This window comes from Neptunicoccus cionae (assembly GCF_014643735.1).
Lineage (GTDB): Bacteria > Pseudomonadota > Alphaproteobacteria > Rhodobacterales > Rhodobacteraceae > Amylibacter > Amylibacter cionae.
Genome location: NZ_BMKA01000003.1, coordinates 226419 through 457104 on the forward strand (window position 1 = coordinate 226419; position 230686 = coordinate 457104).

Below are 230686 nucleotides of genomic sequence, written 5' to 3' on the forward strand. Positions count from 1 at the left end.
GGCGGTGTGCATCATTTCGACCGCGCAACAGGCCAGACCGAAAGTCATCCAGTGCAGCGACCCTGTGCGCGCCCAGTTGATGATGTCATCGGTCGAGGTTAGCAAGAACCCCTTGTCCTGCAATTCTTCATTCAGGGCGCGGGTAACGACCTCTTTATCCACACCAGCGGTGTTGGCAGTTGTGCTCACTCCCATTCCAGTGCTCCTTTTTTCCACTCATACGCAAAGCCGATTGTCAGGACGCCCAGGAACACCATCATCGACCAGAACCCCAGAACGCCAACATCCTTGAAAGAGGCGGCCCATGGGAAAAGGAAGGCAACTTCCAGATCAAAAATGATAAACAGGATGGACACCAGATAGAACCGGATATCGAATTTCATACGCGCATCGTCAAATGCGTTGAACCCGCATTCATAGGCCGAAGTCTTTTCGGCATCGGGGTTTCGGATGGCAATGATAAACGCCGCAAGGATCAGCACGAGTCCAAGGCCCGCAGCTATCCCCAGAAACACCAAAATCGGCAGGTATTCTCTGAGCAGGTCTTCCATAGGCGACTCCTTCGCGCAAATCTGGTTGTCGGCATCGATTAACTATCCCTGCCCTGAACCAAGGTCAACCAAGGGTCCGCCGGAATTGCGGCCTGAACCCAAAGAAAGTGCCGATTGTTCCGTCGCTTGTGCGGCCATACGGGGGCGGGATGAATTTGCCTTGTCCCCATCTTGGCGATTGCGTAGCCTTTTTGGCAAGTCTCCAGCAGGAAAAGAGCCCTAATTTGGCCGAAAAACTCGCAATTCTGAAAGGCCGCACCTTTTTTCTCGGTGTTGGCGCACAAAAAGCTGGCACGACGTGGCTGTCATTTTATCTGCGGGATCATCCGGAAGTGTATTTTTCTCCGATAAAGGAAATGCACTTCTGGGGGACGCGCACGCGCGACGACAAGTGGCCGATTTCCATGTTTCGTAAAAAGTTGAAGGCGCGAGAGGCTGAACTGCAGGCCAATCCCGACCTTCCCGCAAAAGGCGCTGTGGCGTTGCGGGACCGGATCAGGATGGGGCGCGATATTGGCGCATACCGCCGTTTTTTCCGCCGCCGTGTGAAAAACGAACAGGTTTTCGGAGAGATCACACCGGCCTATTGCGCTTTGGATCGGGACGAACTGGAACTGATCCGGCGGGAGTATCCGTCCACCAAGATTATATTCCTGCTGCGCAATCCCGCCGACAGGTTGTGGTCGCAAATGCGGTTTTCAGAGAAGTTTGAAACGCTGGAGCAGCTCGAAGCCAAAATCGACGGCGTGTTTGAGAGGCCACTTTACCGCGAGCGCTATGATTATGTGACGGCAATGCGCAATCTTCGGGCGGTATTTCCGGCAGAAAACCTGCATTTCGATTTCTACGAAAACTTGTTCACACAAGATGCAATTGACCGGCTCTGCCATTTCTTGGGGATTACGCCGCTCCCTGGGGAATTTGAACGGTCCCGCAATGTATCGGTCAAGATGCCTCTCGGCCCTGAACAGCGCCGCAAGATGATTCACGAGCTGTCCCATCAATACACCTATATGCGCGACCTTTACGCAGGCGCCCTTCCCACCAGTTGGCTGGCCGATCTGGAAATTCTGGAAACTGCGCCAGACATCGCCTCCGAACGGTGAGGCCGAGGTCAGGTTTCAACGCAGCGCAACCGGATCAGCTGGCCCAAGGTGCTTTCTCTTTGGCGAAGAAGGCGTTGATCCCGTCTGTGGCCTCGGAATCCTCCCAAGCTTCTACCAGCGCCTTGATGCTGTCTTCTACCTGCGCCTGACTTATCTCACCGCCCTGCCCGCGGATCAATCGTTTGGTTTTCTCAACCGCGCGGGGTGCAACGGAGAAGTAGGGTTTCACTTCAGCCTCAATCGCGGTGTCCAGTGCGTCTGCGTCAACCACACGGGCCAGCAGGCCGAGTTCTTGTGCCTCGGCACTTTCAAACAGTCGCGCTGACATCATCACGCGCCGCGCCATAGGTTCGCCCATGCGTTTGATCACATAAGGCGAGATTGTCGCCGGAATCAGACCCAGACGTGTTTCCGTCAGCCCGAACTTCACATCAGGCACACCGATTGCGATGTCACAGACCGACATCATCCCGATGCCCCCGCCAAAGGCCTGCCCTTGCACCCGACCGATCAACGGTTTGGGCAGCGTATTCAGCGCGCCGAGCATACCTGCCAGTTCCCGCGCACCCGCCGCCCGCTGCTCTGCGGTTGCGGCCATTTGTTCCTTCATCCAGCCAAGATCGCCACCGGCACAAAAACTGCGCCCTTCTGCGGCCAGAACCACCACGCGGGTGTTGGTGTCCTGCCCGATCCGTTCCGCCGCCTGCGTCAACTCGCGGATCATCTGCGCGTTCATCGCGTTATGTTTGTCCGCCCGTGCCAGCGTCAGTGTCGTCACACCACGGGAATCAGTATTCAGGGAAATAGTTTCAAACACGTTAAGTCCTCAAAGTTCGAGCAAATTCCGCCGCCTTGGCCAGTGCATCAAGATCTAGGCCTGTATCATATCCGGCATCGTTCAACACTGCTGCAACCGCCTCTGTGGCGACATTACCGGATGCGCCGGGTGCATAAGGGCACCCCCCCAAACCACCAGCCGAAGCGTCGAACACCATGACCCCCAGCTCCAGCGAGGCGCGGATGTTGTCCAGCGCCCTGCCTGCCGTATCATGGTAATGTCCGGCGAGCTGTCCGGTTGAAACCTCTGCCAAAACCGCCTTTAACATCGTTGTAATGGTCTCGGGCGTGGCCTGACCGATGGTATCGCCAAGGCTGATTTCATAGCAGCCCAGATCCCCCAGCAATCGCGCGACTTCGGCGACTTTCTCCGGCGGGGTGGCGCCGTCAAAAGGACAATCGGTCACGCAGGAAATATACCCCCGCACCGGAAGCCCTGCCGCCTGCGCCGCCTCTGCCACCGGAACAAAGCGCTCAATGCTTTCAGCTACGGAACAATTGATATTGGCCTGACTGAACCCTTCTGACGCAGATGCGAAAATCGCGATTTCGTCTGCTTTGGCTGCGACCGCTCCGTCAAAGCCGCGCATATTCGGCGTCAGTGCGGCGTAGCGGCAGCCTGCCGCGCGGGTGATGCCAGCCAGCACATCTGCGCTGTCGGCCATTTGTGGCACCCATTTCGGGGAAACGAAGCTTGCGACTTCGATCCTTGAAAACCCGCAGACTGACAGCATATCCACCAGCTTCACCTTATCGGCGGTGGCGATCATGGTCTTTTCGTTTTGCAACCCATCGCGGGGGCCGACCTCGAATATTTCGGCGCGATTGCTCATGCGGCACCTTCTTCGGGGTCTTCCATACGGATCAGCAAGGCGCCGTCTGTCACCTGCCCGCCCGCGGACACGGGTACTTCGGCCACGATACCGTCAAACGGTGCGGTCATGCGGTGTTCCATCTTCATCGCCTCAAGGATCGCCAGCGTATCCCCTTTGGTCACACTATCACCCGCTGCGACCATTACCGCTTTCACAGTGCCGGGCATAGGAGCCAGAATTGTGCCTGCCCCCTGTTCATCGCTCGCACCCCGTTCCAACAGATTGCGCAGGGTGAAATGGTGGGTTTGCGCGCCAAACAGGCTGATCCCGCCAGCGTGGGCCACAACGCGGGTGTCCTGTTTCACGCCGTCCACACGCCAAACATCCCGTGTTTCAACCTCGAACACTTGACCATCCACAGTACAGTTTACTTTACCGTTGTCGGAGGCCCGTAGAACAACGTCCATCGACCCCGATTTATGGTCGAGCGGAACAGTCCGCGCCAGCGATTCCCAAAGGGTGAAGCCGCTTTGCGGCGCGATCCCATCCAGACCAGCCGCCTTAGCCGCAGCCACCGCCCACATTTGCGGCGTTGGGTCTTCCTCTGCCACCAATGCCTCCTGATCCCGCGCGATCAGGCCGGTATCCACACGTCCTGCTGCGAAATCTTCGTGCCGCGTCAACGCACCGAGAAAGGCAAGGTTCGTCACACAGCCCGCAACTTCGGTACGGGCCAGCGCCTGTTCCAACTTCCCGAGCGCCTGCGCACGGGTTGCGCCGTGAACCACCAGCTTGGCAATCATCGGATCGTAATGGGGCGTAATCGCATCCCCTGCCCGCACGCCGGTATCTGCCCGCGCCGTGGCTGGGAACGCCAGATGGGTCAGCGTTCCGATGGACGGCAGGAACCCCCGCGCGGCATCCTCGGCGTAAATCCGTGCCTCAAACGCCCAGCCGTTGATCGTCAGGTCGTCTTGTGTCTTTGGCAGCGGTTCGTTGCTTGCCACCCGCAGTTGCCATTCTACCAGATCCTGGCCGGTGATCGCCTCGGTCACGGGGTGTTCCACCTGCAAGCGGGTGTTCATCTCCATGAACCAGAAGCCGTCCTCGCGCAGCGGGCCGGAGCCGTCCACGATAAATTCGATGGTCCCCGCACCGGAATACCCAATCGCCTTGGCCGCACGTACCGCCGCCGCGCCCATTGCGTTGCGCACAGCTTCGGGCATATCGGGCGCTGGGGCTTCTTCGATCACCTTCTGGTGACGGCGCTGGAGCGAGCAATCCCGCTCATACAGATGCACCGCATTGCCGTGATTGTCGCCAAAGACCTGAATTTCAATGTGACGGGGGTTCTGGACAAATTTTTCCACCAATACATCCGAATTGCCAAAGGCGGTGGCCGCTTCGGAGCGGGCGGAGGACAGTTCATCAGCGAAATGCTTGGCCTCTTCGACCAGACGCATACCTTTGCCGCCGCCCCCTGCTACCGCTTTGATCAGAACCGGATAGCCGATGGACTCGGCCTGTTCTGCCAGAAACCCGTCATCCTGATTGTCACCATGATAGCCCGGAACCACCGGAACGCCTGCTTCTTCCATCAGCGCCTTGGCCGCATCTTTCAGCCCCATCGCCTTTATCGCCTCCGCGCTTGGGCCGATAAAGACCAGTCCCGCGTCCGCCAGTTTTTGCGCAAAATCGGGGTTTTCCGACAAGAATCCATACCCCGGATGCACCGCCTGTGCGCCGGTATCAAGGGCTGCCTGAATGATCGCATCGCCCCGCAGATAGCTTTGCGCCACAGGGGCTGGCCCCAGCCGCACGGCTTCGTCCGCCATTGCCACATGGCGCGCGGTGGCATCCGCATCGGAATAGACCGCCACAGTGGCGACGCCCATTTTGCGGCAGGTTTCCATCACACGGCAGGCAATCTCGCCCCGATTGGCTATGAGTATTTTGTTAAACATCCCGACAGGTCTCCGGTGTTTGCCCGCTACATCCGGCGCAGGCGATTTTTCTGGTCAGAGCGCAGGCAGACCCCGCGCCAAAATTCATTGCATCCAACTACATGCGGAAGACGCCAAAGCGGGTGTCCTCAATCGGTTTGTCGAGACAGGCCCGCAGAGACAGCGCCAGGACATCGCGGGATTTGCGCGGGTCGATCACCCCGTCATCCCACAACCGCGCCGAGGCATAGAGCGGGTGGCTTTGTTCCTCAAACATATCAAGGGTCGGCTTTTTGAAGGCCGCCTCTTCGTCTGCGCTCCAGCATTCGCCGCGCCGTTCCATGCCGTCCCGTTTGACGGTAGCAAGAACGCCAGCGGCCTGTTCGCCGCCCATGACGGAAATGCGGCTGTTGGGCCAGGACCACATGAAGCGCGGCGAATAGGCCCGCCCCGCCATACCGTAGTTGCCCGCCCCAAATGAACCACCGACCACCATGGTGATCTTGGGCACAGAGGTCGTCGCAACGGCAGTCACCAGTTTCGCGCCGTGACGTGCAATGCCTTCGGCTTCGGCCTTTTTCCCCACCATAAAGCCGGTGATGTTTTGGAGGAAGATCAGCGGCACCTTGCGCTGGGAGCACAGCTCTACAAAATGCGCACCCTTCTGCGCACTTTCGGAAAACAGGATGCCGTTGTTGGCGATAATCCCGCAGGGCATGCCTTCGATGTGGGCGAACCCGCAGATCAGCGTGGTGCCAAAGCGGGCTTTGAATTCGTCAAAGACCGAGCCGTCTACGATCCGCGCGATCACATCGCGGATGTCATAGGGGGTTTTGAGGTCCGCTGGCACCACATCCAGTATGGTTTCAGGATCAAACTGCGGCGCCACGGCGGGTTTTTCCGCAATGGTTGCCTTTACTGGCGGCGCAAGCGCCCCCACCGCCTGACGCGCAAGTGCGAGCGCATGGGCATCATCATCGGCCAAATAATCCGCAACACCGGACAAGCGGGTGTGAACATCACCGCCGCCCAGTTCTTCGGCGCTGATCACCTCGCCAGTTGCGGCCTTGACCAGTGGCGGACCAGCCAGAAAAATCGTGCCCTGCTCCTTCACGATAATCGACACATCGGACATGGCAGGCACATAGGCCCCGCCTGCGGTACAAGACCCCATCACAACCGCAATCTGCGCGATGCCCTTGGCGGACATATTCGCCTGATTGAAGAAGATGCGCCCGAAATGGTCTCGGTCGGGAAAGACTTCGTCCTGGTTGGGCAGATTTGCCCCGCCGCTGTCCACCAGATAAACGCACGGCAGGTGGTTTTCCTCGGCGATTTCCTGTGCGCGCAGGTGTTTTTTCACCGTCATCGGATAATAGGTGCCGCCCTTAACGGTGGCATCGTTGCACACCACCATGACCTGACGGCCCTGCACCTGACCAACACCGGCGATCACTCCGGCACAGGGCGCGGCACCGTCGTACATGTTGTGGGCGGCTGTTGCACCGATCTCCAGAAACGGCGAGCCGGGATCAAGCAGGTTCGCCACCCGCTCGCGCGGTAGCATCTTGCCACGGGACACATGACGCTCGCGGCTTTTCTCGCCACCGCCAAGGGCAGCGGCTTGTGCGGCCTGTGCAATCTGATCCAGCAGCGCCAGATGGGTTTCCTTGGCTTCCATTATACGGTGTCCTTACTGTTGTCTTGCGGCGCTGGCAGGAGTTTACGCTCCATCATCCAGCGCAGCGAATAGGCATAACGGGCCGCGCGGGCCACGTCGGTTTGAAAACTTGCGTTCACGGTTGCGCCGACCAGACCGCCGACCACAGGCACTACCTGCCCTGCCTTGCGTCCGGCAAGGGAAACGCCAAGCTGTCGGGCGATCCTGTCGACAACTTTCGCGCCAACCCAATCAAGCGAGCTGTCCATCGCCTTGCGCACAGCGGGATCAGACAGGACCTTCGCCGCCTTGTTGATCCGCTTTAAGGTTTCGTCGCGGTTGTCCGATGCGCCACTGCTGGCCACTTCCATAACCATCAGGCGAAAGGCGCGTTCTTCTTCGCTGTCATCGCTAAATCCATAGGCCGCACCCGTGGCGCGAACCGTGCGTGCCGCCAGTACCAGCGTGGCAGGCACATCCACGGCCAGTCCCGCCGCGCCCCAGACACCTGCTGCAAAACCCGACGAGGCATTCAACCCTTGCGCCCAACCCTGCACACGAATTGCGGCGGCAGAGCAGGCGGCAGGATCGCTGGTATCGTGATCCATCGCTGGCAATGTGAAACCGGCGGAAGCATCCGAGGCATCCACCGCCATGCGCACCCATTCCGGCTTGACGAACCGCCCGATCACCGGCCCCACCAGCGAGGTCGCCCATTCGGTGCCTTTGCCCAAACGGGTCGGGCGCTTTTCTTCATACGCCCGCTGCTGGGCAATAACCGTAGCAATCGCGTCCTTCAAAGGTTTAACGGTCGGGGGTTTGCCAGACATGCTATTTCTCCTGCACTATACAATAGGGGGAGGTAGAGTTTCCCTGCAAGCAACTGTCAAATTCGGTGGACAATCCGGCAAACTCGCTGATCTCACAGCCAAGCCGCGCCGCATCCGCGCTGATGTCGGCTTTTTCGGCAGCGACAGCGTTGCACTTATTGCCCACATAGCCAAACCACTGTCCCAAAAGATCGGTTAGCTGGCCAGACCCTTCGGCCGTTAGACGCTCGTTCAGGGTCAGGGTGGTTGCATCCAGATGCGCACGCCAGTCTGCTTTCTGTTCTGCCAGACAAGTCAGGTGATCCTCACCCCCGACGGGAAATGTCTCGCACGGGTAGAACAGCAGACGGCGACACTCAGGCCAGCTTGTCTGCCCCTGCTCCATCCCTGACAAGCAAGCCAAGACGCGGGTCTGCACCGAAGACTCCTGCGCTGCGGCAGGCAGGGCCGCCACAGACAAAAGGCAAACAGCTATGACCCGCGCGGATAGCATCAGGCTTCCTGCAGCTTCATCAGTTCGCGGCCGCACAGCATCCGGCGGATTTCCGACGTGCCTGCGCCGATTTCCATCAGTTTGGCATCGCGCATGATCCGGCTGAGCGGGCTGTCGTTCAGGAACCCCGCTCCGCCCATGGCCTGCACCCCTTGAGTCGCAACTTCCATCGCCTTTTCAGAGGCATATAGCACACAAGCCGCAGCATCCTGGCGGGTCACTTCACCACGATCACAAGCAGAGGCAACCGCATAGACATAGGCCCGCGCAGAGTTCATCGCCGTGTAAATATCCGCAATCTTACCCTGCATCAGTTGGAAGTTGCCGATGCTTTGGCCGAACTGCTTACGCTCCACCATATAGGGCATGATGTGGTCCAATACAGCGTGCATCGTCCCCACACCGATACCAGACAGAACCACCCGTTCGTAATCCAGACCGGACATCAATACGTTAACGCCCTTGCCCTCTTCGCCAAGAATATTCTCAAACGGCACTTCCACATCATCAAACACCAGTTCGGCTGTGTTGGACCCGCGCATCCCCAGTTTATCAAAATGGGCGCTGGTGGAAAATCCGGTCATTTCCTTTTCGATCAGGAAAGCAGTCATGCCTTTGGGGCCAGCGTCAGGATCGGTTTTGGCATAAACCACCAGCGTATCCGCATCCGGTCCGTTGGTGATCCAGTATTTCGTCCCGTTCAGCGTGTAATATCCGTTCTTCTTTTCCGCCTTCAGCTTCATGGACACAACGTCAGAGCCTGCCCCCGCTTCGGACATGGCCAGCGCACCCACATGTTCGCCAGAGATCAGGCCGGGGAGGTACTTTTTCTTTTGCTCCTCGGTTCCGTTCAGATGGATCTGGTTCACACACAGGTTGGAATGGGCGCCATAAGACAACGACACGCTGGCCGAAGCCCGCGCGATTTCTTCCACCGCGATGGTATGGGCGAGATACCCCATATCAACGCCGCCATATTCTTCCTTAACCGTGATGCCGAGCAGTCCGAGATCGCCCATCTCTTTCCACAGCTCCGCAGGAAACACATTCTTTTGGTCGATTTCCGCAGCCATCGGGGCAACCCGTTCCTGCGCCCAGCGGTGCACCATATCGCGCAGGGCTTCGATTTCCTCGCCACAGGCGAAATTCATTGAAGAGGTGAACATACGAACTCCCAGATCGTTGGCCGCCATCAGGTCGGCTTATTAATTGAACACTTGTTCACACAATAGGAGCGGTATCCCGTTTTGTCCAGTCAGAATAGAATGACCTGAGAGCCCCCTGCCCGTGGCGGGGGCGGAATTGGATATTTGACCCAAGAAGAGGCGGGTGTCGGGAAGGAGTTGTCGGGGAGCTCGGGCTAGCCAGCCTGATGCAGGATCCCGACTTCTTCGCGGATGATCTGTGCAATCAAATCACAATCTTCCAGAGAGAAGGTCAGCGGCAATCGCATGTCCATCAGCCCCGCAAGTATCCGGTCCGTCTGCGGCAGAGTCTGCGCCGCCACATATTGCCAACTGTCATGGCGCGAGGTGAACCCAACAGGCGTATCAGCCCCGAACCATTTCAGCTCCACCCCGCGCGCCGCCGTGCGCTTTTGCAGATCAATCATCTGCGTGGAGGTGAAGTCGGGGCAGAGGAACTGAAAGGACGACATCACATAGGATTCAGCCTCGGGCCGTTCGATCACTTTTACACCGGGGGTGTTGGCCAATCCTGCCTCAACCCGTTGATACCGCGCATTCCACGCCGCGCATTGGTCCGGCAGCTTGCGCAATTGGGGCCGCAGGATCGCGGCGCGCAGGTTGTCCATCCGCCCCGAACAGTTTGGCGTTTCCAGCTTGATCTGGGCGAATACCTCCGGCGGAGGTCCTGCCGTGTGCCGTTCAAACAGCATATAGGAGCCCGACAGCATGATTGCGCGGGCGGCAAGCTCGGCATCATCTGTCACCAGAAAGCCGCCCTCGCCCGAGTTCAGATGTTTAAAGGTTTGGGTGGAATAGCACCCTGCCACCCCGTGTCGGCCACTTGGAACCCCGTTCCACGCCGCCCCCATCGTATGGGCGCAATCCTCGACCACTTTAACGCCCGCACGGTCGCAAATCTGCATCAACGCGTCCATATCCACAATATGCCCGCGCATATGGCTCAGCATCAGGTAACGCGCGTTGGTCTGTGCAATCTTTGCTTTCAGATCGTCCAGGTCCATCACCAGATCATCCGTCACCTCGACAAAAACCGGCGTGCCGCCCGCATTTGCAATCGCGCCCGGCACAGGGGCGAGCGTGAAGGCGTTGGTCAACACCACATCCCCCGCCTGAACCCCTGCCGCGCGCAAGGCAGCGGCCAGCGCATAGCCCCCCGAGGCCACCGCCAGACAGTACTTCGCGCCAGTGAAAGCGGCAAATTCCTCCTCCAGAAGCGCGGTTTCGCCTTTTTCCCCGTCCGAGAGGTTATAGCGGTGCAACCGCCCGTGCCGCATCACTGCAACTGCGGCCTCTATGCTCTCTTCGGGGAGCGGTTCCTGCTGGGTGAAATTGCCGGTGAAAATCTGGGACATGTCAGCGCCTATCGTTGTTGGGTGCAACCAACAGGATCAGGCTGTAAAGATCAATGGCTTACGGCTTGCTGTTGGGCATTGCAAACCGCCCTTCGGGAATTGTGAAACACAGCTTTTATCGCACAAGTTGATCGGCGAGATCAGGCAGATCATCGTAATGGTGCAGCAAGGCTTCTGGCTCCATTTCGGAGACACCCTGCCCAGATGGGCCGAATGTGACCAAAACGCTTGGCACATTGGCGTTGCGCGCGGCAGAGCGGTCGTTGTCCGTATCCCCGATCAAAACCGAGCGTTCCAGATCGCCTCCGACGCGGCGGATGGTTTCCCAGAGATGTTCGGGATCAGGCTTGCGCACCGGCAGCGTATCCGCCCCCAACAATGCGCCAAACATAGGGCGCACGCCCAACTGGCCCATCAGAGTCTCAGCCAGCGCCGCCGGCTTGTTGGTGCAAACCCCCAGCAGATAACCACGGGATTTCAGTTCCTCCAAGGATTGCTCGACATTGGGATACAGCTTTGTATGTACGGCGATATTCTCACCGTAATGGCGCAGCAGCACATCATATTGCGCATCGACCATTGCTTCGTCCCAAGGCTCCCCGATCCGCGAAAAGCCAAGCCGCAGCATCGCACGCCCACCGTGAAACGCTGTCAGCATATCCGCTTCAGCGTCCAGCAACAGCCCGTGCCCCAGACCGTCAAAACAGGCATTCGCCGCCGCAATCAGATCGCCGCTGGTATCCGCAAGCGTGCCGTCGAGATCAAAAATAACAGACTTCATTTCATTCCCTTTTCCGCCCACATGCCACAGCTTGTAACGCAATGAAAGTTTTCTTGAGAAACGCCCCCTTTTTGTAGAGATGCTTTTAGGCTAGGTGACATGGAACAGAAAAATTCCGAGGGGGCAAGATGCCTGTAGCAGTGGTAATTCTGGCAGCCGGACAAGGCAGCCGCATGAAATCGGATCTTCCCAAAGTCCTGCACAAAGTGGCCCATGCGCCGCTACTGGTCCATGCCATGCGTGCGGCCCAGTCGATTGAGGCAGACCGAATCGTCGTTGTCACCGGACACGGCGGCGCAGCGGTGGCCGCAGCGGCGACCGATTACGCAGAAGATACGGTCATTGTCACGCAGGACGAACAGCTTGGCACCGCCCATGCAGTTCAGCAGGCCCGCGACGCGCTGGCGGATTTTGACGGCGATGTGGTGGTTCTTTATGGCGACACGCCTTTTATCCGCGAAGAAACCCTGCAGGACATGCTATCGGCGCGCCAATCCGGTGCGGGTATTGTTGTGCTTGGCTTTGAAGCTGCCGCACCAGGACGCTATGGCCGTTTGGTTCTTGATCAGAGCGGCGGACTGGCGCGGATCGTTGAAGCCAAGGACGCCAGTGCTGAAGAGCTTGCCATCACCCTATGTAACTCAGGCGTGATCTGCGCAGATCGTTCCACCATGTTCGATCTAATCGAAGCCGTTGGAAACGATAACGAAAGCGAAGAATACTACCTGACGGATCTGGTGGGTTTGGCGCGGGATCGGGATCTTTCCTGCGCGGCAATCACCTGCCCCGAGGCCGAGACCATGGGCGTCAATTCCCGCGTCGATCTGGCCGCTGCAGAGGCAACCTTTCAGGCAGCTGTCCGACTGGAAGCGCTTGAAAACGGCGCGACCCTCTCCGCCCCTGAAACCGTTCATTTCGCCTATGACACCTATATCGGACGCGATGTGGTGATCGAACAAAACGTGGTGTTTGGCCCCGAAGTCACCGTAGAAAGCGGCGCCCATATCCGTGCATTTTCCCATCTGGAAGGCTGCCACGTCAGCGAGGCCGCAGTGATCGGCCCCTACGCGCGCCTGCGCCCCGGTGCGGAAATCGGCGGCGGTGCGAAGGTCGGCAACTTTGTTGAGGTGAAGTCGGCACTGGTGGGAACTGGCGCGAAGATTAACCATCTTTCCTATGTGGGTGATGCGGAAATCGGCGCGGATGCCAACATCGGCGCGGGTACGATCACCTGCAATTACGACGGTGTTTTCAAGCATAAAACAGTCATCGGCGCACGGGCCTTTATCGGGTCCAACACAGCACTGGTTGCACCTGTTACAATCGGGGAAGACGCGATGACAGGCTCCGGATCAGTGGTAACGCAAGATGCCGGTGACGGCGATCTCGCCATTGCGCGGGCCAAACAGGTGAATAAAACCGGTTTGGCGCTGCGGGTAATGAACAAGCTTCGCGCAGCCAAAGCTGCCCAGTTAAAGGACAAATAAGATGTGTGGAATTGTAGGCATCCTTGGCAACCACGAAGCCGCCCCTATTCTGGTGGACGGGTTGCGCCGTCTGGAATACCGCGGCTATGACAGCGCGGGCATTGCAACGGTGCAGGACGGCAAACTGGAACGCCGCCGCGCTGTGGGCAAGTTGGTAAATCTGTCGGACCTGCTGGTGCATGAACCGATCAAGGGCAAGGCCGGCATCGGCCACACCCGCTGGGCCACCCACGGGGCGCCAAATGTGCAAAACGCCCACCCCCATAAGGCGGGCGATGTGGCGGTGGTTCACAACGGCATCATCGAAAACTTCCGCGACTTGCGTGAGGAATTGTCGGCACAGGGCGCAGTGTTTGAGACAGAGACCGATACGGAAACTGTTGTGAAGCTTTGCGAAAACTATCTGAATCAAGGGCTTGACCCTATTACTGCTGCACGTCAAACCGTGGCCCGTCTGGAAGGTGCTTATGCGCTGTGCTTCCTGTTTGACGGGCAGGACGATCTTCTGGTCGCCGCGCGCAAGGGCTCTCCGCTGGCGATTGGGCACGGGGATGGCGAGATGTTTGTCGGTTCTGACGCGCTTGCATTAGCGCCGATGACCAACAAAGTCACTTACCTCGAAGAGGGCGATTTTGCCGTCATCACCCGCGCTGGTGCCGAAATCACCGACGCCTCCGGCGCGCGCGCCAACCGCGAGATGCGCGAGATTTCGCACGGGGCGATCAATGCCGACAAAGGCATCTATAAACACTATATGGCCAAAGAAATTGCCGAACAGCCAAGCGTTCTGGCAGAAGCGGTAAAGCACTACGCCGCGCCAGATGGAAAATCCATCCGCTTGCCCGGTACTGAACTGGATTTCATCAGCATCGACAAGATCACTATGGTGGCTTGTGGTACGGCTTATCTGGCCTGCAACGTGGCGAAATACTGGTTCGAACAGATCGCCCGCCTGCCCGTGGAACTGGATATTGCATCGGAATTCCGGTACCGCGAACCGCCGCTGAGCCACAATTCCTTCGCCTTTTTCGTCAGCCAATCCGGCGAAACCGCCGACACGCTGGCGGCCCTGCGCTATTGCAGCGAAAACGTGGACAAAACCGTCGCCATCGTGAATGTGCCGGAAAGTTCTATCTCGCGCGAGGCGGATGTCTCCCTGCCCATTCTGGCGGGTGTGGAAATAGGCGTGGCCTCCACCAAGGCCTTCACCTGCCAACTGACGGTTCTGGCGGCTCTTGCCATTCAGGCCGCCCGTCAACGAGGCAATATTGACGCCGCCGAGGAAGCTGAACTGGTCGCGGCCCTGCACGGTTTGCCGGGGGTTCTGAACCTTGCGCTGGAACAGGAAGAGGCGATCAAAGCAACTTGCGCCCAGCTTGTCCATTCCCGTGATGCCTTGTTTCTGGGTCGCGGCGCGATGTTCCCGCTCGCCCTTGAAGGAGCGTTAAAGCTCAAAGAAATCAGCTATATACACGCCGAAGGTTATGCAAGCGGAGAGCTAAAGCACGGCCCCATCGCATTGGTGGACGAGCATATGCCAGTGGTGGTGATGGCGCCACGCGACGACCTATTCGACAAGACGGTGTCCAACATGCAAGAGGTCATGGCACGAGGCGGAAAGATCATTCTGGTGACGGACGCCCAAGGCGCGAAAGAGGCCGGAGACGGCGCGTGGCAGACGATTGTGATGCCCACGGTTCATCCGATGCTTGCGCCGATCCTTTATGCCGTGCCAGCACAACTGCTGGCCTATCATACAGCCGTTTATAAAGGCACCGATGTGGATCAGCCTCGTAATCTGGCAAAATCGGTGACGGTGGAATGACCCCGCAGGATGCTCTGGCGCAGTTGACCGCTTTGGGTGAGCCTGAAAAGGCGGCTGAGATGGCCGCCTATCACAAGGTCGAACGCCCTTACCTCGGCGTTGCCAATCCGCAAATCGACGCACTTTACAAAGACTGGCGCAAGGCGACGGACGTCCCTCAACGTATTGAAATTGCATCCTTCCTATGGGATAGCAATATCCATGAGGCCCGCATTGCGGCGGCGAAACTGCTGACACAGGCGCGGATCAAACCGGACCAGGCGGTCTGGGACGAAATCTGTCGCTGGGTTCCGATGTTTGACGCTTGGGCCATTGCCGATCATGCTTGCGGTGCGGGTGCGCGGCGGTTGTTTCTGGACGATGCGCGGCTTGATACAGTCGAAAGCTGGACCCGTGATGAAAACCTCTGGGTGCGCCGCGCTGCGATGGTGATCACTCTGCCCTGGACCAAATCAACCCACCCGAAACCGGCGGAACTGGCCCAACGGGAGCGTATCCTCGGCTGGGCTGGAGGCTACGTGAATGATCCCGAATGGTTCATCCAGAAATCAGTCAGCTGGTGGCTGCGCAGCCTGTCCAAGCACGATCCTGATCGGGTCCGCCAGTTTCTGGATGATCACGGTGCAGCGATGAAAAGCTTTGCCCGCAAGGACGCTGCGCGCCTGCTGTAACCGGAATACTTCTTACACCACGAAAAAAGCCGGCGCATCAGCACCGGCTTCATTATTTTTTAGGATTTACCGACGATTAATCGTCCCGGTGAACCTTTTCTTTGCGCTCGTGCCGTTCCTGTGCAGCGAGGGAAAGTGTCGCGATCGGACGGGCATCCAGACGTTTCAGGGAAATCGGCTCCCCTGTGTCGTCACAATAGCCGTAAGACCCGTCCTCGATCCGGCGCAGCGCGCTGTCAATCTTGGTAACCAGCTTGCGCTGGCGGTCCCGTGTGCGCAGTTCAAGCGCGCGGTCTGTTTCTTCGGAGGCACGGTCTGCAACGTCCGGAATGTTCCGTGCGCCTTCCTGCATGCCTTCGATGGTGTCTTTGCTGTCTGACAGAAGGTCCGCCTTCCAGGCCAGCAGTTTGCGTCGGAAATATTCAGTTTGACGCTCGTTCATAAATGGTTCGCTGTCGACTGGACGGTAGTCGGCATCAAGAATGACTTCAGCTTTCATTCTCTTCTCCCTAATAAATTCACTGTGTAGTGCCATGACGTTCTCACCCAACGTTTGCGCATCCAATATCCGAGTCGTAACGTATTGTCACCCCACTTCCTTCTTAGGTTGCAGCATTGTGACGGGAATACTAGATTGCCCCCAAGCTATCAGGGAAATGCATAAAAATGAAGTTTGAAGGCACGCAACAGTATGTTTCCACCGACGATCTGACCGTAGCAGTGAACGCTGCCATCGCGTTGGAGCGCCCCTTGCTGGTTAAAGGCGAACCGGGAACCGGCAAGACAGAACTGGCGATTCAGGTGGCCAAATCACTGGGGCTGCCCCTGTTGGAATGGAACATCAAATCCACCACCAAAGCCCAGCAAGGCCTTTACGAATATGACGCAGTCAGCCGCCTGCGTGACAGCCAACTTGGTGAAGAGCGGGTCCACGATGTGAAAAACTACATCAAAAGGGGCAAACTTTGGGAGGCGTTTGAAGCTGGCGACCGTCTGGTGTTGCTGATCGATGAGATCGATAAAGCCGACATCGAATTTCCAAATGACCTGCTGCAAGAACTCGACAAGATGGAGTTCTACGTTTACGAAACCGGCGAAACGATCAAGGCCAAGAAACGCCCGATTGTGATCATCACCTCAAATAACGAAAAAGAACTGCCCGACGCCTTCCTGCGCCGCTGTTTCTTCCACTACATCCGTTTTCCAGAAGCCGAAACTTTGAAACAAATCGTAGAAGTTCACTTCCCGGGCATCAAACCGGAACTCGTTGCCGAAGCTTTGACTCAATTCTACGACATCCGCGAAACACCGGGCCTGAAGAAAAAACCGAGCACATCGGAAGTTTTGGACTGGTTGAAACTGCTGCTGGTTGAAGATCTGGACCCTGCGGATATGAAACGGGACGGCAAGGACGCCCTGCCCCGTCTGCACGGCGCGCTGTTGAAAAACGAACAGGATGTGCATCTTTTTGAACGGCTCGCCTTCATGGCGCGGGGCAATCGATGACCACAACCGTTCGCTATGTGACACCTGCGGATGAATCCGACTGGCGCGAACTGTGGAAGGATTACCTCGCTTTTTACGAAACCAGTCGCGATGAAGACGTCTATGCCGGAACATGGAAGCGTATTCTTGATCCCGATGAAGGCATGTTTTCGATGGTTGCCGAGACGCCGGAGCACGGGGCCGTTGGAATCGTTAACTTTCTTTACCACAGCCATTTCTGGGGGCCGGAAAGCCGCATTTATCTGAACGACCTATACGTGCGTCCTGAAATTCGCGGCACAGGTGCGGGCAAAGCGATGATTGATGCCGTTGTTGCCCACGCCAAGGAGCATAACTGCCCGCAAGTCTGGTGGTTAACGGCAGAAGACAACGCGGTCGCGCGCAAGCTCTATGACGGTGTGGCAACGCTCGCTCCTTTTGTGAAGTACCAGATATGACGGTCTGGCGTCGGGCAGCATTCGGACTGGCAGCGATGACCCTTGCCTCTTGTGCGGGACCGATGGCCGATGTGGTCAACAAGCGGTCCGATCCGGCGGTCCAGCTGAGCGCGATGAAAACTTTTCAGTCGCCCCCACCCACAAAGGGTGTAGCGCGTTCAAATGTGGATGTATTTGAAGAATTTCTCGATCTGACGTTCGCCCTTGAAAGCGGTCAGGATCTGTCCCGGTTGTCCCGCTTTGAGGGACCGATCACGGTTGCGCTGGTGAATGTTTCCAGTCCTGTGGTCGGTCAGGATCTTGACCGGCTGATCCAGCGGTTGCGCTCCGAGGCCAATATCCCGATTTCTCGCGTCCAAACAGCGGCTGCGGCGAATATCGTAATTGAAATGGTTTCCAAACGCCAGCTGCGCCGCGCCGCGCCAACGGCGGCCTGCATCGTCGTCCCTCGCATGAGTAGTTGGGCAGATTTTCGGAAAAACCGCTTTAATCGACGTGCTGACTGGACCTCTCTGGAGGTGCGTAGTCGGGCCGCGGTGTTCATGCCGCGCGATATTTCTCTGCAGGATGCGCGTGATTGTCTGCACGAAGAACTCGCCCAAGCGATCGGGCCGCTGAACGATCTCTACCGCCTGCCGGACTCTGTGTTTAACGACGACAATTTCCACATTGTTCTGACGCCTTACGATATGATGATCCTTCGGGCCATGTACGCGCCGGAACTGCAATCAGGCATGGCCAAACACGAAGTGGCTGCCGTGCTTCCGCGGATTCTTGGGCGCGTTAATCCAGAAGGCGTCGGGCTCGCACCGCGCCAGATTCAGGAGACACCCGGTTCTTGGATGCGCAAGATCGAACTCGCGCTGGGTCCTGATGCATCCGAAAGGACACGAATTGAAGCCGCATCGGACGCCGTGCGCATCGCGCAGCAATTGGGGATGACAGATCACCGGCTTGGCTTTAGTTATTACGCCCGCGCCCGTGTAAATGCCTCTGCCAACGGCGCAGAGGCCGCCGCCGACTATGCCCGCGCCTATGCAAGTTTCTCTACGATTTTCGGACCTTACGACATCCACACCGCACAGGCCGGATTGCAGATGGCGTCGCTTGCCATGTCGAGCGGCGAATTCCGTCAGGCGCTACAGTTTATTGAAAGCGGATTGATTGCAGCAAAAACCGCACAGAATGGCCGACTGATGTTCAGCCTTCTGGCAATGAAGTCCGAAATATACAAACTGGCAGGCCGCACGAATGAAGCCACGGCCCTGCGCGAAGAGGCCATCGCTTGGGGACAATACGGCATTCACCCGCCGGGCGAGATTAACAAAAGGCTTGGCATTATCGCAAACCTGCCGCCCCGCCTGCCCCAGAAAGAAAGTTAAGCAATGTTTACAATCCCAGCCTTCCTGATCGGCGCCATCATCGGATGGTATCGCGCCAGCAAGTTCGGTGGAAAAACTGCCGACAAAGTCCAGTATAGTGTCATCCACGGTATCATCTTCTTCCTCCTTGCCCTGTTTGCAACGGTCATGGTCGACTGGATGGGATTAGTCTAAATGTTTCTGCGTTTCTTCGAAGCCCTTCGCGCCGCAAAAATTCCCGTGTCCCTGCGGGAATTTCTGGCGTTTCTTGAAGCGATGAAAACCGGCCTCGTGCTTTATGATGTTGAAGGTTTCTATTTCCTTGCTCGGGCCACGATGGTGAAGGACGAACGCAATCTCGACAAATTCGATCTGGTCTTTGCAGATGTTTTTAAGGGGATGGAAAACCTGTCCGTGGACGACGTCCTGAACGCAGTTGACGTCCCTGATGACTGGCTCACCAAGCTGGCTGAAAAACACCTCAGCCCTGAAGAAATGGCCGAAATTGAAAGCCTCGGTGGCTTTGATAAGTTAATGGAAACCCTGAAAGAGCGCCTGAAAGAACAGGAAAAGCGCCATCAGGGCGGAAACAAGTGGATTGGCACAGCGGGAACCTCTCCTTTTGGGGCCTATGGGTACAATCCCGAAGGTGTACGGATCGGCCAGAATGAAAGTCGCCACCAGAAGGCGACGAAGGTTTGGGACAAGCGGGATTTCAAGAACCTCGACGATTCCGTAGAGCTTGGCACACGCAATATTAAAGTTGCGTTAAAAAGGCTGCGAAAATGGGCCCGCGCAGGGGCTGAAGACGAATTGGACCTGAATGGAACGATACGTGCAACAGCTGAAAACGGCTATCTCGATGTCATCACACGCCCCGAACGTCGCAATGCAGTTAAGGTATTGTTATTCCTCGATGTTGGCGGTTCGATGGACAGCTATATCAAGCTGATCGAAGAGCTTTTTTCCGCGGCAAAAACCGAATTCAAACACATGGAATATTTCTACTTTCACAACTGTTTGTATGAAGGTGTCTGGAAAGATAATGCGCGGCGCTGGACCGAGCAGACCTCTACATGGGACGTTTTGCGAACCTATGGATCTGATTACAAATGCATTTTCGTCGGTGACGCCGCGATGAGCCCTTATGAGATCATGTATAAAGGCGGCGCGAACGAACATTGGAACGAAGAACCGGGCAAGGTTTGGCTTGAACGCGCGCAGGAACAATGGCCCGGTTCTGTCTGGATCAATCCCGTGAAAGAGCAATACTGGCAGTACACCCATTCTACTATGCTCCTTAAGGAAATCTTCAATGATCGGATGTATCCAATGACATTGAAGGGAATCGAAGGAGCTATGAAGGAGCTCGGGCGTTAGATCCTGGTCAGGCTAACTCGCAAATGACCCTCCACACGATAGCTCAGGCGTAGGGAGGTCACATTACCACATCGAACGAACGGCAAGGAACGCTTTGCGCGGACAATCCCGCCACAATCGGATCGGGGCTGGATCGGCGAAGCCGTGTAACGCACGTCTTGACAGGAAACTCTGATGCGGCCAGCGTGTTGGCTATGTTCTATCGCGCTTTGATCACGACAGTTTTGATGGCCGGTCAGGGATGGGCGGATTGCCCGCCCCTGCCGGACCGCGGGGAGGAACGGGCGATCTTGCTGGAAACGCTGGCGCAAGCCGATAATTTTGGACAGGCACGAACAGCTGCAAACGCGCTTTGGCAGTTCTGGCATGTGGCACCGGATGAGGTTGCCCAAGAAATGCTCGACGTTGGTAACAACGCCATTCGCTATGGCGACTACCTGCGGGCAGAAGCGACCCTTGGTCGCTTGGTTCAATATTGCCCGGCGTTTGGCGAAGGATACAATCAATTGGCTTTCGCCCACTTCCTGCGGAACCAAGACACACAGGCACTAGACCTGTTGTCCCGCTGCCTGAAGCTGGAGCCCGCCCATTTTGGCGCCCTGTCAGGTATTGCGTTGATCCACATCCGCAACGGCCGCCCCGCACTTGGACAGATCTACCTGCGCCGCGCTGTCGCCATTCATCCCTGGCTCAACGAGCGCTCTCTTCTAGAGCAAACGGTGCCGAACGGGAATGGTAACCAAGAGCTGTAATCTGCGAATCCTAATTTGGCGATATTCGACGCGCGCGGACCCCAAACCTGTCCTTCAGAAGCGACCAATGCTCCACCCTAAATAGTAGCCATCTGTGAAGAGATCGTTAAAGTCGTGATCTTTTGCGACCCGTTTGTGAATTCGACCGAAAACTAGTGAGCCTTGTCACTCTTTCGTAGTTAAATTCTTGTACCAGAAACTGCTGAAGCCTACCCTAAGGTCAAGGTCACAGATTGGAAATTTCAACCAGAGATTATGACCTGACGGGGCTGGAACCCCGATATTTTAATCGTTTTCCGCCGGCTGAACCGGTTAGAAGACAAAAAATGGTCTAGAGGGAGAATAGTAAAATGGCAGATTTTATTGGTACAGAGGAAGACGACGGCTTGGTCGGCGGGTTGTTTTCCGACATTATCCATGGTTTAGAAGGCAATGACCTGCTTGCCGGTCTGAATGGCGACGATACGCTGGATGCTGGTTCCGGCGATGACGTTCTGATCGGGGGGATCGGGGACGACATCATGTTCGGCGGTGACGGAAATGATAGAATTGTTATGACAGCTGGTGACGATCAGGTTTTTGGCGGCAGCGGTGATGACAAATACTTCGTTAACGGATTTGCCGGTGATTGGTCGATTATCACGGACACTTCTGGCATCGACACGCTGAATTTTGCGGGCGGTATTACAGGTGCGGACATCGACCTGTCGCCCGGTGCGCTATCTTATGTGGATGATCGCGTGATCGAAATTTCTGGCCTGAAAGACTCAGATCGGCCACTGGAACTGGTGCTTTTACAAGACCTCTCCGGGTCCTTCTCTAATGACCTATTAACAGTGAACGGGCTGGTAGACGATCTGATCACTTCGGTCAGCGGCCTGGCGGATGACGTGCGCTTGGGATTGACGTCCTTTATCGACAAACCGATTTCACCTTTTGGATCGTCGACCGACCATGAATATAAGACGGAACTCGGCCTGACTGCCGACACCAATGCGTGGAAAACTGCGGTGACCGGTCTGTCCACAGGGGACGGTAGTGACCTCCCTGAGTCCCAAATGACGGGCTTGCTTCAGGTTGCTCTGCGCACCTCGGAAGTCGGTTGGAGCTCCTCTGCACTCAAAGTTGTGGTGCTGACCACTGATGCTGTACCCCATTTTGCGGGCGACAATCCCAATACGCCTAATAACGGCGATGCCGTGCTTGACGGTCCGAGCGGCGATGGCACAAGCGAGGACTACCCGACAATCGAGATGGTGAAAGCTGCTCTCTTGGACGCTGGTATTATTCCGGTTTTTGCTGTCACAACCGATGTCACCTCTGATTATCAGGCTTTGGTCGATGCCTTCGGGTTTGGCACAGTTGTGCCGCTGAGTTCGGACAGTTCGGACATCATCGCAGCATTTGAGGACGGAATCAGTGGTGCCGCTGATTCTTTGATCGAAAACGCGGTTGGGACTGCCTATAATGACGACATAATCGGCAATAGCGCGGACAACATGATCAAAGGCAAAGCCGGTAATGACGACATTCGCGGCGTTGGCGGTGATGACTATCTGAAAGGGAACAGAGGTAAGGACAAACTGGATGGCGGCAAAGGTGACGACATGCTTGAAGGTGGCGCTGACAAGGACAAGCTGAACGGCGGTGATGGTGCCGATACCTTTGTCTTTGACATCTCACATCCGGACCATTCCCGCGACGTGGTCAAAGACTATGAAGACGGTGTCGACAAGATCATGGTGTTGGACGACACTCTTCTGTCTTTCGCAGACATCGACGTCACGCAAGCTGGCGGCAAAACAATCCTGTCCCACGACGGTGATGCCTTCGCCCTGCTGAAATCCACAAATTCTGCAAATATCGATGCCACTGACTTCATCTTTGACATCGCCTGATCGCTAACACAATCGGGTGCGTATTTACGGCCCATTACACTGTCCCTGCCTGCAGTTGCGGGTGGGGGCAGCGTCCATTTTATGTCTAGCTATAGAGCGCCTGAATTTTACCAATTGAAATCCTTTCTCCTTGGGGCTGGTCTTCGTCAACTTAACTGCCATATCTTAACATATGCTAAAACTGACCCCGATCCTTCTCGCCCTACTCTACGGCTTTGTTTATTATAGGTTTTCAATCTGGCGCACCCAATCGGAGCTGGATGCAAAATCCACGGAGCTGGCCGATCCGGTGCTGCGCAAACTGTGCGCACGCATGGCGGATTCTCTGGATCTGGCCCAAGTGAAAGTACATATTTACGAGATCGATCCAGTAAATGGACTCGCCGCGCCGGATGGGCGTATTTTCATCACCCGCGGCTTTTATCAAAAATATCAGAACGGTGATGTCAGCGCCGAAGAGATTGCCAGCGTGATTGCCCATGAACTTGGGCATGTCGCGCTTGGCCATTCGCGGCGTCGGATGATTGATTTTTCGGGACAAAATGCGATCCGTGTGGCGCTGGGGATGGTTCTGGGGCGGCTAATTCCCGGAGTTGGAGTGTGGCTTGCGGGGATGCTATCTGGGCTGCTGGCGGCCCGTTTGTCGCGGCAGGATGAATACGAAGCGGACGCTTATGCGGCGGCACTGTTAACCAAATCCGGCATCGGCATCGCGGCGCAAAAATCGCTATTCACCAAATTGGACGCTCTGGCCGGAAACAGCGGCCAGCCGCTCGCTTGGTTGATGAGCCATCCTAAAACGACCGAACGAATCGCTGCGATTGAGAAATTGGAACACCGCTGGCAATAATCCCTGCCCGTTTACCATTATTTCACACTCACACCTTTATGCTTCCTTAGAGAAAAGAATACCGCACGAAGGGGCAACGGATGTTGAAACGGTTACACTACGAAAGCCGGATCACAGGACGGTTCGGACCGTTGGCATTGCTTACGCTGCAAAAGAAATGCCTGCGCCGAAATATTGAATCCGGCATCACCAGCTTTCTATTCCTTGACAGGCAACGGATTTTTCAAGTGCTTGAGGGGGAGATCGCCGATGTCGATGCCACGATGGAACGGATCATCTGCCATAGAATGCACAAGGAGATTAAGATTCGCGCAGTTATGCGGTGTTCGGATCGGAAATTTAAAAGCTGGCCTTTCGGAGTCACTACCTTGCACGATTCGGAATTCAAGAGGGTGATGAACGCTGGCATGCAGCGGGACTTTTTCAGACTAGACGTTCTTCAGGCGGAACGGTTCTTGGGCATCATCGCGTCACGAAAACGAAGGGCGGTGCGGCCCGATGAATTTGAGATGACCGCGCGACGGTTTCACACGAAATCAAGGAACCAGTCGGCTGCATCGACCTTGCGCGGCCCCGATGGCAGCAGGGTTCATATTCCAGGGCATGACCAGAAGGAGAGAGCAGAGATTCGCTAGTCCCTCCCTAAGCCCCCTGACTGCGTCCCTTTACCCAAGGTCGCCGCCGCCGCTGCTACCATTCCGGGGTGTTTAAGGACCACGGGCAGGTTTTCCACTTTCGGACCGGGGATAGTCTTGACGTTCAGGATCGCAGGTTGTTGCGGTTTTTGTAATGGCGCCCAAATTGCCAGGCGCAGTCATGCCGCTGTGATGAAATTCATAGCGCAGCCTGAAACCGCGCGCGTTTTTTATCTTTTCACCGGATCAAATCTGCGTATAAAGGCTGCATGATAACGCAGACACATACCCCTAATATTGCCACCACTTTTGGTGCCACTGCTGCTGCGCTTCTACTACTTAGCCGCCTCTGAGCGTGTCGGGGTCCGGCGCGTGCGCTCAGGGGAGAGTGAAATCCGCGCTGGAATGAACCCGAAAAGCTAAGTTAAATTAAAGAGATACAGATATGACCGATACAGCAAAACAAGACCGCGTCTTGATTTTTGACACCACTTTGCGTGACGGGGAACAATCCCCCGGCGCCACGATGAGCCATGATGAAAAGCTGGAGATTGCCCAGTTGCTTGACGAAATGGGTGTCGACATCATCGAGGCCGGTTTCCCGATCGCCAGCGAGGGGGATTTTAACGCGGTCAGCGAAATCGCCGCTCGTTCCCAAAATGCCGTGATTTGTGGCCTGTCCCGTGCGGATACGCGCGATATTGATCGCTGCTGGGAGGCCGTGAAGCATGCCAAACAGCCACGCATTCATACTTTTATCGGCACGTCCCCCCTGCACCGCGCTATTCCGAACCTCAATCAGGACGAAATGGTAGAACGGATTCACCAGACCGTGACCCATGCCCGCAACCTCTGTGACAATATCCAGTGGTCCCCGATGGATGCGACACGCACGGAAGAGGATTACCTGTGTCGTGTGGTCGAAGTTGCGATCAAGGCTGGCGCGACCACGATCAATATCCCTGACACTGTGGGCTACACCGCCCCCCGTGAAAGCGCCGAGTTGATCCGGATGTTGCTGGAAAAAGTTCCGGGCGCAGATGACATCATCTTTGCGACCCACTGCCATAACGATCTGGGCATGGCGACTGCGAACTCCCTCGCAGCGGTAGAGGCTGGTGCGCGTCAGGTGGAATGTACCATCAACGGCTTGGGCGAACGGGCCGGTAATACGGCGTTGGAAGAAGTGGTCATGGCTTTGAAAGTGCGCAACGACATCATGCCATATCGCACCGATATCGACACCACCAAGATCATGAATATCAGCCGCCGTGTTGCCACCGTCAGCGGATTTCAGGTGCAATATAATAAAGCCATCGTCGGCAAGAACGCCTTTGCCCATGAAAGCGGCATTCATCAGGACGGGATGTTGAAGAACGCCGAGACCTTTGAGATCATGCGTCCCGAAGATGTGGGCTTGTCTGAAACCAACATCGTGCTTGGCAAACATTCGGGTCGCGCGGCATTGCGTGCCAAGTTGAAAGACCTCGGGTATGAGCTGGGCGACAATCAGTTGAAAGACGTGTTTGTCCGCTTCAAGGCTTTGGCCGACCGCAAGAAAGAAGTTTACGACGACGACTTGCTCGCGCTGATGAACGACGAGGGCACCAATGCGGCCAATGATCGTGTGCAGGTGAAATCCTTGCGGGTTGTTTGTGGGACAGACGGTCCACAGCAGGCCGATCTGACCCTGACTATCGACGGTGAAGACCACAGCGTTTCGGCCACAGGAGACGGTCCTGTAGATGCCTCTTTTAACGCGGTGAAACAGCTGTTCCCCCACAGCGCGACACTGCAATTGTATAATGTGCACGCCGTAACTGAAGGCACTGATGCGCAGGCAACGGTGTCTGTGCGGATGGAGGAAGCTGGCAAGATCGTGGTCGGTCAATCCGCCGACACAGATACCGTTGTAGCCAGTGCGCGGGCCTATGTGAACGCGTTGAACAAGCTGCTCGTGCGGCGTGAAAAGACGGCACCGGCGGCTACAGCCTGATTCTTGGAATAATCAACGGGCAGGTTCCAAAAATCTGCCCGTTGTTCGTTATGTGCAAGTATTAAGTGAAAGAATGGCCGAGCGCCCCCTATTCTTGGCGCGATAACGCCTATTTTTCGACAGCGCTGCCTTTACCCCGCGCGGCAGACCTCGCTATAAACAGGCCTTCTGCACCGTGTTTTGTCACGGTACCACTTCGTGCAAGCAAAGGCGGCAAAGCATGTTTGGAAAACTTCAGGGATTATTTTCTGTAGATATGGCGATCGACTTGGGCACGGCAAATACGCTGGTCTATGTCAAAGGCAAAGGCATTGTTCTGAACGAACCTTCCGTTGTTGCATATCACATCAAGGACGGTGTTAAACGGGTCCTTGCGGTTGGCGAGGATGCCAAGCTGATGCTGGGCCGCACGCCGGGTTCAATCGAAGCAATCCGCCCGATGCGGGATGGTGTGATTGCCGACTTTGACGTGGCCGAAGAGATGATCAAACACTTCATCCGCAAGGTTCACAAACGCTCTACCCTGACCAAACCCCGCGTGATTGTCTGTGTGCCTTTCGGGGCCACGCCAGTGGAAAAACGCGCGATCCGCCAGTCAGTTCTGTCTGCAGGGGCACGCAAGGCCGGTTTGATCGCCGAACCGATTGCCGCCGCGATTGGTGCAGGTATGCCGATCACCGACCCGACTGGCAGCATGGTTGTCGATATAGGTGGCGGGACCACCGAGGTTGCGGTTCTGTCGCTGGGTGACATTGTTTACGCGCGGTCCGTGCGCGTGGGTGGGGACCGGATGGACGAAGCCATCATCAGCTATCTGCGCCGCCAGCAGAACCTGCTGATCGGGGAAAGCACCGCCGAGCGGATCAAGACCACCATCGGTACAGCCCGTATGCCCGAAGACGGGCGCGGCACGTCGCTGGAAATTCGCGGGCGTGACCTGTTGAACGGTGTGCCAAAAGAGACCGAGATCACCCAAGCCCAAGTCGCGGACGCGCTGGCCGAGCCGGTTCAGCAAATTTGCGAAGCGGTGATGACCGCCCTTGAAAGCACGCCACCCGATCTGGCGGCTGACATTGTGGACCGCGGAGTGATGCTTACGGGGGGCGGCGCTTTGCTGGGTGAACTGGATCTTGCCCTGCGCGAACAGACCGGTCTGGCGATCTCCGTTGCGGATGAGAGCCTCAACTGCGTGGCGCTTGGCACCGGTAAGTCGCTGGAATATGAAAAACAGCTGATTCATGTTATCGATTTCGACAGCTAATGCCTGTGACGGATGTAAATGGCTCATCAAAATGACAGCGAGGTCTACTTTCGCCGCGTCGTAAGGCGCGTGTTGATCTCTGTCCTGCTGGTTTTTCTGGTGGCGATTTTCATGATCTGGCGCATCGACAATCCTCGCGCCGAACGCTTTCGCATGGCGATGATTGATCGTGTGGTGCCAAACCTTGAATGGGTGTTCGCCCCTGTTGCGCATATGTCCAACATGGTCTCTGACTTTCAAGCCTATTCACGGATATACCAGCAAAATCAAGAGCTTCGCCGCGAATTGCAACAGATGAAAGCCTGGAAAGAGGCCGCCATCCAGTTGGAGCAAAAGAACGCGAAGCTGCTGGATCTGAACAACGTCAAACTGAACCCTAAACTGACCTATACGACTGGCGTGGTCCTGACCGACAGCGGCAGCCCCTTCCGGCAAAGTGCGCTGATAAACATCGGGCGCCATGACGGTGTGGTCGATGGCTGGGCTGCGATGGACGGGCTTGGCCTTGTGGGGCGGATTTCCGGTGTAGGCAAAAACTCTTCTCGTGTGTTGTTCCTGACCGACAGTTCCAGCCGCATTCCGGTTGAGGTCACGCCCTCGGGCCAGAAGGCTATTCTGGCGGGAGACAACACGCCCCTGCCACCGCTTGAATTCATCGACGGCGTCGATCAGGTCCGCGCCGGTGACAGGGTGGTAACAACGGGCGACGGGGGCGTTTTTCCCCCCGGCTTGTTGGCGGGCACCGTATTTCTGAGCGGTGACGGGCGGTTGCGGGTGAAACTGGCAGCGGATTACCGCCGGCTGGAATTCCTGCGCGTGATCCGCCATCTGCCCTCTGCACCGATCTCTGAACCCGGTCGTCTTGTCGGCCCAACCCTGCCCGGACAGGTGAGCGTGGGCAACGATGGATGACGTATCACTGGTACATTTGTACGCCCGACGCTCGCTCTATATCGGGGCGGGTTTTGCCATCATCCTGTGGTCCATCGTCCCCTTTGATCTAAGCGCGGGCGCCCTGCCCGGTCCTGATATTCTTTACTGCATTACAATGGCTTATGTGGTTCGCAAGCCTGAATGGGCGCCGGTTTGGGCGGTATTTCTGGTGTTTTTCTTCCGTGACATCCTCACCCTTGCGCCTCTTGGCTTGTTCACCCTGCTTATCGTGCTCGGCTCGGAAGTTGTGCGCTCTAACATTCAGGCGTTTCGCGAGTATAGTTTTGGTCTGGAATGGCTGTGGATGGGGACGATCTTCTTCATCATCACCATCCTGCAACAGATCATTTTACTGCTGACCCTGACCCATACACCAAGATTTGTAGAGCAGTTCTATCTAATGGTTTTCACCATCGCGCTCTATCCTGTTATTATAGGGGTGATGAAATTCGGTTTCGGCTTCCAGCGCCCCCGCCCGGGGGAGTTGGATGCTTGGGGGAAAAGACTATGAGACGCCCAGCCAAACCCGGTCGCCTGCGCCAGATGCTGACACGCCGCACGATCCTGCTTGCCGGATTGCAGGCGGGTGTTATTGGCACGCTCGGGGTTCAGATGCGCAGGATCGCGGTGGAGCAAAACCAGTCGTTCCGCCTGCTCGCCGAGGAAAACCGCGTCAACATACGCCTGATCCCCCCTGTGCGCGGCCTTGTGTTTGATCGCCTTGGAAAGCCGCTCGCCTATAACGAGCCTAACTACAAGATTGATATGGTGCGCGAACAGTCGGGCGATCCCGAAACCGTTCTGCGCCGCCTTGCCACCATCATCCCGATCACCGAAGAAGACATTGCCAGTGCGCTGGAAGAGATGAGCAAGCGGCGCGGTTTCGTGCCTGTCACTGTGGCGGAAGATCTCGACTGGGAGCATATCGCCGCCGTCAGCGCGAATGCCCCTGCATTGCCCGGTATCACACCGGAGCTTGGCCACTATAGAATTTACCCGCAAGCCGATGATTTTGCACACATTTTAGGATTTGTCGGCCCCGTATCCGATTATGATCTCAGCCAAACGGACGATGATGATCCGCTGCTGTTGATACCCCGCTTCCAAATCGGCAAGAACGGCATCGAGCGACGTATCGAAAAACCGCTGCGTGGCAAATCGGGCGTTAAACGGATCGAGGTGAACTCCATCGGCCGCGTGATGCGTGTGCTCGGCCGCGAGGAAAGCCAGCCCGGCGCCAATGTGCAACTGACCATCGACAACCGGCTGCAACGCTATGCGATGGAGCGGCTTGGCAAGGAAAGTGCTGCTGCTGTGGTGATGGATGTGCGCAACGGCGATATTGTTGCGCTCGCCTCCGCGCCGAGTTTTGATCCTAATAAATTCGTGCGCGGGATCTCCACCACCGACTGGAATGCGCTAAATACCGACACTTACAAGCCGATGTTGAACAAGACGGTCACCGGCACCTATCCCCCCGGTTCTACCTTCAAAATGGTAACAGCCCTCGCCGCGTTGAAAGGCGGGTTCGTCAAGCCAGACGACAAGGTCTATTGCGGCGGTTATCTCGAACTGCACAACCGGCGTTTTCACTGTTGGCGGCGCGGCGGGCATGGCAAAGTTGACATGCACGACAGCCTTAAAAAATCCTGTGATGTCTACTACTACGAAGTCTGTCAGGAGGTCGGGATTGAGAATATTTCCGCGATGGCCAAGGAACTGGGCATCGGCGTTGAGCATGAACTGGAACTGCCTGCTGTACGCGAAGGTCTTGCCCCGACGAAGGACTGGAAAAAACGGCGCAGGGATGCGGATTGGGTGATCGGGGACACACTGAACGCTTCGATCGGTCAGGGTTTTGTGCTCGCCTCGCCGATGCAGCTTGCGGTGATGACGGCGCGGATTGCCTCTGGCACCAAGATTTCGCCGCGTCTCGTGAATGCCATCGACAACCGCCCCCATCCCGTCAAAGGTCGCGAGCCGCTTGATATTGATCCGGAACATCTCGATGTGGTGCGTAAGGGCATGTACGGCGTGGTGAACGAACGTGGCGGCACTGCCGGTCGCTCCCGTATTCGCAAGGAGGGCTGGGACATGGCAGGTAAAACCGGCACCAGTCAGGTCCGCTTTATCACCAAGGAAGAGCGGGCGCGCGGCGTGATCCGTAACAGCGATCTGCCGTGGGAGCGTCGCGACCACGCGTTGTTTGTGGCCTATGCCCCTGCTGACAACCCGCGTTTTTCAATCTCGGTTGTGGTGGAACACGGCGGCGGTGGCTCGTCGGTCGCAGCCCCAATTGCAAAGGACATCATGCTCGAGGCGCTCGAACTGTCCGAGGACATGGACTACCGCTCCCTGCCCACTGACGTGCGCGCCGGACGGGAGCGCCCGGACGACAAAGCATGAGCTATCTCGAACAGAATATCCGCACAATTCCCACCGGCCTGTCCAAAGTGCTCTACTTCAACTGGCCGTTGGCCCTGTTGCTGACAGCCGTGGCCTGCACCGGATTTCTGATGCTGTATTCCGTGTCGGGCGGCGATATCGAACGCTGGGCCCAGCCCCAGATCATCCGCTTTGCGCTCGGCATGGGTGTGATGATCTTCATGGCCTTTATCCCGATCAACTTCTGGCGTGAAATCAGTGCCTTCGCCTACATCCTTGGGATCGGGTTGTTGGTGGCGGTCCCTTACATCGGTGAAACCCGCGGCGGGGCGCAGCGCTGGATCGACCTGAAATTCATGACCTTGCAACCTTCCGAGTTGATGAAAGTGGCCGTGGTGATGGTGCTCGCGCTTTATTATGACTGGCTGGACGAGCGCCGCGTCTCCAGACCGTTTTGGGTCGCCTTGCCGATCCTGTTGATCCTGCTGCCAACCTTTCTTGTACTTGGCCAGCCGGACCTTGGCACAGCGCTTCTGATCATGGCAGGCGGTGCGATTGTCATGTTCATTGCGGGGGTCAGTTTCTGGTATTTCGGTATCGCGATCCTCTCTATCGTTTTGCTGGTCACAGGGGTGTTCGCATCAAAAGACACTGAATACCAGATGCTTAAGGACTATCAGTATAAGCGGATTGAGACCTTCATCGATCCCTCCTCCGATCCGCTTGGATCGGGCTATCACATCACCCAGTCCAAGATTGCGCTCGGGTCGGGCGGATTGACAGGGCGCGGCTTCATGCAAGGCACCCAGCAAAGGCTGAACTTTCTGCCAGAAAAACACACCGATTTTATCTTCACCACATTGGGCGAGGAGTTCGGCTTTGTCGGCGGTATCGTACTACTGGCGCTCTACGGGCTGATCCTGATCTTCTGTTATGTCTCTGCTCTGTCAAACAGGGATCGATACGGCTCGCTTGTAACGATCGGGGTTGGCACGACCTTCTTTTTCTACTTCGCGGTGAACATGTCGATGGTCATGGGGCTGGCGCCTGTTGTCGGCGTGCCGTTGCCGTTGGTCAGCTATGGCGGCTCTGCGATGATGGTCTTGCTGATCGCTTTCGGACTGGTACAAAGTGCCCATGTCCATCGATCAAGATAAGGCCCTTCCATGATTAACATCCTCTTCTCCGCACGCGCCGCACAGTGGCCCGTGTACCGCGCCCCGCTGGAAGCTGCTTTTGCTGCGAAAGGCCTTAAGGTCAATCTGACCGATCGCACAGACGCCCCCGAGACCGTAGACTATCTGGTTTACGCGCCAGCACGGGAGGACGACGACCTGAGCGTTTACACGAACCTCAAGCTGATCCAAAGCCTGTGGGCCGGACCTGATAAGCTGTTGAAGAACAAGACACTGACCCAGCCTATGGCACGTATGGTCGATCCGGGCATGACCCAGGGAATGGTCGATTACGTCTTTGGCCATATCATGCGCCACCATTTGGAGGTCGACCGTTTCTCCAACGCCAAACCGGGCGCTTGGCTGACCGACTGGGCACCCCCACTGCCAGCGGACCGCACAGTCGCGATCCTTGGCATCGGTGCTCTGGGCATGGCTTGCGCCAAAGTTGCGCACGGATACGGCTTTAATGTGATCGGCTGGAGCCGGACCCAAAAAGAAGGGGCACCATTCCCCTGCTACGCGGGTGTCGAGGGTCTGGAACAAACCCTCGCACAGGCCGATATTATCGTAACGCTTCTGCCCAATACGCCCGCGACCGAAGGGCTGATCAACAAAGAAACGATTGCGCAGATGAAAGACGGCGCAGCGATCATCAATCCGGGCCGGGGTCAGTTGATCGACGATGACGCGCTTCTTGCAGCGTTAAACAGCTCCAAGATCTCAGGCGCTACCCTTGATGTGTTCCATACCGAACCGCTCCCTGCAGAGCATCCCTACTGGCATCACCCGAATGTGCTGGTCACACCCCATGTCGCGTCCGAAACCCGCGCTACAACCGCAGCAGACATCGTCGCAGAAAACATCGCGCGCGTCGAAGAGGGCAAAGAAGCGCTTTACTTGATAGATCCAACGCTAAAGTATTGATCCGTCGGCGGGGGCAGTCTGCCCCTACACCCCCTGAGGATATTTGCCCAAGAAGAGCGGTTTCAATGTTCCGATAGTACTCCCGCCGGAGGCCACTGACTTATCTCAGGATCGGTGGTTTGTCGGGGTTCGAGCCGGGTGCCTCTATGGTGCGGGATTTGGCCTGTTCCGGCTCGGGCAGGTCGAACCGTAACCCGTGTTTCGCCAGCGCTCCGCTCAGCGGGTTTTGCGCGCTCAGGAACACAACGTCGAGCGTTCCGGCCTCTATCCCTGAGAAAGTCAGCGCCTCGGATATGGCCGAAGCGATTGCGCTTTGGGCTTCGGGGATTGCGTCGATGAAGGCCATGACATGGCTGCGCGGCCGGTTTTCATATTCGATTTGGGCGAGATAGGCGAATTTCGCCAGCCCGGCCATGCTCGCCAGCTTGGTATCAAGCGCTGTGACCAGTGTTTCGGGAAGCTGGCCCGGCGGGTAAATCGCGCTCGGCGTTGCTTCTTGCGCTTCCGGCCCGCTGCCAAGTGTTTCGTTCAGCCAGTCCACCGCAGTGTCAGGCAGCAGCATCGACGAGGGTGCGACCGCGAGGTTCAATCCAAGACCGATGCCCTGCCCCGCCAGCAGCGCAGTGATCTGGCGGCCCGCCATCGCCAGAAACGGCGTGACCGATTGGGTGAACTCCCCCATGCGCTCTTCGGTATCGAACACCAGCGCGTATCGTGCGCCGTCCACTTCGAAAACGGCGGGGGTGATGCGGTCGGCGACGGGCTCGGTTTCCAGCACCAAAAACAGCTCGCTGTCAGCCACACGTTCATAAAAGGCCATGCGTTTCGCGGTATCATCCGGCGCAGCTTCCATAGCGGCGTGGGCGGTATCAAGAAGGGTCATAAAAGCTCCGTTACGCGTTGGCGCAGGTGGGGGATCAGGTCGGATTCGAACCAGAGGTTCTTCTTAAGCCAACTGGTATTGCGCCAGCTCGGGTGTGGCAATGGTATAATGTCGGGGTCGTATTTCTGCCAGTTTTTGACCGTTTCCGTCATGGATTTCGTTCCTAAATGCCACTTTTGTGCATATCCGCCGATTAACAGTGTCAGCTTGATCTGCGGCATCAGGGCCAGAGTATCCGCCCGCCAGTGATCAGCGCAGACTTTTGGTGGTGGAAGGTCAGAGCCCTTGGCATCATATCCCGGAAAGCAGAAGGCCATCGGAAAGATCGCAATCCTGTCTTGATCGTAAAAGGTGTCTTCATCAATTCCCATCCACTGGCGCAGACGATCACCAGACGCATCGGTGAAGGGGCGGCCCGACGCATGGACCCGCGCACCGGGGGCCTGCCCCACCACCATTATCTGCGCGCTTTGGGACAGCCAGACAACGGGTCGCGGACGGTGGTTGGTCCTTGTGAGCGAGAATCGCTCTGCACATATGCGGCAGGCGCGGATCTTTTGGATATGGTCCTCAAAATTGGTCATCTGTGGGCATTTAACAGGGAATTGGCCTGAGGCAAAGTTTAGCCGTGAAATCTATATTTCTAGCATTATTGAAATAATGGTTGATTAATTTCGATACATCTAGAAATATAACCCCATGACACATGGAATCGAAAAAGACATTAGTATCGAAGATGCGGCGCAGGCTTTCGCAGCGCTTGGATCGGAACAGCGCCTTGGCGTATTGCAGACCCTTGTGCGGGCCGGTCCTGAAGGGCTGTCGATGGGCGAGCTTGGCAAACGCACGGGCGTTCCCGGATCAACACTGAACCACCACCTGCGCTTTCTGGTGCATGCGGGGTTGGTGGAACAGGCGAAACAGGGGCGCAGCGTGATTTGTTCCTCTGTGGCCTACGATATGACCCGCTCTCTTTCGAACTTCATTCTGAAAAACTGTTGTGCGGATGCAAATAATCCCGATGCGCATAACGCCAGCCAAGAGGACCGTTAAGATGAGCGAATCGATCACAAACCCCGATTTCTGGCAGCGCTACAAACCGGACAAAGCCTGGATTGCCATTGCCCTGATCTTTGCCGCAGTGGCGGTTCTTGTGCCGAGTGATCTGCCGGGTGTAGGGCAAGATACGGTAACGTCAGTGCTGGGCACGGCCCCGTTCATCCTGTTCGCGGTGTTCATGGTGGCATACCTCAAAGCAACGGGTGCCGAGGGCATTGTCGCGCAGGCCTTTAAGGGCAGCCCTGCCCGTATGGTGGTTCTTGCGGCCCTTGTCGGGGGGATCGCACCGTTTTGCTCTTGCGAGGTTATTCCCTTTGTGGCGGCCCTTCTTGCGATGGGTGTGCCGCTGGCGGCGGTGATGGCGTTCTGGCTCGCCTCGCCGATCATGGACCCGCCGATGTTCATTATAACCAGCGCGGCGCTTGGGGTGGATTTTGCCATCGCCAAGACGATTGCGGCGGTTGGTTTCGGTCTGTTCGGGGGCTTTGTCGTGATGGCGTTCAGCCGCACTGCCCTGTTTACCGACCCTCTGCGCCCTGACGCCCAAGGGGGCGGCTGCGGGTGCAGTGCCAATCCCTTCACGGGCAAACCGGTCTGGAGCTTCTGGCAAGACTCTGACCGTTTGGCCCAGTTCAAAACCACTGCGGGCAACAATCTGGTGTTCCTGCTGAAATGGTTAACGCTAGCTTATACGGTAGAGGCTGTGATGGTGCGCTATGTGCCTGCTGAATGGATCGCCAACATCCTTGGCGGGGAAGGTTTCGGACCGATCCTGCTGGGCGCATTGGTTGGCGGACCGGCCTATCTGAACGGCTATGCCGCGGCACCTTTGGTGGGCGGCTTGATCGAACAAGGCATGAGCCAGGGTGCCGCCATGAGCTTTATGATGGCCGGATCGGTCAGCTGCATCCCTGCTGCCATTGCGGTCTGGGCGATTGTGAAGCCCAAGGTTTTTGGCGCATATATCGCGTTCGGCTTTACCGGCTCGTTGCTGGCTGGTCTGCTCTGGGCGGCTTGGGTCTGATGCAAAACGGGGCGGATCGACCCGCCCCGTTTCTTACAGAATACAAACCAGCTGTTGCGCCTTAGAGGAAGTTCACCAACAGCGCTGCGGCCAGCAGCACAGCCACCCACAACACCATTGACCCTGTTGGCCAGACCCGCGCAATGCGCCCTTCCGGTCCGTGGGTTTTGTAAAGTCCTGTAGCAACATCGGTGAGCTGACGCAGGGCAAAGCGAGTGATACCGGTCCAGATCCGCCCGATCATCAAGGCCGCATAGCCGATGATTGCCGGCGCCATACGGCGATAACTCCAGTCCGTATCAAGGTAAACATTACGCGTCATAGTCGGATAGAGTCCGGTTTTCACCAGAACTACGTAGGACAGCAATGCGAACGCCAGAAGCTGGAACTGGGTCACGATATGCGTCAGCGTGTATGGCGCATAATCCACATCGAACGGCAGCAACTCATAAAGCATCGAAGGAAAAATCCCGAGCGCGATGCACAGCGCAGCGGTGATCCCCATCGCCAGCAACATCTGCACCGGAGCCTCTTTCGGGCGCAACCCGCTGTCGCGGCCAAAGAACACGTTGTGCAGAATTTTCAGGCCGGAGTGATGCAACGTCACCGCGGAGGCAAGCAGCAGCACGGCCCAAATGATGTAATACCCGTCGTGGGACGCTGCCGAAAGGATCAGCGACTTGGAAATAAAGCCTGAGAACCACGGGAAGGCTGCGATAGACATGCCGCCGATCGCGATGAAGATCATCGTCAGTGGCATGGTTCTGTGCAGCCCGCCAAGATCAGAGGCTTTGGCGGTTCCGGTGCGGAACAGGACCGCGCCGACGCCCATAAACAGCAGTGCCTTATAAAGGATACCGGCAAACGCATGGGCCACGGTGCCGTTCAGCGACAGCTCTGTCCCGATGCCTACACCAACAATCATAAACCCAAGCTGGATGTTCAGAGAATAAGCGAGCACCCGCCGCAAATCGTTTTCCAGCACCGCATAAAGTGTCGGCAGCAGCGTCATCACCGCGCCCACATAGATCAGCAGTTCGGTGCCCGGAAACCCCCGCGCCAGCGCATAGATCGCCAGTTTCGTGGTAAACGCGGACAGGATGACCGTCCCTGTCACAGTGGCCGCTGGGTAGGCATCGGACAACCAGTTGCCCATTAGCGGAAAGGCCGCTTTGACCCCGAAGGACAGCAACAGCAGCCAAGTTCCAAGACTGCCAAGTGTCATCGCTTCAAAGGTGAAAGAGCCGCTTTCCTGCCAGATCAGCACGGTCCCCGCCAGCAGCATCACGCCCGACGACACCTGAATAATCAGATAACGCATCCCCGTGGCAAGCGCCCCTTCGGTGCGGCGGGCCCAGATCAGAAAGACCGACGTGATTGCCGTGCCTTCCCAGAACAGGAACAGCGCGATCAGATCACCGGCAAACACTGCGCCGATGGCAGAACCGGAATAGGCCAGCGCAGCCACCTGCTGCACGGTGTCTTTAACGTGCAACGCATAGAGATTGGCCAGAAAGGCCGCGATACAGAAGATGATTGCGAAGATGCGGGACAGACGATCCACCCGCATCAGTTCCAGTTCCACATTCAGCAGTTGCGCCGAAAACAGATTGCCCTCTGGCAGGTTCCAGATCAGGTAAAGCGCGACCAGCGGAACCAGCAGCAACACCCCTGCCCGCAACGCCCCTTTGGGCAGCAGCGCCAGCAATGCGGCACCGGCGAAGAACAGAAAAGCAATGGGGAAGGCTTCAACCATTTTGGTGCTCCTCGTCCAGTTCGTCTTGGGGAAAGGCTTCGGCGTCTACATCATTCGGAGCGTAGTAATCCTCGGGGCGGCGAACCCAGTTGCCCCAGATTTTTGCCAGCAGCACCAGTCCGGCTGTGATGATAAATCCGTAAAGCGCATAGAAACCGGGGATGTTTTCAACAGCGACATAGGTGTATTTTTTGTAGAAGAAATCCGCGAGGAACAGCCCGACACACAGCACAACCAAAGCGTAAAACAGCGTTTTGGCCGCTTTGGGCGCGGATAGCGCAGTGAAGACACGCCCCAACGCCGGAGTGCCGGAGGTGTCCTCCCGCCCGCTGTGGGGAGAGTGGTGTACCCCGTCGCTGGCAGCGTCCGGGGCGGCAGGCTCGGTTTGCTGTTGATCAGACATAGTTACCCTTTGTCCTCTGCGGCAATGATCTTTTTGGCCCAGCCCCGTGCTTCGTCCTTGGGGATCGTCAGGGTCTGGGCGATTTTATAAGCGAAACGCGCTTCGGTCAGCGCCGGAAAGCGGGAGCGCAGCACGTTCAGTTCATACCCTCGGGCACGGTTCAGGCTGGCGCAGGTTTCGATCACCTCTTCGATGGTCATATCGAAATGGGCGCGCAGGGCCTTGCGGATGTAAATCTCCCGCTGGCCTTCCTGTTCCAACCGTTTGGCATAGGTCAGGTCAGTATCATCAGCACGCGGGATGTCTGTTTCAAAATCTTTGTGTTTGCTCATTGGGGCACTCCAAGCATGGGCGTGAGGAATTCCACCAATGTGCCTGCGTAAAGGAACAGGATCACGCAACCGATGGCCGTGAAGACGGGGGGAATATAGCAGAAAGCGGGGGCTTCCTTGATCCCGTTATAAGGATTGTCGGGCGAGGAACTGAAGAAGCCTTGTGCCACAACAGGCAGCAGGTAGCTTAGGCTGAGCAAAGAGGACGCCATCAGAACGCCGATCATGATCTGGTGATCCGCATCTGCGGCCCCCACCATCAGCAACCATTTTGACCAACTCCCGCCAAGGGGCGGCAGGCCGATGATCGACAGCGCGCCGATCAGGAAGGCGATATAGGTGAACGGCATACTGCGCCCCAAGCCTTTCATCTGGCTGATGTTGCTTTTGTGGGTGGCCACATAGATCGCACCGGCGCACATAAACAGGGTGATCTTGCCCATCGCGTGCATGGCGATCTGAAGGGCTCCGCCCATGACGCCCATCTGCGTCGCCAGCGCCAGACCAAGCGTCACATAGCTCAGCTGGGAGACCGTCGAATAGGCCAGACGCCGTTTCAGATTGTCCTGCTGATAGGCGACAATAGAGCTGGCCAGAATGGTATAGGCCGCAATCCACATCAGCCAGTCAGACGCACCCGTATCGGCCAGAAAGTCGATCCCGAAGGTGTAAACGCCCACCTTCAGCATGGTGAACACACCCGCCTTCACAACCGCCACCGCGTGCAGCAGTGCGGACACTGGCGTGGGTGCCACCATCGCAGCGGGCAGCCAGCGGTGGAACGGCATCAGGGCCGCTTTGCCGATACCAAAGGCAAACAGACCTAGCAGGATCGGCACCAGCAGACCCTCGACTTTGCCTTGCAGGATGCCACCGGGCACAAAGTCTAGCGTTCCGGCCAGCGTATAGGTCCAGATGATCGCCGTCAGGAACAGCGCGATGGATGTGCCGATCAACACGCCAAGATAGGTGCGCGCGCCGCGGATCGCCTCGGGCGTGCCTTTATGGGCCACCAGTGGATAGGTAGAAACGGTCAGCACCTCGTAGAACAGGAACAGCGTCAGCAGGTTCGCGGAAAAGGCAATGCCGATCGCCGCAGAAATTGCGACCGAAAAGCAGGCGAAAAAACGGGCGTGGTGTTTCTCGTTGTTGCCGCGCATGTAGCCAAGGCCGTAGATGTGCGTCACGATCCACAGGCCAGAGGCCACCAGCGCAAACATCAGCCCAAGCGGTTCGACCTGAAGCGCGATTTGCAGGCCGGGCAGCATTTCCAACAGAACGATTTCTTGGGATGTGCTGTTGCCCAGATTGGCAAGAACACCCAGCACCGCGCCGAAAGTCAGAACGGCGCAGACAAAGGTAAACCCGTCCCGCAGGTTGTCTTGTTTGGCAAAAGCCATATTGCCAAACATCGCCAACACAGGCAGCAGCAAGGCCAGAAAGATGAGCGTGTTCGTGTCCATGTTCCTACCCTAATGCCCCGTTCCAAGAAGTCCGCCCACCGTGGGCGTAAGTGCCATACCGTCAGTACCGCCCATCAATCCGATTGCCGCTGTATTGGCAGCGCCCATTGTCAGGCTGGTATCAATCCCGAACCACACACAGGCCCCTGCTGCAATCCACATCGGGATCACCATGCTAAGGGGCGCTTCCTTGTGGATCGCTTCGGGGTGCGGGGTGTGGAGGTAAAGCACCTCAATCACGCGCCACATATAAATCACGGCCAACAGCGACGAGGCTACGATCAGCAGTGCGACCCACCACAGGTCTGCCTCGAATGCGGCTTGCACCAGCACCCATTTGGAAATGAACCCCGCCGTACCGGGCACACCGATCAGGGACAGACCACCCAACACCACAGCGGCGCCGGTCAGTGGCATCACCCGTCCCATGCCTTCGATCCGGTCGTAAAACGTATTTCCGGACCGCAGCACCAGCGCACCAACAGCCATAAACAGCGCTGCTTTGGTAATGCCGTGGTTGAACAGATGCACCATCGTTGCGCTGAGCCCTGTGACCGAAAACAACGAAATGCCAAGCAGCATATAGCCGATCTGCGCGATGGAACTATAGGCCAGCATCCGTTTGAAATTGGTCTGGAACACCGCAATCAGGCTGGCCGCAAACATCGCCAGCAGCGCGAATGGCGCGAGGATCCACAACAACAGGTTGGTGTCAAAGACGAACTCCGGCTGGAAGACCGAGAACATGAACCGAAGCAACACATACATGGCCGCTTTGGTCGACGTCGCCGCTAGAAACACAGTCACAGCCGAAGGCGCATAGTTATAGGCGGCGGGCAGCCACAGATGCAGCGGATAAATCGCCACTTTCAGCCCCATACCCACAACGATAAAGGCAAAAGCCGCCTGAACCGTGCGGTTGTCGCCCTGCCCGACCAGTCGCTCTGCCATGTCAGCCATGTTAAGAGTGCCGGTGGTCATATACAAAAAGCCGATGCCGATCACAAAGAAGGTCGCACCAATCGTGCCCATGATCAGATAGTCATAGGCTGCACTGAGCGCACGTTTGTCACGATAAAGCCCCTGAGACACCAGCACGTAGGTGGCCAGAGACGAAATCTCTAGGAACACAAAGACGTTAAAGGCATCGCCTGTGGCCACAACCCCAAGAAGGCCGGTCAGCACCAGTGTGAAACAGGCATAAAACAGTGTGTGGCTGCGGGCCGGGATTTCGTCCGCGACAGATCGTAAGGCGAACGGCAAAACCAGCGTCGCCGTCAAAGAGATCAGCAGCAGCACAAAAGCATTCGCCGCATCAATCCGGTATTCAATCCCGATCGGCGGCGCCCAGCCACCAAGGTGATAGCTGATAAAGCTGCCATCCATCACCTGCATCAGCAGCAGGAAGGACACAACCAGCGACAGAACGGCGGCAAGAAAGGCCAGCCCCCACGCGATGCGGCGATCCCCGAGCAGCACAATAAGGGGCGCGGTGCAAAGGGGCACCAGCACCTGAAGAATCGGCAGATGGTCCCGCAGGGTCAGCGCGATATGCGGGGTCTCGGACGCAGTGGCCATTACGCGCGCCCCCCCATGGCTTCACCGTGGATGATGTTCTCGGCGCGGGCGGTTCTGGCGTCGATCTCTAGAATATCGTCTTCCTCAATCGTGTTATAGGCTTCCCGGATACGCACGATCAGCGCCAGCGCCAGCGACGTGGTGGCAATGCCCACAACAATCGCGGTCAGGATCAGAACGTGGGGCAGCGGGTTGGAATAGACGATCTCGGGGTCGGCTTTGATCTTGCCCATCATGTCAGTCGGGAAGATTGGCGCAGTGCCGCCCGTGACCTTACCAATAGAGATATAAAGCATGAAAACCGCCACCTGAAAGATGTTCAGCCCGACGACCTTTTTCACCAGATTGCCCGCAGAGACCACGATGTAAAATCCGGTCATCATCAGCACGATGAACAGCCAGTAATTGATGTGGCCGATAAAGAATTCCAGTGTCATTGCGCCCTACCAGTCATCATTGCCAAGACGCGGCGTGCGTCCGGCAAAAGCGTAATAAATTGCCACCATGACACCGGTCACAGTGATGCCAACTCCGGCTTCGACGTAAAGAATACCGCTGTGCTGGCCGTGGGACATGTGATCAGGCGTGAAGCTGCCGTAGTGCAGGAATTCATACCCCAAAAACATGTTCCAGATCCCCGTGCCCGCATAGACCAGCACCCCGAGAGCTACCAGTTTGTGAACCACCCAAGCAGGCAGGACGCGCTGGACTTCATGCAGGCCGAACACAATCCCGTAGAGGATAAAGGCCACAGCCATGATCACACCCGCCTGAAAGCCGCCACCGGGTGAAAAATCCCCGTGGAACTGCACATAAAAGGCGAAAAGGATGATGGTGCCGACCAGTGATTTGGTCACGACACGCAGGATCAGATGGTGCTCTTTCATGCGTCTTCTTCCTCTTCCTCGTCCTTGCGGCGGCGGTGGCGCAGGCCTGACAGGATCATCAAAACACCAATACCAGCAGCAAAAACCACGGCGGTTTCGCCCAGTGTGTCAAAGCCCCGATAGCTTGCGAGGATGCTTGTCACCACGTTGGGCACGTCGATTTCTTCGATAGAGTTGGTCAGGTAGTGGGGCGACAAATGCACGTTTGCAGGTGCATTCGGATCGCCAAAATTCGGCATGTCGAGCGTGCCGTAAACCAGCCCCGCCCCTGTCACCAGAACCACCAGCAGCGGCAGCGTCTGGGGCCGCGAGGCGGGCTTGGCCCCCCGCGATGTCAGCGCGATGGTGCCAAGCATCAGAACGGTTGAAATCCCCGCACCCACAGCGGCCTCGGTAAAGGCCACGTCCACAGCGTCCAATGCGACGAACAACATGGCTGTCAGCAGGGAAAATACGCTTGCCAGCATGACAATCGTGAACAGACGGTCCTGCCTCACGATGGCAAATGCGGTGATGACCAGCATGGAAAACAGAATAAAGTTAACGATAGTCTCGGTCATTGGCCACGCACCGTCGGTTCGGGCAGATCGGAATAGGGTACGCCTGTTTCAGGCTCCAAATCCGCTGCTGTTTTCGGACGCCAGCCTGTCACCAACGCCGCATTTGCAACGGCATGGGTGGCGGTCGGACCAGTGATGATCAGGAAAATCCCCATAATAATCAGCTTCACGGTGATCAGCGTCAGCCCGCTTTGCAAGCACATGCCAAGGATCAGCAGGATCATCCCGCCACTATCCCCGACAGAGGCCGCATGGGTGCGGGACCAGAAATCAGGAAAGCGCAACATGCCGATGCCGCTGACGATCATCAGGAAACTGCCGACGACAATGCTGGCCCAAGACAGGATTTCAACGATAAGTGCAGGTATATCCATGATTAACGCTCCTCGCCCGGATGGGCTGGCATCTGCGGAATATCCCCGAGCGCACGGTAGCGGAAGAACTTCAGCACAGCGATGGTGCCGACGAAGTTGATCAACGCATACAACAGCGCAATGTCGAGGAAGTCCGGACGGCCGGTCAAAAAGCCGAGCACAGCAATGAACAGCACAGTCGCCGTCCCAAAGGAATTTACCGCAAGCACCCTATCATAGACGATTGGCCCTGCGTAAAGGCGCACCAGAATAAGGACCATCGTGACAAACAGCGCAACGGCTGCCACCAGAAACATCATGCTGCCCCCGTTTCAAATGAAGTGACCCGCCGGTCCATATCCGCCAATGCCTCATGGTCGCTTTCATCAAAGCTGACGGCGTGAACCCAGAATGCATCGCCTTCGGTTTCTACCGTGATCGTGCCGGGTGTCAGGGTGATGGAATTGGCAAAGATTACTTCAGCCAGTTCGGATTTCTGCGTGTTTGGCACGCGGAAAATATGCTGACGCAAGTTCAGATCCGGCGCGAGAATCAGCTTCGTCAAAGTGACGTTGGATTTCACAACCTCCCAGACGAGCCAGACCGCATAGGTGATAAAACGGAACGGTTTCAAAGGAACCTTCAGGTGATCCTGATCAACGCGGTCCATCCGACGCACCATATAGACGGCAAAAATTGCGGAAGCAGCGCCAAGCCCTATGATCAGGGTTTTGTAGACCCCTGACATCAGCAGCCACAGGCCGAACAGCGCCAAAGCAGACAAAATTGTTCGCATCAGTGTTCAGTCTCCCCAGCTGTAATTCTTCGGGCGGTTATATCAACAGGGAGACCCTAGGAAAACCGCAATCGGAACTGTGCGATAGGCTATTTTAGCGCACCTCTCCTGCGCTGCACGCCCCACCTTTGGAAACAACACCTCTGGCAAACCCCTGACATTTGGCGTGGAACCTGACGCCATAGTCAGTGTTTCGGCAACGATCCGCCGCCTATCTTGAAATAATTAACCATATTTTATTGCATTCCCACAACAGTAACAGGCATATTGCCTTAAACGGGTTACAGGACGGCGGGCACATGTGCTCCGGTCACAAAAAAGCCTGAAGAAGCGTGTTAAACGTGGTTCGATTGAGGTAGCCAGGGGCGTCCCCGGATGATTGAGTTTAGAAATGTCAGCAAGTCCTTCTGGACGGGCACGCAGCGCAAGGTCATTCTGGATCAGGCGTCTTTCCGCATTAACCTTGGCGGTTCTGTTGGCATTCTTGCGCCCAATGGCACCGGTAAAACCACGCTGATCAATATGATGTCCGGTCTGGAAAAGCCTGATGAAGGCGAAATCCTGCGCTCTTCGCGGATTTCCTTCCCGCTGGGGTACATGGGCGGCGTGCTGCCCAAGCTGAACGCGGTGGAAAATTCCCGCTACATCGCGCGGCTTTACGGGTTGGATCCGGATTACATCGAAAGTTTCTGCCGCTATATCTGCGGCTTGGAAGAATACTTTGAGATGCCGATCGCGACGTATTCCAAAGGGATGCGCGCGCGCTTTATGATGGCGTTGTTGCTGGCGCTGGAATTTGATATCTACTTGATTGACGAAGGCATGCCGTCTTCCACCGATGCAGAGTTCAACCGCAAGGCCGGTTCGGTACTGCGGGAACGCTTGCAAAAGGCCACAGTCGTGATTGTATCGCACCAAACGGATATTCTGGAAAAATTCTGCCAAAGCGCGGCAGTGCTGCGCAATGGACGACTGACGATGTATGACTCCTTGGAAGAGGCAAAACAGGTTTACAACTATGCCCAATAGCCCAAAGAACTTTCGGATTTTGCGCGGCGGCAGCCAGCCAAACGGCAATGATCCTGCAAGCACCTCTGGCGAAGGGGCGGACAGCACGGCACCCCAACAACAGATCCAGATGCGTCAGCAGCGTCAGGCCGATGCGGAGCGTCATCACATGTCCTCGGATGACGCCGATTTTAACCGGCAAGGCAACCAGCAAGTGATGAACGCGGCCGGAGCCCGAGAGTTGACAGCCCGTGAAGAAATCGAACAGATCAAGAAAGAAAACCTGACAGGGCGTCAGTTGCGCATTGCACGGCGTCTGGCCCAGCGGAACAACCTGTCCCCGACTTCGGATCTGGACGCGGTGCGCCTGCTGCGCCGTCAGGGGGTTGATCCCTTCGGGCGTCAGGACATGGCCAATGTGCTGACCCCTGTTGAAGGCGCAGATGAACCCGGACCGGGCGTAGCGCTGCCTGCCACCGTGCGCAAAACGCCGGTATCAGATCACAAACCCCAAGTGATCGACGACGACAGCCGCGAACAGGAAGTGCGCAAAATCCAGCGCGATCTGGTGAAACGCCGCCGCAAACGGCTGGGCATCCTGTTCATCAAACTCGCCTGCTATGTTTTTCTGCCAACGCTTCTGGCCGGATATTACTTTTATAAAGTGGCGACACCGATGTACGCCACTTACACCGAATTTGTCATCCAAAGCGCAGATGCGCCCGGTGTGACCGGGGCGTCGGGTCTGTTCTCCGGCTCCCCGCTGGAAACGGTTACAGACAGCATCACCGTTCAGGGTTATCTGACCTCGCGCGATGCCATGCTGCGTCTTGATGAAGATCCCGGTTTCCGCCAGCTGTTTCAGGCCGAAAGCATCGACGTGCTGCAACGGCTTGAAGCAGACGCAACGAATGAAGACGCTTACAAAGTGTATAAGAAACGGGTGATCATCGGCTTTGATCCCACAGAAGGCGTCATTAAAATGGAGGTGGTTGCCCCCTCCCCTGAAGCGTCCAAAGCAATTTCACAGGCGCTGATTGGTTATGCCGAGGAACAGGTCGACCAGTTGACCGCCCGACTGCGCGGCGACCAGATGACCGGCGCGCGGGAGATCTACGAAGAGGCGGAGGCCAAGATGGAGGCCGCCTATGACGAGGTCGCGCGCCTGCAACGCCAGACTGCAACCCTTGATACGGCTGGTGAAAACGCCCTGATCATGAGCCAGATCGGAGAACTGGAAAGCCAGCTTACCGCCAAACAGTTGGAACTGGCCCGCCTGACAGCCAACACCCGCCCCAATGTCACAAAAGTGCGCGTTCTTGAGGATGAAATCACACTTTTACAGGGCAAAGTGGATGAAAAGCGCAATGAAGTCTCTCAGGGGGTCGGCAACAACGAATCCTTGGTGGACATCAACGCCGAACTGAACAAGGCCCAAAGCAAATTGGTCGTGCGCCAGCAACTCGTGGCCGCCGCCTTGCAAAACCTTGAAAGCGCGCGGGTTGAGGCAAGCCGCCAGACCCGCTACATCTCGCGCGGGGTGTCTCCGGTGACGCCGGATAAGGCCACCTACCCCCGTGCCTTTGAAAACACCCTTCTGGCTCTCATCGTGTTTGCCGGAATTTATCTGATGCTGTCCCTGACTGTCAGCATCCTAAGAGAACAGGTAACGACATAAATGCAAAGTTTTGACATCGGAAATGTGGCGGTCGGCAACGATCAGCCTTTGGTGGTGATCGCTGGCCCCTGCCAGTTGGAAAGCAGCGAACACGCGCTGATGATCGCGACGGAAATGGCACAAGCCTGCGCCGCCGCTGGTGCCGGTTTCATCTTCAAAGGGTCTTTTGACAAGGCCAACCGCACCTCGCTCAGCGGAAAACGCGGGCTTGGGATCGAAGCGGGTTTGCAGGTGATGGCTGACGTGAAATCAAAAGTCGGCTGTCCAGTGATCACCGATGTGCATTTGCCCGACCAGTGTGCCCCTGTGGCCGAAGTGGTGGACGTGCTGCAAATCCCCGCCTTCCTGTGCCGCCAGACCGATCTGTTGCTGGCTGCAGGCAATACGGGCGCGGCGATCAACGTGAAAAAGGGCCAGTTCCTCAGCCCTTGGGAAATGCCAAATGTGCTCGAAAAAGTCAGCAGCACTGGCAATAAACGGGTCATGGCGTGTGAGCGGGGCACATCGTTTGGCTATAACACCCTTGTCGCGGACATGCGCGGCCTGCCCCAAATGGCAGCCACAGGACATCCGGTTATCATGGACGCAACCCATTCCGTCCAACAACCGGGCGGTCAGGGCGGCTCCACCGGCGGACAGCGCGAATTTGCACCGCTGATGGCGCGCTGCGCGGTCAGCACCGGAATTGCCGGCGTGTTCATCGAAACCCACGAAGACCCCGACAGCGCCCCTTCTGATGGGCCGAATATGATCCCGCTTGACCGGATGGGCGCGCTGCTGGAAAGCCTTATGGCTTTTGACCGGCTTGCCAAATCCGATCCTTTCCGACTTTAATCTCTCAGTAATATTGGAGCCTTTTCCATGACGAAACCTGCGGCAACAGTGGCCCAGAACACGTGGGAATTCCTGCGCGACCCGATGATCACCCCAACGGGTTTTCGCGAATATGACGCCCGCTGGAAATACCCCGACGACATCAACCTGCCCGGCATTACTGCGCTTGGGATGGGTCTTGGCACCCAGATGTATGAAGCTGGAATTGAACCGGTTATCGCCGTTGGAAACGACTATCGCGATTATTCCCTAACGATCAAAAACGCATTGATGCTGGGCCTGATGCGCGCCGGTATCCGCGTGCGCGACATCGGTCCTGCGCTGTCGCCAATGGCCTATTTCAGCCAGTTCCATCTGGATGCACCCGCCGTGGCGATGGTCACTGCCAGCCACAATCCGAACGGTTGGACCGGCGTGAAAATGGGGTTTGAACGCCCCCTCACCCACGGACCCGACGAAATGGGACGCCTGCGCGAAATCGTTCTGAACGGTGAACAAGTGGCCCGCGAGGGTGGGTCTTATGAATTTGTTGACGGCGTGCGCGAAGCCTACATCGACGATTTGTGCGGCGATTTCAAAATGTCCCGCAAGCTGCGGGTTGTCTGCGCGACTGGCAATGGCACCGCCAGCGCCTTTGCCCCGATGATTCTGGAACGGATCGGCGTAGAGGTTGTCCCCTCTCACAATCAACTGGATTACAATTTCCCCCATTACAATCCGAACCCCGAAGCGATGGAAATGCTGCACGATATGGCAGCTTCGGTTAAGGAAAGCGGCGCGGATCTGGCCCTTGGCTTCGACGGCGACGGTGATCGTTGCGGTGTCGTGGACAATGAGGGCGAGGAAATCTTCGCCGATAAAGTGGGCGTTATCATGGCCCGCGATCTGTCCAAGCTCTACCCCGGATCAACCTTTGTGGCGGATGTGAAATCCACCGGCCTGTTCGCCAGCGATCCGGAGCTGAAAAAGCACGGCGCGAAGGCGGATTACTGGAAGACCGGCCACAGCCACATGAAACGGCGGGTTAAGGAACTCGGCGCGCTGGCGGGCTTTGAAAAATCCGGTCACTACTTCCTCGCAGAACCGATTGGTCGCGGGTATGACTGCGGCATGCGTGTAGCGGTGGAAATGTGCAAATTGCTGGACCGTAATCCCGATATGTCTATGGCCGACCTGCGCCGCGCGCTGCCTGTGACCTATGCCACACCAACCATGTCACCCTATTGTTCTGACACGGAAAAATACGATGTTCTGGAACGGCTGGTGCAAAAACTGGTCGCGCTTGCAGATGACGGAGGCAGCCTTGGTGGCCGCAAGATTACCAATGTTGTCACCGTAAATGGTGCCCGTGTAATGCTGGAAAATGGGGCTTGGGGGCTGGTCCGGGCCTCTTCTAACACTCCGAATCTGGTGGTGGTCTGCGAAAGCCCCGAAAGTGATGCGGAAATGCGCGCGATCTTTGCCGATCTGGACGCAGTGATCCGCACGGAACCAGCGGTTGGCGATTACGACCAAACGATCTGATCACCGATACCATAGCTTTGAAGGCCGCCCGTTCATTCCGGCGGCCTTTTTCATTCGCCTGTTTGACTTTTCGCCGTGATATGCAAGGTTTTCTTAAACATATTGGATTAAAGAGACTCCCGATGCGTAATGTCCTGCTGCTTCCATTCCTGATTGCGATGATCTTTGCTGCGCCGGCTACGTCACAGACCGCCGAAAGTGATCAACCCGCGGGGCAAATCGCGGTGGAAGACAATGCTGCGACCGATGCCGCCATTGCGACCCGCATCCGCGATATTCTGGAGGAGCTTGATGTTTACTCCAAGGTCACGGTCAGCGTCAGCAACGGAATCGTATTGCTGCGCGGCACCACGCTTGATGCGGCCTCCGTTCTTGCCGTTGAAGAACTGGTCAGCCGCGTTGAAGGGGTCGTAGCGGTGGAAAACCGCGTGATTGAAAGCACCGATCTGATAGAACGGCTCGATCCTTTGATGGAGCGTTTCAGCGACAGGATGCAACGCAGCATCGCCTATCTGCCTCTGTTGCTGGTCGCGCTGGCGGCTTTTGTCATCGTTGCCGCGCTTGGCATTCTTTTGGCGCGGATGAAACAGCCGTGGGATCGGCTCGCCCCGAATATGTTCATCGCGGATATCTATCGCCAGATCATCCGGCTGGTGTTCGTAATTGCTGGTCTGGTGGTGGCGCTCGACATATTGAACGCAACCGCGCTGTTGTCGACAATTCTGGGCGCGGCAGGGATCATCGGTCTGGCCATCGGCTTTGCGGTGCGTGACACGGTAGAAAATTTCATCGCCTCGATCATGTTGTCGATCCGCCAGCCGTTTCGCCCCAATGACAGCATCGAGATTAACGGGGATGAGGGTATGGTGATCCGCCTGACCAGCCGCGCCACGATCCTTTTATCCTTTGATGGCAACCACATACGCATCCCCAATTCCACCGTCTTCAAAAGCCGGATCGTCAATTATTCGCGCAATGCAGAGCGCCGGTTCGTGATTGATTTTGGCGTGGCCGGAGACACCGACCTGACGCAGGCCCGCCAGATTGCACTCACCGCGCTGAAGAACCTGCCCTTTGTGATCGACGCCCCTGCACCGGGAGTTTGGGTCGAAGGATTGGGCGACAGCACCATCACGTTGCGCTGTGCCGGATGGGTTAACCAACAGGACAGCTCGCTCGTTCTTGCACGGGGAGAGGCGATCGAAGTGATCAAAACCGCGCTGGAGGATGCGGGGGTCGAGATGCCAGAGCCGACATACCGGCTCGTTTCACAATACGCGGGCGGTTCTGCACCGGCACCGGAAACGCCATCTGTGGGAAAATCCAAACCGGCGACTGGCAAGACGCCGGAACAGGTAGATTTGAAAGATGTCAGCGCGGATGAAGCACTGGATGACATCGTGAACGAGGAACGGGATGCCCGACAGGACAATGATTTGTTAACCCGTCAGGCCCCTGAGGAATAGCGCCCTAGGCCACCTGCCCCGCCGCCCAACCTGACGACCACGCCCATTGGAAATTGTACCCGCCAAGCCAACCGGTCACGTCCACCACCTCGCCAATAAAAAACAGGTTTGGAATTTTCCGCACCGCCATCGTTTTTGCATCCAACGCAGCCGTATCTACCCCGCCCAGCGTCACCTCCGCCGTGCGATAACCTTCCGATCCGACGGGTTTCACCGCCCAACGGTGAACGCGGTCGTGCAAAAGTTGCAGGCTCGCATCGCTTTGATCCGCTAAATTCCCTTTCAACGGCACATCGCCAAGAACCTGTTCCGCCAGTCGCGAAGGCACGATCTGCGCTAGCGCTTTGCCCAGCGAAACACGCCCCTTCTGGCTACGCGCAGACCGAAGCGTCTCAAAGGTGTTGGACCCAGCGGCGAGGTCGACAAAAATACCCTCCCCCTCCCGCCAGTAAGACGAGATTTGCAAAATGGAGGGTCCGGACAGCCCGCGATGGGTAAACAGCAGCCCTTCGTCAAAGCCAATCTGCGGCGTGCTTACCCGTGCTTGCACCGAAACGCCTGCGAGCGGTTTGGTCTGCTGCAACTCTTGCTCTGCAAAAGTCAGCGGCACAAGGCCGGGTCGGGTTTCCACCAATGGCAGGTCGAACTGGCGGGCAATCTGATAGCCCCAGCCCGTCGCGCCCATCTTCGGAATCGATTTCCCGCCCGTGGCAATCACCAGCGATTCCACAGCGATTGCGCCCCCCGTCGTCTTCAGCGTAAAGCCTTCGTCTTTAGAAACCTCCTCAACCGAGGTGTTCAGGCGCAACACAACCCCAGCTTCACGCGCCTCCTCCAGTAGCATAGCGATTATGTCTTTGGCGGAGACGTCGCAGAACAACTGGCCGAGCGTTTTTTCGTGGTAGGGAATGTTGTGACTGGCGACCTTGTCGATGAAATCGTACTGGGTGTAACGGCTGAGCGCCGATTTCGCGAAATGAGGATTGTTCGACAAAAACCGCTCGGGCCGGATGTCCAGATTGGTAAAATTACAGCGCCCCCCGCCGGAAATACGGATTTTCTCTGCCGGAGCCTTGCTGTGATCAAGCAAAACAACTGACCGCCCGCGGCGACCCGATTCAATCGCGCACATCAGCCCCGCTGCGCCCGCCCCTACGATACAAACGTCAAATTTTTCCATGCCCTGCCTTATCCAGCAGGCCCGCGCAAAACAAGTGGTGCTTTTTCGCAATTTACCCTTTGCAGACCGACAAGGTTAAGGTTAAACAGCGCCCCAGTTGGGACGTGGCCTAGTGGTAGGGCAACGCTTTTTGGTAGCGCAGATCGTAGGTTCGAATCCTACCGTCCCAGCCAACTTATTCATCACATCGCTGATCTAACCGACGTTCGATCGTGCCCAGTCTCTTGCGACCTACTAGAAACCTGCGAATCGTTCGATTCAGGCTGTTGAGCACCCATAAACTCTGGGATAGGTTGCAACGCAGTCTGATTTCCAGAGAGAACCCCGATACTATGTCCGAGACCACCCAAGCGGCCACGAGCCCGCATGAGACCAAAGTTTACAGCACAGTTCAAGAGATCCCAACTGGCACAGCAGGCTTGGTGGAAGGGCAATACATATGGAAAGGAGAAGACCCCTCCAGGGTTTTCATATTTTTCTGCGGCGCTGTAAGCGGCAAGTTGATTCCAATGTCCCCAATTTTCCAGCGCTGGAAATGGGTGGAACGGTTTTCTCATTCCGTCGTTATCGCCCACGACCCTTTAATAAAAAGCACCGGCTCTCTACAACTTGCCTGGTATACCGGAACGAACAACGGTCCGGACTTTGACGAAATAATTTCCGTTCCGTTGCGCCTTGCCCGCAGTCTGTCTGACGGGGAAGTTTGCGCCTTTGGCAGTTCTGGTGGCGGCTTTGCATCCCTTATGGCTACAGTACGCAATCATGTTGACAGCACCCTTGTGATCAATCCCCAGACCAATGTGCTCCGGTATCAACCCCACATGCGCGATGCGTTCTTGAAGACTTATCTCGAAGATCCCAAAACCCTTCAGCATGCAGACCACGAGCGATTGTCGATTAGCGGGTCTCTTTGGCGTTATTACGACAAGTGCAGGACCCAAGTGGTTGTGAATTCCCATGATTCTCTGCACTACAATTCACATGTGCTGCCCCTTCAGCGGGCCGTCCGTCGGCAAAACTTCAAAAGTATAACTTTCGACCAATATGACGATAAGAAAAACGGGCACAATCCCCCGTCCATGAACAGAACGCTATGGCTGATTAACCGTTGGTGGCCCAAAGCGATTGCAGGGCCTTACCGAAGCGAAGTGCAGGGAATGAAATCCCTCAAGACTTTGAAAAGATAGGACGCTGTCCGGTGTTCTAAAGTTGTCAACAATTTGCATATACCAGCAAAGATGCGCGAACTTGTCTAACTTTGGAAGTTGGCTGGGACGGTAGGATTCGAACCTACGATCTGCGCTACCAAAAAGCGTTGCCCTACCACTAGGCCACGTCCCAACTGAGGCTGTATTTAGCGCCACAGCTTTCGGGCTGCAAGTATAAAATTGAGAAAATATCGGCTCCTTTCGCCGGTCATTTCGGACAATCTTCCAGAGTTATCCTCTGGTTCGCGCCCGCAACCTTCGATGCCGCGATTTCACAATGCCGTGGCTGATCTATGCAGATCAGCATTGCGCGGGCATTCTGTCTGCTATCGCGTAATCTATGGGGAGTAGAGAGATGCACCGATTGATACCACTGTTTGTCGCCGCTGTGCTGGTGGCTGCGCCGGCCTTGTCCGAGCCTGCTAACTGGAAACGGGAATGGCCCGGAACGGACTTTAGCAGGACAAACATCGAAAGCTGGGGGGAAATCCAATCCGGTGGTCCGCCAAGGGATGGTATCCCTGCCGTGGATGCGCCGGAGTTTTACAAATCCTCTGCCGAAAACACCCTGAAACCTAATGAGCCAGTGCTGACAGTTGCGATGGACGGCCAGTCCGAACGCGCCTATCCGATCCGCTATCTGATCTGGCACGAAATTGTAAACGATGCGATTGGCGGTATTCCTATAGCCGTAACATTCTGCCCATTGTGCAATTCCGGCGTGACCTTTGACCGGCGGACAAAGCACGGCGTTCTTACCTTCGGGGTATCGGGAAAATTGCGCAAATCGGATATGGTGATGTTCGACCGCGAGACCGAAAGCTGGTGGCAACAGGCCGTCGGCAAGGCAATTGTTGGGGATCTGACAGGGGCTGAACTGAAAATGCTACCGAGCTGGATGGAAAGCTGGAGCCAGTTCAAGGCGCGCAATGGTCGTGAAGGTCTGGTTATGAAGCAACCCGATGGTCGGCGTCCCTATGGGCGCAATCCCTATCAAGGATACGACAGTTCTTCCCGTCCGTTTCTTTACAACGGAGAAATGCCGCCCCATGGCATTTCCCCTGTGGCCCGAGTTGTCAGGGTTGGGGATAAAGCATGGCCCGTAGCCCGTGTTCGCAAAGCAGGAGGCGTTAGCGAGGCCGGTGTGCGCATCAGTTGGGAAGCGGGCCAAGCCTCGGCTTTGGATACAGGGGAAATCGCCCGTGGCAAAGACGTCGGAACGATCCGCGTACGCGATGCGCAGGGCCGCGATGTTGTGCACGATGTGATGTTCGCCTTCGCGTTTCACGCCTTTTGGCCTGACGGTCAATGGATGATCGCACCCTAGGTGGTGGCGGCAAGATGCAGCCACCGCCGGTTTGTAGTGCACTGCGCTTAAAGCAAATCCAGTGCCAGCTGGCCGAGCCCGACCAGTAGAGCCATCACCACGATGCTCAGAATCCAGGACGCGAGGATATGCGCCCGACTGTTGTCTTTCATGTGTTTTCTTTCAACTGTGTGATCAGGTTGCGCCGGACGCCAAAGTGTCCGGCTGCGATCCCCATAAAGGGGCGATTACACGGACGGAGGTGGCGCGCGGATTGGGGCTTGCAGGTAGAGGCGCGCGCCCCGCAATGCTGTATTGCTGATTGATTTTGAAAGACGGGCAGGATGCGAAGGGGTAAAACCTGACAACGCGACCATGTCTGACAGGGGATCATCCCCGCCCTGCACGTCATCGCCCGCCAGCGCCAACACAGCCTGTCTGCTGCCCTGCGTAGTATTGCGCTCCGACGTGTCCAACCGCTCTATCAGGGTCGCGCGGGCCGCGTCGTCCCATCCGGTACCCGCGCCAAAGCTCCCCGCCAGTGCAAAAGCCAAAATCAACAGGGAGAGCACGCGAAGATAGCGCAGGGAAATGGAACCGAAGGTCATCATGGTATGACTATCGGTCCGCAATAGCGTGGGAACAAGTGTAGATTAATGCAGTTCGGTCATGCAGGTTACGCATAACACAGGCGCCCTGCCCCAGTCCGGAACTTGGTAGAACCAAGCGAATTTCGAGTTTTAAGTCGAATTTGACAGCGCTGCTCTTTCCGTGATTTCCTGAAATCGTAAATTCAATCGATCGAATGTGGCGTAGGGTTATTCATGGCTGAAGACGACAATGACGATGATCTGGAGTGTTGGATTGGGCTTTTCAACAAGGGACATGGCTATGCCGGAATTTTCAATTCCGACGACAACGATGCACAGCGCGTGGTGGAAAAGTTCACTATTGGAGAATGGCGCAATTCGATGAAAGCGGAATTTGGCATTGAGATGGATGAGCCACAGCCCAACCCGAATGATCCACCCGATTTTTCCGTTGCGATCAAAGATCAAGAGTTCGCTGTTGAGCTCGTACAACTCGTCGAACAAGAACACAAAATAAGGGCCGCAAAGGGCGAAACGCCATTCGCGGGCCAATTATTTTCGGATATGCAATGGTCGGAAGAAAGATTACTTGCGAAGTTGCATGACGTGATCTCAAAGAAAGAAAAGAAGTACAGAAAAGCTGAAGTTGAAATCGATGTGCTACTTATTCACGCGGCCGAGCCTTGGCTAAATTCGACCGAAGCGCGGAAGTGGATAGAAGGTGGGACCATCAATAAATTCCCAAGCATCCACTCTGTTTTTCTTCTCTTCGAATATGAGCCTAGTAGCGGTCTAGATCATTGGCCTGTAGTTCCTGTCTACGGTGAGCTAACTAAATAGCTAAATTTCACTTCTTCCCTCCAAGCCGACCTACAAAGCATAATGCTCCCGAACTTTCCTTCGGAAGCCTTATTAACCATGCCGCCAAGCAAACCGGCCTCGCGCAACAGTCTCGCTGTAGAAACCGATCAGCTGACAATATCCATAAACTCGCGCCATTCTCGTGCGCTCATGCCGACGTCTGCGGCTTCGACCTTTTCGCCTTTTAACATCTTTCGCAGGGCTTCTACCGCGGGCTGGGACAGTTGTGCGCCGCCGAGGCGGTAATCCTCGAACGCTTTGTAAGCGTAGGGCACCCAATCGGCCACGAGGCGGCAGATTTCTTCGGCGTAGACGCGGATTTCGTACTGGGCGTGGGAATCAGCCCGCAGACGCAGGAAGTGGAACAGGTTGTGCAGGTCCACCTTCCAATACCACTGGGTATAAATATTGGCCGGAAGGTTCATCCGCGCCAGTTCACGGGCGAGCGCAATGCCGTTGCCGTCCTCGCCCTCGTCTATCATCGTGGCGTAATTGTCATAGGCCCGCGCGCTGTCCGCCTTGAGCATTTCCAGCACACGCTGCGCATCTTCCCCGACCAGCGTATCGCCGCGCCCCTGATTGTTAATCACGCTCTGCTTGGCGAGATGTTCTTCTGCCGGAATGTAAAACTCACGGTCGAGAATCGAATACCGCGCGGAATATTCGTTCACATTGGCGGTCCGGTGGCGAATCCACTGGCGGGCCACGAAAACAGGCAGTTTGACGTGCAGCTTGATCTCGCACATTTCAAACGGGGTGGAATGCCAGTGCCGCATCAGATAGCGGATCAGACCTTCGTCATTCTGCACCGCTTTTGTGCCCTTGCCATAAGACACACGGGCCGCCTGCGTGATCGCCGCATCGTCGCCCATATAGTCGATCACCCGCACAAATCCGTGGTCCAGAACCGGCTGCGCGGTATAGAGGTGCTGCTCCATTCCCGGTGCAACCACACGGCGGGTCGGCGCGGATTGCGCCCGTTGTTCGCTGATTTCGGCCTGCTGTTCGGGGGTAAGTGGCATCTGGTGTGTTCCTGTGTTCCTGACTCGCTGGCCACTATATCTAGAAGAGTCCGTTCAATAAATACGATATCTGGCGGAATTGGAGGATTTTTCCAAAGCCACAGCACGCGATAGTTTTGCAACAGGTTCGCCGTGTGAGAGTTTGAAAAGATTGACAGAATCCGCAGCTTTCCGGTTAGTGGGGACAACGAGGCAGTTCAAAAACAAAAAAAAGCAGGAATTGAAAATGAGATTCTCATTGGCAGCAGCAGCGTCCGTGGCTGTGTTCTTATCCGCATGTGGTGGCTCAACCGACAGCGCGTCCGATGAAACAGGTGACACAACCGGCGGCACCGACGGTGGCACCGAGGAAGAAGTTGTCGTGGATACCGGACCGGCCCAGATCCTGCTGGAAGGCGACAATCAGGCAACGCGTCTGGAATATGACAGCGATGCAGATCAGATCATTGTAGAAGACATTCCCTTCGATGATGAAGTTTTTGAAAGCCGCCTCGACCGCACAGCCAGCCGCGATGAAAGCGCCTATCGCGCTTATTCCAGTGAACGTGGCTTTGACGATTACACCGCTTACACCCGCGAAACCGACAGCGGTGCGGTTTCTGTAATTGTGGTGAACAGCGGCGAATACAAAGATCACGGTTATAGCGGTGCCGCGTATTCCCGCACTGGCACCACTACCCTGCCCACCGAAAACCAACGCGCCTTTTACGAAGGTGAATACCTTGGCACCCGCACGAGCGAGGAAAGCGGCGGTATGGACGTGATCGTCGGCGATGCAGAGTTGGCGGCAGATTTCTCTGATGACACCATTCGCGGCATAATCACCAAACGCCGCGTGACCGAGGATGAACTGGGTGTGGGCGCGGGAACGGATATTACGCTGGCCAACACCTCGATCGACCGCGCCTCAGGCGTTTTCAACGGCACCGCCTCTCAAACAAACGAAGACGTCACCTCGGATGGCACGTATTCCGGCATTCTTGGCGGTGACAACGCCGATGAAACGGCCGGCTATTTGATTCTGGAACGGGACTCCACCCGTGAACTGGGTGTGTTTACTGCCGTCGAACGCTGATCATAAGGGACCGCGCGGGGATGCGGCGTTTACTTACCAGACTTGTGACACTTGGAACGGTCAGCCTCGGGTTGGCCGTTTCTGTCGGTTTTGCCGCCCCCCTGTCCATGTCCCCCGAGGAGGCTCGCGCTTTTGCGTGGCGCTCTCTCCAAAATAACCGGCCCCACATCACCCTGCAAATCGCTGATGCGTTGAACAAGCGTGATCCCGACAGTTTTGAGGCAAACCTGTTGCGCGGTGAGGCTCTGCGCAGCCTGCAACAGCCCAAAGCCGCCAAGGGCGCTGCGCTGAAGGCATGGGCGCTTGCACAGACGTCCGAACACCGGTTTAACGCCGCCCATCTGGTGGCCAAAAGCTATTTTGCGGACGGGGCCAAGCTGCGCGCACAGTTCTGGTTGCGTCGTGCTGCACAAAATGCGCCGGATGCTAAGGCGCGGCGGTTGGCACGGCGGGATTTCAACTTTGTGCGCCGCAGCAAACCACTTTCTACTGCTCTATCGTTTTCGGTATTCCCCTCCTCCAATATCAACAACGGCTCCACCAATGACGCGCTGGTGATCGGTGGGCTGCCTTTCCGCGTGCCTGCTTCTGGCCAACCCCATTCTGGGACTGGGTTCCGGCTTGGGGTTCACACACGTTATAACAAGGCGCTGAATGACACCACTTTGCTGCGGCTCGGGTTCAGTGCGACAGGCACCACCTATAGGTTGTCCAGCGATTCCAAAGCACTCGGTTCTGGTAAAACCGGCTCAGATTTCGCTTATGGCGCGGTGGAGGTTCAGGCCGGTGTAACGCTTTATCCTGACAGCGGCCAAACGCCGGGCTTTGGTGCTTCACGCTTTGATCTCGCGCTTGGGCGGAGCTGGTATGGCGGCAGCCCCCTGTCCAATTATTTACGCGCCAGTGCGGGGCAGGATTACCACTTCTCAAAAACCGCGAGGCTGCGCGGCACGCTGCAACTGGAACGTCAGAACCGTCTTGATGCAGCCATTTCTTCCGCCAATATCGCCAGCTTGAACTTGGAAATGCAGCACCGGTTCAAAAACCGCGCTCGTGTGGGCTATGGCATTTACCTGCGCGATACGTCCTCACGTTCTAATCTGGTGGAAAGCCGCGTTGCGGGGGGACAGGTCACTTATACTCCGCCGCCCCTGCCTATTGATGTGGTGCCGACCTTCTCCCTTTCAGCAGAGCGCACGGATTACCCCCGCCTGAACATAGGGGGCGTCCAACGGGTGGATGAGCGGGCCCGCGCAGCGGTTTCGCTTTTGTTTCCGAAGGTGAATTACTATGGCTTTGCCCCGACACTGAACCTCAGCGCGAGCAGAACAAATTCCACCATTCCGATCTATTCCACCAAGGATCTGCGGATGAACATCGGCTTTAAGTCCACCTTTTAATCCGACGGGTTTGCCGCAAAGCACAATGCAGGCTAAACTGGCCCCGAACTTAAGAGGGGCGCTGATGGAAACAGCCCGCCACCACTTCTACGCCTTATCGCTCGCTGCCGTGACGTGGCTGGCTGCTCCGATGGCACAGGCCTGCGGCATTGCGCTGGCATTGGCGGTGGATGTATCCGGCTCGGTTGATGATCGAGAGTACGATCTGCAGATGGGCGGGCTCGCCGCTGCCTTGCGGGACGGATTGGTTGCGGATGCCCTTCTTGCCGAAGAGGCCGCAGTGATGGTGGTTCTATGGTCTGGCAGTTCACGCCAAACAGTAGTGGTGGATTGGCAGCGCCTTATGACGCCCGAGGATGTCGAACGTCTTGCCAAATCCGTTGAACGTGTCCCCCGCCAGTGGCGCAACTTTTCAACCGGCATCGGAGAAGCGCTTATCTTCACCGCAAACCGGTTCGGCCCTGTTGCAGATTGCGCCCGCCGCGTAATCGACGTGTCCGGCGATGGCACTTCAAACGAAGGCGCGCCCCCTGAAGAAATCAAGGAAATCCTTGCCGCAGCGGGCTATGTCATAAACGGGCTATCCATCGAAGGCGAAACCGCCCAGCTTACGGAATATTACCGCAAAAACGTGATCGCTGGTCCAAATGCTTTCGTCCTGCCAGCCTTCGGCTTTTTCGACTACCCCGAAAAGATCCGCAGAAAGCTGATCCGCGAAGTCACCAAGCAAGTCGCCCAAGGGTCGGACACAAAAGAAGACGGATAAATCCGCCTTCAATGTTCCAAAAATACTCAATACCCACGCTTCACAGGCTCAATGCGTCCCCGCGTTCCCCGCACCATTAGGGAAGAACAACTGCTGCCCGTCCCGCGTGTAAGCCGCTATCAGCGATTGGCCCGCTTCCGAAAGCATCCAGTGAAGAAACATCTGCGCCCCTTGTGCGTTCACATGGGGATGGCGTTCGGGATTGACGGCGATGATGCCATATTGATTGAACAGCGCAGCGTCTCCGGCGAACAGAATGTCGTGCTGGTCCTTTCCGGCAAAGGCGATCCATGTGGCGCGGTCGGTCAGGGTGTAACCCTCGGATTCCACAGCAATCCTTAGGGTCGCGCCCATGCCCGCACCGGTTTCGCGGTACCATTGGCCATCAGCGCTTTCAACATCTACACCGGCATCAGCCCAGAGACTGCGCTCTTTCTTGTGGGTGCCGCTGTCATCGCCACGGGAAAAGAACGGCGTGCCACTGACGGCAATCTTTCCCAGCAGATCCGGCAAGGTTTCGACCACCCGCAGCCCGTCAGGGTCGGTCTTTGGCCCCACCAGCACAAAATCATTATACATCAAATCGAACCGCTCCACTCCGTAACCATCGGCTACGAAAGCCTCCTCTGCAGCTTTGGCATGAACCAGCAACACATCCGCATCCCCGTTCCGCGCGTTGTTGATCGCCTGACCGGTTCCAACCGAAACAACGTCTACGCGCAGACCGGTTTCGGCCTCAAACAGAGGGAGGAGATAGGCATAGAGGCCGGAATTTTCTGTCGAAGTGGTGGATTGCACCAGAACCCGCGCCGGATCGGCCAGAACGAGGTTGCCAGCAACAGCAAACACCGCAAGACTGCCAAGGAATTTGAAAATACGCATGGAGCGCCTCCGCTGAAGAATCCAATGTGCTAATTTTAGCACATTGCACAATCGGTAGCCCCTGCCCCCGTCACACGCAAGCCTGAAGACCAATGAGCACAAAGAAAAACAACCGCCGCGCAGAACGGATCGCACAAACACCTCAGTTGCGGGCGAAAGTTCTGGTACGCAATGACATGATTGGCGCCGGTAAAATCGAATTGCTGCGCCGCATTGGGGACACAGGCTCGATCAGTGCTGCCGCCAAGGACATGGGGCTCGGCTATCGCCGCGCACTGTTTTTGATCGAAACGACCCAGCGCATGTTTGACAGCCCTTTGTTAATTACCGAACGGGGCGGCAGCAGTGCAGGCAGCAGGCTGACCCCGCTTGGCCGCGCATTGGTTGAACGTCACGGGGCTTTTGAAGACGCACTCGCCGACAGTGCCGCCGGTTTTCTGGACTGGCTGGAGGAACACCAAAACCGCGACCCCCTGAGCGAGCCGAAACCTGAACCCCCTTGAAAGACCCGCAGGCTGCGCCTATATCAGTCATGTTCCGCTTGCGGGACTATGGTGATAAACGCGCATGTAATAAACGGATCGGACCCGGGGGCGGTACCCGGCGACTCCACCAAAACACCTGTCTTTGCAGGGGGTACGGGGTCGAAACAGGATCGACGGACGTCTAAAGATGTTAGCTTTTACTCGGTGAGTTACCACCGTTATCGGTACATTTAAGCTAGTTGCAAATGACAACAGAGCTCCAGTTGCCCTCGCTGCGTAAGCAGTGCGGAATACTGAAAACTTAGTCCTAGGCTTTGCAGCCTAGGCGGGGTCCGCAGGCACCTGGCAACAGAAGCCTGCACTTTCATCTCAGTTTGGTATCCCAGCAGCGTCCGGCACGGCCCCGCCTATCCCGGCTTTGACGTTTTGCTACGCAAACCGCACAGGTCCGCAGGCACCTGGCAACAGAAGCCTGCACTTTCTCCCCCTCATTGTCGTTTCCAATTGCCCTTTGCTGCCACAGTCGTGTTTTTTCGGGCGCTAACGCAATTCTTCGCCAAGTTGCACTTTCCATAGTGGCTGAACCAGCTATTGTAAGGGAAAGACCCTAAAACCGCTTGGCAGACCACATGACAGATACCATTCCTTACGGCCAGTTGATGCACCGCGCCATGCGGGGGCTGATGCGAGAGTTGTTGATCGACATTTCCAAAGCGGGGCATCTTCCCGGCGAACACCATTTCTTCATCACATTCGACACCAACCATCCAGGCGTGGATATCGCGGATTGGCTGCGGGAACGCTATCCCGAGGATATGACCGTGGTCATGCAGCACTGGTTTGACAATCTCGTGGTCAGCGAAGATCGGTTTGCTGTGACGTTGAATTTTGGCGACCAACCAGAACCGCTGGTTATTCCGTTTGACGCCATTCGTACCTTTGTGGATCCGTCGGTGGAATTCGGACTGCGCTTTGAAACCCACGAGGATGACGAAGACGACGATTTCGACGATGTGCCAGAAAGCCCGATGATCGTCATTGACGAAGATGAAGACGACACAGAAGAGCCGCCCAAAGGCGAAGCAGAAATCGTGTCGCTCGACAGTTTCCGCAAACAGTAATTTCGCCTAACAGGCGCCGGTACTGATATTTCCAAAGGGGCCGTGAGGCCCCTTTTCTCTGCGCTGGTCCTAGTGCTCCAACCGGCAAAAGCAGGAAGCGCGGATCGGCTGGTCGGCGCGGGCGTTGGCAATGTCGAGCCGCTGCTTGATCAGATGCGCCTCTGCCGCTTGTCCGGTTTTCATCAGGCATTCATGCAACCCGTGTAGCGCCCAGACGTTATCGGGATTTTGACAGGCTCGTGAAAGCTTGCCATCGAGTCCCAGATCGGCGCGGTATACCGCTTCGGCCTCTTCCACCCTGCCCTGTTCCAACAGCAGCGCCCCAAGCGCGTGGCGGCTTGGTTGCATCCAGCCCCATGGCTCTTCATAGGGTAGATTATCATCCAGCTCGACCGAGCGGCGCAGGTGCGCAAAGGCCGTGTCGTACTCCCCTTTGCGATAGGCCAGTTCCCCTTCCAGCATTTCCGTTCCGATGTTTAGAATATCCGAGCACAAGTTGTTAAACAGCACCCGCGTTTCTGGCACTGCGGCTTTGGCCGGATAAAAGGCGGCGCGGTGGTGTTCAGCGCCAGCGACATCCCCGCTGGCCGCACAAGCCACTGCCTTGGCATAGGCTGTCAACGCGTGGGTGAAGGCAAAAAGTTCTGCATCTTCGGGCGGCGTGTAGGCTTTGATCGCGTCCCACTGCCCAAACCGGATCAACGCGTGCAGGCGCATTGGGAAATAGCTTTCAATCCAATCCGCCGCAGGTTCAATCACCTCGGGTGTCAGCAAGGTTTCAAGGTGATCCGCTGCCTCCAGTGCAGGTCCGATCTGGCCAAGGAACATCGCACCATAAAGCTGAAAATGCAGGTTGTGGCACATATAGGTGGTGTAAAACGTAAAGGGACCGTGTTCTGCCAGATACTTTTGATCCGCCTGCCACGCCCGCCGGTTTCGCAAAACCACGTTGCTGTATTCTCCGCAAAGCACATCAATATGGGTCGCCATATGCTGCAAATGCCCCGCATCAGGCACCAGTCCTGTCAGCGCATCCCCCGCCTTAAGCGCCTTTTCAGGATGGGGCGACATTTCCATGAGGTGGATATACATATGCAGCAGCCCCGGATGGATCATCGCCACCGGATCATTGGCGAAGGCGGTTTCCATCAGGGTCATCGCTTCTGCCGTGCTTGCGTTTTGGGCAGGCGCGCCTGACTTCAAATCCCAAAGCATCCAAGGCGTGCGGCCCATCAGCGCCTCGGCCGTCAGAGCGCAAATATCGAGATCGGTGGGAAACTGCTGGTAAACCTCGCGCATCGCTTGTGCGTAAGATTCTGTATAGGGTTGGAAATCTTCAATCTCGGCCTGCTCCACATTGCGGGCTGCCAATGCGCGCACCAGTGCCTGTTCTTCGGGCGAGGCCTGTTCCACCCCCGCCAAGGCCGCCGCGTAGTGCTGGTTAAACAGCGCCACCGCTTTCTGTTTCTCACTGAAAGGGTAATCCGGCCACGTATAGTTATAGTTGGGCCCGATGGCGTAGCAGATGCCCCAATGGGCCATGACACAGGCAGGATCATACTCCAGCGCCCTCTGAAAACAGGCGATGGCCTCGTTGTGGTTAAACCCGAAGGTCCAGTTCAGCCCGCGATCAAACCAGCGTTGGGCCTGTTCTGACGGGGTGGCAATGGCGCGGCTGTGGGCGCCCAGATCAAAATAGCTGTCCATTGCACTACAGTGGAATGACTTTTGGACGTTGGCAAGGGCCATCCCGCCCAGTATATGGAAGCCAACTTTTTCACACAGGAGCCCAACATGAGCGACACCCGCACAGAAACCGACAGTTTTGGCCCGTTGGAAGTTCCTTCCGACAAATATTGGGGCGCACAAACCCAGCGCAGCCTGAAAAACTTCCCGATTGGCTGGGAAAAACAACCGGTTGCCGTGGTTCGCGCCCTTGGTGTGATCAAACAAGCCTGTGCGCAGGCGAATAAGGAACTGGGCAAAATTCCCGCCGAACTGGCCGATGCGATGATCGCAGCCGCTGGTGAAGTGGTAGAGGGCAAGCTGGACGATCACTTCCCGCTGGTGGTTTGGCAGACAGGTTCGGGCACCCAGTCCAACATGAACGCGAACGAAGTTGTTTCCAACCGCGCGATCGAAATGCTGGGCGGTGAACTGGGCAGCAAAACACCTGTTCACCCCAACGATCACTGCAACATGGGGCAGTCTTCAAACGACACTTTCCCGACAGCGATGCATATTTCGGCGGCGATGACCGCCCATGACGTGCTGATCCCCGGTCTGGAAAAGCTGCACGCGGCACTGGCTGCCAAAGCCGAGGCCTTCAAGGACATCATCAAGATCGGTCGCACCCACACGCAGGACGCGACTCCGCTGACACTGGGTCAGGAATTTGGTGGCTATGCCTATCAGGTCGAACAAGGCATCAAGCGGGTGAAACACGCGCTGGAAAACATCTATCCGCTGGCCCAAGGCGGCACGGCTGTTGGCACAGGTTTGAACACGCCCAAGGGCTGGGGTGAAATGGTTGCCAAGAATATGGCTGACATCACCGGCCTGCCCTTTGTCACCGCTCCGAATAAGTTTGAGGCGCTCGCCGCCCATGACGCCCATGTGGAAATGTCTGGTGCGCTGAAGGTTGTTGCGGCGTCCCTGTTCAAGATTGCCAATGACATCCGCTTGCTCGGCTCTGGCCCGCGTTGTGGACTGGGCGAACTGATGTTGCCCGAGAATGAGCCCGGCTCCAGCATCATGCCTGGCAAAGTGAACCCGACCCAATGCGAAGCGCTGACACAGGTTTGCGCCCATGTGTTCGGGAATGACGCGGCGGTTGGTTTTGCCGGTTCGCAGGGCCATTTTGAGCTGAACGTCTACAAGCCGATGATGGCTTATAACGTGTTGCAATCCATGCAACTTTTGGGCGATGCGTCGGTGGCCTTTACTGACAATTGCGTGGACGGGATCGAAGCCGACGAAGAGCGGATTTCAAACCTGATGTGGGAAAGCCTGATGCTGGTCACTGCGCTGGCCCCTGAAATCGGGTATGACAACGCGACCAAAGTGGCCAAGACAGCCCACAAAAACCGCACCACACTGAAGGAAGAGGCCGTGAAGCTTGGCTTTGTTACTGCCGAACGGTTTGACGAAGTGGTGCAGCCTGCGGATATGATCGGCCCGAAATGAGCGCCCTTCCCGCACCAGAACGATCAGAGCCGCCCTGCCCCGCGCAGTGGCGGCTCTTTTAATAAAAACCGAAATACTATGAATTTGCGCATTTACTAAATCCACAGCAGAACACTGTTAAGACCAAGGTGATTACAACAGTCAAAACGGGGTGGACCGATGAAATTAAATTACAGCTATGCATCAAAAACAGATGACCGCACAGGCAGGGAAGACTATCCCTGTGACAACACATGTGCGCGGGACCGTGACAACTCGGGCAAGCCGCTGGCGCCTTCTGCGTCACAGGATGCGGACTGGCTTGGCACTGGCGTCTTACGCGATGAATTCGCCACCAAAAGCGCCGCTTTCGCCTATCGCGCGGCCCACAGGCATCGGGCGTTGGCGTATCAGGCGTCTGCTACGGGTTGAATTACTAGCGACCGCTCCGCTCCACCCAAGGTAGATCGCACCATTTACAGCCATCCGCACAGTCCGAAAATAGTGATTTTTATGCCGATTCGAGCAATGTTTACGGGCTCTTGCGGGTTTAGTTCTTGTGTAGACCCTCCAGTTAACTTAACCTTTTCTTAACAACCTAAGCTTCCGTCAGAGAAGCAAAAGGTGAAGAGGCGGGCAGCGGATAACATCACCAGCATAAGGTGGGAGTCTATCTGCCCAAGGGTATCGGGCAGGTAAATTGGCATATTTTACCTTTTATGAGGTTAACGGCGATCCGTTAAACAGCAGCCATCTCCGTCTGGGGTCCAGTGGACGTGCCTATATCGAAGATAACGACGGCTTTCTAGAATCCGGTGCAGATGACACCGGGGTGCAATTCTCCATCGACGGCGAAGATTTCTATTCTTCTGCCTGGCCCGATTACACCTCAACAGGTGATAAGGTTGAAATATTTTCGGCCACCGTGCGCATCCAAGGATCGGAAGAGACCGTTACCTTTGCCTATCTCACTTCCGAAAGGGATGGTGTAGATGACAGGGTCGATCGGATTGTCCAGCTTTCCGGCCCCGAATTCAGCCCGAGGATGCGGCTGCGCGACATCGAGCTAGAAACGGGGAATGACAATGTCCCTTACAATTCAATCCCCTCGATCATCTGCTTTACACCAGACGCCATGATCACCACCCCGCGTGGGCAGGTGGCCGTGCAGGATTTGCAGGTGGGTGATCTGGTGATCACAGCTGACAACGGTTTGCAAGCCATCCGCTGGATCGGACGCAAACGGATGAGCGGCGCGCGCCTTCAGGCCTATCCGGAGTTGCGCCCCGTGCGCATTCGCAAAGATGCCTTTGGGCCAGGACAACCGACACGCGATCTCTGGGTATCGCCCCAGCACCGAATGCTGGTGCGTTCCGAACGGGCGGCGCTGGATTTTGGCGAAACCGAGATGCTTCTCCCTGCCAAGGGCCTGTTGAACGACAGCTCTATCACGGTGGATTACGGTATGCGGGAGACGGATTACATCCATATTCTGTTCGATCGCCATGAGGTGATTTTTGCCAATGGCACACCCAGCGAAAGCTTTCATCCAGGTCACCATGCAATTGACACGATCGACGACGAAGCCCGCACCGAACTGTTTGAGATATTCCCCGAACTCGAGACCACACCAACGGATTACGGCCCTACAGCGCGGCTTAGCCTCAAGGTGCGGGAAACCCGTGCATTCCTACGTCGAGGTGGTGGGGGCAGAGCGGGATCGATAAGGAAATTTCGTAACGACTCCAACCGCTTCGCAATGTGACCAGAAAGACTCAATCAGATGAAAACACATGCGATCCGTGATTAACAGAATTGAACACCATCCCGCCATGCCGCAGGATGGGTTCATAAAACGATCCGGCAAAAGCTGGACAGACATGAGGCAGGCGATAACGTCCCCGCGACGAGGCGGGGACGGCATCCCGAACAAACAGGTGTGATGTGAACATCACCTTTTACGAAACGCTCGGGCGCCCCGGGGCTGACCCTGATTGCACAATTTTATCAACGGGAACCGCGGAACTGGCGGTGGCCCAAGACACGCTGCTGAACGCAGTGGCACCACAGGCGCGCTGTCAGATTGACGGCGTGGACTATCAAATTTGCGGACCCGATGCCGATTCAGTCTGGATGGGTACGATTAATCCGGACCGTCGGGACCAGCGATCGGTTGAATTTGCCGAACTGCGCCGCGAAGACGGCCAGCGCAGCCCGCCCCGCATCGTTTTGATTAAAGGACACGTTGCACGGGGCGAGGCGATTTGCGAGCTTTCCCCAAGCAATGAAACTGCCGCATTTGATGCGGATGGCATGGTGTGTTTTACCCAAGGGTGCCGTATCCTGACGGCCTTTGGCGATTTGCCGGTGGAGCACCTGCGCGTCGGGGATCTGGTTCATACGGTTGACCACGGTTTGCAACCGATCCGCTGGATCGGCGCGCGCGCGGTTTCACGGTCTCGTATTGATATGGCCGGACATCTGTGCCCTGTCATTATCCGGCGTGACAGCTTTGGCCCCGGTCTGCCGTCAAACGATATACGGGTCTCTCAGAAGCATCGTATCTTGCTGGAAACGCCAGAGATCACTCAAGCATTTGGCGAGGGTGGCATATTCGCGCCCGCATCGGTTCTGGCGGGTGAAGGCACCGTCCTTTTGGACCCTGCACCGAAAGACACCCGCTATATCCATCTGCTGTTTGACGAACATCAGGTGATTTTTGCAGACGGCATCCCGACCGAAAGCTTTTATCCCTGCACCAACGGGTTGATGTCCCTAACGCCGCAGGATCGAACCGAAATCTTTTCTATCATGCCCGATCTGGCCGAACACCCGCTGCGCTATGGTCCGTGCGCGCGTCCTTTGTTGCCCAGTCAGCTAAAGCAGATCCTTGCTGCGTGATGGATTATGATCGCCCGCGCAAACATTCCCTGTCCCTGAAAGGACACCGCACCAGCGTTTCGCTGGAGCAGGAGTTCTGGGACGCGTTCCGCGCCATCGCACAGGCCGAAGGTGTGGCGCTGAACGCATTGGCGGCGCGCATTGACGGGGAACGGGGGATGGATTGCGGGCTCGCCTCTGCTATCCGGTTGTTTGTGTTCCGCTGGTATCGGGATCACGGGGCGTCAGACTAAGGTGGATACCATCCTGCGCGCGTACGGTCAGATGGGCCGCAGGCACAGGGATTTTCCCTGGCACAGCTTCAAACCGGAAAGATTTGACCAGCATCGCCAGCAGCAACACGCCTTCCACCATCGCAAAACCGGCACCGGTGCAAACGCGCGGACCCGATGAAAACGGAATATACGCTTCACGTGCGGGGGTTTTGGTTTCCGGCCTGTCCCAGCGATCCGGATCAAACACATCCGGCTTGTCCCAGAACCGCTGATGCCGCCCTAGATGCCACGGAGAGATCACGATCTGGCTGCCAACCTTGATACTGCGCTTGCGAAAGGTCTCCGGCTTTAGATTCTCGCGTACCATCATCGGCACAGGGGGATAAAGCCGCAGTGCCTCGCGAAAGACGTTGCGGGTAAAGGGCATTTTCGACAGGTTTTTGAAAGTGAAATCACCGTCCGCGCTGGCGGCTTCAGCCTCGGCCGCGACACGGTTTTGCGCTTCAGGGTCCATCGCCAGCAGGTAAAGTGTCCACGCCAACGCCGAAGCTGAGGTTTCATGCCCCGCTAAAAAGAAAATCGCCACCTGATCCACCATTTCAGCGCCGGTGAACTTCTCTCCGGTCAGGGGATCAGCGGTTGTCATAATTTTCGTGGCCAGATCCTGAGGCGCGGTGCCAGCGGCAATCGCGGCCGTGCGCTCATCGGTCAGCTTGGTCAACAGCGCGCGGATTTTCGCGCTGGTTTCCTTGGTGCTGCTGCGCTGGAAGGCCGGCATCCAGCGGGGCATTTTAAAGAAACTCGCCACATTCATCAGCGGCTGGGTGCGCTGGTAGTCGCGAAAGTTCTCAAACACACTACTGGCGTCGTCATCGGTGATGGGAATGGAAAACAGGGTCCGGAAAATCACATCCGCCGCAAGCTTGGAGGTCTGCGCTTCAATTTCCAGCGGTGCGCCGGTTGCAAGCGGTGTCAGGCGAGCGATCGCGTCATGGCCCGCATCGCGCATGGACGGGAACACATCCCGCAGGCGACCGCCTTCAAAGGCGGGGTCGATGATACGTCGCTGGCGCTTCCATTTTTCGCCGTTCGATACAAACACCCCGTCCCCAAGCAAGGAATACAGCGCACCGCGAATGATCTCTGATTTGGGAAAATCATCGGGACGCTCATTCAGCACGGTTTTGACCAACTCCGGCTGGTTCACGAAGTAGCTGCGAAAGAAGGGCATCCGGAATTCAGCCATCCACGCGCGATAAAGGCGTTCCGGTTGGCTGGCGAAGATATCCTTTCGGAACAATTGCACATGCTGCCAGAGCGAGACTTTTTCAGGCCGTGAAGCCGGTTTGGGGGGCGTGTAATCTGTCATCTGGACTGGCTGGTATGGGGATTCACCGCGCGGGTAATCCGCGACGGCGAATGGCCGCGATTGGCAAAACGGTCCCCCAGAAACTGCGGGCCGGCGGTAACTTTGAAGTAATCGTAATCCTTGGGCTGGTCGAATGCGCAAAGATACTGGAAATGCAGGCGGAAAAACCGGCGGTTCAACTCCTTGCGCTTGGCCTCTGACAGGGTTTGTGTGAAGGCGGCGGACAGGACCAGCGGATGCAACTGGCCGGTTTCAGGGGCCACGCCCGACACAGCCACCGGATCACACAGCGCAAAGGTCGCGCCATCGCCGGGGGCAGAGACATCGACCCAAGACAAGCGGTCCTGCTGGCAAAGATAGTTCAGATCACCCCGCAATCGCGCGGCATTGCGCAGGAAACTGACCATCGGGATCACCTGCCCCAAAGTCAGCAACCCAAGGCGCGGGCCATCGGCAGGCACCCTGCCCTGTCGCAACAGATCCGCAAGGATGCTCACCGCGAGATGCGCGCCAGAGGAATGCCCCACCACCAGAACCTCGTCCACGTCAGATTGCATCGCGTCTGCAATCCGGTCGGTGAATTCGGCCATGCGGGTTTCCAGTTCCGGCGAGTTTTCCCCCTTAAACCGCGCGGAATAGCCGTAGTCATGCATCAGGTAGTAGGCGAAGAGTTTGGCATCCTTACGTTTGAACCAGATCAGAACGCCGCACAGGATTGCCGCGCCCAGCAGCAGCCCGACGGACCAATGAAGATAGGTGGCTGACAGGAAATAAGCCGCACCGCCTAGGGCGATGGCCAGCAACAGTTGCAACAGCAACATCGCAACAGGGTAAAGGGCAGCCAGCACCGGACCGATCCGCAGCTTCATCAGGCCAAATAATGCGCCTGTGCCGATGTATTCCCACGCCGTTGTCAGCAACAGCAAATAGGTGCGCGGAATATTCTGATCCATCGAGCTTTGGACGATATCCGCCCAGAACAGGATTTCCGCCTGCGTTTCAACGGATTGGCCGTCGATCTTTGCGTGTATACCCCAGCCGAAATTCTTCACGCCCTTGGATTTGGGTGTCATTTCAAGGGAGTAGCCAGAGATCGCCGCCTGCTCCGCGCCCTCTTTGCGATACAACTCGCGGTAGCGGCGGGGCGGCACGGGATCGTAGCCGGGGATATAGAACAACTGGCGTGTTTGGACCGTGCGCTGTGCCTCTTCGGGCATTTTGAAAACCTGATACTGCTAGACTCCTACCACTATAGCGGCAAAATCCAGCGAAACTAAGGCATTTATCCGATCCGCGCCAATGCGGGAAAGGTTTCAAGCAGCCAGTAGGAAAACACAGAGAAGAGATCAAAGACCAGCATCAGACCCACGCCAATCAGCAGGGCGCCCATGATTTTTTCGATCAACGCCATGTGGCGTTTAAAGCGGTTCATGATGACAACGGCACGGTTGATATAGACAGCGGCCAAGATGAACGGCAAGCCAAGGCCGAGCGCGTAAAACCCCATCAGCGTTGTGCCCCGCGCGATGGAGCCGTCTTGCGCTGCAACCGACAGGATCGCGCCAAGAATTGGTCCGATACAAGGGGTCCAGCCAAAGGCAAAGGCAAGGCCAAGAATATAGGCACCAAAGGCGCTGCCGCCCTGATCGCCTGCATCTATGCGGGCTTCGCGGTACAGGAATGGCAAGCGGATCAAGCCGATAAAATGCAGGCCGAACAGGATGATAACAGCACCAGCTGTGATGCCAAACGCCCGCTGGTTCTGCAAAAACATCTGCCCCAGCAGGGAAGACGTGAAGCCAAGGAAGATAAAGACCGTCGACAGCCCAAGGGCGAAAAAGATCGCGGCGGTGATCACCGGTCGGCGGGATTGTTTGCCTTCGGTCATATCCGCCATGGAAATCCCGCCCATATAGGCGATGTAAGGCGGCACGATGGGCAAAACACACGGGCTGAGAAAGGAGATCACACCGGCCAGCAGCGCGACCAGAAGCGAGGGCAGCAGGGCTGCGTCTATGACATCTATACCAAACATATCCCTGCTCTACGCGAAGCGCAGGCTTGCGTCATCCATCATTTGATCACGCTTGCGTGGACTTTTGCAACAAAGCGGACTATCTGGCGGTTATGGAATTTGATGACCAACTAGATGCAACCGGATTGCTGTGTCCTTTGCCAGTGCTAAAGGCGCGAAAACGGCTGTTGGCGTTGCAATCGGGTCAGGTTTTGAAGGTCTGTGCGGATGATCCCGCCGCGGTGATCGACATGCCCCATTTTTGCGCCGAACAAGGGCATGACCTTGTCGCCAGCACAGAAGAGACCAGCGCCGCTGGCGCGATTCAGGTTTATTTCATCGCCAAAGGCTAAAGCAGTAACGGGCTGGTTTCCTCGCTTAGCAGGACATTGGAATCCACCGCGCCTGCCCCAGGTAACGTCATGATCCGGCGGCGCAGCACCCGTTCAAAATCGGCAATATCGCGGGCAACGACCTTTAAACGGTAATCATAAAGCCCCAAGACATGCTGAACCACTTGAACTTCGGGGATGGCGATAACGGCGCGTTCAAAATCCTCAACGCTGACGCGGCCCCGTGTGGCGAGCTTGATGCCAAGGAACACCGTCACACCAAAACCCAGCGCCTCTTGGTTCAGGCGGATACTGCGCCCGCTGATAACGCCACTGTCCTCCAGCTTGCGAATCCGGCGCCAGCAGGCGGGTTGGGACAGACCGACCCGTTTGGCCACCGCTGCTGCATTGAGCGATCCGTCTTTTTGAAGGCTGCGCAAAATCGCGCGGTCGGTATCATCCAGATCCATCATAGCGGCAAAATATCCGAGTTTTTGAGGTTGGAGATCAGCATCAGCGCCTCGATATCCGCGATATGGGGCAAGGCGAGCAAGCGAGTGCGGTAGATGTCTTGATAATGGGCCATATCCCGCGCGAGCACGTTCAGCCGCACGTCAACCCGTCCCAGAAACGTCTGAATTTCGTTGATTTCAGGTATTTTACGCGCCTCGGCGATAAAAACATCAAAGGCATTACTGTGGGTTTTGTCGAGCGTGATCCGCAAGGAGACCTCTACTTCATAGCCCAAAGCCTTTGGGTCAATCCGGATATCGCGCCCCAAGATGACACCTGCCGTTTCCAGCCGTTCTATCCGGCGCCAGCAGGACGCGGTGGTCAATCCGGCCTGCGCGGCAAGCTGCGACGTGCTGGCTGCAGGATCATGCTGCATCAGCCGCAGGAGTTTTCTGTCTGTGTCATCGATATCTTGCATGGATTATTCAATATCAACAACAATCGAGAATAACAATTACCTCATTTCAGGATTTTACCGACAAATCCGTCCCCCGTTTTGCCAAGAAATCCCTATTCTGCTGCCAGAACCGCAGTTTGAGGAGAAAATCATGCGTGTATATTACGATCGCGATTGCGACATTAACCTGATCAAGGACATGAAAGTCGCTATTCTGGGCTACGGCTCTCAGGGGCACGCCCACGCGTTGAACCTGCGCGATTCCGGTGCGAAGAACCTTGTTGTTGCGCTGCGTGAAGGCTCTGCATCTGCTGCGAAAGCTGAAGGCGAAGGCCTGAAAGTTATGGGCATTGCCGAAGCTGCGGCTTGGTGTGACCTGATCATGTTCACAATGCCCGATGAATTGCAGGCTGAAACATACAAGAAATACGTCCACGACAACCTCAAAGACGGCGCAGCGATCGCTTTTGCACACGGTCTGAACGTACACTTCGGCTTGATCGAACCTAAAGCTGGCGTTGACGTGATCATGATGGCGCCAAAAGGTCCTGGCCACACAGTGCGCGGCGAATTCACCAAAGGCGGCGGTGTTCCCTGTCTGGTCGCTGTTGACCAAAACGCATCCGGCAAGGCGCTGGAAATCGGCCTGTCCTATTGTTCCGCAATCGGTGGCGGACGCTCCGGCATCATCGAAACAAACTTCCGCGAAGAATGCGAAACCGATCTGTTCGGTGAACAAGCTGTTCTGTGTGGCGGTATCGTTGAACTGATCCGCATGGGTTTTGAAACACTGGTAGAAGCCGGTTACGAGCCAGAAATGGCCTACTTCGAGTGTCTGCACGAAACCAAACTGATCGTGGACCTGATCTATGAAGGCGGCATCGCCAACATGAACTACTCCATCTCCAACACTGCAGAGTATGGCGAGTATGTTTCCGGCCCGCGCATCCTGCCATACGCTGAAACAAAGCAGCGCATGAAAGACGTTCTGACAGACATCCAGTCTGGCAAATTCGTGCGCGACTTCATGCTGGAAAACGCTGTTGGTCAACCATCCTTTAAAGCGACACGTCGTATCAACGACGAGCATCAGATCGAACAAGTTGGCGAAACCCTGCGCGGCATGATGCCGTGGATTTCTGCTGGTAAGATGGTTGATAAAGCCAAAAACTAAACGCGGGATTAACGTGTTTGGAATAAACGGGAAGGGCATCGCAAGCGGTGCCCTTTTTGCCTTTTGGGTCCACCCGAATAGATTAAAGACACCTTTAGACAGTTATTAGCAACGCATTCACAATGCACCAGCACGTCCTTTACATGGAATAACATGACCCCTTCCCCGCAGAACCCCGGCCTGATCAACTGGCTGTCCATCATTGCCCTTGGCGCCATTTGGGGCGGTGCCTTTCTGTCTACAAAACTGGCGCTTGACGGGTTTGGCCCGTGGTGGGTTGCCTCTGGGCGTGTGGGGATCGCTGCGGTGGCGATTACGATTCTTGGCACGCTGATGGGTCAGGGATTGCATCAGATCAAAGGGATGCGGAACTGGCTGTTTATCATTGCATTCGGGCTAACCTCGGTTGCGGCCGGCATGGCGTTGCTGGCTTTCGGGCAGCAATATGTGCCATCGGCCTTTGCTGGAATTTCTATGGGCGCTGTTCCGTTGCTGATCCTGCCGCTCGCTGCGGTATTTTCCAAAGAGGAAGGCATCGGGCCGAGACGGATTGCGGGATTTGTCGTCGGGTTTATCGGGCTGATTGTATTGATGGGTCCGAAAGCCTTGTCGTCAACGGGCCGTGATCTGGAGACTTTGGGCCAACTGGCGTGTGTTGGGACCGCTGCGATGTATGCAATCGGGTCCATAATCACGCGGCGCAGCCCGCCCATGCCTCAGCTTGCGTTTGCGGCTGCTACTCTTTGGGTCGGAACCATCGTGTTGGTTCCTATTGCCATCGTGCTAGAGGGCGTACCCCAAAGCCTTGCGACACCCGCCGGTTATGCCCTGCTTTACGCGGCCCTGATCCCCACAGCTGTCGGGGCTGTGATGCGCGTGCGTATCATCAAGTCCGCCGGTTCAGTATTTATGAGCCTGACCAGCTATATGGTTCCGCTCTGGTCCGTAGCCTTCGGGGCTTTGTTGCTCGGCGAGACAATAACCCTGTCGATGTATCTGGGCATGGGGTTGGTTCTTGGGGGAATCGCGATCAGCCAGAGCCGCGCTTTGATTGCATTTTGGAGAAAATAGCCCTCCCGTGGGAGGAGGATACGGGAGGGCCACTTAGAACAAACGACATCCGGGAGGAGGTGGATGCGTTTGTATTCTGCATTCTATTTCAGCGTTGCGAAGGTCGGTGCCTCCATTTTATGCTGCGCCGCAGAAATCTCTGCTGCAATGCAGTAATATCGTGGGACATCTGACAAAACAACACTAGATGTTGTCACAACGGGTTTGCCATTTTGGAAACAGGTCAAGAGACATGGATACGGCAGGATTAATGGTGGTTTTCGCGAAAGTTGTCGACAGCGGCAGCTTTTCAGGGGCTGCGCGCAGCTTGGGGCGGACGCCTTCTTCGGTCAGCAAACAGATCAGCCAGCTGGAAGACCGGATGCACACGCGATTGCTCCACCGCACGAAAGACGGCATTCTGCTGACGGACACGGGGCGGGATTTCTATGCGAAATGCGCCGAGATCGCTGCACTGGTCCGCGATGCTACCGAGGAGGTGGATGAGGCCGAAGGACAACCCCGCGGTTTGTTGAAAGTCATCAGTTCGGTCGCATTCGGCAAAGCCCGCCTGATCCCCCTGATGCCGGAGTTTCTGGACCTTTACCCAGAGGTGTCGCTGCAACTGGAACTGTCAGATCGCAGTGCTGACATAGAAGCAGAGGATCTCGACGCTGCGGTGCGTTTTGCAGAGCAGATGGACAATCCAAACGTGATCGCGCGGCGGATCTTTACCAACGAGCGAATGATCTGTGCATCGCGCGAGTATCTTGACCACTACGGGATGCCGGAAACGCTGGAACAACTGGCCCAGCACAACTGTCTGCAAGTCACCAAAATCCGGCGACGCAACACGTGGGAAATGATTGGACCCGATGGGCCGGAGAAGATTGAGGTGACGGGTAATTTCTTTGGCAACTCCGCCGATGTGATCTACCGCGCCACGCTCAACGGGTTGGGGGTCTCGCGGCTGTCGACTTTTATCGTGGATAAGGATCTGGAAACGGGCCGTCTGGTGCGGGTTTTGCCGGATTACGTACAGCCCCACGCGGATGTCGCGGTGATTTACGCGGAAAAACGGAATCTGGCGCCAAAGATCAGGGTTTTCGTGGACTTCCTGTCAGAGAAGCTGTCCCGATAGGGATATGTCGGGAATGAGTATTTCGGGATCATTGAAGCTGTTTTCTACAGGAGTACAAAAAGGGATGCGCCCGGAGGATTAGGGCGTTATGTGGTAGTCTTAATTTAAGGATATTGCCATGACAGCCCCTCACTCCCGCGGCCTTTTGAATTGGAGCCTTCTGCTGCTGTTGGGCATGATCTGGGGCGCTTCCTTTATGGGGTCCAAATTTGCGCTTTCCGGGTTCGGGCCATTTACGGTTGCTGCGCTGCGGATCGCGCTCGGGGCGGTTGCGCTGACGGTGATGATCTATGCGCTGGGGCGGACGTTGCCTGCGTGGTCGGGGCCGAACGGAAAACGGATCTGGCTGCATTGTCTGGGTATGGCGTTGTTTTCAAACGCAATTCCCTTCACCCTGCTAAGCTGGGGGCAACTGCGGGTGACGTCAGGGTTTGCGGGGATCACCATGGCAGTCGTGCCATTGCTGGTTCTGCCGCTCGCATTTCTGTTGGTGCCCGGAGAGCAGATGAGCCTGCGTAAAATCATCGGGTTTTGTGTTGGTTTCGCAGGAACAATTGTGCTGATCGGGATTGACGCGCTGAGCCTGTCAGGTGCTGATCTGGAAGGGATTGCGCGGCTTGCCTGTGTCGCGGCTGCGAGCTGTTATGCGATCGGGTCTATCATCACACGCCTTTGTCCGCCCGTGTCGAACATGGGGTTTGCGGCTGGCGCCCTTCTGCTGGCCAGCGGCATCATGGTGCCTTTGGCCTTCTTGATTGAAGGGGTGCCACATGCGCCAACTGGTGAGGCGATCTGGGGTGTCCTATATCTTGGAGTGTTTCCGACAGCACTGGCAACAATCATGCTGGTGACTGTGATTAACTCTGCCGGGCCCAGCTTTCTGTCGATGGTGAATTACCAGGTTCCGGTCTGGGCCGTTGTCTTTGGCGTATTGTTGCTGGGCGAGCCCCTGCCCGGCCAGTTCCTATGGGCCTTGGGATTGATCCTGCTGGGACTTGCCATCAGCCAAGTCCGCTTTCGCAGAATTGTTTAGCAGCGCGACAAGGCGGCTTTGACGGCGTCAGGGGAATAAGGGCCGAGGGTCTGGCGCACAAACGCGCCGGACTGGTGGTAAACGACAACAACCCAAGCCCGTCCTCCATCGGCCAGGACTATCTCGGGGCGACCGTCACAATAGCGCAATCCGCCTTCGATGGTTTCTTCACCGATGCTGTGATTTGTCAGGTCGGGCACGGTGGCAACTTCGTGTAGATTACCGTCGCGATAGCTCCAGATTTGCAGACCTTTAAAGAGATGCGGACGATCTACGTAAGCCAGATCTATCGCTCCATCGCCGTTGAAATCGGCGATTCCTACGGGTGCCAGCCAGCGGTATCGTGTGCCGATATAAGGCGTTGCAGTCCGCTTGCCTGCCGGCCCGTAAATCGCGAGTTGTGCGCCTTTTCGAGGATGGGATTGAACCACGACAACTTCGGGAACATCGTCGCCGTCCAGATCGGCAAGCCGCGGGGCGACATCCTCAAACACTTCGGATCGCAGTTGGATTTCGTAACTGCTTGCGGGATCTGAGGCGGTAACCGTAAGGCGGCTCCATTCCAGATTATCGCCGAGCACGCCATGCGGGTACCTGTCAGTCGGCCCCGAATAGCGGGCTGTAGTGCCCGAAAAGCAATCGACCTGTCCGGATTGGCAGAACCGCTGTGCCTGCGGGCTTTGATCTTGTCCGAAAACAGGAAGGCCGCCCAAGAGGACGGCCATTGCGGTAATTGTCGATCGAAGGATCAAATCTGCTTCTCTGGCATCTGGACAACCAGCCCGTCCAGTTCATCGGTCACTTTCAACTGGCAGGTCAGACGGGAGCGGTCCGCATCCGGTTCCCACGCGAAGTCCAGCATATCTTCTTCCATCGCATCCTTGGGCGGCAGTTTGTCTGTCCAAGCACCGTCAACGTAAACGTGACAGGTGGAACAGGCACAAGCCCCGCCGCAATCCGCCTCGATGCCCGGAATGTTGTTGTCGCGCGCGCCTTCCATGACGGTCAGGCCGTTTGCCACGTCAACTTCGTGTTTCGTCCCGTTATGTTCAACGTATGTGATCTTGGCCATGCTATCAGTCCCTTGGCTGGTCAGAGTCTTTCGCAGCCTTTTGTATCAGCGAAAGATTTGAGGACCAGTGCTTTTCACATCTCCACGCGGTTTATTGCGCGCGTCGACTAAATGTTCTATATTTGTTCTTATGCGCAAATCCAATCTCTGGCCCCGACCACCCCATGCCCTGCCCCATAACCGCCTGAAAGAGCCTCCTCAAGGCGCGTTGATCTGTGTGGCGGGGCTGGTTCTGGTGCGTCAAAGGCCTGGGACAGCTAAGGGCGTCATTTTCATAACCCTCGAAGATGAAACAGGAATTTGCAATGTCATCGTCTGGCAGAATGTCTACCAACGCTTCCGCCGTGCCGTGGTTGCGGGCCGGCTTTTGCGTGTAACGGGCAAAATCCAGCGCGAGGGGAAAGTGGTGCATGTGATTGCCCAGCATATTGAAGACATCTCTGGCCTGCTGGACCGACTGACGGGGCCCGACGACATCACCGCAACAAAAGCCGCCGAAAACCGGGGCTGAGTCACAAAACGCTTGTCTTAATGGTCGACCCGTTTAATTTCCAACAAAAACGAGACCGCAGATGGCACACCGCAGGCATATTCTTTCTTTGACCACGCTGGCCATGTTGTCCTGTGCCACCGTCGCGCAAGGCGGACAGATCGTGTCCAGACTGACCCATCCCGATCATGCCAAACTGCCTAAAAATGCCGGACCCACCGACTGTTTCGGGCATGAATTTACGCCCGCAGTGATAGAGACCGTCACCGAGAAGATACCGCTCAAACCTGCCCGTCTGGCGGTTGATCTGGAAACCGGTAAAACCACAATCATTCGCAAGGCCACATTCAAAACGATGACCATGCAGCGGATCGTTACCCCCCGAAGCGAGCAATGGTTTCCGGCGGTGTGTCCTCATAAATATACGGAAAATTTTGTGCAAAGTCTGCAACGCGCGCTTAAAGCACGGGGATTCTATTCCGGTACTTTGACAGGCTGGATGGATGAAGAAACCAAAATTGCGGTCAAACTATACCAGCGCAAACTAAACCTAGACTCTGGGATTGTCGCCAAAACAACGGCAGAAGAATTCGGACTGGTCTCTCATAGTGACTTTGATGGCATAAAAAATTAGGCGCCACCCAATTGCGGAAGCGCCTAACATTATAACAACACTTTCAATATGTTGCATTGCGAAGCTTACTGATAATTCAGCAATTGATCCATTGACTGCGATGGCTGTGAACAACCGGCCTCTCCGACAATCTTGGCCGGAACCCCGGCAACTGTCTTGCAGGGCGGAATTTCCTGAAGCACCACAGAACCCGCTGCGATCCGGCTGCAATACCCGATGCGAATATTGCCAAGCACTTTGGCACCGGCCCCGATCAACACGCCGTTTTCGATCTTGGGATGCCGGTCACCATCCGCTTTGCCCGTACCGCCAAGCGTCACGGAATGCAGCATAGAAACATTGTCCCCGACCACAGCCGTTTCGCCAATCACGATCGAATGGGCGTGATCAATCATGATCCCACGTCCAACAACCGCGCCCGGATGAATATCCACTCCGAACACCTCGGATGACCGCATCTGGAAGAACTGGGCCATTCCGTGGCGGTTGTTCATCCACAACCAATGGGCCACGCGGTAAACCTGAACCGCCTGAAATCCTTTAAAGAAAAGGATCGGCTGTATCAGTCGATGGCAGGCAGGGTCCCGTTCAAAAACCGCTGTCAGGTCCGCACGCGCCGCCTCTCCCAAGGTGGGATCGCTGGCGTAAGCCTCGTCAATCAGTTCGCGCAGGATCTGCGTCGGCATCTCGTCAGACGAAATCTTCAGCGCCATGCGATAGCTGAGAACTTTTTCAAGGGAGTTGTGGTGCAGCACGCCGGAATGGACAAGACCGCCGAGAATTGGTTCTTCCTCGACCATTTGCGCTGCATCGGTGCGGATACGGGACCAAACCGGGTCAAGTTCCGCGATTTTCTGGGCATTTTGTGTCATTTTTTGATCTCGCGTAAAAGCTGGTTACTTCAGACCTACGCGACATTCCCGCCAAATACAATTTTGGATTTGTGATGGAGGTCATCACAATATCGGGTGTTTTAACAACTTCGCCCTGTGTCCATACGGTTTAACCGCTGTTGGCGAGTCCGGCGCGGAACGCCAAAACGGTTTCCAAAGCACGGATCAAACAGTCCCCGTAATCAGGGTCATCCAATCGCCGCTCTTGCGCTTTGGGGACCGACTGGCAACAGGACTGTAGCGTCCCGTTGCCATAGAGTGGATGCGCGCGGCCTTTGCATTTCCGATACCGGTCCGCACGCGCCGTAAAGGCCACGATACGCCTCGCAGCGCATTTACGCTGCGCGCTCGGAAGAGCCAGCAGACAGCAGGCTAGCGCGACAATGTCCTGATGCAACACAGCCCGCATAACATCCTCCTGATCCGTTAAATCTGCACAGTTAAGGTCGAGATTGCCCCGACACCGAATTTCTCGGACACCTGCGCAACTTGGACGAACACCTCACTTGAAACCCCGTCCTCAACCTGCATCGCAGCGGAGTAACCCCATTCGGCGGTCTCAACCAATTCGCTGCGAACAACCTCCGAACCACTAAGAATTTCAACGCGGTAAAGCTCCTGTGCCTCTCCCAAGGACACGTCGAGCCCTTCCCAACTGTCCCCGTCGATTCGTGTACGCCTGATCCAGCTTACATGGATGGTATCCGAACTGTCCCGCATCCCTTGCAGATGCACCGGAGACAGGGGCCGCAGCGCCACCAAATCAAAGCTCTCGGTCCGCGTAGCATAGGTCGGATCTCCGACAGGCTTACCAGTCGGCCCACTTCGGTAGTATTTCTCGATCCCGCGATCCGCTTCCCGATGCTGCAGCTGGTCGGGTATCCGGTCCAGAAACACCAGTTCGGACCCTTGCGGCCAAACGTCCGGCATCTCGGCATCGCTGCCCAACTGCCCCCGCAACAAACCGCGCAAAATATAACTGCCGTCGGTTTGTAGCTCAGCGTCGCGGTATTGGAACAACTCCCACCCCACCGCCGCTCCCGTCCCGATTGCGACACCGTTCGAACCGTTCAGCACGTCCAACGCGCTACGTCCGTCCAAGGCACCGCTTGAAATCTTTACCCGAACCGAATTCACCTCATCCCAAAGCCCCACAGGCCCGCAGGGAAGATCTGTCAATGTCCGCCCGATCCTTGCGGGCGTTTCAATCACGGTATCAAGCACATAGCCTTCATCGCTTGCAGATTTGAACACCGCCACACTGTCCGGCCAAGGCGCCCCTGCAGCCACCACGTAAGGCGCGGTAGACTCCTGATCGGCCTCAAGTATCGGCAAATCCAGAAAGCGCAGCACGACACCCCGCGTTGGTTGAAGCACCGAAACCATCCCGATGGTGGAACTTGCGTCTTTCTGTTTATAAACAGACTGTTCAACCCGCACCGCCTCTACTTCGCGCGCGCCCTGCTCTGCGATCCGCTCAATTCTGTAGGTCCCAACCGTTCCCCCATCCTCAAGTTTGATGACATCACCTGCAACCAGCCCCAGCACACTTGGCGGTAAGGACAGCTTTATTTCATCCTGCGCCACCCGCGCCGACACCAGCCAGCGGCTCGCCAGATTGGCCCCCGCACCCGGCCGCAGCGCGACAGGAAGCGACACATGGGACGTGGAGCGGCTGATATCATCCGACAGAATAAATTCGGACGTGGCAGTCTGGTAATCCCGCGTTTCATCCCAGAACGAAACCCGCACACGCCCCGCAGTTTCAGCCTCCGGCGCACGGGTTTTAGCGATGACCGAAGCCCCCCCCACCACCACGAGATCTGAGGGCACCGCAGTGAAAGCAATCTGCTCGCTCCGGTTTTTAAAGCCCAGCTTACCGTCGACTTCAGCGCAAGAAAAATCATACGCCAGCATCAGGGGCTGCAAGCTCTGCCGTCCTGTCTCTACCGAGGTCATGGCAAAGCCGATAGTCGACCCGTAAAGCTCTGATACATCAATGTTTTGCTGTCCTGAAATTTCGCAGACTTCAGACACAATCGCCCCCAACGACTGATCCGAAAACCGCCCCGTGATCCAATGCCCGCGCCCGTGATTGTCACCATCGCTCCACACATCCAGCCGGTTCGGAAAATCCGGCCAGGGCCGCGCGTCCCATGCCCAGACATGGCTGTTCACAATATCCACCATCGGCCCGAAATACACGTCCGACACGGGGTTATTACCGGCCTCCAGCCAATGCCCGTAGGTGGCGCGCAAGTACTGTGCCTGCATCAAAGTATCGACTGCCCCGTCCGAATAATACGGCAACGCGGATTCTGATGATTTCGGATCGAAAAACACATTCGGCTGGTTCGCTCCCTTGTCCACCGCAGGACATCCCAGTTCGGTAAAGCGGATCGGCTTGGATTTGCGCTGCCAGTTTGTCGGAACGCTCTGCCGGACACCGCCCAAACGGTTGTAATGCTCCTTGCTCCACCAACTGACCAAATCCTTGTAGCGGAACACCCAAGGCTCTCCGTAAGTGCCATCCGTTATCGGAATGCGGTCCTGCGCGTCCCGCCCAGCCGCATCGGCATAATACCAGTCAAACCCCTCACCACCCGCTACATTCTTGCGCAGATAGTCCACGGAATAGATGGAGCCCTCGCCCTCATCCAGATGACCCAATTCATCCCGCCAATCCGCCAGCGGCATGTAATTATCGATCCCGATATAGTCGATCTCTGCCTGCGCCCAAAGCGGATCAAGGTGGAATAATACATCCCCCGATCCGTCAGCCGGATGATAGCCGAAGTACTCCGACCAATCCGCTGCATAGCCGATCTTGACCTCAGCCCCCAACACCGCCCGCACATCCTGTGCCAGCTGCTGCAAGGCCAGCACAGCGGGAAAACTGTTCACACCATCCCTGATCCGCGTCAAGCCGCGCATTTCCGAACCAATGTTGAAGGCCTCGACCCCGCCCGCCGCAAGACACAGATGGGCGTAATGCAGAATAAACCGGCGATAACTCCACTCCGCAGGGCCGCTGTAATTCACAGCCCCTTCGACGACAGAAAAATCCGAAACAGCCGCAGTCCCGAAGAAGGCAGCAACCTCCGCCTCTGCCGCTGGTGTTTTGTCACTGGTGCCGTCCTGACCAGCCGCTTTCGCCGTCGTAATCCGTCCGCGCCAAGGCATCACAGGCTGGTCAGGATCATCGGAATATGGATCAGGCAACCCGTTCCCATCCTGAACATCCATCAGGATAAAAGGGTAGAAAACAACACTCTGCCCAACTTCTTTCATGTGTTCGATCGCTTCCAACACCGCCCCGTCCGCAGGCGTCCCACCATAGGCAGGCCGCCCCCCGTCAAAACTGACCAGACTGGCTGCCGAACGGGGCACGCCAGAGACCACCCAAGGCATCGGATCGCCGTCCACCTCCGTCTGCTCCACACGGGGCGTCAGGCTACAAGACCCGCACCTCAGGTCATCTCCGAACCAGCTCACCACGAGCGAAACAGAAGCGATATTCGGCACGTCCTGCGCCAGATCCTCCAGCGCATGTACCAGATCGGTGTCCCCCCGCGGAGAGTTCACATTGGCAAAAGCCCCGTCCCCGAAATCGCCCGGATATTCCACTGGCGTCACCGCCAGCGAATACTCCCCCGTACCCGGTATCAGACAAACACCGGTAATATCCCGCGACGGATCATCCAGCGTTGCGTGTTCAGGCTGTGCCTTGCGAAACACCTCGAAGTTAAACTGGGGAATCCGGTTTCCGAACGGCCCGAGATCAAGGTCTTCAAACACAATATACGCCGTCCCGCGATAGCTTGGCGCATTCTCAAGCCCCTCAATCGCCGCAATGGTCGGATCAGGCGCCTGCGTTTCATCTCCGCGATAAAACGCAATCGACAGACCATCGCGGCTGACCTCCTGCCCGTCCGCCCAAATCCGTCCGATTTTATCCACAACGCCTTCGCCCAGCGCAAACGCAACATTGACCGTATAGGAATAAGCCTTCGTCGTTACCTTAGCCCCGCCTGAACCCTTGCCACCGCCCGATGTTTGCGTGTTCACATGTTCCTCAAACCGGCTCGCCCAGATCAGATGCCCCGCAATCCGCGCGCGTCCCATGACCCGTGGCACAGCCGCGCCCTCGCTCACCCCTTGCAGACGGAAACTCTCCAAACGTCCGGTCTCGACCACCTGACTGCCAGAGCCGAGGATTTTCTGGTCGATTACCCCGCCAAGGCTTGCCCCGACAGCCTTGCCAATCGCCGCCCCCGTTAAACCCAGCACAGTGCCCCCGAAAGTGCCACCGATCGCAGCACCCGCTGCTGATAACAATATCGTCGCCATTAGCCCCTCCTCTCGGGAAATTCGAATTGCGCTACGATCCGACGGGACCAAGCGCGCGTCAGAGGCGTTTCAACCACCCCCTTGCCACTGTAGGCATGTAAAACCGTTGGCAGACCCGCCTTGGCTGGCCCCAGAAAACCCAGATGCTTGGCCACTCCACGCCGACGCATCCGGAACAACACCACATCGCCAGCCCGTGCAGGACAGACAGGCACAGCCACCAAATGCCGCCGCGCCACGCGCCACAACCGTTCCTGCCCCGAAGGTTCCGACCAATCCGCAGTGTAGGCAGGAACAGCTTCAGGCTCCGCCCCAAGCACCTCTCGCCACACACCACGCAGCAGCCCCAGACAATCCGCGCCCTGCCCCTTCACACTGCATTGATGGCGATAAGGCGTGCCGATCCAGCTCCGCGCCGCGTCGAGGATTTTTTCTCGCATTTCAGGTGTCATTTAAGCGCGCCGCGCGCCGTCCATCGGACGTCCCGCAATCGGATAGGTCAGGCTGAAATCCTCACCCGGCATATGGGGAAAACCGCGAAAGTTGAAGAAGTTACCGAATTTCTCCTGACAGGTGCCCGCCTGCTTGTCGCATCCTGCATGCAACCGTATCCGATCGCCGTTCCCAATCGGAAAACGTGTCTCTTCCCACAGCTCCACCACATGGACCGGCCCGCGGCGGTAATCGACCTTTACCAACCCCTCGGCCCCTTCGTTCGGCCCGCTCAGCCATGTGACCTTCCCTTGCGCGAACCAGTCTTCCTCAAACGTGCTCAGATGTTTCAACTCAATCACCCGCCGACCCTTAGAGGTATCCACAGCGTCCTCCGCCACTAATCCCTCGGCAAACAAATCCACACCGCATTTCACGTCCCCGAGCAGCCTGTCACACTGGCGCAGATACGTCCGACCGACGGGTTTGTTCAAAGCCTCGCTCAACCCGCGCAACTCTGCCTCGAAAGCACCGTTCCCCCGACGCACCTCCCCAATGGTGCCGCGAAACTGAAGAATGGTCTGTTCGGGCTGCTGCCAGTTCACCAACCAGTGGAACACTTCAGCCCCGTCAAACCGCCCCGTTTCTATGTCAAGATCACTGATCCCCAGCGAACTCAGCGCCCCTACAGCCTGCGAGTTATCCACCGCCAGTCCAGTAGAGCTCTCCACCGCGCTCGCATCCATCCCCGAGGATGCCTCACACAACACCCCCTCAATCATCAAATCCGTGTCGTGATCGGTAAACCCGAACACGCGCCCGTCCCTGCGCCGCACAACCCAAGCCCGACACAGCGTTGTCGCACCACCGTTCAGATGCTTTTGCATCACCTCGCCGATCGTTCGCATCAGACCCGCACCTCCACCACAGGGACACTTGGGACTGATCCGGCGGCAAAGCTGGCCATGCTCATCTCCAAACGATCCGTGTCAAATCGCACCGGCACATCAAAGGCAAACCCCGCCGTCACCAGCGCAGCTTCTGGCGGCGCTTCGTAAAAGCTGATTACACCGGTCGCATAATTCACATCATAATGTTCGCCTTCAAACACTTCCGCACCACCAACCCCGACAGACACAGTGCCCTGAACCGGCTTGGAAATTGCGCGGCAATAGGTGGTCTCCCCAGACCTGTAAGTTTTGCACAGCGCAATGTCCGAGCTCACACTATCCCCCACCGCAATCTCCTGATCCGCAAACACAGGCTCCCGAGAGGCCAGACAACTTTTGAAATCCGTCCAGTCCTTCCAGCGAAACCCGAACAACCGCCCCCGCCGCGCTTCAAAGAACGCGATTACAGCCTCCAGATCATCGGTAGAGCGCATGGCAACCCCCGCATCATACCGACGCCGCGCATGGGCCCACGGGCTGTTACGCTCCTCATAGCCGCTGTTAAGCGTCACGATCTCGGTGCGCCGCTCCGGCCCGCCGGTTGACCCGAAAGACAATCCGGCCGGAAATCTGACTTCATGAAAGTTCAAGATGTGTACTCCTACTGATTCCGGTTGCCACGGGCGATGGCCCGACTGATCCCTGCTGCCACTTGGGTCTGGGACCGTGTGAAACTCTCGGCGTCCGGTGTTGTGATATTCATCGTGACGCTTACCGCATTGCCCCCTCCGGCCCCTTCAACGCCCAGCCGCCCGTCCGCCCCGCGGCGCAGCGGCATAATCGCCTCCGGTCCTGCCTCTCCCATCAATCCCATTCCACCGCGCATAGGAAAGACAGTCGGCCCTCCCACAACACCGCCTTTGGCAAAGGCCGTCGCTCGCCCCCCGACAAAAGCGTTCCCGTTCGCGCTTGGAAAAATACTGCCAAGGATTGAATTGACGCCCCCGCTCAGCGCCCCCCCGATGGCATCTGTCACAGGCGACATCGCCTGACTAAACGTGCTGCGGATCATCCGCTGCGCCAGCGACTCCAGCACATCGGAAAACTTTGCCCCCTCAAGGATCACATCCCCGAAAGCCCCTCGCAGCCCTTTAGACAAAGAAGACGACAACCCCCGCGCCTCCTTCTCCGCCACCGAGATACTCGTCTGCATCCCGTTCAACTCCTGCTGGAAAACAGCCGACATTTGCGCCGTGGCAGAAATATTGCTCTCCAGAGACTCCAGCTGGTTTTCCAGCGTCTCCAGATCAGATCCATAATCACTCATGCTTGGTCCTTTCTGTTGGTCTTACGTGTCAGGAAATTGCACGCAGAGCGCATCAAGCCGCGCACGGCTCAGCCCCGGCGTCACCCCCGGCGCCACACCCGCCATCATCATCAACTCCACCGGCGTCAGCGCCCAGAACTGGTCTGGCAACAGGCGCAACTGACCCAGCCCCAGCGCCATTAATCCCGCCCAGTCAATCATCCGCAGGCTCCGGCAAGGTAAAGGTCAGCCGCAACAACAACCCCGCCGCCCGCGCAGCCCCCATCGCGCCGCCGGAAATCTCGGCCTGCCGCAAATCAGTCTCGCTACCCTCCCAGCCGGCGCCCGTTAATCCGGCCCACAAAAGCGCGATAAGGTCGTCCGCTTTGAACGCCCCCCGCTCGAACCGTTCAATCAGCGGCAACACCCCCTCAGCCCCCAGACGCGCCTCTAGTTTAGCCAACGCACCAAGGCTCAACCGCATCACGCGCTCGACACCATCAACCGTCAGCACCACCTCTCCGCGATAAGGGTTCCCCATCAGATCGCCGAAAAAGCCAGCGCACCAGCCGAAGCAAAGGCCATCTCATAGGTCGCCTCCCCGTCAAACTGCCCCGCATACTCAAGCGAGGTAATCTGAAACGCGCCCTCAACGATCCCGAAATCCGGTATCACCACCTGAAAATCCGGTATCTGCCCGTCAAAGAAAATCTGCCGCGCCCGCTCGTCCGTGCTGTCATCGCGAAACACACCGGAACCGCTAATGCTCGCGGTTTTCACGCCGCCACCCGCCAACAACTCGCGCCAGCCCCCCGTGCTGTCCAGCGCAGTCACATCAACCGTTTCTGTATTAAATGAGATACGCGACGCACGAAGACCCGCCAGAGTCTCAAAACTGCCCGCATTATCCATATCCACTTTAATCAGCAGATCTTTCCCGTTCTGTGCCGTCATCAATCTCTCCTAATTTCTGTAATTTTGTTACTGCAATGTTTTCTGAAATCGACCCAACGCCGTTCAGCTGTCTTCCACGAAGGCGCGAAACTTCAGACGTATCTGCCGCTGTTCCGGACTGCCTTCCCGCACAGCGCGCGCCGCCCGAAAAGACAGCGAAACCAAATGCCCCCGCGCCAGAACAATGTCCGCACCGATCACCGCATCACACACCGCCGCCGCCACCTGCTTTGCTCCGGCAAATCCCGCCGACGAAGACACCACGCGAACGTCCAGATCGTGCAAGGCCGCCCCCGCCGACCCGCTGGAACGATCCCGCGCCTGCTCATCCCCGAGCATGACATACAGATCCGGTATTGCCCCGCTTGGCGGCGCATCAAACACGTTGCCTCCGACCAGCCCTGTCAACACCGCATCTCCAGTCAGCGCCAGATACACCCCCTGCTGAAGCGCATGAGAAACCGCATAAGTCACGTCAGCACCTCCTCACGGGTCCAGCACAGCAGATACAATCCGGCACTGTCATGTTCCGCCACCGATTCAATTCCATAAATCCGGCTCCCTTCGACAAATCGCTGCCCCGGCATCGGTCGCTGCGGATCACCTTGCGGTGCGCCGCGCACAATGATCCTGTGCCGCTCCAGCGCTGTCGTCCCGGCGGAGACCTCAGTTACTCGCACACTGCGCATCTGCACGTCCGCCCAAACCTCTCCCAAGGCCACCCAGTCCCGTTCAAATCCGCCCGCACCGTCGGAAATCCGCTGCCGCCGCTCCAGCGTCAGCTGCCGGTTCAACTCCACGGTCCGCCCCATCTATGCGCCCCCCAACAACCGCACCTTGCGGAAGCGCTCCAGCAGGGACAGGATCGCAGTCGGCAAACTCGCCCCCTCACGGCTCGCGCGGTGCTCGTAGAATTCCGCCGCTAACAGCAAAACAGCCCGCGCCAGATCAGGCGGCACATCGCTCCAGACAGGGCCATATCCGGCTGTAAAAGAAATCTCCGCACTGCCCCCATCCGGAATAACCGCCAGTGCCAGCCCAACTGCCACCAAAGCAGGGTTCTGACTGTCCCGTTCCAAATGATAGGTTTCCGGCGGCATGACGGTCTCACCACCCGCCCTGTCCACCAACGTCAGCGTATCTACCGATTGCACAGGGCGCACCGGCAACACCTGCCGGTCATAGTGCCGCCAAGCGGTCAGCGCCCAGTTGAAAGACTTCTCCAGCAGCACCAGCCCTGTCCGGCCTTCCACCGCACTAATCGCTGCACGCAGATAGGCTTCTAGCAAGTCGTCCTGCTCCGCCCCGCTAGAAAACCCAGTCCCCAGCCGCAAATGCTCCTTCAGCAATGCCAAAGGCAGCGATCCGCTCGGAACGCTTGAAAGTTCAGTCAAAATCATAAGCGTATTCTCCCAATACGGATCAAATTTAATAAATTGATGTGTGCGGGCCGGCTGGACGGAGGACAGCAGAACCGCCCCGCAACACATCAGGAACAACGAAGCGAACCCCGTTGTACCATCCCTGAAAGGGATCCTGTTAACCGCTTAAGACGCGGCGAATTTCAGCAGTTTGATGGCCGCAAAGTCGCTGACATCCCCGCCAACCCGCTTGGTGGCGTAAAACAGCACATGAGGCTTGGCGCTAAACGGATCGCGCAAAATCCGCAGGTCCGGCCGCTCTGCCACGGTATAACCCGCAGCAAAGTCCCCAAACGCAACGGCGTTGGCCCCGCTGGAAATATCCGGCATATCCTCGGCCACGAGCACCGCATACCCCATCAGACGCGCAGGCTCCCCCGCGGCCAAACCATCAGACCACAGGAACCGCCCGTCCGCGTCCTTCATCTTGCGCACGGCACCAGCCGTCTTGGAATTCATCACAAAAGTCGCATTGGCGCGGTATCGCGCACCCAGCGAATAGACCAGATCAACAATCGCATCTGCGGGATCGACCGCCGCAAAATCCCCATCCGCACCGGTCGCGACATAGCCAAGATCACCCCAGCTCCAACTGTCGTTCGCTACTGTCGTATAGGTCAGAAACCCCGTTGGCTTGTCCACACCGTCGCCCGACACAAAGGCCACCCCTTCCGCACGGGAAAACTTGTCCGCAATCCGCGTCGCCAGCCAGCCTTCAACGTCAAACGCACTGTCATCCAGCAACCGCTGAGACGCCTTTGGCAGCGCCGACAATTCATGCAGCGGGATAGAAATCCGCTCCACCTGCGGCGTCGAAGTCTCTGAGGCCGAACCGGTCTCACTCGCCCATCCCGCGCCAAGTTCGGTGTGATCCACCAGCACATCATAGGCCGTGGACTCCACCGCCACCACATTGGCAATCGCGCGGATAGACGCTGTGGCATGCAAAACACCCGCAATCTGATCCGCCGTCTGGGGATCAACCAGATAGCCCCCGTCCCCCGACACCGCCGTCGAGAGCGCTTTTTCTTCTACATCCAGCGCGCGCATCCCATCGTCATCGCCACTGCGCAGATACGCTGCAAACGCCTTCTTATGGGGCACCTCAACCTCTGCCACGGCAGACAATACAGGGCGCCGCGCGCCAGTGTTCTTGCGTTCCAGCATGTTCAATCTCTTTTCCTGTTCCTGAAGTCGGTTTTTCAAATCGCTATTCACCTTGGTTACGTCCTGCAAAAAATCATCCATCGCCGCCTTCACCTGAACAGAAGGCATAGATTTCGCCTCCTGCGGTGCATCCGGCATGGGGGTGGTTGATGTGCTCATGATCAATCCTGTGCTGTTGATAAAACTGTCGTTGAAAAATTCGGTAAACGCCGGCGTCCGTCAGTCTGACAGCTGCGCCTTTGCGGCCTGAAGGGTGGCTATCAGCTCCTGCGCCAGCGCATCATCCGCCTTGGCGCCCTGTCCGATCCGCGCCTCTGGAAGCATCGGGAACGTTACCAATGACACCTCCCAAAGATCGAGTTCGTGCAACAATCTTGCGTCACCTGCGGATTTCTCGGCCCGAATTGTTCGATATCCGATAGACAAACCCTCAATCGCGCCCGCTTTGATCAGCGCCAAAGCTTCGGCCCCGGCCTGAACCTCCGCCAGAATGCGCCCCTTGACGAATAACCCCTTGTCGTCCTCGCGCACCTCTTCCCAGACCCCGATCGGACGGCCCGGATCATGCTGCCAGAGCATCTTCACCCGCCGTCCATCCAGCGACATCGCTTTCAGACTGCGCCCGTAAGCACCCTTCTGGACCACATCACCGCCCTGATCCGAAGCGCCAAACACCGATGCATAGCCCGAGATTTCGCTCCCCTCCGACACATCAATGCCCGCCTCAAACCGACAAAACTTCCTCTCAAGTGCGCAAGCGCCCTCTCCATATCCCATACCCGTTTCCTTAATTTGCGATGCCAGAGGGCATCAAACCTGCTGCGTCACATCCAGAAGCACCAGTATCCCGCGCGTCAGAACAAACCCGACCACGCCGTAAACCGCCAACCAGATCCGCCGCTCCAACCGTTCCAACGCGCTCTCGATCATCTCAAGCCGCCGCTCCAGCGCGATCCAGCGTTCATCCGTCACCTGCCGGTGGGTTTCCAGTTTCGCAGCCGCCTCGAATGGCTCATACAAATATCGCGACCCGACGCCTCTACTCATCCGGTTCAGCGGACAAGCCCAACAGCCTACGCTTCTCCCGATCTGATAGGAAATCCGCCTCGGCCACACGCCGCCACTGCGCCTCTCGCTCTATCGCCAGCGCCGGAATTCCGTCCATATCTGCCAAAAACTGCACTGCTTCGCCGTAAAACGCTGGCAACCACGCCGACAAAGCCGCTGCCAGCTTCTTGACCAGCGGCAAAACCGTCAGCCGGTAAAACGCACGGTTCGCTTCGGCATAATTCGCATAGGTCGCATCGCCAGGCAGCCCCAACAGCATCGGCGGCACACCAAAGGCCAAAGCCACCTCGCGCGCTGCACTTTCCTTGGTTTTCTGAAACTCCATATCTGACGGCGAGAACCCCATCGGCTTCCAATCCAGACCGCCCTCCAGCAACATGGGCCGCCCCGCATTACGCGCGCCCTGATGGTTAGCCTCGATCTCCTCCACCAGCCGGTCATACTGATCCGCCTGCAAACTGCCCTGACCGTCCACCCCGCGATACACAATCGCACCGCTGGGCCGCGCCGCATTATCCAGCAGCGCCTTGGACCACCGGCACGCCGCGTTATGCACATCAAGCGCAGTCGCAGCCGCCTGTATCGGGGACAAACCGTAATGGTCATCCAGCGGGTGAAATGCCCGCACATGGCAGACCGGCGGCACATCCGCCCCCATATCAAACCGCACCTTGCGCGACCCCACCGCATATTCATACGCATCCGGCCAGCCATCAGCGCCCGGAACCACCTTCATCCGGTCCGAGCGCAGCACGTAAATTTCGGCAGGCCCGCCACCGGCACCACTTCCCGCCGCCTCAAGATAGCCGTCACCGGACAACAGAAACTGCCCGTAGAAACTCTCCAGCAGATCGACTCCCCCCTGAAGCCCGTTAGGCCGCGCCAACAGATCAATCAGCGGGTGCGCCTCAAACCGCGTTTCCCGTCCGCTCACCACAAAGGGCACCGCCGCCGCCGCTTCCGCGATCATTTTGACACACCGAAACCCGACCGGATTGGCCAGAAATCCACTGCGCGTCAAACTCCCCACATCCCGCGCCGACCATGCAGGCCTCCCCGAACCGTGAAACGCAATCACAGGCCCCGCCGCCGAGGCCTTTTCTTCTGGCGCATCCCTCTGGGACGCACTGCGCAAAAATTGCAGTACCATCTGAATTACTCCTAATTTATATTTGAAACAGTGCGTTACAAACCGTCTTACAAGCGGCGTATCTGCGGTCTTTTAAATTGCGCCGCCGGATCAATCATCAAATCCGTCAGGGCCCAAACCAATGCATCAACCCGATCCGGGGATCCTTTGCCCTCAAATCCCAGCAACGTCATATCCCCCATCTGTGCCTCTAGCGCCTGCAAACCCGGCGCGTGAAATACGCGCCCCTGCTCGTAAAGTGCTGCCACAGGTTCCGCCCTGACAGACTTTCCGCGGGTCGCATGAACACCGCGATAGGCCAACAGCGGGTCTTGCTGACGCAAAACACTTTCAACCATATCGCCCCCTTGATTGACCTCAGCCACAACTCGGTCCGCCTGCCAGTTGCGGGCCGCCTCTACCACGTGGGCCGCCCACTTCGCAGGGCTGGCCCCCCTGATGCTCGCATCTTCCAGAACCCACGCCCGCCAATCCTGCGGCCCTGAACCGATCTTCTGCATTCCAGCCACAACGATCCCGCAAGCATCCGCCGTAGACTTGCCAGAGGCCGGAGGATCAACCGCAACCACAATTCGGTCCAACTCCGGCACTTCCGCGCTGCGCAAGGCCTCCAGCCGGTCCATCGGCCACAAAGCGCCTTCCGCATCTTCCAGCATCCGGCCATCCAACTCCTGTTGGCCCAACCGCGTGCCGCTGTAATCCGTGTAAACCTTTTTCAGAAACCCAGGCGCAAGGTTCGCCCTATTCGCCTCCGTTGGCGCATGGGTGACAACCGTGTCCCCTGCCTTCAGGATTTCCTTCAGCACCCCGATATTGCGCGGCGTCGTCGTAACCAGCGTGCGGGGTTTATCTCCCAGCCGAAGCGCGAATTGCAGCATATCCCAGCAATCACGTCCCCGCCGCCATTTGCCTAACTCATCTGCCCAAGCGCAATCGAACTGCGGCCCGCGCAAGGCTTCAGGGCTGCTCGCAGACATTGCCCAAGCCTCCGCCCCATTTGGCCAAACCAAAACCCGACGGGAAGCATGCCACTCCGGTTTGCGATCCGGCGGACTACACGCCATGATGCCGCTCTCGCCAAACACCATAACCTCCCGCACCTGATCCAGTGTCTCCCCAACCAAGGCCACGCGGCGACAGCTTCCCTTATCAAAGGGCTCGGCCCCCTCTACCTGCTGACGCACCCATTCCGCACCGGCACGGGTCTTGCCCGCACCACGCCCCCCCATGATCACCCAACTGGCCCAATCGCCACCCGGTGCCCTTTGGTGGGGCAAAGCCCAGAATTCAAACAGATAGGGCAAAGCCATTAAGGTCTGATCGCTCAAACCTGCTAGGAAGTCCTCAATCTCCGCTTCGCTCGCGGAACCGAGCAAGTCGGTCAAGGACTTCCCGTCTGGCGTCTTCAAGGTTGACGGCGTCTCCTTGGACGACACCGCGGATGGCGCTGCTATGTTTTTCAATGTGGGCCTCAAGCGACGTTACATGCAAAACTGCGGCGCTGTATTCCCTCACAAGGGTCAACAACTGCGCAGTTGTGATAGGTTCGGCTTTAGGAGTCTTCTCGGACAGATCACGGATAATACGCTGGCGCAATTCAGCAACAGCCGCTCGTGCCTCACGCAAAAGCAGCGGCAACGCTTGCACGTCCACTTTCTCAATCTTTGTCATTTTATAAGAGTTCCTATCGGTGCCATCACCGGGACGGTAGAAACAAAAAACGACCCAAGGCAAATGCTGCCAGGGTCGTTACCCACTTCTTCCATCTTGTCCAAAGGTATATCGAGGAGCGGTCGCAAAGTCAATCAAACGCGCAACCCCAACGCAACACCACCCGCGCAACGCGCAAAGCAAGCCCTTGATACGAAACGATTTCTCACAGACCGCAGAGGGTCAGCCGCCGTTGTTCTGGCGCCGTTTCTCAGCTTCGATCTTGCGCCATTTCGCAACATTCGCGTTATGCTCTACCAGTGTTTCCGCAAAAGCGTGCCCGCCTGTGCCATCCGCCACGAAGAACAGATTGTTGCTCTCGTTGGGATGTAGCGTCGCATGGATCGCATCCCGCCCGGGGTTCCCGATCGGTCCCGGCGGCAAGCCTTCGATGATATAAGTGTTATACGGCGTCTTCTTGGACAGTTCACTGCGCCGCAAGCCCCGCTCCAAAAACCCTTCACCGTTGGTGATGCCATACTCAACGGTCGAATCCATCTGAAGCTTCATGCCCTTGTTCAACCGATTAACAAAAACAGCCGCAACTTCGGCCCGCTCTTCAGCAACGCCGGTTTCCTTTTCGATGATCGACGCCAGCGCCAGTGCGGCTTCCGGCGTGTCAAACGGCAGCCCCTCTGCACGGTTTTCCCATTCCTCTGCCAGAATACGCTCCTGAGCGTTGAACATCTGTTCAACCACATCTTCCACCAGCGTTCCGCGCCGAACTTCATAGGTATTGGGGGACAACATACCTTCTGGGGGAACATTCTCAAACGTGCCACCAAGGAAATCAGCTTGCTTCAGGCTCTCGACGATCTGCCAGCTTGTTGTGCCTTCCGCTACAGTAATCCGGTACACAATCGGCGTTTTCGCGTCGACCAGTTTGGCATATGGCTCCGGCAGTTCCCCACCTTCTTCAAACTCCGCCAGCTCTTCGGTCTTACCCGTGCCAGGCTCGCGCTCGGACAAAGTCATCTTGGCGCCACGAATACCGATGCGATAATTGGCCAGGAACCGAAACGATCCCGCCCCGCCCTTGGTGACAATATCCAGAATATCCGCCATTGATGCACGGGCCGGAATCTCATAATTTCCAAACTTTAGCTGGCTCGCCTGACCATTGTAATCCGACGCAACCCGCATGATCAGCCCGTAAGACACAGCACCCTGCTCTTCTAGGCTCTTAGACAAACGGCTAACAGTGCCACCGCGCGGCACTTCAATATAGATAGAGTTCTGCAAAGGTCCGGGACGGGTAAACTCCGCCTTGGCCCAGAAAAACAACCCGCCGGCAATTACCAGCAGAACAATCAAAAGGTTGACGAAGTTCGCCGCAATATGCCGTGCCATTTATGCGCTTTCCGCTATGCCGCCAGTGCTCTCACCGGTGCGGCAGATATCTTACCGAGACCCAAAAAGGGGCGCTTAGGAAGCGCGCCCCATAATCAGGCAAGCGTTCGTACCACCAAACCCAAAAGAGTTCGACAGCGCGACTTCAATCTCCCGCTCACGCGCGGAATTCGGCGCAAGGTCGATTGTGCTATCAATAGCAGGATTATCCAGATTGATCGTCGGCGGTGCAATCTGGTCGCGCAGCGCGAGAATACAGAAGATCGCTTCAACCGCCCCCGCTGCGCCCAAAAGGTGCCCGATAGAGGATTTGGTCGAGGACATTGTGGCATCCTTGGCGTGGTCCCCAAGCATACGCTCAACAGCGCCCAGCTCAATCGTATCCGCCATCGTGGATGTGCCATGCGCGTTGATATAGTCAACATCCGCAGGCTCCAAGCCAGCCCGTTTCAGCGCCGCTTTCATGGCACGGAACCCGCCATCACCATCCTCGGACGGGGCCGTGATGTGATAAGCGTCACCGGACATGCCATAGCCCAGCACCTCGGCGTAAATTTTCGCACCGCGGGCTTTGGCGTGTTCGTATTCTTCCAGAACAACAATACCCGCACCTTCACCCATCACAAACCCATCGCGGTCCGCATCGTAAGGACGACTCGCAGATTTCGGATCGTCCCGACGCTTTGTGCTCAGTGCTTTACAAGCGTTAAAACCAGCCATGCCGATCTCACAGATCGCGCCCTCGGCCCCACCGGCAACCATCACATCCGCATCATCGAGCGCAATAATCCGCGCCGCATCCCCGATTGCATGGGCTCCAGTCGAACAAGCCGTCACCACCGAATGGTTCGGCCCCTTAAAGCCGTATTTGATAGAAACCTGACCCGAAACCAGATTGATCAGCGCACCTGGAATAAAGAATGGGGAAACACGACGCGGCCCCTTTTCCTTCAAAGTGATCGCAGTCTTTGCAATGGAATCAAGCCCGCCGATACCGGAGCCGATCAAAACACCCGTCCGGTGGAAATCTTCTTCGTCTTTCGGGGTCCAACCACTGTCCTCAACAGCTTGTGTCGCCGCAGCAATGCCATAGAGAATGAAATCATCCACCTTGCGCTGTTCTTTAGGCTCCATCCAGTCATCAGGATTGAACGTCCCGTCAGACCCGTCCCCGCGCGGAATCTCGCAGGCGTAATTGGTCGCCAAATGATCCGCATCAAACCGCGTAATAGTCCCCGCCGCGCTGTCACCCGCCAGCAAACGCTTCCATGTTTCTTCGACACCGCATGCAAGCGGCGAAACCATACCCAAACCTGTGACAACAACCCGACGCATACTAGCCCTCGTATCTTGGTTATTTATTTCTCAGCCTCTCTACAGCCTTGCGCCACGCTGGGCAAGTAACTGGCAGGGTCAAATGTCAAAAGCGTTACAGGCCTCAACGGGTCAAACGAAGCTGGCGATCTCCTCCACTTCGGGAACAGCAACCTCAAGCGCCTTGCGCAAATCAACGCTTTTGTTGAACAAGGCCCGACCGATAATAACACCGTCACAATGCCCCGCATATTTCAGCATGGATACATCATCAAGATTGCGCACCAAGCCGCTTGCAATCACAGGATGCCGTGTGCTTGCCGCCAGCACCGAGATTTCGGACGCTCCGACCTCTATATCTTCCACATCCGCGTCCACATCCGTAACAAGGAAGCCAGCCAAAGGCGCATCGGCATAGCTGCGCAAAAAGGGAATCGGCGCGAACATGCTCTCTTCCCGCCAGCCGTCCGTCAGAACCCGACCGCGCCAGCAATCCACCGAAACGACGATCTGGTCTGGAAACGCCCGCGCCAGTTGCTGCACCAGCGCCGGCTGTTTGACCGCCGCTGTTCCGATCACAATGCGACCGGCGCCCTTCTCAATCCAGCGCACGGCCGTCTCGACACTGCGCATTCCACCAGCCACCTGCACCGGAATACCAACGGTGCGAATGATCTCCTCAACCAGTTCCGCATTCTCGGAACCGCCCTCAATCGCATTGAAATCCGTCACCTGCATCCAGGACGCACCCGCATCGGCAAACCCCTTCGCCACGCTCAGCGGATCTACATGCCAGATGGCAGCTTCTTCAAGACGGCCCCGTGTCAGGCTGACACATTTCCCGTCCTTTAATTCAATCGTTGGATAAATGATCATGGCACAGCCTCCCCAGGTTCGTGATCTCCAAGAATCATGATACCCTAATTCAAAGCTATCCCCTAACTCAGCACCGACATTTTAAATCCAAAACGCAAAACGCGGCCCCGATTGGGACCGCGTTTCAAAATTCTGTGGGGTAAGACTAAAGGTCTTAAGAAGCTTCTTTAATGAACTTCACTGCGTCGCCGAAGGACTGGATGGTTTCAGCCGCGTCGTCTGGAATCTCGATGCCGAATTCTTCTTCGAACGCCATAACCAGTTCAACCGTATCGAGGCTGTCTGCGCCCAGATCGTCGATGAAGGATGCGCCTTCAACAACTTTATCTTCGTCAACGCTCAGGTGCTCGACAACGATTTTTCTCACGCGATCTGCGATGTCGCTCATGTTTTCTATCCTCATATTGCGCGAAAGCTCTGCCTTCGCCTTTGGCCCGCAAGCAGGCACCTCAAAAGATGATCACGAAGCCCAAAGGCCCCCGTTCACCGGTTAACTCGTGCCGCGCTATACCATAAGTTACCCTGTAGGCAAATGCTTTCCAATAGCCGCACAAACACACGTCAGATTGGGAAGAAAACCCGATTTTTCCCGATTTCGCAATCCATTAAAGAAACATTTCGCGCGTTTTTCACTGCATCCAATCAACCATCCCGTCTGGTTTATACCGTTTTTCCGCAAGGTTTTAGACGGGTTCAGGGAATCAGCGCAGATCGTCATTCCATTCACGCCGCAACCAATCCCGCTAGCAACAGGGCCTGCGCCAACCAGTAGGCACCCCAAACTGCAAAAGGCGTCAGCCTAAGGATTGGGCTCCCAGCGGGAAGCACAAACAACTCCAGTGACAGAATAAGGTCCGACAGAACAAACAGGGCCGCACCGCATACCGCCAAGACGAACACACCTGAAAATGGCAGAACCAGCGCCGCGCCGCCCATTGCCATGATGACAGGAACATAGGCAACCACAGCCAAACGCATCGTCCCAGCCATCCGGTACAGCACTGCCGCCATCCCTAAACCAAAGACCCCCAGCCCGATTACAATCGAAAGACGCGATTGCAATGCCAGTCGCGCGATATCACTCTCAGGATGGCCTACAAACGTAGTGATATAAAACAAATGTCCCAGCGCAAAAGCGGCGACCCCCATCAAGAAGAGCCGCTCGCCATTGCGCGACAAGGCGAAATCGCCCAGCGCACAAAATCCAAGTGCTGCAATCAGGCTCATCTCTGCGCCCGCAATCCAACCGGCAAGACCCAGACACGCAACACTCGCCGTCTTAATAACCGAGCGCACCGCACTTTCACCACGATAGCAAAAGCCAACCCAGTATACCGCAGCGCAAACACCGCCGAGCGCAAGCAGTGCTTGTGCAATCATCGCTGTCTCAATGCCCAATTCGGCCGACGAAAACGCAATCGGCATCAAGCCCCGTTACACCTCATCCGGAAAATGCTTCATAACCGAACGGATCGGATTAGGCGCAGCTTGTCCCAGACCGCAGATAGACGCATCCACCATCGCCACTGACAATTCCTCCAGCAAGCCCTGGTCCCACTGATCCTTCTGCATCAGCTTCACCGCCTTCTCACATCCCACACGGCAGGGCGTACATTGCCCACAGCTTTCGTCCTCAAAAAACTTCAACATATTCAGCGCAGCACCCCGCGCACTGTCTTGATCGCTTAGCACCACAACAGCAGCAGACCCAATGAACGTGCCGTGTTCCTGCAACGTATCGAAATCCAGCGGAATGTCATCCAGACTGGCAGGCAACAACCCCGAAGACGGCCCCCCCGGCTGATACGCCTTGAACGTATGCCCCAACAGCATCCCGCCGCAATAATCGTCGATCAGCGATCGGATCGTCGTTCCCGCGGGTGCGATCTTTACACCAGGATTGCGCACACGGCCCGAAACGGAATAGCTGCGCATCCCCTTTCGCCCGTTCACCCCGTGATCCCCGAAAATCTCAGGCCCCGAGCGCGCCACTTTTGCAATCCAGTAGAGCGTCTCGACGTTGTGAACCAGCGTCGGACGATTGAACACACCGACCGAGGCAACAAAAGGCGGACGATGGCGCGGCATACCCCGTTTGCCTTCGATGCTTTCAATCATGGCACTTTCTTCACCGCAGATATAGGCGCCCGCACCCCGTCGCAAATCAATATAACCCGCCGCCACCAGACCGGCAGCCTCAAGTGCTGCGATTTCCCGCCGCAAAATTTCTAGTACTGCGGGATATTCGTCCCGCATATAAATAAAGCATGTCTCCGCTTCCACAGCCCAAGCCGCAATCAACATACCTTCCAGAAACACATGGGGTTCCCGTTCCAGAAAATACCGGTCCTTAAACGTACCCGGCTCCCCTTCGTCCCCGTTCACGGCCAGATAACGCGGCCCCTCGTTCATCCGCACAAACGACCATTTCCTGCCAGACGGAAAACCCGCGCCGCCCATACCGCGCAATCCGCTTTGCAAGACCTCTTCCTGCAATTCATCCGGCGACTTGCCACCACCGCGCAGAGTCTCCAGCGTTTGATAACCGCCGTCCCCACGATAGGCCTCAAACCCCTCGTATTCCGGCAGATGCGCGTGGGTATCACCACCCTTAATCGCCGCTTCAACCTTTTCCACGGTTGCATGGTCGATATGGTTATGCCCCAGCTCCAGCACAGGGGCAGTGTCGCACCGCCCCATACAAGGCGCACGCAAGACCCGCACGTCCATCCCGCTGGCATATTTTTGCGCCAGCGCAGTCAACAGCTCCTGCGAACCGGCCAGCTCGCACGATAGGGAATCACACACCCGTATCGTCAGATCCGGCGGTGCCTGTTCGCCCTCCTTAACCACATCAAAATGCGCGTAAAAGGTTGCAACTTCGTAAACTTCTGCCTGCGAAAGCTTCATTTCTTCTGCCAAAGCCGCCAAATGGGCCGCAGACAGACACCCATAGGTATCCTGTACCAGATGCATATGCTCGATCAGCAGATCACGGCGGCGTGGACGCTCCCCCAACAGGGCCTGCACCTCTTCCAGCGCTTCATCCTGAACCTGACGGCCTTTGGGCGTGTGACGGCCCTTGCCCTTACCGGATTTCCAAACGCCCTTACGCTCGTCTAAAGCCATGATCGTGTCTCCTTCACTCTGCCGCCACACTAAGCCGATTTCCCCTCGGATGCGAAACCGAAAAGCGACAGGTTTCAAGGGAATAACGCTCTGGCGTGTCGGAAACTTGTGTCTGGCCCAAACCGTTTTATGATCCCCGCTACATCCTAACGAAATATGCCCATGCCCAGACACCTTAGTGCCTTCGCTCTTGTGACCCTCCTGCCGACCTTTCTGCTTGTGATCGCAGCCCAGCGCGGCGGTCTCTGGCCCTTGCTCCCGCTATTTCTGCTTGCTGGCGTGAACCACCTGATCGACAGCCTGTTTGAAAACCGTCCCGACAGCCCCGTTGAACGCGCCTTAAACGATCTGCTTCCGATCGCGCTCGCCATTTGCCATTTCGCACTCCTCGCCTTCGCCTTATACGCGCTGGCGATCAAAACCGACCCGCTGTTAACCAAACTCCCGCTGTTCCTCGCCTTCGGCCTCTATTTTGCAACCGTATCCAACGCCACCGGACACGAGCTGATCCACCGCCGCCAGCGCCTGCCGTTCCTTTTTGGTAAGTGGATCTTCATTTCCCACCTGTTCGGCCACCATACTTCGGCCCACAGGCTCGTCCATCACCCCTATGTGGCAACGCGGTTCGATCCCAACACCGCCCGCTATAACGAGAGCTTTTACACCTTCTATCGCCGCGCATGGCGTGGCTCCTTTCGCGCCGGGCTCAGTGCGGAAAACACCCGCCGAGGCTTACCCGCCGACAGCCGCCGCATTGATGTGTCGAACCCCTATTTCACCTACATCTTCGGCGGCGTCTTTTTCTTGACCCTCGCCGCGCTGGCGGCTGGCTGGGCCGGACTGTTCACCTACCTCGGCCTCGCGTTGATGGCCCAAGGAGGGTTGCTTCTCACCGACTATGTACAACACTACGGCCTCACCCGCAGCGAGGGAGAAGACGGTCGCTTCATGCCAATCGCCCCCCATCACAGCTGGAACGCCCCCCACTGGTTCACCCGCAACCTTACACTGAACGCGCCACTGCATTCCGATCACCACGCCAAACCGGCACGCCCCTATACCGAACTCGCCAACCACCCAGAAGAAACCGCCCCGCAACTGCCCTACAGTCCGGGCATCATGTCGATCATTGCGCTCAACCCGATCCGCTGGCGCAGCATCATGAACCCCAAAGTGGCCGAGTGGGCAATGCGCCACCGAAAAAACACCTAATCCGCCGACCCGTTTGCAAAGCTCCGGTGATTGCGCATAGGCTCGGCCAACACCCAACCACCCGTGGACCCCATGCTTAGAACACTCTGTCTCACCATCCCGTTATGCGCCGCGCTCACAGCCCCGCTTTCGGCCCAAAGCAGCAGCGAAACCATCGTCACGCCGCAGGAATTCGAAGCCCTCACGACAGGCAACACGCTCTATTTCGAACGCAACGGTCGCTTTTTCGGGGCAGAGCAATTCTACACCAGACGCCGCTCGCTCTGGATGAATGGCGCAAAGGAATGTCTCGACGGGGAGTGGTTCGCCAAAAATGACCTGATCTGCTTTGACTACGGCACCGAACGGGACCCCCAATGCTGGCACTTTATTGAACGCTCCGGCCAGTATTCTGCCCGCGCCGAAGGCGAAAGCGCAGAGTTCGATATTCACCTATATGACATCGACGAAACACCGCTGGACTGCAAGGGCCCTGCTGTGGGGGCCTAACGGGCTAGAACAAGCTGCCCTGCTCGCCACCGCCACCTGATGTGTCCTTCTTCGGCGCAGCCTTGCGCTTGGCCGGTTGCGCAGTCGTCTGTGCGGGTGCTGGCGAACCGCCCTCCGGCCCAACCGGTACAACACCATCCCGAAACTGGATTTCCATCCGCTCGTGTCCGGCAGCCGTTGCAGCATCCGACACCAGCCCGCCTTGCGTATCACGAACCACTGCATATCCGCGCTCCAAAGTCGCCTGATAGCCGAGCGTCTCGCGCAGCCGCTCCAGCCCGTCGAGCCGACTGCGCCAGTCACGGCCCTGTGTCTGTGCAGCTCGCACAAACCGCCGCTCTATATTCTCTAACCGTTCCCGCTTGGTCTCAACCGCCCGCTGCAGCACCTGCGGCCGCAAACCAGCTCCTTGCTCTACCAGTCGTGCCCGTCCCCGCTCGGTCACGGCCTGCAAGGCCCGCGGCAACCGGCTTCCCATCAGGTCAAGCCGCTGCGCCTGCATCGCCACCAGATCTGCTGGATTGGGCAGCGCCCGTGACAAGTCCCGCAGCCGCTGCTGCCGCCGCGCCAACCCGTCGCTGAGTGCCCGTACCCGCCGCTCCTCCATAGAGGCCAGCCATGCCATCAACTCGCCGCGTACCGGAACCGCCAACTCTGCCGCAGCCGTTGGCGTTGGCGCGCGCTGGTCGGACGCATAATCTATCAGCGTTGTATCGGTTTCATGCCCAACAGCAGAGATCAGCGGAATTTGCGACGCCGCCGCCGCCCGTACCACCGATTCTTCATTAAAGCCCCAAAGGTCCTCAATAGACCCACCGCCTCGCGCCACAATCAACAAATCAGGTCGCGGCATCGCGCCCCCCGGCTCCATCCGGTTAAACCCCTCAATCGCGGCCGTAACCTCGGGCGCGCAGCGATCACCCTGCACCGCAACCGGCCAGATCAGAACCTTGCGCGGGAACCTGTCCCGCAACCGGTGCAAAATATCGCGGATCACCGCACCAGAGGGCGATGTCACCACCCCGATCACCCCGGGTAAATATGGAATCGGCTGCTTACGCTCACCGTCAAACAGCCCTTCCGCCGCAAGCGCTTTCTTGCGCTTCTCCAGCATCGCCATCAACGCGCCCACACCAGCCACGCGCAATTCCATCACGTTCATCTGGTACTTGGACTGCTTGGGAAAACTGGTCAGCTTGCCGACCGCGACAACTTCCATACCCTCTTCGGGTTGCACAGACAGTCGCCCTGCCTGCCCCTTCCACGTCACCGCATTCAGCACGGCACCATCGTCTTTCAGGTCATAGTAAATATGCCCCGACCCATAGCGGTTCACCCGCCCGATTTCACCGCGCACGCGCACATGGGAAAAACGCCCCTCAATTGTGCGTTTCACCGCACCCGAAATTTCGGACACACTGAACTCCGGCGCATTTTGCCCCGGTTCCGGATCATCAATAAGGTCAGACATAGATTGCTTCTCTTGCGGTTCGCATCGCCCGAACATAAAAGAACCCCAACCCTGGGGGCAAGAGCGGAGAGCAGCCATGAACATCCTTATTTTGGGCAGCGGCGGACGGGAACATTCCATCGCTTGGGCCGTAAAACAAAACCCGAAGTGTGATCACCTGATCTGCGCACCGGGTAACGCCGGAATGGCCTCGGTCGCAACTTGCATGGACCTCGACATCCTCGACGGCCCGACCGTAGTGTCCTTCTGCAAAACCCGCGACATCGACTTTTGCATCATCGGCCCCGAAGCCCCGCTTGCAGCCGGCGTCGCTGACGATCTGCGCGCGGCTGACATCCTTACGTTCGGCCCGTCCGCGGCCGCCGCGCAACTCGAATCTTCCAAAGCCTTCACGAAATCCATCTGCGATGCCTCCGGCGCCCCCACCGCCGCCTACGGCCATTTCACCGATGCAGAGGCCGCCAAAGACTACATCAAAGAACAAGGCGCACCGATTGTTGTAAAAGCAGACGGGCTCGCCGCAGGCAAAGGCGTTGTCGTCGCTATGACACTTGAAGACGCGCTCGCCGCCGTCGACGATATGTTCGATGGCTCCTTTGGCGATGCAGGCGCAGAAGTCGTTGTCGAAGAATTCATGGAAGGCGAGGAAGCCTCCTTTTTCATCCTCTCTGATGGCACCTCAATCCTGCCCATCGGCACCGCGCAAGACCACAAACGCGCCTATGACAACGATGAAGGCCCAAACACCGGCGGCATGGGCGCCTACTCCCCAGCCCCGATCCTGACCGAAGCGCTGCAAAAAAAGGCGATAGAGGAAATCATCCAACCGACCATAGACGAAATGGCAATTCGCGGCACGCCTTACGAAGGCGTGCTCTACGCAGGTTTCATGATCAAGGACGACCAGCCCCGCCTCGTGGAATATAACGCCCGCTTTGGCGATCCGGAATGTCAGGTCATCATGATGCGTCTTGGCGCCCAAGCGCTCGACGTGCTCATCGCCTGTGCCGAACAACGCCTTGAACAAGTCAGCCTGAACTGGGCCGATGACCACGCGCTCACCGTGGTGCTCGCTGCGAATGGCTATCCCGGCGCCTATGAAAAGAACACCCAAATCAACGGCTTGGACACTATCGAACGCAGCTCCAAAGCCCAAGTCTTCCACGCAGGCACCAAACAGGACGGCGATGCAATTCTCGCCACCGGAGGCCGCGTCCTAAACGTCACCGCACGGGGCGACAGCCTGCAAGACGCCCACGACCGCGCCTACGCCATGATCGACCAAATCGACTGGCCCGAAGGCTTCCACCGCAAAGACATTGGCTGGCGGGCCCTAAAATAATCCCGCATACCAGCTCTTTTTGGTCCAAATATCCAAAAACAAACGGCGCCCCCAAAGGCGCCGTTTGAATTCATTAAACCGATCATAACTGCATCAAGCCGCAGCACGCACCGCCGCAGAAATATCTCCCACAACCTGCTTCAACAGACCCGCGTCCTCGCACTCGCCCATCACACGCACCAATGGCTCGGTTCCCGACTTACGGATCAACAGCCGACCGGAAGAGGCCAACGCCGCCTCCCCGTCCGCAATCGCCTGCTTCACCGAGGCATCCAGCAACGGATCGCCTCCGTCCCCGTAGCGCACATTTTCCAGAAGTTGCGGATAAGGCTCGAACACGCGGGACAGCGCACTCGCCGTTTTTCCGCTTTGCACCAACGCCCCAAGAAACTGAAGTGCAGCAATCAAACCATCGCCGGTTGTCACGTAATCACGCATCACGATATGGCCCGACTGCTCCCCACCAAGGTTAAATCCGCCCTTGCGCATCGCCTCCACGACGTAACGATCACCCACATTGGTGCGCAGCATGGTCAGTCCGCGCCCTTCCAGATGCCTTTCCAGTCCCATGTTCGACATCACAGTCGCCACAAGAGTGTCATGGGCCAACCGACCAGATGCCGACCACTGCTGTGCAATCAGCCCCATGATCTGATCGCCGTCGGCCACACGGCCTTTTTCGTCAATCAGCATGACACGGTCGGCATCCCCATCAAGGCAGATCCCCACATCCGCGCCATTAGCAACAACCGCCTGCGCCGCAGTTTCGGGGTGGGTCGATCCACATCCGTCATTAATATTAAAACCGTTCGGGGAAACGCCAACCGGAATAACCTCCGCGCCCAACTCCCAAAGCACCATCGGCGCGGCTTTGTAGGCGGCACCGTTGGCGCAATCCACAACGACCTTCAAACCTTCCAGCAAACGCTGGCGGGGGAAGGCCGTTTTGGCAAACTCCATATATCGGCCCAACGCATCGTCGATCCGCTTGGCATTCCCGATATTCTCGGGACGGGCCAGATCAATCTCGCCCATCACCAGTTCTTCGATCTCTGCTTCAGCCGCATCCGACAGTTTGTAACCATCCGGCCCGAAAAATTTGATCCCGTTGTCATGATGAGGATTGTGAGAAGCTGAAATCATCACCCCCACATCCGCCCGCATAGACCGCGTCAACATCCCCACTGCCGGTGTCGGAACCGGCCCGAGCAGGAACACATTCATACCCGTAGAGGTAAACCCCCCCGTCATCGCATATTCAAACATATAGCTGGAACGGCGCGTGTCCTTACCGATCACAACACGATGCTCTTTCTGATCCCGACGGAAATACCGCCCCGCAGCCGCGCCGAGTTTCAACGCCATATCCGCAGTCATCGGATAACTGTTGGCGCGCCCGCGCACCCCGTCTGTGCCGAAAAGTTTCCGTGTCATTTGCCCTCCGTCACGCTGTTACAGCGTCGCCTGCCACAAAGCGATCGCCTGCTTTGTGGCCTTAATATCATGTACCCGCAATATCTGCACACCTTGACGCAAAGCCTCAAGCCCTAGTGCAACCGATCCGGGCCCCCGATCGGCGGCTTCCGGCGCATTTCCGATCACGCCAATGAAACGTTTGCGCGAAACACCCAGCAAAAGGGCGCAGCCAAGACCGTGAAACAAAGACATGCCACGGATCAGCGCCAGATTATGCTCAATGGTCTTACCAAAGCCGATGCCCACATCTACCACAATTTGCCCGCGCGCAATGCCGTGGTTCTCGGCATAGGCCACCCGCTCTGCCAAATGGTCATAGACATCCAAAAGGACATCGCTGTACTGCGGATCATCCTGCATGGTTTTGGGATCACCCTGCGCATGCATCAGGCAAACCGAAACGCCGTGCCGCGCCGCCACAGCTGCGCTGTTCGGGTCATAGCAAAACGCCGTCACATCATTAAACATAGAGCCACCCGCCGACAGCGCCGCATCCGCGACGTCTGACTTACGTGTATCAATCGAAACCGGCAGATCAAATCCGCCAGCCCGCAAGGCCTTTATGACTGGAACCGTTCGGGCGATTTCCTCTGCTGCTGGCACGAACGGTGCACCCGGGCGGGTACTCTCGCCCCCGATGTCAAAAATATCCGCGCCGCTTTGCGCCATATCAAACCCGCGCTTTACGGCATCTTCGAACCGATTATGAACCCCGCCATCCGAAAAACTGTCCGGCGTCGTGTTCAAAATTCCCATGATCCGGGGCGCATTCATTGACAGCCCACAAATCAACCCTCGCGGCGCTACAAAGTTACGCAATTCCGCCTCTGGGACCATCGCAGCCGGAATGACCTCGGGCGCGACGTCACGGGACAGGCGCTCCACATGGGTAAACCAGCTCCAGCCGCCCGCCAGTGTCAACGCACCACTTGGCCGGTGACGGTCGGTTTGCACGATAGGACGGTAATAGACAGCTCCGCTCATGGCTCCAGCACCTTCCGGTAATAGATCACTTTCTCAGTCTGCTCGAATCCCAACCGTTCATGCATCAGCTGCGAGGAATAATTCGACAGCTCCACATCAGAGCCGAATTCAACAAACCCCGCCCGCTTGGCCCGCATCAGCAGGAATTCAATCAAAGCCCGCGCGATGCCCTGCCCGCGATAGGCGTCATCGACCCAAACCCCCTCTAGGAAAGGGACCGGTTGGGAATTGCAGCCATTGGCATAATCACGCAACCCGTATTCAGCGAATCCGACAGCTCGTCCCTCCGCCTCTGCCAGAAAAGCAGAGCGTTTGGAGGATTTGTTAATCCGGCCAATTTCCGCCAGCAATGCCTCATCCGAGAACTTAGGCCAGAGCTTTCGGTACATGCCCAGCCAGACATCCTGATCCAGCCCCCGCATTTCCCTGATCGTTACATCCAAATCCACTCGAACTACCTGCTTTTGTCCCAGCGCACGGCCATCTGTGCGCTTATCCCTGCCAAAGCAGCAAATACAAAGAAAATCAAGCCGTAGCGCAGCTCAACAGCGCCGTGGAATACGCCCACGACCGCAACGCCGATCATACCAACCCCGAACCGCGACGACATCGCAAAGGCAGAGGCAATCCCCTTGCGGGCCTCAAACTGGTCCATCACACCCGTCAGTGCGTTTGATCCGATCACATGCAGCAGCGGCATAATGATCAACCCCGCCGCGTAAACCGCCCAGCGATCGAGGACACCAAAAGCACCGCAAAACATCAAGGCGCCGCAGGCCATTGCGATCAGCCCCTGCCACAACAGCGCCTCCCGATAGCCGATCCGACCCACGAGGTAGATATTCACGAAATTCGCCGCACCAGCCAGCGCAGCCCCCGCCGCAAAGAGCCATGCATATCCCGAAACAGACATCCCGTAGGTTTCAACGTAAAGAAAAGGTGTTGCTGAAACGTAAACGAAAAACAGCCCCGATATTGATGACAAAGCCGCCACATACATCATCGCAACAGGGTTCTTAACTATGCCCACATAGCCCGTCAGCACCTTGCCCGGATGCAATGACTGACGCTGAGAGGGATCAAGCGTTTCAGGCAATTTCATAAAGCTTGCAACAAATGCAACAACCGATCCGACAGCCAGACCCCAGAAAATCCAGCGCCATCCCCACCATTCGGCAACCCATCCGCCAAGAACCGGCGCAATCATTGGCGCGATCACCATGACCATCATAATAGCAGATTGACGCTGGGACAGCCGATCCCCAGAATATAAATCCGCCAGCAAAGCCCGCCCCGCCAACAAAGATGCACTGCCGGTCAGCGCTTGCAAGAACCGGAAAAAAACCAACATCTCCGCATTGCTCACCAAGGCACAGCCAACGGAGAACACGCCGAACCCGGCCAGCCCCCAGACCAGTACCGGCCGCCGCCCGACAGTATCCGATACGGGACCGGAAAACACCGGACCAAGAGCCGTGCCCAATAGGTAGGACCCGATAGAATATTGCACCATCGCCTCCGAAGTCGCCAAATCCCGCGCTATCAACCCAAAGGCCGGCAGATAGGCATCGACCGCGAACGGCCCAAGCATTACCACTGCAATCAACAGCGCCAGTAAACTGCGCTCATGCGCTACCGGATCGAACCGCATCGCTGCCCCTTTTCCTGTCAAACCTACAAGGTTTCTGGCGCTGCCAGCGTGCCCGTGCCCGCAATGCTCAACCGGTCCGCGCCCAGCTCCTGCGCAATCCAGCGGGCCAACTCCACCGCGCCGCTCGTCTCGTCCAACCCGCTCTCAACAGCGTCCAACACCATCTTGGAAGGTGCCCAAACAGAAAGTTGCCCGTTCTTGATCGCCCAATCCAGTTCGGTCCGACTTGACACGACCACGCAGCGTGGATCACGCGCCGACAGCATCCAAGCGTTTTGTTCAATTGCCAGAAGCCGCAGTCTTTGATCAACAGCCCCCTGTCCCGTGGGCTGTAGTGCGCCCTCTGCAGGTTCAAGGCAAATGATCGCCGGTCGCACGTGGCTTGCAATCGCGTTAAGCCAATCCGTCCCTTGCGCGCCCTTTAAAACCTCATTCGGCAATAGAACGAGCAACGGCTCCGGATTGTCCGCGCCTGCGGTCTGCTCAGCCGATTGGTCCGATTTGCTCCGTACGATCTCGACCCCCAAAGAACCCGGTATTCGGTCGAGTTTTTCGATGCGCACAAACACCCGCTCCGCTTTGGCATGGGTCAGGATACGCTCCGCAATGCGTTCTGCCAGGGTCTCCAGCAGGTTCAAACGCTCTGCGGCCAGTTCAGCCGCGATGGCTTCGGTGATCGTGTCATAGGACAGCACCTGATCTACATCATCGGTGTCAGCCGCCCCGTGGCGCGCAACCTCCAGCACCACGTTAAATCGGATACGCTGCTCCACATCCCGCTCTGACTGAAACGCGCCGATTTCAACCGAAGTCGTGTAATCACGCACGGAAATCCTGTCCAGCGGCGCGTCTTGAGCCGTGGCCTGTGACCGCGCCTCAACCGTGTCAAACGCCAGTGATGTTTCATTTGTCATGCAGAACCCTCACCTAAGATATCCTAGGCATCTACCCTTGAGGGCCGGACAAAACAACCGATAGTGTTGATAAACAGGTTAATTACATGGAACCCGCTTCACTTGTGCTGCGTTGTTCCCTGACAAAGGCAGACACGCACGAAACGGAAAATGCCCCTTGCGGGGCATTTCAATTAAATTTCAAACGACTGGTCGCTTCAAAGATTAGCTCGGGTGGTAGAAGAAATGGGCGCCAACAGAAGCCGTGCGCCGGAACTTGCGGGACCAACGCGGCTTGACCGCTTTTGTGTGATAGAACAGCGCACCGCCAGTAATTTTCGGCAGACGACCTTCAAGCATCAGCTTCGCCATCTTCGCCACACGGGCGTAAGCACCTTTTTCACGATAGACCTCCGCATGTCCATCGCACTTGTACGAAAACTGGCAACCAGGCTTGCCGCCGACGCCCTGATTGATCACACCACAAACTGAACCTGGGAACCGTTTGGAATTCTTCCGGTTCACGATGACTTCGGCAACCGCTGCAATCCCGTTAAAGCTCTCGCCACGGGCCTCAAAATAGAGAGCTTCGGTCAAACAAGCCCACTCGGCACCGCCGGTGGCTTTAGGCATCCGTTGAAGTTGTTTGAAACTTGTGACTGTAGAAGTCTCAATTTCCACAGTTTTCTCTTTCGGGCGGGACAAACTCGCGATACGGATAAGAGAGTCTCCACCGACACCGGCTATTTTCTTCGCCCGATTCGTTCCCAAAGCTTCCAACTGGCGCCGTTCCTGGGCTAGAATGTCATTTACCGGCTTAATCCCAACATCGGCAGAGGCGATCTGCGCCGAAGTCCCTATTGCTAAGGCAAAAATCGTGATGGCCGGACAAAGTCCGTTCTTGAGTTTTGACAGCATTTTCATAGCATACACATACACCACACCCGTTTGGAGGCAGATCCCAAAGCGCATGGTCCCTTAATTTCCACATAACACTTAAGGCGTCGTATAGTCGAAAACTCTCCATTTGCACAGGCTTTTAGGAAATTGACCTGTTTCTGCCGATCTTACCGCTGCGCCCTGCTCTAATCGCGATCCAGAATTGCAGTCTGCGCCGCGGATAAACGGGCGACCGGTGCGCGGTAAGGGGAACAGGAAACATACTCCAAGCCAAGGCGATGACAAAAGGCCACCGAAGCTGGATCACCGCCGTGTTCGCCACACAGCCCCAACCCGATATCGCCCCGCGCCTCTTTGGCACGGGAAACAGCAATCTCCAACAATTCGCCGACTCCGTCCTCGTCAATAGAATGAAAAGGATCTTCGGCAAAAACGCCCCGATTAACATAGGCGCGCATAAACCGCCCCGCATCATCGCGGCTCAGTCCGTAAGCCATCTGTGTCAGATCGTTTGTTCCAAAGCTCAAAAACTCTGCATATTGTGCGATCTGCCCAGCCTTAAGCGCCGCACGCGGCGTTTCCACCATCACGCCGACCGAATATTCAAGGCGTTGACCGGTGGCCATCTGCACTTCGGACGCCACAACATCCACTCGGCCCTTAACGATCTCCACCTCTTTGTTGGCCGAAACCAAAGGGATCATGATCTCGGGCTTGATCTGTGTCCCGAATTTCTGTTGCACTTGCGCGGCTGCCTCAAAGATAGCGCGCGCTTGCATGTCATAAATGCCGGGCACCGTCAGCCCCAAACGCACCCCGCGCAGGCCCAACATAGGGTTGTACTGCTTCAAATCCTCCGCCCGCCCGAGCACTTTGGCAAGTGGTAGATCCATCGCCTCCGCTAGGCTGCGGATCTCCTGCGGGCTTTGGGGCAGAAACTCGTGTAGGGGCGGATCGAGCAGCCGGATACATACCGGTAGCCCCACCATAGTTTCAAACAGCTCCACAAAATCGGCCCGCTGCATTGGCAGCAAACGATCGAGCGCCGCCTGCCGGTCCTGATCCTGATCCGCGAAGATCATTTCGCGCATGGCGGTCAGACGGCCCGGTTCAAAAAACATATGCTCCGTGCGACACAATCCGATCCCGTCAACGCGAAAGGTCTGGGCCAGTCGCGCATCAGAAGGCGTGTCCGCATTGGCCCGCACGCCCAGTTTGCGAAACTCGTCCGTCCAGTCCAGCAACGTGTTGAACGCACCGCTCAGATCCGGCTCGATCAAATCAGGCGCGCCGGCAATCACTTCGCCAGTCGCCCCGTCCAGCGTGATCGTATCGCCTTCGGAAAATTTGCGCCCGTCTGGCAGAGCAAAGCGTTTTCGGCGCAAATCAATGTCGATATCGCTCGCTCCGACAATACACGGCAACCCCAGCCCTCGCGCAATAACCGCTGCGTGGCTGGTGATCCCGCCGCGCGCCGTCAAAATCCCCTGCGCCGAGTGCATCCCGCGAATATCCTCTGGCAGCGTTTCAGAGCGCACCAGAATGCAGTTTTCATCCCGCGCCGCACTGGCCTGCGCGGCCTCGGCGCTAAACACGACCTTGCCACAGTTCGCACCTGGACTGGCCGCGATCCCTTGCGTCAGCACCTTATACTTCGCCTTGGGATCGATATGGCGGTGCAGCATTTCCGTCAGCGAACCAGGCGTCACCGACAGCAGCGCGGCTTCTTTGCTTTGCAACCCGTCCTTGGCAAGTTGCACGGCGATTTCGACTTCCGCCCGCCCGGAGCGTTCTGCCGGACGTGCATCAAGTACCCAGACCTTGCCATCCTGAACCGAGAACTGGATCAGGACCTCATCCCGCAAAATCTCTCGTGCTTGCGCTGTCAAATCCTGCAACTGCGCAAAAACCTCGGGTGCGACATCTTCCATCGAGGGTCCGCGCACGTCTCGCCCCAAAAACATCTCTCCGCCCCGTCCCGTCACGGAATCATGTCCCTGACTTTCACTTATGTACCGGCCGTGTGTGCCGTTCACGCCCGTGGCGAGCGCTGTAAACTGGGCGCTACCCACACCGCATTCGCCTGATCCGGTGCCAGCCACCATGTCCTGCACGATCAGTCCAAGCCCCGCATCAATCGGCGCACCGCGCGCCTGCCGCAAAATCCGCGCCGTGGTACCTTCCCACATACGCGCCACAGCCCGCAATACCTGCTGCATCTGCGTCACCGGGTCTTGTGGGAAGGGCTCGTCCAGTTCATCCTCGTAGAATTCCAGCAGTGCATCAATCAGCCGGCCATAATCCCGCCCGCGATTGGTAAATTCCACCTCAACCAGCTCTTCAAGATCGTCCTCATCCAGCCGCGCGACCTTTTGGGAATAACTGCGGATGAATCGGCTATACAGATCGTTCGCCCGCTCCAGCCCCATTTCCCGCGCCATGATATCACGGGTCCGGTCGCACATACCGATATTCAGCATCGCACGGGGCCCCCCCCAATTACGTTGTTCGGGGCTGCGCCTGACAGAATACAATGCGCCTTGTTTTAACACTTCTTTCAGCGGGCCCAAATCCGGCACAGTCCCAAGCGCAAGCTGGTGAACCGCAGCCTTGGACACTGCAAATCCGCGTGGCACAGGCAGGCCCTGCGCCATAAGTTTTCCCAGAATTTCCGCCCGAATTCCGTAGTGTTCCGCCGGTAGCGTGGCCGTGCCTGTAATCTCGGCAATGTCAGCGTATTCCGCCATCTATCAAAGGCTCCCGAAGTGGTTTCCCAAACACTAGGCCCACACCCGAAGCGAGGCAAGTACCCCCTTTCAGGAATTACCTTTACCTTCAAAGATTTAACAAATGGTATACAGGGCACAGAAAGCGGCAGAGCCGCCGATCAGACAACAGCCCCGCACAAAATGCAGGGCTGGTCAGGGATTATCCCTCAATCTTGCTGAAATCCGCAACCTGGCCCATGACGGTGCGAATGCGGCTTAGCAAATTCAAACGGTTACGCCGAACCACTTCACTGTCGGCATTGACCTGAACCGCCTCGAAAAACCCGTCAATCGGTCCGCGTAGTCCGGCCATAGCCGTCATCGCAGCACCAAAATCCTCGGCCTCCATCGCAGGTGTGATTGCGCCCTCGGCAGTGTCGAGCGCGGCAAACAACGCCCGTTCTTCATCGCTGTCAGCGTATTTCACATCTGCGCCGTAGGAATATTCCACCCCGTCCTTGGCCTCTGCCTGAGACAGAATATTATTCGCCCGCTTGTACCCTTGCAGCAAGTTGGTGCCATCGTCAGATTTCACAAACCCTTGCAACGCCTCTGCTCGTTTCACCAACAGGGTGAAGTCGTCATTGTTCGGCATCGCCAGACAAGCATCAATCACATCATGGGAGATGCCCTGATCCCGCAGATAGACCTTTAGGCGATCGTGGAAGAAGTTGGACAAATCCACATTACGATCCAACCCTGAATAATCATCAGGATCATTTGAAGTCGGCTGACTTGCACCATTTTGGCTTAAACCAAATGCAATCACGGTACCGACTGATGTCCGAACCCCATTCTCCAGCACCAAGCGGATCACCCCCAGCGCCGCGCGACGCAGCGCGAACGGATCTTTGCTGCCTGTCGGTTTCTCGTCAATCGCCCAGAAACCTGTCAGCGTATCGATTTTATCCGCCAGTGCCACGGCGACGGATACTGGTGCGCTCGGCACGTCATCGCTCGGCCCGAGGGGGGAGTAATGTTCCTGCGCCGCCGCCGCTACCGCGTCAGACTTCCCTGCCGCTGCCGCGTAATAGCGCCCCATAAGGCCTTGCAGTTCGGGAAACTCGTAAACCATTTCCGACGAAAGATCCGCCTTGGCAAACCGCGCAGCCTCTTCCGCTGCATCCGCATCGGCACCCACAACAGGCGCAATCTCGCGTGCCAGTGCTGCGATCCGTTCAATCCGCTCCGCTTGTGATCCCAGCTTGTTGTGGAAGGTCACGTTTTGCAGCTTCTCAACCCATTGCGCGCCGCAGGTTTCGGCAATGCGCAGGTCGTTCTCCCAGAAGAACTTTGCGTCTGAAAGGCGCGCGAACAGCACCTTCTGGTTCCCCGCAAGGATCGTCGCGCCCTGATCGGCGGTTTCCCGATTGGCCACGGTGACGAATTTCTCAATCCGGTCGGTTTTCGGATTGCGCACGCTAAAAAACTTCTGATGCTCTTTCATAGAGGTCTGCAAAACCTCTGGCGGAAGGCCAAGGAAATCCTCGGCAATGTCGCCCATCAGCACAACCGGCCATTCCACCAGCCCTGCGACCTCGGCCAGCAGGCCCTTGTCCTCAACCACGTCCAAGCCTTGGGCAAACGCCCCGTTGGTTGCATCGTTCCAGATCGTATCGGCGCGGGATGCACTGTCGAGCACCACATGCGCTGCCGCCAGTTTACCTGCATAATCGTCAAAGCTGTGCACCTTGATCACATCCGGCGCGTGGAAACGATGCCCCCGCGTGGTGTTGCCGCTGACAATCCCGTCCACATCAAACGGCACCACTTCGGCACCTTCCGCATCGTGCAGGATACAGAGGATCGAATGCAACGGACGCACCCAGCGCAGAGTACCGCTGCCCCAACGCATAGATTTCGACCACGGGAAGTTGCGCACCACATTTGGCACCACTTCCGCAATAATCTCACCGGCTGCGCGTCCGGGCTTTTCGATCAGGGCATAATAGACCTGCCCTTTTTTCTCGTCCCGCACTTCCAATTGGTCGCGCGACACCCCTGCCCCGCGGCAGAAGCCGTCGATCGCCTTTTCCGGCGCATCCACACGCGGGCCTTTGCGTTCTTCGCGCAGGTCCGGCGATCGGTCGGTCAACCCGACCACAGACAAGGCCAAACGGCGCGGCGTCACAAAGGCACCCGCACTTTCATAGGTCAGACCGGCCTCAACCAGACCATCCGTCACCAGCTTTTTCAAATCCTCCGAGGCGCGCTTTTGCATCCGCGCCGGAATTTCTTCTGAAAACAGTTCTAACAGCAGGTCAGCCATATCAATTCGTCCGTTTCTGGTTCCACGCCAAAGCGCGACCATCTTCATATACTGCGACAACCCGGTCCACGCCGGGCACAACATCTTTTTCGCCAAGAAATGCCACCGCATCCCCGCGATCTACATCAAAGGTCACCGCCTCTGCATCAAAACACGGCAAGATCGCCGTCGGCTTTTCCGGTGCCACCGCATCCAGAACCTCGTAGGTTTCAGTCAGCATCGCCGTTGACATTGGTGTGCGGAAACAGGCCCAAAGGCTCTGTGTCCCGCCCCCCAAAGCTGTTACCGCTTCTTGCAGAATGTCCTCAGGTGCGCCACCGCCCACCGGAGTGAGGGCAATCACCAGATCGACAGGCTCCGGTGCTGACACTTCGGGCAGTGCTGCAGCAAAACTACGGCTCTCCCCCAGCGGCGCTGACAAAGACGCTTCCTCTTCAGTGCAGCTTTCGGGCAGATTTTCGCCCTCGAACTGGGCCAGCCCGCATTCATTCATCTGACGCCACATAAACGCCCGCCCGTCGGGGTATTGCGCGATGAAGCGGGAAAAGCCGAAGGGTTGGTTGCGCTCTGCCTGCAAGACAACCGCCTCACCCGATGCGATGTCCGTGGTCAGGGTTTGCGCATCAAAGCAATCAAACCAACCCGGTGCCTGCAACGGGGTTGCGGCATCCTTATAGGTGTCCGACTGCACATAATCCCAGTCCACATCAAAACACGCCCGCAGTTTCAGCGGCGATGTATCCGCCGTAATCCCGCGATAGTTCGAGACCGGAAAAGCATCGCCATAAGCGGTGATCTCTTCCAGCCCGTCAACCCGTTCGTAATAGGCATAGGTCTGGCTGTACCACAACCCGACCCCCATCGCCAAAGCGACGCCGACTATTCCTGTGACCATCAGCTTGCCATTCACGCCGCAGCGCCCCCTGCCTCGGTTTGCACAAAGGCATCTGCACATGCTTTGGAAAGCGTCCGCACCCGCCCGATGTAGGCCTGCCGTTCGGTCACGGAAATCACGCCCCGCGCGTCGAGCAGATTGAACAGATGGCTCGCCTTAATGCACTGGTCATAGGCCGGATGGGCCATGATAATCTTCTTGCCGGTTTTCGGATCAACTGCCGGCGCGTCCAGAATGCGCTGGCATTCGGCTTCGGCATCTTCAAAGTGTTTCAGCAACACGTCCGTATCAGCAATATCAAAATTCCAGCGGCTGTATTCCTGTTCAGTCTGCTTGAACACATCGCCATAAGACAGCGGGATCAGCGCGTCTGGATCGTTGTAGGGCATGTCCATCACGTGATCGACGCCCAGAATATACATCGCCAGCCGCTCCAACCCGTAGGTCAGTTCGCCCGAGACAGGTTTGCAGTCATGGCCGCCCACCTGCTGGAAATAGGTGAACTGGGACACTTCCATCCCGTCACACCAGACTTCCCAGCCCAAACCCCAAGCGCCGAGCGTGGGGGATTCCCAGTCGTCTTCCACAAAGCGGATATCGTGCAGATCCATATCCACCCCAATCGCCTGCAAAGACCCGAGGTACAGCTCCTGCAAATCCGGCGGGCTGGGTTTGATCAACACTTGGTACTGATAGTAATGCTGCAACCGGTTCGGGTTTTCCCCGTAACGCCCGTCCGTCGGGCGGCGCGAAGGCTGCACATAGGCCGCAGCCCAAGGATTGCCCCCAAGGGATCGCAACGTGGTCGCAGGGTGGAACGTCCCTGCCCCCACTTCCATGTCGTAAGGCTGAACAACAGCGCACCCTTTTCCTGCCCAATAGGCTTGCAATCTCAAAATAATCTCTTGAAAAGACCGCGGCTTGCTTTTCTCGACCACTGACATATTCCTATCCCACAGGGCTGTTCATTCCTGCGCCTTCCTTATGGAAACGCGCCAATGGGGTCAATTGCATCAAGGGTATTCAGCCGAACAAACCTTCGCCACACTCGCTCTTTTTCGCTCCTTAGTCCTGCCCTGTTCTGGCCGGAATCCCCCGTTTTACTGTCTTCCACGCAGAGATCCGAACGATTCTATTTAAATTGTTGGGATTGAAAACGAACGAGCCCTTCCTTGTTTCCGGCGGGGCATAGCAATTTGAAGAGAAGATACATGGCGTTTACATTTGATTACGGAACGGACCCCGCTTTCGGTTTCAAGGAGACTTTGGACCTGCTAGCCAGCGGAATTTACGACGATACAGAGGCCCTGACCGGCCCCTCCACCTACCAGTTCAGCAAAGACGGCCTGACATTCGCTTTTGCGGGAACCGGATTGACCTATGGCGAAGCCTCGGGGCAAACGATCCTGACCGGCGGCACCCTGTCAGGGATCACAATCTCACAGGGCGGCACACAAATTGCCGCTGTCTCCGGTCTCGACATGCCGGCAAATGACTTTTTCACCGCCTTTATCAACGATTTCACCGGCACCAACCCCACCGCAATGGAAACACTGCTGTTGCGCGATGACTGGGTGTTTAACGGCTCCGACGGGGTGGATACCCTACTGAAAAGCCATAAATCTGCCGATAAATACAGCTACGCCCCTTCCGGCAATGATACCGCCTACCTGATGGGAGGCGACGATGTGTTCGACCTCGGGGACGGCAATGACGTGATCTACGGCGGCGCAGGCCACGACACGCTATACGGCAACGATGGCAAGGACGCGCTCTACGGCGGACTCGACAACGACGAACTTTTCGGCGGCAATCGCGGCGGCACCGACAGCCTGTTTGGTGGCGACGGCGAAGACATCCTGCACGGGATGAACAGCAGCGACAAGCTTTGGGGCGATGCCGGACAGGACGTAATGTACGGCGGCACCGGTCAGGACGTAATGTACGGCGGCTTGAACGATGACGTCGCTTACGGCGAAAACGGTCGTGACAAGATGTACGGCGATGCGGGCAATGACACGATGGATGGTGGTAAATCCACCGACCGTTTGTATGGCGGCACCGGCGCCGATGATCTGAGCGGCGGCACTGACGAGGACGAGCTTTACGGCGGCCTCGACAATGACGCGCTGTACGGGGGCGATGATAATGACACGCTCTATGGCGAAGAGGGCGACGACGCGCTGCACGGCGACCATGGCAAGGATGTCCTTTACGGCGGTGACGGCAACGACGCCCTTTACGGCGGCAATGTGGGCGGCACCGACAGCCTTTACGGAGGCGACGGCAATGACCACCTCGACGGCGGCAATAGCGCCGATCAGCTTTGGGGGGACGCGGGCAATGATGTTCTCGAAGGGGGCACCGGCAACGACTTCCTTTACGGCGGTGACGGCGCGGATGTGATCAACGGCGGCGACGAGAATGATCACCTCTATGGCGGCGCTGGTGCAGACACGTTCGTCTTTAACAGCAATGACGGCGATGATGTGATTTACGACTTCGACACGGGCGAAGACAGTCTTTCTCTGTCCGCCACGCCGGTGGATGTCGCGGAAATCGGCGCCGATACGGTTATTAGTATGAATGACGGTGCCAGTATAACCCTCGCGGACACGCTCTTGATCAGTGAAGGCACAGTCGCAGAGGTTCTTCCAGGATTCGCAGAGCCCGAATACATAGAATTTGCGCCCATCGAATGGGAGTTGATTTACCAGCCGATATACATCTTCCCCGAACCTATCATTCCAGAGTTCGACAACTTCTACGCGTAAGACTTACACAACCAGACACTACAAATACGAAAATACCCCGCAGCGCACGGCTGCGGGGTATTTTGTCTATAGGCACTAAATGCCAGTCAGATTTATTTAGCTTTGATAACCAACATAGTTACGTAACCATCAATAAGAAACGGACCATCTTTTGAAGGGTCGCTCATAAACTCAAACTCTCCCGGAGTGTCGCCTGTTGCATCTGTGTGCAGCATCAGAACCATGCGATCACCCGACGGGATAGATGGAGACGGTGTGACCAGCACGTTTTCAGTTACGCCTGCATTCACCGGCGTGTAACCAACAGGTTGATCCACTGTCGCAAAACCGTTGCCATCGTTTTTGACAGTGTAAAGCACCAGATAACCGTCTTCTTCAGCTACAACGCGCTCGGCGATAACTGTGTCATTCATGATCGTTTGGTCTTGTGCGGTAATGGACACAGTCTCAGCGTTTGCTACAGAAGCGCCACCCAACAGTGCTGCTGCAGTAAAACCTGTCAAAAAATTCTTAGCCGTAAACATTATACGTCTCCTTATTTACTCATTTCTTGCCATTCCAGAGCGCGTCTTAGTATTTCAGAACAGTGTCTTGCGAGACGTTCTTCAACCGCGTTGCCGTAACAGCCTGTCGATACAGTCACAACACCGACAGGATGGAATTGGTTCCCAACAAAATGTGATTTTTGGTCACACAATCGCCCAACTGCGCGAAAACCTTTGAAAAGTTTACGAATAATTTAACACGAAAAAGGCCCCACCAACGGCAGAGCCCTTCCAATTCGCCCCGTTCGGGGAATGCAGTGCGCTTTATCGCGCGTAGCTTAAGACGAAACGGCCTTCATAAACCGGTCGCGGATCACCACCGGATCCATCGTAATCACCGGGTTCTTGGCGTTGCCGCTTTCGCACTTTGATACGATGATCGTCATCTGGTCCCCGTCCAGTGCCTTGCGCACCTCAGCGGCTGTATCCTCGGCAGAACACTCGATCACGTTTTCGCAGCCGCAAGCGGTTGCCACAGCCGCCAGAGAGGTCTTCTTCCCCGCATAGGTCGGCTGATCGCCCGTCGATCCATAACTGCCGTTATCAATAATCAGCAGAATAAAGTTGTCCGCTACGTTGTTCGCAATCGTAGGAAGCGTGCCAAAGTTCGTCAGAACCGACCCGTCGCCGTCAATCGCAATCACCTTCTTAGGCTGCGCCAACGCCAGACCCAGCCCGATAGACGATGCCAGCCCCATTGTCCCAAGCATGTAAAAATTGCTCGGCTGGTCATCCAGTGCATGGAGTTCCTGACTTGGAATCCCGATGTTACAAACGACGAGTTCATTGGAAATCATCGGCACCAGAGTTTTCAATACTTCAGAACGGATCATTGGTCCCCGTAGCCTCCCCAGAAAGACGCATCGGTCAGGATCGCGACCGGCTTGTTGCACATGAATGTGTATTGCAGAATGTTATCAAACTCCTCCACATCCGATTGCTGATGGAAGTGATAAGTCGGGATGTTTAACTGGGCCAGCAGCGCCTTTGTGTGAACCGCCATCTCTACCTGACAGGCCACCGGCTCGCGCAGTTCCCCGCGATAGGAAATCAGCATGGGCAGCGGCATCCGGTAGTACTGGATCAAAGTCGCCAATGTGTTGATCGTCACCCCGATAGCCGTGTTCTGCATGATGATCGCAGGCCGCTTGCCGCCCATGAATGCACCTGCACACAGCCCCATACCCTCGTCTTCTTTATTCGACGGGATATGGAATATATCGGGGCTTTCTTCTACCGCGTCGATTACTCCGGCCAGCTGTTTGCAAGGCACGGTTGTTACGAACTCGATATTGTTCTTCACCATATCGGCGACGATCTTGTCGTTCACATCCATTGTGGCATGTCCTTTCTTCACTCGCCCCGCTTGTTCCGCATTTCCCCGTGCCGGACAATCCCCAACCCTGCTCGGCAGCAGAATTGGAAACCGGCCTTCGGGAATTGCGAAAGGGCTACAGAATGTCGGGTGTCACATAAATCAACGTCGGCCCGTCCGCCTTGAACGCCGCCGCAATCGCTGCGCGCAGTGCCTCCAGACTGTCGGGGGCCGCTGACAACGCCCCCCAAGCCTCGGCCAGCTTGCAGAAGTCGGGATTCAGTGCCTGAACCGCATTGGGCGCGATCTGGCTGTTCACCATGCAATCCTCGATTTCCTTTAACTTGCCATTGTCCCAAAGGATAATCGGCAGGCTCAGTCCCAGCTCCACAGCAACGCCCAGCTCCTGCACCGTGTACTGAAAACCATAATCCCCAGCCATCGCAATCACGGGCGCATCGCCCACGCCAATTTTGCCACCGATGGCAGCCGGCAACGCATAACCGAGCGTGCCAAACCCGTAAGGATGATGCCAGCGCCCCGGCGCATCCATGTAGGTGGTTTCTTTAGAGACATAAGCGAATTGGGTCATATCAGAGAATATCTGCGTCCCCTCGGGCAGCGCATCCAGAACCACATCGGCAATTTCAACAATACCGGGCCGATCCGCACTGATCTCCGCCTTCCAGCGCTTGCGCGTCTCGGCCACTTCGGCAGCGCTCCACTCGGTCTCACCTGATTGAACAACATCCGCCAACCCAGCCAGAAACGCTTTGGCATCCGACAGGATAGTCATATCCGGCACCGCCATCAGATCGGCCAGCATCGGCGGGTCTATATCCACCCTAACAAACGTGCCCTTATGGCCCAATTCATCGCGCCACAGATCAACTTCGGCCAGTTCGGTGCCTACAGCGACCACATAATCAGCCGTTTCCAAAATCCGCGCGCTTTCAGGCTGGATCAACCCTGCCCCGAAACACAGCGGATCATCCATCGCAGTGACCCCGCGCCCCGCAAAACTGGTAAACGATGCAGCCTTCGTTTTGGCCAGCACCGCGCGGGCCTCCGCAGCCGCTTGCAAAGCCCCACCGCCAAACACAAACAATGGCCGTTTTGCTGCCGCCAGCCCCTTGGCCACTGCCTCAATCTGCGCAGCACCAGCGGTTGGCAGTGCTGGCGTCACAGTTTTCGGCGCGCAATACTCCGCCTCCGCCCCAAGCACAGCAATTGGCACCTGAATATGCTTGGGCCGGGGCCGCGCGGTCACAAACTCGCCAAAGGCCCGATCCACCAGCTGATAGGCCGCCTGCGCTGTCTTGGCTTCCTCTGACCAGTCACACACAGTTTCCGCCGCAGCCCGCTGATCCTTCATCTGATGCAACTGCCCCTTCTTGGCAGCGACCTCATCCAGACAGGAAGACATGACCAGCATCGGCACACTGTCGCTATAGGCCTGTCCCATCGGCGTCATGATATTGCACAGCCCTGGCCCCGTAATCACATAAGCGACGCCAGGTTTGCCCGTCGCCCGCGCATAGCCATCCGCCATAAACCCCGCACCCTGCTCGTGGCGGGCCAGCACATGGGTAATACCGGCCTCTTCAATGCCGCGATACATCTCTACGTTATGCACACCTGGAATACCAAAAATCGTATCCACCCCGCGATCCTTCAACATATGAGAGATCTGCGCGCCCAAAGGTCGTTTCATTAGTTTCTCCAGAAATTAGCCGTAAACAGTACAAAGACCGCCATCAATTCCAACCGGCCCACCAACATACCAATGGCCAGCAGCCATTTTGCGATGTCGTTCAGCTCGCTGAAATTGCCCGACGGCCCGATCTTATCTCCCAGCCCCGGACCCACATTGGCCAGCGCCGTCGCCGCGCCGGATATGGCCGTGACCTTATCCAGCCCTGTCATCCCCAAAGCCACCGACAGAACGGCCAGAGAGGTCAGGAACAACATAAAAAACGCCATAACCGAGGAGATCACCTCGTCTGGCACAGAGCGGCGGTTGTATTTCAGAACAAACACACCGCTCGGATTGTGCAGCCGCTTGATCTGAACCACGATGGCCTTCACCAACAGCTCGTAGCGGAACACTTTGATCGAACAACAGGTTGACCCCGCACAGCCCCCGACAAGCCCCATCATAAAGAACAGCATCATCGGGAAATTCCCCCACGACTGATAGTTCACACTGGCATATCCGGTGCCCGAAAGGATTGAAGCCACGTTAAACAACGCCTCTCGGATAGAGCGTTCAAGATCGTCATGGTTGTGAACCAGCTGGTACATCGTCAGAACAACAACCAGCAGCGCAAACAGCATCAAAAACGCCCGTATTTGGGAATCCCGATAAAGCGGCACCGCCGTCCCCGCCACCAGTTGCACGTAGCGCACAAACGGAAGGCTTGCCAACATCATGAAAACAGTGGCGACATATTCTGCAGGCCCTTGAAACGCCCCGAAAGAAGCATCCTCAGTGGAAAATCCGCCGGTAGACACAGTGGTAAACGCATGGACCAGCGCATCAAAACCAGACATCCCAACCGCCAGATAACAGGCGAAACACACAGCCGTCAGAACCACGTAGATCACACCGATCTGACGGGCAATCTCTGCCGCTTTGGGCAGGATTTTCCCCATGGTGTCAAACCCTTCGGACCGGAAGATCTGCATCCCGCCAACCCGCAACATCGGCAGGAAAACCATCGCCACAACAATGATCCCGACGCCGCCAAACCACTGCATCATCCCGCGCCACAGCAAAATGCCACGCGGCAAATCTCCAAGCCCCTCAAACACGGTTGAACCCGTGGTGGTCAGAGCAGACATCGCCTCAAAGAAACCGTCAACCACACGCGCGTCCGTGGCACCAAACCAGAACGGCAACGCCCCGAAGACCGGCAGCACAACCCAAACACCCGTGGTCAAGATAAAGGTCTGCTGGATCGATAGCCCACTCGTGGAGCTGTTCGCGCAGGCCAGCGCCAAAGAGCCCCCGGCAAGCGCTGTCAGAACCCCCGAAAGCCCAAACACCCACCACTCCGGACTGCCATCGAATATGTCGATCAGCATCGGAAACACCATAGTGCATCCAAGGGCCAGCGACAGAAGGCCGATCACATAAGCGGCAGGGCGAAAATCAAACATAAACGCAGGCTTGGCGCTCTGCGGGGAAACTGTCAAGCGATCTGTCGCCCTCCAATCTTCCCACCCGACAAACGGCAAAGCCACCGTCTTCCATTTTCGTCAAATATCCGCAGGGGAAGCGGCACAGCCGCTGGGGCAGCATGCCCCCAACCGCCGCGAAATTTACCACACTCACCCGCGGTGAATCAGGGTTTCAAACATACGCGGGTCCAAGGTGGAGGTCTCAAACATCCCGCCCCGACACAGCACCGAAATCGCGTCATGGCTGTGCAGGCTCTCTTGATGGCTCGCCACCACACGGAAATCCCCAATCCGCGAATCCGCCGCCAAAGCGCGGTAAAACAGGCGCACGGCATCCTCGACAAAAATCGGGTTCGCGGCGTTCATTTCAGCAAAGGCCTGCTCGTCTTCCCGCTTGACCATCACTTGCGTCTCGGTTGGCACGGCCTCATTGCACAAGGCCACGACATCTTCGAACCACAGCACATCACCGGGCAGAACCTCTACAGAAATACGCGCGACTGAGCGCTGTGAGTGGGGTGTCGCCAGTTGTCCGCGCGTGCGGCGTGCATGCTCGGACAGTTCCAACGAACACGGGCAAGTTGACGAATACACATAATCCAGATGCAAAATCCGCGTCTTGGTGCCATTGCGATAGGTCGATTCCAGCGCGATATCGTAATACTGATAACCTTCAAGACCGGAGCGAAGCGATTGTTTTTTCATCGGAAAAGACAATCGCATCTGAATACGTGCATCCAGACTATCCAGATCGCTGACATAATCCCCAAGGGCCGCATCAATCACATCAAAGCTGAACACACTTTCCGCATGGGCATAGAACGACCGCATGATGCGGCTCATGTTGATGCCCTTCTTATTCTCTTCCAGCGACACCGTACCCGTCACAGAAGTCTCCAGCACCATCTCCCCCTTGTCGCGGGTCAGATAGCGCAGCGGCAGGCGAAAGTTGGAAATCCCCACGTGCTGGATCGCGGTTTTGGCACCTTTGATCAGGCTCGCCGGACCGTTCTGCAAATCCGGCAGACCCGCGATATAGGCTTTATCCGCCACCAGATCTTCGGGATAAATCGTGGACAGCGCGGGATAGGCATCCCCCACCCCACGGGCCAGCGCACCGGCGGCCTCGGCCGGTGCCAGATTGGCGAAAGCCGTTACATCATTGCCGGACGCCCAGCGCCGCAAAACCGCCAAGGCCTCGCGTGCGTCTTGTTCCGTCGGGGCGTTTCGCTTGTCCTCGGAAAGGGTTTCGGTCTCAATAGCTGGGTCATGAACATTCATGGATCACCCCTTGGTTTAACCGCAGATGCTGTTTATATGCGCATCCTTGCCAGATTTTCCAGACAAAGTCTCCGGAAAACCGACATCTACCCTGCCAAAGCCGCCAGCATATCGTCCAGAAGATCATCCCGATCCTCCAGCCCGATGGAGATCCGCACCAGACCGTCCGAAATCCCCAATCCGGCCCGCTGCTCATCGCTCAACCGCTGATGTGTCGTGGTCGCCGGATGGGTAACAATGCTCTTGGCATCCCCCAGATTATTGGAAATCCGCACGATTTGCAGCGCATTCAGGAATTTAAACGCCGCATCCTTGCCCCCCGCCAGCTCCAGCGAGAGCATGGTTCCGCCCCGTGTCATTTGCTTCTTGGCAAGCGCCTGCTGCGGATGATCCTCTGAAAACGGGTGCAAAACTCTGGACAGACTTTTGTGCCCTTTCAGCTTGTCAGCCAGATAGGTCGCACTCGCCGCTTGCGCTTCACAACGTAGCGCAAGGGTTTCCAACCCTTTCACCATCACCCAAGCGTTAAACGGGCTCAGCGCCGCGCCTGTGTGCTTGAGATAGGTCTGCAACGGCCCGCGCACAAATTCCTTCGTCCCAAGCACGATGCCCCCAAGACAACGGCCCTGCCCGTCAATGTGCTTTGTGGCGGAATAAACCACCACATCCGCGCCCAACTCCAGCGAGCGTTGGAACACCGGTGTCGCAAACACATTGTCCACCACAACAACCGCACCCGCTGCATGGGCAATCTCGCTGACCCCCGCAATATCAATCACTTCCAGCGTCGGATTGGAGATCGCCTCAAGAAAACAAACTTTGGTGTCAGGGCGCACCGCTTCGCGCCACGCATCCAGATCCGTGCCATCCACCAGCGTCACGTCCACACCGAACGTCGGCAGGATTTCATCAACAATAAACAGGCACGATCCGAACAAAGCCCGCGCCGCCACAACATGATCCCCGGCCTTGACCAGCGCCATCAGCGCCCCGTTCACAGCCGCCATACCGGACGCCGTGGCAAACGCATCCTCGGCCCCTTCAATCGCGGCCATCCGCTCTTCAAACATGGCCACAGTGGGGTTGCCGTAACGGGCGTAGATGAACTCTTCTTCACCCGCCTCGATAAACCGCGCTTCAGCCTGTTCCGCACTGTCGTACAAAAAACCCTGCGTCATGAAAATCGCCTCGGAAAGCTCTCCGAATTGAGATCGTTTCGTGCCAGCGTGAACCGCTTTCGTGCTTGGTTTCCAGTTGTCCATCTCATCATCCTTTTAACGGGCTGCATAAGGGGTCAGCCCAAGAAAAAACCCCAACCGTAACGACGATCGGGGTGCAAATTCATAGACCACGACCTTTTAGTGGAAAGATTAACGTGGCCCACAATCCGGTTACAAATCGCCACGCAAATTCCTTACGCCAGCGGGAAATGCCGGTCAATGGCACAAAAGCCTAAAAACAACGCAAATAAGCTGCCCCACGAAGTTGTGAGCCCGTATCTGACACTCGCATTTGACCGACGCGTCGAGAATTCACTTGATTGCTCTCTTGCACGATCCCCCGCTCCATACCACTCTGCCCCCAAAGGAGAAACCACATGCAAAACCCGATTGACCTCTATTACTGGCCCACCCCGAATGGATGGAAAATCTCCATCGCACTGGAAGAATTCGGCCTGCCCTATAACACCCATCTTATCAACATCGGTAAAGGCGACCAATTCGCGCCCGACTTCCTGAAGATCGCGCCGAACAACCGAATGCCCGCGATTACCGACCCTGAAGGGCCGGACGGCGCGCCAATCTCAATTTTTGAAAGCGGCGCGATCCTGCAATATCTGGCACGCAAAACCGGTAAATTCTGCGGCGAGACCGAACGCCAGCGGATTGAGGTGGACCAGTGGCTGATGTGGCAAATGGGCGGCGTCGGACCAATGGCCGGACAATGCCACCACTTTATCAAATACGCCCCCCACATGGACCCACCGCAGGACCTTCCCTACGCCAAAGACCGCTACCGCGCCGAAACTGCGCGTCTTTACGGGGTTCTCGACCGCCGCCTTGAAGGGCGCGATTTTGTCTGTGACAGTTTTTCGATTGCCGACATGGCAATCTGGCCTTGGGCGAGTCTTTGGGAAGGTCAGGAACAAACGCTTGAGGATAAACCAAACCTCGCCGCTTGGCTGACGCGCTGTGCCGACCGCGAAGGCGTGCAAAAGGGCCGTGCCCATCACGCCGAATTGCGCTCTGACAACCGTGGCAAGGACGCCCAAAACAACCTATTCAAACGTTAGAATGGCAAAAGCCAACCGGATTTTCAGCCGGTTGGCTTTTCCAATTTCCAGGTTCTGACCGGATCAGCCCTTCAGCTTTTCCATCATAAACTGCAACGCCAGACCCAACCCATCCGGCGCAATACCATGGGCTGTGCCTTTGGAAACATGGGTGTAAACTTCAAAATCTGCCCCGCTCAGCACCTCTGCCGCTTCCGGCATAGAGCTTGGCGGCACCACATCATCCATATCGCCGTGGATCAACAGGACCGGCGGCTTGTTCACCACGTCGCCAATAGCTTCGGGCGCCAGCAAACGGCCAGAAAAGCCGACAATACCTGCCAGCTTGTCCGCCAGCCGTGGCCCGACATGCAGGCTCATCATCGTCCCTTGGGAAAAACCAACAAGAACCGTCTGCGCCGCTGTCACGCCCTCGGCTTTCATCGTCTCCGCCAGCCAGTCCCCCAGCAGCGCAACCGCTTCTTCCATACCAGCCCGCGCCGCTTCCTCGGTAGAGCCATCCATGCGCGGGATCGGAAACCATTCAAACCCCATCGGGTTCATCTTGCAGCGGTTCGGCGCATCGGGTGCATAAAACACCGTGTCAGGCATATGCTCTGCCAGTGGATCTGCCAATGAAATCAAATCATTGCCGTCAGCTCCGTAACCATGCACAAAGATCACCAATGATTTTGTGTTGCCAGATTTCGGGGCTCGTTTGTGACTTTCCAACAGCGCCATTATCGTATTCCTTCTCTCTTCTTCACCACGCGGTAATACGCCCACAACAGCCGCGCCGCAACCGCCCGCCACGGCGACCAATCCGCAGCCAGTTCCGCCATCGCCTTTTCCTTAGGGCGTGCCTCAAATCCGAACAGCACTTTCGCCGCCTCCTGCAAAGCAAGATCACCGCTTGGAAACACATCCGCCCGACCGAGCGACGACAGCGCATAGACCTCGGCCGTCCAGCGCCCAATGCCTGTCACACTGCACAAAGCAGCAATAACTTCCACATCAGGAACGCCGCGTAAAGAATTGTAATCCAATTCACTTTCCGCCAAAGCGCGCGTGTATCTCAGCTTGGGACGGGACAAACCGCAGGCCAGAATATCCGCATCACTCGCCAGCAAAACCTTATCACGCCGGTGCAACCCAGCCGCCTCAAGCCGTGCCCAGATCGCACTGGCCGAAGCAGTAGAAACCTGCTGTCCGATAATGGCACTCAGCAACGCCTCAAACCCGTCCGCGTTCCGGCGCAAAGGCAGCGGTCCTGTCTGCGCCAAAGCTTCCCGAAATCGCTCGTCTTTTGCCGCCAGCCAAGCAGCCCCCTCCGCCACATCGCCGTCAGTCTCAATAATCCGCCCGACGCTCACCCTTGCACCGCCAGCCACTCCAGACAGTCCGCAACACTGCGCACAACAGCCGCATCCGGCAGCGCGGGGCGGCGCTGCATCACAACCGGCAAACCTAACTGCCGCGCCGCATCCAGCTTGCTGCGGGACCGCGCACCCCCAGCATTTTTGACCACCAGCCAGTCCACCGCTTCCTGCGTGAAAAACGCCACTTCCTCTGCAATGGAAAACGGCGGACGCCCGACAACAAATTGTCCGCCTGCAAAGGGAAACGCCCGCTGCGGTGGATCAATCACACGGCACAGCAAGCGCCGCCCCGTCATATTTGAAAACTGCGTTAATGTTTGACGCCCCGTTCCCAGAAACACAGTGCGCCCGGCTGGAATAATCCTAGCCACTTCCTCAAAGTCATCAATAAACTGCCAGTCATCTCCTGCCTGCGGCGACCAGCCTTCCCGTTGAAGGATCACATGGCGCACACCAACCCGCGCCGCAGCTTCAGCCGCCTGCCGTGTCATCTGCGCCGCGAAAGGATGGGTGGCATCAACCAACGTATCAATCTGCTCGGCTCGCAGATAGGCCGCCAGCCCGTCAACACCGCCAAAACCACCGACCCGTGTCGGACAGCCCAAATCCACAGGTTCCCGCGTCACCCCCGCCAGCGAAGCCGTCACCTGAACCCCATCAGGCAAAGCCCCGATCAACTCCCGCGCTTGCGAGGTTCCGGCCAGCACAAGCACCCGCTTCACGCAGCACGCCCCAGTATCGCACCGGCACGATCAATCACCACCACATCAATCGCCACATCCGCCCCGCGCAACTGCGCCACCGCCTCCAACCGCGCCAAGCGCGCAATTTCAGCGGCCAAATCAGGTCCCGCAATCGACACCGCCTCCAAAGCCGTATTTGCACCCGAAACATCCGGCAGCCCCAGGCGCTGCGCCACAGCATTCAACGCCGCAAAGTCCACCTGCGATCGGGAGGAATGCAAATCCACCGCCCCCTGCGCCAGCTTGGTAATCTTGCCAATCCCGCCGCCGATGGTCATGCGCGGCACCGGGTTTTTCGCCAGATATTTCAACAACCCGCCGCTAAAATCCCCCATGTCGAGCATGGCATGATCCGGCAAGCCATAAATCCCCTGCACCACCTTTTCAGATGTTGCCCCTGTACAGCCCGCCACATGCTCCTGCCCGCCGGCACGGGCCACATCCACGCCACGGTGAATAGACGCAATCCACGCCGAACAGGAAAACGGCCGCACAACGCCAGTCGTCCCCAAAATCGACAAACCGCCTTTTATCCCGAGCCTCGGATTCCACGTCTTCAACGCAATCTCCGCACCATCCGGAATGGACACCTCAATCACCACATCAGCACCCCGCCCGAACTCTGCCGCCAGCGCCTCGACCTCGGCGCACATCATCTGGCGCGGCACCGGATTGATCGCTGGCTCTCCGACGCCAATCGGCAACCCCGCTTTGGTGACAATGCCAACCCCTTCGCCCGCTTTAAAGACGATACCGCCATCCGATGCAGACACCCGCGCAATTACCAATGCGCCGTGGGTCACATCCGGATCATCCCCCGCATCCTTGGTGATGCCAACTTCCGCCCAACCGTCCCCAAGCTCCCGATGCGCCAAAGGAAACACCGGCGTCTCGCCGCGTGGCAGGGTGATCCCGACTTCATTGGGAAACCCGTCCCCCCACAGCGCCAGCAACGCCGCTTTCACAGCGGCGGTCGCACAAGCACCAGTGGTCCAACCACGGCGCAATTCGGATGCGGGTTTACGAGCCATATCATACAGGTAAAACCCGCCCCGCGCTTTTGCAATTGATTAAACGCGCGCAACCCGCCCCCGCGCGACCGCTTCAATGTTCCTCAAATACTCACCCGCCTCCCGCAGGTTTCGCATTTTCCCGCATTTCAGTCGCAACCCGCCTTGCGAGACAACACCCTTCGGGTCCATAACCCAACCATGACATCGAATCCTCTCCCCAAGGGCGACTGGCCCGAATTGGAACCCGGTTGGGTCTGGCTCTGCGGCGCAGGACCGGGCGATCCGGGCCTGCTCACACTTCACGCATTGAACGCGCTGCAACAGGCAGATGTCATCGTCTATGACGCGCTGGTGGATCAGCGTATCCTCGACTGGGCCAAATCGGCCGCCATACTGGAATATGCGGGCAAACGGGGCGGCAAACCTTCGGCCAAACAACGGGATATTTCCCTGCGCTTGGTGGAACTCGCCCAATCCGGCCAACGGGTACTGCGTCTAAAAGGCGGCGATCCCTTTGTCTTCGGTCGCGGCGGCGAAGAGGGCCAAACACTCGTCCAGCACGGCATCCCGATCCGCATTATTCCGGGCATTTCCGCTGGTATCGGCGGTCTTGCCTATGCCGGTATCCCCGTCACCCACCGCGACGTGAACCAGTCCGTTACCTTTGTGACCGGGCACGATCAGTCCGGCGAGACACCTTCATCCCTGAACTGGCGGGCGATTTCCCAAGGCTCGCAGGTTCTGGTGATCTACATGGGCATGAAACACATCGCGCCGATCGCCGCCGAACTGCTGGCCGCGGGTCGCCCTGCGTCCGAACCCTGTGCTGTGGTGACAAATGCCACCACACCGGAACAACAGGTGCTCGAAACCACCCTTGGCACACTGACCGATGATCTCGCTGCCTCCGGCCTGACACCGCCTGCAATCATATGCGTGGGCCGCTCTGTCTTGATGCGCCAGACGCTCGACTGGATGGCTATGGCCAAGGGCGAATCCCCTCGCAATACCGACCCCCTAGGCAGAGGCCGCCCCGCAGAGGCCTCCTGATGCGCGGTCTCATCCTGTCCGCACCGGGTTCGGCCAGCGGCAAAACCACCCTCACACTCGGCATCTTGCGGGCGTTGAAACTTCGTGGCATCGCAGTCCGCTCTGCCAAATCTGGCCCCGATTACATCGACCCGCGCTTTCACGCCGCCGCCAGCGGCACCGAATGCCTGAACCTTGATGCTTGGGCCATGACACCGGACCGCATCCGCAGCCTTGCAAGCGGCCCCGACCCCCTGTTGATCGAAGGCGCAATGGGCCTGTTTGATGGCGCCCCGCCGGACGGTAAAGGCGCCACTGCCGATCTTGCCCGCATCCTGAACCTGCCTGTTGTCCTGATCCTTGATGTCTCCCATCAGGCCCAATCTGTCGCTGCCGTTGCCAAAGGCTTCGCCACGCTAGATCCAAACGTCAAAATCGCAGGCATCATCCTTAACAAAGTCGGCTCGCCCCGCCATGAACGCATGGTCCGCCTCGCCCTCGCGCCACTGAACATTCCGGTGCTCGGCGCAGTCCACCGCCAGACAGGGCTGCAAACGCCGTCCCGTCACCTCGGGCTGGTTCAGGCCGTTGAACACCCCGACCTTGAGGCGTTTCTGGATCAAGCGGCCCATATAGCGTCTGACGCGATCGACCTTGACGCCCTTTTACAGCTGACCGCCCCCCTTGCCGTCCCTTCCACTACCGCACAAGCCCTTCCCCCACCAGCACAACGCCTCACCATAGCCGCCGATGCGGCCTTTGCTTTCGCATATCCACACCTATTGCAAGACTGGCGCAAACAGGGCGCGGAACTCGCCTTTTTCTCCCCTCTTGCCGATGAAGCCCCGCCACCAGCCGATCTGGTTTTCCTGCCGGGCGGCTACCCCGAGCTGCACGCCGGAAAGCTCTCAGCGAATGCACAGTTTATTAACGGCCTGCGCGCAGCACCGGCTGTTTATGGCGAATGCGGCGGCTACATGATGCTTGGTGACGGCCTGGTTGACGCTTCGGGCAACCGCCACCAAATGGCTGGATTGTTGCGACTGGAAACCAGCTTTGCCAGCCGCAAACTGCACCTTGGCTACCGCAACCTCACACCCCACGGTGGCCCTTGGGCATCCCCGCTCAGGGCCCACGAATTTCACTATGCAACAACCCTCAGCGCAACGGGCGACCCCCTGTTCGACGCAACAGATGCGGAAAGCACAGCGCTATCCCCGATGGGGCTGCGCGCCGGATCCGTTACAGGTTCCTTTGCCCATATCATCGACCGCGCCGCCAGCTAAGGCAAACTACACCACAGGTTAACTATCCGCTTGGCTTCCCCTGAAAACCAAGCTACCGATCTGCCCATGACAGATTCCATGACATCATATGCCAAACGCAACGTATTGATCCTGATCATTGCACAGGCCGTTCTTGGCGCGCAAATGCCGCTCCTGTTTACGTTTTCCGGGCTGGCGGGGCAGAAACTCGCCTCCAACATCTGCTTTGCAACCTTGCCGATCTCGATGATTGTCTTCGGCTCGATGACCACGGCACCATGGCTGTCCCAATTCATGCAGCGCTTCGGGCGCACGGCAGGTTTCCTGCTGGGTGCAACAGGCGGCGCGGCGGGCGCATTGGTCTGCGCCTATGCGATCTACATCAGTTCGTTTGGCTGGCTCCTTGCAGGGTCCTACCTGACTGGCATTTATATGTCTGCCCACGGGTTCTACCGCTTTGCCGCAACCGATCTGGCATCTGACGATTACCGTCCCAAAGCGATCTCTTACGTCATGGCCGCAGGGTTGCTGTCAGCCGTGATCGGCCCGCAACTGGGTGCTGCCAGTTTTCAGGCGATGGCCATTCCCTTCCTCGGCGTCTACGCCGCAGCCTTCGCGCTTAACTGCATCGGCTTTCTGATCTTCCCCTTCCTCAAATCCTCAGCCGTGCCGGTGGACAAAGACAAACCCTATACAGGGCGCACCCGCACGGAACTGCTGAAAAACCCGCGGATCGCCACGGCCATCATCTGCGCTATGGTTTCTTATGCCCTGATGAACCTTGTGATGACCTCCACCCCCCTTGCCGTGGTAGGCTGCGGTTTTACCGAAGGCGACGCGGGCAACATCGTCACCGCCCATGTCTTTGCCATGTTCGCCCCAAGCTTCTTTACCGGCCACCTGATCGCACGTTTTGGCGTGGAAAAGATCATGGGCACCGGACTGTTCATCCTGATGTGCGCCGGTTTGGTGGCATTGGCAGGTGTGCAGCTCAGCAACTTCTTCATCGCCCTCGCCCTGCTTGGCATCGGCTGGAACTTCGGCTTTATCGGCGCCACCGCCATGCTCGCCACCTCTCACACCCCTGAAGAACGGGGCAAGGCGCAGGGCATGAACGACTTTCTGGTGTTTGGTCTGGTTACAGTGGCCTCACTCGCCTCGGGCGGTCTGATGAACTGCTCGGGCGGCAGCGTCATTCAGGGGTGGAACGCCGTTAATCTGGCGATGATCCCCTTCCTGATGCTGGCCTTCGGCGCACTCGTCTGGCTCGCCATGAACCGGCGCAAAGCAGCCTAAAACAGGCTTCAATGTTCCATAAATACTCAGAACCGACCGGTTGCTGCCAGTCCCATCAGCCGCAGCCGTTTACCAGCATCCGACCGGCCGAGCATCCCTGCCCCAACCAGCGCCGGTTCGCGGACTGCCTGACGCAAAACCCCGCGCGCCAACCAGCCAGTCCGCAAGGCAGCGCGTTTGGGCCGCGCAACGCCTTTTAACGCCGTTTTTGCAGCATCCATCTGCGCAAGCGCCTTCCCCGCCAATGCAGATACACCCTGCGCGGTCCCGTCCACCAACGGATAGCGGTTTGCCGCCTCCAGCGCAGGGACTGCTTCCAACAAACCAGCAGCACCACAAGCAGTGCCATACGCATTAGCAGCCTTCAGAACCGCCGCGTCCCCCTGCCCGTCCATCGCTTGCACAGCCAGCGCCATCAAACTGCCAGCCGTGCCATCCAGATAGGACCAAAGTGCTGCGTCATCGGCATGCGGCTCCTTGTAAATATCCCAGCGCCTCGCTGCGATCAGGGCATCAAACGGCCCACGCGGCAGATCCCTGCGCGCCACAAGTTCAGCCAGCGGCGTAACCACCTGATGCCTGCGCACTGTTGCGCCGGTGAAAATTTCTTCCACCGCATCAATCCACCATTGCAGGCGCATCTCTGCGATCATCGGCTCTTCCGTCACCCAAGGGGCGCGCGCAACTTCTACGTTAAAGGCATAAAGCACCATCAGCGCATCCCGATCAGCGCCATCGGCTGTCATTGCGGACAGAAACCGCATTGGATCTCCCGAATGGACGGTTTCAGCGCAACTGGCAATGTCGTCTTGCAGGCTCATTCAATATCCCTGATAAATTCGGCAGCACGGGCCGCAGTCTCGGGCTGTGACATGACATCCAGATGACCGACACCTTCCAGCAGCAAGTAGCTACCCTGCGGATTGGCACCAGAGAGCACCGGTTCAAACTGATCCGCCTTAAAGGCTTCATCCTGCGTCCCTGCGATCAACAGAAACGGCGGCAGCGCCGCAACATCCGCAAGATAATCCCCGCGCGGCGCATAAGAGGTATTCAATCGATAGGAATAAGCCCCTGTCATCGTCTCGGACAGCGGACCTTCAGGCAGGGTAAAGGTAATCGCTGTCAGCCCGTTTAACGCCTTGATCCCCACAGTATTCAACATGCTCAGACCGATCACACGGCGGGTCAGCACCTGCGCCCAACCACCAGAGTTCTCGCGCATGGTGGGTGCGTTATATTTCAGGTAAGGCGCCAGCAGCACCGCCCCATCAAGAGCATCTCCGTAGCGGCCACCAGCATAGCGCACCACCAGCCCCCCGCCAGATGAATGCCCCATCAGCACCAGTTTTTGACCATTCTGACGATAGACGGCCACCAGATCGGCAAGGTCATCTTCCAACTGACCGATATAGGCCACATCGCCCTTTGGCGCAGGGTTAAGACCATGTCCCCGCAGGTCCGGCACCAGAACTTGCGCACCCGTCATAGCAGCGATTTCAGCCGCCAGTCCGTCATAAGCCGCACCATGCGCGCCCGAGCCATGCACCAGCACAACCAAAGCAGCTTCCGCCCCCTGTCCTTCATGCACACGCACCGCCAGCTCCACCCCGTCCCGCGCAGTATAGCGAACAGGCTCCACCGCATCATTGCCAATCCGCAGCTTGTCGAAATCAAGGCTCTCGCCCTTGGCGGGTGCTGGCCGTTGGGACAGGATCAGTCCGCCCGCGATCAGCAGGTAAATAACAGCCGACCCCAGCGCAAAGCGCATCACTGTCAAAAACACGTCCATTCCAGACCTCCCCGTTATCCCACGCCTTGCAGCAACAGCCTAAACCGCCACCGCCCCATCGCGCAGCAGCTTCCAGTTGATCGCATCCACCAGCGCCTCGAAACTCGCATCTACAATATTGGCCGACACCCCGACAGTAGACCAGCGGCGGCCTTCGCCGTCCTCTGAATCGATCACAACACGGGTCACAGCCTCGGTGCCGCCATTGGTGATCCGCACTTTAAAATCCACCAGATGCATGTCGTCGATAATCGCCTGATACGGGCCGAGATCCCGCTCCAGTGCGCGCCACAGGGCGTTAACCGGACCTTGGTCATTGCCGCTGTCATCCATAGACTCACTGGCCGAAAGGTGCTTTTGCCCGCCAATATTCACTGCCACCACAGCTTCTGACAGGGTTCTGCGTTCCATCCCCGGCGCTTTGGCCCGCTCCACCGTTACACGGTAACGCATGATCTCAAAGAACCGGGGCAGTATCCCCAGCACCCGACGGGCGAGGATCTCAAACGAGGCCTGCGCACTGTCATAAGCATATCCCTGATCCTCGCGACGTTTAATCTCGTCGAGTATTTCCAGCATCTGCGCCCCCTCCGGCGCGGCGATCCCAGCATCCTTTAACCGTTTGCGCAGGTTGCTTTGCCCCGCTTGGTTGGACATGGGAATGATCCGCTGATTGCCTACCAGTGACGGGTCTACATGTTCGTAAGTCGTCGGGTCTTTCAGGATCGCGCTGGCGTGTAGCCCCGCCTTATGGGCAAAGGCGCTGGCTCCCACATACGCCGCCCATTTATGCGACACGCGGTTCAGAATATCATCGAGCATCCGGCTAAGCTGGGTCAGGGATTTCAGCCCCGCTGCCGAAACGCCGGTATCATAAAGACTGGCATAGGGTTCTTTCAGCAGCAAGGTCGGTATCAACGCCGTCAGATTGGCGTTGCCACAGCGTTCGCCCAGCCCGTTCAACGTACCTTGGATCTGACGCACCCCCGCGTCCACGGCAACCAGCGTGTTGGCCACAGCCATTTCAGTATCGTTATGGGTGTGTATCCCCAAATGATCGCCCGGAATACCCGCCGCAATCACAGCCTTTGTTGCGCTGCGAACTTCATCTGGCAAAGCCCCGCCATTGGTGTCACACAAAACAATCCAGCGCGCGCCCGCATCATAGGCCGCTTTGGCCGCGTTGATCGTATAGTCGGGATTGGCTTTATACCCGTCAAAGAAGTGTTCGCAATCAAACAGCGCCTCGCGCCCTTGTGCTATGATATGGGCAACACTCTCGCGGATGTTGTCGAGGTTTTCGTCCAGCGAGATCCCCAGCGCCTTGGTCACATGAAAATCATGGGTTTTGCCCACCAGACAGACCGCGGGCGTGTTGGCGTTCATCACCGCCGCCAGAACATCGTCATTCGCGGCAGATCGACCAGAGCGTTTTGTCATCCCGAAGGCCGTAAAAACCGCCTTATCCAACGTTGGCGCTGCATCGAAGAAATCGCTGTCGGTCGGATTGGCACCGGGCCAACCGCCTTCGACATAATCAATCCCCAAGCGATCCAGAGCAGTCGCGATACGGGTTTTATCCTCAGCGGTGAAATCCACCCCTTGGGTCTGCTGCCCGTCCCGCAAAGTTGTGTCGTAAAGGTAGAGCCGTTCTTTGGTCATAGCGTCACCTTAAACTTAAAACTTGGCCGTGCGCCGCACGGCCTGCGCCGACCTCCCCCATGGGAGGCGCATTCGCGCCACCCGAGGTCTGCACTGGCCTGTGTTGCGAAACCCTTCATCACGCCAGCCCTTCCAGTTTAGAGGCATCAAAGCCCACTGCCGGTTCCAGCGAGATGCCCTCTTTAGACATCCGCACGCTGACACCCGCCGCAGTCAGTGCCGATTTCAAGGCGTCGACCTGCGCAAAGTCTTTGGTTTCCATCGCCTTGGACCGCAACACAGTCATTTTCGCTTCCAACGTACCAAGCAATGGATCACGATCACTGGCCCAATCAGGAATATCGCCGTTGAGCAAACCAAGTGCCCGTAGACTTGCCCGCAAAGAGGCTACATCATCCGCATGGGACAGCTGGTGCATCTCGGCTAACGCCCCAGCGGTGTTAAGATCATCCCCCAATGCATCAAGAACCGACTGGTTCGGCTCTGCAGTGTCCAAAGCCTGCGCCGCCTGCGCATACCACTTCCGCAAAGTCGCCTCAGCCTCTTTCGCCTTCTTGTCGGTCCAGTCCATTGGCTTGCGGTAATGGGTGCTCAGGTACACGAACCGGATCACCTCACCGGGGTAGCCCTGTTCAATCAGTTCCCGCACACTGAAGAAGTTGCCCAAGGATTTGGACATTTTCTTGCCCTCCACCTGCAGCATTTCATTGTGCATCCAAACCTGCGCGAAATCGTCCTCCGACCCGCAGGCACAGCTTTGTGCTTTTTCGTTTTCGTGGTGGGGAAAGGCCAGATCCAGCCCGCCGCCGTGAATATCAAACCGATTGCCAAACAGCGCGTCTGACATGGCTGAACATTCGATATGCCACCCCGGACGGCCATAGCCCCAAGGGCTCTCCCATCCGGGCGTTTGCGCGTCAGATGGTTTCCACAGCACAAAATCCATCGGATTGCGTTTATAAGGGGCGACTTCGACCCGCGCCCCTGCGATCATATCATCCACTGACCGCCCCGACAAAGAGCCATAATTCTTGTAAGACTCCACCGCGAACAGCACATGACCCTCTGCTTCATAGGCATGACCCGCTTTGATCAAGCCTTCGATCATGGTGATCATTTCCGGAATATATTCCGTCGCCCGTGGCGCATGGTCGGGCTCCAGATTGCCAAGTGCGCCCATGTCGTCCAGATACCAGCCGATGGTCTCATCCGTGATCTCGCGGATGGATCGCCCTGTTTCTGCCGCGCGGGCGTTGATCTTGTCGTCCACATCCGTGAAATTCCGCGCATAGGTAACGTAGTCAGGGCCAAATTCCTCGCGCAACAGCCGATACAGCACATCAAACACAATAACAGGCCGCGCATTACCAATATGGGCGCGGTCATAGACCGTCGGCCCGCAGACATACATCCGCACATCATCGGCTTTGAGAGGCGTGAACACCTCTTTCTTGCGGGTCTTGGTGTTGTAGAGTTTGATCGTCGTCATAGGTCGTCCTTGCGCACGCAGAGCAGTCTTGCGGCGGACCTAGCATTTCAAATCACTTTTAGGAATAGAGAAGCCGCCCGCCTGACACTGTCAGCGGATAATACAAATGCAGCAGATAATGCTCTGGTTTCTCATGGGTGCAGTCTTAACCACCCCCAATTCAAACGCAAGTCCTGTTTGTAGGGGCCGCTGCATGGACGATTTCTTTGGCGGCTGTTAGGTTGCGCCAACTTCATAAGGATATCAAATGCGCCTCCTGAATAAAGACGAGATCGTTAAACTGGCCAACAGCTATGCTAAAGCCTGGACAGCCCACGACGGCGCGGCTGTTGCCGGGCATTTTGCAGACCACGGCACGGCAGAAGTGAATGGTGCAGAACCCGTTAAGGGCCACGCCGCCATCGCAGAGCTGACCACGGCTCTGTTTGAAATGTTTGCGGATCTGCACATGATGTGTGACGATATCCGTATCTCGGGCCATAATGCCGTAGTGACGTGGACGTTCTATGGCCATCACGCGGATAACGCCAAATTCGCCAAGATAAGCGGTTGGGAGGAATGGACCCTGACGGACGACCTGAAAATCGCCCGGTCCCGCCGATGGTATGATCCCGAAGACCTTATAGAACAATGCGGAGAGGCGGCCGCGCAAATGAACTAAACCGGAAGGGTTTCCCATGACGACAGACAAAGGTGCCACGTTCCGCGCGCTCCACCAGCCCGGAAACCCGTTCATACTGGCCAACGCGTGGGATGCTGGCAGTGCCAAAATGCTGGCAGCACTCGGGGCGCAGGCGCTGGCGACCACCTCGGCGGGCCATGCCTTCACGCTCGGGCGGCCTGACATGGGGCGGGTCACACGGGACGAGGCGCTGGCCCACGCGGCAGACATTGTCGCCGCCACTGTTCTTCCGGTGTCCGGTGATCTGGAAAACGGATATGGCAGCGCGCCAGAAACAGTGGCTGAAACAATCCGGCTTGCTGGCGAAGTGGGGTTGGCGGGCTGTTCGATTGAAGATACCGCATTGCCGGACTCAGCGCCCTATGATTTTGATCTTGCCGTCGAGCGCATCCAAGCTGCCGCCGCTGCCGCCCGCACCCTACCACGGGACTTTGTATTGGTCGCCCGCGCCGATGGCATTTTGAACGGCCAGTATGACATAGAGGAAGCCCTGCGCCGCTTGCACGCGTTTTACGAGGCCGGTGCCGATTGTCTTTATGCGCCAATCCCGAAAAAGACCTCCGATCTCGCCCGTATTTGCCGCGAAATTCCTGCCCCCATCAACGCCCTAGCTGCGGGACGTAAGTACACGGCACTGACCCGCGCGCAGTATGCAGAAATGGGCGTTGCGCGAATTTCGCTCGGGTCTGCGCTTGCCCGTGTGACCCATCAGGCAATTCTGGATGCTGCGAAACCGTTTCTGGAAGACGGAGACTTCAGCAAGCTTGCGGGTGCTGCGGATGGCAGCAATATTGACAGAATGCTGGGCGGGTGATGCTGTTCACGCAGCAAAGCGGGTGTAGGCGGACCCGAAGAGGAACGGATTGTCGCGGCTGTTGATCCGCACATTGGCACGGTGCAGGTGATAGCCTTCCGACTCTAGAATTTGACGCACCATATGACCGATCATCTGGCGTACTTTCACACGATGCACTTCCGTTTCGAACGCCTGCTCAAGCAGCGGTGCGATTGCTTCAACGGCCGGTCGGCGCAGGTAGCAGGCGGTTTTCATGATGGTGATGATTTGGGGCTGATTTAACCATTCCCAGAACTGGACACCCTTATAGATCTCAAAGGTTCGGATGAATTTATCAGGGCGATATTCAAGCATGAAAAGCCTTTCAGGAATGTTGATGGTGAGAGGCGATGCAAAAGGTGCAACGCCTTTATTAGGACATCTAACTACGAATTTCCTACTATCCGGTTAACGCTGAAGCTTCATTTATGAAGCGTCTTACATCACGCTTCATATATGAAGCTTCATGTATCACGCGTCTTGTATGACGCTTCATATTTGCAGGGTGATCCCACCGAGTCCCCTCTCCACAACGCCCTTAGCCAAAACACTTGCAAGCGCACGCACCACCCGCTACACAATACTTAACACGTTAGCGAGATAGCCAGATGAAATATTCCGATTACGCCAAATGGACCAACCGCGCGACCCGCTGGATCGAAGATCACTTCGCCACGTTGCGGGACAAACCCGTGCGCGCGCAGACCAAACCCGGAGAGATCGCCGCCCGTCTGCCGACACACCCACCAGAGCACGCAACCGATATGGAAACCATAATCGCGGATTTCGAACAAATTGTGCCGGACGGGATAACCCATTGGCAACACCCGCGTTTCTTCGCTTACTTCCCATCGAACGCGGCCCCTGCCTCTATGATCGCAGAGCAACTGACCAACGCGATCGCCTCCCAGTGTATGCTTTGGCAGACCTCTCCGGCGGCGACCGAAATCGAAGAGGTCATGATTGACTGGCTGCGTCAGGCAATGGATCTTCCTGCGCCGTTCAAAGGTGTCATTCAGGACAGCGCCAGCAGTGCGACCCTCTCTGCCATTCTCACCATGCGGGAACGCGCAACCGGGTTTACCGGCAACGATCAGGGCCTTTCCGCACAGGGCCGCCTGCGCATCTACTGCTCCGCACAAGTCCACAGTTCGATTGATAAAGCCTGCTGGGTTGCCGGTATCGGACAAGACAATCTGGTCAAAATCCCGACCAATGCAGACTATCAAATGGACCCGAAGGCGCTGCAAGAGGCGATCTCTGCTGACCGTGCTGCCGGCCACGTGCCCGCCGGACTGGTCCTGTGCACCGGCGGCACCTCCATTGGCGCTTGTGACGATCTGCCTCCGCTCCTTGCCATCGCGAAAGCGGAAGACCTTTACACCCACCTTGATGCCGCTTGGGCCGGCTCCGCCATGATCTGCCCCGAATTTCGCCCCCTCTGGGCAGGAGCCGAAGACTGTGACAGCATCGTCTTCAACCCGCACAAATGGCTGGGCGCGAATTTCGATTGTTCGATTCAGTTCTTGCGGGACGCGGACATTCAGCGCCGCACTATGGGCCTGCGTCCGTCGTATCTCGAAACCCCACAAGCGCAGGAAATTACAAATTTCAACGAATGGACCGTGCCTCTGGGCCGTCGCTTCCGCGCCCTGAAACTCTGGTTCCTGATCCGCGCTTACGGTCTTGAGGGCCTGCGCAGCCGCATCCGCAACCATGTGGCATGGACGAAAGAGCTGGAAGCAAAGCTGCGCGCCCACCCCGATTTCACCATCACCACAGACAGCAGACTTGCCCTGTTCACCTTCCAATACACTCCAAAGGGCGGCGACCCTGACCAAGCATCTGCCGACCTGCTGCAACGGATCAATGATGACGGACGGATCTACCTGACCCAGACCCTGCACGAAGGGCAATACGTTATCCGGTTCACCGCCGGGCAGTTCGATTGCACCCGCGACGATGTGATGACCGCTTACGATGTAATTACAGAACTAGCGGGCTAATTTCGCACATCCCGCAGTGTAAAAAAACGCTGCGGGGTGTGACTCTTCGGCACTGAAACTCCCCTTATCAACGCAATCTTCACGTTTAAACCGGCTCTCCCCGCGTTGAAAACGACGTTTTTGACGCGAACAGACAAGCCTGCGCGTATTTCACGGGGCAGGCTTGGATAAGTTCGGGAGAGTTGCCGCCATGATCGACCCAGATTGGATGACAGCATTGATATCACGCACCATCGGTGCGGATCGCGGCCGCGCAGCACGGGGCTCACCAAGGGAATTGCGCCGCTAGAACCCGTTCCGAAGTTTTCAAGGCAATTACCCCATGTCAGATATCCAATCCCGTCGTTCCGGAGGCCGCGCAGCACGCCAGGCCCTTCGTGCGGCCCCCCTTACTGATGCCATCCGTCCGGTCCGTGCCGGTATGGAAGGTGGCACATTCAAACCCCTGTCCCAAGCGGCTGAAAAACGCATTTACCAAGCTGCGCTCGACGCGATGGAGCAGATCGGCTTTGCCGACGCCCCGCCCTCCGGTGTTAAAATCCTCACAGATGCGGGGGCAATTCTCGGAGAGGACGGGCGCATCCGCTTCCCCCGTGCGCTGGTGGAAGACATGCTCGCCAAGGCCAACCGCTCCGTTACCTTGCACGGGCGTGACCCCAAACATGACATGATCCTGTCCGGCAACCGCGTTCACTACGGAACCGCAGGCGCGGCGGTGCATTTGGTAGACGTAGAAAATAACGACTACCGCGAATGCACCGTTCAGGATTTGTATGATGCGGCGCGTATCGTGGACCGGCTCGACAACGTGCATTTCCTGCAACGCCCGATGGTGTGCCGTGACATTGCAGATAACTTCGAAATGGACCTCAACACGATTTACGCCTGCTGTTCGGGGACAACCAAACACATCGGCACGTCCTTCACCGAACCGTCCTTCATGAAAGGCGCGTTTGAGATGATCTACGAAATCGCGGGTGGCGAAGCTGCTTACCGCGACCGCCCGTTCATATCCAATTCGAACTGTTTCGTCGTCCCCCCGATGAAATTCGCGACCGAGTCCTGTCAGGTGATGGAGCATTGCGTGCGTGGCGGGATGCCGGTGCTGTTGCTGTCTGCGGGTCAGGCCGGTGCAACCGCCCCTGCCCCGATTGCCGGAGCAATTGTTCAGGCGGTCGCTGAATGCCTTGCCGGTATGGTCTATGTTAACGCGATGGCCCCCGGCCATCCGACAATCTTTGGCACATGGCCCTTTGTGTCGGACCTGCGTACGGGGGCCATGTCGGGTGGCTCTGGCGAGCAAGCGCTTTTGACCGCTGCCTGCGCCCAGATGCACCACTTCCTTGGCTTACCCGGCGGCGCCGCTGCTGGTATTGCGGATGCAAAGATGCCGGATATGCAGGCCGGATACGAGCAGGCCCATTCCAATGTTATGGCAGGTCTCGCCGGTCTGAATATGGTCTACGAATCTGTCGGGATGCATGCCTCCCTCCTCGGGTTCTGCCTTGAAAGCCTGATTATCGGGGACGATTTGCTTGGCCAATCGTTGCGCTGTGTACGCGGGATAGAGGTAACAGAAGACACGGTTTCTCTCGACGTGATCCGTTCGGTTTGCCTTGAGGGGCCGGGGCACTATCTGGGGTCCGCGCAAACCCTGTCTCTGATGCAAACCGAATACATCTATCCCGCACTCGGGGATCGCAGTTCGCCGAAGGAGTGGGCAGAACTTGGCAAACCCGATCTCATCCAAAAAGCCATAAAACGAAAGAACGAAATTCTGGCTGAACCGTCAAACGCGCGTCTTGACCCGCAAACCGACGCTGCCATTCGCAAGGCCTTTCGCATACATTTACCCGCGTAAACTTTACCTCTGTCCCCGTGGGAAAATCATAGCTTTTCATTGCGGGGTCAGGGGGTATAGTGAACCTGTTATACAGTTTAAACAGGCACGCCCATACATGAGCAAATTCTTCGTTAAGACAGATGAGTCCCTCCCGATTATGCTGCTTCGCGCCCGTGAGGCCGTGATGCGCAGAATACGGCCCTCCCTGACCAAGCACGATCTGTCCGAACAACAATGGCGCGTTCTGCGAATTCTTGACGAAACCGGGCCGCTGGAACCCACGGAACTGGGGGATCGGTGCATGGTTCTTACCCCAAGCCTGACACGCATACTGGCCCTGCTGGAAAAACGCGGCATGATCCGGCGCGAACAACACCCGACGGACCGGCGTAAACAGATCATTCATCTGGCCCAACCGGGCCACGACATAATAGCTGAAATCGCGCCGGAAGCGCAAAAAATCTATGAGGATCTGGAGGAGCATTTCGGCAAGCCACAAATGGTCAACCTGCTGAACAAGCTAAAGAAACTTTCAGAGTTTTAAGTCTTCTCCGGTCTCTGCCGCGCAACCAGATCACAGAACCGCGACACGATAGCTTCGGATTCACCAAGGGCGGATCGCGCGTCAAATACGCGGTCCCAATCAATCGCAAGAACCGTTTCCCGCGCCATGACAGTGCGCAACGGCTCCCCTGATTGGACAGATTTGGCACAAGCAGATTTGGTCAGCGCGCGCGCATCGGCCAGTGGCATATGTTCTGCCAGCGCAAAACTCGCTGCTTCGGCCATCATCAAACCGTTTGTTTCTTCAAAAACAGAAGCAAGTTTGTCTTGCTCTACGTCCAAAGACCCAGCCAGATCGAGCCCATGACACAGCGCGGCACCGGTGGCGACGATCAGAGACGGCAGCGAGAGCCATTCCTGCGACCAAGCCGCGCCGTCCCGTTCCTGCGCGTGAAACGCCGCGCCAGCAACTTGCGCGGCCAGCCCCTGCCCTTGCCGCGCCAGCGCCAGCATCGCCTCGGCCCCTGTCGGGTTGGCTTTGTGGGGCATGGTGCTTGACCCGCCGCCAACACCGGCCCGCAGACCGTCCCCGATCTGCGCAGACAACAGTAAATCCTGCGCGATCTTGCCGAGCGAACCGCAGATCAATCCACAAAGGTTCGCCAATTCGCAAATCCCGTCCCGCGCAGAATGCCACGGCAGTTCGGCACGCCCAAGCCCCAGTTCCTTTGCAAGTGCATCCGCTGTTTCAAGCCCCCGCCCTTCAAACGCGGAAAGATTTCCCGACGCGCCAGCCAACGAAACCACCAGCACACGGGGCCGCAGCTCCGCCAGTCTTTGACGATGGCGCAGGAACGGCGCCCCCCAGCTTGCGATCCGCGCACCAAGGGCCGTCGGTGTAGCGATCTGATGCCGCGTCCGCGCCCCCATCGGGGTGGTTTTGTGGGTTTCAGCCTGTTTTGCCAAAGTGTCCAGCAAAACCGCCAACCGAGCATCCAGAATGTCGAGCACTCGGCGCAGGCGAAGAACCAGTGCGGTGTCGATAATATCCTGCGATGTCGCGCCTTTGTGCAGGTAAGCACTGTGTTCCGGCGCTTGCATTTCTGTTGCAAAGGCCGCCACAAGGGCTGGAACCACAACACCGTCCCGCGCTACTCCCGCAGCTAGGTGGCCAGGATCAATCAGCACTTCGCGGGCCATGCGGTTGATGATCTCACCGCTTTCTTGCGGAATCGTTCCAAGCTTGCCTTGCGCGGCGGCCAGCGCCCCTTCGACCAAAAGCATCGCGCGGACTTCGGCACTGTCCGAGAACAACACCGAAAGCTCGTTATCCCCGAACAACCCTTTAAACATCTGCCCTTCGGCCAAGGAAATCGCCATGATCACACCCGTATTCTGATTTTGCGCGACCATACATTTTGCAATCGTGAAGGTCATCCGGATTTTTAGGGGCACGCGAGATTGTCGAATATCGAGAGGTGTGTGCGCGCGGGGACGTAAAACTATGAACGGGCAAGGCCGCATGCCTTATAAAGTGGACCTTGTGCCGTGTGAAACGCGAAATTCGTGCTTGGTAACATGCGGTTTTATAATACATATTCTTATTAACATACTGCATATATGAAGCTTCATATAAGAAGCTTCTTAAATGAAGCTTCAAGGTTAACCATTCGTTAGGTAAGTCTTGCAGCCCCACCCCACCGGTCCTAAGTTAAGCCATGGATTATTCAAAACACATCGATGCTGAAACTTGGGATTTCATCAATAAAACGGCGGAATATTATCCTCCGGACACGGTGGACAACACTGTCGAGCAACAGCGCGAAATCTACGACACCATGTGCCGCGCTTTTTTCACCGGCTACCCCGAAGGCGTCAGCGCAACGGATCATCTGATCGATCACATTCCTACCCGCCAATACACCTGCGGCGGCTCGGAGACGACTGTGATGTATTTCCACGGCGGTGGTTTTGTTGTGGGGGGATTGGACTCTCATGACGATGTCTGCGCCGAAATTTGCGAGCGGACCGGAATGGACGTGGTTTCAGTAGATTACCGGATGGCGCCTGAGCATAAGCATCCCGCCATGTTCGACGATTGCCTCGCTGCAACGCAGCACATTCTGGCAACTCGGGAGGGACCTGTGATCCTCGCCGGTGACAGTGCTGGTGGCAATCTGGGCGCGACCGTCAGCCACCGCCTGCGCAGCAATCCCCGCCTGATCGGTCAGGTGCTGATCTATCCGGGGCTTGGCGGGGATATTGATGCGGGCTCCTTCCTGACCCACGCCAATGCACCAATGCTCACACGGGATGAAATCCTGTTCTATGAGGGCGTGCGCTATAACGGGCCGAAACCCACCAATGACCCCACCGCGGTTCCGCTGCAAGACACGGAGTTTTCTAATCTGCCCCCCACTGTGCTGATCTCGGCAGAATGCGATCCGATCACAGATGGTTGCCGCGATTACCGCGATGCCCTGACAGCCGCGGGTGTTAACGTGGTCTGGTTTAATGAAACCGGTCTGGTTCACGGCTATCTGCGCGGGCGCCATACGGTTAAACGGGCGCGGGACAGTTTTGACCGCGTGATCGACGCTTTGAACGCGCTGCAACGGCGGGACTGGCCCTATTAACTGAATTGTGACGGACCCGCAGATATGATGATCGATTACGACCGGAAGCTGGTGTTCCTGTCCAACCGGAAGGTGGCTTCAACCTCGATGGAGCGCGCACTTGGGCAAGTCAAAGGCATGGCGCGGATGAATGGCAATCCGGTGCTTAAACACATCGATTACACCCGATACAAGCGGATGGAGCAGCCGCTGCGCACTAAGGGATTTACCACGATCACCGTGGTGCGAGAGCCTTTCGACAAAGCTGTCAGCTGGTACAAGTTCCGCGCGCGTCCCGAACTGAAAGGTGATCCCCGTTACGTCGGACATCTGGATTTTGAAACCTTTCTGACCAACTTTATCACTGGCAAAAGCGGCTGGGCGATGGAGTTTCTCGACAACCTATTCTGCACGGACAGCCGCAGTGGAGAAACCGTGGATGTCATCCACAGATACGAAAAACTCGGTGCATTCGAAACCCTGTTGCAGAACATATACGGCGACGATTTAACGCTGCCCCATTTGAATGTGTCCGCAGCTGTCGCCGACACGGATTTCGCCATGCACCGCGCCCGATACGAGGCCGCCTTCCCAGAGGCGTTTGACTGGTATCGCGCCCTTCCAGCACCTTTGGAAACGCTGGGCAGTCGGTGATCACCCTGCATTTACGAAGCTTCATTTAAGACGCTTCATAAATGAAGCTTCCTGTATGACGCGTCTTGTATGACGCTTCATATTTGCAGGGTCATAGCTTTATCACAGAAATTTCATACACTTAAAGAATTACGCGACGCCTGACCTGTAAACCAAACAGCCCTTACGACAAAAACGGCTTCGCTTTCATCGTTTCGGGCACCTCTGCCCCCAATCTGGTCAGGATCGTCGGCGCAAGTTGCACCTGCTCTAGCACCGTATCTGCCGCAGGCCCTTTAGCATCCCCGAAATAATACAACGCAAATTCTTGTTGCAGCGCAGACCGCCCCCCGTGATGGCCGCGCTCGTCCTGCCCGTGATCCGCCGTCACCATCACCTCATAGCCTGCAGCCCGCCATTTCGGGATAAACGGTGCCAGCATCTCGTCCATGATGAAACAGGCCCCGTCCATTTCCTCGCTCTCGTGGAAATATCGGTGCCCCATACTGTCCAGCGTACAGGTGTGCAGCATCCCGTAATCCAGACCGAACCGCATGCACAGATTGGTCAGCGTGCCAAACAAGTCTAGATCGCAAGGCGTCATCTGGTTGGCGCGGCCATACCCCGTCATTGTGTGAAAGCGTCCGTGGTTGATCGTATCGCTCTCCGGTTCATCATATTCCACGTCCCGCACGTTATCGAACGGCGCGCGGTTAAAGAACTCGGACCAGAAGGAATGGGCCACCGCCCCTGTCACGCCACCCGCCTGACGCACTTGCGAAAATACGTCCGGATGCTTCAGCCGGAACACATTGCCATTGCCGGTACAGCCGTGCTCCGCCGGCACGACGCCCGTGTGGATCGATGCATAACAGCTCGCCGAAATAGACGGCAGAACCGAGCGCATCTTCCATTTCTGCGCATTGCCTGCATCCACATGGCCTTCCAGATTGCCGAACAACCGGCCCCAGTTGCGCCAGGGCACACCGTCCAAAATAATTAGCAGCAGTTTGTTGTTCATCTTATCCATCCTTACGCTCGGCAGATCTCACAAAAAAGGGGCAGGCCACCTTCGCGCCCTGCCCCAATCGTTTCAAATAACAGGCTTAGTTGCCAGCGCTTTCCATCTTGCGGTGCGCGATTACCTCTTCCAACCAGCCGAGCTTCATTTCCGGCACAGAGGACAGCAGCAGATCGGTGTAATCGTCAAACGGCGGCGACAGCACTTCGGACTTCGTCCCGTAACGCACCACTTTGCCCTGATACATCACCGCAATACTGTCGGCGATGGCCCGCACTGTGGCCAGATCGTGGGTGATGAACAGATAAGCCACGTTTTCGATCTTTTGCAGGTTCAGAAGCAGCTTCAAAATCCCGTCCGCCACCAGCGGGTCGAGCGCGGAAGTCACCTCGTCGCAGATGATCATCTTGGGCTTGGCCGCCAGTGCGCGCGCAATACAGACCCGTTGCTTTTGTCCACCAGACAGCTCTGCCGGATAGCGGTCGATAAAGCCGTCGGCCATCTCGATTTCCTCCAGCAACTCCTTGATGCGTTTACGCTTTTCCGCGCCGCGCATCCCAAAGTAGAACTCCAGCGGGCGCCCGATGATCGTTCCGACGGTCTGGCGCGGGTTCATCGCCGTATCCGCCATCTGATAGATCATCTGCAACTCGCGCAGGTCTTCCTTACTGCGTTGTTCAAGTGCAGGGCTCAGCGTGCGACCGGCAAAGTTGATATCACCGTCGCTTGGCGGCAACAGACCAGTAATCACCCGCGCGAGCGTCGATTTACCAGACCCACTTTCCCCCACAACAGCCAGCGTCTGACCTTCGTGCAGGTCCACACTGATGTTGCGCAGCACGTCAAAGTTCGTGCCACGGTAACGGGCTGTCACATGATTAACGCTCAACACCGGATCGGGCGTTGGCTGCTTTTCCTCGTGATCAATAGACCGCACCGAGACGAGCGCTTGGGTGTACTCTTCCTGCGGGTTGTTAATGATCTGATCCACAGTGCCATATTCCACAGTCTCGCCCATGCGCAGCACCATGATGTCATCAGACACCTGCGCAACCACAGCCAGATCGTGGGTAATATACAGCGCTGCAACACCGGTATCACGGATCGCTGCCTTGATCGCCATCAACACGTCGATCTGTGTTGTCACATCAAGCGCCGTAGTCGGTTCGTCAAACACCACCAGATCCGGTTCGGGGCACAGGGCAAGTGCTGTCATACAGCGCTGCAACTGCCCGCCGGACACCTGATGGGGATAGCGGTTGCCGATGGTTTCAGGATTGGGCAGGCCGAGTTTGTCAAACAGGCGCACAGCGCGTGCTTCGGCTTCCTTTCGGGAAAACTTCCCCTGCAGGATCGCCGCCTCTGTCACCTGCTCCATGATCTTTTTGGCAGGGTTGAAAGATGCCGCCGCCGACTGGCTGACATAGGTCACATCCGCCCCGCGCAAACGACGCAGGTCGCGGATACCGTGTTTCAGGATATCCTGACCGTTGACCCAAACCTCGCCGCCGGTGATTTTCACACCGCCGCGGCCATAGGCCATCGCCGACAGGCCGATGGTGGATTTACCCGCACCGGATTCCCCGATCAGCCCCAGCACCTTGCCCTTCTCTAGGTCAAAAGACACACCATGCACGATTTCGATATCATGGGGTTTGCCGCTCGGCGGATAGACCGTCGCGCCGATTTTCAGGTCACGCACCTTTAACATAGCATCGCTCATCCGCGGCCTCCTTTCAGGCTGGTGGTTCGGTTCAGGATCCAGTCCGCCACAAGGTTCACAGAAATCGCCAGCGTCGCGATAGCCACCGCAGGCACCAGTGCCGCAGGAATACCATAGACGATACCTTCCTTGTTTTCCTTCACGATCCCGCCCCAGTCAGCCGCAGGCGGTTGAACACCCAGACCAAGGAACGACAGCGTAGAGACAAACAGAACCATAAAGATAAACCGCAGACCCATTTCCGCCACCAGAGGCGACAGGGCGTTGGGCAGGATTTCACGGAAGATGATCCAGATACGGCCCTCCCCGCGCAGCTTCGCCGCCTCAACATAGTCCATCACATTGATGTCCACAGCAACCGCGCGGGCCAGACGATAGACCCGCGTGCTGTCCAGTAGCCCCATCACAAAGATCAGCACAGTTACTGTCACTGGCATAACCGACAGCACCACCAGCGCAAAAATCAAGGAAGGGATCGACATTAGCAGGTCCACCAGACGGGACAGAACCTGATCTACCCAGCCCCCGATTGTCGCCGCCAGCAAGCCCAGTATGGAACCGGTCGTGAACGACAAAATCGTAGCCGCCGTTGCTATCCAGATCGTGGTTCGCCCGCCGTAGATCATCCGCGTCAGCAGGTCACGGCCAATACTGTCCGTTCCAAGCCAGTGGGTCGAACTCGCCGGTTCCCACACGTCGCCGACAGCCTCGGTCATGCCATAAGGCGCCAGCCACGGGGCGAAAATTGCGATGAAGAAATAGAGACCGGTAAAAAACAGACCGATCATAGCACTGATAGGAATTCTCATTTCGGATGCCTCAGTCTTGGATTTGCCAAAATGGAAACGATGTCAGCGACCATATTCAGACCGATGTAAACCGCCGCAAAGATCAACCCGCAGGCTTGCACCACCGGCACATCCCGTTTGGCCACGTGATCCACCAGATACTGCCCCATGCCCGGATAGACAAAGACCACTTCCACAACCACAACGCCTACAACCAGATAGGCAAGGTTCAGCATCACAACATTCACAATCGGTGCGATAGCATTTGGAAATGCGTGTTTCCGGATGATGTTGAACATGGACAGGCCTTTCAGCTCGGCCGTTTCAATATAGGCAGATTGCATCACGTTCAGGATCGCCGCCCGTGTCATCCGCATCATATGGGCCAGCACCACAAGTGTCAGAACCGTCACCGGCAGGGCAATCGCGCTCAGCTTTTCGCCAAGAGACATGCCGTCATAGATGGTAGAAACGGAGGTAAACCAGCCGAGTTTTACCGAAATAAAGTACATCAGCACATAGCCGATCAGAAATTCCGGAATGGAAATAGACGTCAGCGTCACCGCTGAAATCAGTTTATCAGGCCAGCGGTTTTGATACCGCACAGCAAGCAACCCCAAAAAGATCGCCAGAGGCACAGAAATCAAAGCGGCCCAAAACGCCAGAAACATGGTGTTTTTAAGACGCACCCCAAGACTGTCGGCAATATCCCTGCCATTGGTCAAAGCGGTCCCGAGATCCCCCTGAAGCGCGCCAAACAGCCAGTCAAAGTAGCGGGTCAGCGCCGGTTCGTTCAAACCCAGCTCTGCGCGCAGGTTTGCCAGAGATTCAGGCGTTGCGGATTGACCCAGAATGGATTGCGCCACGTCGCCGGGCAATATCTGGGTGCCGATGAAGATCATTGCCGAAGCAGCGAGCAACAGAAGAAGGCTCAGCGCGATGCGCTGAACCAGAAGTTTCAAAATGGGGTGCATGAGCTGTTCAAACCTGCTTACGCAAACCAGGTGCGAACAGGTGCAAAGCCGTTGGACAGCTCTGCGTTCGGATCAAGCACGTAACCCGCAATCTTGTCGCTGACCGCATCAACAAAGTCGTTGAACATCGGACAGATCAGACCGCCATTGTCCCGCAGGATATTGGCCATCTGGCTGTAGATCGCTTTACGCTTGCCTTCATCCAGCTCCGCCTTGGCTTTGCTCAGCAGGGCATCGAACTCGGGGTTCTTGAAGCGTGTGTCATTCCAGTCCGCTGTAGACAGATAAGCTGTGGAATACATCTGATCCTGCACCGGACGGCCCCCCCAATAGGATGCACAGAACGGCTGTTTGTTCCAGACCTCGGACCAGTAACCATCGTTCGGCTCACGCTTGATTTCCAGCGGAATGCCAGCAGCACGTGCGCTTTCCTGGAACAAGGCACCAGCATCAACCGCACCCGGGAAGGCCCCATCGGCAACACGCAGGATGATCGGCGATCCGTCATGACCGGATTTCGCGTAATGCTCCTTGGCTTTCTCGATGCTGTGTTTGCGCTGCGGAATTGTCTCGTCAAACAGCGGATAGGCCGCATTGATCGGAAGATCATTCCCGATTGTGCCATAGCCGCGCAGGATCTTGTCCACCATCTCCTCACGGTTGATGGCGTATTTCAGCGCCATGCGCAGCTCGTTGCTGTCAAACGGCGCTGTATCGCAATGCATGATGAATACATAGTGGCCACGACCAGCGACGTTCTTGACGGACACGCCGGGTGCGCGGTCGATCAGCTTGGCAACTTTGGGCTCTACGCGGTTGATCATATGGACCTGACCGGATTGCAGTGCGGCAGTCCGTGCAGTTGCATCGTTGATCACCAGAACTTCGGCGCTGTCATAGTTCACGACATCCCCGCCCCAGTAGTTCGGGTTCTTTTTGAACACGTGACGCACGCCAGGCTCATCTACGTCTACTGTATATGGGCCAGTACCGATGCCGGCACCCGGATTGTCAAACCCGCCGTCCGGCTGGATCACAAGGTGATAATCCGCCAGCAGGTAAGGCAAATCCGCATTCGGGCTTTTGAGGGTCACAGCAAAAGTGTCGCCATCCACTTTCATGGACTCAATACCCTGCATGATCCCCAGAGCACCGGATTTGGAATCCTCGTTAGAGTGACGCTCCATCGTGCGCATCACATCATTGGCGTCCATTGTTTTGCCGTTGTGGAATTCCACGTCCTTGCGGATTTTGAAGTTCCAGACTTTGGCATCGTCGCTGGCTTCGATGTTTTCAGCCAGACGCGGTGTCAGTTCGCCGTTTTCAGAGACTCCAACCAGTGTTTCACCGAAGTGACGCAGGTTTGCGAAAGGCACTTGCGATGCAGTCAGGGCCGGATCGAGCGTGTTGGTGCTTTCACCACCGCCCAGACCTTGCACCAGATGGCCACCCTTATTGGGGCCGGCTGCTTTTACCGCATCGGCCAGCAAAGAGTTCGCCGCAACTGCGGAAACACCAAGGGCGCCCGCCCGTCCCAGAAAATCCCGACGGGACACTGTTTTGCGCGCAACCCGTGCTGCGAGATGCTTAAGTTCGTTGTTCATCATGTTTTCTCCCTAGATTAGCAGATTCTTCTTTTTATAAGTTATGACACAGAGCGTGCGGTGGATCACCCCCTGAACGCAAGCTTTTCTTTACTTTAACCCCTTGTCAGCGCTCACTTTTGCACCATAAAGACCGATGCGCTGGCTACACCCGACCGTTTGAATGCGTTTCGCGACAATTTACACGTCAGCGCGGTTTCTGGTGATCCGAATTGATAAAGAATGCGATTACCTTGCGCTGTAACACAGGCAATGGTCCAATCAAATTCCTTTACATTCGCGGCACCACCACACGCCAGTCTCTCTGAAACACCTCCGTTTGGGTATCCTGCGTCTCCTCAAAGGCCCGCAGTTCCGCCGTCAAAAGAAAACCATCGTTAACGGTTTCCATCTGCAAAAACGAATTGACCGAAACCCGCCAGTCTCCCCGTCCGTAGCTGCGTTCCCACGCAAACCGGGCAGAGGCCGTGGCTGGATCAAACCGCGCGAAGGAGAAAACCTCATGGACCTTCTCGCGGGTCTCGAGCCCGGTCTCTGGGTTCCGCACAACCCCGTTTTCCCCGAGGATTTCATGCACGATGCGCTGACCCTCAATCCGTATATCCTTATGTTCCGCACGGGGCGTCATCTGCTCCAGCGGCAACGGCACGGCTGACTTTGGGCCGTCAAAAGCAACCGTTACACCCTCGCCATCCAGATGGGGCAGTTCGAGACAGCCACCCGATACACTCAGCGTAACAGGCTCGGCTTCGGGCCAGATGAACGGGAAATAAGACGGCGACAGCGCAATCCGCAAACGATGGCCTTCGGGCAGGTGATAGGCTGCCTGATCCAGCAGAACCTCCACCTCAACCGCTTTATCGCGCGGCATATCCACCATCACAGCCGCTCCGTCCCGCTGGCGCAGGTTCAAAAAACCGTGGGCGATCAGGGCAGAGCTGCCATCTGGCCGCAAATCATTCAATCGCACTGCAATCTGTGCACGGGGACAATCACTCGACAGCGCGAGTTTAACCTTTGCGCGCCCGACAATATCCATTCTATGATCCAGCGGATCACTGTCAAAACACATGGATAAAGCGTCATCCGCAGTCTGATCATCGGGCAATTCACCCGGCCCGAACCCGAAGGGGAAATACTCTCCCGTTCCGCGACCGCATGCCAGATCGGTTCCCACATCGCGGGACACAGGCCCTTCTTCGGCGTCAAGTCCGGTTCCGTTCAGATAAAACCGCTTCATCCCCGCGCCGCGCGACTGCTCCAGCCCGACCCAACGGCCCGCGCGATGGGTAAACGACGTTTGCGGTGCGACACTGTCCATCACATAGCAGCGGTAGGCAGGATCCGCCTCAACGCCACGGTCAATCCCTTTTAGCCAATGATCCCACCAGCGCAGCATCTCGCCAAGAAAGTCGATCTGCGGACCGGGCACCGCGAAATGGGGGTATTTATGGTTCCAAGGGCCAGCGATGCCTTTCACCGGCGCTGTCAGATTGTCCACCAGATGTCCCATGGTGTTGCGATAACCGTCATGCCAGCCGCCCACAGTCAGAACCGCCGCCTTGATCGCGCTGTAATCCTCGCAGACCGATCCGTGCGCCCAATAGTCCGAGCGCACCTGCTCTGCCACCCAGCGCTCTGCCACAAATGGCGTGTGCTCCAGACGGTTCAACCAGATGTCGCGCCAGTCCTCGCCCACAAGTTCGGGATCAGGCGGCGTTGAAAACCACGACAGCACCGTAGCGGCCCAGCCGGGATTTTCCCCCAGCATCACCCCGCCCTTGTAATGAATATCATCCGCAAAACGATCAGTGGTGGAACACAGCGTCACCACAGCCTTCAACGGCTCCGGCGCCCGTGCTGCAATCTGCAACCCGTTGAAACCACCCCATGAAATCCCCATCATGCCGACCGCACCGGAACACCAGTCCTGCGCCGCCAGCCAGTTCACAACCTCTACCCCGTCCGAAAGCTCTTGCTCGGAATATTCATCATCAAACAGCCCGTCACTCTCACCGCAGCCCCGCGTGTCGACACGCACACAAACATAGCCCCTCGCGGCCATGTAAGGATGGGTCAGCGCATCCCGCGCCGCCGTGCCGTCCCGTTTGCGATAGGGCAGATACTCCAGAATAACCGGCACCGGCCCGCAGCCCACAGGCCGCCAGACCCGCGCCGAAAGGGTCATTCCGTTCGACAGAGGTATCCGCAGATTGGCCTCTTCCTCAACTCTGTAGATCGTCTCTTTAGGCACGAATGCTCCTGTTTCCATTTTCTAAAAAAATCCCGCCGGGGGTCAGGGGGATGCGAAATCCCCCTGCTCTGTCCTTACAACTGGTCCTGAACGCCTTCAGCGGCCCTGCCCGACAAACCGCCCCATACCTTCGGGAACCGACAGGGCTTCGTGGGCCTTGGCAATCGCCACCAGCTTTTCCTCAATATGTGGTGCAGGTGGTGCGGCCTTGCGGGTTTCAAGGGACACATGGATCAGCATATGTTCCCCCGTCGCCAGCAAACGCCCGTCGCTTGCCCGCATAAAGTGGAACAGGTGCATCTTTTTGCCCGCACCCAACACCACTTGCGTATCCACGGTGATCTCGGCACCGGCACTGACCTCATCGATGTGGCGGATGTGGGTTTCAGCGGTGAAATAACTTCCACCAGATGCGATATATTCCGCATCACAGCCCACGATTTCCATCATCCGGTCGGTGGCATCGCCAAAGGCCTGCAAATACCGCGCTTCGTTCATGTGGCCGTTGTAATCCAACCAGTCGAGCGGCACCGTCCGCGACACAGTGCGCACCAGCCCGGACAGGTCAGGCTCCCCCAGAGCTGCTTTCGTTTCTGCATCGTAATTCGCCAGAACCGATCCCGCGCCCCAGTTTTGCGCCTTGAGCGCGCGCATCATCGACACAAGGTTGGTGTCGCGGATACGCTCCAGCTCGCGAATGGAATACATCCCCGATTGCGCATCCGACTGATCGGCAATCTTCTTGACCAGCGTATCATCCAGCTCCGGCGTGTCCATCAGATGGGTCAGCGGCCAGTCCATCGTTGGCCCGAACTGACCGATGAAATGCAACATACCTGCCTCGCCGCCCGCAATCCGGTAGGTCTCAAACAGGCCCATCTGCGCCCAGCGCAGGCCAAAGCCGTAGCGGATCGCATCGTCGAGCACCTCGGTGGTACACACCCCGTCATTGACCAACCAAAGCCCCTCGCGCCAAACGGATTCCAGCAGGCGGTCCGCGATATGGCCAAGAATTTCTTTCTCGATCTTAAGCGGCTTCATCCCGATGGAGGTCAGAATTTCCATACAGGCTTCAACCGCTTCAGGCGCTGCGGTTGATCCACCGACCACTTCGACCAGTGGCAGCAAATAGACAGGATTAAACGGATGGCACACCATGATCCGGCTCTTGTCCTGCTGCTCGCTGGACAGTTCGGTGGGCGTGAAGCTCGACGTGGAAGACCCGATGATCGCGTCTTTATCACAAGCGGCGTTAATGGCGGTGAAGGTCTGGTGCTTGATGTCCATCCGCTCTGGCACGCTTTCCTGAATGTAGCTGGCACCGGCCACCGCTTCTGCAATCGTGTCGTGAAAGCTGATCGCGCCTTCCGCCGGCATCGTGTGATCCGACAGGCTCGGCAATGCGCGGCGGGCGTTGCCCAGCACCTCGCCAATTTTGCGCTCGGCTTCGGGATCGGGGTCAAATACCCGCACGTCCCACCCGTTCAGCAAAAAACGCGCAGCCCAAGCCCCGCCAATTACGCCACCACCAATGATCGCCGCTACTTTCGTCATGTTTTACCTACATCGTTACTTTATTCAGGGTCGCAAGCCTCGCGGGCTTGTCCCGCAAAGCGATGTTTTCAATGACAAACTTCCCCGGCAACGCTTAGGTATAAAGCGCGCTTAAGGCAGTTCGACCTTTTCGCCGTTTGGCATATAGCCCGGGCAAAGATTGTAGTTCAGATCACCGGCCCGCGCAGTTTCCTGTGCGATCTCGCGGCAATATTCAAAGTCGAGCGACTGGTGATTGCTCTGATCTGAAACGGGGCCGTTACAGGCAGCGGTCAGTCCGGCAATGGCAATAAGAAGCGGCGTTTTCATAGGTAATCCTTGAATTTCAACAGGGTTTTCTTTCCCCGCAATATACGCCGTTCTTTTGCTCATTCCACCCGCAACCGTGCTACGTCAAAGCCGTTATGCTCCAGTGCGGACACGGCCGCTGCGATGCGGTCCGCCCCGCCTGTTGCCTTGCGATCCACGATAAACGCCGCGCTGCCGTCCCGTGTTGACAGGGCTGCCGTGCGGAACCCTTCGTCCACCCACAGCACCACCATTTGCCGCGTCGCGCCCGTTAACCCGCGATAATCCAGCGTGAAAACAGCCGGTTGATCCGGTGTCACATCAGCCTCGCGCGTGGCACCACCGGCTGCATCCTGTTCCACCCAGCGGCCCGCATCAAAGCGGAATCCGGCGATGCGCCAGTCCCCGTCGAAATCGGCCCGCGTGATCCAGTCGCCCGCAAACCGCGCCGTGTCATACCGAGAGGTCGCAGACATCATCACGCTGTCATCACGGATCGCCCCGCCTTGCGGTGCAGCCCCCCGATCACAAGATGCCAGCACCCCGAGGAGCGCTGCACCAAGAACGAGCCGCCGCATCCACATGATCACGCCGGATCCCGTTTGGTCAGGCCCAGCTTCTCGCGCACGGCCTCTGGTCCCATAACTTTGGCGCCCATACGTTCGATGATGCCGACCGCGTTTTCCACCAGCATTTCATTGGTCGCAAGATTGCCGCGCCCCAGCATCAGGTTGTCTTCCAGACCGACCCGCACGTTGCCGCCCGCCAGCACTGCGGCTGCGACGAAAGGCTGCTGGTGACGGCCCAGCGCAAAGGCAGACCAGTTCCAGTCATCCGGCACATTGTTAACCATCGCCATAAAGGTGTTCAGATCATCCGGCGCGCCCCAAGGCACCCCCATGCACAATTGCACCAGCGCAGGACTGTCCAGAATACCCTCTTTAACCAGCTGCTTGGCAAGCCAGAGATGACCTGTATCAAAGGCCTCTATCTCCGGCTTAACGCCACTGTCAGTCATCATCTGCCCCATAGCGCGTAGCATACCGGGTGTGTTGGTCATCACGTAATCGGCTTCGGCAAAGTTCATCGTACCACAGTCGAGCGTGCAAATTTCAGGGCGGCAATCCAACACGTGGGCCACACGCTCTGTCGCGCCAACCATATCGGTGCCTGCCTTCTGGATATCCATCGGATTTTCTACATCGCCAAAAACCATATCCCCGCCCATGCCAGCGGTCAGGTTCAGCACCACATCCACGTCTGCTGCGCGGATGCGTTCTGTCACCTCGCGGTAAAGATGCCCGTCACGGCGCGGCGCGCCTGTTTCAGGGTCGCGCACATGGCAATGCACAACAGCGGCGCCTGCTTTGGCGGCGGCAATCGCACTGTCGGCGATCTGCTCGGGGGAGCGGGGCACATGGGGGCTGCGGTCCTGTGTGCCGCCACCGCCTGTAACAGCACAGGTGATAAAGACATCGGTGTTCATTTCCAAAGGCATGGCGCTCTCCAATTCGGGTATTTTGTGCAGTCTCCCACCCCTTGCACCCAAGCGCTTTACGTTTTACGAAACATACTTGATGAAAACCGCAAAAATTCCAAAGTCGGCAACACCCATCTTTCACGTTCGCGCGCTGGTGATGCCCCAAAGCAATATGCTCTGCCTTGCAGCCGTTCTGGACCCATTACGTGCGGCCAACCGCGCTGCCGGAACGCAGGTTTATACGTGGGATATTGCCACTGCTACGGATGTGGCGGTGGAACTGACCACCGGACTGACGGTTCCCGCAAACCCCGCAGCCCAGTTGCCGCCACCCGACATGCTGGCCCTGATTGCAGGGTTTGATATTGAAAGCCAAAGCCGTCCGGAAACCCTGCGCCAGTTGATGCCCGCGATCCACCATGCGCCGCTGACCTGTGGCATTGACGGGGGCGGTGAAATCCTTGCCCGTTGCGGCGTGCTGCGCGGACACCGCGCCACAACCCATTGGGAGGACTTGGAAAAACTGGAGCTCGCCTTTCCTGAAATTACCGTGGTGCGTGACCGGTTTGTGCAATCTGGCAAGTTCATCACCACCGGCGGCGCCAGTCCGTGTATTGATATGATGCTGCATCTGATCCAGCGTCACCACGGGCGCACGCTGGCGGAAAGTGTGATGCGCACGTTTCTTTACGATCCGGTCCACGCAGGATCAGACCCCCAGTCGCTGGTCTCTGTGTCGCGGCTGAAACGCCGCTCTCCGCCAGTGGCCCGCGCCTTGCAGTTGATGGAGGAACACCTTGAGGAACCCATCCCCGTCAGCGAAATCGCGCGGCTGTGTGGTCTGTCCGTGCGCCGCCTTGAAATGCTGTTTGTGGCGGAAACCGGCAGCGGTCCGGGGCAGACATTCCGCGCCCTGCGTCTGGCCGAGGCCCGCCGTCTGGTGGTCGACACACCCGACCCGCTGCAAAATATCGCCGTGCGCTGCGGGTTTAACTCTCTCCCCGCGTTTTCGCGCGCGTTCAAAGACGCCTTTGGCACCGCGCCAAGCCATCTGCGCAAACGCTGATCCACGCTGCACCTGATTGACAAGCTGGCCCCGACAGGACACCACTGTCGCCAGCGCAGCACCCTTAAGCGGTCTAGCCGGTTATTTCAGGAAATCCAATGACTTCACGCCCTGCCCCAATGTCTGCCAATCTGATCGGGGCTTTGTTCATGACTGCCGCGATGGCCGTGTTCGCGGTGGAGGACGCCCTGATCAAAGCCGCCGGAGCGTTAATGCCGCTTGGTCAGGTGATGATCCTCTTCGGGCTGGGCGGCGCGCTGGTCTTTGCCACGCTGACACTGATCCGCCGCGAGCCGCTGTTCACCCCTGACGTGATCTCGCGCCCCATGCGCATCCGCGTCGGGTTTGAGATCACCGGACGGTTGTTCTATTTCCTCGCCATCACGCTCACGCCTTTGTCCGCCGCGACCGTGATCCTGCAAGCCACACCGCTGGTGGTGGTGGCCTGCGCTACGCTGGTGTTCGGGGAAACCGTCGGCTGGAAGCGCTGGGCGGCTATCGTGATCGGGCTGATCGGCGTTATCATCATCATCCGTCCGGGCAGTGACAGTTTCTCGGCCCTCTCCCTGCTGGCGGTGATCGGAATGCTCGGCTTTGCGGGCCGCGATCTGGCGAGCCGCGCAGCCCCTGCCACCATCAGCACGGCCCTGCTCGGCCTTTACGGGTTCTTGTCGGTGGTGGTGGCCGGAAGCCTGTTTGCACTTTGGGACGGAACGCCCTTTGTGTGGCTGGACCTGTCGGGTTGGCTGGTACTGAGCGCTGCGATTATCGCCGGCGTCTTTGCTTACAGCTTCCTGATGAAAGCCATGCGCACCGGCGAGATTTCCGCCGTGACCCCGTTTCGCTATACCCGTCTGCTGTTCGGTGTCGCGCTTGGCGTGATCCTGTTCGGCGAGAGCCTTAGCCCAACAATCCTGCTCGGCTCCGGCCTGATCGTCTGTTCCGGCCTGTTTATCGTCTGGCGGGCAAAACAAGCGGCCTGAGCGATCCTGCCCCAGCCGCCTGCGCTTTCGTTCAATACGGCATCGGATGGGCCTTATGCACCGCATCAAGGTCTTGCAGAACCTCGTCTGACAGCTCCACATCCGCCGAGCCAAGGGCAATATCAAGCTGCTCCATGCTGGTCGCCCCAAAGATGGCCGAGCCCATAAAGGGCCGTGTCCGGCACCATGCCAGCGACATCTGCACAGGGTCGAGCCCGTGCTTCTGCGCCACCGCCAGATATTCCGCCACCGTGGGCAATGTGCGCGGCGTCATCCGCCCGCCCAGATCCTCCACGTAGCTGCGGCGGGACTTTTCGGGCACCACATCGCCCTGATACTTGCCAGTCAACAACCCAGCCGCAAGGGGTGAAAATGACAGCAGGTCCACCTGTTCCTGATGGGCCATTTCGGCCATATCCGTATCAAACAGACGGCACATCAGGGAATATTCGTTCTGCACAGACACCACCCGCGGCAGGCCCATGTCCTCGGCCATGCGCACCCAGCGCGCGCAGCCCCAAGCGCTTTCGTTAGACAGACCGAAGTGGCGGATTTTGCCCTGTTCCACCAGTTCGCCGATAGTCTCCAGAACCTCCTGCATATGGCGCAGGGTTTCGGCGCGGTCCTGTCCGCTCGGGTCATAAGTCCAGTTCTGGCGGAACATATAAGACCCGCGATTTGGCCAGTGCAGCTGGTAAATATCCACGTAATCTGTCTGTAAACTGCGCAGCGAGTTTTCCAGCGCTGTGTGGATCGTTTCACGGCTGATCGGCGCGCCGTCCCGCACATTTTTATAACCACTGCCCGACACTTTGGTGGCCAGCACAAAATCCCCGCGCCGCGCCTTGTTGGCCGCGATCCAGCTGCCAATCACCCGCTCTGTATCGCCTTGGGTTTCTTTGGACAGCGGATTGGTGGGATACATTTCGGCGGTGTCGATGATGTTCACCCCCCGCTCCAATGCACGTTCGATCTGGGCGTGGCCTTCGGCTTCGGTGTTCTGGGTGCCCCATGTCATCGATCCGAGGGCAAGTTCGCTGAGTTTAATATCTGTCGTGCTAAGTTGGCGATAGCGCATCTGCGGCTGTCCTGTCGGTTTGTTCTGTTTGGCAAGAAACATGGGCGGATTTTCCGGCTTGTCAACGCGGAAAGGAGTTGAGAACAAATAGCGAACATAGTAATGTGGGGACTATGAACGCCCTGACTCGCAAACCACTGAAACCCGCCAGCACCCACCAGATCGCGCAGGGCATCACCCTGCCCTATGACCGCGCCCATGAACTCTGCGGGCCGTCACGACGCAGTCTCGCGTTGATGATCGCCAGCCGCAATGACGCCCCTATCCTGTGGATCAAACCGGACTGGCACCCCGATGATCTGAACCCTCAAGGGGTGGTGCGGTTTATCAATCCTGCCCGCATTACCTTTGTGCGCCCCAAACGGGCCGAGGACATCCTATGGTGTATGGAGGAATCCTTACGTGCAGGATGTGTGCCGCTGGTGATTGCGGAATGCGACACACCCCCTGCCCTGACGCCGATCCGCCGCTTGCATCTGGCTGCCCAAAGCGGGGCGGAACTGGGCAAGATCAAAATCCTGCCTTTGTTACTGACACCGGGCGATGGCGGCGCACAAGGCATTGAAACCCGCTGGCATATGGCCCCCCGCCATGCCCAAGGCCAAAGCCGCTGGTTGCTGCAACGCCGCCGCGCCCGCATGGCTCCCCCTGCGGCATGGGCGCTGGGCTGGGAACAGAAAGAAGCGCGGGTCTATCCTGAAACCGCCCCTGATATATCCAGCGATATTGCCGCCGAATAACTGCCTTACCGGGCGTATCCCGCTTGACAGCCCCCACAGGGCGCGCAACCTCATTGCATGATTATTCGCCCCGCCACCCCGACAGACGCCGATGCCATTTGTGCAATCTGGAATCCGATCATCCGTGACACGCTGATCACCTTCACCACAGATGAAAAAACCCCCGAAGGCATCATCGCCCTGCTGGACACCAACCGTCAGAATAACTGGCCGTTTCTGGTGGCCGTGGACGGGCAAGATCTGCTCGGCTTTGCCAGTTACGGCCCGTTTCGCAGCGGTCCGGGATATGCCTATACCATGGAACAGTCCATTAACCTTGCCCCCGCAGCCCGTGGCAAGGGCACAGGGCGCAAGCTGATGGTGGCGCTCGAAGATCACGCCAAGGACGCGCAAATCCACTCTCTGCTGGCTGGCGTCAGTGCTGCCAACCCTGCTGCAATCCGCTTTCACACCGCCTGCGGCTTTGTAGCGGTCGCAACCCTGCCCGAGGCAGGGTATAAGTTTGGGAAATGGCTTGATCTGGTGCTGCTGCAAAAGCTGCTGTGACCGGAACAGGCAAACGCAGGAACAACGCAGGAATAAGGACGGCCCATGTCAATCTGGACCCGCATCGCCGAGGCTCTCTCTGCCCTCACCAAAGGCGAAAGCCTTGCGCAGGTGCTGGAAAAACTCCGCACGCCCCCCGAACGTTCGATCGCGTTTACCATTGCGGTGATCGCGCTCGGGGCGAAAATGGCCAAGGCCGACGGTCTGGTCACACGGGACGAAGTCGCCGCCTTCAGGCAGGTCTTTCAGATCTCCAAAGAGGACGAACCCCAAGCCGCCCGCGTCTTCAATCTCGCCCGTCAGGATGTGGCCGGATACGAATCCTACGCAGGCACCATCGCGAAAATGTTCCGCGACGAAAGCGATGTGCTGGAAAACCTCGTGGAGGGCCTTTTCTACATTGCCATGGCCGACGGCGAATACCACCCATCCGAAAGCGAATTCATCCACGAAGTCGCGCGCATTTTCGGGCTGAGCGAGCGTTGCTTTGACAGCCTGCACAAGCGCTTTGTCCCCGATGCCGCACCGGATGCCTACGATGTGCTTGGCGTAACACCGGACACTCCACTGGATGAAATCCGTCAGGCATGGCGTGCCAAAGTGCGCGACACCCATCCTGACCGCCTAATGGCCCGCGGCCTGCCCGAAGAAGCCATCACCCTTGCCACCAAACACATGATCGCCGTGAACGAGGCATGGGAAACCCTGTCACAACGGCACGCTTCATGAAACAGCGGCCCCACTGATGCGCATCGCCACCTATAACGTCGAATGGTTTGCCAGCCTGTTTGACCAGCAAAACAACCTGATACAGAATGACAGCTGGTCGGGCCGTTATGACGTGACGAAGAACCAGCAGATTGCCGCCCTTGGCGCGGTTTTTCAACAACTCGACGCTGACGGGATCATGGTGATCGAAGCGCCAAATTCCGGCAACAGCCAATCCGCCAAAGCTGCATTAGAAAATTTCGCAGCGCACTTCGGTTTGCGCCAGAACACGGCCATTGTCGGCTTTGAAAACGATACCCAGCAGGAAATCGCTTTCCTTTATGATCCGACAAAGATGCAGGTGGCCCATGATCCCCAAGGCGATGAAAGCAGCCCCGACGGGTCCCGCACAGCCCCCCGCTTTGACAGTGTGTTCAAGATTGATCTGGATGTAGACAACCAGCCAGACACAGTGACGTTCTCCAAACCGCCGCTGGAGTTGCTCGTTTCGCCTAAGGGAGGTGCGCCACTGCGGTTTATCGGTGTGCACGCCAAATCCAAAGCCCCCCACGGCGCGCGCAATCGCCAGCAGGAAGTGCGGATTTCCATTGCCAACCGGCGCAAGCAACTGGCCCAGTGCATCTGGTTGCGCCAACGGGTGGAAAACCACCTCACCGCCGGAGAAGACCTGCTGGTGATGGGGGATTTCAACGACGGTCCGGGGCTTGATGAATACGAACGCCTGTTTGGCCAATCCGGTGTAGAGGTCGTGCTGGGCGCGAATAATTCTGATGACCGGATGCTTTATGATCCCCACGCGCTGGCCAAACTATCGCCCCGCAGTCCCGCCCCCACCACGGCGCGTTTCTTTAATCACACCACCAAAACCTATCTGAATGCCCTGCTCGATTATATCATGATCTCACCGGATCTGCGCCGCAGGGCTGCGCCCGACTGGAAAATCTGGCACCCGTTCGACACCCCCGAATGCTTCCGCGACAGGGACTTCTGCGCTGCCCTTCTGACAGCTTCGGACCATTTTCCGGTAACGATTGATCTGGATTTATCGACCAAGTGCTGAACTTTTTGCGAAACAGTCCTATATTAGGGTCATGAAACATTTTGCCCCGCTGATACTCGCTCTGGCCTTGGCCACCCCCGTCGCCGCGCAACAGGAAGAGGACTCCTCTGAACTGTTTAAACGGTTTGAGCAATTGTCCGATGATGCCCAATCCATGCTCAAAGGCTGGGTGGATGAGCTTGGCCCCAAACTCGACGAACTTGGCCCTGCGATGGAGGACCTTGCAGAGCGTTTGGGCGAGATGAGCACCTATCACGCCCCCGAAGTTCTGGAGAACGGCGATATTCTGATCCGGCGCAAGACCCCGCTGCCCGAAAAAGAGGAACCGGAGGCACCCCGTGAAACGCCTTTGACCAACCCGCAAAACACCATAGAACTGTAAGCACAGTTCAATTCGGGGGTGGTCATGGCCGAGGTGGAAATCTGGGACGAAGACCTGTGCAAAGCCTGCGGTGCCTGTTGTGACGGCAGCTTGTTTGTGCAGGCAAAACTGGCCGACGGCGAAGGCATCCTGCCGGATATGGAAGAAAGCTTCGCCCGAAACCAGCGCGGCTTTGCCCTGCCCTGCCCTTACTTCTGTGAAACCTGCACCGTTTACGATATCCGCCCCAAGATTTGCCGTACCTTCGGGTGCGAACTGCTCGCCGCTGTGAAAGACGGCGCTGTCCCTTATACACAAGCCCTGCAAGCTGTGGGACGATTGCGCACGGCACGTGCAGCACTGGCCACCCACCTGCCGGACGCCGCCAACAGCGTGCCCACGGCTGAACAGCGCTTTGCGGCGGGATATCGCAACTACCCCGATCTTGCGGCATTTCAGGCGGACAATGCCCAAACCATCGCAGCGATCAAGGAAATGCAGGACGCCACGCGCCCTTTTACCCACGGCAAAAACAGCGCGACCACCATGTAGGGTGTCACGGCTTAATGATCGCCCCTTTCACTTCGCCGCCCGACACCCTAAGTCTTTTGCAACGAAATCTTTACCGGAGCTTTATATATGTTCAGACCCACCGCCCCCGACCTGCCCAAAGACCACCGCGACGCAACAGGGGGTGCCACGCTGGGGGATTTGCCGGAATGGGATCTGACCCATCTTTACCCCGCCGAGGACAGCCCCGAACTGGCCCGCGATTTGGAGTTCCTGACCAAAGAATGCGCCGCCTTCGCAGCGGATTACGAAGGAAAACTCGCAGGGCTCAGCGCGGCAGAGATGCTGAACTGCATCCAGCGTTACGAGAAAATCCAATCGGTATCAGGCCGGATCATGTCCTTTGCGGGGCTGCGTTACTATCAGGTCACGACCGATCCGGACCGTGCGAAATTTATTTCGGATATGCAGGGCAAGATCACCGATCTGTCCACACCGCTGGTGTTCTTCTCTCTGGAAATGAACCGCATCCCCGACGATGTGCTGAACAATATGCTGTCCGACAACGCCGATCTGGCCCGTTACCAACCCGTGCTCGACCGGATGCGGGCGATGAAGCCCTACCAACTGTCGGACGAACTGGAAAAGTTCCTGCACGACCAATCCGTTGTTGGCGCCACCGCTTGGAACCGCCTGTTTGATGAAACCTGCGCCGCGTTGGAATTTGATGTGGACGGCGAACTGCTTAACCTTGAAGCGACCGCAAACCTGCTGTCCGATCCGGATCGCGCCACCCGTCAGAAAGCTGCCGAGGCTTTTGCCAAGACACTGGGCGAAAACATTACCCTGTTTGCGCGGATCACCAACACGCTTGCCAAAGAAAAAGAAGTTGAGGACCGCTGGCGCAGCCTGCCCACCCCGCAAGCCTCGCGCCATCTGGCCAATGATGTGGAACCCGAGGTGGTTCAGGCGCTGCGCGATGCTGTCGTTGCTGCCTACCCGAAACTCTCCCACCGGTACTATGCGCTTAAGGCGAAATGGATGGGGCTGGAAAAGCTGGAAATGTGGGACCGCAATGCCCCGCTGCCCGGCAACGATGAAGCCACCATTCACTGGGATGAGGCCCGCAAGACCGTCACCGACGCATATGCCGCCTTCTCCCCCAAAATGGCCGAACTGGCCGAACCGTTCTTCACCCAAGGCTGGATCGACGCTGCCGTTAAACCGGGTAAAGCACCGGGCGCCTTTGCGCACCCGACCGTGACGGACGCCCACCCCTATGTGATGCTGAACTACCTTGGCAAACAGCGCGATGTGATGACGCTGGCCCATGAACTCGGCCACGGGGTGCATCAGGTCCTTGCGGCGGATCAGGGCGAAATGCTGTCGTCTACGCCGCTGACGCTGGCAGAAACAGCCTCCGTCTTTGGCGAGATGCTGACCTTCCGTACGCTGTTGGACGCTGCCCCCGATCAGGCGGCGCGCAAACGTCTGCTGGCAGGCAAAGTTGAGGACATGATCAACACCGTGGTCCGCCAGATCGCGTTCTACGACTTTGAATGCAAGCTCCACGCCGCCCGCGCAGAAGGCGAACTGACACCCGATCAGATCAACGAAATCTGGATGTCGGTGCAGGGCGAAAGCTTGGGTCCGGTATTCAACTTCATGGACGGCTATGAAACCTTCTGGTCCTACATCCCCCACTTCATCCACTCCCCTTTCTACGTCTACGCCTATGCGTTCGGCGACGGTCTGGTGAACGCGCTTTACGCAGTTTACGAAGAAGGCGAGCCGGGCTTTCAGGAGAAATACTTCGAAATGCTGCGGGCGGGTGGGTCCAAACATCACAAAGAACTTCTGGCCCCCTTCGGGTTGGATGCCAGCGATCCGAAATTCTGGGACAAGGGCCTGTCCCTGATCAGTTCCATGATCGACGAACTGGAAGCGATGGAAGAGTAACTTCACGCGCAAAACGCCTCTTCAATTCAACCGGCGCCCTGCCCTGTGGGCGCCGGTTTACGCTATTTCGACCCGCCGGAGACTTAAACGCGCTCCTGCAAGCGCGAATCGGACTTTTAACGGTTTAGACCCACTCCACCTAAAGTTTCGCGAATCCTAGCGGCACACCGCACGCCACAATCGCGCCGCAATCCTACCTGCCCTACCTAAATTCCGTTGCATTTCTGCCCGATCTTCTCCCAAAGCGCGTCCGGCGAGGGAGAACTGAGACCCAAAAGTCGCGTCTATAGCGGCAAATGAGGCTATTTGGGGGCATCTCAATTTCACCACAAATTGATTGTTAACCTCTTCGTAATTCGGTCGATGTGAATCAGTGATCAGGATCGAAGCAAACACTTTTTGTGGAATTTAGGACGAGGAACACACAAATGACAATTAATGGTGGAGAAACTGCCGATACCCTCACAGGGACCAGCGGCGACGACGTAATTAACGGCCTGGGCGGCGCGGATAGCATTGACGGTGCGGATGGCAATGACTCCATCTACGGCGGAGACGGCGCAGACGTAATCAGTGCCGGCCTTGGTGCCGACTACATCGAAGGCGGCGCGGGCGCTGACGAGATTTCCGGTGACAATGGTGCTGACGAAGCTTACGGCGGCGGCGGTGACGACTTTATCGAGGGCGGTTCGGGCGCTGACGCGCTTTACGGCGGTGCCAATGTGGATATTATCTACGGCGATGATGGCAATGACCTACTGGACGGTGGCGGCGGCGATGACAGCCTTTATGGCGGATTGGACGACGATACGTTTTCCGGCAGCGCCGGGGACGATTACTACGAAGGCGGCGACGGAGACGACACATTCTTCTTTGGCACCGGTGTAGATTTCCATGATGGCGGCGACGGCTATGACACCATGTCTTATGCAAATGCAACAGCCAGCGTGACGCTCAGCATGTTCTCTTCGTCCGGCTCCTCATCAGGCGTTGGCAAAGGCGACACATTCGCCAATATTGAAGCCGTGATCGGCACTGAATTCGGTGACAACATCAGGGGATCTCAAGGTACCGAGACTATCTATGGTGAAGATGGCAACGATGACATCGCTGGCATCGGTGGTGACGACGTTATCTACGGCGGCGGCGGCAGAGACGTTCTGAACGGCGACATGGGCAATGACGTTCTTTATGGTGGCGCCGGCCGCGATAGGTTCCAAGATGATTGGGGTGACGATTTCTACTACGGTGGCGGTGGCAACGACAAAATCCAACTGCGCCGCGGATCCGATACTGCCGATGGTGGTAACGGCAAGGATAAATTCGACATCCTTGCAGGGACGCACTCTGTAACCGGCGGGGGCGGGAAGGATAAATTCAACTTCCACACCGACACGTTCGACATCACGATCACGGATTTCGAACATCGCACAGACAAACTGAAGTTCTACAAAGTGTTTGAGGACTTCACCGCAGCCAAAGACGCAATGACAGAAATCGGCAGCGACGTTCAAATCGAACTGGATGCCGCATTGGTCCTGATCGAAAACACCACGATCGACGATTTCGGTGGAAAAGACTTCAAATTCTTCGGCTAAGGCCGAACATCTGTCGGGCGGTGCAAACTGCCCGACAGGCACATTTCATAGATGCTGCTACCGGTTACAAACCGCGCTACCCTGCCCTGTGCGGGTTTTCTTTGGTTAACGATGGAGCAGATCGGCAAAGAGACTTCAATTCGCCTTCGCCATCATGCCTTTCTCAGCCGCAAGATCGCGCATTTTTTCCTGAAGTTTCTCAAACGCACGCACCTCAATCTGGCGAATACGTTCACGGCTGACCCCATATTCCCCGCTCAGATCCTCCAGCGTGGTCGGACTGTCCTGCAACTTGCGCTGCATCAGAATATCCTTTTCACGATCGTTCAGCACATCCATCGACTCCAGCATCAGCGCACGTCGCGCCTTCAGTTCGTCGCTCTCCGCATAGCTGTCCGCCTGATCCGCTGTCTCATCTTCAAGCCAATCCTGCCATTCCGCAGCGCTATCACCTTCCTCACCACCAACCCGCGCGTTCAGCGACGCATCGCCCCCAGACATCCGCCGGTTCATAGAAATAACCTCGTCCTCGGTGACGTTCAGATCATTGGCGATCCGCTTAACGTTCTCGGGGCGCAAATCGCCCTCTTCCAATGCACCGATCCGGTTCTTGGCTTTACGCAGATTGAAAAACAGCTTCTTTTGCGCACTTGTCGTGCCCATTTTAACCAAAGACCAGCTGCGCAGGATGTATTCCTGAATGCTCGCGCGGATCCACCACATGGCATAGGTGGCCAGACGAAAACCCTTGTCCGGCTCAAACCGCTTCACCGCCTGCATCAGCCCGACATTGGCCTCAGAGATCACTTCGGCCGTAGGCAACCCGTACCCCCGATACCCCATCGCAATTTTCGCAGCGAGCCGCAGGTGACTGGTCACCAGCTTGTGCGCCGCCTCGGTATCTTCATGGTCAATCCAAGCTTTGCCCAGCATGTATTCCTCATCCGGCTCCAGCATGGGAAACTTGCGGATTTCCTGCATGTAGCGGCTTAACCCTTGTTCGGGACTTGGCGCTGGAAGATTGGAATAACTCATGAACTCGGCTCCTTTGACAGCCCGCAACAGGCGGTACCACAGGACAATTAGGCACCCGCAGGTCGGTTTTCAAGACAGAGAGCCTCCAATCCCGACCACATTCGTTGGATATAGAGTATTCCTCAAGTAATTGTGAAGAATACGTCACCCACATCGCGCCTACCCCAATGCACGCAATGCACGATCAAGGGCCTGAAGGTCCGCTGGCAGCGCTGCTTCAAATTCAACGTAGTCCTCAGACACCGGATGGACAAACCCGAGTTTTGCCGCATGGAGCGCCTGACGCGGAAACCCGCTGATCAAAGCCACATCTTCAGCGCCAAGCCCGGCGGTCTTTACCTTGCGCCGCGTCCCATAAACCGGATCACCGATCAGCCCATGACCGATGTGGGACAGATGCACACGGATTTGATGGGTGCGCCCTGTTTCCAACCAGCATTCCACGCGCGCGGCACGATCTGCGAAACTCTCAATCACGGATGCTCGAGTGATCGCATGACGCCCCGAATTCGCAGCAACGGCCATACGCTTGCGGTCGGTCTTATGCCGCTCGATATTGGTGGCCACCCGTAGCACGCCGCCCTGTTCAAACCCGACACCGGGCAGACCGCGCAACCGCGGGTCGGCTGCAGATGGTACGCCGATACAAAAGGCCGTATAACGCCGGTTGATCGAATGGTCGGCAAATTGCGCCGCCAGCCCCTGATGGGCCACGTCGCTTTTCGCCACCACCAGAATACCGCTGGTATCCTTGTCGATCCGATGCACAATTCCAGGCCGTTTCGCTCCGCCAATCCCTGACAGGCTGTCCGCGCAATGATGCAGCAGCGCATTCACCAGCGTACCATCCTCGGACCCCGGTGCCGGATGCACAACCATGCCCGCAGGCTTGTTCACCACGATCAGGTGATCATCCTCGTAGACCACATCAATCGGAATATCCTGCGCCACAGTTTCCAGCGTTTCCGCTGGGGGAACCACAACTTGCCATTCTTCTTGGGGTTGGCCTTGCGTCTTAAGCACAGTCACCGGCACACCATCCGCCACACGGGATACTGCCCCGGCTTCAATCAATTTACCAATCCGCGAGCGGCTAAGGCTCTCTTCCTCTGGAACTACTGCAGCCAGTGCCTTATCAAGGCGTGCAGGCGGCGTGTCGCCAAGGATCAGAACAAGGGTTTGCAACGTGTCAGACATGGATCAAAATGAGTCCCAAATAGAGGAGCCCGCGAATTTGCGGTTCCTGAGAAGGCTGGTTACGATCCTGACCGCAACCATGATCCTCGGGCTTCTAGCCATCTTCGCGGTGCTTGTCATGCGTTTCTCAACAGACAGTGGCCTTGCCATGCCCGACAGCATCACCCTGCCCGATGGCACAAATGCCACTGCCTTCACCCAAGGCGGCGACTGGTATGCGATCGTGACCGCGCAAAATACCATCCTGATCTTTGACCGCACCACCGGCGCCCTGCGCCAGACCGTTCAGATTAAACCCGGCTCATGACCCTCTTTTTGGTTCAAATATCCAAATTCCGCACCTTGCCGCAGCCCCCAATCGACAGCATATTACACCCATGAGCCTGCCAGACGGTTTCCTCGACGAATTGCGCACCCGCCTGTCCATCGCACAAGTGGTGGGCCGCAAAGTCACGTGGGACACACGCAAATCCAACATCGGCAAGGGCGATTACTGGTCCCCCTGCCCCTTTCATCAGGAAAAAACCGCGTCTTTTCATGTGGATGACAGGAAAGGTTTTTACTATTGCTTTGGCTGCCACGCCAAAGGGGATGCGCTGACGTTTGTGCGTGAAACTGAAAACGTCGGTTTTATGGAAGCCGTCGAAATCCTCGCCCGCGAAGCTGGAATGCCGGTGCCAAAGCGCGATCCTGTTGCGCAGAAGAAGGCAGACCGCCGCACGGTGCTTGCCGACATTATGGAACAGGCACTGCAATTCTACCGGATGCAGCTTAAGACCGGACAGGCCGCCGCAGCGCGGGACTACCTCGACGGGCGCGGCATGCCGATGGCCATTCAGGAACGGTTTGAAATCGGTTACGCCAGCGACACCCGCGCGGCATTGTTCCAATACCTTACTGGCAAAGGCATCAGCCCCGCCGACCTCGACGAGGCCGGACTCTGTGTCAAACCGGGCGACGGTGGCACCCCGTTTGACCGTTTCCGTGGCCGCATCATCTTTCCGATCCGCGACGCTAGGGGCCGCTGCATCGCCTTTGGCGGTCGCGCGATGGACCCGAATGCGCGGGCAAAATACCTTAACAGCCCCGAAACACCGCTCTTTGACAAAGGCCGCAGCCTTTATAACCACGGCCCCGCCCGCGAGGCCGCAGGCAAAACCCAAAGCCTGATCGTCGCCGAAGGCTATATGGACGTGATCGCGCTGGCGCAAGCAGGGTTCGACCACGCCGTTGCGCCCCTTGGCACCGCCATCACCGAACCGCAGTTGCAACTGATGTGGCGCATGTGCCCCGAGCCCGTGATCGCCCTTGATGGTGACACTGCCGGCATCCGCGCCGCGCGCCGCTTGATTGATCTGGCCCTCCCCCTTTTGGAAGCGGGCAAATCCCTGCGTTTCGTTGTGCTGCCCGAAGGACAGGACCCTGACGACCTGCTCAAAGCTGCCGGTCCCGCCGCGATGCAAGCGTTGCTCGACAAAGCGCAACCGATGGTCACGCTGCTTTGGGAACGAGAGATCGAAGGCAAGGTTTTTGACAGCCCCGAACGCCGCGCCGCTTTGGATGCAAGTTTGCGCACGGCCCTTGCGGCGATTCAGGACCCGTCCTTGCGCACCCATTACACAGCGGCCATCAAAGAGTTACGCGCCGAGCTTTTCGCGCCAAAAAATCGCGCCGATACGCCGTGGCAGCCATCTTTTGGTAAGGGTGGTAAAGGCAAGGGCAAGTTCGGCTACCGCCCTCCCCAAACTGCCACAGCGGGCACCAAAACCTCGCTCCTTGCGCAGAAAGATTCACCCTTTGAACCCTCCCGCCTGCGCGAATCGATGATTCTCGCCGCTGCGATTCGCAATCCCGATGCCGCGCTGGAACGGGAAACCGCATTGGAAAAATGCCCCATCGCCGCCCCTGATTTAATTAAAATCCAATCGGCCCTCTTGGCATCGCTGCATTTGGACCTATCTGGGGAGGATGCATCGGGGAAACTGATTTCGGCAATGACGGGGCGGCTTGGCTTTGACCCGATGGCCCATCTGCTCGCCCTGCCCCCCGTGCGCATACACCCGCACCTGAAACCTGACACGGACCCCGAATTGATTGCACTGACCCTAAGCGAAGAACTCGCTAAACATGCTGCCAACAAAGGCGCGGAATTAGAATTGCTGGAAGCCGAAAGAGATCTCGAAGGACTGGCCGACGAAGGCCTGACCTGGCGCATTCAACAAGCCTCGTCCGAACGCGATATGGCAACCAAAGCCAGTGTGAACCCCGGCGCCGGACAGTCCGAAGATCGTGAAAATTTGTCACAACAGCTACAAAAACTGATCGATGATCAGGTTTGGGTAAAGAAAAAGCAGTAGAACCATTGCGAATCATCGATTCGTTCTATTGATTCGAAACCAGCAAAGTGATTCGCCGTATTCGGTTGAACACTCAGCCGAAATAGGCCAAAGGCCAACGGCACATGATATTTTGGAGGCTAACATGGCAGCGAAAGACAACGACGCGGCGAAAACCGACGATCCTGAAAACGCAGGCCCGATGAATGACATGAGCCAAGCCGCGGTCAAAAAGATGATCTCGGGCGCCCGTGCGCGCGGCTATATCACTTACGACGAACTGAACCAGGTGCTGCCACCGGATCAGGTTTCTTCTGAACAAATCGAAGACGTGATGTCCATGCTGTCCGAAATGGGCATCAACATCATTGAAGAAGAAGAACTCGAAGACGACAGCTCCAAAGAAGTCGCCGTTGTCGATACCTCTGCCAAAGAAGTGGCGCTGGCAGAAACCGGCAAGGAAACACTGGATCGCACCGACGATCCCGTGCGCATGTATCTGCGCGAAATGGGGTCTGTCGAACTGCTGAGCCGCGAAGGCGAAATCGCCATCGCCAAGCGGATCGAAGCTGGTCGCAACACCATGATTGCCGGCCTGTGCGAAAGCCCCCTGACCTTTCAGGCGATCACCATCTGGCGCGAGGAACTTCTCGAAGAAGACATCCTGCTGCGCGATGTGATCGATCTAGAAACCACTTTCGGCAACACGATGGAAGAAGACGGCGTAGAGAGCGTCGTTGAAGGGCTCAAACCCGCAGCACCCGGCGCACCGGCGGCCCCAACTGCGGCTGAAAAGACCCAAGAGGTCGATGCAGACGGCAATCCGATCCAGTCCGATGATGATGACGACGATGAAGACGAAGCCGCCAACATGTCACTGGCCGCAATGGAAGCCGCACTGAAACCACAGGTTTTGGAAACGCTCGAAAAGATCGCCCACGACTACGAAGCGCTGGCAGCCATGCAGGATGTGCGTATCTCGGCAACGCTGAACGAAGACGAAAGCTACTCTGCCACCGAAGAAAAAGCCTACCAAAAACTGCGCTCCTCCCTTGTGGAGCAGGTCAACGCGATGCACCTGCACAACAACCGGATCGAAGCACTGATCGACCAGCTTTACGGCATCAACCGCAAAATCATGTCGCTGGATTCCGGCATGGTCAAACTGGCCGACCAATCCCGCATCAACCGCCGCGAATTTATTGACGCTTACCGCGGGCAGGAACTGGATCCGATGTGGCTCGACAATATCGCCGAACGGGACGGACGCGGTTGGAGCCAGTTCATCGAACGCTTCCGCGATAAAGCCGAGGATATCCGCAACGAAATGGCACAAGTGGGCCAATACGTGGGCGTGGACATCACCGAATTCCGCCGCATTGTGAATCAGGTACAAAAGGGTGAAAAAGAAGCCCGCCTCGCCAAGAAAGAGATGGTCGAAGCCAACCTGCGGCTGGTTATCTCGATCGCTAAGAAATACACCAACCGTGGCCTGCAATTCCTTGATCTCATTCAGGAAGGTAACATCGGCCTGATGAAGGCGGTGGATAAATTCGAATACCGTCGCGGCTATAAATTCTCGACCTATGCGACCTGGTGGATCCGTCAGGCGATCACACGCTCCATTGCCGATCAGGCGCGCACCATTCGTATTCCGGTCCATATGATCGAAACGATCAACAAACTGGTGCGGACTGGCCGTCAGATGCTGCACGAAATCGGGCGGGAACCGACACCGGAAGAACTCGCAGAGAAGCTGCAAATGCCGCTTGAGAAAGTGCGCAAGGTGATGAAAATCGCCAAAGAGCCGATCTCTCTGGAAACCCCGATCGGGGATGAGGAAGACAGCCAGCTTGGCGACTTCATCGAAGACAAGAACGCGATCCTGCCACTGGACTCCGCCATTCAGGGCAACCTGAAGGAAACCACGACACGGGTGCTCGCTTCCCTCACCCCGCGGGAAGAAAGGGTTCTGCGGATGCGGTTCGGCATTGGCATGAACACGGATCACACGTTGGAAGAAGTCGGCCAGCAGTTCAGCGTGACCCGCGAACGGATTCGCCAGATCGAAGCCAAAGCGCTGCGCAAACTGAAACACCCAAGCCGCAGCCGCAAGCTGCGGAGCTTCTTGGATCAGTAAGTTCTATGGGGATTGGCCGGACGACCGGCCGATCCCAAACACGTCGGGTCTATCAAGCCTTGTTGTGCAGCGATTTCCCGCGTTACACATGCTCTCGCGATACACAGACGATGACCAATGTTATTGCGTTGCAAGCGACGCCTCCATAGCGCGGCCTAGGCGCGCGCGGTCATTCTTTCAGCATTAATGGTGCACCGGCCCCCCTAACGGCAAATCCCCTCTACCTGCACATCTCCCCAGCCCACGACAACCTCTCGCACCGGCAGCTGATGCAAAGGGAAATGAGGGGTTAGCATGTCATGCAGCCGCTCTGTACGGGGTGCTGTCGGGTCCAACACAGAGCAGCAGAGGTACTCCTCTACGATGCGGCCTTGCTGTTCATAGCCATAGGACAGGAAATCCCCGTTGCTGTCCGGATCAATCAGATAGGGGTCCGCCTTAGTCTGATGCTCCTGCGCTGCTTTCAACGGGTGATAGCCGGTTTCCTTTCTGTTTTGCCATTGCCAGACGTGGGTCAGCTCATGCGCGAGAAACATGGCTTGATAGAGATGCAGGCGGTCCGGATACTCCGTTGCGTAACTCTCTAAGTAATAGTCCGGATTTACAAAGATTCGGTTAAACAGCGTCACTGCGGATGGCGCACCGGTTACAATTTCGGTCTTGGGAGGGGGGAATACCCGCTCTGTGCAGGTCAGCCTCGGGCGTTTGGGCGCGCGCAGTGTGTAGGATCGCACTGGCGCGTTATCCACCAAACGCACTCTCAACACATTCAGATCCGGCCCATGAAACTGCGCTGCAAACGCCTTTTCACTATCGGTCATGGGACGGCCACAAGCCGCTAGAAGAAACAGGATCAAGAGATTGCGCATATGGTAATCATGCTGAATTTATACAACAAAAGCAATGGCTTTCCCGTTAGCCAAAGATACCGGGGCGCAATCCCATCATCTCCATAATAAGCAGATAGGCAATACCGATCACATACCACAAGCGCGCCTTTTTGGTGTGCTCGTCAGTCATCGCATAGCCCAAGATCAGATTCATCGACAGAAACACGTTTTCGTTTCGGGTCGAATAGATGATCAACACGAAAAGCAGCACAGCGTAGTGGGTCCATATCCCCATGCGCGAACGCAGCAAGACACAAGCCTCGATTGCCACCTGCGAAAACAGGGCCGCATAGGTCAGAACAATAGCCAGAAGTTGCACAAATGGCGGAATGGTTAGCGGCACTCCACTTCCCTGCCCTGGGGGCAGCGACAGCAAAGCTTTCTGCGCCATCAGGTTTTGTTGCACCACTTCCGGCCAGTTGGAATAAAATAGCGAAATCAACGTTTTGAACATATACCCATTGGCCAGATACCCGCCAACGAGCGCCCCGCTCATATAGTGGGGCGAAACCAGTTTCTGGATCAATGCCAATCCCATCAAGATGCTGATCAGCAAAACCGCAGCGCGCGCGATAACCGACGACGCCTGCGCACCTGATGCACACGCGATCATTAACGCGATACCTATATAAGTGATCATAAACCCATGATTTGCGATCACATAGTAATTTGCCCAGACGTTCAGCCCCAAGCCGAGCACGATGCAGAACAGCAAAACCACACGCTGCTTTACCTGCACCGCTGTCATCAAGAGGATCAGCAGGAAGGGGACCACCAGCCGCGCCGCAAATGGAATATAGTCCTTAGTGGTAAAGAAAACGAAAACGATTGCGGAAAACAGGATCAGTAGCGTGCGAATATGTTCATCGCTCACAAACCGTGCGACGGGCTGGATCAAGGGGCGCTCTCGGAACGGTATCATTGGCCGGTCTCCCCACCTGTGCGTTGGTAAACAAGGCTGCGCGCGACTGTAGCCTCGGTTTGATTGTAACGATTCTCATAAACTTCCAGAGAAATCGTAGATGGTGCAAAGACGTTCCCGTCACTGGGCGTCACTGTGTTAATCAGAGTTTGCGGCCAGCGCACGCGGGACAGACGGGAAATAAACGGATCACCGACACGATCGCGGGGATAAAACCGAAGACGCTCTGCACTGCGGGTCAGCCCGTTAAGATAGGCGCCGCCCCGCACACCGGCTGTGTCCCGCCAACTGGCAAAAGCCGCTGTTTCCGGCCACAGCTGCACCAGTGCTTCCGCTCCGCTTGCCCCCGTTAGGCGCAACCAGACGCCACGATCTTCGGCGTGGGGTTCGGTGTACATGCCAAAACCGCCGCCCTTCCACGCCAAAAGCGGCGTCGTCTTGTGCAGGTAAATCTGCCAGATCACGTTTCCCGCCACAATCAGCGCCAGCACAGTGACCAACCCGAAAGCCCGCTTCCCGACCCAGTTTATTATTTTATCCAGCATATCAGGCCCCAACCGTTCATTCGCGCGAAACTACCCGCATTCAATCAGCACGGTCAACCAAAGCCACACAAGATAGCGAAACCGGCACAGTATCTTGGGGATGAGGATTTTTCCTACCCAAACGATTGAAGATTGTTATAATCTTAAAAAACAAAATTGAGGTACAGGTTCATGAGATGTCCCTTTTGCGGCAATACCGACACACAGGTGAAGGACAGTCGTCCCGCCGAAGACCACGTGGCCATCCGGCGCCGGCGGTTTTGCCCGTCCTGCGGGGGGCGATTTACCACCTATGAACGCGTGCAGTTGCGCGACCTTGTGGTCGTTAAGAAGAATGGCAAGCGCGAGGACTTTGATCGCGACAAGCTTGAACGCTCCATCCGGATGGCAATGCAAAAGCGCCCCGTAGATCCCGAACGGGTGGATCAGATGATTTCCGGCATCGTGCGGCGTCTTGAAAGCATGGGCGAAAGCGATGTGGCATCCGACGGGATCGGTGAAATCGTGATGGATACGCTCGCGCGGATAGATACGGTGGCCTACGTTCGTTTTGCCAGTGTTTACAAGAACTTCCAAGCCGCCGACGACTTTGAGGATTTTGTCCAGCAATTGCGCCCCCCCACCGCGCCGGATGAGGCGAAGTGACAACAGTCTTTATGGACGCACGGTTTATGCAGATGGCCCTGACATTGGGCCAGCGCGGGCTTGGTAATGTCTGGCCGAACCCTGCTGTGGGCTGCGTGCTGGTTAAGGACAACCGTGTGATTGCACGGGGTTGGACTCAACCGGGCGGCCGTCCCCACGCAGAAGTTCACGCCCTGACGCAAGCGGGCAGTCAGGCACATGGGGCCACAGCCTATGTCACGTTGGAGCCATGCGCCCATCACGGCAAAACCGGCCCCTGTTCCGAAGCGCTGGTACAGGCGGGGATACGCCGCGTGGTCTGCGCAACGCAAGATCCTGACACCCGAGTATCTGGCAAAGGTTTCGAAATCCTTAAACAGGCTGGAATTGAGGTGACATATAATGTCCTAAAGGATCAGGCTGACAGGGACCATATTGGCTTTTTCAGCCGCATCACCAAAGGACGCCCCAGTGTTACCCTGAAGCTTGCCAGCAGTCTGGACGGGCGAATTGCGACGCGTACAGGTGACAGCCGCTGGATTACCGGACCAATGGCGCGGCGGGCAGTGCATTTGATGCGCGCGCGCCACGATGCGATCCTCGTCGGGCGCAATACCGTGGCGCAGGACGATCCGGACCTTTCGGTGCGTGATCTCGGGCTGGCTCATCGCTCTCCAGTGCGGGTGGTGCTGGACAGCAAGCTTTCTTTGGCGGCGACTGGACGGCTCGCCAGTACGGCGCAGGATATTCCGCTATGGATTTGCCACACAGGCGCCCCTGGTTCCCCCGACCACTGGACTGATATAGGAGCGCGTCCCCTGACTTGCGCCGCGACTGTTGATGGACGGCTTGATATTTCCGACGTCTTGAAAACCCTCGCGGACCAAGGCATTACCCGCCTTTTTGTCGAAGGCGGCGGGCAGGTTGCGGCGTCTTTGTTGCAGGCCGGTCTCGTGGATGAGCTGGCGTTATTTTCCGCTGGCGTTGCGATTGGGGCGGATGGGCTGCCCAATCTTGGCGCTTTCGGGGTTGAGGCGCTTGGGGATGCACCACGGTTCACCCGCAAATCCATCACGACCCTTGGACCGGACGTTTTGACAATCTGGTCGCCCGTACAGCCCTGAGCCGCGCGTCACGTTTAGCGCCACAAATGGGCGTAGCTGGCAAACAGCCCTTGCAGCTTGGCCAACAGCCTGATCCCACCGGCCCCCCGAGTGTTAACCGTCCCCGTTGCAAAGCGGGTCAGGATGGTTTCCACAGCGCAAACACCCCTACCCGCCGCCCCCTTGCCTGACGGATCCCAATAGGTCGGGTAGTCCACCAGCGCAGCGTGGACCAACCCCTCAAGCGAGACGGTCGCATTCCGGCGTTCCGGAACCTGCCCGAGATCCTCGGTCAGGTTCCAGCCCGCGTAAAACGGCGCACCAAAGCACACCACCTGCTTGCCCCGCAAAAGCGCCTCAAACCCCGTGAGAGAGGTCATGGTCGCCACGCAATCCACCTGCCCCAACAGGAGAGCAATATCGGCCTGTTCCACAACCAGATCGGCAGCGTCCGCGAAACTGTCAATCGCCGCGCCACCATCGCGCAGCCCCGCCATTACATCAGGATGAGGTTTAAAAATGATGAAGCTGTCAGGAAATCTTTCGCGCGCGGCACGAAGCAGGCCAAGGTTTGTTCGAACGTCTGTACAGCCCTTCAGGATCGACTGGTCGTCTTCCACCTGCCCGGGCACCAACACCAGATGGCGATCTTGCGGCAGCTTTGGCAGGTTCCCCCCCGAAAGGTTATATTTGGACAGGCCTAGGGCGTTAATCCGCTCTACCAATTCTCGCGCTCTGATGCGTTTTTGTATAGGTAAATCAGCGTTTTGAGAGATTATCGTTTCCAGCCGGCTCTCGCGCGTGGGATCGTAATAAATCCCAAGATCATCCAAGGCGAGCGATACAGGTTCAACCAGTGCCGCGCCGAGCCCGCTGGACCGTAAGAACCCGTCTTCCACCCGTACAAGCGGTACGCCAGCAGCCCTGCACGCCTGTGCCAAGGCAGGCGTTTCCTTGCCCGACCAGACATAAACCGTGCCAGATTTTTCGCCAGCCAAACGGGCCGCCTTTACCGGATCGTCCAGAAAAACCGGCGCCGGTCCGTCCTGTTGAAAGTATCGCCGCAAGAAGCCACGCTTCCATAAACGCATTCCGACAAACACCTTGAACCCGCTGTTGTTACGCCCGAAATCCGCCGCAGCAGACAGGTGGCGCGCTGTCGCCACAAAATCCGTCGCTTCCCCTGCGACCGGATCGACCCAACGGCTATAGTCGTGATAGACGGCGTGGAACAGCTGCGCCGCACTGCGATGGCCCAGCGGCTCTACCTGTGGATGACGGTCCTCGGTCAGGTCCATTCCGCAGTAATAGGCGTTGCCAAACACGACAGGGCGATGGCCTGCAAAAACCGCCTCCATCCCAATTTGCGAAGATACACAATAAACGGCCCGCGCCCGTTCCATTACATGCCACGGAGACACAGGCGCATCCAAAAGCAGCACCCTGTCAGACACATTTGCCGCCGAGAAATACCCCCTCCGCTGCCCAGCGCGGGTTTCAGGGTGTGTTTTGATTACAATTTTAGCGTCCGGATGTTCATCAAGGGCCGCTTGCAACATCTGCGCAAATGTGTCCTCATTCGCACCCGCCCCCGCAATAGAAGCATCCTCGTAGGTTTGGTCCACAACCAGCACGAAAGGGTCAGGCAATTCCGGCGGTTCCAGCGTGAAGGCGTTGTATTTAGACAGATGAGTGTCACGCAGACAAGCAATCCCCGCTAGCGCCACTTTCCGTTGATCGTCTGAAAGCACGGGGCCTGCGCGAAGAATATCGCGCAAATCATTCGGGGCTGAGGTTTCAAAGTAGATACCTTTGCGGTCTATCACCAGGGATCGTGGCGGTTCCCCCTGCCGTCCAGTGCGCAACGAACGCAGGAAACCATCTTCGACCGTGACCACAGCTGCGCCGCTTGATCGGGCAATCTGCATCCCGCGGCGAGACACAGGTTTGCGCCCCCAGACCAGCACCTCTCCCCCTTTGCGAGGCCAGCCGAGCCTTGGCGTAAGGCTCGCAGCCAGCAACGCCCGTCGCAAGGGTTTGTTCAGATAAAAGCTTGCCGAATAGCCAAAGGCCCGCGTGCTCTTTTCAGGCATAGTCGCGGGCCTTTTCTGTTTCATACCGGTGTCTAAACGGATTTACCCGCCAGTCGCCGCAGCAAGCGAATTCGCCGCACCTGCGCTGGAAGTCAGGACAGACAGCGTTTTCGTCCACTGCACATAAGGTGCCTCGGTGACATAAATCGTGTCGCCATCTCGGATCTCAAAATCACGGCCCAAAAACACGCCAGTCGGCTCTGTCAGGTCCAACACATAAGCAAAGCGTTTCGGCGTTGTGAAATCATTCCGACCAAGCACACGGTTGGCATAGTCCGGCGTCTCGTCACGGAAAATGAAGATACCAGTCGGGTCAGCGAGATTGCTGTTCAGGCCACCCAAATAGGCGATCGCTTCAATCGCGGTCATGTTGGGTTGGGGGAATTCCACCAAAGACTGTGAACCGGTGGCGCCCAGCGCGGTAAAGCGGCGAGTGTCTTCCTGAATGAGAATGCGATCCCCCGGACGCAGCGCAATGTCCTGTTTGTTGCTGGCAAACAGATCTTCCAGCCAGACGGTGCCTTTATGGGATCCGCGGATCACTGTAACGCGGGTGTTTTCCGGATCGGTTGTGACGCCGCCAGCGGCAGCGATCATGGTAGACAGCGTGCTGGTCGAGGCTTCAATCGGGTAAACCCCCTGCCCGCCAGCGCCAACGATTGAAACCGTCGAACCGTCACCGGCAGCGCGGGTCACGATGAACTGCGGATCTGGCGTCTGCGCGTCAAGCTTGCGCGTGATGATCTGGCGCAATGCCTCTGGCGTATTGCCAGCGGCGCGAATGCGGCCCGCGTAGGGAATAAAAATGTGGCCGGTCTGGTCCACTTGCAGTTCTGTCAGCGTAGAGGGCGCGCCAGCGGTGCCAAACAGTCCCTCTTCCACGTTTTCATACACCGTCAGAAGAAGCTTGTCGCCGCGCCGGATCGTATCCGCGCCAATGCGTCCCGCGTTCAGGAAGGCGGCGTCAAACCCCGCATTCGGCGCATCGGCTGTCGCCTGCACTACCCTGTCATTCACGGAAACGATGTAAGCGTTGCCTTTTTGCTGGACGCTGCCCGCAAAAATTTCGCGTTTGTTTGGCCCAGGTCGCGGCAAACCGCAAGCTGACACTGTGAACGCCACAACGAAGAGAGCCATTAACCCGGCCTTAGGTTTGTTAACTTTTGACAAAGTTTCTGCCCCTTTTGTCAAAACTGCCTCAGTTTTTTCTTTTTAGCGTGGCACAAAGGCTAAAGAAATCAAAGCCCTTTCCCAAGGCGTCTTATTTGACGACCTGAAACTGTTGCACAGGGGACGCGCTGTCGGTTTCCAACGCATCATAAGGGTCCTGCTCTGACAGGACCATATCGACCACCTGTCGTACCAAGCGGACACGCCCGCGACGGGAATAATACCCCCCCGTAATTTGCGAGGTCATCAACAAAAACTGTCTGTAATCGCGATAGGCAGTCAGGTCCGGCTTTTTCGGCGCTGCAAAGAAATCTTCCAGCGCTTGATCAGAAGTAAACTCCGGCTTGCAGAACACACCCGCCCCCAGCGCCTTCACCGGCAGCCCACGCCATAGCGCCTGTTGCGCCGCAGTGGAATTGATGGTCACAACCGAGCGGGCATAATCCAGCAATTCTGCCAGCTTCCCCCCGCGCACAAAGTGAATGCGCCCCGTCAGGTCGAACTCTGTTGCAAGCTGATCCGCCACTTTGGACAAGGGTTGTCTATCGTCCTCCAGCGGGTGTGATTTAAATACCAGATGGTGGTGCTTGGGCGCTTTTTTGGCGAAAGCCTCCACACAGATGCGCATGAATTCCGCCATGCCGGTGAATTCGGAGTGGCTGCGAATAGAAGAGTCATGGCTAAGTTGCAGCAAGCTAAGATGATAGACAAACCCGTTGCGTTTAATTGCTTGGGTCGCGCGCCAACGGCGGAACGCATGGGCCGGTCGGGTGACAAGACGTTTGAAGTGCAACCAGAACTCGTGGCTGACAGGACTATCGCGATGGGTTTTATAGTTCGTAAAGCGGCGGTTCCGAAACAATATATGCCAGTGATACACCGCCCCGAGCAAAATATGCTGGCGCATGTCGCCCCAGCGGGCAGGTGCTTCGGGCTGGTCATTGTCCACATGACTAAGCGCTTCGCGCATGGTGTTAACGCTCATCCCCATCAAGCGGGAATAGCCGTTCACACCGCCCCTTTCATACGTCACCCAATAGGGGCGCAGATAACCTTCTTCAAAGCAGTGCACCCGAATACCGAGCCTTTTAGCTGCCTCAACCGCAGCCTTGTGCAAGGGCCGCGTGTCACCGTAGATCACCAGATCGGTGATCCCGTCTCCCAGAAAATCTTCGACAAATTTCGGCCACTGCTCGTAGGGTTTGGTAAACGCCACAAAGGTGGACCTATTGCGCCAGAAAAACCGGTCGCCTTCGTTGAAACCGATCTTGGTGACATCTGCGCCAGACTGCGAAATTGCCTTGCTCAGGTCGTAAAAAAACGGGCCATGCGGACCCTGTAAGAACAAAAAGGATTTCTTTTCTTGCTGCAAAGTAAACTTACCGCAGACCGTTTGGTCTGATGCCCCTTGGTCGCTCTAATATTGTTCTTTTGTCTGCAAAGTCACGAATAAAAAGCCAACCTTGACGTTAACGTTCACCGAACGCCTGTATTTCAGGGTAAAAACAGTCATCGCGCTGGTAACGGGCCTCCCGTTCGACCCTGCAAAAAGCATACTTAGACTTGCTCAATTTGTACACAAGAGCTAGGTGCAGAGGAGCATAAAACAGGTGAAAAACATGTTCACAGGTATCATCACGGATATCGGCACGGTTGCCGAGCTCGAACAGCGGGGCGATCTGCGCGCCCGTATCACGACAAATTACGATCCTGCCACGATTGACCTCGGGGCCTCTATCGCCTGCGAAGGCGTCTGCCTGACAGTGATCGAAATGGGCAAATCCGCGGACACCAACTGGTTCGACGTGGAAATCTCGGCTGAAACCGTTTCCAAAACAAACCTTGGCGATTGGGCCCAAGGTCGGCGGATCAATCTGGAACGCGCCCTTAAGGTCGGGGACGAACTGGGCGGGCACATCGTGTCGGGCCATGTGGACGGACTGGCCGAGGTGATCGAACTCCACGACGAAGGCGACAGCACCCGTGTTACCCTGCGCGCACCCCATGATCTGGCGCGGTTTATTGCGCCCAAAGGGTCCGTCGCGCTGAACGGCACGTCGCTGACGGTGAACGGTGTAGAAGATACAGATTTCGACATCAACTTCATCCCCCACACCAAACAGCATACCACTTGGGGGGATGTATCCGTCGGGGACCGGATCAATCTGGAAATCGACACGCTCGCCCGCTATGTGGCGCGGCTGGCTGAAATGACAAAGACCTGAGGTGACAGTATGACCGAAGACACCTTCCACGACATGATTTCCCCGATCGAGGACATCATAGCCGACGCCAAAGCTGGCAAGATGTTCATCCTTGTGGACCATGAAGACCGCGAGAACGAAGGCGATCTGGTGATCCCTGCGCAAATGGCCACGCCCGAAGCGGTGAACTTTATGGCCACCCACGGACGGGGGCTGATCTGCCTGTCCCTTGAATCGGAGCGATTGAACGCGCTGGGTCTGCCGATGATGGCCACCGCCAATTCATCCCGCCACGAAACCGCCTTTACCGTATCAATTGAAGCCCGCGAAGGTGTGACCACCGGCATTTCGGCCCATGACCGCGCCAAGACGATCGCTGTGGCCATCGACGAAAACAGCGGCGCACAGGATATCGCCACTCCTGGCCACGTGTTCCCGCTGCGCGCCCGCGAAGGCGGCGTTCTGGTGCGCGCAGGCCATACCGAAGCTGCCGTGGACGTGTCCCGTCTGGCAGGGCTGAACCCGTCCGGCGTGATCTGCGAGATCATGAACGATGACGGCACAATGGCCCGCCTGCCCGATCTGATTAGCTATGCCCAGTTGCACGGGCTGAAAATCGGCACGATTTCCGATCTGATCGCCTATCGCCTGCGCTATGACAATCTGGTCAGCGAAACCGCCAACCGCGATGTCACCTCCAGCTATGGCGGCGACTGGAACCTGCGAATTTTCACCGACAAAACCAATGACACGGAACACGTCGTGCTGGTCAAAGGCGATATCACCACATCCGAACCGGTTCTGGTGCGCACCCATGCGATGAACCCGCTCGAAGATATTCTCGGCCTTGGCCCCGCCCCCGCCGGCGAGCTGGCCCGTGCGATGGAAACCATTGCAGACGAAGGGCGCGGCGTCGTCATGCTGTTCCGCGACCTTGAGGCCAAATTGCAACTGGACGAAGACTCGACACCGCGGCAATTGCGCTATACTGGGCTTGGCTCGCAGATCATGTCCTCTTTGGGTTTGCGGGATTTTATCCTGCTTACGGATTCTCCCATGCCCAAAGTGATTGGTCTTGAAGCCTATGACCTGAACATCGTGGGCACCCGCCCCATTAAGAAAGCTTGATCCATGGCCGGTTCCGAAACCCATTATGTGCTGCCCAGCCCGCAGTTTGACGGCGATGCGCCCCATATGCTGATCGTGGTATCGCCTTATTACAAGGACATTGCTGACAATCTGGTCACTGGCGCCCAAGCCGCGATCAAAGCGGCTGGCGCCACCTGTGATCTGGTCGAGGTTCCCGGCGCTTTGGAAATTCCGACGGCGATCCGTCTTGCAGGGCGCTCCAACGATTTTGACGGGTTTGTCGCCCTTGGCTGTGTAATCCGCGGCGAGACATCCCACTATGACACGGTCTGCAACGACTCCAGCCGCGCGCTTAGCCTGCTGGGACTGGACGGCTATTGCATCGGCAACGGCATTCTGACGGTTGAAAACCGCACCCAAGCCGAAGTCCGCGCTGACAGCGAAGGCCAGAACAAAGGCGGCGGTGCAGCCGAAGCCGCGCTTCACCTGATTGCCCTGTCACGGCGCTTTTTGAATAAAACCAAAGGTATCGGGTTCAAACCCGCGTCCGAGAACATCTTGATGGCGGGCGACAACAAGGACACTAAAACAGCATGAAACCCGCTGACAAACGACAAATAAAATCTGCCACACGGATGTATCTGGTGCAGGCCCTGTTCCAGATGGAAGCCTCCGACACGGATGCAGAAACGGTGCGCGACCAGTTTGAGAACCACCGTTTTGGCGCGCAAGAAGAAGAGCATGAATGGCTTGAAGGCAACGCCGGTTTCTTTGAGCGCGTCCTGCTGGCCGCTGTGCGCAATCAGGCCAAGATCGACCAGCACACAGATCAGGCGCTGGTGGAAAAATGGCCGCTGAAACGCATCGACCCCACCCTGCGCGCCCTGTTCCGCGCGGCGGGTGCCGAACTGGTCAGCGAAGCCACACCGCCCAAAGTGGTGATTTCGGAATATGTGGACGTGACCAAAGCCTTCTTTCCGGAAGGACGCGAATCAAAATTCGTGAACGCGGTTCTTGATCACATGGCCCGCGCCCTACAGCCCGAGAAATTCTGATTTCGGAAATAATCCCGCAAAAACGGCAACCTGTTGTCGGGAACACAACAGGTTTGGGGACAGGAACAGGCCAAGCTGCGCTTAATAGAGGTTAAAAACTTCCCATGCGTTTGCTGATTTCATTTGCGGCCCTGTTTCTGTCGATCACCTTTTTGCAACTGTCCTCCGGCGCAATCGGGCCGCTGGATGCCCTGTCGGGGCATAAGCTCGGCTTTACGAACAATGAAATCGGCATACTCGGCTCGGCCCATTTTCTGGGCTTTTTTGTCGGCTGCTGGTGGTCCCCCCGTCTTATGGGGTCGGTCGGCCACACCCGTGCCTTCGCCGCCTTTGCCGCGTTCGGCGCGATCGGTGCCATCGCGCATCCCATGCTGCTTGATCCTTCGGCTTGGGCAGTGATGCGGATCATGACAGGCCTGTGCGTTGCGGGGTGCTACACCGTGATCGAAGCGTGGATGCAAGCCAAGCTGACCAACCAGACGCGGGGGCGCGTGATGGGCACCTACCGCGTGGTGGATATCGGTGCGTCCTCGCTGGCGCAATTGATGATCGGCGTGTTGGAGCCAGCGTCTTATGTGTCCTATAATCTGTTGGCGATCCTGTGTTGTGCCTGCCTGTTCCCGCTGACCCTGTCGCGGATCGAGCAGCCTAAAGTTCCTGCAGCCCCCCGCCTGCACCCGATCCGCACGGCCATCCTGTCGCCCCTTGGCGCAGCGGGGGTGATGGTGGCAGGCACCACATCTGCCGCCTTCCGCATGGTCTCTCCGATTTACGGTCAGGAAATCGGACTGACGGCCCAACAGATCGGTTCCTTTTTGGCAACCGTACTAATCGGCGGTGCGGTGGCGCAGTTTCCGGTGGGGTATCTGGCCGACAAATTTGACCGGCGGCATGTTCTCATCGGCTTGTCTGTCGCCTCTGTTGTGGTTTGCGTGGGGTTTTCCTTCGTTAATCCTGACACGTTGGGTATGGTTTATCTGATGGCTGCCTTGTTCGGGTTGATGACCTTCCCGATCTTCTCTGTGTCCGCCGCCCACGCCAATGACTTTGCCAAGCCCGAGAATGTTGTGGAGGTAAATGCCTCCTTGATGTTCATCTACGCGGTCGGCGCAATCTTCAGCCCTGTCGTCGCCTCTGCGCTGATTACCGGCTTCGGGCCGTCGGCCCTGTTCCTGTTTATCTCGGCCGCCCACGTGTTTCTGGTGGTGTTCGGTCTGGCACGGATGGGGGTTCGTCCCACCAGTGGCACCAAAACCCGCTATAAATATGTGCCGCGCACGTCCTACATTGTCGGACGGCTCCTGCGTAAAAAGCGCTGAGACCCGTGAAATTCGCACAATCTGGTTAATCCGTTTGACCAGTTTGGCGTAATCCCCACTTGAGCCTGCTGCAGCCTTGCCCCTATTCTACCGCAAATATCGCAAGAGAGGTCGGCCATGGCACCAATTACCAACATCTATGATCTGAAAGCCCTGCACCAGCAGCGCACACCGCGTATGTTTTACGACTACGCCGAAAGCGGCAGCTGGAGCGAGCAGACCTTTCGCGACAACGTAGATGATTTTGCGCGCCTGCGTCTGCGTCAGAAGGTGGCTGTGGATATGACCAACCGTACCACGCGGATGCCGATGCTCGGGCAGGAATATGCGATGCCGGTGTCCCTTGCGCCGATTGGCATGCTGGGGATGCAGCATCCCGACGGTGAGATCCTCGCCGCGCAAGCCGCCGAAGCATTCGATGTGCCCTTTACCCTTTCCACCATGTCGATCTGCTCGATCGAGGATGTGGCCGAAAACACCACCAAACCTTTCTGGTTCCAGCTGTACGTGATGAAAGACCGCGATTACATCAACCGGTTGATTGACCGCGCCAAAGCGGCGAATTGTTCGGCGCTGGTGTTGACTTATGATCTGCAAATCCTCGGGCAGCGGCACAAGGATATTAAAAACGGCCTCTCCGCGCCACCGCGCCTGACACTGCCAAACATCATGAACATCGCGAGCAAACCGCGCTGGGCTTACAATATGCTCAACACCAAACGGCGCGGATTTCGCAATATTATCGGCCACGTCAAAGGCGTTGAGGATATGACCGACCTGTCGGCATGGACGGCCGAGCAGTTTGACCCGACACTGGATTGGAACGATGTGGCGTGGATCAAAGAACGCTGGGGTGGGCCGTTGATCCTGAAGGGGATTCTGGATGTGGATGACGCGAAGAAAGCTGTCGAGGTCGGGGCCGATGCGCTGATCGTGTCGAACCACGGGGGCCGCCAGCTTGACGGGGCGATGTCCTCTATCCGGATGTTGCCTGACATCGTTGACGCGGTGGGCGATCAGATTGAAGTTCACATGGACGGGGGCATCCGCTCTGGTCAGGACGTGCTAAAGGCGATTTCCTTGGGGGCCAAGGGGACGATGATCGGACGCTCGTTCGTACATGGTTTGGGCGCAATGGGGCGCGAAGGCGTGAAAGCCGCGCTTGATGTGATCCACAAGGAGCTGGACATCACTATGGCGCTCTGCGGGGAGCGGGACCTGAACAATATGGGGCGGAATAACCTGCTGATCCCGAAGGATTTCCGCGGGGAATGGGAATAGACCTTAGGGTGAAAAGAAGCCCATTTTTAAGCCACCCGATTTCGCTGCAGCGGGTGGCTTTTTTGTGCGTGATGTTTTTGGACTAGGCTGCGCTCCCCCGCGGGCAACGCCGCTGGCAAGTCGCTCATTGACCACCAGATCCCCGAACAAAGAGAACTCTTTTTGAAGAATCCTTAGCCGGAAAAACGGCCAATCGCATCTGCTTATCACCCTGCAAATATGAAGCGTCATACAAGACGCGTCATATATGAAGCTTCATTTAAGAAGCTTCATATCGGCAGTATGTTAACGGCATTTTCGAAGCAAAATCATCACCTTATGCTCCCCGCACTTAAATCGCACCCCAGTGCTGCGCGCCCTCGCCCCTTTGTACTTCCAGCAAACCTCCGCCATAAAACACCACACACGACGACGGCCCATGCCCCCCGGCCACACAGCGCACCAGATTCAGGCTTGCCTTTTCACCATTTCCCCCCTAATGGAGCGGCTTCACGCGGCACTTACACCCTTGGAGGATTGCCGCCTTTACATATTGGAGAATTATCATGGCCGAGATGCCAAACATCATCGCCACATCACGCGACGGGACCGGCAAGGGGGCCGCCCGTCAAGCTCGTCGCGACGGGCTTGTACCTGGTGTTGTCTACGGCGGCGGCGAAGAGCCGATCGCGATCAACGTAAAATTCAACGAACTTCTGAAACAGCTGAAAGCCGGCCGTTTCCTTTCCACACTTTTCAACCTCAAAGTTGAAGGTCAGGAAGATGTTCGTGTGATCTGCCGTAACGTCCAGCGCGATGTTGTGAAAGACCTGCCTGTTCACCTCGACCTGATGCGCCTGCGTCGCACATCCCGTGTGAACCTGTTCGTACCTGTAACCTTCATCAACGAAGAAACCTCCGTTGGCCTGAAGCGTGGCGGCGTTCTGACAGTTGTGCGTAACGAGATCGAACTGAAAGTGACAGCGGGCAACATCCCTGACGCGATCGAAATCGATCTGGCCGATCTGGACGTAGGCGACATCGTTCACATTTCCGACGTGACCCTGCCAGAAGGTTCGCGCCCGATGATCACAGACCGTGACTTCGTGATTGCGAACATCTCTGCACCGTCCAGCCTGAAATCTGCGGATGACGAAGCTGAAGACGAAGCAGAAGCAGCACCGGCAGAAGACGCCGCAGAAGAATAAGCCTCACCGGCGATTCATCTTAAACCCCGCGTGTTCCGTAGAACGCGCGGGGTTTTTCTTTGCGGTTTTGGCATCTTGCAGGGATACCCGTTATAAAGCCAGCGAATCGAACACCCGCCAAAGGACTATCCCTCATGCAAATTTTTGTCGGACTTGGAAATCCAGGCGCAAAATACGCCAATAACCGGCACAACATCGGCTTCATGGCACTGGACCGTATTGCAGCGGACCACGGCTTTGCTCCTTGGCGGGGCAAGTTTCAGGGCAAGGTCTCTGAAGGGCGGCTTGGCGGCGAAAAGGTGATCCTGCTAAAGCCGGAAACCTTCATGAACCTCTCCGGTCAATCCGTCGGAGAGGCTTTGCGTTTTTACAAAGCAACTGTCGAAGACCTGACTGTCTTTCACGACGAACTGGACCTCGCTCCGGGCAAATGCCGTGTGAAACAGGGCGGCGGTCATGCGGGCCACAACGGGCTTCGGTCCATCCATCAACACGTAGGCGAGGCTTATGCAAGGGTGCGCATCGGCATCGGCCATCCGGGCCGTAAAGAAGCGGTAGCCGGTTACGTGCTTCATGATTTCCCCAAGGCGGACGAAAACTGGATCGACGATCTGCTGCGCGGTATGTCTGATGGGGCACCGGATCTGGCCAAGGGCGATAGCGGGCGGTTCATGAATGCGGTTGCCTTGCGCGTGGCCCCGCCACGCTCTTCCAACACAGCTGCGAAGCCGGCCAAAACGCCTGCTAAGATAAAGGAACCGCAAACACAGGAACCCGCCGAGGACACCCGCAGCCCGCTACAAAAGCTGAAAGACAAATTTTCCTGAAAGCGTCCCATGCCTGATTACGCCCGATATGCCGACACAGCCAGAATCCTCGGCCGCCTGCTGGTGAAAGGGGACGTTAACGGCATCCGGCGCGTGGCGCGCACTGGCAGCCTGTTTGCCCCGCAAAACATTATTCGCAACTTTGGCAACATGCAGGCGCTGTTCTACCATCAGGACGCCAAGGTCACGCCGCAAACCCCGAGCCCCCTGCCCGAAGCGCCGCGCCCTATTGAACAAAACTTCACCCATAAGGGGCGCAGCTTTGATCTGGAGACATGGCAACAAGAACGTAACATCACGGCGCTGGTGGTCCTGAAAGACGGCGCGATTGTTCATCAAGAGTATCTCAAAGGCACCACAGCGCAGGACCGGCGGATTTCGTGGTCCATGTGCAAAAGCGTCCTGTCAGCCACCTTTGGCGTGATGGTGGACCGCGGTATGATGCCCGACCTTAACACGAAAATTGGTTCTCTGGTGCCGGAGCTTGAGAACTCCGCCTACGCGCAGGCCAGCATTCGCAACGTGTTGAACATGGCCAGCGGGGTTGCGTTTAACGAGGATTATCTCGACTATCATTCCGATATCAACCGCATGGGCCGCCTGCTCGCGGTGGGCGGGTCTATGGATGCTTTTGCCGCCGGTCTGACACAGCAACACTACGCACCCGGCACCTATAACAACTATGTTTCTATCGACACCCATGTGATCGGCATGGTGATGCGCGCGGTGTCAGGCCAAGGGACCAATGCGCTTGTCTCGGACCTTCTGCTACAACCTATGGGGCTTGAACAGAAACCCTATTTCCTAACCGACAGCATGGGGGAGCCCTTCGTGCTCGGCGGGTTAAACATGACAACACGGGACTACGCGCGGTTCGGCCAATTGTTCGCACAAGGTGGCAAGTTAAACGGCAAGCAGATCGTTTCAACCAGATGGGTCAAAGCCGCAACCGCTCAATCCGCCCCGCCCCCGACACCCGAGACCGCCGCCACCCCGCAGGGTGCGCAGGGGTATGGGTATCAATGGTGGCGCCCCGCCGCCGCAGCCGAGGGCGAATTTTACGCAATCGGGATCTATGGCCAGTATATTTTTGTGGACACAGCGCGACAGGTCGTGATCGCCGTAAACGCCGGAGACACCAATTTCCGAGTGGGGAACGGCGCAGTCACCCAAAGCAATATCGCAGTTTTCCGCCAAATCGCAGCCTCTTTAGAATAATTCTAAATCTTGACAGTGCGCCGTTGGAAGCGCATATCTAGGGCAACCTTCCAAAAGGATGTAAAAGACATGTTTATCCAGACCGAAAGCACCCCAAACCCGGCCACGTTGAAATTTCTGCCTGGTCAGGCGGTTCTCTCCACCGGCACTGCCGATTTCCCAACAGAGGAAGCGGCACAAGCCTCGCCTCTGGCGCAGCGCATCTTTGGTGTGCAGGGCGTAACAGGGGTTTTCTTCGGCCCCGATTTCGTCACCGTGACCAAGAACGAACAGACCGAGTGGAACCACGTCAAACCAGCCATTCTTGGCGTGATCATGGAACACTACCAGTCCGGCCAGCCCGTGATGGGCGCGGATGCGGAAAACACCGGCCACAAGGAACACACGGGCGAAGACGGCGAGATCGTGCAACAGATCAAGGATCTGCTGGACACCCGCGTGCGCCCCGCTGTGGCACAGGATGGCGGCGATATTACCTTCCACGGCTTTGATCGCGGTATCGTCTACCTGCACATGCAAGGCGCCTGCGCAGGCTGCCCGTCTTCGACCATTACCCTGAAAATGGGCATCGAAAACCTGCTGCGCCATTATATCCCCGAAGTAACCGAGGTGCGCCCCGTTGCCGCCTGAACCACTCACTCTGGCCTTTGATACAGCAGCCGCGCATTGCGCGGCTGTCCTGTTTCAAGGACCGAACATGTTGACCTGCCGCGTCGATCCAATGTCCAAAGGACAGGCAGAGCACCTGCTGCCGATGCTTGAATACTTGCTAACATCGGCAGGCTACAACTGGCCCGACCTTAACACGCTTGGTGTGGGCGTTGGACCGGGTAATTTCACCGGCATCCGTATTTCTGTCGCTGCCGCCCGTGGTCTGTCATTGTCCCTAAACGTGCCCGCCATCGGGATCTCCCGTCTCGACGCGATCGCTTATGGCAGCGCCGGACCGCAATCTGTGGTGGTCGATGCCCGCCAGAACCGCGTGTATCACCAGCGCTTTGACAATGGCGTCGCCCTGTCCGATGTCGAACTCGTCGAACGGGACAGCCTGCCCCACGATCAGTCTTACCTGTCCGACAGCCCGTTGGAGCTTGCAGATATCACGCAAGTCTGCGCCGAAGATGTGATCCGCAACACAGGTGCACTCGTGCAATTGCGCCGAACCGAGGAACACCCACGCCCTGCCCCGCTTTATGTGCGTGCACCGGATGCGGCGCTGCCCTCTGAACAGCCCCCGCGCATTCTGCCGTGACACCGGAGCAAATGGCAGAGATCCACGCGGCCTGTTTCACCCAGCCCCGCCCGTGGTCCACAGCAGAGCTCACAGACCTCTGCGCCTCTCCGCTTTGTCTCGTCAAAACCCTCGATCAGGGATTTGCTATCGTCCGCCGCGCCGGACCAGAGGCAGAGCTACTGACCATTGCGGTTCACCCTGACGCCCGCCGCCAAGGCAAAGCCCGCGTATTACTGACAGGGCTTCTGGCAGAGCTGCACTCCACCGGCTGTGAGGAAATCTTTCTGGAGGTCGTCGAAGACAATGCTCCGGCAATTGCACTTTATAAAGCGACCGGCTTTGCCGCGCTTTCTTTCCGAAAGGACTATTACAACGGTCCAAACGGTAAGAAATCATCCGCACTCGTCATGCACAAAACGCTCTAACCGCGCCCGACAAATGGCATATCCCGCGCCATAACGTTCATAAACAGAACATTCGCCTCCAACGGCAGCCCCGCCATATGCAGCACCGCATTGGCCACATGTTGCACATCCATCGTCGCTTCAGGCTTCACCGAACCATCCGCCTGCACGATACCCTCAACCATCTGGGTGACCATTTCGGTGTGGGCATTGCCGATGTCGATCTGCCCGCAAGCGATGTTGACCGCCCGCCCGTCCAGCGCCAGCGTTTTGGTCAAACCGCTGATTGCATGTTTGGTCGCAGTGTAAGGCGCTGAACCGGGACGCGGCGTGGTTGCGGAAATAGAGCCGTTGTTGATGATCCGCCCCCCCTGTGGAGATTGCCCGCGCATGACCCGCCATGCTGCACGGGCGCACAAAAAACTGCCGGTCAGGTTGATGTCCACACAATTGCGCCACGCTGCTACGTCCATCTCGTCAATGCTCGACCCTGGCACACCGGTTCCTGCATTGTTAAACAGCGTGTCGATCCGCCCGAAGTGATCCGCGATCCGTTCGAACGCGGACTCCACCTGTGCTTCATCCGTGACATCACAGGACACCGGAAGCGCTGAATCCTGCCCGCCCGCGACCTCTTCCAAGGGCTCTGCGCGTCTGCCGATCAATCCGACATTCCAGCCCGCCGCCAGAAAAGCTTGCGCCGTTGCCTTGCCAATCCCGCTGCCTGCGCCGGTGATTACGATCGTCTGTGCCATGTAAAACTCGCCTTGTATTGTCCCGAACTGCCTAAGTTCTGGCGCAGCGCTTTGGCTTTGTCTAGGTAATCCCCACCTGATCCGCACCACCAATTCGCATGAACTCCCCCCTTTAAGTCCAGTAAATGCCTTGGAAACCTGCCAACTGGCTGGTTGCCCGAAGCGTCCTGCGCGCGTATACCGTTAAGAACCTGAACGATAAGAGGTTACACGCCCGTGGACGCGACTACCCTAACCCCCGACATGATCGTTGTGCTGACTTTGCTCGGCTTTACCGTCCTGCTGTTTGTAACCGAAATCGTCCGCGTTGATGTGGCGGCTGTGATCGTGATGGTGCTGCTCGGCGCACTCAGTTACCTGCCGGGCCTCGGTGGTCTGATCGAGATCAACCACCTGTTCGACGGCTTCGCCTCTAATGCGGTGATCTCGATCATCGCGGTGATGATCCTTGGCGCGGGGCTCGACAAAACCGGCCTGATGTCCACGGTAGCCTCTACGATCCTGAAATACGGCGGCACGGCGGAGCGGAGAATCATCCCGATTATTTCTGCTTCAGTGGGCTTTATCTCTAGCTTTATGCAAAATGTGGGCGCCGCAGCGCTGTTTCTGCCCGTGGTTTCGCGAATTTCCTCGCGCACCAACATTTCCATGTCGCGCCTACTGATGCCCATGGGCTTTTGTGCGATCCTCGGAGGAACCATGACCCTTGTCGGTTCCTCTCCGCTGATCCTGCTGAACGATTTGATCGACACATCGAACCTGGACCTGCCCGCCGATGCACAGATGGAACATTTCACCCTGTTCTCGGTCACCCCGGTCGGCCTTGCACTGGTGCTGACCGGAATTGCCTACTTCGTTCTGTTTGGACGCTGGGTGCTGCCCGGCTCCACGACCAAGGGGGACGGCACGTCCGGCCAAACGATGAACGCGTATCTCAAACGACTGTACGGGCTGAAAGCCGACATCGTGGAGGTCGAGGTGCCGGAAGGCAACATCCTGCTCGGCGAAACGTTTAGCGACCTTATGGACGTACACCATTGCTACATTATCGGCAGTTACTTCCAAGGCCACCGATGGATTGCGCCACTGGTCACTACAGAAATCACTACTCCCTGCCGTCTGGCCATTCTGGGCCGACGCAAGGTGATAGAGGAAATGGCAGATATCTACGGGCTGGAAATCAAACCAAACCTCGATATTTTCGCTGAAGAATTCGCTGCCACCAAAAGCGGCGTTGCTGAAATTGTTGTGCCGCCGGACAGTCAGGTCATCGGGAAGACCGCACAGGATCTGGCGCTTCGTAAAACCTATGGTATGTCCATGCTCGCGATTCATCGCGGCGACGACACAATGAGCCACGTCGAACATGAAGACCACGAAGCCACCCGCATCGGCAAGGTGCCGTTCCGCGCCGGTGACACATTGGTCGTCCACGTGCTTTGGGAAAATCTGGTCCGCATTAAAAAAGGCCGCGACTTCGTCGTCGTTACCACCGACTTTCCACAGGAAGAACTGCGCCCGCAAAAAGTCGGCTGGGCTATTCTGTTCTTCATCATCTCGCTTAGCCTGATCCTTTTCACGGATATGCGCCTGTCCCTGTGCCTGCTGACAGGGGCCGTGGGCATGATCGTAACCCGCGTGATCAATATGGACGAAGCGTATAATGCGGTCGGCTGGAATACCGTATTCCTGCTCGCCTCGCTTATCCCGCTTGGGCAAGCGGTGCAGATGACCGGCACCGCAGAATGGATTGCCCAAGGCGTGCTCTCGGTTTTGGACGGCTGGCCGATCTGGTCCTTGCAAGCGGGCGTTGCGATCCTTGCCACGATCTTTACGCTGATTATGTCGAACGTGGGCGCCACCGTCCTGCTGGTGCCCCTCGCGGTTTCGATCGCGATAGCATCGGGCGGTGATCCGGCCGTTTTCGCAATGACCGTTGCGATTTCCACCTCCAACTCTTTCCTGATCCCGACCCATCAGGTCAACGCGCTGATCATGGGTCCGGCAGGCTACCGTGTGGTGGATTTCATGCGTACAGGCGGCATCATGACCATTCTGTTCCTAATCGTATCTCTGGTCATGATGAACATCGTATTCTAGACAAGAGCTCGGCTTCTTCTGGCCCTAAATATCCCGGGGTCACAGGGGCAGAGCCCCTGACGCGGCCCCTATTCCGGCGGGGCGGGCTGCTCTTCCAGCTCCAGCACCGGCGCTGCAACACGGCGCAAATCCTCGACGCCCAGCGGTGCCACCGGTTTGGCCAGCATATACCGTGTTACCCAGTGCAACCGGTGCTCCGCTCGCGTGATTGCTACATAGGCCAGCCGCTTCCACAAGGCGATCCCCGCCTCGGTGCGTCCTGCACGGCTTGCTGCATAAATATCCGGCGCGAACACCTGCACATCGCCCCACTGCGACCCTTGCGCCTTGTGGATTGTACAGGCCGCCCCGTGAACAAACGCCGCCCCCATCCGCGCTGCGGACGGAATGAACGGTTCTTCCTGATCGGGCAGCTCGATCTTGATAATGGTCGCCGCAGAAACCTGTGGATCTTCTGCGCCAACCACGTGGAGGCGCGAAAAACCGGGCTTGCGCCCTTCCCCGAGATAGACCGCCTGCGCCCCTTTGATCAGCCCGCGGGCTTCAAGATCAATACGCTTCTTGCGGTGTTTCATCGGCAGTTCCAGCCCGTCACAAATCAGCGGTTCACCGGGCAACAGCATTTCCGCTGGTGCGCCAAAGGCATTTCGAAAGGCATGGATCAGACGGATGCGGGTGGCATTACGCCAGACCAGAACCGGCGCGCGGGCCATTGCAGTGGCATCTACGCGAGGGGACACGATTACACGATCATCCTTGCGCGCAGCCTCTTCGATCATCCGCTCGAACTCGGAAAATTCCAACGCCGGATCGCTGAGCGCATGGGCCAGATCGAGGATCGGATTATCATCCGCCTGACGGTGCACTCGGTTCAGGTACAGCTTGCGCGGTTCGGGTAGATCATCAAAGGCCATGCTGCCGGACTGTCCCACAGGGGCAAGCTGTGCGGGATCACCAAACAAGATCAGCGTAGAGAAGATTTCCTGCAAATCCCCAAGCTGTTTGTCGTCTAGCATGGAAGCTTCGTCTACAAATCCAACATCCAGCGGATCTTCACGGCGTTTCCAACCCACGATGAAATCGGACCCGCGCAGCCCGGCCACAGCCAACGCGCCGGGGATGGACTTATTGCCTTCATAGAACTGCGCCGCGCGATCCAGCGCAATATCGCTCAGGCCTTCAATCTCGGGCTTTTCCGCGTTTCCTGCAAGCCATTCAGCGATCTTTTCATACTCCGGATCATACATCGGCGTGTAAAGAATCCGGTGGATGGTCGTCGCCGCCACACCCCGATTGCGCAGAACGCTGGCCGCTTTGTTTGTAGGCGCAAGGATCGCGAGGGTGCGGCGTTCCTTGCGCGCGCGCCCCTCATAATCGCCACTGATCGTGTCCACACCCGCATCAGTCAGCGCGTCCGCAATCTTGGCCAGCAGCATGGTCTTGCCCGACCCCGCCTTCCCCAACAGCGCAAGCGTCTGCTGTTTGCCGGTTGTTTCAGGGATCAACATCCCGTTTTCCAAATCCACACCCGAGGCTTTCAGCACCTCGGCCACAGCATCATAGGCACTGGCTTGATCTTCAGAAAACTGCATGGCCTCGGGTCCGGTCTTGTTTCGCGCCAACATAGCGCAACACCCCACCGGACTGAACGGCTTTTTACGACCAGCGCGGGGAAACTTGGCTTGGCATCTCCTGCGCCAGATTTATGGGTTTCGCACCAAAAGCAGCAGCGAACCAATCCGCAGATTGCGCAGGGCTGACATCGGCGGCGACACACAGCGTATCGCGAATCTGTTGCGAGAATTCCCACAGCCCGACTGCAATCTGTTGGCGACCCTGCCCCTGCGACCCGACGATTTCCGGCGCCCATCCCAACCGGCGATATATCCGCACCATCCGCGCATCAAAGACGCCTATGGCGTGCCGCAGATGGAACCCCAACCCGATTTCACACCCCGCCAGCATAATGGCCGCAGATATCCGCCCCGCCTGATCCGAAACGCGCGGCGACAGACAAAACCGTGTGCTTTCCCAAATCACCGGGCTGGTAATTGCCCCGCCGGTCACATCACAGAAATGATCGTTGGTCATGCAAGGCCCCGTAGTGGGCAGCACCCGCATGGACCCGCCATGGCTGCCATCGGGCAGTTGCCAGATCGCATAAAGCGGGTTCATCCCGTCATAATCGTCTTGTTCCCAACCCCGCCGGTCGATCGTCAGGTCCCAACCAAGCCGGTCCACGAACTGGGTCTTGCGGTCGCGAAACATCGTATCCTGCAACAGCGGGAAGGCAGCGATTTCATCGGCATAGAGATAAGAAAGCATAAGAAACTCCGGACGTTAGACCGCCGGTTTCCCTAAGTTAAGGGTAAGGTGCAGACGATCCTGATTTCAAGATGAACTGCGTCCAGACTTCGGTAATTTTGGTTAACAACTCATCACCGTGCGCAACGGTAAGGTTTTGTAAACCTGAGGAACACGCCTCAACACTATGATATTAAATATTAATCAGACCCTGCGCCATTGCCTTAGCTACAGCATGTGTCGTGTTCGATGCATTCAATTTCGAACGTGCGGATTCAATGTAAACCCGCAAGGTGTGTTCCGAAATCTTCAATTGTTCCGCAGCACGCCCCCGGTTCAATCCCGCCCCGAGCAAGCGCAGTGCATCGGTTTCCCGTGGCGACAGCACCACATAATTGCCCTCTACTCCGGGAAACTCCAGCGCGCGAATACTGGCGTGGATATAGTGACCGATAAGAAGAAAGTTGGGCATATGGGCGGCGAGAAAGCGGGTCCAGACCTCGTCCGAACAGGTGTGGCTGACAGAAAACAGTGCAAATTCGCCGTGTGGACCGCGCACTGGAACGGATACGCCCTGATTGCCCACCCCCCCGTCCTGCGCCTCTTGAAAGAACCGCCGCGCCGGTTTCTTTTCCCAGTCGAGCGACTTCCAATCATATGGGTGGAACCGTTGGAACGCCCCAAGAACAACAGGATCCACCCGATACAGTTCTTCGCTTTCGTAATACTCGGCCCACTCCTGACCGTATGTTGCCAGCGCGTAGGGCTCCCCTAGGCTGTTGACTGAATGATAAACAACGTGGTTAACCTGAAAAATGTGCCGCAACTCTGCGACCACCGTGTTCAGTTCGATAAGCGTTTTACATTGCTCCACGCGTTCGAGAAACGTCCCTATTTGATTTTGCATCACCCTCCGCCGCCGCGATATTGCGGGCCTTTGTTGTTGTCTCTGCCACAGCAACATGGATTGTGTCGTCCAACTGCTCTGCCAACCGTCCCAACTGGTTTTGGTTTGCAAAATTCTTTAAGTCCTTGAGGACTGAGATGATCCATTCTTGTGACATAATGAGTCTCGTTTACAAAGGTTAACAGGGGATTAATACAACTATACCACGAGTAAGTTTGAACCGAAAAATCTTATTAGTAAACTCACTGGAAATAGCGAGTGCATTTCACTTAAACCCCGAAAACAAACACTTTCCTGTCGGTCCATCGTTCATTTCAAAGCAAATCAGCCCGCAATCCGGTGACGAATTGCGGGCTGTTTTTCTTAATTTTGTTAAGCTCAGAACTTGGCCTGGCTCGCCTCAAGCGTATCCTCAAAGGTGCGCAGACCGGTTTGTGTGGCACTGATCAGCACGGCCATGTTACCGGGTTTATGCTCGTTCTTGCGCATCTTGATATGCGCATCGGGGATCTGCTCCCATGAGAAAACTTCGGACATGCAAGGATCAAGACGACGTTCCATCATCAACTTGTTCGCAGCAGCAGCCTGTTTCAGATGGGCAAAGTGGGACCCCTGAACACGTTTCTGGTGCATCCAGATGTAACGCGCGTCCATTGTCAGGTTATAGCCGGTGGTGCCCGCACAAATCACAACCATACCGCCTTTTTTACAGACGAAAGTGGACACAGGGAACGTGGACTGACCGGGGTGTTCAAACACCATATCGACGTTGTTGCCCTTGCCGGTAATGTCCCAGATGGCCTTACCGAACTTGCGGGTTTCAGCGAACCACGCTTTATATTCGTCGGTGTTCACTTCTGGCAATTGGCCCCAGCAGTTGAAATCCTTGCGGTTGATCACACCTTTGGCGCCAAGGGACATCACAAACTCGCGCTTGTCTTCGTCTGAAATCACACCGATGGCATTGGCCCCTGCGGTATTGATCAACTGGATCGCAAAGCTGCCCAGACCACCTGAAGCGCCCCAAACCAGTACGTTTTGGCCCGGTTTCAGCGTGTGCGGACGGTGGCCGAACAGCATCCGATAGGCGGTGGCCAGTGTCAGCGTGTAACAGGCGCTTTCTTCCCATGTCAGGTGCTGTGGACGTGGCATAAGCTGTTGGGCCTGAACGCGAGTGAACTGGGCAAAAGACCCGTCCGGCGTTTCATAGCCCCAGATGCGCTGGCTGTCCGAGAACATCGGATCGCCGCCGTTACATTCCTCGTCGTCGCCGTCATCCTGATTACAATGGATCACCACCTCGTCGCCGACTTTCCAGCGCTTAACCTTTTCACCAACCGCCCAGATGATACCCGAGGCATCGGAACCTGCGATATGGTAATCTTCCTTGTGTACGTCAAACGGACTGATCGGGATGCCAAGACCTGCCCAAACCCCGTTGTAGTTCACACCTGCCGCCATAACAAAGACCAGTACTTCGTTACTGTCCAGCTTGGGGGTTTCGACCACTTCAACCTGAAAGGATTTGTCCGGCTCGCCGTGACGGTCGCGACGGATCGCCCAAGCATACATTTCCTTGGGCACGTGACCCAAAGGTGGGATTTCTCCGACTTCATAGAGGTCTTTTTCGGGGGCTTCATATCCGGCGTCGAGTGGGGCCATGATGTAATCTCCTGCGTTGGGCAATTCCTGTAACGAGTCACTGCTTCGTTACGTTGACACGATCAATGCCGCGATGCAGCAAAAATCGCAAGAGCAATAATCATAAAAAAATGATTATTTCCACGAAATTTAATTGCGCGAAGAATTTTTAGTGGCTCCGGCCCGCCTTTGACAAAAGGTTGCGCATGAAAAAAGGGGGGCCAAGCCCCCCCTTCCCGTAACTTCATCGCTGTAACGGACCTTAGACAGCCAGTTGCGGGATGATCTGTTTTTTCCGGCTGACAACACCCGGCAGCACGACGGTATCGCCTGTCACCGTTGCCCCGAAAGATTTCTCGGCGACTGTTTTCACCAGATCATTGGACACCAGCAACGTGGATTCTTCGTTCAGAATGTCCACAACGAACAGCAAAACCTGATCCACACCGTCTTCGGAGGCAACGGTTGTCATGCTGTCCATCAGGCTTGCCTTACGGTCCAGAACGATTGCAGGTGTTGTGGTTTCCAGCACGGAAACGCGGAACGCCTTGCCGCCGACTTCGTATTTCTTGGAATCCATCCGCAGCAGTTCCGCATCGGAAAACGCGGATACGTCGGATTTGGCCGCAAACATTTCGGCCGCGTATTCGGCAATATCCACACCCAGTTCCGCCGCCAGAGCTTTCGCCCGTGCAACATCCACATCCGTCGTGGTGGGGGAGCGGAACTCCAGCGTGTCAGAGATGATGCAGGACAACATCACGCCTTTAATCGCGTCCGGTGCTTTTGCCAGATCATCGCCCATCAGGTCAGCCATGATGGTCGCAGTACAGGCCAGCGGGCGCACAGTGATATTGATAGGACCCTTGGTCTTGATCCCGCCAACCAGCATGTGGTGGTCGATGATCTCAAGAATGTTCGCATCATTGATAGACGCAGGCAGCTCTGCAGGGTTATTCGTGTCCACAATCACCACATCATCGCCTGCAGCAACGTCCGTGATAATCTCCGGCTGATCAAAGCCCCAGCGGTTCAGAACGAAAGCAGCTTCGGTGTTGGGCGTACCCAGCAGTTTGGCCGCAGCGCTTTGGCCTTTGACCTCGTTCAGGTACCAGGCCCAAACGATTGCGGAGCCGGTTGCGTCTGTATCGGGGGCCATATGGCCGAAAACTTGGATCATTGTCATCATTTCCATGCAAAATAGGGGTGTTCGCGGCGCTTATAACGGCGCCTGTCCCACCTGTCACTACTCTGTGATGCAATGCACCCCTGCGCTCAGCGCAAATGGGCGATGGCGTTGGCGTAGTAGCGCACGACCTCCAGCTGTTCGGGCTGAAGCGTGAATCGTCCGTCCTTTTCCACCAGCGCGCGGCGCAGCACCAGCATCCGCAACCCGACCTCTACCGCATAATCCAGCCGTTTGCGCGGAATATGCATATGGGCGCCATTGGCAAGTAACCGCTCCAGCTCTGCCTCTGCCAGATGTTGCACCTCAGCGGCGTTCAGCGGCGTTTCCCCCTGATCGAGAAGAACCGTCGACACCAAGGACACCGGCAGCACCGGTATCACCCGCCCGACCTGCTTCATCAAGGCTTTGCCCAGGTCGGCAGTCATCTTTTCGTGGCTGACCTTCTCCTTCTCCGCCAGAAACGCCTTCAGGGACAGGGGCACGCCGAAACTAACACTGGCATAGCCGAATTTGTAAAACCGCCCCGTCAGGCGCAGCCACAAATGGCGCACCACGAAATGCACAAAGGTCCAAAGCTTGAACAGAAGGCCAGTCTTCTCCCCGCGGTTCGCCGCAAGCAGCACACGGTCCTCCAACACACGGTCGTAATTCACGCCCACAGGCACAAAAACCACGTCCCGTTCCTGATCAGGGTCAAAATCCGACACAATATAATTCAGCAAGCCCAGCTTTGCAGGACGCAAGCTGCCATCCCGCGACAGGCTGCCCTCTGGGAACACTGCTTGCGTCACCCCCGCCGCCGTGGCCATCTGCACATAGCGCGACAAAACCCGCCGATAGAGCAGATTGCGCGATTTGCGCCGGATAAAATAGGCCCCGGTGGAGCGGATCAACTGTTTTAACGGCCACACCCGCGCCCATTCCCCAACCGCATAAGACAGCGCAGAACGGGAGGCAGCCAGAAAGGTCACGATCACATAATCCATGTTAGAGCGGTGGTTCATCACAAAGACGACCGTGGCATTCGGGTCCATCTTTTGAAGCGCACCCTCATCCACATAGCCCAATCGCACACGATATAGCGTCCGGCTAAGCCAGCGGGCAAAGCGGATGCCAAAGCCGAAATAGGCAAATGCGGAAAACGAAGGGACGATCTCGCGGGCGTACCCCATCGCCATTTTTGCCGCAACGTGATAGGGAATGCCCTCCTCGTTGGAATGCTCCAACACAGCCTCCATAACCTGTGGGTCATGGGCCAAGCGATCCACCATCACCTGCCGCTGAGTCAGCTTGAATGGCTGAATCTGCAATTGCAGCTTGGAATTCAACTGTTCAATCGCGCGGTTGAAACGGCGGCGCAGATACCACCGGACAGAAGGCATGAGGATACGGTCCAGCAATCCCGCCAGCGCCAGCAACCCCGTGACCCAGACTACCCAGACCTGTATTTCTACCGTTTCAAACATTCCGCTCAGATGTAGCCTGATTTCACCGCCCCGCCAATTCTTAGTTCAGCCGTGTAACACCGGCTACAACAGACTGTTGCGCCCTCGCCTGCCCCATGTGGTTGGTGTCGCAGCGTCGCCGCTTGAAACTTTCTGCGCACGAATATTATACAGACAGTTGCAATTGGGTAATTTTATAACTTATGCTGCGGCGCAGCACAGATCGGAGTCGCAACACATGACACAAACACCTGACCGCCCTTGGCTCTTCCGCACATATGCGGGCCACTCCACCGCCAAAGACAGCAACGCGCTGTATCGTGGCAACCTTGCCAAAGGGCAGACCGGCCTGTCAGTGGCTTTCGATCTGCCAACGCAAACAGGCTATGACAGCGATCACGAACTGGCACGCGGCGAAGTGGGCAAGGTCGGTGTGCCAGTGGCCCATCTTGGCGATATGCGGTCCCTGTTTGACGATATCCCTTTAGAAAAGATGAACACGTCCATGACAATCAACGCCACCGCTCCGTGGCTGCTGGCGCTTTATATCGCTGTGGCCGAGGAACAAGGCGCGGATGTCAAAAAGCTGCAAGGCACTGTTCAGAATGACATTATCAAGGAATACCTGTCGCGGGGCACCTATGTTTGCCCGCCCAAACCGTCCCTGCGGATGATCACCGATGTGGCGGCCTATTGCTATACCAATGTGCCCAAATGGAACCCGATGAACGTCTGTTCCTACCACCTGCAAGAAGCGGGCGCGACACCGGAACAGGAACTCGCCTTTGCACTGGCAACCGCCACCGCCGTGCTGGACGATGTGCGCGGCAAGGTCCCTGCTGAGGATTTTGCGACCGTTGTTGGGCGTATCTCTTTCTTCGTGAACGCGGGCATCCGTTTCGTCACTGAAATGTGCAAAATGCGTGCCTTTGTGGACCTGTGGGACGAAATCTGCGAGCAGCGCTACGGTGTGACAGACCCCAAAATGCGCCGCTTCCGCTATGGTGTGCAAGTGAACTCGCTCGGCCTGACCGAGCAGCAACCGGAAAACAACGTCTACCGCATCCTGATCGAAATGCTGGCCGTGACCTTGTCGAAAAACGCCCGCGCCCGTGCGGTGCAACTGCCTGCATGGAACGAAGCGCTCGGCCTGCCCCGCCCTTGGGACCAACAGTGGTCCCTGCGGATGCAACAAATCCTCGCCTTCGAAACCGACCTGCTGGAATATGACGACCTGTTTGACGGCAACCCTGCCGTGGATCGCAAGGTCGAAGCACTGAAACAGGGCGCGCGGGACGAATTGGCCCAGATTGACGGAATGGGCGGCGCAGTTGCCGCGATTGAATATATGAAGGGCCGTCTGGTGGATTCCAACTCCGCTAGGTTGGGGCGGATCGAAACCGGCGACACGACTGTCATCGGCGTCAATAAATTTACCGAAGGCGCGGACAGTCCGCTGACCGCGGGGGACGGCGCGATCATGGTGGTGGATAAAGCTGCCGAAGCCGACCAGATTTCCCGCCTGGAACAGTGGCGCAATGATCGCGACGAAGGCGCAGTAAAAGCCGCACTGGCCGATCTTCGCCGCGCCGCAGAAGACGGCAGCAACATCATGCCCGCTTCCATCGCCGCCGCCAAAGCAGGCGTTACCACCGGCGAATGGGGCAGCGCCATCCGCGCCGTCTTTGGCGAATACCGCGCGCCCACCGGCGTTGGCAAATCCGTTTCCAACCAAACCGAAGGACTGGATCACATCCGCGACGCGGTTGACGCCGTGTCAGATAAACTCGGCCGTCGCTTGAAATTTGTTGTCGGAAAACCGGGACTGGACGGTCACTCCAACGGCGCAGAACAAATCGCCGTACGCGCACGGGATTGCGGCATGGACATCACCTATGAAGGCATCCGCCTGACACCGGAACAGATCGTCAGTGCCGCCTTGGAAGAACAAGCCCATGTGATCGGCCTGTCGATCCTCTCCGGCTCTCATGTGCCGCTGATCGAAGACGTGCTCAAACGCATGAAACGCGCAGGACTGTCAGACATCCCGCTGATCGTCGGCGGCATTATCCCCGAAGACGACGCAGCACACTTGCGCGCACTCGGAGTGGCAAAGGTCTACACCCCCAAAGACTTTGAGTTGAACACAATCATGATGGACATCGTCGCCCTTCTGGACAGCAAAGCGGTGGCGGCAGAATAACGCCGCCCCGCTTCAAAGTTCCCCAAATACTCCCGCCGGAGGGGTATATCCTTCGTATCAAGCGCTCTCACAAACGCTCTGAGATTTAAATCGTGCTTTAATAAGAGTGCGGTAACGTCTCAGCGCGGTCCAGAAATTCCCGGGCAGTATCATCTGCGTTTGTAGATATTTCGCAAGCGCACAGGAAGGTCGGCTCCATGTCCTGGCCTACGCTGCTTTTGAAGCCCATCGCTCCACGCTGAAGCATGAGGGATCGGACGGGATGTGGTTCAGCCCGATCAAGAACCATCTTCTGCCCCATCTGGGAATGATGCCCGTTGTCAAGATTGACCAGCATGACATTAAACAGGCACTGTCCCGTGGCTGGGAGACCTCTCCCGTCACAGCAAAGAAGGCCTTGTCCCGACTAAAGGTGATCCTGAGCTATGCAATCGCAGAGGGCTTTGACGTGAACCTCGGCATCATTGACCAGGCACGCATCCTGCTCGGTGTTCCAAGACACACCGTCACCCACATTGCCGCGCTCGACTGGGCTGAGGCGCCAGCCTTTTACCAATCCCTTGGAGAGCTCGCGCCCGCAGAACTTGCGCTCCGCATGCTAATGTTGACAGGTGTGCGTTCGGATGCAGTCAACAATATGCAGCTTGAGCAGATCACCGAAAACAAATGGACGGTGCCTTTAGAGCATGTCAAAGGCCGCAAAGGCTTTACCAAGCCCTTCCGCGTACCCCTGTCCGATGAGGCCCTGCGGGTGATCGATCTCGCCCGCGCGATAGAGCAGAACGGCTATCTTTTCCCCAACAGCCGTGGCGGCCCGCTGAACAAGATGGCTATGCGCAACTACATGGTCGAGCGCGGCCGTGAAGCCCGCCCCCCAATGGATCAGCCGCAACTTGCTTGCACACCTCAAACGCGTCCTTGGGCTGGGACGACTACAATTACGAAGGCCATGTGGCGTTCAAGACGAATTCACCCTCGCCGCCACCGCCCAAAACCTCCGGAAATGGGCCAGACTTAGGCCAATGATGACCGCCACCGGATAAAAGAGAGCGACTTAGGGACATTCAAAACAAATCAACGCGATAGCAGACTTCGAAAGGCTGAAACCAAAGAGCTGTTCAACACAATCAGCTCGGAACTGCCGTTCGCTGCACTATTCAGGATCGGTAAGCCTCGCCACAAGGGCAGCGATCAGATCCTTCTGCGAGTGTTTCAACGGGTCTTTGATCCCGTTTGCGAGACCAAACATCAGAGCAAGCCCCAAGACCGCACAATGGATCGATGTTGCCTGCTGGCGAGCGAACAGCGGATCTCCCCCAAGGCAGTCGGCCAGGGCGCCATACATTCGGCTCGTGGTGGCATGCACCTGATCGAGCGCCCCCGTTTCCATCGGGGCCTGCATTTCGACCTTCAAGGTCTGCGGCGCTAAATACATCATTCGGAACCGATCCAAGTCACCTAAATGGAACGCCGCAACAGCCTCGACAAAGGCAGAGATTGCAGCGTTGGGCGTATCTGTACCGTCAACGGCGGTCACAGCGACGTCCGCCTCCGCCGCCAACCAAGAGCCAAGCATTGCAGCAAGCAACTCTTGTCTGGATGGATACCAATAGAGTACGGCCTGTTTCGACATTCCAAGAGCACGCCCAATTGCGTCAAAAGAGACTGCCCCGAACCCATCCGACGCCAATAACGCCTGTGCGGTCTTAAGGATTTTCTCGTCCGTCTTCATCCAATCACCCGAAAATATTGACTACTTACCAACGGTAAGATATACACTTACCATTGGTAAGTAAATAAACATATGGTTTGAACGCTAAGGCCTAAAAGGAGATTTACGATGCAGGAAATCGGCTTTGAAAACCCGATCTTTGTGACCTACGCAGTTGCATCGGCCCTAATGGTCCTAAAAGTGATGGGGCAAGGTTGGATGACCGTTTACCGGATGCTTCGGAGCAACTCAGGCCTGGCGAGTCCGGAAGACCTGCGCGCTGGCCCGATCAATAAAAAACCGGACCCCTCTCAGCTTGAAGTCAATGACTACGTAGATCGCTCACGCCGCATGCATCGCAATGACCTTGAAAACATTCCGGCGTTCTGGATTGCCGGGCTGCTGTTCGTGCTGACAAATCCACCGCTTATCCTTGCCCAATTCTTGATGTATGGGTTCGTCACAGCCCGCGCGGCACACTTCGTCGCATATGCGACACGGCAGACACACGAAGTTCGGGCCACCTGCTATACCATTGGTTCTTTGATTGTCATCTATATGGCTCTCCACGCACTGATCGCCCTTTTAACGTAGGAAAAAGGCTAAAGGCGTTGAGGGGAAGTGTCACGATACTGGCAAAGCCGACGTTCATTCAAGTCCCGTCGAATATCATCTCTGCGCCCAGTCTAGTGCATTGGCGGTGGCCTGCAACATCCTGCCTTGCAAACCTGGAAGACGCCAAAAGCCATCCTGCCGTCACAACGCCACGGTAATTGCCGCGCGTGACAATTAGTATATTTCGCAGCCGTTTCTTCTTTTAGTGCACCCCTCAACCTTATCCAAACCGTTACCTCCCAAACATCGAAAGAACCGCAGCACGGGATCTAGCGCTTATGCGTGGTTCGCTGCTATCGGCAGCTTTCGTTATCTTTTGCAACCACTCTAGCTCATTCGCCGCCACCATTGCTCCGGAATATCTCGGTAATCGCTTCGGAGCACCCTGCTTTAAGTCAAATCAGAACACAATCGGGCGAGAGGTCGATCGCATCACGTAATCTGCAAACAAATAGATCATCAATTCCTACCGCAGCATGTCGCGGGTCGTCTCGCAGCGCGTCATCAATATCCATTCGCTACATGTAGTGACTATACGCAAGCTGAACGGTCGATAACGGATACCGCGCTGTGAGCGTTTGTGCCTCCCGGCCCAAGCTGACGCTCAGCGGTGGCAATCTGGTGCTGAAGCTGCACTACTGCGCCTGAGAGGCCCCTTGGCGCCACTCGTCGATCACCGCCTATGGCTGTGCACAATCCAGTTTTGCCTATGATTCCACGCAGCTCTTTAGGAACCGCCAAAACGCACAAAGCCCCCGCGATGCAGGGGCTTTTGTTGGTAGTGCTAAGGTAAATGGTGGGTCGTGAGAGGCTCGAACTCCCGACATCTTCGGTGTAAACGAAGCGACCCCAGCACAAGTTATTGTAACCCCTTGTCGTAAGCACTTTATATTTCGCCCCAAATCACCATATTCACAACATAACCGGGTTCACACCAGTTCAATGAACTGGCAAGCACTTCGCAAAACATCCGGATATTTTCCACAGGATCTCGCCGTGCCGAGCAGTCCCCCGCCAAACAGAAAAACACTCCAACCAGAAATCCTTGCGGCGGGGGATTTTGAAACCTGCCGAAGTAATAAATTTCAGTTAGTTACTTTAATTCTTACCCACCGACATATCGTGAACGTAACGTGAAAGTGGGAAAACTGATGGCAAATCGGCCACGGCACATGAATGACCAGCTGTGCGAGACACGAGGACTCGTAGCGAATGACTTCATTCTACTCTTTGTGTTGAGGTCACCGCCCAAACCTGATGGGGTGGATGGCTCCTGCTCCAACCAGCGTTGCCATGCGCTATAACGCGGGTGTCATAATCAGCAAACGAGAGGAGCCATCCCATGCAAGTTACAACAATCGGTGTCGATCTGGCCAAGACCATTTTTCAGGTTCACGGGATCACTGAACATGACGAAGTCGCTTTCAACCGACCTTTGCGGCGCGCTCAGGTGTTGCCTTTCTTCACGCGGCTCGATCCTTGCCTAATCGGCATGGAAGCCTGTTCCACAAGCCATTACTGGGCACGCGAGCTGAGCAGGCTGGGCCATGAGGTTCGGCTGATCCCGCCCATGTATGTCAAACCTTATGTGAAGCGTGGCAAGTCAGACGCTATCGACGCCGAAGCAATCTGCGAGGCTGTCACCCGTCCTACGATGCGGTTTGTTGAGATCAAGTCGGTTGAACAGCAGGCGCTGCTATCCCTGCATCGCGCGCGCAATCTCATGGTTCGTCAGCGTACGCAGCTGGTCAACGCCTTGCGCAGCATGTTGGCAGAGTTTGGCGTGTATATTGCCAAAGGCATCGCACGTATCATCAGTTTTTCGCAGGGCGTGTTGGCTGGCACCAAGTTGGCACTCCCCGAGATCGCGCAAGACGTAGTTCATAATCTGTGCGGGCAGTTGGACGTTTTGCACGGACAAATGCGTTGGTATGAAACGCGTCTGAGGCTTGAAGCCAAACGCGATCCCCGGATCAAACTTTTACAAACCATTCCCGGCGTTGGTCCTGTAACGGCCTCTGCCATTGCTGCGAGTATCGGTAGCGGGCATCAGTTCAAGAATGGCCGTGAATTTGCGGCGTGGCTGGGTTTGACGCCGACAAACCGATCAAGCGGAGGAAAAGAACGATTGGGCCGGATCACCAAAATGGGCGACCAATATTTGCGCCAATTACTTGTCGTAGGAATGACGTCGCTCGTCAGGCAGACAAAATCCCACCCAGAACGGGCGAACAAATGGCTCACCGCACTTTTGGAACGTAAGCCTGCGCGCTTGGCAACTGTCGCAATGGCGAACAAAACAGCACGGATCGTCTGGGCGGTTTTGACAAAGAACGAGCCGTACATGCCTCGAACAACCTGAAAGAATTTTAGGAACACGAGATAGCAAGACCTGCGAAATGATGGTGCAAAAGTCAGCCGCCAAAACCAAGACACCCCGCCGAACGGCTCGGGCATTATAGCCCGCAAAGCTGATAGGGACTTGGTTTGCGGAACCCTTCAGGGCCAGCGGTCAAAACCGCGCAAACAGGCCGGACACATGACTGCTTCTGACAAAAGCACAAAATCATATCAAAAATGTCTTGCTATGCAGGGGCCATCCACACAAGCCATTCGCCCTTATAGCCATCGCCGCAGTGCAGCTTTCGTTGAGCAGACATTGCGGCGCCTACCATTCGTCGTTGCGCACCCGGACATCATGGAGAATTGCCCAAACGTAAGCAGGTCCACGAACGATACTTTGAACGGCGCCTGGGCCATCAAATGGCGCATTCTCGAGTCCCTTGGCAAAGTTGCCTTTGCTCAAGTTGTACTCGGTCCTACTGACCCGAAGCACATCGCCTGACACGGTGAACGTAAACAGTTTTCCAGTCTTTGTATGAAAGGTATCTCCCTCAAGGGAGCGAATACGTTTCCAGACTTCTTCAATGCTTTTCATAGCTATACTCCTTAACGTTGTGCTCGCGTAGTATCGGCCCTTAGCGGACCTTCGAACCTAAATGTTTTCTGCAGCGCAATAGCTTTACTATTCGATAAACTTTATGGTCGTTAAAGTTCTAAAATTTCCCATCTGTGTACGTCGCGTAGTTTTGCTCTAAGCTCATTTGATAGATGGTCCGCGTGGATAGCCATACAAACAAGATGTCGTGGACGACTTGCTCCAACAAAAAGCCTTCGCATTCGCTCAATATTGCGCTTCCCTGTAGGGGCGCTATCAATGTCGCCCGATAGGTAGGGCAACATCTTTTCCAGATCAAAGTCATGATGCTTGGTCTCTAGTACGAGTGTAGCGTCGTGCGTCTCACCCTTTACGGAATGAATTGTGGCTACTTCTATCTCTCGGCCATTCGTCGATCTAAATTTATTGTTGGTAGCCATAGACTTTGACGCGTGCTCACTTTCGGCATAATCGAAAAATTGCCCAGTGCTGGTTGCCTTTATCGTAGGAATAACATCCTGAATGTCTCTAGTTTGGGCAGTCCAATTTTCTGAAGTTCCCGCGCCATCTAGCAGCAAGCTGGCAATTGCGCGCCTGAAAGTGCCATAGTTTACATGTGACTTTAGATGTTGATCCAATTTGCTACGCGAATTGATTGCGTTACCGTCAGATCTCAGCATCACAACAATGCCGTCCAGTATTTTCTTGTAAATGACCGCGCCCTCCACGCATCCATCGACTTCAAGTATCTCAATCAAACGCGTTGGTTTATCTATTGAGGTAGATTTGCCTTGATTAAAGTCAGCCCAATATTTTTCTATGTGACCTTGCTGCCCATTAGATGCACCAACGGCCTTTATTTGCTTCCAAGTACCCTCCGGATCGCACTTGGCAACCAATTCGGAGAAGGCGTTCAACACATTTTTTTGCGTCGTGTCATCGAAAACAAATATTGTATGAGGATGTGCCGAATAGGCATCAGGCCTTTCGGACTGGATTTCGCCAATTCTATTGTAGCTTAACCTCGTAATCTTTTGCGAGATAGAGCTGCCAAATCGGTGTGTATTTTGAATAGTGTGAAGCGTCGTTGAGTTATTATAGCTCGCGTTCGGTTGACCGCCACCGATGCCGTCAAATATTGCTTGATCTGGGTCGCCTAGCCGCTGCAAGAGCACATCACTATCGTGGATGATCTTCTGCAGTAAATTGTCCTGATGCAGTTGGGTGTCCTGCATTTCATCCACAATCCAGCATGGGAAGCGGGTTGCCAAAATAGAAGGCAACTTTGTATTTTGATCAATAGCACGATCTGCGATTGCGTACATATCCCTGTAATTAAAAAGGCCTTCTTCCATCATTTTGGTTTTGAGGGAACACAGCATTTTGCGCCGATCAGAGTGACTTGATGTCGCTGACTCCACTTTGGAACCATTTAATCGATGGAAAGTCAGGTCCAAATTTTCACTCGAGAAATGAAGTGTCCCCAAGCAGGATCGAATTTCATCATTGGAAGCGCCCGACAGTTCCCTTTTTAGATTTCTATACAATCCACGAAGGTCGCTATTATTAGCGAGAATCTTCCCAACAAAATTTTTGGCGACATCTCCGTCCGAGAATGAAGTGAACGGATATTTTCCACGAACTTTAGGCAGGCCCAAAAATTTATTTACAAATTCTTGAATGGTGCCGATGAAATGCGGATAGGATAGCAACCGTTCTCCTGCAGGGTGCAAGGTCATCTTTTCAATGATTTCGTGTTTAGCGACGTTGGTATGAGTAAGAACGCATACGCCCTTGTTCCTATGCTCCCACTTTTGAGCTAACAAAATTAGCTTAGTGGCAACAAGTGTAGTTTTCCCGCTGCCTGGACACGCCTGCACGTCCATCCAGCCCTTAATAGCGTCTCGTCGTTTAAGATCAAATTTCCATGCACCACCTCCCGAGTTATCACCAGAAAAGTAGCTCTCCAAGGCATCGATGTCTGCTTCAGAAATCCTCATACTATCCATTATGATCTTCCGAGACTGAATAAACATCACTTCCGTCTTCTGCAGCGGCCGCCGCGCAAGCCATCACTGCGGATGCAACAGAGGCTTCGGGCGGCACGTTAGTATCAGAATGCTCTTCGGTCACGTGATCGATGGCTTCAAGGATGTATTTAGGGAGCCGACTTCGGAGCCGACCTGCGCCTCCCTGTTTCGAATAATTGCGGGTTAGTTCGCTTGATAAGCTATATGCAAGTTCTGTTTTTTTGCTTGAGCTTTCAATCTCCTTATAAAGAGCTACGGCACGCTCTTCAGGGTCTTCAGGAAGATCCGCAAGCTTGCAGTTCAACGAAGTCGCGATTTCCGAATGCAAGCCCGATTTGATCAAACAATATTCAAAGGTCCACTCATCGGAAACCTGCACTCTTACATTTTGTTCATGAATTCCTTTTTGGAGGGTCTCAATTTTGGAGGGGACTTGATCCGCTTTTGTCGGATCTAGCCAATATGCCAGATTGCCTCCGCGACCGTTCTTATTTGGCTTCTTCCTCTCTTTAAAACCATGAGGATTGCCATCTGTTTCTTCAGCTGAAGCAGGCCACAGATCCAAATCACGTAACACAGCAACTTTAATCGGCATAACTGGGCTACCATCATCAATATTCTTTCGCAGAAAGATTTTTGCGAACCTCGCAAATGCGGTACTTCCAACGTTTACGATACTGACGCCGTAGTCTTCTAAATTCCGCCCCAATAGTTCGGCAATCGTTGGCAAAAGTATAGCCTCGGCATCACCTTCAACGATGAGAATGCCTCTAGCGAAGAATAAGTTGGCTTTGGTCACGTCGAGGAATTTTTCAAGAAAAACATAGTCATCTTCATCAAGCAGGGTTTCACCTTTTCGCAACGGAAAAGCTCTCCCTTCATTCATTATGATAACGCTCTCTAGCGGTGCTTTTGAAGCTAGGTTTGGGCTATGTGTTGTCAAAAAGATTTGTGGACCCTGCTTATCGCCTTCGGACTGCCAGTTTTTGAGATATTGAAGGAACTTCATTTGTAGCTGCGGATGGAGGTGAGCTTCCGGTTCTTCGATTAGTAATAGCGGAAACTGTCCTTCTTCTTGTTTTAATAAAAGCAACTCAGTAGCCATAAACAAAATATTGTTATAGCCGAGGCCTTGGCGGGGCGTATCCGTATCAAGAACTAGGTTTAGTCGCTCAAGAATATCTGAAAACGAGCGAGTTTTTTCCGTCTCATTCATCTCTGAGAACGGCTTATCTCCGGTCATCTGAATTGAAGGATTGAATGGCGTGTTTTTAAAAGAAAGTTTCTTTACCAGTTCAGCAATGTCAGTCTGATTTTTTGTAATGCTTGAATTCTTTTTAAAAGAGCTGCTAGCTTGAATGAACACTTCCAGAAGAGCCTTGAAATCATCAGTATCTGGTCGCAACTCTACTTTGGATGCAAGTATTTGTGCGAGCCTCGAAGAACGGCCCGATGAAAGTTCCTGCTCCGCGTCACGCAATGGCTTTAGATAGGTTGCTGACAAATAGTCCCGAATTTCCCGCTCGATCTGAGGGCCGCTGCCATCAAGTCCGGATCTAAACTCAGTTTGTATGAATCTGGTGCCGCGCCTTAGATTGTTTGTTAGTTTCGCGGACAGTTTCATATGAAGAACGCTACTACGCTCCTCACCGTTAGTTTTCTTATGGGTCAAGTGTTCCACGAAAATGGATGCTTGCTCGACCGTAATTCCATCAAATTCTAGTTCGATACTGAATTCATTAGATGGCGAATTGAAATCGTCTTCTTTAACACGATTCCATTCGGCAGAATTCGTATCTAGCGCCAATCGAATGGCATCTATCAGCGCTGTTTTTCCGGAGTTGTTTTCCCCCGCGATAACATTCAACCTCGGGTTTAACTTCAATTTTATAGATGAGAATAGACGGAAATTTCTGATTTTTATATTAGATAAATACAATGCAAAACTCCAAAATATTGGGGCAATGTAACTGCATTGATTATTTTGGCAAATGATTCAAATTTTCAGCCGCAGCGAATGACCGCTTCCCGCCGAAAATGGTGAAACGCTGCATCGCAGAAATCGACACTTCTGGCGGAATGCTGACATTCGCTGCGGGCGCGAGTTAGCTATAGGGCTAGGGCGAAAGCCGACATTCATTCAGTGTCGCGGCGCTTGTGCGTTCAGACGCATATTCAAGCGGTTGTCACCTGATGTGTGGATATACAGAGAGCCATCATCTAGTTGATCAGGAAAAACGCCTACCTCAAACAGTAGGCGCTCAAAGTGGCGATTTATAAAGTAAGTCGCTTCAAACTCCTTCCAACCATCAATTTGATCAATGAACATCGACATATCCGCCGCAAACAAATCTGCCCATTTCAGAAGTTCCACCTGCGACAACCGCGTAAGCAGCACTGTTTCGGGGTTTTTAGGGCCGATAAATCTTGACTGTGCAGCCAGTACACGAGTGATCGCACTAAGGAAGGAAGAAACCGAGCTTGCACAACACTGAAAGAGTTTCTCATGGTCCCCATCCAATTCATAGGCTAGGCCAGCTCCGCGTGTAAGCGCTATCACGGCCTCTAGCTGGTCAACGGCGAGGTCTGAATAAAAAGAGAGCATATCCACGGTAGGAATAGTCGTCGATATTGAGAAGTAGGTCGAAAGCAACGTATCGTTGTACTGCGCTAACCACCCTTCATATTCGTCTTTGTGCTTAAAGCGCACGGTATCAGGAAATTTATTGCTCACAATGCTGTTAAAGGTAACAGTGCCAAGGCAATTCAAAAGCAGCGAAACTGCCGCGTCTTTGTGGTCAACAATCTCGCTTACGAAGTCTTCTGCGAGATATGCCTTCATGACTAGATGAGTTTTTTGGCCATCTAGTCTGTGCACCAAAATTGGAAGGGCCACTCCGTTGGCGTTGCTAACTGTTGAGTTACGCTCCACACTTCGAAGTCCGTCACCACGATCCAATTCTGCGATGGCTTTCTCGTAGTCTACGGCAAAGGTTATGCCATCAAGGTTCTTCACATCGCAAATGGCCGCATAAGCCAAAACTACTTCATTTACAGCGTTGGCAACCTTCTGGGCGTATTCTTGATCAGCAAAATCTTTGAGCGAAACCGAATAGGAAAAGTCCTTTGAGCCTTCTGCAACGGAGGCCTCTGATCTTATGCCGTGCTCATCGTCAGAAGCTTCAGCAACGAAGTTCTCAATGGCTCCACGTATAGCTGATGAGGTCAAGCCTGAAACTGTTTCGCGAGCCTTATGTCCTAAATCACTTAGGTCTTTTTCTGTCTTTTCTTGGAGTTGATCCGAAAGGTAAAAAGAAAAGCAACTTTCTACCGCATGGCGCGTGTATTGCTGAGCTTGTTCTGACCAATCTTGCTTGCCACTGCCAACAATAACCTTCGTCGGTGAAAGCGGTAGAATAACGCATACTGTGCTTTTGGGGCTGGCGAGCAGATACGGCCCCCAACCATTTTCATCTTTTGCGATGGCGACACAGTCTGCCAACGGCGCATCATTTTCGGCAATTTTGACTACCTGCCAAGTCAGCGCTTCCAATTGTCGCTTTCGCTCCATCGGAACTAATTGGTCTTGAAGGATTTTAGTGTGAGCTGATTGCCCCATCCCCGTGAAATTTTTCTCAAACACAGTAACCCAGTCCGCGAACTGTTCGATTGCGTTGGCGTGCAGTAAGTCAAAGTCTTCTCGTATGCCAAAGTACAAGAGGCGCACAATTGCTTTGGTTGAAATGTTGGTCATTAGATGAAAGCCACGCTTCTCGAACTCCTCAGTGGCCATCGCGGCAAATTTACTAGGAACGCGGTGTTTGAGCAGCCTTATGCCATCCAGTAATTCAGTTGGGTTATTTATCAGCGTATCAATCGCTGATGCCATTTCCGAGGCTCCAACTCCGATCAATTCTCGTAAGTATGCAGCACGCATCGTCAAATGAGCTACAACTTCGCTTGCATCGCTTGACTTGACCTGAGTGGAAAAATCAGCGCCCCGAAGTTTGTCCACCAAGAACTGTAAGTGCGTCTCATAGTCGGTAATCAGGTCATCTAACGTTGGAGAACCATCAAGTGACGGTTTAGAGTAAAAATCTCTGGTGGCGGCTGCATCATCGCGTGAAACTGGAACAGGTTTTTTCAAACCGCGCCTATACATCCAAAGCTTGTCGTTTCCGTCATTGATCACGAAGCTTTTCAAAAAGTGCCTTGGGATGAAATGTTGCTTTCGTCCTGCCATCTATTAACCCACCCACTTTTTGCCATAATCAATTAGAAACACTCGAACTGCAAAGCCAGACAGGGAAAATCCGAATTTCTGGGACAACCTCGGGATAACAACTGTTTAGGCAGTATCCGTAGATGGTACCCTCAACGATTTCATCCACTGAAGCGCTCTCGTGAAGGTCTGCTCGACTGTAGTCAAGGCACATTCAAGGTGATTTAAAAAAGGCTCCCAATCGGCGCTCAAAACAATAATCAATAAAGCTATCCACAAAAGATATGAGAATAGGTTAGGCACGTTTTGTTCGGTGCTTGTAAAGGACTGATACTTTTCGTTTCTTGCACCCTTTCCCAACGCGACCCACTCAGCTGCGAATACTTGCGCCCCAAATGATCGCTCTAGTCGATGGATTACCTGAAACTTCCCAGTGTTGAGCTTTCCGTAGTTCTCAATAAGGTTTTTCCATGACCGGCACATTAAGAGGCCGATCAAGATGGGGAAAACAAGTACGAGAACAGTGCTATCACTAAGAACTTTTTCTTTAGCCAAAAAACCAGAAGCTCCAATGATTGCACCAATTACGGTAATGAAGAATCCGTTTGTAATTTGTCGCCTTTGGATGAGTTGCTCCGAAGACGTTACCATTATCTTATAAAGCTCAAGAAGTTGGTCTAAATCTTCAGTTTGTTCGGCGAAGCATTCATCAAATTCGGAACTAAAATCATAATAGGATTGAAGTTCACCAAAGTTGTGGCAACCAATATCATCGCGGGACAGCAATATGAGATCTTTTTTAAGCTCTGTGGCACGTTCGATTTCCCAAGTTGTGTTTTCGGATTCAGCGCAAGCTTCATTGTCGTATACAATGACAACCTCCGATGATTGCATCATGCTTTCGGCTTGCTGTTGCCACTTGCTGCCATAAGACTTTTTGAGAATTACTAGATCAACATAGATACCGTCAGTGCTCCGCAAAGAAGAAAAGAACACCTTTGCTTCAGTCCTCATACTGGTTCGGTGGATTAGAAATGCGCGCACTTTATCTATGACCTGCAATCAATTGCTTCAGATTGGGCCAAGTCCATTTGTATACTTTGTCGCTTGCCGCAGCAGTTGTCGGCTTTGTACAGCTCTTGCCGGAGTACGCGGCAAGCAAAAAGTACTTCTTTTTTAGTTCTTTAGCTATCCTTATTTCAGCCGCGACACCCTTAGCTGTGTGGGTTTTAGTTCCGCACAACGCTATGACTACATCGATGTTCTCCATCCTTCTGCGTACCTTTTGTTCCCAATCACCCGTCAAGTGTGCTGTGATCGAATTGTCTTTAAAATCAAAAGGGCTATCCGGGTTTTTCGCTTGGCCAGCCAAGTACATCTTTGCAGTGCTATCGTTGTCATAGTCGAAACTTACAAATGCTCTTTTTTTAACCGCCATCATCAAATCCTTATATGCAACGGTCATATTCTATTTGTCCCGTATTAGTCATACAAGGCTATTCGGCCTCGCTTGCTCGAACCAAGCGTCAGCACAAGGTCTGTTCGGATGGTTTCAATCCGCGCTTCTTCACACGCTGCATCGACCATGAACGGCGGCTTTCGGGAAGTGGACAATTGATTTCTGAAAGTGATCAAACGGCAGCTTTGGGCCGTTCGCGGGACTTTGCAAAGATCACCATCTTCGCTTAGCTGCCGTTCTAGAAAAATGCGTTGGATGACCGCTCTTTCGGATTAACTTTTCTGAATTCAAAACCGGCCAGAGTGCTCACGTGGCGGATCCGTTGGCAAATCATCTGGCGGCTCCACACCTAAACGCTCGAGCTCTTCCGCCATAGCAGTGTAGAGTTCCGCTGCCCCCCAGTTCCTATATGACGTAACGCGATCGAAAGCCGCCCTGAAATTCGGCGGGCATTGGTTTGGCCACTTTTTCATTTTTCATCTTCCTGACAGCCCAGACACACACATTGACAGAAACGAATACTGAATCCAACTACCCCAAACTCAAAACAACCCTGCCACCGCCTTCCAGTTCGAGATAATCAACTCCGACGCCTTCCCGTCCGTCCCTTTTTGCGAGATGGTATATTTCAGCCGCACCTCATCGATATAGAACCCATCAAACCATTCGCGGATTTCCGGCTTATCGTTGATCGAAAGCAGGAACTTGCCTTTAATCTTGCCCAAAGTCTCGGCCATGGTTTTGTACTGCTGCCGATCGAACATATCTTTCCCGTAGTCTTTCTCACCGCCAAAATAGGGGGGATCCAGATAAAACAGCGTGCCAGGCGTGTCGTAACGTTCGACCACGTCTTTCCAGTCGAGACTTTCAAAGACAACGCCCGCCAGACGTTCATGGGCTTCTTCCAGGATTGGCCCGAGGCGGGTGAGGTCAAAGCGCGAGCTGCGCGCAGCGGCGACACCAAACACCCCCCTCACCTGCCCGCCAAAGGCTTGCCGTTGCAAATAGAGGAACCGCGCCGCGCGCTCGAGGTCAGTCAGGGTTGAGGGGTCGATCGACCGCAGGCGTTCAAATTCACGGCGAGAGGAAATCTGGAATTTCAAGCAATCCATAAACTGAGGATAATGCCGCTGAAGGATCCGGAACAGGTTGATGATCTCGCCGTTAAAGTCGTTGATGACTTCGCTTTCAGGGCGATAAGCACGGCGCAAAAATACACCGCCCATGCCCACAAAGGGCTCAACATAAGATTTATGTTCAACACCTTCGATGCGCTCGATCAGAGTTTTGGCCAAGGCTTTCTTGCCGCCAAGCCACGGGGCGACGGGCGCGGCTGCGCCAACATAAGTGGTTGTCATTGTTTGTGGACTCACAATAAAGAGGCCCGGCTCACGTGGGCTCGGGCGACGATTCTGAGTTTAGCTCGTCGGTGCAGCTGGTGTGAAGATTGGCTGCATGGTAGGTGGCGTTGGCGCGCCACCTGCCCCCGGTATAAAACCGCGGGCAAGTTCGTTTGTTATGGCGTTCTATTTCGAACGCACGATAGCTTCTGGGTTTGAAGGTTCGCTGTATAACTCAACCAAACATTGACAGCACGGGCACCCTCAATAAACTCTGAGCAAGTATTTTCATTATTTCAAACTATGGAATATTCTTGATGTTAAAATTTCTTCTTCGCCTTTTTAGTCCCCCTAAACTTCCTCCTAGAAAATTTATAAAAAGAAAGGGCAGTTCCTATTCCAGGTCACGTGTTCCCCCGCCCCGTCCTGTCAGCAAACAACGCATGCCCCCCACACTTTCCGGTGCCGATGACCTAAAAGGCAAGTGCTACGTAATTGACGGAGACACTATTTCAATTGGAGGAACACACATTCGACTGGCAGGAATTGACGCTCCCGAGCTGGATCAACCTTGGGGGAAAAAAGCCAAGTTTGCGATGGTCGCTTTATGCAAAGGGCAAATCATCACCGCTGAGGTGCAGGAAGGTCTAAGTTACAACCGTCTCGTTGCAAAATGCACCTTGTCAGATGGCACAGATCTTTCAGCAGCCCTCGTTGAGCAAGGGCTGGCACTCGACTGGTCAAAGTTCTCAGGCGGGGCTTATCGGCATCTTGAGCCGCAAGGTACTCGTAAAAAATTGTGGCGCGTTGCAGCCAAACATAAAGGCAAACTGCGGATCGAAAACTAATATGAATCCCCCTCCCCTCACCGCTTCACCGTCAGCGCCGCAATCACCTGTTTATGGTTTTCCCGCATTTCTTCCCGCAGATCCCTGACGTTGCCGTCGAGCCGCTGGATATGCCCATCGAGATCATCCCGCCGGACGTAGTTGTCTTTGACGTTATCAATCCGCTTGTGCAAATCTCGATCGCCATTTGAGACGCGTCCCGCGAGATTGCGGAACGACGCAATCAAAGCTGTTGCAAAGGTCACGCCGAGGCTGATCCCCAGACCAATCACCCATTTGAGATCAGATTCCATCTGCTGCTCCTTAGTCCACGCAGCCAAAGCGCGCGCATTTCTTCGCTGTTTCTGCGATCCACTCTGCAAGCGGCCGCGCGTTTGTCACCAGATAGCTGGCTGTGGCTTCACTCACGACTGGGGGCTTGCGCTGGATGTCGGCAAAACTAACACCCTGCCCCGCGCAGGCAGGTAATAAGAGCATCGTCAGTATCACTGCGTGTTTCATATTCAATGGTCCTTGCATCTTGGATCTGCTCCAGCCGATCGGTTGTTAAATCGGCTTGGTAATCGCGCACGGCATCCCAGCGCAGCCACAGCCCGAAGGCCAGAACTGCAACGGCGACCGCGCCGTAGAGGTAACGTTTTGGAAGGCTGCGGATCATCTGAACAGACTTGCCAGCGCCTTGCGCGAGGTGCTCCAAAGGTACCAGGCCAATGCGCCCCCTGCGATCAGCAGAGAGGCCACCAGATCCACAACCGCGGGATCATGAGCCATGGCTTGGGCCAACTCAGGCGGGATCACCCCGCCTTGCTGCACCATCCCTGCCAGGAACAAGAGCAGATAGCGCACAAAAGGGGTCAGTTCGGCAGCGGTTTTCATAGGAAGAGTCCTTTCAGGGTGGTGAGAATGAGGGACCAGAGGCCTTTGGGCGGGCCGTCCAGATCGTTTGGGGGGCGGATGGTTTGGATGTGGACGAAGGGGGCCTCTGCGCCCCAGTCGGCGGATTTGAGGGCTTTCTCAAAAGTCTGGGCGTAGTGTTCAATCAGTTGCCCGACGCTAAGAATGGCGCCCTTGTCGAACTTGGCCTTGTCACCGTTCACGATGTCCCGCGCGCCGAAGTGATCAAAACCGTCGGGGTGGTCATAGTCCGAGAGCTTGCGCGTGGTGAACAGGCCCTGCCACATGCCTTCCACGGCAATCCGCGCGCTGATGGCAGGGATCAGCGCTTTGGACGGATCCGCCAGCAGATCAACACCCACCACCTCGGACAGTTTGGCGTAATTCTCCGCATGGGTAATCTGGATCTGGCCACGGCCGAACAGGCCACCCCGCCAATAAGGCGTGCCAACCCAGCTCAGCTGGCCTTTGGCAAAGGCTGCATCCAGCCGCGCAATCACCGCGGCGTCGGACGGATCTTGATCCTTGTGGCTGCGATAGACGGTCTCTTTCACAGGATACATGCCGCCGCCGGTTTCTCGAAAGACCTGGGCCAGCACATTGGCCATATGGGGCAGCGGCAGGCCCTGCCCTGCATCCAGCAAGGCTTCAATCCCCACCACCTGGCGCTGGGAGAGTGCCCCGCCAAACAGCCCGCTGGTGCTGTTGCGCAGGCTGTCAAAGAACAGTTCTTTCTTCATGTGATTTCCTCAAAAAAAAGACCCGCACAAAGGCAGGTCGTTAAACGGTCAGGGAGTGGGTAAAGCTGTGCGCCACCTAAGGCGGGGCAAAGCCTTGAACGGTTGTTTCAAAACCAGTGAGGATGCCATCGATCGCCGCGGAGGTATCCGCAGCGGCAATGGCCACATTTGCCCCCACGCGCGTGGCCTCGATCAGCGGGCCGATCTGGCGCCAGAGATCCGACTGGAACAGGATGATTTGCGCCAGCTCCTGCGCGGAATAGCCCGTGGCCGCCGCCTCGGCCTTCATAAAGGGAAAAGCATCGAGATTGGCAGGTTCGGGATCGGCCGCGAGATAGGCTTTCGCCTCGCTCTCTTTTTCCAGATAGACCATCTCCTGCCCGGGCAGCGCCGTGATGAACTCTTCCCGCTTGGCCCCGATCGCAGCATTCACAAAGCGGGTCGCAGCCGCCTTTGCCTGGTCCAGCTCTCTTTTCTTACTGGCGGCCGATCTGTTTAAAACCAATGTCATGGCAGGATCACCCTCAATTCGGAGTCAATAAATGGAAACGGCTGGGCCGCCTCGATGACGTAGACGCCGGCATCGGGCAGATCCACCACCAGAGCCGCCGCCCCGTCTTCAACCGCGTGGTCCAACAGAACCTCCCCACCGGTTTGATCCGCGATCACAATCACCGTGCCGGCAGGATAAGACGGAAAGGTCAACACCGTGCCGAGGAGCACGGGCTTGGGCGTGACAGGGCGCGGCACCAAAACACCCTCCAAAAGATAAGAGGTCGCCAGCGCTGGCACAGACAAAGGCACCCCAGCCAGAACTTCCCCTTCAGCGGGTGTCCCAGCCCCAATAACCTGCAAATAACCCTCTGTGGCGATACGGTTGACCGCAGTGCTGTCCACTGCGCCCGTGCTCGAGAGTTTGACAAAATACCCCATCTCTATCTCCTCACCGAATAGGCCGAGATGCCAATTCTTCTAAAGTTGTTCTGGAAGCTGTAAGCCCCGCTTGGGCTGTTGACGTCGGGGTGGGCTGTCAGGCGGAACTCCACGTAATCCGCTTTAAACGAGAAGGATTCGATGTAGTAATAATCGGCCCAGGTGTCATTCAACGCGGGCGCAGAGGTATGAACATCCACCCAAGCCCCCGTCGCTCCGCCCACCGTCAAACGATATTGCACCCTGCCCCGAACCGGGATCTTGTTTCCCGAGGCAGTGTTGGATCCATAACACCGCATCTGCCAATAGGCAGCGATGTCAAACACCCGGTTTGGCTGGACAGATTTATCCCCCTCCTGCCCCTCAAAGGTGACATCCACCACCGTGGCATCATAGTTATACTGCCCCGCACCCCCCACATAATCTTCGCTTCCGTCAGACACAGCATCCGCTGTCAAAGAGCTTCTGACGATCAGATCATTAAACTCGGCATCCCCGTTTTTCTTGATGCGCCAGCCCGCGGCCCCCGAGGCAAAATCATCCGACTGCAAAGGCCCCGAGAAGACCCCCATGCCGCTTGTGATTGCGCCCGTTGCGATATGGCCCGCCACAATGGCATCCGCCGTGATATGCTGGGCCGCCACAGAATTCGTGGCCAGTTCAGAGCTGGTCACAGCCCCCGCTTTGATCTCGGTCGCCGTGATCGTATTGGCCGCAATATCATCCGCAACAATGGACCCCGCTGCGATCTTGCCTGCCGTAATCGCCCCCGCCGTAATATGCTGCGCATAGACCGCGTTTACAGCCAGTTCAGAGGCCGTCACAGCCCCCGCCTTTATCTCCGCCGCTGTAATCGTATTGGCCGCAATATCATCCGCAACAATGGACCCAGAAGCGATTTTACCCGCTGTAATTGCCCCGGCTTGGATTTTTGCAGCCGTGATCGCATTGGAAGCGATCTTATCCGCAACAACAGCGCCCGCCGCCAGCTTTGCCGTCGTGACAGCCGAGGACGCAATGGCATCAGCCTGAATCGCGCCTGTCAGTATTTCGGAGCCGGTGATGAAGGTTGCACCACTTACGGCGTAAGGTGTCGGCTCTGTCGCTGCAGCATGGGTTTTCGCAAGCATAGGCTTGTGCATAAAGAGATAACTTGTGGTGCCCGATGTTGTGCCTGACTTGTAAACGATGATCGACACCATAGCCGTGTTCGCAGGCGCTTGCCCCTTAACCCAAAGCCGCGCCCAGCCGTCAGGGTTATCCGAGCCGCCAGAGTTGACCACATTGCCGGATTGCACAAACCCAAGCCACCCGCCGCTCGCATTGCGGAATGTAACCGAAATAGTGGCATCACACCGCAGAGCATAAAGATACATGCTCGCCTCATACCACTCCCCCGCAACAGCCGGAAACCCATCAGAAATGCCCCCATTAAGCGCATGGAAGTAAATGGACTGCGTGCCCGCTGATACACCATTTTGAAACGCATGGGCCGTTTTATAGCTTGTTCCCGCATAATTCGAACCCGCAGAACGGATACTCAACGAGTGCTCGCCTTTGATATCCGAAGCCCCCAGCACAAAGCTGGAAACACCAGCAATCCAATTGGAATTTTCCATAAGATTGCCGCCGCCGCCAATGGCGAGTTTCGT

Annotated in this window: 226 protein-coding genes, 3 tRNA genes, 1 other RNA gene, 2 pseudogenes and 1 riboswitch (2 of these 233 only partly in view); of the genes and pseudogenes, 98 read left to right on the top strand and 134 right to left on the bottom strand. The window is 56.6% G+C overall.

Annotation, left to right across the window (positions count from 1 at the left end; genetic code table 11):
* Positions 1-195 carry the start of a NuoB/complex I 20 kDa subunit family protein gene (locus tag IEX10_RS11950; protein WP_069299717.1) on the bottom strand. It extends 339 nt beyond the left edge of the window, so only the first 195 of its 534 coding nucleotides appear in the window; the start codon lies at positions 193-195; its stop codon lies beyond the left edge, outside the window.
* Entirely contained in the window at positions 186-551 is a 366-nt protein-coding gene (locus IEX10_RS11955; RefSeq protein ID WP_188675430.1) for an NADH-quinone oxidoreductase subunit A, read from the bottom strand. Before IEX10_RS11955 ends, IEX10_RS11950 begins: the two co-directional genes overlap by 10 nt.
* 224 nt (positions 552-775) lie before the next feature.
* On the opposite strand from IEX10_RS11955, the gene IEX10_RS11960 reads away from it, so the two are divergent.
* Positions 776-1657, top strand: a complete 882-nt coding sequence (locus IEX10_RS11960; protein WP_188675433.1) for a sulfotransferase — start codon at positions 776-778, stop codon at positions 1655-1657.
* Between the two features lie 34 nt (positions 1658-1691).
* Here the strand turns inward: IEX10_RS11960 and IEX10_RS11965 are convergent, their stop codons facing one another.
* The 9 genes from IEX10_RS11965 to IEX10_RS12005 form a co-directional block, all read right to left on the bottom strand.
* A complete protein-coding gene (locus tag IEX10_RS11965; RefSeq protein ID WP_188675436.1) occupies positions 1692-2474 on the bottom strand; it encodes a crotonase/enoyl-CoA hydratase family protein in 783 nt (260 codons plus the stop codon).
* A 1-nt stretch (position 2475) separates the two neighbouring features.
* Entirely contained in the window at positions 2476-3327 is an 852-nt protein-coding gene (locus IEX10_RS11970) for a hydroxymethylglutaryl-CoA lyase (protein ID WP_188675439.1), read from the bottom strand.
* On the bottom strand, positions 3324-5273 hold the full coding sequence (locus tag IEX10_RS11975) for an acetyl/propionyl/methylcrotonyl-CoA carboxylase subunit alpha (protein WP_188675442.1): 1950 nt from the start codon (positions 5271-5273) through the stop codon (positions 3324-3326). The genes IEX10_RS11970 and IEX10_RS11975 overlap by 4 nt, the downstream gene beginning before the upstream one ends.
* A 97-nt stretch (positions 5274-5370) precedes the next feature.
* Entirely contained in the window at positions 5371-6933 is a 1563-nt protein-coding gene (locus tag IEX10_RS11980; protein WP_188675445.1) for a carboxyl transferase domain-containing protein, read from the bottom strand.
* Entirely contained in the window at positions 6933-7742 is an 810-nt protein-coding gene (locus IEX10_RS11985; RefSeq protein WP_188675448.1) for an EcsC family protein, read from the bottom strand. Before IEX10_RS11985 ends, IEX10_RS11980 begins: the two co-directional genes overlap by 1 nt.
* A gap of 1 nt (position 7743) precedes the next feature.
* Positions 7744-8235 (bottom strand): hypothetical protein, encoded by a 492-nt coding sequence (locus IEX10_RS11990; protein ID WP_188675451.1) that lies wholly within the window; start codon positions 8233-8235, stop codon positions 7744-7746.
* Complete coding sequence (locus tag IEX10_RS11995) at positions 8235-9401, bottom strand: isovaleryl-CoA dehydrogenase (RefSeq protein WP_188675454.1); 1167 nt, start codon at positions 9399-9401, stop codon at positions 8235-8237. The genes IEX10_RS11990 and IEX10_RS11995 overlap by 1 nt, the downstream gene beginning before the upstream one ends.
* A 194-nt stretch (positions 9402-9595) precedes the next feature.
* Positions 9596-10795, bottom strand: a complete 1200-nt coding sequence (locus IEX10_RS12000) for a DegT/DnrJ/EryC1/StrS family aminotransferase (protein ID WP_188675457.1) — start codon at positions 10793-10795, stop codon at positions 9596-9598.
* A 115-nt stretch (positions 10796-10910) separates the two neighbouring features.
* On the bottom strand, positions 10911-11576 hold the full coding sequence (locus IEX10_RS12005) for an HAD hydrolase-like protein (RefSeq protein WP_188675461.1): 666 nt from the start codon (positions 11574-11576) through the stop codon (positions 10911-10913).
* Positions 11577-11704: 128 nt separating this feature from the next.
* Here IEX10_RS12005 and glmU point away from each other — a divergent pair, with 128 nt between their 5' ends.
* Genes glmU through IEX10_RS12020 form a run of 3 tightly spaced genes read left to right on the top strand, consistent with a single transcriptional unit; the run spans position 11705 to position 15559 of the window.
* On the top strand, positions 11705-13063 hold the full coding sequence (gene glmU / locus IEX10_RS12010) for a bifunctional UDP-N-acetylglucosamine diphosphorylase/glucosamine-1-phosphate N-acetyltransferase GlmU (protein WP_188675464.1): 1359 nt from the start codon (positions 11705-11707) through the stop codon (positions 13061-13063).
* A gap of 1 nt (position 13064) precedes the next feature.
* Positions 13065-14888, top strand: a complete 1824-nt coding sequence (glmS, locus tag IEX10_RS12015; protein ID WP_188675467.1) for a glutamine--fructose-6-phosphate transaminase (isomerizing) — start codon at positions 13065-13067, stop codon at positions 14886-14888.
* Entirely contained in the window at positions 14885-15559 is a 675-nt protein-coding gene (locus IEX10_RS12020) for a DNA alkylation repair protein (RefSeq protein WP_188675470.1), read from the top strand. The genes glmS and IEX10_RS12020 overlap by 4 nt, the downstream gene beginning before the upstream one ends.
* Positions 15560-15635: 76 nt before the next feature.
* On the opposite strand, the gene dksA is transcribed toward IEX10_RS12020, so the two are convergent.
* A complete protein-coding gene (gene dksA / locus IEX10_RS12025; RefSeq protein ID WP_188675473.1) occupies positions 15636-16058 on the bottom strand; it encodes an RNA polymerase-binding protein DksA in 423 nt (140 codons plus the stop codon).
* Between the two features lie 167 nt (positions 16059-16225).
* On the opposite strand from dksA, the gene IEX10_RS12030 reads away from it, so the two are divergent.
* The 16 genes from IEX10_RS12030 (at position 16226) to IEX10_RS12105 (ending at position 33055) form a co-directional block, all read left to right on the top strand.
* Entirely contained in the window at positions 16226-17065 is an 840-nt protein-coding gene (locus IEX10_RS12030) for an AAA family ATPase (protein WP_188675477.1), read from the top strand.
* Complete coding sequence (locus IEX10_RS12035; RefSeq protein ID WP_188675480.1) at positions 17062-17502, top strand: GNAT family N-acetyltransferase; 441 nt, start codon at positions 17062-17064, stop codon at positions 17500-17502. Before IEX10_RS12030 ends, IEX10_RS12035 begins: the two co-directional genes overlap by 4 nt.
* Positions 17499-18884: a DUF2927 domain-containing protein gene (locus tag IEX10_RS12040; RefSeq protein ID WP_188675483.1), complete on the top strand. Its 1386-nt coding sequence runs from the start codon at positions 17499-17501 to the stop codon at positions 18882-18884. The genes IEX10_RS12035 and IEX10_RS12040 overlap by 4 nt, the downstream gene beginning before the upstream one ends.
* A gap of 3 nt (positions 18885-18887) precedes the next feature.
* Positions 18888-19058: a hypothetical protein gene (locus IEX10_RS12045; protein ID WP_188675486.1), complete on the top strand. Its 171-nt coding sequence runs from the start codon at positions 18888-18890 to the stop codon at positions 19056-19058.
* Positions 19059-20243 carry a vWA domain-containing protein gene (locus tag IEX10_RS12050; RefSeq protein WP_188675489.1) on the top strand — a complete coding sequence of 395 codons (1185 nt, stop codon included), beginning with the start codon at positions 19059-19061 and terminating at the stop codon, positions 20241-20243.
* A gap of 194 nt (positions 20244-20437) precedes the next feature.
* Complete coding sequence (locus IEX10_RS12055; RefSeq protein ID WP_188675493.1) at positions 20438-20995, top strand: tetratricopeptide repeat protein; 558 nt, start codon at positions 20438-20440, stop codon at positions 20993-20995.
* 350 nt (positions 20996-21345) lie between these two features.
* The gene (locus IEX10_RS12060) at positions 21346-22893 is read left to right on the top strand and encodes a M10 family metallopeptidase C-terminal domain-containing protein (RefSeq protein ID WP_188675495.1); all 1548 of its coding nucleotides are present in this window, start codon (positions 21346-21348) and stop codon (positions 22891-22893) included.
* Between the two features lie 172 nt (positions 22894-23065).
* Positions 23066-23743, top strand: a complete 678-nt coding sequence (locus IEX10_RS12065) for a M48 family metalloprotease (RefSeq protein WP_188675499.1) — start codon at positions 23066-23068, stop codon at positions 23741-23743.
* Positions 23744-23823: 80 nt separating this feature from the next.
* Positions 23824-24378, top strand: a complete 555-nt coding sequence (locus IEX10_RS12070; RefSeq protein WP_188675502.1) for a BLUF domain-containing protein — start codon at positions 23824-23826, stop codon at positions 24376-24378.
* A 445-nt stretch (positions 24379-24823) separates the two neighbouring features.
* Positions 24824-26374, top strand: a complete 1551-nt coding sequence (locus IEX10_RS12075) for a 2-isopropylmalate synthase (RefSeq protein ID WP_188675505.1) — start codon at positions 24824-24826, stop codon at positions 26372-26374.
* Between the two features lie 220 nt (positions 26375-26594).
* Positions 26595-27635, top strand: a complete 1041-nt coding sequence (locus IEX10_RS12080; protein WP_188675507.1) for a rod shape-determining protein — start codon at positions 26595-26597, stop codon at positions 27633-27635.
* 18 nt (positions 27636-27653) lie between these two features.
* On the top strand, positions 27654-28547 hold the full coding sequence (gene mreC, locus IEX10_RS12085) for a rod shape-determining protein MreC (protein ID WP_188675510.1): 894 nt from the start codon (positions 27654-27656) through the stop codon (positions 28545-28547).
* Entirely contained in the window at positions 28540-29079 is a 540-nt protein-coding gene (locus IEX10_RS12090) for a hypothetical protein (protein WP_188675513.1), read from the top strand. Before mreC ends, IEX10_RS12090 begins: the two co-directional genes overlap by 8 nt.
* Positions 29076-30974: a penicillin-binding protein 2 gene (gene mrdA / locus IEX10_RS12095; protein ID WP_188675516.1), complete on the top strand. Its 1899-nt coding sequence runs from the start codon at positions 29076-29078 to the stop codon at positions 30972-30974. The genes IEX10_RS12090 and mrdA overlap by 4 nt, the downstream gene beginning before the upstream one ends.
* Positions 30971-32110: a rod shape-determining protein RodA gene (rodA, locus tag IEX10_RS12100; RefSeq protein WP_188675518.1), complete on the top strand. Its 1140-nt coding sequence runs from the start codon at positions 30971-30973 to the stop codon at positions 32108-32110. The genes mrdA and rodA overlap by 4 nt, the downstream gene beginning before the upstream one ends.
* Positions 32111-32119: 9 nt before the next feature.
* Positions 32120-33055 carry a 2-hydroxyacid dehydrogenase gene (locus tag IEX10_RS12105; protein ID WP_188675523.1) on the top strand — a complete coding sequence of 312 codons (936 nt, stop codon included), beginning with the start codon at positions 32120-32122 and terminating at the stop codon, positions 33053-33055.
* A gap of 100 nt (positions 33056-33155) precedes the next feature.
* Here the strand turns inward: IEX10_RS12105 and IEX10_RS12110 are convergent, their stop codons facing one another.
* Both IEX10_RS12110 and IEX10_RS12115 read right to left on the bottom strand, forming a co-directional pair.
* Positions 33156-33938: an SseB family protein gene (locus tag IEX10_RS12110; protein WP_188675526.1), complete on the bottom strand. Its 783-nt coding sequence runs from the start codon at positions 33936-33938 to the stop codon at positions 33156-33158.
* The gene (locus IEX10_RS12115) at positions 33935-34522 is read right to left on the bottom strand and encodes a uracil-DNA glycosylase family protein (protein WP_188675531.1); all 588 of its coding nucleotides are present in this window, start codon (positions 34520-34522) and stop codon (positions 33935-33937) included. The genes IEX10_RS12110 and IEX10_RS12115 overlap by 4 nt, the downstream gene beginning before the upstream one ends.
* A 115-nt stretch (positions 34523-34637) precedes the next feature.
* On the opposite strand from IEX10_RS12115, the gene IEX10_RS12120 reads away from it, so the two are divergent.
* A complete protein-coding gene (locus tag IEX10_RS12120; RefSeq protein ID WP_188675534.1) occupies positions 34638-34991 on the top strand; it encodes an ArsR/SmtB family transcription factor in 354 nt (117 codons plus the stop codon).
* Between the two features lies 1 nt (position 34992).
* Positions 34993-36021 (top strand): permease, encoded by a 1029-nt coding sequence (locus tag IEX10_RS12125; protein ID WP_188675537.1) that lies wholly within the window; start codon positions 34993-34995, stop codon positions 36019-36021.
* Positions 36022-36082: 61 nt separating this feature from the next.
* On the opposite strand, the gene IEX10_RS12130 is transcribed toward IEX10_RS12125, so the two are convergent.
* From IEX10_RS12130 to IEX10_RS12180, 11 genes are read right to left on the bottom strand one after another with little or no spacing between them, the layout of a single operon-like run.
* A complete protein-coding gene (locus tag IEX10_RS12130) occupies positions 36083-37777 on the bottom strand; it encodes a Na(+)/H(+) antiporter subunit D (RefSeq protein ID WP_188675540.1) in 1695 nt (564 codons plus the stop codon).
* A complete protein-coding gene (locus IEX10_RS12135) occupies positions 37770-38180 on the bottom strand; it encodes a hypothetical protein (protein ID WP_188675543.1) in 411 nt (136 codons plus the stop codon). The genes IEX10_RS12130 and IEX10_RS12135 overlap by 8 nt, the downstream gene beginning before the upstream one ends.
* Before the next feature lie 2 nt (positions 38181-38182).
* Positions 38183-38512 (bottom strand): hypothetical protein, encoded by a 330-nt coding sequence (locus tag IEX10_RS12140; protein ID WP_188675546.1) that lies wholly within the window; start codon positions 38510-38512, stop codon positions 38183-38185.
* Positions 38509-39975, bottom strand: coding sequence for a proton-conducting transporter transmembrane domain-containing protein (locus tag IEX10_RS12145; protein WP_188675560.1), 1467 nt, complete (start codon positions 39973-39975; stop codon positions 38509-38511). Before IEX10_RS12145 ends, IEX10_RS12140 begins: the two co-directional genes overlap by 4 nt.
* 9 nt (positions 39976-39984) lie before the next feature.
* On the bottom strand, positions 39985-41553 hold the full coding sequence (locus tag IEX10_RS12150; RefSeq protein WP_188675563.1) for a monovalent cation/H+ antiporter subunit D family protein: 1569 nt from the start codon (positions 41551-41553) through the stop codon (positions 39985-39987).
* Positions 41553-41990 (bottom strand): cation:proton antiporter subunit C, encoded by a 438-nt coding sequence (locus IEX10_RS12155; RefSeq protein ID WP_188675566.1) that lies wholly within the window; start codon positions 41988-41990, stop codon positions 41553-41555. The genes IEX10_RS12150 and IEX10_RS12155 overlap by 1 nt, the downstream gene beginning before the upstream one ends.
* Positions 41991-41996: 6 nt before the next feature.
* Positions 41997-42440: a Na(+)/H(+) antiporter subunit B gene (locus tag IEX10_RS12160; protein ID WP_101655036.1), complete on the bottom strand. Its 444-nt coding sequence runs from the start codon at positions 42438-42440 to the stop codon at positions 41997-41999.
* Positions 42437-43000: a DUF4040 domain-containing protein gene (locus IEX10_RS12165; RefSeq protein WP_188675567.1), complete on the bottom strand. Its 564-nt coding sequence runs from the start codon at positions 42998-43000 to the stop codon at positions 42437-42439. The genes IEX10_RS12160 and IEX10_RS12165 overlap by 4 nt, the downstream gene beginning before the upstream one ends.
* Entirely contained in the window at positions 42997-43374 is a 378-nt protein-coding gene (mnhG, locus tag IEX10_RS12170; RefSeq protein WP_188675570.1) for a monovalent cation/H(+) antiporter subunit G, read from the bottom strand. Before mnhG ends, IEX10_RS12165 begins: the two co-directional genes overlap by 4 nt.
* 2 nt (positions 43375-43376) lie before the next feature.
* On the bottom strand, positions 43377-43673 hold the full coding sequence (locus IEX10_RS12175; RefSeq protein ID WP_229678534.1) for an MrpF/PhaF family protein: 297 nt from the start codon (positions 43671-43673) through the stop codon (positions 43377-43379).
* Complete coding sequence (locus tag IEX10_RS12180; protein ID WP_229678535.1) at positions 43670-44149, bottom strand: Na+/H+ antiporter subunit E; 480 nt, start codon at positions 44147-44149, stop codon at positions 43670-43672. The genes IEX10_RS12175 and IEX10_RS12180 overlap by 4 nt, the downstream gene beginning before the upstream one ends.
* A 375-nt stretch (positions 44150-44524) precedes the next feature.
* Between IEX10_RS12180 and IEX10_RS12185 the strand changes: the two genes are divergently transcribed.
* The 5 genes from IEX10_RS12185 to IEX10_RS12205 all read left to right on the top strand — a co-directional run bounded on the left by IEX10_RS12185 (position 44525) and on the right by IEX10_RS12205 (position 50659).
* The gene (locus IEX10_RS12185) at positions 44525-45178 is read left to right on the top strand and encodes an ABC transporter ATP-binding protein (RefSeq protein ID WP_188675573.1); all 654 of its coding nucleotides are present in this window, start codon (positions 44525-44527) and stop codon (positions 45176-45178) included.
* Positions 45168-46835, top strand: a complete 1668-nt coding sequence (locus tag IEX10_RS12190) for a KpsE/RkpR family capsule polysaccharide export protein (RefSeq protein WP_188675576.1) — start codon at positions 45168-45170, stop codon at positions 46833-46835. Before IEX10_RS12185 ends, IEX10_RS12190 begins: the two co-directional genes overlap by 11 nt.
* Positions 46836-47669 carry a 3-deoxy-8-phosphooctulonate synthase gene (kdsA, locus tag IEX10_RS12195; protein WP_188675580.1) on the top strand — a complete coding sequence of 278 codons (834 nt, stop codon included), beginning with the start codon at positions 46836-46838 and terminating at the stop codon, positions 47667-47669. It begins immediately after the preceding gene.
* 27 nt (positions 47670-47696) lie between these two features.
* Positions 47697-49193 carry a phosphomannomutase/phosphoglucomutase gene (locus IEX10_RS12200; protein ID WP_188675583.1) on the top strand — a complete coding sequence of 499 codons (1497 nt, stop codon included), beginning with the start codon at positions 47697-47699 and terminating at the stop codon, positions 49191-49193.
* A 122-nt stretch (positions 49194-49315) separates the two neighbouring features.
* Positions 49316-50659: a mechanosensitive ion channel family protein gene (locus IEX10_RS12205; RefSeq protein ID WP_188675586.1), complete on the top strand. Its 1344-nt coding sequence runs from the start codon at positions 49316-49318 to the stop codon at positions 50657-50659.
* A 4-nt stretch (positions 50660-50663) separates the two neighbouring features.
* On the opposite strand, the gene IEX10_RS12210 is transcribed toward IEX10_RS12205, so the two are convergent.
* Entirely contained in the window at positions 50664-51839 is a 1176-nt protein-coding gene (locus tag IEX10_RS12210; protein WP_188675589.1) for a BaiN/RdsA family NAD(P)/FAD-dependent oxidoreductase, read from the bottom strand.
* A gap of 98 nt (positions 51840-51937) precedes the next feature.
* Between IEX10_RS12210 and IEX10_RS12215 the strand changes: the two genes are divergently transcribed.
* A tRNA-Gln gene (locus tag IEX10_RS12215) sits at positions 51938-52012 on the top strand.
* 159 nt (positions 52013-52171) lie between these two features.
* Positions 52172-53026 carry a hypothetical protein gene (locus IEX10_RS12220; RefSeq protein ID WP_188675590.1) on the top strand — a complete coding sequence of 285 codons (855 nt, stop codon included), beginning with the start codon at positions 52172-52174 and terminating at the stop codon, positions 53024-53026.
* Positions 53027-53105: 79 nt separating this feature from the next.
* Here the strand turns inward: IEX10_RS12220 and IEX10_RS12225 are convergent.
* Positions 53106-53180: transfer RNA gene (locus IEX10_RS12225), tRNA-Gln, on the bottom strand.
* Between the two features lie 222 nt (positions 53181-53402).
* Here IEX10_RS12225 and IEX10_RS12230 point away from each other — a divergent pair.
* A complete protein-coding gene (locus tag IEX10_RS12230) occupies positions 53403-54374 on the top strand; it encodes a DUF3179 domain-containing protein (protein ID WP_188675594.1) in 972 nt (323 codons plus the stop codon).
* Between the two features lie 227 nt (positions 54375-54601).
* On the opposite strand, the gene IEX10_RS12235 is transcribed toward IEX10_RS12230, so the two are convergent.
* The gene (locus IEX10_RS12235) at positions 54602-54964 is read right to left on the bottom strand and encodes a hypothetical protein (protein WP_188675597.1); all 363 of its coding nucleotides are present in this window, start codon (positions 54962-54964) and stop codon (positions 54602-54604) included.
* A gap of 213 nt (positions 54965-55177) precedes the next feature.
* On the opposite strand from IEX10_RS12235, the gene IEX10_RS12240 reads away from it, so the two are divergent.
* On the top strand, positions 55178-55783 hold the full coding sequence (locus tag IEX10_RS12240) for a hypothetical protein (RefSeq protein WP_188675600.1): 606 nt from the start codon (positions 55178-55180) through the stop codon (positions 55781-55783).
* A gap of 128 nt (positions 55784-55911) precedes the next feature.
* Here the strand turns inward: IEX10_RS12240 and thyX are convergent, their stop codons facing one another.
* On the bottom strand, positions 55912-56826 hold the full coding sequence (gene thyX, locus IEX10_RS12245) for an FAD-dependent thymidylate synthase (protein ID WP_069299667.1): 915 nt from the start codon (positions 56824-56826) through the stop codon (positions 55912-55914).
* 226 nt (positions 56827-57052) lie between these two features.
* On the opposite strand from thyX, the gene IEX10_RS12250 reads away from it, so the two are divergent.
* From IEX10_RS12250 to IEX10_RS12260, 3 genes are all read left to right on the top strand, one after another.
* Positions 57053-57901 carry a transferrin-binding protein-like solute binding protein gene (locus IEX10_RS12250; RefSeq protein WP_188675605.1) on the top strand — a complete coding sequence of 283 codons (849 nt, stop codon included), beginning with the start codon at positions 57053-57055 and terminating at the stop codon, positions 57899-57901.
* A gap of 20 nt (positions 57902-57921) precedes the next feature.
* A complete protein-coding gene (locus IEX10_RS12255; protein ID WP_188675608.1) occupies positions 57922-59301 on the top strand; it encodes a surface lipoprotein assembly modifier in 1380 nt (459 codons plus the stop codon).
* A gap of 64 nt (positions 59302-59365) precedes the next feature.
* Positions 59366-60067, top strand: coding sequence for a DUF1194 domain-containing protein (locus IEX10_RS12260; RefSeq protein WP_188675611.1), 702 nt, complete (start codon positions 59366-59368; stop codon positions 60065-60067).
* Positions 60068-60115: 48 nt separating this feature from the next.
* Here the strand turns inward: IEX10_RS12260 and IEX10_RS12265 are convergent, their stop codons facing one another.
* Positions 60116-60949, bottom strand: a complete 834-nt coding sequence (locus IEX10_RS12265) for an ABC transporter substrate-binding protein (protein ID WP_188675615.1) — start codon at positions 60947-60949, stop codon at positions 60116-60118.
* A gap of 92 nt (positions 60950-61041) precedes the next feature.
* Here IEX10_RS12265 and IEX10_RS12270 point away from each other — a divergent pair, with 92 nt between their 5' ends.
* From IEX10_RS12270 to IEX10_RS12280, 3 genes are all read left to right on the top strand, one after another.
* Positions 61042-61452 (top strand): winged helix-turn-helix domain-containing protein, encoded by a 411-nt coding sequence (locus IEX10_RS12270; RefSeq protein WP_188675617.1) that lies wholly within the window; start codon positions 61042-61044, stop codon positions 61450-61452.
* Positions 61445-61797, top strand: a transfer-messenger RNA (tmRNA) gene (gene ssrA / locus IEX10_RS12275). The genes IEX10_RS12270 and ssrA overlap by 8 nt, the downstream gene beginning before the upstream one ends.
* Positions 61798-62063: 266 nt before the next feature.
* The gene (locus IEX10_RS12280; protein WP_188675620.1) at positions 62064-62555 is read left to right on the top strand and encodes an SspB family protein; all 492 of its coding nucleotides are present in this window, start codon (positions 62064-62066) and stop codon (positions 62553-62555) included.
* A gap of 69 nt (positions 62556-62624) precedes the next feature.
* On the opposite strand, the gene IEX10_RS12285 is transcribed toward IEX10_RS12280, so the two are convergent.
* Positions 62625-64262, bottom strand: coding sequence for a hypothetical protein (locus IEX10_RS12285; RefSeq protein ID WP_188675623.1), 1638 nt, complete (start codon positions 64260-64262; stop codon positions 62625-62627).
* A gap of 87 nt (positions 64263-64349) precedes the next feature.
* Here IEX10_RS12285 and fumC point away from each other — a divergent pair, with 87 nt between their 5' ends.
* The 5 genes from fumC (at position 64350) to IEX10_RS12310 (ending at position 68854) form a co-directional block, all read left to right on the top strand.
* Positions 64350-65741 carry a class II fumarate hydratase gene (fumC, locus tag IEX10_RS12290; RefSeq protein ID WP_188675626.1) on the top strand — a complete coding sequence of 464 codons (1392 nt, stop codon included), beginning with the start codon at positions 64350-64352 and terminating at the stop codon, positions 65739-65741.
* A 159-nt stretch (positions 65742-65900) separates the two neighbouring features.
* A complete protein-coding gene (locus tag IEX10_RS12295) occupies positions 65901-66152 on the top strand; it encodes a hypothetical protein (RefSeq protein ID WP_188675629.1) in 252 nt (83 codons plus the stop codon).
* Between the two features lie 268 nt (positions 66153-66420).
* A complete protein-coding gene (locus IEX10_RS12300; protein ID WP_188675631.1) occupies positions 66421-67485 on the top strand; it encodes a Hint domain-containing protein in 1065 nt (354 codons plus the stop codon).
* Positions 67486-67664: 179 nt separating this feature from the next.
* Positions 67665-68621, top strand: a complete 957-nt coding sequence (locus IEX10_RS12305) for a Hint domain-containing protein (protein WP_188675634.1) — start codon at positions 67665-67667, stop codon at positions 68619-68621.
* Positions 68621-68854, top strand: a complete 234-nt coding sequence (locus IEX10_RS12310; protein WP_188675637.1) for a ribbon-helix-helix domain-containing protein — start codon at positions 68621-68623, stop codon at positions 68852-68854. Before IEX10_RS12305 ends, IEX10_RS12310 begins: the two co-directional genes overlap by 1 nt.
* Here IEX10_RS12310 and IEX10_RS12315 read toward each other — a convergent pair.
* From IEX10_RS12315 to IEX10_RS12325, 3 genes are all read right to left on the bottom strand, one after another.
* The gene (locus IEX10_RS12315) at positions 68802-70205 is read right to left on the bottom strand and encodes a cytochrome P450 (protein WP_188675650.1); all 1404 of its coding nucleotides are present in this window, start codon (positions 70203-70205) and stop codon (positions 68802-68804) included. The genes IEX10_RS12310 and IEX10_RS12315 overlap by 53 nt on opposite strands.
* Entirely contained in the window at positions 70202-71422 is a 1221-nt protein-coding gene (locus IEX10_RS12320; protein WP_188675653.1) for a hypothetical protein, read from the bottom strand. The genes IEX10_RS12315 and IEX10_RS12320 overlap by 4 nt, the downstream gene beginning before the upstream one ends.
* 65 nt (positions 71423-71487) lie before the next feature.
* Positions 71488-72240: a cytochrome c biogenesis CcdA family protein gene (locus IEX10_RS12325; RefSeq protein WP_188675656.1), complete on the bottom strand. Its 753-nt coding sequence runs from the start codon at positions 72238-72240 to the stop codon at positions 71488-71490.
* A gap of 26 nt (positions 72241-72266) precedes the next feature.
* Here IEX10_RS12325 and IEX10_RS12330 point away from each other — a divergent pair, with 26 nt between their 5' ends.
* Positions 72267-72572 carry a sulfurtransferase TusA family protein gene (locus IEX10_RS12330; RefSeq protein ID WP_308420707.1) on the top strand — a complete coding sequence of 102 codons (306 nt, stop codon included), beginning with the start codon at positions 72267-72269 and terminating at the stop codon, positions 72570-72572.
* Here IEX10_RS12330 and IEX10_RS12335 read toward each other — a convergent pair.
* Together IEX10_RS12335 and IEX10_RS12340 are read right to left on the bottom strand one after the other, a co-directional pair.
* Positions 72569-73024 (bottom strand): Lrp/AsnC family transcriptional regulator, encoded by a 456-nt coding sequence (locus tag IEX10_RS12335; RefSeq protein WP_188675659.1) that lies wholly within the window; start codon positions 73022-73024, stop codon positions 72569-72571. The genes IEX10_RS12330 and IEX10_RS12335 overlap by 4 nt on opposite strands.
* Positions 73021-73482 carry an Lrp/AsnC family transcriptional regulator gene (locus IEX10_RS12340; RefSeq protein WP_188675662.1) on the bottom strand — a complete coding sequence of 154 codons (462 nt, stop codon included), beginning with the start codon at positions 73480-73482 and terminating at the stop codon, positions 73021-73023. The genes IEX10_RS12335 and IEX10_RS12340 overlap by 4 nt, the downstream gene beginning before the upstream one ends.
* A gap of 130 nt (positions 73483-73612) precedes the next feature.
* On the opposite strand from IEX10_RS12340, the gene ilvC reads away from it, so the two are divergent.
* The 4 genes from ilvC (at position 73613) to IEX10_RS12360 (ending at position 77859) form a co-directional block, all read left to right on the top strand.
* A complete protein-coding gene (gene ilvC, locus IEX10_RS12345; protein WP_188675664.1) occupies positions 73613-74635 on the top strand; it encodes a ketol-acid reductoisomerase in 1023 nt (340 codons plus the stop codon).
* Between the two features lie 153 nt (positions 74636-74788).
* On the top strand, positions 74789-75706 hold the full coding sequence (locus IEX10_RS12350; RefSeq protein ID WP_188675667.1) for a DMT family transporter: 918 nt from the start codon (positions 74789-74791) through the stop codon (positions 75704-75706).
* Between the two features lie 232 nt (positions 75707-75938).
* Positions 75939-76826 (top strand): LysR family transcriptional regulator, encoded by an 888-nt coding sequence (locus IEX10_RS12355; RefSeq protein WP_188675671.1) that lies wholly within the window; start codon positions 75939-75941, stop codon positions 76824-76826.
* 118 nt (positions 76827-76944) lie between these two features.
* Positions 76945-77859, top strand: a complete 915-nt coding sequence (locus IEX10_RS12360) for a DMT family transporter (protein WP_188675674.1) — start codon at positions 76945-76947, stop codon at positions 77857-77859.
* Here IEX10_RS12360 and IEX10_RS12365 read toward each other — a convergent pair.
* Positions 77856-78611 (bottom strand): FG-GAP repeat domain-containing protein, encoded by a 756-nt coding sequence (locus IEX10_RS12365; protein ID WP_188675676.1) that lies wholly within the window; start codon positions 78609-78611, stop codon positions 77856-77858. The genes IEX10_RS12360 and IEX10_RS12365 overlap by 4 nt on opposite strands.
* Entirely contained in the window at positions 78608-78931 is a 324-nt protein-coding gene (locus IEX10_RS12370) for a 2Fe-2S iron-sulfur cluster-binding protein (RefSeq protein ID WP_188675679.1), read from the bottom strand. The genes IEX10_RS12365 and IEX10_RS12370 overlap by 4 nt, the downstream gene beginning before the upstream one ends.
* Before the next feature lie 130 nt (positions 78932-79061).
* On the opposite strand from IEX10_RS12370, the gene IEX10_RS12375 reads away from it, so the two are divergent.
* Positions 79062-79442 carry an OB-fold nucleic acid binding domain-containing protein gene (locus IEX10_RS12375; RefSeq protein WP_188675682.1) on the top strand — a complete coding sequence of 127 codons (381 nt, stop codon included), beginning with the start codon at positions 79062-79064 and terminating at the stop codon, positions 79440-79442.
* A 61-nt stretch (positions 79443-79503) separates the two neighbouring features.
* On the top strand, positions 79504-80055 hold the full coding sequence (locus tag IEX10_RS12380) for a peptidoglycan-binding domain-containing protein (protein WP_188675683.1): 552 nt from the start codon (positions 79504-79506) through the stop codon (positions 80053-80055).
* 65 nt (positions 80056-80120) lie between these two features.
* Here IEX10_RS12380 and cysE read toward each other — a convergent pair whose 3' ends face one another.
* From cysE to IEX10_RS12505, 25 genes are all read right to left on the bottom strand, one after another.
* Entirely contained in the window at positions 80121-80927 is an 807-nt protein-coding gene (gene cysE, locus IEX10_RS12385; RefSeq protein ID WP_188675685.1) for a serine O-acetyltransferase, read from the bottom strand.
* Between the two features lie 130 nt (positions 80928-81057).
* A complete protein-coding gene (locus IEX10_RS12390) occupies positions 81058-81357 on the bottom strand; it encodes a DUF7742 family protein (RefSeq protein ID WP_188675687.1) in 300 nt (99 codons plus the stop codon).
* Between the two features lie 17 nt (positions 81358-81374).
* Positions 81375-85298, bottom strand: a complete 3924-nt coding sequence (locus tag IEX10_RS12395; RefSeq protein ID WP_188675689.1) for a baseplate multidomain protein megatron — start codon at positions 85296-85298, stop codon at positions 81375-81377.
* Positions 85298-85750, bottom strand: coding sequence for a C40 family peptidase (locus IEX10_RS12400; protein WP_229678536.1), 453 nt, complete (start codon positions 85748-85750; stop codon positions 85298-85300). Before IEX10_RS12400 ends, IEX10_RS12395 begins: the two co-directional genes overlap by 1 nt.
* Complete coding sequence (locus IEX10_RS12405; protein ID WP_188675691.1) at positions 85751-86638, bottom strand: phage/gene transfer agent baseplate hub protein; 888 nt, start codon at positions 86636-86638, stop codon at positions 85751-85753.
* Positions 86638-87270: a DUF2460 domain-containing protein gene (locus tag IEX10_RS12410; RefSeq protein ID WP_188675693.1), complete on the bottom strand. Its 633-nt coding sequence runs from the start codon at positions 87268-87270 to the stop codon at positions 86638-86640. The genes IEX10_RS12405 and IEX10_RS12410 overlap by 1 nt, the downstream gene beginning before the upstream one ends.
* A gap of 11 nt (positions 87271-87281) precedes the next feature.
* On the bottom strand, positions 87282-87947 hold the full coding sequence (locus IEX10_RS12415; protein WP_188675694.1) for an RcGTA-type gene transfer agent tail tape measure protein: 666 nt from the start codon (positions 87945-87947) through the stop codon (positions 87282-87284).
* Between the two features lie 21 nt (positions 87948-87968).
* Positions 87969-88148 carry a rcc01693 family protein gene (locus tag IEX10_RS12420; RefSeq protein ID WP_308420708.1) on the bottom strand — a complete coding sequence of 60 codons (180 nt, stop codon included), beginning with the start codon at positions 88146-88148 and terminating at the stop codon, positions 87969-87971.
* On the bottom strand, positions 88141-88467 hold the full coding sequence (locus IEX10_RS12425; RefSeq protein WP_188675695.1) for a gene transfer agent family protein: 327 nt from the start codon (positions 88465-88467) through the stop codon (positions 88141-88143). The genes IEX10_RS12420 and IEX10_RS12425 overlap by 8 nt, the downstream gene beginning before the upstream one ends.
* Positions 88467-88880 carry a phage major tail protein, TP901-1 family gene (locus IEX10_RS12430; protein WP_188675696.1) on the bottom strand — a complete coding sequence of 138 codons (414 nt, stop codon included), beginning with the start codon at positions 88878-88880 and terminating at the stop codon, positions 88467-88469. The genes IEX10_RS12425 and IEX10_RS12430 overlap by 1 nt, the downstream gene beginning before the upstream one ends.
* A 63-nt stretch (positions 88881-88943) precedes the next feature.
* Positions 88944-89354: a DUF3168 domain-containing protein gene (locus tag IEX10_RS12435; protein ID WP_188675697.1), complete on the bottom strand. Its 411-nt coding sequence runs from the start codon at positions 89352-89354 to the stop codon at positions 88944-88946.
* Complete coding sequence (locus IEX10_RS12440) at positions 89351-89692, bottom strand: head-tail adaptor protein (protein ID WP_188675698.1); 342 nt, start codon at positions 89690-89692, stop codon at positions 89351-89353. The genes IEX10_RS12435 and IEX10_RS12440 overlap by 4 nt, the downstream gene beginning before the upstream one ends.
* Positions 89693-90280: a head-tail connector protein gene (locus tag IEX10_RS12445; protein WP_188675700.1), complete on the bottom strand. Its 588-nt coding sequence runs from the start codon at positions 90278-90280 to the stop codon at positions 89693-89695. It lies immediately after the preceding gene.
* Between the two features lie 147 nt (positions 90281-90427).
* Positions 90428-91627 (bottom strand): phage major capsid protein, encoded by a 1200-nt coding sequence (locus tag IEX10_RS12450; protein WP_373287470.1) that lies wholly within the window; start codon positions 91625-91627, stop codon positions 90428-90430.
* A gap of 60 nt (positions 91628-91687) precedes the next feature.
* Positions 91688-92245, bottom strand: coding sequence for an HK97 family phage prohead protease (locus IEX10_RS12455; RefSeq protein WP_188675702.1), 558 nt, complete (start codon positions 92243-92245; stop codon positions 91688-91690).
* Between the two features lie 33 nt (positions 92246-92278).
* The gene (locus IEX10_RS12460; RefSeq protein WP_229678537.1) at positions 92279-92488 is read right to left on the bottom strand and encodes a GTA head formation protein, RCAP_rcc01685 family; all 210 of its coding nucleotides are present in this window, start codon (positions 92486-92488) and stop codon (positions 92279-92281) included.
* 19 nt (positions 92489-92507) lie between these two features.
* Entirely contained in the window at positions 92508-93686 is a 1179-nt protein-coding gene (locus IEX10_RS12465; RefSeq protein WP_188675705.1) for a phage portal protein, read from the bottom strand.
* A 47-nt stretch (positions 93687-93733) separates the two neighbouring features.
* Positions 93734-95035 carry a DNA-packaging protein gene (locus tag IEX10_RS12470; RefSeq protein ID WP_444543230.1) on the bottom strand — a complete coding sequence of 434 codons (1302 nt, stop codon included), beginning with the start codon at positions 95033-95035 and terminating at the stop codon, positions 93734-93736.
* Entirely contained in the window at positions 95031-95357 is a 327-nt protein-coding gene (locus tag IEX10_RS12475) for a hypothetical protein (RefSeq protein ID WP_188675707.1), read from the bottom strand. Before IEX10_RS12475 ends, IEX10_RS12470 begins: the two co-directional genes overlap by 5 nt.
* A gap of 222 nt (positions 95358-95579) precedes the next feature.
* On the bottom strand, positions 95580-96746 hold the full coding sequence (mltG, locus tag IEX10_RS12480; protein WP_188675710.1) for an endolytic transglycosylase MltG: 1167 nt from the start codon (positions 96744-96746) through the stop codon (positions 95580-95582).
* A 75-nt stretch (positions 96747-96821) separates the two neighbouring features.
* Positions 96822-98081, bottom strand: coding sequence for a beta-ketoacyl-ACP synthase II (fabF, locus tag IEX10_RS12485; RefSeq protein WP_188675713.1), 1260 nt, complete (start codon positions 98079-98081; stop codon positions 96822-96824).
* A 111-nt stretch (positions 98082-98192) separates the two neighbouring features.
* A complete protein-coding gene (locus IEX10_RS12490; protein WP_188675716.1) occupies positions 98193-98936 on the bottom strand; it encodes a 1-(5-phosphoribosyl)-5-[(5-phosphoribosylamino)methylideneamino]imidazole-4-carboxamide isomerase in 744 nt (247 codons plus the stop codon).
* 154 nt (positions 98937-99090) lie between these two features.
* The gene (locus IEX10_RS12495) at positions 99091-99324 is read right to left on the bottom strand and encodes an acyl carrier protein (RefSeq protein WP_069299629.1); all 234 of its coding nucleotides are present in this window, start codon (positions 99322-99324) and stop codon (positions 99091-99093) included.
* A 335-nt stretch (positions 99325-99659) separates the two neighbouring features.
* On the bottom strand, positions 99660-100361 hold the full coding sequence (locus IEX10_RS12500; RefSeq protein WP_188675719.1) for a lysoplasmalogenase family protein: 702 nt from the start codon (positions 100359-100361) through the stop codon (positions 99660-99662).
* A 9-nt stretch (positions 100362-100370) separates the two neighbouring features.
* On the bottom strand, positions 100371-102065 hold the full coding sequence (locus tag IEX10_RS12505) for an NAD(P)H-dependent oxidoreductase subunit E (protein WP_188675722.1): 1695 nt from the start codon (positions 102063-102065) through the stop codon (positions 100371-100373).
* A 162-nt stretch (positions 102066-102227) separates the two neighbouring features.
* Here IEX10_RS12505 and IEX10_RS12510 point away from each other — a divergent pair, with 162 nt between their 5' ends.
* The gene (locus IEX10_RS12510) at positions 102228-103277 is read left to right on the top strand and encodes an alkane 1-monooxygenase (protein WP_188675725.1); all 1050 of its coding nucleotides are present in this window, start codon (positions 102228-102230) and stop codon (positions 103275-103277) included.
* Positions 103278-103349: 72 nt separating this feature from the next.
* Positions 103350-103766 carry a hypothetical protein gene (locus tag IEX10_RS12515; protein WP_188675727.1) on the top strand — a complete coding sequence of 139 codons (417 nt, stop codon included), beginning with the start codon at positions 103350-103352 and terminating at the stop codon, positions 103764-103766.
* Between the two features lie 4 nt (positions 103767-103770).
* Here the strand turns inward: IEX10_RS12515 and xseA are convergent, their stop codons facing one another.
* Entirely contained in the window at positions 103771-105237 is a 1467-nt protein-coding gene (gene xseA, locus IEX10_RS12520) for an exodeoxyribonuclease VII large subunit (protein WP_188675729.1), read from the bottom strand.
* Between the two features lie 76 nt (positions 105238-105313).
* Between xseA and purD the strand changes: the two genes are divergently transcribed.
* A complete protein-coding gene (gene purD, locus IEX10_RS12525) occupies positions 105314-106579 on the top strand; it encodes a phosphoribosylamine--glycine ligase (protein WP_188675731.1) in 1266 nt (421 codons plus the stop codon).
* Between the two features lie 93 nt (positions 106580-106672).
* Here purD and glmM read toward each other — a convergent pair whose 3' ends face one another.
* The 10 genes from glmM to IEX10_RS12575 form a co-directional block, all read right to left on the bottom strand.
* Positions 106673-108013, bottom strand: a complete 1341-nt coding sequence (gene glmM / locus IEX10_RS12530; RefSeq protein WP_188675733.1) for a phosphoglucosamine mutase — start codon at positions 108011-108013, stop codon at positions 106673-106675.
* An 18-nt stretch (positions 108014-108031) separates the two neighbouring features.
* The gene (gene folP / locus IEX10_RS12535) at positions 108032-109039 is read right to left on the bottom strand and encodes a dihydropteroate synthase (protein WP_188675735.1); all 1008 of its coding nucleotides are present in this window, start codon (positions 109037-109039) and stop codon (positions 108032-108034) included.
* Positions 109036-109488 carry a GNAT family N-acetyltransferase gene (locus tag IEX10_RS12540; RefSeq protein ID WP_188675737.1) on the bottom strand — a complete coding sequence of 151 codons (453 nt, stop codon included), beginning with the start codon at positions 109486-109488 and terminating at the stop codon, positions 109036-109038. The genes folP and IEX10_RS12540 overlap by 4 nt, the downstream gene beginning before the upstream one ends.
* A gap of 5 nt (positions 109489-109493) precedes the next feature.
* On the bottom strand, positions 109494-110690 hold the full coding sequence (locus IEX10_RS12545) for a multidrug effflux MFS transporter (RefSeq protein ID WP_188675740.1): 1197 nt from the start codon (positions 110688-110690) through the stop codon (positions 109494-109496).
* A gap of 23 nt (positions 110691-110713) precedes the next feature.
* A complete protein-coding gene (locus IEX10_RS12550; RefSeq protein ID WP_188675743.1) occupies positions 110714-111604 on the bottom strand; it encodes a dihydroneopterin aldolase in 891 nt (296 codons plus the stop codon).
* Positions 111605-111808: 204 nt separating this feature from the next.
* Positions 111809-112507: a cell wall hydrolase gene (locus IEX10_RS12555; RefSeq protein WP_229678538.1), complete on the bottom strand. Its 699-nt coding sequence runs from the start codon at positions 112505-112507 to the stop codon at positions 111809-111811.
* A gap of 161 nt (positions 112508-112668) precedes the next feature.
* Positions 112669-115230, bottom strand: a complete 2562-nt coding sequence (locus IEX10_RS12560; RefSeq protein ID WP_188675746.1) for a putative PEP-binding protein — start codon at positions 115228-115230, stop codon at positions 112669-112671.
* Positions 115231-115411: 181 nt separating this feature from the next.
* Positions 115412-117520: a glycine--tRNA ligase subunit beta gene (glyS, locus tag IEX10_RS12565; RefSeq protein WP_188675750.1), complete on the bottom strand. Its 2109-nt coding sequence runs from the start codon at positions 117518-117520 to the stop codon at positions 115412-115414.
* Between the two features lies 1 nt (position 117521).
* A complete protein-coding gene (locus IEX10_RS12570; RefSeq protein WP_188675752.1) occupies positions 117522-118415 on the bottom strand; it encodes a DUF6446 family protein in 894 nt (297 codons plus the stop codon).
* Positions 118416-118426: 11 nt separating this feature from the next.
* Positions 118427-119359, bottom strand: a complete 933-nt coding sequence (locus IEX10_RS12575) for a glycine--tRNA ligase subunit alpha (protein WP_188675754.1) — start codon at positions 119357-119359, stop codon at positions 118427-118429.
* A 267-nt stretch (positions 119360-119626) separates the two neighbouring features.
* On the opposite strand from IEX10_RS12575, the gene IEX10_RS20120 reads away from it, so the two are divergent.
* Positions 119627-121189 (top strand): calcium-binding protein, encoded by a 1563-nt coding sequence (locus tag IEX10_RS20120; protein ID WP_188675756.1) that lies wholly within the window; start codon positions 119627-119629, stop codon positions 121187-121189.
* A gap of 92 nt (positions 121190-121281) precedes the next feature.
* Here IEX10_RS20120 and IEX10_RS12585 read toward each other — a convergent pair whose 3' ends face one another.
* The 7 genes from IEX10_RS12585 to metZ all read right to left on the bottom strand — a co-directional run bounded on the left by IEX10_RS12585 (position 121282) and on the right by metZ (position 128775).
* Positions 121282-121713, bottom strand: coding sequence for a DUF7282 domain-containing protein (locus IEX10_RS12585; RefSeq protein ID WP_188675758.1), 432 nt, complete (start codon positions 121711-121713; stop codon positions 121282-121284).
* A gap of 299 nt (positions 121714-122012) precedes the next feature.
* Positions 122013-122567: a sulfopyruvate decarboxylase subunit beta gene (comE, locus tag IEX10_RS12590; RefSeq protein WP_188675764.1), complete on the bottom strand. Its 555-nt coding sequence runs from the start codon at positions 122565-122567 to the stop codon at positions 122013-122015.
* Entirely contained in the window at positions 122564-123070 is a 507-nt protein-coding gene (gene comD, locus IEX10_RS12595; RefSeq protein WP_188675778.1) for a sulfopyruvate decarboxylase subunit alpha, read from the bottom strand. The genes comE and comD overlap by 4 nt, the downstream gene beginning before the upstream one ends.
* Before the next feature lie 115 nt (positions 123071-123185).
* Positions 123186-124763 (bottom strand): 5-guanidino-2-oxopentanoate decarboxylase, encoded by a 1578-nt coding sequence (locus tag IEX10_RS12600; RefSeq protein ID WP_188675781.1) that lies wholly within the window; start codon positions 124761-124763, stop codon positions 123186-123188.
* A complete protein-coding gene (locus tag IEX10_RS12605) occupies positions 124763-126211 on the bottom strand; it encodes a TrkH family potassium uptake protein (protein WP_188675784.1) in 1449 nt (482 codons plus the stop codon). Before IEX10_RS12605 ends, IEX10_RS12600 begins: the two co-directional genes overlap by 1 nt.
* A 171-nt stretch (positions 126212-126382) precedes the next feature.
* A complete protein-coding gene (gene folE2, locus IEX10_RS12610; RefSeq protein ID WP_188675786.1) occupies positions 126383-127513 on the bottom strand; it encodes a GTP cyclohydrolase FolE2 in 1131 nt (376 codons plus the stop codon).
* A gap of 86 nt (positions 127514-127599) precedes the next feature.
* Entirely contained in the window at positions 127600-128775 is a 1176-nt protein-coding gene (gene metZ, locus IEX10_RS12615; protein ID WP_188675789.1) for an O-succinylhomoserine sulfhydrylase, read from the bottom strand.
* A 76-nt stretch (positions 128776-128851) separates the two neighbouring features.
* A riboswitch (SAM riboswitch) is annotated at positions 128852-128928 on the bottom strand.
* Between the two features lie 182 nt (positions 128929-129110).
* Between metZ and IEX10_RS12620 the strand changes: the two genes are divergently transcribed.
* Positions 129111-129806 (top strand): glutathione S-transferase N-terminal domain-containing protein, encoded by a 696-nt coding sequence (locus tag IEX10_RS12620; protein WP_188675792.1) that lies wholly within the window; start codon positions 129111-129113, stop codon positions 129804-129806.
* 63 nt (positions 129807-129869) lie between these two features.
* Here IEX10_RS12620 and IEX10_RS12625 read toward each other — a convergent pair whose 3' ends face one another.
* From IEX10_RS12625 to IEX10_RS12640, 4 genes are read right to left on the bottom strand one after another with little or no spacing between them, the layout of a single operon-like run.
* Positions 129870-130526, bottom strand: a complete 657-nt coding sequence (locus IEX10_RS12625; RefSeq protein ID WP_373287471.1) for an alpha/beta hydrolase — start codon at positions 130524-130526, stop codon at positions 129870-129872.
* Positions 130526-131158, bottom strand: coding sequence for a DNA-3-methyladenine glycosylase family protein (locus tag IEX10_RS12630; RefSeq protein WP_188676440.1), 633 nt, complete (start codon positions 131156-131158; stop codon positions 130526-130528). Before IEX10_RS12630 ends, IEX10_RS12625 begins: the two co-directional genes overlap by 1 nt.
* Positions 131155-131886 (bottom strand): cobalt-precorrin-6A reductase, encoded by a 732-nt coding sequence (locus IEX10_RS12635; protein WP_188675795.1) that lies wholly within the window; start codon positions 131884-131886, stop codon positions 131155-131157. The genes IEX10_RS12630 and IEX10_RS12635 overlap by 4 nt, the downstream gene beginning before the upstream one ends.
* Positions 131883-132938, bottom strand: coding sequence for a cobalt-precorrin-5B (C(1))-methyltransferase (locus IEX10_RS12640; RefSeq protein ID WP_188675797.1), 1056 nt, complete (start codon positions 132936-132938; stop codon positions 131883-131885). Before IEX10_RS12640 ends, IEX10_RS12635 begins: the two co-directional genes overlap by 4 nt.
* Positions 132939-133118: 180 nt before the next feature.
* Between IEX10_RS12640 and cobA the strand changes: the two genes are divergently transcribed.
* From cobA to IEX10_RS12655, 3 genes are all read left to right on the top strand, one after another.
* Complete coding sequence (gene cobA / locus IEX10_RS12645) at positions 133119-133970, top strand: uroporphyrinogen-III C-methyltransferase (RefSeq protein ID WP_188675800.1); 852 nt, start codon at positions 133119-133121, stop codon at positions 133968-133970.
* Positions 133970-135235: a cobyrinic acid a,c-diamide synthase CobB gene (locus IEX10_RS12650; protein WP_188675803.1), complete on the top strand. Its 1266-nt coding sequence runs from the start codon at positions 133970-133972 to the stop codon at positions 135233-135235. The genes cobA and IEX10_RS12650 overlap by 1 nt, the downstream gene beginning before the upstream one ends.
* A gap of 66 nt (positions 135236-135301) precedes the next feature.
* The gene (locus tag IEX10_RS12655) at positions 135302-136510 is read left to right on the top strand and encodes an MFS transporter (protein ID WP_188675806.1); all 1209 of its coding nucleotides are present in this window, start codon (positions 135302-135304) and stop codon (positions 136508-136510) included.
* Between the two features lie 26 nt (positions 136511-136536).
* Here IEX10_RS12655 and IEX10_RS12660 read toward each other — a convergent pair whose 3' ends face one another.
* The 4 genes from IEX10_RS12660 to cysS form a co-directional block, all read right to left on the bottom strand.
* Positions 136537-137331, bottom strand: coding sequence for a phytoene/squalene synthase family protein (locus IEX10_RS12660; protein ID WP_188675809.1), 795 nt, complete (start codon positions 137329-137331; stop codon positions 136537-136539).
* Positions 137328-138302 carry an alpha/beta hydrolase gene (locus tag IEX10_RS12665; protein ID WP_188675812.1) on the bottom strand — a complete coding sequence of 325 codons (975 nt, stop codon included), beginning with the start codon at positions 138300-138302 and terminating at the stop codon, positions 137328-137330. Before IEX10_RS12665 ends, IEX10_RS12660 begins: the two co-directional genes overlap by 4 nt.
* A 39-nt stretch (positions 138303-138341) precedes the next feature.
* Positions 138342-139964: a citramalate synthase gene (gene cimA, locus IEX10_RS12670; RefSeq protein WP_188675816.1), complete on the bottom strand. Its 1623-nt coding sequence runs from the start codon at positions 139962-139964 to the stop codon at positions 138342-138344.
* 118 nt (positions 139965-140082) lie between these two features.
* Positions 140083-141453 (bottom strand): cysteine--tRNA ligase, encoded by a 1371-nt coding sequence (gene cysS / locus IEX10_RS12675; RefSeq protein WP_188675819.1) that lies wholly within the window; start codon positions 141451-141453, stop codon positions 140083-140085.
* A 247-nt stretch (positions 141454-141700) separates the two neighbouring features.
* Here cysS and IEX10_RS12680 point away from each other — a divergent pair, with 247 nt between their 5' ends.
* On the top strand, positions 141701-142114 hold the full coding sequence (locus tag IEX10_RS12680) for a nuclear transport factor 2 family protein (RefSeq protein ID WP_188675821.1): 414 nt from the start codon (positions 141701-141703) through the stop codon (positions 142112-142114).
* 16 nt (positions 142115-142130) lie between these two features.
* Entirely contained in the window at positions 142131-142949 is an 819-nt protein-coding gene (locus tag IEX10_RS12685) for an isocitrate lyase/PEP mutase family protein (RefSeq protein ID WP_188675824.1), read from the top strand.
* Between the two features lie 6 nt (positions 142950-142955).
* Here IEX10_RS12685 and IEX10_RS12690 read toward each other — a convergent pair whose 3' ends face one another.
* Positions 142956-143285 carry a hypothetical protein gene (locus IEX10_RS12690; protein WP_188675827.1) on the bottom strand — a complete coding sequence of 110 codons (330 nt, stop codon included), beginning with the start codon at positions 143283-143285 and terminating at the stop codon, positions 142956-142958.
* A gap of 293 nt (positions 143286-143578) precedes the next feature.
* Here IEX10_RS12690 and IEX10_RS12695 point away from each other — a divergent pair, with 293 nt between their 5' ends.
* From IEX10_RS12695 to hpaR, 3 genes are all read left to right on the top strand, one after another.
* Positions 143579-144976 (top strand): pyridoxal phosphate-dependent decarboxylase family protein, encoded by a 1398-nt coding sequence (locus IEX10_RS12695; protein WP_188675830.1) that lies wholly within the window; start codon positions 143579-143581, stop codon positions 144974-144976.
* Positions 144977-145298: 322 nt separating this feature from the next.
* Positions 145299-146837: a trimethylamine methyltransferase family protein gene (locus IEX10_RS12700; protein ID WP_188675833.1), complete on the top strand. Its 1539-nt coding sequence runs from the start codon at positions 145299-145301 to the stop codon at positions 146835-146837.
* A 97-nt stretch (positions 146838-146934) separates the two neighbouring features.
* Positions 146935-147363: a homoprotocatechuate degradation operon regulator HpaR gene (hpaR, locus tag IEX10_RS12705; RefSeq protein WP_188675835.1), complete on the top strand. Its 429-nt coding sequence runs from the start codon at positions 146935-146937 to the stop codon at positions 147361-147363.
* Here the strand turns inward: hpaR and IEX10_RS12710 are convergent.
* Positions 147360-148778 (bottom strand): class-II fumarase/aspartase family protein, encoded by a 1419-nt coding sequence (locus IEX10_RS12710; RefSeq protein WP_188675838.1) that lies wholly within the window; start codon positions 148776-148778, stop codon positions 147360-147362. The two genes, hpaR and IEX10_RS12710, sit on opposite strands and share 4 nt — an antisense overlap.
* 263 nt (positions 148779-149041) lie before the next feature.
* On the opposite strand from IEX10_RS12710, the gene IEX10_RS12715 reads away from it, so the two are divergent.
* Positions 149042-149959 (top strand): alpha/beta hydrolase, encoded by a 918-nt coding sequence (locus tag IEX10_RS12715; RefSeq protein ID WP_188675841.1) that lies wholly within the window; start codon positions 149042-149044, stop codon positions 149957-149959.
* Positions 149960-149983: 24 nt separating this feature from the next.
* Entirely contained in the window at positions 149984-150592 is a 609-nt protein-coding gene (locus IEX10_RS12720) for a sulfotransferase family 2 domain-containing protein (RefSeq protein ID WP_188675843.1), read from the top strand.
* A 163-nt stretch (positions 150593-150755) separates the two neighbouring features.
* Here IEX10_RS12720 and IEX10_RS12725 read toward each other — a convergent pair whose 3' ends face one another.
* The 10 genes from IEX10_RS12725 to bcoG form a co-directional block, all read right to left on the bottom strand.
* Positions 150756-151592, bottom strand: a complete 837-nt coding sequence (locus tag IEX10_RS12725; RefSeq protein ID WP_188675845.1) for an alkaline phosphatase family protein — start codon at positions 151590-151592, stop codon at positions 150756-150758.
* Between the two features lie 85 nt (positions 151593-151677).
* Positions 151678-153315: an ABC transporter ATP-binding protein gene (locus tag IEX10_RS12730; RefSeq protein ID WP_188675846.1), complete on the bottom strand. Its 1638-nt coding sequence runs from the start codon at positions 153313-153315 to the stop codon at positions 151678-151680.
* Entirely contained in the window at positions 153312-154124 is an 813-nt protein-coding gene (locus tag IEX10_RS12735; protein ID WP_188675847.1) for an ABC transporter permease, read from the bottom strand. The genes IEX10_RS12730 and IEX10_RS12735 overlap by 4 nt, the downstream gene beginning before the upstream one ends.
* A complete protein-coding gene (locus IEX10_RS12740; protein ID WP_188675848.1) occupies positions 154121-155077 on the bottom strand; it encodes an ABC transporter permease in 957 nt (318 codons plus the stop codon). The genes IEX10_RS12735 and IEX10_RS12740 overlap by 4 nt, the downstream gene beginning before the upstream one ends.
* Positions 155078-155094: 17 nt before the next feature.
* Complete coding sequence (locus IEX10_RS12745) at positions 155095-156681, bottom strand: ABC transporter substrate-binding protein (protein WP_188676443.1); 1587 nt, start codon at positions 156679-156681, stop codon at positions 155095-155097.
* 271 nt (positions 156682-156952) lie between these two features.
* A complete protein-coding gene (locus tag IEX10_RS12750; protein ID WP_229678539.1) occupies positions 156953-158935 on the bottom strand; it encodes a CocE/NonD family hydrolase in 1983 nt (660 codons plus the stop codon).
* A 96-nt stretch (positions 158936-159031) separates the two neighbouring features.
* Positions 159032-160489, bottom strand: a complete 1458-nt coding sequence (locus IEX10_RS12755) for a carnitine 3-dehydrogenase (protein WP_188675853.1) — start codon at positions 160487-160489, stop codon at positions 159032-159034.
* 111 nt (positions 160490-160600) lie between these two features.
* On the bottom strand, positions 160601-160798 hold the full coding sequence (locus tag IEX10_RS12760; RefSeq protein WP_188675856.1) for a hypothetical protein: 198 nt from the start codon (positions 160796-160798) through the stop codon (positions 160601-160603).
* Between the two features lie 59 nt (positions 160799-160857).
* Positions 160858-161367 (bottom strand): hypothetical protein, encoded by a 510-nt coding sequence (locus IEX10_RS12765; RefSeq protein WP_188675859.1) that lies wholly within the window; start codon positions 161365-161367, stop codon positions 160858-160860.
* Positions 161364-162275 carry a 3-dehydrocarnitine:acetyl-CoA trimethylamine transferase BcoG gene (bcoG, locus tag IEX10_RS12770; protein WP_188675861.1) on the bottom strand — a complete coding sequence of 304 codons (912 nt, stop codon included), beginning with the start codon at positions 162273-162275 and terminating at the stop codon, positions 161364-161366. The genes IEX10_RS12765 and bcoG overlap by 4 nt, the downstream gene beginning before the upstream one ends.
* A gap of 79 nt (positions 162276-162354) precedes the next feature.
* On the opposite strand from bcoG, the gene IEX10_RS12775 reads away from it, so the two are divergent.
* Positions 162355-163323 carry a GlxA family transcriptional regulator gene (locus IEX10_RS12775; protein ID WP_188675864.1) on the top strand — a complete coding sequence of 323 codons (969 nt, stop codon included), beginning with the start codon at positions 162355-162357 and terminating at the stop codon, positions 163321-163323.
* A gap of 98 nt (positions 163324-163421) precedes the next feature.
* Positions 163422-164306: a DMT family transporter gene (locus IEX10_RS12780; RefSeq protein ID WP_229678540.1), complete on the top strand. Its 885-nt coding sequence runs from the start codon at positions 163422-163424 to the stop codon at positions 164304-164306.
* 31 nt (positions 164307-164337) lie between these two features.
* Here the strand turns inward: IEX10_RS12780 and IEX10_RS12785 are convergent, their stop codons facing one another.
* Positions 164338-165384, bottom strand: a complete 1047-nt coding sequence (locus IEX10_RS12785) for an aldo/keto reductase (RefSeq protein ID WP_188675868.1) — start codon at positions 165382-165384, stop codon at positions 164338-164340.
* A 113-nt stretch (positions 165385-165497) separates the two neighbouring features.
* On the opposite strand from IEX10_RS12785, the gene IEX10_RS12790 reads away from it, so the two are divergent.
* The 8 genes from IEX10_RS12790 (at position 165498) to IEX10_RS12825 (ending at position 172887) form a co-directional block, all read left to right on the top strand.
* On the top strand, positions 165498-166124 hold the full coding sequence (locus IEX10_RS12790) for an ImuA family protein (RefSeq protein WP_188675871.1): 627 nt from the start codon (positions 165498-165500) through the stop codon (positions 166122-166124).
* A gap of 57 nt (positions 166125-166181) precedes the next feature.
* On the top strand, positions 166182-166670 hold the full coding sequence (locus tag IEX10_RS12795) for a GNAT family N-acetyltransferase (RefSeq protein WP_188675874.1): 489 nt from the start codon (positions 166182-166184) through the stop codon (positions 166668-166670).
* Positions 166671-166715: 45 nt separating this feature from the next.
* The gene (locus IEX10_RS12800) at positions 166716-167399 is read left to right on the top strand and encodes a molecular chaperone DjiA (RefSeq protein WP_188675877.1); all 684 of its coding nucleotides are present in this window, start codon (positions 166716-166718) and stop codon (positions 167397-167399) included.
* Positions 167400-167415: 16 nt separating this feature from the next.
* On the top strand, positions 167416-168459 hold the full coding sequence (locus IEX10_RS12805) for an endonuclease/exonuclease/phosphatase family protein (protein ID WP_188675880.1): 1044 nt from the start codon (positions 167416-167418) through the stop codon (positions 168457-168459).
* 31 nt (positions 168460-168490) lie between these two features.
* Positions 168491-168841, top strand: coding sequence for a hypothetical protein (locus tag IEX10_RS12810; RefSeq protein ID WP_188675884.1), 351 nt, complete (start codon positions 168491-168493; stop codon positions 168839-168841).
* 24 nt (positions 168842-168865) lie between these two features.
* Positions 168866-169372, top strand: a complete 507-nt coding sequence (locus IEX10_RS12815) for a YkgJ family cysteine cluster protein (protein WP_188675886.1) — start codon at positions 168866-168868, stop codon at positions 169370-169372.
* 87 nt (positions 169373-169459) lie between these two features.
* Positions 169460-171289, top strand: coding sequence for a M3 family oligoendopeptidase (locus IEX10_RS12820; RefSeq protein WP_188675888.1), 1830 nt, complete (start codon positions 169460-169462; stop codon positions 171287-171289).
* A gap of 428 nt (positions 171290-171717) precedes the next feature.
* Positions 171718-172887: a calcium-binding protein gene (locus IEX10_RS12825; protein WP_188675890.1), complete on the top strand. Its 1170-nt coding sequence runs from the start codon at positions 171718-171720 to the stop codon at positions 172885-172887.
* Between the two features lie 135 nt (positions 172888-173022).
* Here the strand turns inward: IEX10_RS12825 and rpoH are convergent, their stop codons facing one another.
* Together rpoH and IEX10_RS12835 are read right to left on the bottom strand one after the other, a co-directional pair.
* Entirely contained in the window at positions 173023-173922 is a 900-nt protein-coding gene (gene rpoH, locus IEX10_RS12830) for an RNA polymerase sigma factor RpoH (RefSeq protein WP_188675892.1), read from the bottom strand.
* 159 nt (positions 173923-174081) lie between these two features.
* On the bottom strand, positions 174082-175119 hold the full coding sequence (locus tag IEX10_RS12835) for an RluA family pseudouridine synthase (RefSeq protein WP_188675894.1): 1038 nt from the start codon (positions 175117-175119) through the stop codon (positions 174082-174084).
* On the opposite strand from IEX10_RS12835, the gene IEX10_RS12840 reads away from it, so the two are divergent.
* The 3 genes from IEX10_RS12840 (at position 175118) to rpoD (ending at position 179595) form a co-directional block, all read left to right on the top strand.
* Positions 175118-175426 carry a DUF6476 family protein gene (locus IEX10_RS12840; RefSeq protein WP_188675895.1) on the top strand — a complete coding sequence of 103 codons (309 nt, stop codon included), beginning with the start codon at positions 175118-175120 and terminating at the stop codon, positions 175424-175426. The genes IEX10_RS12835 and IEX10_RS12840 overlap by 2 nt on opposite strands.
* Positions 175427-175496: 70 nt before the next feature.
* Positions 175497-177476, top strand: a complete 1980-nt coding sequence (gene dnaG, locus IEX10_RS12845; RefSeq protein ID WP_188675896.1) for a DNA primase — start codon at positions 175497-175499, stop codon at positions 177474-177476.
* A gap of 124 nt (positions 177477-177600) precedes the next feature.
* Positions 177601-179595 (top strand): RNA polymerase sigma factor RpoD, encoded by a 1995-nt coding sequence (gene rpoD / locus IEX10_RS12850; protein ID WP_188675898.1) that lies wholly within the window; start codon positions 177601-177603, stop codon positions 179593-179595.
* 203 nt (positions 179596-179798) lie between these two features.
* Here rpoD and IEX10_RS12855 read toward each other — a convergent pair whose 3' ends face one another.
* The 3 genes from IEX10_RS12855 to IEX10_RS12865 form a co-directional block, all read right to left on the bottom strand.
* Positions 179799-180416, bottom strand: coding sequence for a hypothetical protein (locus IEX10_RS12855; protein ID WP_229678541.1), 618 nt, complete (start codon positions 180414-180416; stop codon positions 179799-179801).
* 94 nt (positions 180417-180510) lie between these two features.
* Complete coding sequence (locus tag IEX10_RS12860) at positions 180511-181407, bottom strand: hypothetical protein (RefSeq protein WP_188675901.1); 897 nt, start codon at positions 181405-181407, stop codon at positions 180511-180513.
* Positions 181404-181952, bottom strand: coding sequence for a hypothetical protein (locus IEX10_RS12865; protein ID WP_188675904.1), 549 nt, complete (start codon positions 181950-181952; stop codon positions 181404-181406). The genes IEX10_RS12860 and IEX10_RS12865 overlap by 4 nt, the downstream gene beginning before the upstream one ends.
* A 171-nt stretch (positions 181953-182123) precedes the next feature.
* Here IEX10_RS12865 and nrdR point away from each other — a divergent pair, with 171 nt between their 5' ends.
* Positions 182124-182597, top strand: coding sequence for a transcriptional regulator NrdR (nrdR, locus tag IEX10_RS12870; RefSeq protein ID WP_188675906.1), 474 nt, complete (start codon positions 182124-182126; stop codon positions 182595-182597).
* Between the two features lie 26 nt (positions 182598-182623).
* Positions 182624-183700 carry a bifunctional diaminohydroxyphosphoribosylaminopyrimidine deaminase/5-amino-6-(5-phosphoribosylamino)uracil reductase RibD gene (ribD, locus tag IEX10_RS12875; protein WP_188676449.1) on the top strand — a complete coding sequence of 359 codons (1077 nt, stop codon included), beginning with the start codon at positions 182624-182626 and terminating at the stop codon, positions 183698-183700.
* A gap of 14 nt (positions 183701-183714) precedes the next feature.
* Here ribD and IEX10_RS12880 read toward each other — a convergent pair whose 3' ends face one another.
* The 3 genes from IEX10_RS12880 to IEX10_RS12890 form a co-directional block, all read right to left on the bottom strand.
* Positions 183715-185772: a capsule polysaccharide biogenesis protein gene (locus IEX10_RS12880; protein WP_229678542.1), complete on the bottom strand. Its 2058-nt coding sequence runs from the start codon at positions 185770-185772 to the stop codon at positions 183715-183717.
* A 42-nt stretch (positions 185773-185814) separates the two neighbouring features.
* A complete protein-coding gene (locus tag IEX10_RS12885) occupies positions 185815-186909 on the bottom strand; it encodes a polysaccharide biosynthesis/export family protein (protein ID WP_188675912.1) in 1095 nt (364 codons plus the stop codon).
* Between the two features lie 124 nt (positions 186910-187033).
* Positions 187034-188290 carry a capsule polysaccharide biogenesis protein gene (locus IEX10_RS12890; protein ID WP_229678543.1) on the bottom strand — a complete coding sequence of 419 codons (1257 nt, stop codon included), beginning with the start codon at positions 188288-188290 and terminating at the stop codon, positions 187034-187036.
* A gap of 271 nt (positions 188291-188561) precedes the next feature.
* Here IEX10_RS12890 and IEX10_RS12895 point away from each other — a divergent pair, with 271 nt between their 5' ends.
* The 12 genes from IEX10_RS12895 (at position 188562) to IEX10_RS12950 (ending at position 198781) form a co-directional block, all read left to right on the top strand.
* The gene (locus IEX10_RS12895; RefSeq protein WP_188675918.1) at positions 188562-189167 is read left to right on the top strand and encodes a riboflavin synthase; all 606 of its coding nucleotides are present in this window, start codon (positions 188562-188564) and stop codon (positions 189165-189167) included.
* Between the two features lie 9 nt (positions 189168-189176).
* Positions 189177-190274 (top strand): 3,4-dihydroxy-2-butanone-4-phosphate synthase, encoded by a 1098-nt coding sequence (gene ribB, locus IEX10_RS12900; RefSeq protein ID WP_188675921.1) that lies wholly within the window; start codon positions 189177-189179, stop codon positions 190272-190274.
* A gap of 3 nt (positions 190275-190277) precedes the next feature.
* Positions 190278-190832 carry a 6,7-dimethyl-8-ribityllumazine synthase gene (locus IEX10_RS12905; RefSeq protein ID WP_188675924.1) on the top strand — a complete coding sequence of 185 codons (555 nt, stop codon included), beginning with the start codon at positions 190278-190280 and terminating at the stop codon, positions 190830-190832.
* Positions 190829-191290 (top strand): transcription antitermination factor NusB, encoded by a 462-nt coding sequence (gene nusB / locus IEX10_RS12910; protein WP_188675927.1) that lies wholly within the window; start codon positions 190829-190831, stop codon positions 191288-191290. The genes IEX10_RS12905 and nusB overlap by 4 nt, the downstream gene beginning before the upstream one ends.
* Before the next feature lie 104 nt (positions 191291-191394).
* Complete coding sequence (locus IEX10_RS12915; protein ID WP_188675930.1) at positions 191395-192609, top strand: MFS transporter; 1215 nt, start codon at positions 191395-191397, stop codon at positions 192607-192609.
* A gap of 117 nt (positions 192610-192726) precedes the next feature.
* Positions 192727-193890, top strand: coding sequence for an alpha-hydroxy acid oxidase (locus IEX10_RS12920; protein WP_188675933.1), 1164 nt, complete (start codon positions 192727-192729; stop codon positions 193888-193890).
* A gap of 545 nt (positions 193891-194435) precedes the next feature.
* A complete protein-coding gene (locus tag IEX10_RS12925) occupies positions 194436-195077 on the top strand; it encodes a 50S ribosomal protein L25/general stress protein Ctc (protein WP_373287472.1) in 642 nt (213 codons plus the stop codon).
* A 134-nt stretch (positions 195078-195211) separates the two neighbouring features.
* Positions 195212-195904, top strand: coding sequence for an aminoacyl-tRNA hydrolase (gene pth, locus IEX10_RS12930; RefSeq protein ID WP_188675934.1), 693 nt, complete (start codon positions 195212-195214; stop codon positions 195902-195904).
* Positions 195905-195913: 9 nt separating this feature from the next.
* On the top strand, positions 195914-197122 hold the full coding sequence (locus tag IEX10_RS12935) for a serine hydrolase domain-containing protein (RefSeq protein WP_188675935.1): 1209 nt from the start codon (positions 195914-195916) through the stop codon (positions 197120-197122).
* Between the two features lie 69 nt (positions 197123-197191).
* Entirely contained in the window at positions 197192-197752 is a 561-nt protein-coding gene (locus IEX10_RS12940; RefSeq protein ID WP_188675936.1) for a NifU family protein, read from the top strand.
* On the top strand, positions 197742-198374 hold the full coding sequence (tsaB, locus tag IEX10_RS12945) for a tRNA (adenosine(37)-N6)-threonylcarbamoyltransferase complex dimerization subunit type 1 TsaB (RefSeq protein WP_188675937.1): 633 nt from the start codon (positions 197742-197744) through the stop codon (positions 198372-198374). Before IEX10_RS12940 ends, tsaB begins: the two co-directional genes overlap by 11 nt.
* An 11-nt stretch (positions 198375-198385) precedes the next feature.
* Positions 198386-198781 (top strand): GNAT family N-acetyltransferase, encoded by a 396-nt coding sequence (locus tag IEX10_RS12950; RefSeq protein ID WP_229678545.1) that lies wholly within the window; start codon positions 198386-198388, stop codon positions 198779-198781.
* Here IEX10_RS12950 and IEX10_RS12955 read toward each other — a convergent pair.
* Positions 198778-199515 carry an SDR family oxidoreductase gene (locus IEX10_RS12955; protein WP_188675939.1) on the bottom strand — a complete coding sequence of 246 codons (738 nt, stop codon included), beginning with the start codon at positions 199513-199515 and terminating at the stop codon, positions 198778-198780. The genes IEX10_RS12950 and IEX10_RS12955 overlap by 4 nt on opposite strands.
* A gap of 243 nt (positions 199516-199758) precedes the next feature.
* On the opposite strand from IEX10_RS12955, the gene IEX10_RS12960 reads away from it, so the two are divergent.
* Positions 199759-201615: an SLC13 family permease gene (locus IEX10_RS12960; RefSeq protein WP_188676455.1), complete on the top strand. Its 1857-nt coding sequence runs from the start codon at positions 199759-199761 to the stop codon at positions 201613-201615.
* Positions 201616-201683: 68 nt separating this feature from the next.
* On the opposite strand, the gene IEX10_RS12965 is transcribed toward IEX10_RS12960, so the two are convergent.
* From IEX10_RS12965 to IEX10_RS12990, 6 genes are all read right to left on the bottom strand, one after another.
* Complete coding sequence (locus IEX10_RS12965; RefSeq protein ID WP_188675942.1) at positions 201684-203207, bottom strand: ATP-dependent DNA helicase; 1524 nt, start codon at positions 203205-203207, stop codon at positions 201684-201686.
* Between the two features lie 64 nt (positions 203208-203271).
* Positions 203272-203940 (bottom strand): acyl-homoserine-lactone synthase, encoded by a 669-nt coding sequence (locus IEX10_RS12970; protein ID WP_188675945.1) that lies wholly within the window; start codon positions 203938-203940, stop codon positions 203272-203274.
* A gap of 172 nt (positions 203941-204112) precedes the next feature.
* Complete coding sequence (locus IEX10_RS12975; RefSeq protein ID WP_188675948.1) at positions 204113-204826, bottom strand: helix-turn-helix transcriptional regulator; 714 nt, start codon at positions 204824-204826, stop codon at positions 204113-204115.
* Positions 204827-205204: 378 nt separating this feature from the next.
* Complete coding sequence (gene ccrA / locus IEX10_RS12980; RefSeq protein WP_188675951.1) at positions 205205-206488, bottom strand: crotonyl-CoA carboxylase/reductase; 1284 nt, start codon at positions 206486-206488, stop codon at positions 205205-205207.
* Between the two features lie 241 nt (positions 206489-206729).
* Positions 206730-207647 carry a manganese-dependent inorganic pyrophosphatase gene (locus IEX10_RS12985; RefSeq protein WP_188675954.1) on the bottom strand — a complete coding sequence of 306 codons (918 nt, stop codon included), beginning with the start codon at positions 207645-207647 and terminating at the stop codon, positions 206730-206732.
* A 95-nt stretch (positions 207648-207742) separates the two neighbouring features.
* The gene (locus IEX10_RS12990) at positions 207743-209122 is read right to left on the bottom strand and encodes a 1-acyl-sn-glycerol-3-phosphate acyltransferase (protein ID WP_188675957.1); all 1380 of its coding nucleotides are present in this window, start codon (positions 209120-209122) and stop codon (positions 207743-207745) included.
* A 217-nt stretch (positions 209123-209339) separates the two neighbouring features.
* On the opposite strand from IEX10_RS12990, the gene IEX10_RS12995 reads away from it, so the two are divergent.
* A complete protein-coding gene (locus IEX10_RS12995; protein ID WP_188675961.1) occupies positions 209340-211304 on the top strand; it encodes an ethylmalonyl-CoA mutase in 1965 nt (654 codons plus the stop codon).
* Between the two features lie 202 nt (positions 211305-211506).
* Positions 211507-211734, top strand: a pseudogene (locus tag IEX10_RS20200) (phage integrase central domain-containing protein); the annotation flags it as partial.
* A gap of 249 nt (positions 211735-211983) precedes the next feature.
* Here the strand turns inward: IEX10_RS20200 and IEX10_RS13000 are convergent.
* The gene (locus tag IEX10_RS13000) at positions 211984-212196 is read right to left on the bottom strand and encodes a hypothetical protein (RefSeq protein WP_188675964.1); all 213 of its coding nucleotides are present in this window, start codon (positions 212194-212196) and stop codon (positions 211984-211986) included.
* 1 nt (position 212197) lies between these two features.
* Here IEX10_RS13000 and IEX10_RS13005 point away from each other — a divergent pair.
* Positions 212198-212347, top strand: a pseudogene (locus IEX10_RS13005) (IS5/IS1182 family transposase); the annotation flags it as partial.
* Positions 212348-212457: 110 nt separating this feature from the next.
* Here IEX10_RS13005 and IEX10_RS13010 read toward each other — a convergent pair.
* Positions 212458-213036: a TetR/AcrR family transcriptional regulator gene (locus tag IEX10_RS13010; RefSeq protein WP_188675966.1), complete on the bottom strand. Its 579-nt coding sequence runs from the start codon at positions 213034-213036 to the stop codon at positions 212458-212460.
* Positions 213037-213144: 108 nt separating this feature from the next.
* Between IEX10_RS13010 and IEX10_RS13015 the strand changes: the two genes are divergently transcribed.
* Positions 213145-213609 (top strand): MAPEG family protein, encoded by a 465-nt coding sequence (locus IEX10_RS13015; protein ID WP_188675968.1) that lies wholly within the window; start codon positions 213145-213147, stop codon positions 213607-213609.
* A gap of 815 nt (positions 213610-214424) precedes the next feature.
* Here IEX10_RS13015 and IEX10_RS13020 read toward each other — a convergent pair.
* Positions 214425-214501: transfer RNA gene (locus IEX10_RS13020), tRNA-Ser, on the bottom strand.
* Between the two features lie 471 nt (positions 214502-214972).
* Here IEX10_RS13020 and IEX10_RS13025 point away from each other — a divergent pair.
* Entirely contained in the window at positions 214973-215992 is a 1020-nt protein-coding gene (locus IEX10_RS13025; protein WP_188675970.1) for an IS110 family RNA-guided transposase, read from the top strand.
* A 306-nt stretch (positions 215993-216298) separates the two neighbouring features.
* Here IEX10_RS13025 and IEX10_RS13030 read toward each other — a convergent pair whose 3' ends face one another.
* The 7 genes from IEX10_RS13030 to IEX10_RS13060 all read right to left on the bottom strand — a co-directional run bounded on the left by IEX10_RS13030 (position 216299) and on the right by IEX10_RS13060 (position 225637).
* Complete coding sequence (locus IEX10_RS13030; RefSeq protein ID WP_188675971.1) at positions 216299-216568, bottom strand: hypothetical protein; 270 nt, start codon at positions 216566-216568, stop codon at positions 216299-216301.
* A 110-nt stretch (positions 216569-216678) separates the two neighbouring features.
* A complete protein-coding gene (locus IEX10_RS13035) occupies positions 216679-218577 on the bottom strand; it encodes a UvrD-helicase domain-containing protein (protein ID WP_188675973.1) in 1899 nt (632 codons plus the stop codon).
* Positions 218570-220537: an ATP-dependent nuclease gene (locus IEX10_RS13040; RefSeq protein ID WP_188675975.1), complete on the bottom strand. Its 1968-nt coding sequence runs from the start codon at positions 220535-220537 to the stop codon at positions 218570-218572. The genes IEX10_RS13035 and IEX10_RS13040 overlap by 8 nt, the downstream gene beginning before the upstream one ends.
* A gap of 201 nt (positions 220538-220738) precedes the next feature.
* Complete coding sequence (locus IEX10_RS13045) at positions 220739-222841, bottom strand: DUF4238 domain-containing protein (RefSeq protein ID WP_188675978.1); 2103 nt, start codon at positions 222839-222841, stop codon at positions 220739-220741.
* Between the two features lie 105 nt (positions 222842-222946).
* A complete protein-coding gene (locus IEX10_RS13050; RefSeq protein WP_188675981.1) occupies positions 222947-223834 on the bottom strand; it encodes a RipA family octameric membrane protein in 888 nt (295 codons plus the stop codon).
* 31 nt (positions 223835-223865) lie between these two features.
* Positions 223866-224285 (bottom strand): TIR domain-containing protein, encoded by a 420-nt coding sequence (locus IEX10_RS13055; RefSeq protein ID WP_229678546.1) that lies wholly within the window; start codon positions 224283-224285, stop codon positions 223866-223868.
* Positions 224286-224821: 536 nt separating this feature from the next.
* Positions 224822-225637, bottom strand: coding sequence for a DNA adenine methylase (locus IEX10_RS13060; protein ID WP_188675984.1), 816 nt, complete (start codon positions 225635-225637; stop codon positions 224822-224824).
* A 299-nt stretch (positions 225638-225936) separates the two neighbouring features.
* Here IEX10_RS13060 and IEX10_RS13065 point away from each other — a divergent pair, with 299 nt between their 5' ends.
* Entirely contained in the window at positions 225937-226467 is a 531-nt protein-coding gene (locus IEX10_RS13065) for a thermonuclease family protein (protein ID WP_229678547.1), read from the top strand.
* A 17-nt stretch (positions 226468-226484) separates the two neighbouring features.
* Here the strand turns inward: IEX10_RS13065 and IEX10_RS13070 are convergent, their stop codons facing one another.
* The 7 genes from IEX10_RS13070 to IEX10_RS13100 form a co-directional block, all read right to left on the bottom strand.
* Entirely contained in the window at positions 226485-226760 is a 276-nt protein-coding gene (locus IEX10_RS13070; RefSeq protein ID WP_188675987.1) for a hypothetical protein, read from the bottom strand.
* Positions 226761-226906: 146 nt separating this feature from the next.
* Positions 226907-227125, bottom strand: coding sequence for a hypothetical protein (locus tag IEX10_RS13075; RefSeq protein ID WP_188675990.1), 219 nt, complete (start codon positions 227123-227125; stop codon positions 226907-226909).
* Positions 227122-227343 carry a Pam3-gp28 family putative phage holin gene (locus IEX10_RS13080; RefSeq protein WP_188675994.1) on the bottom strand — a complete coding sequence of 74 codons (222 nt, stop codon included), beginning with the start codon at positions 227341-227343 and terminating at the stop codon, positions 227122-227124. The genes IEX10_RS13075 and IEX10_RS13080 overlap by 4 nt, the downstream gene beginning before the upstream one ends.
* Positions 227340-228101 carry a hypothetical protein gene (locus tag IEX10_RS13085; protein ID WP_188675997.1) on the bottom strand — a complete coding sequence of 254 codons (762 nt, stop codon included), beginning with the start codon at positions 228099-228101 and terminating at the stop codon, positions 227340-227342. The genes IEX10_RS13080 and IEX10_RS13085 overlap by 4 nt, the downstream gene beginning before the upstream one ends.
* Positions 228102-228177: 76 nt before the next feature.
* Positions 228178-228612, bottom strand: coding sequence for a hypothetical protein (locus IEX10_RS13090; protein ID WP_188676000.1), 435 nt, complete (start codon positions 228610-228612; stop codon positions 228178-228180).
* On the bottom strand, positions 228609-229034 hold the full coding sequence (locus tag IEX10_RS13095; protein WP_188676003.1) for a hypothetical protein: 426 nt from the start codon (positions 229032-229034) through the stop codon (positions 228609-228611). The genes IEX10_RS13090 and IEX10_RS13095 overlap by 4 nt, the downstream gene beginning before the upstream one ends.
* A 2-nt stretch (positions 229035-229036) precedes the next feature.
* A protein-coding gene (locus IEX10_RS13100) for a phage tail protein (protein WP_188676006.1) crosses the window boundary here: on the bottom strand, positions 229037-230686 show its final stretch. Its footprint extends 3972 nt past the window's final position; only the last 1650 of its 5622 coding nucleotides appear in the window; the start codon falls outside the window, past its right edge; the stop codon is at positions 229037-229039.

Excerpts from the sequence above, each read along its gene's own strand:
- IEX10_RS11955 (WP_188675430.1), bottom strand. The coding sequence starts at position 551 with ATGGAAGACCTGCTCAGAGAATACCTGCCGATTTTGGTGTTTCTGGGG.
- IEX10_RS11970 (WP_188675439.1), bottom strand. The coding sequence starts at position 3,327 with ATGAGCAATCGCGCCGAAATATTCGAGGTCGGCCCCCGCGATGGGTTG.
- IEX10_RS11975 (WP_188675442.1), bottom strand. The coding sequence starts at position 5,273 with ATGTTTAACAAAATACTCATAGCCAATCGGGGCGAGATTGCCTGCCGT.
- IEX10_RS11980 (WP_188675445.1), bottom strand. The coding sequence starts at position 6,933 with ATGGAAGCCAAGGAAACCCATCTGGCGCTGCTGGATCAGATTGCACAG.
- IEX10_RS11985 (WP_188675448.1), bottom strand. The coding sequence starts at position 7,742 with ATGTCTGGCAAACCCCCGACCGTTAAACCTTTGAAGGACGCGATTGCT.
- IEX10_RS11990 (WP_188675451.1), bottom strand. The coding sequence starts at position 8,235 with ATGCTATCCGCGCGGGTCATAGCTGTTTGCCTTTTGTCTGTGGCGGCC.
- IEX10_RS11995 (WP_188675454.1), bottom strand. The coding sequence starts at position 9,401 with ATGTTCACCTCTTCAATGAATTTCGCCTGTGGCGAGGAAATCGAAGCC.
- IEX10_RS12000 (WP_188675457.1), bottom strand. The coding sequence starts at position 10,795 with ATGTCCCAGATTTTCACCGGCAATTTCACCCAGCAGGAACCGCTCCCC.
- IEX10_RS12005 (WP_188675461.1), bottom strand. The coding sequence starts at position 11,576 with ATGAAGTCTGTTATTTTTGATCTCGACGGCACGCTTGCGGATACCAGC.
- glmU (WP_188675464.1), top strand. The coding sequence starts at position 11,705 with ATGCCTGTAGCAGTGGTAATTCTGGCAGCCGGACAAGGCAGCCGCATG.
- glmS (WP_188675467.1), top strand. The coding sequence starts at position 13,065 with ATGTGTGGAATTGTAGGCATCCTTGGCAACCACGAAGCCGCCCCTATT.
- IEX10_RS12020 (WP_188675470.1), top strand. The coding sequence starts at position 14,885 with ATGACCCCGCAGGATGCTCTGGCGCAGTTGACCGCTTTGGGTGAGCCT.
- dksA (WP_188675473.1), bottom strand. The coding sequence starts at position 16,058 with ATGAAAGCTGAAGTCATTCTTGATGCCGACTACCGTCCAGTCGACAGC.
- IEX10_RS12030 (WP_188675477.1), top strand. The coding sequence starts at position 16,226 with ATGAAGTTTGAAGGCACGCAACAGTATGTTTCCACCGACGATCTGACC.
- IEX10_RS12035 (WP_188675480.1), top strand. The coding sequence starts at position 17,062 with ATGACCACAACCGTTCGCTATGTGACACCTGCGGATGAATCCGACTGG.
- IEX10_RS12040 (WP_188675483.1), top strand. The coding sequence starts at position 17,499 with ATGACGGTCTGGCGTCGGGCAGCATTCGGACTGGCAGCGATGACCCTT.
- IEX10_RS12045 (WP_188675486.1), top strand. The coding sequence starts at position 18,888 with ATGTTTACAATCCCAGCCTTCCTGATCGGCGCCATCATCGGATGGTAT.
- IEX10_RS12050 (WP_188675489.1), top strand. The coding sequence starts at position 19,059 with ATGTTTCTGCGTTTCTTCGAAGCCCTTCGCGCCGCAAAAATTCCCGTG.
- IEX10_RS12055 (WP_188675493.1), top strand. The coding sequence starts at position 20,438 with ATGTTCTATCGCGCTTTGATCACGACAGTTTTGATGGCCGGTCAGGGA.
- IEX10_RS12060 (WP_188675495.1), top strand. The coding sequence starts at position 21,346 with ATGGCAGATTTTATTGGTACAGAGGAAGACGACGGCTTGGTCGGCGGG.
- IEX10_RS12065 (WP_188675499.1), top strand. The coding sequence starts at position 23,066 with ATGCTAAAACTGACCCCGATCCTTCTCGCCCTACTCTACGGCTTTGTT.
- IEX10_RS12070 (WP_188675502.1), top strand. The coding sequence starts at position 23,824 with ATGTTGAAACGGTTACACTACGAAAGCCGGATCACAGGACGGTTCGGA.
- IEX10_RS12075 (WP_188675505.1), top strand. The coding sequence starts at position 24,824 with ATGACCGATACAGCAAAACAAGACCGCGTCTTGATTTTTGACACCACT.
- IEX10_RS12080 (WP_188675507.1), top strand. The coding sequence starts at position 26,595 with ATGTTTGGAAAACTTCAGGGATTATTTTCTGTAGATATGGCGATCGAC.
- mreC (WP_188675510.1), top strand. The coding sequence starts at position 27,654 with ATGGCTCATCAAAATGACAGCGAGGTCTACTTTCGCCGCGTCGTAAGG.
- IEX10_RS12090 (WP_188675513.1), top strand. The coding sequence starts at position 28,540 with ATGGATGACGTATCACTGGTACATTTGTACGCCCGACGCTCGCTCTAT.
- mrdA (WP_188675516.1), top strand. The coding sequence starts at position 29,076 with ATGAGACGCCCAGCCAAACCCGGTCGCCTGCGCCAGATGCTGACACGC.
- rodA (WP_188675518.1), top strand. The coding sequence starts at position 30,971 with ATGAGCTATCTCGAACAGAATATCCGCACAATTCCCACCGGCCTGTCC.
- IEX10_RS12105 (WP_188675523.1), top strand. The coding sequence starts at position 32,120 with ATGATTAACATCCTCTTCTCCGCACGCGCCGCACAGTGGCCCGTGTAC.
- IEX10_RS12110 (WP_188675526.1), bottom strand. The coding sequence starts at position 33,938 with ATGACCCTTCTTGATACCGCCCACGCCGCTATGGAAGCTGCGCCGGAT.
- IEX10_RS12115 (WP_188675531.1), bottom strand. The coding sequence starts at position 34,522 with ATGACCAATTTTGAGGACCATATCCAAAAGATCCGCGCCTGCCGCATA.
- IEX10_RS12120 (WP_188675534.1), top strand. The coding sequence starts at position 34,638 with ATGACACATGGAATCGAAAAAGACATTAGTATCGAAGATGCGGCGCAG.
- IEX10_RS12125 (WP_188675537.1), top strand. The coding sequence starts at position 34,993 with ATGAGCGAATCGATCACAAACCCCGATTTCTGGCAGCGCTACAAACCG.
- IEX10_RS12130 (WP_188675540.1), bottom strand. The coding sequence starts at position 37,777 with ATGGTTGAAGCCTTCCCCATTGCTTTTCTGTTCTTCGCCGGTGCCGCA.
- IEX10_RS12135 (WP_188675543.1), bottom strand. The coding sequence starts at position 38,180 with ATGTCTGATCAACAGCAAACCGAGCCTGCCGCCCCGGACGCTGCCAGC.
- IEX10_RS12140 (WP_188675546.1), bottom strand. The coding sequence starts at position 38,512 with ATGAGCAAACACAAAGATTTTGAAACAGACATCCCGCGTGCTGATGAT.
- IEX10_RS12145 (WP_188675560.1), bottom strand. The coding sequence starts at position 39,975 with ATGGACACGAACACGCTCATCTTTCTGGCCTTGCTGCTGCCTGTGTTG.
- IEX10_RS12150 (WP_188675563.1), bottom strand. The coding sequence starts at position 41,553 with ATGGCCACTGCGTCCGAGACCCCGCATATCGCGCTGACCCTGCGGGAC.
- IEX10_RS12155 (WP_188675566.1), bottom strand. The coding sequence starts at position 41,990 with ATGACACTGGAATTCTTTATCGGCCACATCAATTACTGGCTGTTCATC.
- IEX10_RS12160 (WP_101655036.1), bottom strand. The coding sequence starts at position 42,440 with ATGAAAGAGCACCATCTGATCCTGCGTGTCGTGACCAAATCACTGGTC.
- IEX10_RS12165 (WP_188675567.1), bottom strand. The coding sequence starts at position 43,000 with ATGACCGAGACTATCGTTAACTTTATTCTGTTTTCCATGCTGGTCATC.
- mnhG (WP_188675570.1), bottom strand. The coding sequence starts at position 43,374 with ATGGATATACCTGCACTTATCGTTGAAATCCTGTCTTGGGCCAGCATT.
- IEX10_RS12175 (WP_229678534.1), bottom strand. The coding sequence starts at position 43,673 with ATGATGTTTCTGGTGGCAGCCGTTGCGCTGTTTGTCACGATGGTCCTT.
- IEX10_RS12180 (WP_229678535.1), bottom strand. The coding sequence starts at position 44,149 with ATGCGAACAATTTTGTCTGCTTTGGCGCTGTTCGGCCTGTGGCTGCTG.
- IEX10_RS12185 (WP_188675573.1), top strand. The coding sequence starts at position 44,525 with ATGATTGAGTTTAGAAATGTCAGCAAGTCCTTCTGGACGGGCACGCAG.
- IEX10_RS12190 (WP_188675576.1), top strand. The coding sequence starts at position 45,168 with ATGCCCAATAGCCCAAAGAACTTTCGGATTTTGCGCGGCGGCAGCCAG.
- kdsA (WP_188675580.1), top strand. The coding sequence starts at position 46,836 with ATGCAAAGTTTTGACATCGGAAATGTGGCGGTCGGCAACGATCAGCCT.
- IEX10_RS12200 (WP_188675583.1), top strand. The coding sequence starts at position 47,697 with ATGACGAAACCTGCGGCAACAGTGGCCCAGAACACGTGGGAATTCCTG.
- IEX10_RS12205 (WP_188675586.1), top strand. The coding sequence starts at position 49,316 with ATGCGTAATGTCCTGCTGCTTCCATTCCTGATTGCGATGATCTTTGCT.
- IEX10_RS12210 (WP_188675589.1), bottom strand. The coding sequence starts at position 51,839 with ATGGAAAAATTTGACGTTTGTATCGTAGGGGCGGGCGCAGCGGGGCTG.
- IEX10_RS12220 (WP_188675590.1), top strand. The coding sequence starts at position 52,172 with ATGTCCGAGACCACCCAAGCGGCCACGAGCCCGCATGAGACCAAAGTT.
- IEX10_RS12230 (WP_188675594.1), top strand. The coding sequence starts at position 53,403 with ATGCACCGATTGATACCACTGTTTGTCGCCGCTGTGCTGGTGGCTGCG.
- IEX10_RS12235 (WP_188675597.1), bottom strand. The coding sequence starts at position 54,964 with ATGATGACCTTCGGTTCCATTTCCCTGCGCTATCTTCGCGTGCTCTCC.
- IEX10_RS12240 (WP_188675600.1), top strand. The coding sequence starts at position 55,178 with ATGGCTGAAGACGACAATGACGATGATCTGGAGTGTTGGATTGGGCTT.
- thyX (WP_069299667.1), bottom strand. The coding sequence starts at position 56,826 with ATGCCACTTACCCCCGAACAGCAGGCCGAAATCAGCGAACAACGGGCG.
- IEX10_RS12250 (WP_188675605.1), top strand. The coding sequence starts at position 57,053 with ATGAGATTCTCATTGGCAGCAGCAGCGTCCGTGGCTGTGTTCTTATCC.
- IEX10_RS12255 (WP_188675608.1), top strand. The coding sequence starts at position 57,922 with ATGCGGCGTTTACTTACCAGACTTGTGACACTTGGAACGGTCAGCCTC.
- IEX10_RS12260 (WP_188675611.1), top strand. The coding sequence starts at position 59,366 with ATGGAAACAGCCCGCCACCACTTCTACGCCTTATCGCTCGCTGCCGTG.
- IEX10_RS12265 (WP_188675615.1), bottom strand. The coding sequence starts at position 60,949 with ATGCGTATTTTCAAATTCCTTGGCAGTCTTGCGGTGTTTGCTGTTGCT.
- IEX10_RS12270 (WP_188675617.1), top strand. The coding sequence starts at position 61,042 with ATGAGCACAAAGAAAAACAACCGCCGCGCAGAACGGATCGCACAAACA.
- IEX10_RS12280 (WP_188675620.1), top strand. The coding sequence starts at position 62,064 with ATGACAGATACCATTCCTTACGGCCAGTTGATGCACCGCGCCATGCGG.
- IEX10_RS12285 (WP_188675623.1), bottom strand. The coding sequence starts at position 64,262 with ATGGACAGCTATTTTGATCTGGGCGCCCACAGCCGCGCCATTGCCACC.
- fumC (WP_188675626.1), top strand. The coding sequence starts at position 64,350 with ATGAGCGACACCCGCACAGAAACCGACAGTTTTGGCCCGTTGGAAGTT.
- IEX10_RS12295 (WP_188675629.1), top strand. The coding sequence starts at position 65,901 with ATGAAATTAAATTACAGCTATGCATCAAAAACAGATGACCGCACAGGC.
- IEX10_RS12310 (WP_188675637.1), top strand. The coding sequence starts at position 68,621 with ATGGATTATGATCGCCCGCGCAAACATTCCCTGTCCCTGAAAGGACAC.
- IEX10_RS12315 (WP_188675650.1), bottom strand. The coding sequence starts at position 70,205 with ATGACAGATTACACGCCCCCCAAACCGGCTTCACGGCCTGAAAAAGTC.
- IEX10_RS12320 (WP_188675653.1), bottom strand. The coding sequence starts at position 71,422 with ATGCCCGAAGAGGCACAGCGCACGGTCCAAACACGCCAGTTGTTCTAT.
- IEX10_RS12325 (WP_188675656.1), bottom strand. The coding sequence starts at position 72,240 with ATGTTTGGTATAGATGTCATAGACGCAGCCCTGCTGCCCTCGCTTCTG.
- IEX10_RS12335 (WP_188675659.1), bottom strand. The coding sequence starts at position 73,024 with ATGATGGATCTGGATGATACCGACCGCGCGATTTTGCGCAGCCTTCAA.
- IEX10_RS12340 (WP_188675662.1), bottom strand. The coding sequence starts at position 73,482 with ATGCAAGATATCGATGACACAGACAGAAAACTCCTGCGGCTGATGCAG.
- ilvC (WP_188675664.1), top strand. The coding sequence starts at position 73,613 with ATGCGTGTATATTACGATCGCGATTGCGACATTAACCTGATCAAGGAC.
- IEX10_RS12350 (WP_188675667.1), top strand. The coding sequence starts at position 74,789 with ATGACCCCTTCCCCGCAGAACCCCGGCCTGATCAACTGGCTGTCCATC.
- IEX10_RS12355 (WP_188675671.1), top strand. The coding sequence starts at position 75,939 with ATGGATACGGCAGGATTAATGGTGGTTTTCGCGAAAGTTGTCGACAGC.
- IEX10_RS12360 (WP_188675674.1), top strand. The coding sequence starts at position 76,945 with ATGACAGCCCCTCACTCCCGCGGCCTTTTGAATTGGAGCCTTCTGCTG.
- IEX10_RS12370 (WP_188675679.1), bottom strand. The coding sequence starts at position 78,931 with ATGGCCAAGATCACATACGTTGAACATAACGGGACGAAACACGAAGTT.
- IEX10_RS12375 (WP_188675682.1), top strand. The coding sequence starts at position 79,062 with ATGCGCAAATCCAATCTCTGGCCCCGACCACCCCATGCCCTGCCCCAT.
- IEX10_RS12380 (WP_188675683.1), top strand. The coding sequence starts at position 79,504 with ATGGCACACCGCAGGCATATTCTTTCTTTGACCACGCTGGCCATGTTG.
- cysE (WP_188675685.1), bottom strand. The coding sequence starts at position 80,927 with ATGACACAAAATGCCCAGAAAATCGCGGAACTTGACCCGGTTTGGTCC.
- IEX10_RS12390 (WP_188675687.1), bottom strand. The coding sequence starts at position 81,357 with ATGCGGGCTGTGTTGCATCAGGACATTGTCGCGCTAGCCTGCTGTCTG.
- IEX10_RS12395 (WP_188675689.1), bottom strand. The coding sequence starts at position 85,298 with ATGGCGACGATATTGTTATCAGCAGCGGGTGCTGCGATCGGTGGCACT.
- IEX10_RS12400 (WP_229678536.1), bottom strand. The coding sequence starts at position 85,750 with ATGACACCTGAAATGCGAGAAAAAATCCTCGACGCGGCGCGGAGCTGG.
- IEX10_RS12405 (WP_188675691.1), bottom strand. The coding sequence starts at position 86,638 with ATGCGAACGATCGGCGAGGTGATGCAAAAGCATCTGAACGGTGGTGCG.
- IEX10_RS12415 (WP_188675694.1), bottom strand. The coding sequence starts at position 87,947 with ATGAGTGATTATGGATCTGATCTGGAGACGCTGGAAAACCAGCTGGAG.
- IEX10_RS12420 (WP_308420708.1), bottom strand. The coding sequence starts at position 88,148 with ATGATTGACTGGGCGGGATTAATGGCGCTGGGGCTGGGTCAGTTGCGC.
- IEX10_RS12425 (WP_188675695.1), bottom strand. The coding sequence starts at position 88,467 with ATGGGGAACCCTTATCGCGGAGAGGTGGTGCTGACGGTTGATGGTGTC.
- IEX10_RS12430 (WP_188675696.1), bottom strand. The coding sequence starts at position 88,880 with ATGACGGCACAGAACGGGAAAGATCTGCTGATTAAAGTGGATATGGAT.
- IEX10_RS12440 (WP_188675698.1), bottom strand. The coding sequence starts at position 89,692 with ATGGGGCGGACCGTGGAGTTGAACCGGCAGCTGACGCTGGAGCGGCGG.
- IEX10_RS12445 (WP_188675700.1), bottom strand. The coding sequence starts at position 90,280 with ATGATTTTGACTGAACTTTCAAGCGTTCCGAGCGGATCGCTGCCTTTG.
- IEX10_RS12450 (WP_373287470.1), bottom strand. The coding sequence starts at position 91,627 with ATGAGCACATCAACCACCCCCATGCCGGATGCACCGCAGGAGGCGAAA.
- IEX10_RS12455 (WP_188675702.1), bottom strand. The coding sequence starts at position 92,245 with ATGGGATATGGAGAGGGCGCTTGCGCACTTGAGAGGAAGTTTTGTCGG.
- IEX10_RS12465 (WP_188675705.1), bottom strand. The coding sequence starts at position 93,686 with ATGGTACTGCAATTTTTGCGCAGTGCGTCCCAGAGGGATGCGCCAGAA.
- IEX10_RS12475 (WP_188675707.1), bottom strand. The coding sequence starts at position 95,357 with ATGACAAAGATTGAGAAAGTGGACGTGCAAGCGTTGCCGCTGCTTTTG.
- mltG (WP_188675710.1), bottom strand. The coding sequence starts at position 96,746 with ATGGCACGGCATATTGCGGCGAACTTCGTCAACCTTTTGATTGTTCTG.
- fabF (WP_188675713.1), bottom strand. The coding sequence starts at position 98,081 with ATGCGTCGGGTTGTTGTCACAGGTTTGGGTATGGTTTCGCCGCTTGCA.
- IEX10_RS12490 (WP_188675716.1), bottom strand. The coding sequence starts at position 98,936 with ATGATCATTTATCCAACGATTGAATTAAAGGACGGGAAATGTGTCAGC.
- IEX10_RS12495 (WP_069299629.1), bottom strand. The coding sequence starts at position 99,324 with ATGAGCGACATCGCAGATCGCGTGAGAAAAATCGTTGTCGAGCACCTG.
- IEX10_RS12500 (WP_188675719.1), bottom strand. The coding sequence starts at position 100,361 with ATGCCGATTGCGTTTTCGTCGGCCGAATTGGGCATTGAGACAGCGATG.
- IEX10_RS12505 (WP_188675722.1), bottom strand. The coding sequence starts at position 102,065 with ATGGCTTTAGACGAGCGTAAGGGCGTTTGGAAATCCGGTAAGGGCAAG.
- IEX10_RS12510 (WP_188675725.1), top strand. The coding sequence starts at position 102,228 with ATGCCCAGACACCTTAGTGCCTTCGCTCTTGTGACCCTCCTGCCGACC.
- IEX10_RS12515 (WP_188675727.1), top strand. The coding sequence starts at position 103,350 with ATGCTTAGAACACTCTGTCTCACCATCCCGTTATGCGCCGCGCTCACA.
- xseA (WP_188675729.1), bottom strand. The coding sequence starts at position 105,237 with ATGTCTGACCTTATTGATGATCCGGAACCGGGGCAAAATGCGCCGGAG.
- purD (WP_188675731.1), top strand. The coding sequence starts at position 105,314 with ATGAACATCCTTATTTTGGGCAGCGGCGGACGGGAACATTCCATCGCT.
- glmM (WP_188675733.1), bottom strand. The coding sequence starts at position 108,013 with ATGACACGGAAACTTTTCGGCACAGACGGGGTGCGCGGGCGCGCCAAC.
- folP (WP_188675735.1), bottom strand. The coding sequence starts at position 109,039 with ATGAGCGGAGCTGTCTATTACCGTCCTATCGTGCAAACCGACCGTCAC.
- IEX10_RS12545 (WP_188675740.1), bottom strand. The coding sequence starts at position 110,690 with ATGCGGTTCGATCCGGTAGCGCATGAGCGCAGTTTACTGGCGCTGTTG.
- IEX10_RS12550 (WP_188675743.1), bottom strand. The coding sequence starts at position 111,604 with ATGACAAATGAAACATCACTGGCGTTTGACACGGTTGAGGCGCGGTCA.
- IEX10_RS12555 (WP_229678538.1), bottom strand. The coding sequence starts at position 112,507 with ATGAAAATGCTGTCAAAACTCAAGAACGGACTTTGTCCGGCCATCACG.
- IEX10_RS12560 (WP_188675746.1), bottom strand. The coding sequence starts at position 115,230 with ATGGCGGAATACGCTGACATTGCCGAGATTACAGGCACGGCCACGCTA.
- glyS (WP_188675750.1), bottom strand. The coding sequence starts at position 117,520 with ATGGCTGACCTGCTGTTAGAACTGTTTTCAGAAGAAATTCCGGCGCGG.
- IEX10_RS12570 (WP_188675752.1), bottom strand. The coding sequence starts at position 118,415 with ATGGTCACAGGAATAGTCGGCGTCGCTTTGGCGATGGGGGTCGGGTTG.
- IEX10_RS12575 (WP_188675754.1), bottom strand. The coding sequence starts at position 119,359 with ATGTCAGTGGTCGAGAAAAGCAAGCCGCGGTCTTTTCAAGAGATTATT.
- IEX10_RS20120 (WP_188675756.1), top strand. The coding sequence starts at position 119,627 with ATGGCGTTTACATTTGATTACGGAACGGACCCCGCTTTCGGTTTCAAG.
- IEX10_RS12585 (WP_188675758.1), bottom strand. The coding sequence starts at position 121,713 with ATGTTTACGGCTAAGAATTTTTTGACAGGTTTTACTGCAGCAGCACTG.
- comE (WP_188675764.1), bottom strand. The coding sequence starts at position 122,567 with ATGATCCGTTCTGAAGTATTGAAAACTCTGGTGCCGATGATTTCCAAT.
- comD (WP_188675778.1), bottom strand. The coding sequence starts at position 123,070 with ATGGATGTGAACGACAAGATCGTCGCCGATATGGTGAAGAACAATATC.
- IEX10_RS12600 (WP_188675781.1), bottom strand. The coding sequence starts at position 124,763 with ATGAAACGACCTTTGGGCGCGCAGATCTCTCATATGTTGAAGGATCGC.
- IEX10_RS12605 (WP_188675784.1), bottom strand. The coding sequence starts at position 126,211 with ATGTTTGATTTTCGCCCTGCCGCTTATGTGATCGGCCTTCTGTCGCTG.
- folE2 (WP_188675786.1), bottom strand. The coding sequence starts at position 127,513 with ATGAATGTTCATGACCCAGCTATTGAGACCGAAACCCTTTCCGAGGAC.
- metZ (WP_188675789.1), bottom strand. The coding sequence starts at position 128,775 with ATGGACAACTGGAAACCAAGCACGAAAGCGGTTCACGCTGGCACGAAA.
- IEX10_RS12620 (WP_188675792.1), top strand. The coding sequence starts at position 129,111 with ATGCAAAACCCGATTGACCTCTATTACTGGCCCACCCCGAATGGATGG.
- IEX10_RS12625 (WP_373287471.1), bottom strand. The coding sequence starts at position 130,526 with ATGGCGCTGTTGGAAAGTCACAAACGAGCCCCGAAATCTGGCAACACA.
- IEX10_RS12640 (WP_188675797.1), bottom strand. The coding sequence starts at position 132,938 with ATGGCTCGTAAACCCGCATCCGAATTGCGCCGTGGTTGGACCACTGGT.
- cobA (WP_188675800.1), top strand. The coding sequence starts at position 133,119 with ATGACATCGAATCCTCTCCCCAAGGGCGACTGGCCCGAATTGGAACCC.
- IEX10_RS12650 (WP_188675803.1), top strand. The coding sequence starts at position 133,970 with ATGCGCGGTCTCATCCTGTCCGCACCGGGTTCGGCCAGCGGCAAAACC.
- IEX10_RS12655 (WP_188675806.1), top strand. The coding sequence starts at position 135,302 with ATGACAGATTCCATGACATCATATGCCAAACGCAACGTATTGATCCTG.
- IEX10_RS12660 (WP_188675809.1), bottom strand. The coding sequence starts at position 137,331 with ATGAGCCTGCAAGACGACATTGCCAGTTGCGCTGAAACCGTCCATTCG.
- IEX10_RS12665 (WP_188675812.1), bottom strand. The coding sequence starts at position 138,302 with ATGGACGTGTTTTTGACAGTGATGCGCTTTGCGCTGGGGTCGGCTGTT.
- cimA (WP_188675816.1), bottom strand. The coding sequence starts at position 139,964 with ATGACCAAAGAACGGCTCTACCTTTACGACACAACTTTGCGGGACGGG.
- cysS (WP_188675819.1), bottom strand. The coding sequence starts at position 141,453 with ATGACGACGATCAAACTCTACAACACCAAGACCCGCAAGAAAGAGGTG.
- IEX10_RS12680 (WP_188675821.1), top strand. The coding sequence starts at position 141,701 with ATGCGCCTCCTGAATAAAGACGAGATCGTTAAACTGGCCAACAGCTAT.
- IEX10_RS12685 (WP_188675824.1), top strand. The coding sequence starts at position 142,131 with ATGACGACAGACAAAGGTGCCACGTTCCGCGCGCTCCACCAGCCCGGA.
- IEX10_RS12690 (WP_188675827.1), bottom strand. The coding sequence starts at position 143,285 with ATGCTTGAATATCGCCCTGATAAATTCATCCGAACCTTTGAGATCTAT.
- IEX10_RS12695 (WP_188675830.1), top strand. The coding sequence starts at position 143,579 with ATGAAATATTCCGATTACGCCAAATGGACCAACCGCGCGACCCGCTGG.
- IEX10_RS12700 (WP_188675833.1), top strand. The coding sequence starts at position 145,299 with ATGTCAGATATCCAATCCCGTCGTTCCGGAGGCCGCGCAGCACGCCAG.
- hpaR (WP_188675835.1), top strand. The coding sequence starts at position 146,935 with ATGAGCAAATTCTTCGTTAAGACAGATGAGTCCCTCCCGATTATGCTG.
- IEX10_RS12715 (WP_188675841.1), top strand. The coding sequence starts at position 149,042 with ATGGATTATTCAAAACACATCGATGCTGAAACTTGGGATTTCATCAAT.
- IEX10_RS12720 (WP_188675843.1), top strand. The coding sequence starts at position 149,984 with ATGATGATCGATTACGACCGGAAGCTGGTGTTCCTGTCCAACCGGAAG.
- IEX10_RS12725 (WP_188675845.1), bottom strand. The coding sequence starts at position 151,592 with ATGAACAACAAACTGCTGCTAATTATTTTGGACGGTGTGCCCTGGCGC.
- IEX10_RS12730 (WP_188675846.1), bottom strand. The coding sequence starts at position 153,315 with ATGAGCGATGCTATGTTAAAGGTGCGTGACCTGAAAATCGGCGCGACG.
- IEX10_RS12735 (WP_188675847.1), bottom strand. The coding sequence starts at position 154,124 with ATGAGAATTCCTATCAGTGCTATGATCGGTCTGTTTTTTACCGGTCTC.
- IEX10_RS12740 (WP_188675848.1), bottom strand. The coding sequence starts at position 155,077 with ATGCACCCCATTTTGAAACTTCTGGTTCAGCGCATCGCGCTGAGCCTT.
- IEX10_RS12745 (WP_188676443.1), bottom strand. The coding sequence starts at position 156,681 with ATGAACAACGAACTTAAGCATCTCGCAGCACGGGTTGCGCGCAAAACA.
- IEX10_RS12755 (WP_188675853.1), bottom strand. The coding sequence starts at position 160,489 with ATGACGAAAGTAGCGGCGATCATTGGTGGTGGCGTAATTGGCGGGGCT.
- IEX10_RS12760 (WP_188675856.1), bottom strand. The coding sequence starts at position 160,798 with ATGAAAACGCCGCTTCTTATTGCCATTGCCGGACTGACCGCTGCCTGT.
- bcoG (WP_188675861.1), bottom strand. The coding sequence starts at position 162,275 with ATGCCTTTGGAAATGAACACCGATGTCTTTATCACCTGTGCTGTTACA.
- IEX10_RS12775 (WP_188675864.1), top strand. The coding sequence starts at position 162,355 with ATGAAAACCGCAAAAATTCCAAAGTCGGCAACACCCATCTTTCACGTT.
- IEX10_RS12780 (WP_229678540.1), top strand. The coding sequence starts at position 163,422 with ATGACTTCACGCCCTGCCCCAATGTCTGCCAATCTGATCGGGGCTTTG.
- IEX10_RS12785 (WP_188675868.1), bottom strand. The coding sequence starts at position 165,384 with ATGCGCTATCGCCAACTTAGCACGACAGATATTAAACTCAGCGAACTT.
- IEX10_RS12790 (WP_188675871.1), top strand. The coding sequence starts at position 165,498 with ATGAACGCCCTGACTCGCAAACCACTGAAACCCGCCAGCACCCACCAG.
- IEX10_RS12795 (WP_188675874.1), top strand. The coding sequence starts at position 166,182 with ATGATTATTCGCCCCGCCACCCCGACAGACGCCGATGCCATTTGTGCA.
- IEX10_RS12800 (WP_188675877.1), top strand. The coding sequence starts at position 166,716 with ATGTCAATCTGGACCCGCATCGCCGAGGCTCTCTCTGCCCTCACCAAA.
- IEX10_RS12805 (WP_188675880.1), top strand. The coding sequence starts at position 167,416 with ATGCGCATCGCCACCTATAACGTCGAATGGTTTGCCAGCCTGTTTGAC.
- IEX10_RS12810 (WP_188675884.1), top strand. The coding sequence starts at position 168,491 with ATGAAACATTTTGCCCCGCTGATACTCGCTCTGGCCTTGGCCACCCCC.
- IEX10_RS12815 (WP_188675886.1), top strand. The coding sequence starts at position 168,866 with ATGGCCGAGGTGGAAATCTGGGACGAAGACCTGTGCAAAGCCTGCGGT.
- IEX10_RS12820 (WP_188675888.1), top strand. The coding sequence starts at position 169,460 with ATGTTCAGACCCACCGCCCCCGACCTGCCCAAAGACCACCGCGACGCA.
- IEX10_RS12825 (WP_188675890.1), top strand. The coding sequence starts at position 171,718 with ATGACAATTAATGGTGGAGAAACTGCCGATACCCTCACAGGGACCAGC.
- rpoH (WP_188675892.1), bottom strand. The coding sequence starts at position 173,922 with ATGAGTTATTCCAATCTTCCAGCGCCAAGTCCCGAACAAGGGTTAAGC.
- IEX10_RS12840 (WP_188675895.1), top strand. The coding sequence starts at position 175,118 with ATGGATCAAAATGAGTCCCAAATAGAGGAGCCCGCGAATTTGCGGTTC.
- IEX10_RS12835 (WP_188675894.1), bottom strand. The coding sequence starts at position 175,119 with ATGTCTGACACGTTGCAAACCCTTGTTCTGATCCTTGGCGACACGCCG.
- dnaG (WP_188675896.1), top strand. The coding sequence starts at position 175,497 with ATGAGCCTGCCAGACGGTTTCCTCGACGAATTGCGCACCCGCCTGTCC.
- rpoD (WP_188675898.1), top strand. The coding sequence starts at position 177,601 with ATGGCAGCGAAAGACAACGACGCGGCGAAAACCGACGATCCTGAAAAC.
- IEX10_RS12855 (WP_229678541.1), bottom strand. The coding sequence starts at position 180,416 with ATGACCGATAGTGAAAAGGCGTTTGCAGCGCAGTTTCATGGGCCGGAT.
- IEX10_RS12860 (WP_188675901.1), bottom strand. The coding sequence starts at position 181,407 with ATGATACCGTTCCGAGAGCGCCCCTTGATCCAGCCCGTCGCACGGTTT.
- IEX10_RS12865 (WP_188675904.1), bottom strand. The coding sequence starts at position 181,952 with ATGCTGGATAAAATAATAAACTGGGTCGGGAAGCGGGCTTTCGGGTTG.
- nrdR (WP_188675906.1), top strand. The coding sequence starts at position 182,124 with ATGAGATGTCCCTTTTGCGGCAATACCGACACACAGGTGAAGGACAGT.
- ribD (WP_188676449.1), top strand. The coding sequence starts at position 182,624 with ATGCAGATGGCCCTGACATTGGGCCAGCGCGGGCTTGGTAATGTCTGG.
- IEX10_RS12880 (WP_229678542.1), bottom strand. The coding sequence starts at position 185,772 with ATGCCTGAAAAGAGCACGCGGGCCTTTGGCTATTCGGCAAGCTTTTAT.
- IEX10_RS12885 (WP_188675912.1), bottom strand. The coding sequence starts at position 186,909 with ATGGCTCTCTTCGTTGTGGCGTTCACAGTGTCAGCTTGCGGTTTGCCG.
- IEX10_RS12895 (WP_188675918.1), top strand. The coding sequence starts at position 188,562 with ATGTTCACAGGTATCATCACGGATATCGGCACGGTTGCCGAGCTCGAA.
- ribB (WP_188675921.1), top strand. The coding sequence starts at position 189,177 with ATGACCGAAGACACCTTCCACGACATGATTTCCCCGATCGAGGACATC.
- IEX10_RS12905 (WP_188675924.1), top strand. The coding sequence starts at position 190,278 with ATGGCCGGTTCCGAAACCCATTATGTGCTGCCCAGCCCGCAGTTTGAC.
- nusB (WP_188675927.1), top strand. The coding sequence starts at position 190,829 with ATGAAACCCGCTGACAAACGACAAATAAAATCTGCCACACGGATGTAT.
- IEX10_RS12915 (WP_188675930.1), top strand. The coding sequence starts at position 191,395 with ATGCGTTTGCTGATTTCATTTGCGGCCCTGTTTCTGTCGATCACCTTT.
- IEX10_RS12920 (WP_188675933.1), top strand. The coding sequence starts at position 192,727 with ATGGCACCAATTACCAACATCTATGATCTGAAAGCCCTGCACCAGCAG.
- IEX10_RS12925 (WP_373287472.1), top strand. The coding sequence starts at position 194,436 with ATGGCCGAGATGCCAAACATCATCGCCACATCACGCGACGGGACCGGC.
- pth (WP_188675934.1), top strand. The coding sequence starts at position 195,212 with ATGCAAATTTTTGTCGGACTTGGAAATCCAGGCGCAAAATACGCCAAT.
- IEX10_RS12935 (WP_188675935.1), top strand. The coding sequence starts at position 195,914 with ATGCCTGATTACGCCCGATATGCCGACACAGCCAGAATCCTCGGCCGC.
- IEX10_RS12940 (WP_188675936.1), top strand. The coding sequence starts at position 197,192 with ATGTTTATCCAGACCGAAAGCACCCCAAACCCGGCCACGTTGAAATTT.
- IEX10_RS12950 (WP_229678545.1), top strand. The coding sequence starts at position 198,386 with ATGGCAGAGATCCACGCGGCCTGTTTCACCCAGCCCCGCCCGTGGTCC.
- IEX10_RS12955 (WP_188675939.1), bottom strand. The coding sequence starts at position 199,515 with ATGGCACAGACGATCGTAATCACCGGCGCAGGCAGCGGGATTGGCAAG.
- IEX10_RS12960 (WP_188676455.1), top strand. The coding sequence starts at position 199,759 with ATGATCGTTGTGCTGACTTTGCTCGGCTTTACCGTCCTGCTGTTTGTA.
- IEX10_RS12965 (WP_188675942.1), bottom strand. The coding sequence starts at position 203,207 with ATGCAGTTTTCTGAAGATCAAGCCAGTGCCTATGATGCTGTGGCCGAG.
- IEX10_RS12970 (WP_188675945.1), bottom strand. The coding sequence starts at position 203,940 with ATGCTTTCTTATCTCTATGCCGATGAAATCGCTGCCTTCCCGCTGTTG.
- IEX10_RS12975 (WP_188675948.1), bottom strand. The coding sequence starts at position 204,826 with ATGCAAAATCAAATAGGGACGTTTCTCGAACGCGTGGAGCAATGTAAA.
- ccrA (WP_188675951.1), bottom strand. The coding sequence starts at position 206,488 with ATGGCCCCACTCGACGCCGGATATGAAGCCCCCGAAAAAGACCTCTAT.
- IEX10_RS12985 (WP_188675954.1), bottom strand. The coding sequence starts at position 207,647 with ATGATCCAAGTTTTCGGCCATATGGCCCCCGATACAGACGCAACCGGC.
- IEX10_RS12990 (WP_188675957.1), bottom strand. The coding sequence starts at position 209,122 with ATGTTTGAAACGGTAGAAATACAGGTCTGGGTAGTCTGGGTCACGGGG.
- IEX10_RS12995 (WP_188675961.1), top strand. The coding sequence starts at position 209,340 with ATGACACAAACACCTGACCGCCCTTGGCTCTTCCGCACATATGCGGGC.
- IEX10_RS13010 (WP_188675966.1), bottom strand. The coding sequence starts at position 213,036 with ATGAAGACGGACGAGAAAATCCTTAAGACCGCACAGGCGTTATTGGCG.
- IEX10_RS13015 (WP_188675968.1), top strand. The coding sequence starts at position 213,145 with ATGCAGGAAATCGGCTTTGAAAACCCGATCTTTGTGACCTACGCAGTT.
- IEX10_RS13025 (WP_188675970.1), top strand. The coding sequence starts at position 214,973 with ATGCAAGTTACAACAATCGGTGTCGATCTGGCCAAGACCATTTTTCAG.
- IEX10_RS13030 (WP_188675971.1), bottom strand. The coding sequence starts at position 216,568 with ATGAAAAGCATTGAAGAAGTCTGGAAACGTATTCGCTCCCTTGAGGGA.
- IEX10_RS13035 (WP_188675973.1), bottom strand. The coding sequence starts at position 218,577 with ATGGATAGTATGAGGATTTCTGAAGCAGACATCGATGCCTTGGAGAGC.
- IEX10_RS13045 (WP_188675978.1), bottom strand. The coding sequence starts at position 222,841 with ATGGCAGGACGAAAGCAACATTTCATCCCAAGGCACTTTTTGAAAAGC.
- IEX10_RS13050 (WP_188675981.1), bottom strand. The coding sequence starts at position 223,834 with ATGAGGACTGAAGCAAAGGTGTTCTTTTCTTCTTTGCGGAGCACTGAC.
- IEX10_RS13055 (WP_229678546.1), bottom strand. The coding sequence starts at position 224,285 with ATGACCGTTGCATATAAGGATTTGATGATGGCGGTTAAAAAAAGAGCA.
- IEX10_RS13060 (WP_188675984.1), bottom strand. The coding sequence starts at position 225,637 with ATGACAACCACTTATGTTGGCGCAGCCGCGCCCGTCGCCCCGTGGCTT.
- IEX10_RS13065 (WP_229678547.1), top strand. The coding sequence starts at position 225,937 with ATGTTAAAATTTCTTCTTCGCCTTTTTAGTCCCCCTAAACTTCCTCCT.
- IEX10_RS13070 (WP_188675987.1), bottom strand. The coding sequence starts at position 226,760 with ATGGAATCTGATCTCAAATGGGTGATTGGTCTGGGGATCAGCCTCGGC.
- IEX10_RS13075 (WP_188675990.1), bottom strand. The coding sequence starts at position 227,125 with ATGATCCGCAGCCTTCCAAAACGTTACCTCTACGGCGCGGTCGCCGTT.
- IEX10_RS13080 (WP_188675994.1), bottom strand. The coding sequence starts at position 227,343 with ATGAAAACCGCTGCCGAACTGACCCCTTTTGTGCGCTATCTGCTCTTG.
- IEX10_RS13085 (WP_188675997.1), bottom strand. The coding sequence starts at position 228,101 with ATGAAGAAAGAACTGTTCTTTGACAGCCTGCGCAACAGCACCAGCGGG.
- IEX10_RS13090 (WP_188676000.1), bottom strand. The coding sequence starts at position 228,612 with ATGACATTGGTTTTAAACAGATCGGCCGCCAGTAAGAAAAGAGAGCTG.
- IEX10_RS13095 (WP_188676003.1), bottom strand. The coding sequence starts at position 229,034 with ATGGGGTATTTTGTCAAACTCTCGAGCACGGGCGCAGTGGACAGCACT.